Source organism: Microbacterium salsuginis (assembly GCF_012524205.1).
Taxonomy (GTDB): Bacteria; Actinomycetota; Actinomycetes; order Actinomycetales; family Microbacteriaceae; genus Microbacterium; species Microbacterium salsuginis.
The window spans coordinates 1-229,188 of the sequence record NZ_JABACI010000005.1 but is presented as its reverse complement, the minus strand read 5'-3'; the positions used below and the strand labels follow the sequence as shown (position 1 = coordinate 229,188).

Annotated in this window: 216 protein-coding genes, 9 tRNA genes, 1 other RNA gene and 2 pseudogenes (1 of these 228 only partly in view); 154 read left to right on the top strand and 74 right to left on the bottom strand. The window is 69.0% G+C overall.

Annotation, left to right across the window (positions count from 1 at the left end):
• The 4 genes in view from ileS to ndk are tightly spaced (at most 40 nt apart) and all read left to right on the top strand, a layout consistent with a single transcriptional unit that may run on beyond the window.
• On the top strand, positions 1-2,190 hold the 3' portion of the coding sequence (ileS, locus tag HF576_RS17130; RefSeq protein ID WP_168914048.1) for an isoleucine--tRNA ligase. It extends 1,182 nt beyond the left edge of the window; 2,190 of the gene's 3,372 nt are visible here — the last part of the coding sequence; its start codon lies beyond the left edge, outside the window; its stop codon occupies positions 2,188-2,190.
• Positions 2,187-3,545, top strand: coding sequence for a bifunctional folylpolyglutamate synthase/dihydrofolate synthase (locus HF576_RS17125; protein ID WP_168914047.1), 1,359 nt, complete (start codon positions 2,187-2,189; stop codon positions 3,543-3,545). Before ileS ends, HF576_RS17125 begins: the two co-directional genes overlap by 4 nt.
• The gene (locus HF576_RS20460) at positions 3,542-3,937 is read left to right on the top strand and encodes a DUF4233 domain-containing protein (protein ID WP_343234331.1); all 396 of its coding nucleotides are present in this window, start codon (positions 3,542-3,544) and stop codon (positions 3,935-3,937) included. Before HF576_RS17125 ends, HF576_RS20460 begins: the two co-directional genes overlap by 4 nt.
• Positions 3,938-3,977: 40 nt before the next feature.
• Positions 3,978-4,394, top strand: coding sequence for a nucleoside-diphosphate kinase (gene ndk / locus HF576_RS17115; protein ID WP_168914045.1), 417 nt, complete (start codon positions 3,978-3,980; stop codon positions 4,392-4,394).
• Between the two features lie 13 nt (positions 4,395-4,407).
• Here the strand turns inward: ndk and HF576_RS17110 are convergent, their stop codons facing one another.
• A complete protein-coding gene (locus HF576_RS17110) occupies positions 4,408-5,010 on the bottom strand; it encodes a vitamin K epoxide reductase family protein (protein ID WP_168914044.1) in 603 nt (200 codons plus the stop codon).
• Positions 5,011-5,334: 324 nt separating this feature from the next.
• Here HF576_RS17110 and HF576_RS17105 point away from each other — a divergent pair, with 324 nt between their 5' ends.
• Positions 5,335-7,692 (top strand): Rne/Rng family ribonuclease, encoded by a 2,358-nt coding sequence (locus tag HF576_RS17105; RefSeq protein WP_168914043.1) that lies wholly within the window; start codon positions 5,335-5,337, stop codon positions 7,690-7,692.
• A 27-nt stretch (positions 7,693-7,719) separates the two neighbouring features.
• Here the strand turns inward: HF576_RS17105 and HF576_RS17100 are convergent, their stop codons facing one another.
• Positions 7,720-7,992: a DUF4031 domain-containing protein gene (locus tag HF576_RS17100; protein WP_168914042.1), complete on the bottom strand. Its 273-nt coding sequence runs from the start codon at positions 7,990-7,992 to the stop codon at positions 7,720-7,722.
• A 116-nt stretch (positions 7,993-8,108) separates the two neighbouring features.
• Here HF576_RS17100 and HF576_RS17095 point away from each other — a divergent pair, with 116 nt between their 5' ends.
• The 15 genes from HF576_RS17095 (at position 8,109) to HF576_RS17030 (ending at position 20,127) form a co-directional block, all read left to right on the top strand.
• Positions 8,109-8,612, top strand: coding sequence for a hypothetical protein (locus HF576_RS17095; protein WP_168914041.1), 504 nt, complete (start codon positions 8,109-8,111; stop codon positions 8,610-8,612).
• 209 nt (positions 8,613-8,821) lie between these two features.
• Positions 8,822-9,412, top strand: coding sequence for a hypothetical protein (locus HF576_RS17090; RefSeq protein ID WP_168914040.1), 591 nt, complete (start codon positions 8,822-8,824; stop codon positions 9,410-9,412).
• Between the two features lie 146 nt (positions 9,413-9,558).
• Positions 9,559-9,867, top strand: a complete 309-nt coding sequence (gene rplU, locus HF576_RS17085; protein ID WP_168914039.1) for a 50S ribosomal protein L21 — start codon at positions 9,559-9,561, stop codon at positions 9,865-9,867.
• Between the two features lie 19 nt (positions 9,868-9,886).
• A complete protein-coding gene (gene rpmA / locus HF576_RS17080; RefSeq protein WP_168914038.1) occupies positions 9,887-10,144 on the top strand; it encodes a 50S ribosomal protein L27 in 258 nt (85 codons plus the stop codon).
• Between the two features lie 93 nt (positions 10,145-10,237).
• Positions 10,238-11,746 carry a GTPase ObgE gene (obgE, locus tag HF576_RS17075; RefSeq protein WP_168914037.1) on the top strand — a complete coding sequence of 503 codons (1,509 nt, stop codon included), beginning with the start codon at positions 10,238-10,240 and terminating at the stop codon, positions 11,744-11,746.
• Positions 11,743-12,582 carry a glutamate 5-kinase gene (gene proB, locus HF576_RS17070; protein ID WP_168914036.1) on the top strand — a complete coding sequence of 280 codons (840 nt, stop codon included), beginning with the start codon at positions 11,743-11,745 and terminating at the stop codon, positions 12,580-12,582. The genes obgE and proB overlap by 4 nt, the downstream gene beginning before the upstream one ends.
• Positions 12,583-12,673: 91 nt before the next feature.
• Positions 12,674-12,898 carry a hypothetical protein gene (locus HF576_RS17065; protein WP_168914035.1) on the top strand — a complete coding sequence of 75 codons (225 nt, stop codon included), beginning with the start codon at positions 12,674-12,676 and terminating at the stop codon, positions 12,896-12,898.
• 9 nt (positions 12,899-12,907) lie between these two features.
• The gene (gene nadD, locus HF576_RS17060) at positions 12,908-13,504 is read left to right on the top strand and encodes a nicotinate-nucleotide adenylyltransferase (RefSeq protein ID WP_168914034.1); all 597 of its coding nucleotides are present in this window, start codon (positions 12,908-12,910) and stop codon (positions 13,502-13,504) included.
• A complete protein-coding gene (locus HF576_RS17055) occupies positions 13,501-14,796 on the top strand; it encodes a hypothetical protein (protein ID WP_205835388.1) in 1,296 nt (431 codons plus the stop codon). Before nadD ends, HF576_RS17055 begins: the two co-directional genes overlap by 4 nt.
• A complete protein-coding gene (gene rsfS, locus HF576_RS17050; protein ID WP_168914033.1) occupies positions 14,796-15,176 on the top strand; it encodes a ribosome silencing factor in 381 nt (126 codons plus the stop codon). Before HF576_RS17055 ends, rsfS begins: the two co-directional genes overlap by 1 nt.
• 71 nt (positions 15,177-15,247) lie before the next feature.
• A tRNA-Ala gene (locus HF576_RS17045) sits at positions 15,248-15,320 on the top strand.
• 97 nt (positions 15,321-15,417) lie between these two features.
• Positions 15,418-15,894 carry a VOC family protein gene (locus HF576_RS20455; RefSeq protein WP_240949007.1) on the top strand — a complete coding sequence of 159 codons (477 nt, stop codon included), beginning with the start codon at positions 15,418-15,420 and terminating at the stop codon, positions 15,892-15,894.
• 11 nt (positions 15,895-15,905) lie between these two features.
• Positions 15,906-17,051, top strand: coding sequence for a PQQ-dependent sugar dehydrogenase (locus tag HF576_RS17040; RefSeq protein ID WP_343234329.1), 1,146 nt, complete (start codon positions 15,906-15,908; stop codon positions 17,049-17,051).
• A gap of 155 nt (positions 17,052-17,206) precedes the next feature.
• Complete coding sequence (locus HF576_RS17035; RefSeq protein ID WP_168914031.1) at positions 17,207-18,886, top strand: acyl-CoA dehydrogenase family protein; 1,680 nt, start codon at positions 17,207-17,209, stop codon at positions 18,884-18,886.
• A 38-nt stretch (positions 18,887-18,924) separates the two neighbouring features.
• Entirely contained in the window at positions 18,925-20,127 is a 1,203-nt protein-coding gene (locus HF576_RS17030; protein ID WP_168914030.1) for a glycoside hydrolase family 3 N-terminal domain-containing protein, read from the top strand.
• 5 nt (positions 20,128-20,132) lie between these two features.
• On the opposite strand, the gene HF576_RS17025 is transcribed toward HF576_RS17030, so the two are convergent.
• From HF576_RS17025 to HF576_RS17010, 4 genes are read right to left on the bottom strand one after another with little or no spacing between them, the layout of a single operon-like run.
• Positions 20,133-21,002, bottom strand: coding sequence for a 3-methyladenine DNA glycosylase (locus HF576_RS17025; RefSeq protein ID WP_425523022.1), 870 nt, complete (start codon positions 21,000-21,002; stop codon positions 20,133-20,135).
• 40 nt (positions 21,003-21,042) lie between these two features.
• Positions 21,043-21,756: an SOS response-associated peptidase gene (locus HF576_RS17020; RefSeq protein ID WP_168914029.1), complete on the bottom strand. Its 714-nt coding sequence runs from the start codon at positions 21,754-21,756 to the stop codon at positions 21,043-21,045.
• A 28-nt stretch (positions 21,757-21,784) separates the two neighbouring features.
• Entirely contained in the window at positions 21,785-22,834 is a 1,050-nt protein-coding gene (locus HF576_RS17015; protein ID WP_168914028.1) for an App1 family protein phosphatidate phosphatase, read from the bottom strand.
• Between the two features lie 4 nt (positions 22,835-22,838).
• A complete protein-coding gene (locus HF576_RS17010) occupies positions 22,839-23,528 on the bottom strand; it encodes a VTT domain-containing protein (RefSeq protein ID WP_168914027.1) in 690 nt (229 codons plus the stop codon).
• Between the two features lie 41 nt (positions 23,529-23,569).
• Here HF576_RS17010 and pabB point away from each other — a divergent pair, with 41 nt between their 5' ends.
• The 5 genes from pabB to holA all read left to right on the top strand — a co-directional run bounded on the left by pabB (position 23,570) and on the right by holA (position 31,670).
• On the top strand, positions 23,570-24,883 hold the full coding sequence (gene pabB / locus HF576_RS17005; RefSeq protein ID WP_168914026.1) for an aminodeoxychorismate synthase component I: 1,314 nt from the start codon (positions 23,570-23,572) through the stop codon (positions 24,881-24,883).
• Positions 24,884-24,954: 71 nt separating this feature from the next.
• Complete coding sequence (leuS, locus tag HF576_RS17000) at positions 24,955-27,552, top strand: leucine--tRNA ligase (RefSeq protein WP_168914025.1); 2,598 nt, start codon at positions 24,955-24,957, stop codon at positions 27,550-27,552.
• A gap of 90 nt (positions 27,553-27,642) precedes the next feature.
• Positions 27,643-28,248 carry a ComEA family DNA-binding protein gene (locus HF576_RS16995; RefSeq protein ID WP_343234327.1) on the top strand — a complete coding sequence of 202 codons (606 nt, stop codon included), beginning with the start codon at positions 27,643-27,645 and terminating at the stop codon, positions 28,246-28,248.
• The gene (locus tag HF576_RS16990; RefSeq protein WP_168914024.1) at positions 28,245-30,623 is read left to right on the top strand and encodes a ComEC/Rec2 family competence protein; all 2,379 of its coding nucleotides are present in this window, start codon (positions 28,245-28,247) and stop codon (positions 30,621-30,623) included. Before HF576_RS16995 ends, HF576_RS16990 begins: the two co-directional genes overlap by 4 nt.
• Positions 30,624-30,632: 9 nt before the next feature.
• Positions 30,633-31,670, top strand: a complete 1,038-nt coding sequence (gene holA / locus HF576_RS16985; RefSeq protein ID WP_168914023.1) for a DNA polymerase III subunit delta — start codon at positions 30,633-30,635, stop codon at positions 31,668-31,670.
• 85 nt (positions 31,671-31,755) lie between these two features.
• Here holA and rpsT read toward each other — a convergent pair whose 3' ends face one another.
• Entirely contained in the window at positions 31,756-32,016 is a 261-nt protein-coding gene (gene rpsT, locus HF576_RS16980) for a 30S ribosomal protein S20 (RefSeq protein WP_168914022.1), read from the bottom strand.
• A gap of 112 nt (positions 32,017-32,128) precedes the next feature.
• Positions 32,129-32,890 carry an alpha/beta fold hydrolase gene (locus HF576_RS16975; RefSeq protein WP_168914021.1) on the bottom strand — a complete coding sequence of 254 codons (762 nt, stop codon included), beginning with the start codon at positions 32,888-32,890 and terminating at the stop codon, positions 32,129-32,131.
• 159 nt (positions 32,891-33,049) lie between these two features.
• Here HF576_RS16975 and lepA point away from each other — a divergent pair, with 159 nt between their 5' ends.
• From lepA to era, 12 genes are all read left to right on the top strand, one after another.
• Complete coding sequence (gene lepA / locus HF576_RS16970; RefSeq protein WP_168914020.1) at positions 33,050-34,900, top strand: translation elongation factor 4; 1,851 nt, start codon at positions 33,050-33,052, stop codon at positions 34,898-34,900.
• Positions 34,901-34,909: 9 nt separating this feature from the next.
• Positions 34,910-35,560 (top strand): DUF1990 domain-containing protein, encoded by a 651-nt coding sequence (locus HF576_RS16965; protein WP_168914019.1) that lies wholly within the window; start codon positions 34,910-34,912, stop codon positions 35,558-35,560.
• Positions 35,561-35,565: 5 nt separating this feature from the next.
• A complete protein-coding gene (gene hemW / locus HF576_RS16960) occupies positions 35,566-36,783 on the top strand; it encodes a radical SAM family heme chaperone HemW (RefSeq protein ID WP_168914018.1) in 1,218 nt (405 codons plus the stop codon).
• A gap of 111 nt (positions 36,784-36,894) precedes the next feature.
• On the top strand, positions 36,895-37,935 hold the full coding sequence (hrcA, locus tag HF576_RS16955) for a heat-inducible transcriptional repressor HrcA (protein ID WP_168914017.1): 1,041 nt from the start codon (positions 36,895-36,897) through the stop codon (positions 37,933-37,935).
• 51 nt (positions 37,936-37,986) lie between these two features.
• Positions 37,987-39,096, top strand: coding sequence for a molecular chaperone DnaJ (dnaJ, locus tag HF576_RS16950; protein WP_168914016.1), 1,110 nt, complete (start codon positions 37,987-37,989; stop codon positions 39,094-39,096).
• A gap of 3 nt (positions 39,097-39,099) precedes the next feature.
• Entirely contained in the window at positions 39,100-39,831 is a 732-nt protein-coding gene (locus tag HF576_RS16945; protein ID WP_168914015.1) for a 16S rRNA (uracil(1498)-N(3))-methyltransferase, read from the top strand.
• A 118-nt stretch (positions 39,832-39,949) separates the two neighbouring features.
• Positions 39,950-41,788, top strand: coding sequence for a bifunctional metallophosphatase/5'-nucleotidase (locus HF576_RS16940; protein ID WP_168914014.1), 1,839 nt, complete (start codon positions 39,950-39,952; stop codon positions 41,786-41,788).
• A gap of 110 nt (positions 41,789-41,898) precedes the next feature.
• On the top strand, positions 41,899-42,246 hold the full coding sequence (locus tag HF576_RS16935) for an HIT domain-containing protein (RefSeq protein ID WP_168914013.1): 348 nt from the start codon (positions 41,899-41,901) through the stop codon (positions 42,244-42,246).
• Between the two features lie 58 nt (positions 42,247-42,304).
• Complete coding sequence (locus HF576_RS16930) at positions 42,305-43,333, top strand: PhoH family protein (protein WP_240949023.1); 1,029 nt, start codon at positions 42,305-42,307, stop codon at positions 43,331-43,333.
• Positions 43,330-43,800: an rRNA maturation RNase YbeY gene (ybeY, locus tag HF576_RS16925; RefSeq protein WP_168914011.1), complete on the top strand. Its 471-nt coding sequence runs from the start codon at positions 43,330-43,332 to the stop codon at positions 43,798-43,800. Before HF576_RS16930 ends, ybeY begins: the two co-directional genes overlap by 4 nt.
• Entirely contained in the window at positions 43,797-45,149 is a 1,353-nt protein-coding gene (locus HF576_RS16920) for a hemolysin family protein (RefSeq protein ID WP_168914010.1), read from the top strand. Before ybeY ends, HF576_RS16920 begins: the two co-directional genes overlap by 4 nt.
• The gene (gene era, locus HF576_RS16915; RefSeq protein WP_168914009.1) at positions 45,146-46,072 is read left to right on the top strand and encodes a GTPase Era; all 927 of its coding nucleotides are present in this window, start codon (positions 45,146-45,148) and stop codon (positions 46,070-46,072) included. Before HF576_RS16920 ends, era begins: the two co-directional genes overlap by 4 nt.
• 6 nt (positions 46,073-46,078) lie before the next feature.
• Here the strand turns inward: era and HF576_RS16910 are convergent, their stop codons facing one another.
• Positions 46,079-46,705, bottom strand: coding sequence for a hypothetical protein (locus HF576_RS16910; protein WP_168914008.1), 627 nt, complete (start codon positions 46,703-46,705; stop codon positions 46,079-46,081).
• Between the two features lie 213 nt (positions 46,706-46,918).
• Here HF576_RS16910 and leuA point away from each other — a divergent pair, with 213 nt between their 5' ends.
• Positions 46,919-48,679, top strand: a complete 1,761-nt coding sequence (gene leuA / locus HF576_RS16905) for a 2-isopropylmalate synthase (protein ID WP_168914007.1) — start codon at positions 46,919-46,921, stop codon at positions 48,677-48,679.
• A 43-nt stretch (positions 48,680-48,722) separates the two neighbouring features.
• Here the strand turns inward: leuA and HF576_RS16900 are convergent, their stop codons facing one another.
• Genes HF576_RS16900 through HF576_RS16890 form a run of 3 tightly spaced genes read right to left on the bottom strand, consistent with a single transcriptional unit; the run spans position 48,723 to position 50,543 of the window.
• Positions 48,723-49,409, bottom strand: coding sequence for a TRIC cation channel family protein (locus tag HF576_RS16900; protein ID WP_168914006.1), 687 nt, complete (start codon positions 49,407-49,409; stop codon positions 48,723-48,725).
• A gap of 37 nt (positions 49,410-49,446) precedes the next feature.
• The gene (locus HF576_RS16895; protein ID WP_240949006.1) at positions 49,447-50,070 is read right to left on the bottom strand and encodes a hypothetical protein; all 624 of its coding nucleotides are present in this window, start codon (positions 50,068-50,070) and stop codon (positions 49,447-49,449) included.
• Between the two features lie 5 nt (positions 50,071-50,075).
• Positions 50,076-50,543: a MarR family winged helix-turn-helix transcriptional regulator gene (locus HF576_RS16890; protein WP_168914004.1), complete on the bottom strand. Its 468-nt coding sequence runs from the start codon at positions 50,541-50,543 to the stop codon at positions 50,076-50,078.
• A gap of 118 nt (positions 50,544-50,661) precedes the next feature.
• Here HF576_RS16890 and recO point away from each other — a divergent pair, with 118 nt between their 5' ends.
• The 3 genes from recO to HF576_RS16875 are packed head-to-tail and all read left to right on the top strand — an operon-like array spanning position 50,662 to position 52,940.
• Positions 50,662-51,402: a DNA repair protein RecO gene (gene recO / locus HF576_RS16885; RefSeq protein WP_168914003.1), complete on the top strand. Its 741-nt coding sequence runs from the start codon at positions 50,662-50,664 to the stop codon at positions 51,400-51,402.
• The gene (locus HF576_RS16880; RefSeq protein WP_168914002.1) at positions 51,399-52,202 is read left to right on the top strand and encodes an isoprenyl transferase; all 804 of its coding nucleotides are present in this window, start codon (positions 51,399-51,401) and stop codon (positions 52,200-52,202) included. The genes recO and HF576_RS16880 overlap by 4 nt, the downstream gene beginning before the upstream one ends.
• A gap of 57 nt (positions 52,203-52,259) precedes the next feature.
• The gene (locus HF576_RS16875) at positions 52,260-52,940 is read left to right on the top strand and encodes a DsbA family oxidoreductase (protein ID WP_168914001.1); all 681 of its coding nucleotides are present in this window, start codon (positions 52,260-52,262) and stop codon (positions 52,938-52,940) included.
• 6 nt (positions 52,941-52,946) lie between these two features.
• On the opposite strand, the gene HF576_RS16870 is transcribed toward HF576_RS16875, so the two are convergent.
• A complete protein-coding gene (locus tag HF576_RS16870) occupies positions 52,947-53,450 on the bottom strand; it encodes a glutathione peroxidase (RefSeq protein WP_168914000.1) in 504 nt (167 codons plus the stop codon).
• A gap of 52 nt (positions 53,451-53,502) precedes the next feature.
• Here HF576_RS16870 and dusB point away from each other — a divergent pair, with 52 nt between their 5' ends.
• The 5 genes from dusB to HF576_RS16845 all read left to right on the top strand — a co-directional run bounded on the left by dusB (position 53,503) and on the right by HF576_RS16845 (position 58,879).
• Positions 53,503-54,678 carry a tRNA dihydrouridine synthase DusB gene (gene dusB / locus HF576_RS16865; protein WP_205835387.1) on the top strand — a complete coding sequence of 392 codons (1,176 nt, stop codon included), beginning with the start codon at positions 53,503-53,505 and terminating at the stop codon, positions 54,676-54,678.
• Positions 54,668-56,032, top strand: coding sequence for a deoxyguanosinetriphosphate triphosphohydrolase (locus HF576_RS16860; protein WP_168914321.1), 1,365 nt, complete (start codon positions 54,668-54,670; stop codon positions 56,030-56,032). Before dusB ends, HF576_RS16860 begins: the two co-directional genes overlap by 11 nt.
• Complete coding sequence (dnaG, locus tag HF576_RS16855; RefSeq protein WP_168913998.1) at positions 56,032-57,882, top strand: DNA primase; 1,851 nt, start codon at positions 56,032-56,034, stop codon at positions 57,880-57,882. Before HF576_RS16860 ends, dnaG begins: the two co-directional genes overlap by 1 nt.
• A 64-nt stretch (positions 57,883-57,946) precedes the next feature.
• Positions 57,947-58,732 (top strand): ATP-binding cassette domain-containing protein, encoded by a 786-nt coding sequence (locus HF576_RS16850; RefSeq protein WP_168913997.1) that lies wholly within the window; start codon positions 57,947-57,949, stop codon positions 58,730-58,732.
• Positions 58,733-58,806: 74 nt separating this feature from the next.
• Positions 58,807-58,879 (top strand) — tRNA-Asn (locus HF576_RS16845).
• A gap of 64 nt (positions 58,880-58,943) precedes the next feature.
• Here the strand turns inward: HF576_RS16845 and def are convergent.
• Positions 58,944-59,510, bottom strand: coding sequence for a peptide deformylase (gene def / locus HF576_RS16840; protein WP_168913996.1), 567 nt, complete (start codon positions 59,508-59,510; stop codon positions 58,944-58,946).
• A 42-nt stretch (positions 59,511-59,552) separates the two neighbouring features.
• Here def and HF576_RS16835 point away from each other — a divergent pair, with 42 nt between their 5' ends.
• The 3 genes from HF576_RS16835 to nagE all read left to right on the top strand — a co-directional run bounded on the left by HF576_RS16835 (position 59,553) and on the right by nagE (position 62,888).
• Complete coding sequence (locus tag HF576_RS16835; RefSeq protein ID WP_168913995.1) at positions 59,553-60,641, top strand: DMT family transporter; 1,089 nt, start codon at positions 59,553-59,555, stop codon at positions 60,639-60,641.
• Between the two features lie 52 nt (positions 60,642-60,693).
• Positions 60,694-60,767, top strand: a tRNA-Ile gene (locus tag HF576_RS16830).
• Positions 60,768-60,959: 192 nt separating this feature from the next.
• Complete coding sequence (gene nagE, locus HF576_RS16825; RefSeq protein WP_168913994.1) at positions 60,960-62,888, top strand: N-acetylglucosamine-specific PTS transporter subunit IIBC; 1,929 nt, start codon at positions 60,960-60,962, stop codon at positions 62,886-62,888.
• Positions 62,889-62,941: 53 nt separating this feature from the next.
• Here the strand turns inward: nagE and HF576_RS16820 are convergent, their stop codons facing one another.
• Positions 62,942-64,948, bottom strand: a complete 2,007-nt coding sequence (locus HF576_RS16820) for a DUF262 domain-containing protein (protein WP_168913993.1) — start codon at positions 64,946-64,948, stop codon at positions 62,942-62,944.
• Between the two features lie 143 nt (positions 64,949-65,091).
• On the opposite strand from HF576_RS16820, the gene HF576_RS16815 reads away from it, so the two are divergent.
• Entirely contained in the window at positions 65,092-65,865 is a 774-nt protein-coding gene (locus HF576_RS16815) for a hypothetical protein (RefSeq protein ID WP_168913992.1), read from the top strand.
• 159 nt (positions 65,866-66,024) lie between these two features.
• Positions 66,025-66,528 (top strand): DUF3145 domain-containing protein, encoded by a 504-nt coding sequence (locus tag HF576_RS16810; RefSeq protein WP_168913991.1) that lies wholly within the window; start codon positions 66,025-66,027, stop codon positions 66,526-66,528.
• A gap of 158 nt (positions 66,529-66,686) precedes the next feature.
• Here the strand turns inward: HF576_RS16810 and HF576_RS16805 are convergent, their stop codons facing one another.
• The 6 genes from HF576_RS16805 to aceE all read right to left on the bottom strand — a co-directional run bounded on the left by HF576_RS16805 (position 66,687) and on the right by aceE (position 74,285).
• The gene (locus HF576_RS16805) at positions 66,687-67,925 is read right to left on the bottom strand and encodes a beta-ketoacyl-[acyl-carrier-protein] synthase family protein (RefSeq protein ID WP_168913990.1); all 1,239 of its coding nucleotides are present in this window, start codon (positions 67,923-67,925) and stop codon (positions 66,687-66,689) included.
• A gap of 55 nt (positions 67,926-67,980) precedes the next feature.
• A complete protein-coding gene (locus HF576_RS16800) occupies positions 67,981-68,229 on the bottom strand; it encodes an acyl carrier protein (protein WP_168913989.1) in 249 nt (82 codons plus the stop codon).
• A gap of 72 nt (positions 68,230-68,301) precedes the next feature.
• Positions 68,302-69,303 carry a beta-ketoacyl-ACP synthase III gene (locus HF576_RS16795; RefSeq protein ID WP_168913988.1) on the bottom strand — a complete coding sequence of 334 codons (1,002 nt, stop codon included), beginning with the start codon at positions 69,301-69,303 and terminating at the stop codon, positions 68,302-68,304.
• An 11-nt stretch (positions 69,304-69,314) separates the two neighbouring features.
• Positions 69,315-70,226, bottom strand: coding sequence for an acyltransferase domain-containing protein (locus tag HF576_RS16790; protein WP_168913987.1), 912 nt, complete (start codon positions 70,224-70,226; stop codon positions 69,315-69,317).
• 103 nt (positions 70,227-70,329) lie between these two features.
• A complete protein-coding gene (locus HF576_RS16785) occupies positions 70,330-71,547 on the bottom strand; it encodes a PucR family transcriptional regulator (RefSeq protein ID WP_168913986.1) in 1,218 nt (405 codons plus the stop codon).
• Between the two features lie 8 nt (positions 71,548-71,555).
• Positions 71,556-74,285, bottom strand: coding sequence for a pyruvate dehydrogenase (acetyl-transferring), homodimeric type (gene aceE, locus HF576_RS16780; protein ID WP_168913985.1), 2,730 nt, complete (start codon positions 74,283-74,285; stop codon positions 71,556-71,558).
• 142 nt (positions 74,286-74,427) lie between these two features.
• Here aceE and HF576_RS16775 point away from each other — a divergent pair.
• A tRNA-Val gene (locus HF576_RS16775) sits at positions 74,428-74,500 on the top strand.
• Positions 74,501-74,579: 79 nt separating this feature from the next.
• Here HF576_RS16775 and HF576_RS16770 read toward each other — a convergent pair.
• Positions 74,580-74,882 carry an antibiotic biosynthesis monooxygenase gene (locus HF576_RS16770; protein ID WP_168913984.1) on the bottom strand — a complete coding sequence of 101 codons (303 nt, stop codon included), beginning with the start codon at positions 74,880-74,882 and terminating at the stop codon, positions 74,580-74,582.
• Positions 74,883-75,049: 167 nt separating this feature from the next.
• Here HF576_RS16770 and sigJ point away from each other — a divergent pair, with 167 nt between their 5' ends.
• From sigJ to rnpB, 5 genes are all read left to right on the top strand, one after another.
• Positions 75,050-75,973, top strand: a complete 924-nt coding sequence (sigJ, locus tag HF576_RS16765; RefSeq protein ID WP_343234326.1) for an RNA polymerase sigma factor SigJ — start codon at positions 75,050-75,052, stop codon at positions 75,971-75,973.
• Between the two features lie 174 nt (positions 75,974-76,147).
• Positions 76,148-77,008: a DUF3592 domain-containing protein gene (locus HF576_RS16760; protein ID WP_168913982.1), complete on the top strand. Its 861-nt coding sequence runs from the start codon at positions 76,148-76,150 to the stop codon at positions 77,006-77,008.
• Between the two features lie 87 nt (positions 77,009-77,095).
• Complete coding sequence (locus HF576_RS20815) at positions 77,096-77,827, top strand: CT398-like coiled coil hairpin domain-containing protein (RefSeq protein ID WP_168913981.1); 732 nt, start codon at positions 77,096-77,098, stop codon at positions 77,825-77,827.
• A 6-nt stretch (positions 77,828-77,833) separates the two neighbouring features.
• The gene (locus HF576_RS16750) at positions 77,834-79,564 is read left to right on the top strand and encodes a bifunctional 3'-5' exonuclease/DNA polymerase (RefSeq protein ID WP_168913980.1); all 1,731 of its coding nucleotides are present in this window, start codon (positions 77,834-77,836) and stop codon (positions 79,562-79,564) included.
• 48 nt (positions 79,565-79,612) lie between these two features.
• Positions 79,613-79,982, top strand: an RNA gene (rnpB, locus tag HF576_RS16745) — RNase P RNA component class A.
• 22 nt (positions 79,983-80,004) lie between these two features.
• Here rnpB and ppgK read toward each other — a convergent pair.
• Positions 80,005-80,769, bottom strand: coding sequence for a polyphosphate--glucose phosphotransferase (ppgK, locus tag HF576_RS16740; protein WP_168913979.1), 765 nt, complete (start codon positions 80,767-80,769; stop codon positions 80,005-80,007).
• A gap of 93 nt (positions 80,770-80,862) precedes the next feature.
• Between ppgK and HF576_RS16735 the strand changes: the two genes are divergently transcribed.
• The 3 genes from HF576_RS16735 to HF576_RS16725 all read left to right on the top strand — a co-directional run bounded on the left by HF576_RS16735 (position 80,863) and on the right by HF576_RS16725 (position 85,515).
• Positions 80,863-81,087, top strand: coding sequence for an SPOR domain-containing protein (locus HF576_RS16735; protein ID WP_168913978.1), 225 nt, complete (start codon positions 80,863-80,865; stop codon positions 81,085-81,087).
• A gap of 74 nt (positions 81,088-81,161) precedes the next feature.
• Positions 81,162-82,499: a type I glutamate--ammonia ligase gene (glnA, locus tag HF576_RS16730; RefSeq protein WP_168913977.1), complete on the top strand. Its 1,338-nt coding sequence runs from the start codon at positions 81,162-81,164 to the stop codon at positions 82,497-82,499.
• 13 nt (positions 82,500-82,512) lie between these two features.
• Positions 82,513-85,515, top strand: coding sequence for a bifunctional [glutamine synthetase] adenylyltransferase/[glutamine synthetase]-adenylyl-L-tyrosine phosphorylase (locus HF576_RS16725; RefSeq protein WP_168913976.1), 3,003 nt, complete (start codon positions 82,513-82,515; stop codon positions 85,513-85,515).
• A gap of 98 nt (positions 85,516-85,613) precedes the next feature.
• On the opposite strand, the gene glnA (HF576_RS16720) is transcribed toward HF576_RS16725, so the two are convergent.
• Positions 85,614-87,038, bottom strand: a complete 1,425-nt coding sequence (glnA, locus tag HF576_RS16720) for a type I glutamate--ammonia ligase (RefSeq protein ID WP_168913975.1) — start codon at positions 87,036-87,038, stop codon at positions 85,614-85,616.
• A 134-nt stretch (positions 87,039-87,172) separates the two neighbouring features.
• On the opposite strand from glnA (HF576_RS16720), the gene HF576_RS16715 reads away from it, so the two are divergent.
• The gene (locus tag HF576_RS16715) at positions 87,173-87,583 is read left to right on the top strand and encodes an RDD family protein (protein WP_343234325.1); all 411 of its coding nucleotides are present in this window, start codon (positions 87,173-87,175) and stop codon (positions 87,581-87,583) included.
• 14 nt (positions 87,584-87,597) lie between these two features.
• Here the strand turns inward: HF576_RS16715 and HF576_RS16710 are convergent, their stop codons facing one another.
• Positions 87,598-88,308, bottom strand: a complete 711-nt coding sequence (locus HF576_RS16710) for a DUF4191 family protein (protein ID WP_168913973.1) — start codon at positions 88,306-88,308, stop codon at positions 87,598-87,600.
• Between the two features lie 123 nt (positions 88,309-88,431).
• On the opposite strand from HF576_RS16710, the gene HF576_RS16705 reads away from it, so the two are divergent.
• The gene (locus HF576_RS16705) at positions 88,432-89,736 is read left to right on the top strand and encodes a hypothetical protein (RefSeq protein WP_168913972.1); all 1,305 of its coding nucleotides are present in this window, start codon (positions 88,432-88,434) and stop codon (positions 89,734-89,736) included.
• Positions 89,737-89,754: 18 nt separating this feature from the next.
• Here the strand turns inward: HF576_RS16705 and sucB are convergent, their stop codons facing one another.
• The 3 genes from sucB to HF576_RS16690 all read right to left on the bottom strand — a co-directional run bounded on the left by sucB (position 89,755) and on the right by HF576_RS16690 (position 94,449).
• Positions 89,755-91,536, bottom strand: coding sequence for a 2-oxoglutarate dehydrogenase, E2 component, dihydrolipoamide succinyltransferase (sucB, locus tag HF576_RS16700; protein ID WP_168913971.1), 1,782 nt, complete (start codon positions 91,534-91,536; stop codon positions 89,755-89,757).
• A gap of 64 nt (positions 91,537-91,600) precedes the next feature.
• The gene (lpdA, locus tag HF576_RS16695; protein WP_168913970.1) at positions 91,601-92,974 is read right to left on the bottom strand and encodes a dihydrolipoyl dehydrogenase; all 1,374 of its coding nucleotides are present in this window, start codon (positions 92,972-92,974) and stop codon (positions 91,601-91,603) included.
• Entirely contained in the window at positions 92,974-94,449 is a 1,476-nt protein-coding gene (locus HF576_RS16690) for a leucyl aminopeptidase (protein WP_168913969.1), read from the bottom strand. The genes lpdA and HF576_RS16690 overlap by 1 nt, the downstream gene beginning before the upstream one ends.
• Before the next feature lie 85 nt (positions 94,450-94,534).
• Between HF576_RS16690 and HF576_RS16685 the strand changes: the two genes are divergently transcribed.
• The 3 genes from HF576_RS16685 (at position 94,535) to HF576_RS16675 (ending at position 97,740) form a co-directional block, all read left to right on the top strand.
• On the top strand, positions 94,535-95,455 hold the full coding sequence (locus HF576_RS16685) for a proteasome assembly chaperone family protein (protein WP_168913968.1): 921 nt from the start codon (positions 94,535-94,537) through the stop codon (positions 95,453-95,455).
• 231 nt (positions 95,456-95,686) lie between these two features.
• Positions 95,687-97,042, top strand: a complete 1,356-nt coding sequence (locus tag HF576_RS16680; protein ID WP_168913967.1) for an RNA polymerase sigma factor — start codon at positions 95,687-95,689, stop codon at positions 97,040-97,042.
• The gene (locus HF576_RS16675; protein WP_168913966.1) at positions 97,039-97,740 is read left to right on the top strand and encodes a coenzyme F420-0:L-glutamate ligase; all 702 of its coding nucleotides are present in this window, start codon (positions 97,039-97,041) and stop codon (positions 97,738-97,740) included. Before HF576_RS16680 ends, HF576_RS16675 begins: the two co-directional genes overlap by 4 nt.
• Here HF576_RS16675 and HF576_RS16670 read toward each other — a convergent pair.
• Positions 97,695-98,420, bottom strand: a complete 726-nt coding sequence (locus HF576_RS16670) for a RibD family protein (RefSeq protein WP_168913965.1) — start codon at positions 98,418-98,420, stop codon at positions 97,695-97,697. The genes HF576_RS16675 and HF576_RS16670 overlap by 46 nt on opposite strands.
• A gap of 31 nt (positions 98,421-98,451) precedes the next feature.
• Entirely contained in the window at positions 98,452-99,474 is a 1,023-nt protein-coding gene (locus HF576_RS16665; protein ID WP_168913964.1) for a sugar-transfer associated ATP-grasp domain-containing protein, read from the bottom strand.
• A gap of 44 nt (positions 99,475-99,518) precedes the next feature.
• Between HF576_RS16665 and HF576_RS20810 the strand changes: the two genes are divergently transcribed.
• Positions 99,519-100,241, top strand: a complete 723-nt coding sequence (locus HF576_RS20810; protein WP_343234324.1) for an alanine racemase C-terminal domain-containing protein — start codon at positions 99,519-99,521, stop codon at positions 100,239-100,241.
• Complete coding sequence (locus HF576_RS16655; RefSeq protein ID WP_168913963.1) at positions 100,238-101,287, top strand: alanine racemase; 1,050 nt, start codon at positions 100,238-100,240, stop codon at positions 101,285-101,287. Before HF576_RS20810 ends, HF576_RS16655 begins: the two co-directional genes overlap by 4 nt.
• Positions 101,288-101,293: 6 nt before the next feature.
• Here HF576_RS16655 and HF576_RS16650 read toward each other — a convergent pair whose 3' ends face one another.
• Entirely contained in the window at positions 101,294-101,518 is a 225-nt protein-coding gene (locus HF576_RS16650) for a DUF7455 domain-containing protein (RefSeq protein WP_168913962.1), read from the bottom strand.
• A gap of 165 nt (positions 101,519-101,683) precedes the next feature.
• Here HF576_RS16650 and HF576_RS16645 point away from each other — a divergent pair, with 165 nt between their 5' ends.
• On the top strand, positions 101,684-103,756 hold the full coding sequence (locus HF576_RS16645) for a DNA gyrase subunit B (protein WP_168914319.1): 2,073 nt from the start codon (positions 101,684-101,686) through the stop codon (positions 103,754-103,756).
• A gap of 24 nt (positions 103,757-103,780) precedes the next feature.
• Here the strand turns inward: HF576_RS16645 and HF576_RS16640 are convergent, their stop codons facing one another.
• Complete coding sequence (locus tag HF576_RS16640) at positions 103,781-106,240, bottom strand: DNA gyrase/topoisomerase IV subunit A (protein ID WP_168913961.1); 2,460 nt, start codon at positions 106,238-106,240, stop codon at positions 103,781-103,783.
• Positions 106,241-106,308: 68 nt separating this feature from the next.
• Here HF576_RS16640 and HF576_RS16635 point away from each other — a divergent pair, with 68 nt between their 5' ends.
• Positions 106,309-107,424 carry an alkaline phosphatase family protein gene (locus HF576_RS16635; protein WP_168913960.1) on the top strand — a complete coding sequence of 372 codons (1,116 nt, stop codon included), beginning with the start codon at positions 106,309-106,311 and terminating at the stop codon, positions 107,422-107,424.
• A gap of 18 nt (positions 107,425-107,442) precedes the next feature.
• Here the strand turns inward: HF576_RS16635 and sepH are convergent, their stop codons facing one another.
• Positions 107,443-108,495, bottom strand: a complete 1,053-nt coding sequence (sepH, locus tag HF576_RS16630; protein WP_168913959.1) for a septation protein SepH — start codon at positions 108,493-108,495, stop codon at positions 107,443-107,445.
• A gap of 213 nt (positions 108,496-108,708) precedes the next feature.
• Here sepH and HF576_RS16625 point away from each other — a divergent pair, with 213 nt between their 5' ends.
• Positions 108,709-109,002, top strand: coding sequence for a DUF4193 domain-containing protein (locus HF576_RS16625; RefSeq protein ID WP_168913958.1), 294 nt, complete (start codon positions 108,709-108,711; stop codon positions 109,000-109,002).
• On the opposite strand, the gene HF576_RS16620 is transcribed toward HF576_RS16625, so the two are convergent.
• The gene (locus HF576_RS16620; protein ID WP_168913957.1) at positions 108,977-109,465 is read right to left on the bottom strand and encodes a DUF3093 domain-containing protein; all 489 of its coding nucleotides are present in this window, start codon (positions 109,463-109,465) and stop codon (positions 108,977-108,979) included. The two genes, HF576_RS16625 and HF576_RS16620, sit on opposite strands and share 26 nt — an antisense overlap.
• 12 nt (positions 109,466-109,477) lie before the next feature.
• Here HF576_RS16620 and dut point away from each other — a divergent pair, with 12 nt between their 5' ends.
• The 5 genes from dut (at position 109,478) to dxs (ending at position 116,405) form a co-directional block, all read left to right on the top strand.
• A complete protein-coding gene (dut, locus tag HF576_RS16615; protein WP_343234323.1) occupies positions 109,478-109,999 on the top strand; it encodes a dUTP diphosphatase in 522 nt (173 codons plus the stop codon).
• Entirely contained in the window at positions 109,996-110,595 is a 600-nt protein-coding gene (locus HF576_RS16610; protein ID WP_168913956.1) for a DUF3710 domain-containing protein, read from the top strand. The genes dut and HF576_RS16610 overlap by 4 nt, the downstream gene beginning before the upstream one ends.
• Positions 110,592-111,362, top strand: a complete 771-nt coding sequence (locus HF576_RS16605; protein WP_168913955.1) for a DUF3159 domain-containing protein — start codon at positions 110,592-110,594, stop codon at positions 111,360-111,362. The genes HF576_RS16610 and HF576_RS16605 overlap by 4 nt, the downstream gene beginning before the upstream one ends.
• A gap of 135 nt (positions 111,363-111,497) precedes the next feature.
• Entirely contained in the window at positions 111,498-114,332 is a 2,835-nt protein-coding gene (locus HF576_RS16600; protein ID WP_168913954.1) for an aconitate hydratase AcnA, read from the top strand.
• A gap of 96 nt (positions 114,333-114,428) precedes the next feature.
• Positions 114,429-116,405 (top strand): 1-deoxy-D-xylulose-5-phosphate synthase, encoded by a 1,977-nt coding sequence (dxs, locus tag HF576_RS16595; protein WP_168913953.1) that lies wholly within the window; start codon positions 114,429-114,431, stop codon positions 116,403-116,405.
• 66 nt (positions 116,406-116,471) lie between these two features.
• On the opposite strand, the gene HF576_RS16590 is transcribed toward dxs, so the two are convergent.
• The 4 genes from HF576_RS16590 to HF576_RS16575 form a co-directional block, all read right to left on the bottom strand.
• Complete coding sequence (locus HF576_RS16590; protein ID WP_168913952.1) at positions 116,472-118,616, bottom strand: 3-hydroxyacyl-CoA dehydrogenase NAD-binding domain-containing protein; 2,145 nt, start codon at positions 118,614-118,616, stop codon at positions 116,472-116,474.
• A gap of 12 nt (positions 118,617-118,628) precedes the next feature.
• On the bottom strand, positions 118,629-119,834 hold the full coding sequence (locus tag HF576_RS16585; RefSeq protein WP_168913951.1) for an acetyl-CoA C-acyltransferase: 1,206 nt from the start codon (positions 119,832-119,834) through the stop codon (positions 118,629-118,631).
• A gap of 72 nt (positions 119,835-119,906) precedes the next feature.
• Positions 119,907-121,106 (bottom strand): HRDC domain-containing protein, encoded by a 1,200-nt coding sequence (locus tag HF576_RS16580; RefSeq protein ID WP_168913950.1) that lies wholly within the window; start codon positions 121,104-121,106, stop codon positions 119,907-119,909.
• On the bottom strand, positions 121,099-121,695 hold the full coding sequence (locus HF576_RS16575; protein WP_168913949.1) for a DUF3000 family protein: 597 nt from the start codon (positions 121,693-121,695) through the stop codon (positions 121,099-121,101). The genes HF576_RS16580 and HF576_RS16575 overlap by 8 nt, the downstream gene beginning before the upstream one ends.
• A gap of 25 nt (positions 121,696-121,720) precedes the next feature.
• Between HF576_RS16575 and HF576_RS16570 the strand changes: the two genes are divergently transcribed.
• Positions 121,721-122,941 (top strand): alpha/beta hydrolase family protein, encoded by a 1,221-nt coding sequence (locus tag HF576_RS16570; RefSeq protein ID WP_168913948.1) that lies wholly within the window; start codon positions 121,721-121,723, stop codon positions 122,939-122,941.
• Positions 122,942-122,951: 10 nt separating this feature from the next.
• Here the strand turns inward: HF576_RS16570 and HF576_RS16565 are convergent, their stop codons facing one another.
• Together HF576_RS16565 and HF576_RS16560 are read right to left on the bottom strand one after the other, a co-directional pair.
• Complete coding sequence (locus HF576_RS16565; protein ID WP_168913947.1) at positions 122,952-123,404, bottom strand: SufE family protein; 453 nt, start codon at positions 123,402-123,404, stop codon at positions 122,952-122,954.
• Between the two features lie 2 nt (positions 123,405-123,406).
• Positions 123,407-124,315, bottom strand: a complete 909-nt coding sequence (locus HF576_RS16560; RefSeq protein ID WP_168913946.1) for a sulfurtransferase — start codon at positions 124,313-124,315, stop codon at positions 123,407-123,409.
• Between the two features lie 139 nt (positions 124,316-124,454).
• On the opposite strand from HF576_RS16560, the gene zapE reads away from it, so the two are divergent.
• The 6 genes from zapE (at position 124,455) to HF576_RS16530 (ending at position 129,751) form a co-directional block, all read left to right on the top strand.
• A complete protein-coding gene (gene zapE, locus HF576_RS16555) occupies positions 124,455-125,483 on the top strand; it encodes a cell division protein ZapE (RefSeq protein ID WP_168913945.1) in 1,029 nt (342 codons plus the stop codon).
• A 186-nt stretch (positions 125,484-125,669) separates the two neighbouring features.
• Positions 125,670-126,941, top strand: coding sequence for an ammonium transporter (locus tag HF576_RS16550; protein WP_168913944.1), 1,272 nt, complete (start codon positions 125,670-125,672; stop codon positions 126,939-126,941).
• A 69-nt stretch (positions 126,942-127,010) separates the two neighbouring features.
• Entirely contained in the window at positions 127,011-127,580 is a 570-nt protein-coding gene (locus HF576_RS16545; protein ID WP_168913943.1) for a type II toxin-antitoxin system PemK/MazF family toxin, read from the top strand.
• 10 nt (positions 127,581-127,590) lie between these two features.
• Complete coding sequence (locus HF576_RS16540; RefSeq protein ID WP_168913942.1) at positions 127,591-128,310, top strand: helix-turn-helix domain-containing protein; 720 nt, start codon at positions 127,591-127,593, stop codon at positions 128,308-128,310.
• Positions 128,311-128,364: 54 nt separating this feature from the next.
• Positions 128,365-129,183 (top strand): alpha/beta fold hydrolase, encoded by an 819-nt coding sequence (locus HF576_RS16535; protein WP_168913941.1) that lies wholly within the window; start codon positions 128,365-128,367, stop codon positions 129,181-129,183.
• Position 129,184: 1 nt separating this feature from the next.
• Complete coding sequence (locus HF576_RS16530) at positions 129,185-129,751, top strand: dihydrofolate reductase family protein (RefSeq protein WP_168913940.1); 567 nt, start codon at positions 129,185-129,187, stop codon at positions 129,749-129,751.
• A gap of 10 nt (positions 129,752-129,761) precedes the next feature.
• Here HF576_RS16530 and HF576_RS16525 read toward each other — a convergent pair.
• A tRNA-Val gene (locus tag HF576_RS16525) sits at positions 129,762-129,837 on the bottom strand.
• Between the two features lie 153 nt (positions 129,838-129,990).
• Between HF576_RS16525 and HF576_RS16520 the strand changes: the two genes are divergently transcribed.
• From HF576_RS16520 to HF576_RS16510, 3 genes are all read left to right on the top strand, one after another.
• Positions 129,991-130,063 (top strand) — tRNA-Gly (locus HF576_RS16520).
• Positions 130,064-130,114: 51 nt separating this feature from the next.
• Positions 130,115-130,185, top strand: a tRNA-Cys gene (locus HF576_RS16515).
• A 28-nt stretch (positions 130,186-130,213) separates the two neighbouring features.
• Positions 130,214-130,288 (top strand) — tRNA-Val (locus HF576_RS16510).
• Between the two features lie 84 nt (positions 130,289-130,372).
• Here the strand turns inward: HF576_RS16510 and HF576_RS20895 are convergent.
• The 3 genes and pseudogenes from HF576_RS20895 to HF576_RS20890 form a co-directional block, all read right to left on the bottom strand.
• Positions 130,373-130,621 (bottom strand): helix-turn-helix domain-containing protein, encoded by a 249-nt coding sequence (locus HF576_RS20895; protein ID WP_168913939.1) that lies wholly within the window; start codon positions 130,619-130,621, stop codon positions 130,373-130,375.
• A complete protein-coding gene (locus HF576_RS20805; protein WP_343234322.1) occupies positions 130,618-130,812 on the bottom strand; it encodes a helix-turn-helix domain-containing protein in 195 nt (64 codons plus the stop codon). The genes HF576_RS20895 and HF576_RS20805 overlap by 4 nt, the downstream gene beginning before the upstream one ends.
• A gap of 90 nt (positions 130,813-130,902) precedes the next feature.
• Positions 130,903-131,049, bottom strand: a pseudogene (locus tag HF576_RS20890) (helix-turn-helix transcriptional regulator); the annotation flags it as partial.
• Between the two features lie 104 nt (positions 131,050-131,153).
• Between HF576_RS20890 and HF576_RS20885 the strand changes: the two are divergent.
• The 3 genes and pseudogenes from HF576_RS20885 to HF576_RS16485 all read left to right on the top strand — a co-directional run.
• Positions 131,154-131,294 (top strand): annotated as a pseudogene (locus tag HF576_RS20885) (DUF2510 domain-containing protein); the annotation flags it as partial.
• A 24-nt stretch (positions 131,295-131,318) separates the two neighbouring features.
• Positions 131,319-132,047 carry an Ltp family lipoprotein gene (locus tag HF576_RS16490; RefSeq protein WP_343234321.1) on the top strand — a complete coding sequence of 243 codons (729 nt, stop codon included), beginning with the start codon at positions 131,319-131,321 and terminating at the stop codon, positions 132,045-132,047.
• 679 nt (positions 132,048-132,726) lie between these two features.
• Positions 132,727-133,326, top strand: coding sequence for a Fic family protein (locus tag HF576_RS16485; protein WP_168913937.1), 600 nt, complete (start codon positions 132,727-132,729; stop codon positions 133,324-133,326).
• Between the two features lie 23 nt (positions 133,327-133,349).
• On the opposite strand, the gene HF576_RS16480 is transcribed toward HF576_RS16485, so the two are convergent.
• Positions 133,350-133,610, bottom strand: coding sequence for a hypothetical protein (locus tag HF576_RS16480; protein ID WP_168913936.1), 261 nt, complete (start codon positions 133,608-133,610; stop codon positions 133,350-133,352).
• A 468-nt stretch (positions 133,611-134,078) separates the two neighbouring features.
• The gene (locus HF576_RS16475) at positions 134,079-135,497 is read right to left on the bottom strand and encodes a hypothetical protein (RefSeq protein WP_168913935.1); all 1,419 of its coding nucleotides are present in this window, start codon (positions 135,495-135,497) and stop codon (positions 134,079-134,081) included.
• A gap of 309 nt (positions 135,498-135,806) precedes the next feature.
• Here HF576_RS16475 and HF576_RS16470 point away from each other — a divergent pair, with 309 nt between their 5' ends.
• The gene (locus HF576_RS16470; RefSeq protein WP_168913934.1) at positions 135,807-136,343 is read left to right on the top strand and encodes a hypothetical protein; all 537 of its coding nucleotides are present in this window, start codon (positions 135,807-135,809) and stop codon (positions 136,341-136,343) included.
• Between the two features lies 1 nt (position 136,344).
• Here HF576_RS16470 and HF576_RS16465 read toward each other — a convergent pair whose 3' ends face one another.
• The 17 genes from HF576_RS16465 to HF576_RS16385 all read right to left on the bottom strand — a co-directional run bounded on the left by HF576_RS16465 (position 136,345) and on the right by HF576_RS16385 (position 147,047).
• Positions 136,345-136,794 (bottom strand): hypothetical protein, encoded by a 450-nt coding sequence (locus HF576_RS16465; RefSeq protein WP_168913933.1) that lies wholly within the window; start codon positions 136,792-136,794, stop codon positions 136,345-136,347.
• A gap of 8 nt (positions 136,795-136,802) precedes the next feature.
• On the bottom strand, positions 136,803-139,529 hold the full coding sequence (locus HF576_RS16460) for a phage tail tape measure protein (protein ID WP_168913932.1): 2,727 nt from the start codon (positions 139,527-139,529) through the stop codon (positions 136,803-136,805).
• A complete protein-coding gene (locus HF576_RS16455; RefSeq protein WP_168913931.1) occupies positions 139,522-140,007 on the bottom strand; it encodes a hypothetical protein in 486 nt (161 codons plus the stop codon). Before HF576_RS16455 ends, HF576_RS16460 begins: the two co-directional genes overlap by 8 nt.
• Positions 140,008-140,346: 339 nt before the next feature.
• Positions 140,347-140,715 (bottom strand): hypothetical protein, encoded by a 369-nt coding sequence (locus tag HF576_RS16450; protein WP_168913930.1) that lies wholly within the window; start codon positions 140,713-140,715, stop codon positions 140,347-140,349.
• Between the two features lie 140 nt (positions 140,716-140,855).
• Positions 140,856-141,506 carry a hypothetical protein gene (locus HF576_RS16445; protein WP_168913929.1) on the bottom strand — a complete coding sequence of 217 codons (651 nt, stop codon included), beginning with the start codon at positions 141,504-141,506 and terminating at the stop codon, positions 140,856-140,858.
• Positions 141,503-141,733 (bottom strand): hypothetical protein, encoded by a 231-nt coding sequence (locus HF576_RS16440; protein ID WP_168913928.1) that lies wholly within the window; start codon positions 141,731-141,733, stop codon positions 141,503-141,505. Before HF576_RS16440 ends, HF576_RS16445 begins: the two co-directional genes overlap by 4 nt.
• Before the next feature lies 1 nt (position 141,734).
• A complete protein-coding gene (locus HF576_RS16435; RefSeq protein WP_168913927.1) occupies positions 141,735-142,163 on the bottom strand; it encodes a hypothetical protein in 429 nt (142 codons plus the stop codon).
• Positions 142,160-142,366, bottom strand: a complete 207-nt coding sequence (locus HF576_RS20880) for a WhiB family transcriptional regulator (protein ID WP_425523021.1) — start codon at positions 142,364-142,366, stop codon at positions 142,160-142,162. The genes HF576_RS16435 and HF576_RS20880 overlap by 4 nt, the downstream gene beginning before the upstream one ends.
• Positions 142,367-142,403: 37 nt before the next feature.
• Positions 142,404-142,568, bottom strand: a complete 165-nt coding sequence (locus HF576_RS16425; protein ID WP_168913925.1) for a hypothetical protein — start codon at positions 142,566-142,568, stop codon at positions 142,404-142,406.
• The gene (locus HF576_RS16420) at positions 142,568-143,608 is read right to left on the bottom strand and encodes an AAA family ATPase (RefSeq protein ID WP_168913924.1); all 1,041 of its coding nucleotides are present in this window, start codon (positions 143,606-143,608) and stop codon (positions 142,568-142,570) included. The genes HF576_RS16425 and HF576_RS16420 overlap by 1 nt, the downstream gene beginning before the upstream one ends.
• On the bottom strand, positions 143,605-143,925 hold the full coding sequence (locus tag HF576_RS16415) for a hypothetical protein (RefSeq protein ID WP_168913923.1): 321 nt from the start codon (positions 143,923-143,925) through the stop codon (positions 143,605-143,607). Before HF576_RS16415 ends, HF576_RS16420 begins: the two co-directional genes overlap by 4 nt.
• Positions 143,918-144,055 (bottom strand): hypothetical protein, encoded by a 138-nt coding sequence (locus tag HF576_RS16410; protein ID WP_168913922.1) that lies wholly within the window; start codon positions 144,053-144,055, stop codon positions 143,918-143,920. The genes HF576_RS16415 and HF576_RS16410 overlap by 8 nt, the downstream gene beginning before the upstream one ends.
• 116 nt (positions 144,056-144,171) lie before the next feature.
• Complete coding sequence (locus HF576_RS16405) at positions 144,172-144,342, bottom strand: helix-turn-helix domain-containing protein (RefSeq protein WP_168913921.1); 171 nt, start codon at positions 144,340-144,342, stop codon at positions 144,172-144,174.
• Between the two features lie 295 nt (positions 144,343-144,637).
• Entirely contained in the window at positions 144,638-144,784 is a 147-nt protein-coding gene (locus HF576_RS16400; protein ID WP_168913920.1) for a hypothetical protein, read from the bottom strand.
• Entirely contained in the window at positions 144,781-145,377 is a 597-nt protein-coding gene (locus tag HF576_RS16395; protein ID WP_168913919.1) for a hypothetical protein, read from the bottom strand. Before HF576_RS16395 ends, HF576_RS16400 begins: the two co-directional genes overlap by 4 nt.
• A gap of 87 nt (positions 145,378-145,464) precedes the next feature.
• Positions 145,465-146,616 carry a tyrosine-type recombinase/integrase gene (locus HF576_RS16390; protein ID WP_168913918.1) on the bottom strand — a complete coding sequence of 384 codons (1,152 nt, stop codon included), beginning with the start codon at positions 146,614-146,616 and terminating at the stop codon, positions 145,465-145,467.
• A 218-nt stretch (positions 146,617-146,834) separates the two neighbouring features.
• On the bottom strand, positions 146,835-147,047 hold the full coding sequence (locus HF576_RS16385) for a KTSC domain-containing protein (RefSeq protein ID WP_168913917.1): 213 nt from the start codon (positions 147,045-147,047) through the stop codon (positions 146,835-146,837).
• Positions 147,048-147,115: 68 nt separating this feature from the next.
• Here HF576_RS16385 and thrS point away from each other — a divergent pair, with 68 nt between their 5' ends.
• Together thrS and HF576_RS16375 are read left to right on the top strand one after the other, a co-directional pair.
• Positions 147,116-149,107 (top strand): threonine--tRNA ligase, encoded by a 1,992-nt coding sequence (gene thrS, locus HF576_RS16380; protein WP_343234320.1) that lies wholly within the window; start codon positions 147,116-147,118, stop codon positions 149,105-149,107.
• Entirely contained in the window at positions 149,104-149,676 is a 573-nt protein-coding gene (locus tag HF576_RS16375) for an HIT family protein (protein WP_425523015.1), read from the top strand. Before thrS ends, HF576_RS16375 begins: the two co-directional genes overlap by 4 nt.
• Positions 149,677-149,689: 13 nt before the next feature.
• Here the strand turns inward: HF576_RS16375 and pdxY are convergent, their stop codons facing one another.
• A complete protein-coding gene (gene pdxY / locus HF576_RS16370; protein WP_168913916.1) occupies positions 149,690-150,541 on the bottom strand; it encodes a pyridoxal kinase PdxY in 852 nt (283 codons plus the stop codon).
• A 7-nt stretch (positions 150,542-150,548) separates the two neighbouring features.
• Complete coding sequence (locus tag HF576_RS16365) at positions 150,549-151,892, bottom strand: aminotransferase class I/II-fold pyridoxal phosphate-dependent enzyme (protein WP_205835381.1); 1,344 nt, start codon at positions 151,890-151,892, stop codon at positions 150,549-150,551.
• Between the two features lie 123 nt (positions 151,893-152,015).
• On the opposite strand from HF576_RS16365, the gene pdxS reads away from it, so the two are divergent.
• The 11 genes from pdxS to HF576_RS16310 all read left to right on the top strand — a co-directional run bounded on the left by pdxS (position 152,016) and on the right by HF576_RS16310 (position 162,908).
• The gene (gene pdxS, locus HF576_RS16360) at positions 152,016-152,906 is read left to right on the top strand and encodes a pyridoxal 5'-phosphate synthase lyase subunit PdxS (RefSeq protein ID WP_168913914.1); all 891 of its coding nucleotides are present in this window, start codon (positions 152,016-152,018) and stop codon (positions 152,904-152,906) included.
• Positions 152,900-153,505 carry a pyridoxal 5'-phosphate synthase glutaminase subunit PdxT gene (pdxT, locus tag HF576_RS16355; RefSeq protein ID WP_168914314.1) on the top strand — a complete coding sequence of 202 codons (606 nt, stop codon included), beginning with the start codon at positions 152,900-152,902 and terminating at the stop codon, positions 153,503-153,505. The genes pdxS and pdxT overlap by 7 nt, the downstream gene beginning before the upstream one ends.
• Before the next feature lie 38 nt (positions 153,506-153,543).
• Positions 153,544-154,065: a hypothetical protein gene (locus tag HF576_RS16350; RefSeq protein ID WP_168913913.1), complete on the top strand. Its 522-nt coding sequence runs from the start codon at positions 153,544-153,546 to the stop codon at positions 154,063-154,065.
• Between the two features lie 89 nt (positions 154,066-154,154).
• The gene (locus tag HF576_RS16345; RefSeq protein WP_168913912.1) at positions 154,155-154,916 is read left to right on the top strand and encodes a YebC/PmpR family DNA-binding transcriptional regulator; all 762 of its coding nucleotides are present in this window, start codon (positions 154,155-154,157) and stop codon (positions 154,914-154,916) included.
• Between the two features lie 52 nt (positions 154,917-154,968).
• Positions 154,969-155,547 (top strand): crossover junction endodeoxyribonuclease RuvC, encoded by a 579-nt coding sequence (ruvC, locus tag HF576_RS16340; protein ID WP_168913911.1) that lies wholly within the window; start codon positions 154,969-154,971, stop codon positions 155,545-155,547.
• Positions 155,548-155,613: 66 nt separating this feature from the next.
• Positions 155,614-156,237: a Holliday junction branch migration protein RuvA gene (gene ruvA, locus HF576_RS16335; protein ID WP_168913910.1), complete on the top strand. Its 624-nt coding sequence runs from the start codon at positions 155,614-155,616 to the stop codon at positions 156,235-156,237.
• The gene (ruvB, locus tag HF576_RS16330) at positions 156,230-157,258 is read left to right on the top strand and encodes a Holliday junction branch migration DNA helicase RuvB (protein WP_168913909.1); all 1,029 of its coding nucleotides are present in this window, start codon (positions 156,230-156,232) and stop codon (positions 157,256-157,258) included. Before ruvA ends, ruvB begins: the two co-directional genes overlap by 8 nt.
• Before the next feature lie 79 nt (positions 157,259-157,337).
• Entirely contained in the window at positions 157,338-157,796 is a 459-nt protein-coding gene (locus tag HF576_RS16325; protein ID WP_168913908.1) for a preprotein translocase subunit YajC, read from the top strand.
• Positions 157,797-157,840: 44 nt separating this feature from the next.
• Positions 157,841-159,595 carry a protein translocase subunit SecD gene (secD, locus tag HF576_RS16320; protein WP_168913907.1) on the top strand — a complete coding sequence of 585 codons (1,755 nt, stop codon included), beginning with the start codon at positions 157,841-157,843 and terminating at the stop codon, positions 159,593-159,595.
• Positions 159,595-160,584 carry a protein translocase subunit SecF gene (gene secF / locus HF576_RS16315; RefSeq protein ID WP_168913906.1) on the top strand — a complete coding sequence of 330 codons (990 nt, stop codon included), beginning with the start codon at positions 159,595-159,597 and terminating at the stop codon, positions 160,582-160,584. Before secD ends, secF begins: the two co-directional genes overlap by 1 nt.
• A gap of 71 nt (positions 160,585-160,655) precedes the next feature.
• Positions 160,656-162,908 (top strand): RelA/SpoT family protein, encoded by a 2,253-nt coding sequence (locus tag HF576_RS16310; protein ID WP_168913905.1) that lies wholly within the window; start codon positions 160,656-160,658, stop codon positions 162,906-162,908.
• Here HF576_RS16310 and HF576_RS16305 read toward each other — a convergent pair.
• The 3 genes from HF576_RS16305 to HF576_RS16295 form a co-directional block, all read right to left on the bottom strand.
• Positions 162,887-163,447: a type IV toxin-antitoxin system AbiEi family antitoxin gene (locus tag HF576_RS16305; RefSeq protein ID WP_168913904.1), complete on the bottom strand. Its 561-nt coding sequence runs from the start codon at positions 163,445-163,447 to the stop codon at positions 162,887-162,889. The genes HF576_RS16310 and HF576_RS16305 overlap by 22 nt on opposite strands.
• A gap of 72 nt (positions 163,448-163,519) precedes the next feature.
• Positions 163,520-165,217, bottom strand: coding sequence for a DUF349 domain-containing protein (locus HF576_RS16300; RefSeq protein ID WP_168913903.1), 1,698 nt, complete (start codon positions 165,215-165,217; stop codon positions 163,520-163,522).
• A gap of 98 nt (positions 165,218-165,315) precedes the next feature.
• Positions 165,316-165,624: a dioxygenase gene (locus HF576_RS16295; RefSeq protein WP_168913902.1), complete on the bottom strand. Its 309-nt coding sequence runs from the start codon at positions 165,622-165,624 to the stop codon at positions 165,316-165,318.
• A 224-nt stretch (positions 165,625-165,848) separates the two neighbouring features.
• Between HF576_RS16295 and HF576_RS16290 the strand changes: the two genes are divergently transcribed.
• The 45 genes from HF576_RS16290 (at position 165,849) to HF576_RS16070 (ending at position 216,354) form a co-directional block, all read left to right on the top strand.
• Positions 165,849-167,147 (top strand): replication-associated recombination protein A, encoded by a 1,299-nt coding sequence (locus HF576_RS16290; RefSeq protein WP_168914313.1) that lies wholly within the window; start codon positions 165,849-165,851, stop codon positions 167,145-167,147.
• 182 nt (positions 167,148-167,329) lie between these two features.
• Positions 167,330-167,959 (top strand): 30S ribosomal protein S4, encoded by a 630-nt coding sequence (gene rpsD / locus HF576_RS16285; RefSeq protein WP_168913901.1) that lies wholly within the window; start codon positions 167,330-167,332, stop codon positions 167,957-167,959.
• A 213-nt stretch (positions 167,960-168,172) separates the two neighbouring features.
• A complete protein-coding gene (locus tag HF576_RS16280) occupies positions 168,173-168,457 on the top strand; it encodes an ATPase (protein WP_168913900.1) in 285 nt (94 codons plus the stop codon).
• A gap of 63 nt (positions 168,458-168,520) precedes the next feature.
• On the top strand, positions 168,521-171,178 hold the full coding sequence (gene alaS / locus HF576_RS16275) for an alanine--tRNA ligase (protein ID WP_168913899.1): 2,658 nt from the start codon (positions 168,521-168,523) through the stop codon (positions 171,176-171,178).
• A gap of 13 nt (positions 171,179-171,191) precedes the next feature.
• A complete protein-coding gene (ruvX, locus tag HF576_RS16270; RefSeq protein WP_168913898.1) occupies positions 171,192-171,659 on the top strand; it encodes a Holliday junction resolvase RuvX in 468 nt (155 codons plus the stop codon).
• A gap of 1 nt (position 171,660) precedes the next feature.
• On the top strand, positions 171,661-173,421 hold the full coding sequence (gene mltG / locus HF576_RS16265; protein WP_240949005.1) for an endolytic transglycosylase MltG: 1,761 nt from the start codon (positions 171,661-171,663) through the stop codon (positions 173,419-173,421).
• Entirely contained in the window at positions 173,388-174,263 is an 876-nt protein-coding gene (locus tag HF576_RS16260; protein ID WP_168913897.1) for a shikimate dehydrogenase, read from the top strand. The genes mltG and HF576_RS16260 overlap by 34 nt, the downstream gene beginning before the upstream one ends.
• A 30-nt stretch (positions 174,264-174,293) precedes the next feature.
• A complete protein-coding gene (gene aroC, locus HF576_RS16255) occupies positions 174,294-175,517 on the top strand; it encodes a chorismate synthase (protein ID WP_168913896.1) in 1,224 nt (407 codons plus the stop codon).
• On the top strand, positions 175,514-176,074 hold the full coding sequence (locus HF576_RS16250) for a shikimate kinase (protein ID WP_168913895.1): 561 nt from the start codon (positions 175,514-175,516) through the stop codon (positions 176,072-176,074). The genes aroC and HF576_RS16250 overlap by 4 nt, the downstream gene beginning before the upstream one ends.
• Positions 176,071-177,147 (top strand): 3-dehydroquinate synthase, encoded by a 1,077-nt coding sequence (gene aroB / locus HF576_RS16245; RefSeq protein WP_168914311.1) that lies wholly within the window; start codon positions 176,071-176,073, stop codon positions 177,145-177,147. Before HF576_RS16250 ends, aroB begins: the two co-directional genes overlap by 4 nt.
• On the top strand, positions 177,144-177,674 hold the full coding sequence (locus HF576_RS16240; RefSeq protein ID WP_168913894.1) for a GNAT family N-acetyltransferase: 531 nt from the start codon (positions 177,144-177,146) through the stop codon (positions 177,672-177,674). The genes aroB and HF576_RS16240 overlap by 4 nt, the downstream gene beginning before the upstream one ends.
• Before the next feature lie 46 nt (positions 177,675-177,720).
• Positions 177,721-178,179: a type II 3-dehydroquinate dehydratase gene (locus HF576_RS16235; RefSeq protein WP_168913893.1), complete on the top strand. Its 459-nt coding sequence runs from the start codon at positions 177,721-177,723 to the stop codon at positions 178,177-178,179.
• Between the two features lie 95 nt (positions 178,180-178,274).
• Positions 178,275-178,835 (top strand): elongation factor P, encoded by a 561-nt coding sequence (efp, locus tag HF576_RS16230; protein ID WP_168913892.1) that lies wholly within the window; start codon positions 178,275-178,277, stop codon positions 178,833-178,835.
• A 19-nt stretch (positions 178,836-178,854) separates the two neighbouring features.
• On the top strand, positions 178,855-179,265 hold the full coding sequence (nusB, locus tag HF576_RS16225) for a transcription antitermination factor NusB (protein ID WP_168913891.1): 411 nt from the start codon (positions 178,855-178,857) through the stop codon (positions 179,263-179,265).
• Positions 179,266-179,305: 40 nt separating this feature from the next.
• A complete protein-coding gene (locus HF576_RS16220) occupies positions 179,306-182,560 on the top strand; it encodes a DEAD/DEAH box helicase (protein WP_343234319.1) in 3,255 nt (1,084 codons plus the stop codon).
• Between the two features lie 63 nt (positions 182,561-182,623).
• On the top strand, positions 182,624-184,186 hold the full coding sequence (locus HF576_RS16215; RefSeq protein WP_168913889.1) for a Rieske 2Fe-2S domain-containing protein: 1,563 nt from the start codon (positions 182,624-182,626) through the stop codon (positions 184,184-184,186).
• A gap of 98 nt (positions 184,187-184,284) precedes the next feature.
• Positions 184,285-184,815, top strand: coding sequence for a bifunctional pyr operon transcriptional regulator/uracil phosphoribosyltransferase PyrR (gene pyrR / locus HF576_RS16210; protein WP_168913888.1), 531 nt, complete (start codon positions 184,285-184,287; stop codon positions 184,813-184,815).
• Complete coding sequence (locus HF576_RS16205) at positions 184,812-185,804, top strand: aspartate carbamoyltransferase catalytic subunit (protein WP_168913887.1); 993 nt, start codon at positions 184,812-184,814, stop codon at positions 185,802-185,804. Before pyrR ends, HF576_RS16205 begins: the two co-directional genes overlap by 4 nt.
• The gene (locus HF576_RS16200; RefSeq protein ID WP_168913886.1) at positions 185,801-187,147 is read left to right on the top strand and encodes a dihydroorotase; all 1,347 of its coding nucleotides are present in this window, start codon (positions 185,801-185,803) and stop codon (positions 187,145-187,147) included. The genes HF576_RS16205 and HF576_RS16200 overlap by 4 nt, the downstream gene beginning before the upstream one ends.
• A complete protein-coding gene (locus tag HF576_RS16195; RefSeq protein ID WP_168913885.1) occupies positions 187,144-187,653 on the top strand; it encodes a PH-like domain-containing protein in 510 nt (169 codons plus the stop codon). The genes HF576_RS16200 and HF576_RS16195 overlap by 4 nt, the downstream gene beginning before the upstream one ends.
• Complete coding sequence (gene carA / locus HF576_RS16190; protein ID WP_240949004.1) at positions 187,650-188,885, top strand: glutamine-hydrolyzing carbamoyl-phosphate synthase small subunit; 1,236 nt, start codon at positions 187,650-187,652, stop codon at positions 188,883-188,885. Before HF576_RS16195 ends, carA begins: the two co-directional genes overlap by 4 nt.
• Entirely contained in the window at positions 188,878-192,177 is a 3,300-nt protein-coding gene (gene carB, locus HF576_RS16185; protein ID WP_168913884.1) for a carbamoyl-phosphate synthase large subunit, read from the top strand. Before carA ends, carB begins: the two co-directional genes overlap by 8 nt.
• Positions 192,174-193,037, top strand: a complete 864-nt coding sequence (gene pyrF / locus HF576_RS16180) for an orotidine-5'-phosphate decarboxylase (RefSeq protein ID WP_168913883.1) — start codon at positions 192,174-192,176, stop codon at positions 193,035-193,037. The genes carB and pyrF overlap by 4 nt, the downstream gene beginning before the upstream one ends.
• Before the next feature lies 1 nt (position 193,038).
• Positions 193,039-193,935 (top strand): guanylate kinase, encoded by an 897-nt coding sequence (gmk, locus tag HF576_RS16175; RefSeq protein ID WP_168913882.1) that lies wholly within the window; start codon positions 193,039-193,041, stop codon positions 193,933-193,935.
• A gap of 90 nt (positions 193,936-194,025) precedes the next feature.
• Positions 194,026-194,280 carry a DNA-directed RNA polymerase subunit omega gene (gene rpoZ, locus HF576_RS16170; protein ID WP_168913881.1) on the top strand — a complete coding sequence of 85 codons (255 nt, stop codon included), beginning with the start codon at positions 194,026-194,028 and terminating at the stop codon, positions 194,278-194,280.
• An 89-nt stretch (positions 194,281-194,369) separates the two neighbouring features.
• Complete coding sequence (metK, locus tag HF576_RS16165; RefSeq protein ID WP_168913880.1) at positions 194,370-195,563, top strand: methionine adenosyltransferase; 1,194 nt, start codon at positions 194,370-194,372, stop codon at positions 195,561-195,563.
• Between the two features lie 54 nt (positions 195,564-195,617).
• On the top strand, positions 195,618-197,594 hold the full coding sequence (locus HF576_RS16160) for a primosomal protein N' family DNA-binding protein (protein WP_168913879.1): 1,977 nt from the start codon (positions 195,618-195,620) through the stop codon (positions 197,592-197,594).
• 20 nt (positions 197,595-197,614) lie between these two features.
• Positions 197,615-198,538: a methionyl-tRNA formyltransferase gene (gene fmt, locus HF576_RS16155; RefSeq protein ID WP_168913878.1), complete on the top strand. Its 924-nt coding sequence runs from the start codon at positions 197,615-197,617 to the stop codon at positions 198,536-198,538.
• The gene (locus HF576_RS16150; RefSeq protein ID WP_168913877.1) at positions 198,535-199,905 is read left to right on the top strand and encodes an RsmB/NOP family class I SAM-dependent RNA methyltransferase; all 1,371 of its coding nucleotides are present in this window, start codon (positions 198,535-198,537) and stop codon (positions 199,903-199,905) included. Before fmt ends, HF576_RS16150 begins: the two co-directional genes overlap by 4 nt.
• Before the next feature lie 51 nt (positions 199,906-199,956).
• Entirely contained in the window at positions 199,957-200,649 is a 693-nt protein-coding gene (gene rpe, locus HF576_RS16145; RefSeq protein ID WP_168913876.1) for a ribulose-phosphate 3-epimerase, read from the top strand.
• Positions 200,646-201,155: a hypothetical protein gene (locus HF576_RS16140; protein WP_168913875.1), complete on the top strand. Its 510-nt coding sequence runs from the start codon at positions 200,646-200,648 to the stop codon at positions 201,153-201,155. The genes rpe and HF576_RS16140 overlap by 4 nt, the downstream gene beginning before the upstream one ends.
• A gap of 46 nt (positions 201,156-201,201) precedes the next feature.
• The gene (locus HF576_RS16135; RefSeq protein WP_168913874.1) at positions 201,202-201,465 is read left to right on the top strand and encodes a phosphoribosyl-ATP diphosphatase; all 264 of its coding nucleotides are present in this window, start codon (positions 201,202-201,204) and stop codon (positions 201,463-201,465) included.
• Between the two features lie 43 nt (positions 201,466-201,508).
• Positions 201,509-202,351 carry an ATP phosphoribosyltransferase gene (gene hisG / locus HF576_RS16130; RefSeq protein ID WP_168913873.1) on the top strand — a complete coding sequence of 281 codons (843 nt, stop codon included), beginning with the start codon at positions 201,509-201,511 and terminating at the stop codon, positions 202,349-202,351.
• 16 nt (positions 202,352-202,367) lie between these two features.
• Positions 202,368-203,141, top strand: coding sequence for an imidazole glycerol phosphate synthase subunit HisF (hisF, locus tag HF576_RS16125; RefSeq protein WP_168913872.1), 774 nt, complete (start codon positions 202,368-202,370; stop codon positions 203,139-203,141).
• Complete coding sequence (gene hisI / locus HF576_RS16120; protein ID WP_168913871.1) at positions 203,138-203,500, top strand: phosphoribosyl-AMP cyclohydrolase; 363 nt, start codon at positions 203,138-203,140, stop codon at positions 203,498-203,500. Before hisF ends, hisI begins: the two co-directional genes overlap by 4 nt.
• Entirely contained in the window at positions 203,500-204,090 is a 591-nt protein-coding gene (locus tag HF576_RS16115) for a Trp biosynthesis-associated membrane protein (RefSeq protein ID WP_168913870.1), read from the top strand. Before hisI ends, HF576_RS16115 begins: the two co-directional genes overlap by 1 nt.
• Before the next feature lie 43 nt (positions 204,091-204,133).
• Positions 204,134-204,364 carry a DUF6704 family protein gene (locus tag HF576_RS16110; RefSeq protein WP_168913869.1) on the top strand — a complete coding sequence of 77 codons (231 nt, stop codon included), beginning with the start codon at positions 204,134-204,136 and terminating at the stop codon, positions 204,362-204,364.
• Positions 204,365-204,366: 2 nt separating this feature from the next.
• Positions 204,367-205,143, top strand: coding sequence for an indole-3-glycerol phosphate synthase TrpC (gene trpC / locus HF576_RS16105; RefSeq protein ID WP_168913868.1), 777 nt, complete (start codon positions 204,367-204,369; stop codon positions 205,141-205,143).
• Positions 205,140-206,393 carry a tryptophan synthase subunit beta gene (trpB, locus tag HF576_RS16100; protein WP_168913867.1) on the top strand — a complete coding sequence of 418 codons (1,254 nt, stop codon included), beginning with the start codon at positions 205,140-205,142 and terminating at the stop codon, positions 206,391-206,393. The genes trpC and trpB overlap by 4 nt, the downstream gene beginning before the upstream one ends.
• Positions 206,390-207,202 carry a tryptophan synthase subunit alpha gene (gene trpA / locus HF576_RS16095; protein ID WP_168913866.1) on the top strand — a complete coding sequence of 271 codons (813 nt, stop codon included), beginning with the start codon at positions 206,390-206,392 and terminating at the stop codon, positions 207,200-207,202. Before trpB ends, trpA begins: the two co-directional genes overlap by 4 nt.
• 53 nt (positions 207,203-207,255) lie before the next feature.
• Positions 207,256-208,218: a prolipoprotein diacylglyceryl transferase gene (gene lgt / locus HF576_RS16090; protein ID WP_168913865.1), complete on the top strand. Its 963-nt coding sequence runs from the start codon at positions 207,256-207,258 to the stop codon at positions 208,216-208,218.
• Positions 208,219-208,324: 106 nt separating this feature from the next.
• A complete protein-coding gene (gene gltB / locus HF576_RS16085) occupies positions 208,325-212,929 on the top strand; it encodes a glutamate synthase large subunit (RefSeq protein ID WP_425523013.1) in 4,605 nt (1,534 codons plus the stop codon).
• Positions 212,922-214,388 (top strand): glutamate synthase small subunit, encoded by a 1,467-nt coding sequence (locus HF576_RS16080; RefSeq protein WP_168913864.1) that lies wholly within the window; start codon positions 212,922-212,924, stop codon positions 214,386-214,388. The genes gltB and HF576_RS16080 overlap by 8 nt, the downstream gene beginning before the upstream one ends.
• A 50-nt stretch (positions 214,389-214,438) precedes the next feature.
• On the top strand, positions 214,439-215,887 hold the full coding sequence (gene pyk / locus HF576_RS16075) for a pyruvate kinase (protein WP_168913863.1): 1,449 nt from the start codon (positions 214,439-214,441) through the stop codon (positions 215,885-215,887).
• A 74-nt stretch (positions 215,888-215,961) separates the two neighbouring features.
• Positions 215,962-216,354, top strand: coding sequence for an SHOCT domain-containing protein (locus tag HF576_RS16070; RefSeq protein ID WP_168913862.1), 393 nt, complete (start codon positions 215,962-215,964; stop codon positions 216,352-216,354).
• Positions 216,355-216,607: 253 nt separating this feature from the next.
• Here HF576_RS16070 and HF576_RS16065 read toward each other — a convergent pair.
• A tRNA-Leu gene (locus tag HF576_RS16065) sits at positions 216,608-216,690 on the bottom strand.
• Between the two features lie 45 nt (positions 216,691-216,735).
• Here HF576_RS16065 and HF576_RS16060 point away from each other — a divergent pair.
• Positions 216,736-217,359 carry an ANTAR domain-containing response regulator gene (locus HF576_RS16060; RefSeq protein ID WP_109209425.1) on the top strand — a complete coding sequence of 208 codons (624 nt, stop codon included), beginning with the start codon at positions 216,736-216,738 and terminating at the stop codon, positions 217,357-217,359.
• Between the two features lie 47 nt (positions 217,360-217,406).
• Here HF576_RS16060 and HF576_RS16055 read toward each other — a convergent pair whose 3' ends face one another.
• Positions 217,407-217,838 (bottom strand): PaaI family thioesterase, encoded by a 432-nt coding sequence (locus tag HF576_RS16055; protein WP_168913861.1) that lies wholly within the window; start codon positions 217,836-217,838, stop codon positions 217,407-217,409.
• 69 nt (positions 217,839-217,907) lie between these two features.
• Here HF576_RS16055 and polA point away from each other — a divergent pair, with 69 nt between their 5' ends.
• Positions 217,908-220,565 carry a DNA polymerase I gene (gene polA / locus HF576_RS16050; protein WP_168913860.1) on the top strand — a complete coding sequence of 886 codons (2,658 nt, stop codon included), beginning with the start codon at positions 217,908-217,910 and terminating at the stop codon, positions 220,563-220,565.
• 77 nt (positions 220,566-220,642) lie between these two features.
• Positions 220,643-222,316, top strand: coding sequence for a DUF885 domain-containing protein (locus HF576_RS16045; RefSeq protein WP_168913859.1), 1,674 nt, complete (start codon positions 220,643-220,645; stop codon positions 222,314-222,316).
• Between the two features lie 31 nt (positions 222,317-222,347).
• Here the strand turns inward: HF576_RS16045 and HF576_RS16040 are convergent, their stop codons facing one another.
• Positions 222,348-222,980 carry a phosphoribosyltransferase gene (locus HF576_RS16040; RefSeq protein ID WP_168913858.1) on the bottom strand — a complete coding sequence of 211 codons (633 nt, stop codon included), beginning with the start codon at positions 222,978-222,980 and terminating at the stop codon, positions 222,348-222,350.
• Positions 222,981-223,090: 110 nt separating this feature from the next.
• Between HF576_RS16040 and HF576_RS16035 the strand changes: the two genes are divergently transcribed.
• Positions 223,091-224,461, top strand: coding sequence for an MFS transporter (locus HF576_RS16035; RefSeq protein WP_168913857.1), 1,371 nt, complete (start codon positions 223,091-223,093; stop codon positions 224,459-224,461).
• A gap of 19 nt (positions 224,462-224,480) precedes the next feature.
• Complete coding sequence (locus tag HF576_RS16030; RefSeq protein ID WP_168913856.1) at positions 224,481-225,242, top strand: GDSL-type esterase/lipase family protein; 762 nt, start codon at positions 224,481-224,483, stop codon at positions 225,240-225,242.
• A 21-nt stretch (positions 225,243-225,263) separates the two neighbouring features.
• On the opposite strand, the gene HF576_RS16025 is transcribed toward HF576_RS16030, so the two are convergent.
• Positions 225,264-225,824, bottom strand: a complete 561-nt coding sequence (locus HF576_RS16025; RefSeq protein WP_168913855.1) for a dihydrofolate reductase family protein — start codon at positions 225,822-225,824, stop codon at positions 225,264-225,266.
• A 28-nt stretch (positions 225,825-225,852) separates the two neighbouring features.
• Positions 225,853-227,190 (bottom strand): MFS transporter, encoded by a 1,338-nt coding sequence (locus HF576_RS16020; protein WP_168913854.1) that lies wholly within the window; start codon positions 227,188-227,190, stop codon positions 225,853-225,855.
• Positions 227,191-227,331: 141 nt separating this feature from the next.
• Here HF576_RS16020 and HF576_RS16015 point away from each other — a divergent pair, with 141 nt between their 5' ends.
• Both HF576_RS16015 and HF576_RS16010 read left to right on the top strand, forming a co-directional pair.
• On the top strand, positions 227,332-227,595 hold the full coding sequence (locus HF576_RS16015; RefSeq protein WP_168913853.1) for a DUF6458 family protein: 264 nt from the start codon (positions 227,332-227,334) through the stop codon (positions 227,593-227,595).
• Between the two features lie 121 nt (positions 227,596-227,716).
• Positions 227,717-228,076: a DoxX family protein gene (locus HF576_RS16010; RefSeq protein ID WP_168913852.1), complete on the top strand. Its 360-nt coding sequence runs from the start codon at positions 227,717-227,719 to the stop codon at positions 228,074-228,076.
• A 15-nt stretch (positions 228,077-228,091) separates the two neighbouring features.
• On the opposite strand, the gene HF576_RS16005 is transcribed toward HF576_RS16010, so the two are convergent.
• Positions 228,092-228,787 (bottom strand): GNAT family N-acetyltransferase, encoded by a 696-nt coding sequence (locus HF576_RS16005; RefSeq protein WP_168913851.1) that lies wholly within the window; start codon positions 228,785-228,787, stop codon positions 228,092-228,094.
• Positions 228,788-229,188: the final 401 nt, after the last annotated feature.

Sequence of the window (229,188 nt, the reverse complement as noted above, 5' to 3'; positions counted from 1 at the left end):
CCGCTCATCATGAGCCTCGACGACGGCGGACGGTTCCTGCCGCAGGTGACCGATGTCGCCGGCGAGCTGTGGATGGACGCCAACCGCCCTCTCATCCGCCTGCTCCGCCAGGAGGGCCGGCTGCTGCGCGAGGCGAGCTACGAACACTCGTACCCGCACTGCTGGCGGTGCCGCAACCCGCTCATCTACCGCGCCGTCTCGAGCTGGTTCGTCCGCGTGACCGAGATCAAGGATCGACTGCTCGCCAACAACGAGCAGATCACGTGGGTGCCCGAGAACGTCAAGCACGGCCAGTTCGGCAAATGGCTCGAGGGCGCGCGCGACTGGTCCATCAGCCGCAACCGCTACTGGGGATCGCCGATCCCGGTGTGGAAGAGCGACGACCCGGAGTATCCGCGGATCGACGTGTACGGCTCTCTCGAGGACCTCGAGCGAGACTTCGGAGCGCTCCCGCGCAACGCGGAGGGCGAGGTGGACCTGCACCGCCCGTTCATCGACGACCTGACCCGGCCGAACCCCGATGACCCGACGGGGCGCAGCACGATGCGCCGCATCGAGGACGTCTTCGACGTGTGGTTCGACTCGGGCTCGATGCCCTACGCCCAGGTGCATTACCCGTTCGAGAACCAGGAATGGTTCGACGAGCACGCGCCGGCGGACTTCATCGTCGAGTACATCGGGCAGACGCGCGGCTGGTTCTACGTCATGCACGTGCTCTCGACGGCCCTGTTCGACCGCCCGGCCTTCACGGGCGTGTCGTGTCACGGCATCATCCTGGGCAACGATGGATTCAAGGCCTCCAAGTCGCGCGGCAACTATCCCGACGTCTCCGAGACGTTCGACTCCGACGGCTCGGATGCGACGAGATGGTTCCTCATGGCGAGCAACGTGCTCCGCGGCGGGAACCTGATCGTCACCGCCGAGGGCATCCGCGCGGGCGTGCGCGAGCTCATGCTGCCGTTGTGGAACGCGTGGTACTTCTTCGCCACCTACGCGAACGCCTCCGGACCGGAGGGCTACGAGGCGTCGTGGCGGACCGACTCGACCGACGTCCTCGACCGGTACATCCTGGCGCTCACGGGCGACCTCGTGCGTGATGTCGCGACAGACCTCGATGGCCTCGACTCGACGATGGCGGCCGCGAAGCTCCGCGACTTCGCCGAGGCCCTGACGAACTGGTACATCCGCCGCTCGCGCGATCGCTTCTGGGTCGGCGTGACCGACGATCCGAAGAGCCGCGAGGCCTTCGACACGCTCTACACCGTCCTCGAGACGCTGACCCGCGTGGCGGCGCCGCTGATCCCACTGGTGTCCGAGAAGGTCTGGCAGGGTCTCACCGGCGGACGCAGCGTCCACCTTCAGGACTGGCCCGACGCGGCGGCGTTCCCGACAGCCGACGACATCCGCGCCGCGATGGACGCCGTCCGGCAGGCCTCCAGCGTCGCGAACGCCCTGCGCAAGAAGGAGGGCAAGCGCGTGCGCCTCCCGCTCTCGAAGCTGACGGTGGCGATGACGGATGCCGCGTCCCTTGCGCAGTTCGAAGGGATCCTGCGCGACGAGCTCAACGTCAAGGCCGTGGAGCTCGTCGAACTGGGTGACGACGTCGCTCAGCGCTACGGCATCACCAGCCGCTTGTCGGTGAACGCGCGAGCCGCGGGCCCGCGCCTGGGCAAGCAGGTGCAGCACGTCATCGCCGGTGCGAAGGCGGGCATCTGGGAGCAGACCGACGGCGGCGTCGTCGTCGACGGCATCGAGCTGCACGAGGGCGAGTATGAGCTCACCCTCGAGGCAGGCGGTGTCGACGAGGGAACCGCGATTGCACTCCTCGGCGAGGGAGGGTTCGTGCTGCTGGACACCGCGACGACTCCGGATCTCGAAGCCGAGGGACTCGCGCGCGACGTGATCCGAGCCGTGCAGGACACCCGCAAGGCGGCCGGGTTCGACGTGAGCGACCGCATCCGCCTCGAGCTGGCGTTCGACGACGTCGAGGACCGCATCGCGGTGGAGTCCGCGTTCGAGACGGCCGGGGTGGCGAGTGAGACGCTGGCCGTCGAGCATTCGCTCTACGGCCCACGCGGCAGTCGCCCCGCCCAGCCGGTCCCGGAGCACGTGGCGTCGTTCGATGCCGGCGCCTTCGCCAACGCCGGCGCGTTCGAGGTGGCCGTCACAAGAGTCGAGGCGAACGCATGACCGATCGGGAGCGCGTCCGCGCCGACGCCGTCTACGCGGCGCTGCTGGAGCGCCAGGGGGAGCGGTGGGTGCAGCCGCGCGTCGAGCGCACCCGGCGCGTGCTCGAGCTGCTCGACGACCCGCAGAAGACCTATCGCGTCGTCCACGTCACGGGAACGAACGGCAAGACCTCGACCAGCCGCGTGATCGAGAGCCTTATCCGCGCGCACGGCCTGCGCACGGGGCTCTTCACGAGCCCGCATCTCGAGCGCTTCACCGAGCGGATCATGGTCGACGGCGAGCCGATATCGGACGCCGCCGTCGCCGACGCGTGGGACGAGATCTCACCGTTCGTCGACCTCGTCGATGCCGAGCTGGCCGCGGCGGACGACGCGGCGCTGACCTTCTTCGAGCTGCTCACGGTGCTCGCGTTCGTCGCGTTCGCCGATGCGCCGATCGATGTGCTCGTGCTGGAAGTCGGCATGGGCGGCTCGTGGGACTCGACGAACACCGCCGACGGCGACGTGGCGGTCTTCACGCCGATCGACCTCGATCACGCCGATCGCCTCGGCGAGACGATCTCCGAGATCGCCGCCGTCAAGGCCGGCATCATCAAGGACGGCGCCGCAGTCGTCTCGGCCCGACAGGATGCGGCGGCCGAGGCCGAACTGCGGCGAGCCGCTGCGGACCGCGGAGCGACCATCGCGTTCGAGGGCGAGGGCTTCGCATTGGCCCAGCAGCGTCTGGCGGTCGGCGGGCAGCTCATCAGCGTTCGAGGACTCGCCGGCGTATACGAGGACGAGTACCTGCCGCTCTACGGCGCGCACCAGGGCTTCAACGCCGCTCTCGCGATCGCAGCCGTCGAATCGCTCCTCGGCGGGGCGGCGCAGCCGATCGCCGGCGACGTGCTCGCGGAGGGCCTCGGAGGCGTGACCTCTCCGGGTCGCCTGCAGCTGGTGGGAGCGAGTCCCACGGTCGTCGTCGACGCCGCGCACAACCCGCACGGAGCGCGAGCCCTCGTCGCCGCGCTGGGAGAAGCCTTCGACTTCGACGAATGGGGTGTCGTGCTCGGCGTGCTGTCCGACAAGGACGCCGACGGGATCGTCGACGCGCTGGCTCCCGCAGCCGCGCACGTCTTCGCCACCGCACCGCATTCCGAGCGCGCGAACGACGCCGACACGATCGCCGACCTCGCGGAGGCACGCGGCGTCCCCGTGACCGTGCACGCCGATCTGGCCGACGCGGCGGAGTCCGCGCGCGAATGGGCGGCGGCATCCGACCGTCGCGCCGTCGTGATCGCCGGTTCCGTCGTCCTCGCGGGCGAGGCGCTCGCGCTCTCGGCGGCCGAGGACTGGAAGAGCGGGTGGGAGCGGTGACCGCCGAGGCTCCGCGCACCCGCCGCACTCGTGGTGCGGCCGAATCTCTGGGAACGATCGTCCTCGGATTCGAATCGATGATCGCGTTCCTCGCCGGCCTCGTGATCTACGGGTTGAAGGCGCTTCCCGAGCCGATCGCCCCGTGGTGGGGGATCGTCGGCGGCGCCGTGCTCGCGATCGTCATGATCCTCACGACGCGCGTCCTGCGTCATTCCTGGGGGATCGTGCTCGGCTGGGTCCTGCAGGTCGCCGTGGCGCTCGGTGCGTTCCTCGTTCCGGCGCTCGCGCTCGTCGCTCTCATTTTCGGCGGCATGTACGGATATGCCACGATCAAGGGGGCCGCGCTCGACCGGCGCAACGCGCAGCGCGCGGCCGATTCCCCCTCGTCCTGAACACCCTCGACGCAGCCGGCGACGGCGAACGGAGACACCCATGACCACGGAAGAGACTCTCGTCCTCATCAAGCCCGACGGCGTCGCGCGCGGACTGACCGGCGCGATCCTGGCCCGCATCGAGGCGAAGGGCTACGCGCTCGTCGACATCCGCCTCGTCGAGCCTGACCGCGAGACGCTGGAGCGTCACTACGCCGAGCACGAGGGCAAGCCGTTCTACGAGCCGCTCGTCGAGTTCATGATGTCGGGGCCGTCGGTCGCGATCCGGCTCGCGGGCAACCGCGTCATCGAGGGGTTCCGCTCCCTCGCCGGTACGACCGACCCGACCACCGCCGCACCGGGGACGATCCGTGGCGACCTGGGTCGCGACTGGGGCCTGAAGGTGCAGCAGAACCTCGTACACGGCTCCGACAGCCCCGAGTCGGCGGCGCGCGAGCTCGGGATCTGGTTCGGCTGAGTCCGCCCCGGGCTCAGAACGCCCGGCCGAGCACGTCCAGCTGCAGCTGCGCGAGGATCGCGATGATCGCGTAGCTCACCACCGTGATGAGAGGCACCCAGCCCATCAGACGGTCCGCGGCGTGCCGCACCGCGGTCGGAGCAGGCAGCAGTCCCGCACGCACCACGTGCAGCGTCACCGTGTAGAACGTCGGGATCGTCACCACCCAGGTCACCACGCACCAGGGGCACAGCGTGCCGAGCACGAACAGGCTCTGGAAGATCAGCCAGCAGACGAAGCCGAACGCGAACAGCATCCCGAGCTCGAACAGCAGCCAGAACCAGCGGGCGAACCGCGCACGGGCGAGAAGAGCCACGGCGACCACGATGGGAGCGACCCAGCCGGCGACCCCGAGGAGCGGGTTCGGAAAGCCGAAGACGCTGCCCTGCCAGGACTCGAGATTCGCAGAGCACTGCACCAGCGAGTTGAAGTCGCACGAGGCGATCGCATTGGGATCCTCGAGCTTGTGCAGGCGCTCCATGGTGAGGGTGAACGCCGCCCACCAGCCGATGACCCCGGCGATCACGAGCCACACGGCCAGCGCGATGGGACGGGTGTGGGTCTGACGCTCGGGCATGCTTCGGATTATGGCATCGAGGGCTGGACGGATGCCGCGCCGGCAGGCCGCGGGGCGCGACACGTCGGGGCTCGGACAGACCCGGCGTGCCGCGAATGGGCAATCCGGCGGGGGAAGTGCGATAATGGGGCTCGATGACACGCGGCCGCGCCGCGATGGGCATCACCGAAGACTTCAGGGCGATGGACGCCCGTGGCAGCGAGAACATCCGCCGAGAGCAGGATTCCGCTGCAGACCGAGTGAGTTCGCGGCACCGCAGGTGCGGCGCCGCACGAGATTTCGCCGGGCGGCGCGCGGTGCCGCCCCGCAGGGAGTGCGCCAGTGATGGCAGATGGAAATGATTCAGACCTCAACCCTCAGATCGACTCGGATGCTCCGCTGACACCGGAGCAGCTGGAATCGCCGCAGACGGGGCCGTCGGACGAGCAGGAGGCACCGGCTCAAGAGTCAGAGTCTCCCGCCGAGATGTCCGAGGCACCCGAGGCTGCCGTCGAAGCGGATCAGGAGCCTTCGGAGGCGCTGTCCGCTGAGACGGAGCAGGAGCCTTCCGCTGAGCCGGAGCAGGATCACACGGCCGAGGCCGCGGAGACTGCACAGACGGAGCAGGATGCTGCGGCCGCGCCGGCGCAGGAGGAGACCGACCCGTCGAAGCCGCCGACCGCGGTGAGCCTGGGACTGCTCCCCGAGGAGTTCGTGTCCGCGGTGTCGACGCAGCTCGTCTTCTACGCCCCCGAGATCGCGCCCCTTCCCGCGCTGCCGGGCCGGGCCGCCGAGCCCGAGGCCGAGCCCGCGCCGTCCGGTGGCTCACGCCGTCGCAACCGTCGCCGCGGCGGAGACGCCAAGGACGAGGCATCCGGAACCGCCGAAGAAGCCCACCCGCGCAAGCGCGCCGTCGAGCTCATCACCGAGCCGCAGCGCATCAAGGGCTCCACGCGTCTCGAGGCCAAGAAGCAGCGTCGTCGTGACGGCCGCGAGGCCGGACGCCGGCGAGCCGTCGTCACCGAGGCGGAGTTCCTCGCACGCCGCGAGGCCGTCGATCGCGTCATGATCGTCCGTTCGCGCAACGGACGCATCCAGATCGCGGTGCAGGAGGACAACGTGCTCGTCGAGCACTACGTCGCCCGCAACCAAGACGCGTCCCTCATCGGCAACGTCTACCTCGGGCGCGTGCAGAACGTGCTCCCGAGCATGGAGGCCGCCTTCGTCGACATCGGTCGCGGCCGCAACGCCGTCCTGTACTCCGGCGAGGTCGACTGGGATGCCGTCGAGACCGGCAACCAGCCGCGCCGCATCGAGCTCGCGCTCAAGACCGGCGACAAGGTGCTCGTGCAGGTCACGAAGGATCCCGTCGGGCACAAGGGCGCCCGGCTGACCAGCCAGATCTCGCTGCCGGGCCGCTACCTCGTGTACGTGCCGGGCGGAGCGATGAACGGCATCTCGCGCAAGCTGCCCGACACCGAGCGCGCGCGTCTGAAGAAGATCCTCAAGGAGGTGCTGCCGGAGTCTTCCGGCGTCATCGTCCGCACCGCAGCCGAGGGCGCCACCGAGGATCAGCTCACCCGCGATGTGCAGCGGCTCACGAATCAGTGGGAGCACATCAGCAAGCAGATCGAGTCGATTCAGGCACCCGCGCTGCTGCACTCCGAGCCCGACCTGCTGGTCAAGATCGTTCGGGACGTCTTCAACGAGGACTTCTCGAAGATGCTCATCCAGGGCGACGACGCGCACCACACGATCACGAAGTACCTCGAGTCGGTCGCACCCGACCTGCTCGATCGCGTCGAGCGCTACGAGGGCGACCAGGATCCGTTCGACGAGTTCCGGGTCACCGAGCAGATCGAGAAGGCGCTGGACCGCAAGGTCTGGCTGCCGTCCGGCGGCTCGCTCGTGATCGACCGCACCGAGGCGATGACGGTCGTCGACGTCAACACCGGCAAGTTCGTCGGGTCAGGCGGCAACCTCGAAGAGACGGTCACGAAGAACAACCTCGAGGCCGCCGAAGAGATCGTCCGTCAGCTGCGGCTCCGCGACATCGGCGGCATCATCGTCGTGGACTTCATCGACATGGTGCTCGAATCCAACCGCGACCTCGTGCTGCGACGGCTCGTGGAGTGCCTCAGCCGCGACCGCACCAAGCATCAGGTGGCCGAGGTCACGTCGCTCGGGCTCGTGCAGATGACCCGCAAGAAGCTGGGGCTCGGCCTGCTCGAGACCTTCAGCGAGCCGTGCGAGGTCTGCGCCGGCCGTGGCGTGATCGTGCACCACGACCCCGTGGTCAAGCACCGCCCGACGGGTGGCGGCGGAAGCTCGTCGTCCGGACGGCGCAGCCGTGGCGGCTCGACCCCGCCCGCAGGCGGCTCGAACGGCACCCATGTGATCACGGAGGGCGTGAAGTCGGCGCTCGCCCAGATCGCGGCATCCACCATCCATCACGGCGAGGAGGCGGCAGCGCCCGCGGCTCCCGAGGTCGAGGAGCCCGTGGTGGAGCGTCCCAAGAAGGTGCGGAAGAAGCGCTCGGATGCCGGGACCAAGGCTCCGAAGACCGAGAAGGACCTGCTCCTCGATTCGGTGCTCAACGCGCTGCCCGAGCCCAAGGCTCCCGGGCAGGGACGAGCCCGCCGTCGCGTCACGACGGCCGCACTGACCGGGACTCCCGTCTCGCACGCACCCGCCGAGGACTGAACCCGCTCGTGAAGGAGCGTCGTGGACTCAGCGTCCGCGACGCTCCTTCGCTGTGACGCGCAGTCCCGATGCGATCAGACGGCGGACCAGCTCATGGCCGCTGACGTGCTGCGCCCCCGCGGCGACCAGCCGGGCGTGGGCGTCCTCGGGGACGTCGTAGTGGTCCAGGTCGAATCCCCGCCCCGGAATTCCGTTCGCAGCCGCGAAGGCGTGCAGCTCGGCCAGGTCGGAGTCGCTCACCAGATGCGCCCAGAGCCGGCCGTGAGCCGGCCAGCGCGGGTCGTCGATGAGGATCGCCACGTGCAGATCCTATGCACCAGAGGTGCCGCCAAGGGCGATGGGCCGCCTGTGGAAAACTCCGCGGGTGTGCCGGCGACCCCGGATAGCGTGGACGGGTGAACGTGCGAGCTCTCGCGGTGTCGACGGCCCTGGCGGCGTCGATGGTCCTCCTGACCGGATGCCTCGGCTCGCCGCCCGAGCCGACCCCGACGCCGCCCGCCGTCTTCGCGAGCGAGGCCGAGGCGTTCGCCGCCGCCGAGGAGACGTACCGCGCCTACATCGACGCGGTGAACGCTCGCCGTGACGACCTTGCTTCAGAGCCCGATCCCCAGTCGTTCCTGATCGGCGAGGCCCTCGAGGCGGACCTCAAGTCGCTTCGCGAGTTTGAAGAACTTGGCATTCAGATCGAGGGTGACACCGAAATCGTTGCGATCGAGCCGATTTCTGCGGATGTGAAGACGGGCGCTACTCTCCTCGAGACTTGCTACGACGTTTCCAACGCTCGCATCATCAACGATGCCGGGGAGGATGTGACCGTCGCCGATCGCGACCCACGACTGCTCCTGAGTGTGCGTTTCGCGTACGTCGATGATGGACTCGCGATCCAAGAAATGGCCGCCGTTGATGGTGGCGCATGTTGAAGCCATTTGCTCTGGCACTCGTGCTGCTTGCGGGGCCTGCGCAGGGCCCTCTCGTTGTGGGTCAGGCGGCATGTTCGGAAGCGCAATCGGTCGCGGGCTTGTGTGGAAGGGCCACCAGTAGCGGCGAGTCGGTCGAGGTCAGCGCGGAGGAGATCTACGGCGGTGACTCCGGTAGCAGCAACGCCGAAGCTTCGGGCGAGCACGTTCCGGTGCCGACCATGCCGCTCGAGCCGACGAATCCGAGGCCGTGCGACACCCCGGACGGGTGGTGCGAGCGCCCTGAAGCGCCCGCCGAACCCGTGGAGGCGGGCTTCCCCGATGTCACCCTCGCGGACCTGGTGTCGTTCCGGCCCGCCACGCCAGAGCTGACCGGTGAGCCTGCTGGGTTCGGGGTGGTCGGGATGCCCGCCAACTTCGTCGCCGCGGCATCCGAGCAGGTGATCCCCGGAGTGCTGCTCGGCTATCCCGTGACGGTGCGCTTCACCCCCACGGCGTTCGTCTTCTCCTACGGCGACGGGACGTCGGCGCGCAGCCCGAGCGGGGGAGTGACGTGGGAGCGCGCGGGCGTCGGGCAGTTCACTCCGACCGACACCAGTCACGCCTACCGGGAGCGCGGGACATACTTGTCCGGCGTGACGGTGGAGTACGCGGCGTCGGTCGACTTCGGCACGGGCTGGCGTGCCGTCGACGGCGTCGTGACCGCGGCATCCACCGCGTATCCTGTCGAGGTCGTCGAGGTGCGTACGGCCCTCGTCGACCGCACGTGCGATGAGGATCCGGCCGGTCCCGGGTGCGGCTGACGCTCCAGGCTCGCACTGCCCGGCGCGCTTTCGCGGAGTGATCCGGCATCTGGTAAAGTAGACCCTTGGTGCGTCGACATTTCCGCACCAAGTCTTTCCTGACGTCCTGAGCGCGTGCGCGTGCTCCCAGAAGAAATAGGTGTGAAGTGGTTTACGCAGTTGTGCGCGCCGGCGGCCGGCAGGAGAAGGTCGAGGTCGGCACGATCGTCGTTCTCGACCGTCAGGCCGCGAAGATCGGCGACAAGATCGAGCTTCCCGCGGTGCTCCTCGTCGATGGCGACGCCGTCACGACCGACGCCGACAAGCTCGCGAAGGTCACCGTGACCGCCGAGGTGCTCGGTGAAGAGCGTGGACCGAAGATCGTGATCCAGAAGTTCAAGAACAAGACCGGTTACAAGAAGCGCCAGGGTCACCGTCAGGACCTCACGCGCGTCAAGGTCACCGGCATCAAGTAAGCCCAGGGGAGACGTAGAGATGGCACACAAAAAGGGCGCAAGCTCCACCCGCAACGGTCGCGACTCCAACGCTCAGCGCCTGGGCGTGAAGCGCTTCGGCGGTCAGCAGGTCCTCGCAGGCGAGATCATCGTCCGTCAGCGCGGCACCCACTTCCACCCCGGCGCCAATGTCGGTCGCGGCGGCGATGACACGCTCTTCGCTCTCGCAGCGGGCGCAGTCGAGTTCGGCCAGAAGGGCGGCCGCAAGGTCGTCAACATCGTGGCGGCCGCGGAGTAATCCACGGACTCACACATTCTCGAGGAAGGGGCGGGCTTCGGCTCGCCCCTTCCGTTATTACCCTGGGCTTGACCCAGAGCTGAGGGGGACCGCATGGTCACGTTCGTCGATCGGGTGACGCTGCACCTGAGTGCCGGCAAGGGCGGCAACGGCTGCGTGTCGGTGAAGCGCGAGAAGTTCAAGCCGCTCGCCGGTCCGGACGGCGGCAACGGCGGCCACGGCGGCGACATCGTGCTCGTCGCCGACCCCCAGGTGACCACGCTGCTGTCCTACCACCACTCGCCCCACCGCTCCGGCGGCAACGGCGGGTTCGGCATGGGCGATCACCGCTCCGGCGCACACGGAGAGTCTCTCGAGCTGCCCGTCCCGGTCGGGACCGTCGTGAAGGACGCCTCCGGCGAGACCCTCGTCGACATGATCGAGCCCGGCATGCGGTTCGTGGTCGCCCCGGGCGGCCTCGGTGGCCTCGGCAACGCCGCGCTGTCCAACCCCAAGCGCAAGGCGCCCGGCTTCGCGCTCCTGGGCACGCCGGGCTGGGAGGGGGACGTCCTCCTCGAGCTGAAGACCGTGGCCGATGTCGCGCTGGTCGGCTTCCCGTCCGCGGGCAAGTCCAGCCTCATCGCCGCGGTGTCGGCCGCACGGCCCAAGATCGCCGATTACCCCTTCACGACGCTGCACCCGAACCTCGGTGTCGTGCAGGCAGGCGACGTGCGCTACACCGTCGCCGATGTGCCCGGCCTCATCGAAGGCGCGAGCGAGGGTAGGGGCCTCGGCCTGGAGTTCCTTCGCCACGTCGAGCGCTGCACCGCGCTCGTGCACGTCCTGGACTGCGCAACCCTCGACCCTGGTCGTGACCCGCTCTCGGACCTCGAGGTCATTCTCGCCGAGCTCGCCGCGTACCCCGTGCCCGAGGGGCAGATCCCGCTGCTCGAGCGACCGCAGCTCGTGGCGCTGAACAAGGTCGACGTCCCGGAGGCGAAGGATCTCGCCGATCTGGTACGTCCCGAGCTCGAGGCGCGCGGCTTCCGCGTGTTCGAGATCTCGACGGTGAGTCACGAGGGACTGCGCCAGCTGACGTTCGCACTCGGCGACATCGTCGCGGCCCACCGCATCGAGCAGGCCAAGACTCCCGCCCCCGAGCGCGTCGTCATCCGCCCCAAGGGCTCGCAGAAGGAGTTCTGGGTGCGCGTGGAGGGCGGCACCTATGGCAACATCTACCGGATCCTCGGCGAGAAGCCGCTCCGCTGGGTGCAGCAGACCGACTTCCAGAACGAGGAGGCCGTCGGCTACCTCGCGGATCGCCTGGAGAAGCTCGGCGTCGAGGACGAGCTGTTCCGCTCCGGTGCGACGCCCGGAGCCACCGTGGTCATCGGCGAGGGCGACGGCATCGTGTTCGACTGGGAGCCTTCGGTGCGGTCCACCGCAGAACTGGCCACTGCGCCTCGTGGCACCGACCCTCGCCTGCTGCAGAACGGCCGGCGGACGACGTCGGAGCGGCGCGAGCGCTATCACGACATGATGGACGCCAAGGCTCAGGCGCGTGCCGAGCTCGAGGCGGAGCGGCTGGCATCGGCGGAGCGGAGCGCGGAGGGCGACGAGTGAGGCCGCTGGAACGGGACGGGATCCCCGCCGCACGTCGTGTCGTCGTGAAGGTGGGGTCGTCCTCGATCAGCGGCGACAACGCCCACAAGATCGGCCCGCTCGTGGACGCGTTGGCGGCAGCGCACGGCCGCGGCACCGAGGTCGTGCTGGTGTCGTCGGGCGCCATCGCGACCGGGATGCCGTATCTCCTGCTCGATGAGCGCCCGAGCGACCTCGCGACCCAGCAGGCCGCTGCCGCCGTCGGCCAGAACGTTCTGATCTACCGCTATCAGGAGGCTCTGCGGCCGTTCCGCATCGTGGCAGGACAGGTGCTGCTGACCGCCGGCGACCTCGAGAACCCCACCCACCGCTCCAACGCGCGGCGCGCGATGGAGCGACTGCTCGGACTTCGCATCCTGCCGATCGTCAACGAGAACGACACGGTCGCCACGCACGAGATCCGCTTCGGCGACAACGATCGTCTGGCGGCGATGGTCGCGCAGCTGATCGGCGCCGACGCGCTGGTGCTCCTGAGCGACATCGAGTGCCTGTACACGCGGCCTCCCGGTGAGCCCGGAGCGGAGCCGATTCCGCGCGTGGCGTACGGCGCCGATCTGCACGACTTCGAGTTCGGCTCCGTCGTGGTCAACAGCGTCGGCACCGGGGGAGCGGCGACCAAGGTCTCGGCGGCGCGGCTGGCCGCCGCATCCGGAATCGGAGTGCTCGTCACGAGCGCCGATCTGGTGGGCGCGGCCCTCTCGGGTCATGAGATCGGCACGTGGTTCCAGCCGAATCCCGAGCCCACGGCGCCCGCTGCCACCGGTCCCGTCCGCACGACCGCCGATAGGCTGGGTTGACGACGATCCGCGCTTCGTCGGCATTGTGGTCGTGTGAGGCATAAACTGGATCAGTCCCGCGCCTGCTGAGGCGAATCCGAACGGAGCACGAATGACACTCGCCACGATCATCGCCCTGGCCGCCGAGGAAACCGAGCACCACGGCAACGTCGCACTCGAGACGGTCGGCTACGGGATCGTGGCGATCCTCGTGTTCGCAGGACTGGCCCTGGTCACACTGTCGTACCGGAACGTGGCCAATCGCCACGCGCACAAGGCCGAGGCCTACGCCCGCGCCCACGCGAACGACGTGCAGCGATCGGGGCACGGCCACTAGGCCGACTGCATGTCGGTGACGGGTGCCCCGAGGATCGGGGTCATGGGTGGGACGTTCGATCCCATCCATCACGGTCACCTCGTCGCTGCGAGCGAAGTGGCGCAGTGGTTCGACCTCGACGAGGTCGTCTTCGTGCCCACCGGCAAGCCCTGGCAGAAGGAACAGGTGTCGCCGAGCGAGCACCGGTACCTGATGACGGTGATCGCCACGGCATCCAATCCCCGGTTCACCGTCAGTCGCGTGGATATCGACCGTACGGGACCCACCTACACCATCGACACGCTGCGGGATCTGAAGGCGCTGCGCCCGGATGCGGAGCTGTTCTTCATCACCGGGGCCGACGCCATAGCGCAAATTCTCAGTTGGAGGGACCATGATGAGTTGTGGGACCTCGCCCACTTCGTCGCGGTGTCCCGACCGGGGCACGTGCTGAACACCGATGGATTGCCCAGCGACGACGTCAGCCAGCTCGAGATTCCCGCCCTCGCCATCTCGTCGACGGACTGCCGCGATCGCGTGAGTCGGGGGCACCCGGTGTGGTACCTCGTTCCCGACGGGGTCGTCCAATACATTGCGAAGCATCACCTCTACCGGAGCAAGGAATGAGTACACCCGAGCAGCCGGCAACGCCACCCCTGACGCGCAAGCAGATGCGCGAGATCCGCAACACCGGTTCGAATCCGGTGATCCCACCTGGGTCGACGCCGGAGCCCACGCCCGCCGCGGAGACCCCCGCGCCGGCGCCGGAACCGCCGGCCCCCGAAGCGCCCGCGCCCGCGCCGGTCGATGCCGCTCCCGTCGCGGCCATCCCGCTCGCGCGCCCGGCGACCCCGGCGGTCGTGCCGCCGGCGCCGGTGGCCGACTCGGCTGTCGATCTCGGCGTCTCGCCGCTCACGCGTCGGCAGGCGCGACAGCAGGAGCGCATCCGAACGGCATCCGTGCCCGTCATCACTCCCGAGGTCGTGGCCGCCCACGCCGGCGGCCCGGCCGCATCCGTGCCGTCGTTCGCGTTCCCCGCTGCAGCGGATCGTCCCGTCGAGGATGCGCGTTCCGCCCTCTTCGCCGAGCCCGACGTCTCCGAGCAGGATCACGCTACGGCCTCTGAAGAAGCCGATGCCGAGCGCGACGGCTCAGAGCCGGTGAGCAGCGACAGCGGACTTCATTCCCTCTTCGGCTTCTCTGGGTCTCAGCCTGAGCCGCAGCGTGCGCCGGTGGCCGCCGCGTTCCCGTGGGCGCAACAGGAAGCCGGCGATGCCCACGCACCGTCAGAGCCGGAGACCGACGCCGTTGCCGATGGGGCGAGCGCCCCCGAGGCCTCGCCATTCGGAGACCTGCCCTTCGCTCCCGCTGAGGACGCCGCCCGCGCCGCGCAGGACGAAGAGGACGAGCGCGCCCGCGCCGTGGTCAATCCGCTCTTCGGCGCCGGGCTCCTCGGTACGCCGTCCGCTGCCGAGCCCGTCGCGGATCTGCCGCCGTCGTTCGATCAGCTGCTCTCGCGCACGACAGGGTCGATCTCGATCCCGAACGCGCTCATCGTGTCGCAGGCGCCCGAGGTGTCTCCGCTCGTCGCACCGGTGACCGCGACCGGCGAGGTCCTCGTGACCGGAACCTTCAACCTTCCCGAGGGCCTCGGCTCGACGGGCCATGCCAAGGGCACGGCTGACGGCAAGGAGATCGACGCCACGCTCGTCGACGGCGAGCTGCCCTCGCACTCATCACCCACCCCGATCGCCGCCAGTTCCGCGGTGAGCACGGTCAAAACCCCGGGCGAAGTCATCAAGCCGCCGGTGCCCGAGAAGGGCAACCGCCTGATGATGTCGCTCGCGATCACGGCGGGCGTCCTGGCGCTCGCTCTCGTGGGCGTGCTCATCCTCGCCTTCGTGACAGGAGTCTTCTGATGACGGCGAGCACACAGTCACACGACATGCTTCAGATCGCGGCGGCAGCCGCGGACGCGAAGGGCGGCGAGGATCTCGTCGCCCTCGACGTGTCGGCGCCGCTGCCGCTCGTGGACATCTTCCTGCTGGTGACGGGTCGCAGCGAACGCAACGTCGCCGCGATCGCGGACGAGATCGAAGACAAGCTGCTCGAGGCCGGCCACAAGCGGCTCCGGCGCGAGGGGCGTCAGGAATCGCGCTGGGTGCTCATCGACTTCGGCGACCTGGTCGTGCACGTCTTCCACGAGCAGGAGCGGGTGTATTACGGCCTCGAACGGCTGTGGAAGGACTGCCCGATCGTGCCGATCAATCTGCCCGCATCGGCGGCCACAGAGGACTGACCCTGGTTCGGAGCACGCTCGCAGATGTTGTAAGCTAGACGAGTTGTCCCGCACCGGTCGGGGCGGCATCCGGGCCTGTGGCGCAGCTGGTAGCGCACCTGCATGGCATGCAGGGGGTCAGGGGTTCGAGTCCCCTCAGGTCCACCGAAGCAGACGCCCCGCTCCCGCGGGGCGTTTCTTTTTGCTCGAGCCGACGGGCCCGGCCATTGCGTGGACGGATGCCGTGAGACAGGGTGAATCCATGACCTCCGTCATCCCGTTCCTGTGGTTCGACGATGCTGCCGAGGAGGCGGTTACGTTCTACACCGGTCTCATCCCGGATTCCGAGATCGTGTCGATCGGCCGATACCCGGACGAAGTCCCCGGCCTCGGCGGCAAGGTCACGCACGTCCACTTCCGGCTCGCCGGGCGGGACTATCACGCGATGGATGCCGGACCGCAGTTCCCCTTCACCGAGGCCATCTCACTCTACGTGTCGTGCGCCGATCAGGCCGAGGTCGACCGCTACTGGGACGCCCTCACCGCTGACGGAGGCGAGGAGCAGCCGTGCGGCTGGCTCAAGGACAGATGGGGACTGTCATGGCAGATCATCCCCGACCGCCTCGTCGAGCTGATCCGGCATCCCGATCCCGGCATCTCCCACCGCGCGGTCCAGGCGATGCTGGGCATGCGCCGGATCGACATCGCAGCTCTCGAAGCGGCTGCCGCCGCGCAGTGACCCGTCACCGTGTGACGAACCGTCGCGACCGCGCTGCGCTGACGGTCGTCATCGGCGTCGTGCTGGCTGCCGCATCCGGGTGCTCCGCGGCAACGCCGTCGCCCGTGCCGCCTTCCGGGGCCGCGACCGTCTCAGCGACGCCGACCGCCACGCCCGCGACCCAGTGGTGGCGGGCGACCGACGAGGTCTCGACGCTGGCCACCGGGCTCACCGCGCCGTGGTCGGTCGTGCCGCTCCCGTCCGGTGGCGCGCTGATCTCGCAGCGCGACGACGGGATGATCCTCGAACTCCAGGCGGACGGCACACTCCGAGACGTGGGCGCCGTCGCCGGAGTCGTCTCGGGCGGCGAGTCCGGTCTGCACGGCCTCGCCTTGACGGAGCGCGACGGAGAGGTGCTGCTGTACGCGTACTTCGGGGCGCAGGACGACAATCGCGTGGTCCGGATGCCGCTCGTCGGCGAGCCCGGATCGCTGACGCTCGGAGACCCGGAGGAGATCCTCACCGGCATCCCGCGAGCCAGCACCCACAACGGCGGCAGGATCGCGTTCGGCCCCGACGGGTACCTGTACGTCACGACCGGGGACGCCCAGCTTCGGGACGCAGCGCAGGATCCCGGCGCGCTCGGCGGCAAGATCCTCCGCGTCACCGGGGACGGTGATCCGGCTCCGGGCAATCCGTGGGACAACGCGGCCTACTCGATCGGTCATCGCAATGTTCAAGGCCTCGCATGGACGAGCGATGGGACGCTATGGGCGAGCGAGTTCGGCCAGAACACGTGGGATGAGCTGAACCGCATCGAGGCGGGCGGCAACTACGGCTGGCCGCTGGTCGAAGGCGAGGGCGGACAGGCGGAGTTCATCGACCCCGTCGCCGTGTGGACCACCAGTGAGGCGAGCCCGAGCGGCATCGCGGCGCGCGACGGCACCGTGTTCATCGCCGGACTGCGGGGCGAGCGGCTCTGGGCGGTGGATACCGGAGGGGGAGCGGCCGCGTCAGACCCTGTGGCAGCGCTGGCGGGTCAGCAGGGCCGGCTGCGGGACGTGGTCATCGCGCCGGACGGATCGCTGTGGATCCTGACCAGCAACACCGACGGGCGCGGAAGCCCCCGATCTGAGGACGACCTGCTGCTGCGCGTCGAGCTCGCCCCGGCTGGATGAAGGCCCGGCCGGTCCGACACGGGGCACGTCGCAGTGATCCCGCGGCGGCGCCGGCGCTACGGTGAGACCGTGAGCTCTCAGCCGCGATGCCCGCACCCCCGTCAATTCCTCTCCCTCGACTCGCTGACGTGCGAGGGTCGCGAAGGGGAGCCCGCATGACGGCGTTCTCGCGCGGCCAGCGCGTCATCGGCGCGGCGACCCACCACGTCGAGAATCAACCGCCGTGGCGCGTCGATGTCGACGAGTTCGCGCTCAACGCGCCGCTGGTCGCTGCTGTCGACGCCTTCGGCGCCGGCTGGGCGACGGCGGCGCTCGGCGAGGCGGGAGCGGTCGTCGGCTCTGCGGGGTTCCAGCGTGACGCACAGCTCGCGAACGTCCACACCCCGGTCGCCCACTCGCATGATCGTTGGGGGTACCGCCTGGACGAGGTCGAATACGACCCGTCCTACCACCGTGTGATCTCCGAAGCGGTCGCACGCGGTGCCCACACCTCCGCGTGGGCGGAGCCGCGACCGGGCGCGCACACCGCGCGCGCCGCGATGTTCATGCTGTTCGCCCAGGTCGAGCCGGGGCATGCCTGCCCCGTCTCGATGACACACGCTGCGGTCGCCTCGATCAAGGACTCTCCCTGGATCGCCGACGAGTGGCTGCCGAAGATGTACTCGAGGGAGTACGAGCCGCGGCTGCTTCCCAACGAAGACAAGCGCAGCGCCCTGATCGGCATGGCGATGACCGAGAAGCAGGGCGGGTCGGATGTGCGGGCCGGCACCACGCTCGGCACGTCGATGGGCGGTCACGCCTACCAGCTGACCGGACACAAGTGGTTCTGCTCCGCGCCGATGTCGGACGGATTCCTCGTGCTCGCGCAGACACGGCGCGGATCGACCGACGAAGGGCTCTCGTGCCTGTTCGTGCCCCGCACGCTGCCGCACGGCATGCGCAACGTGTTCCGCATCCAGCGCCTCAAGGACAAGCTGGGCAACCGAGCGAACGCGTCGGCCGAGGTCGAGTTCGACGGGACGGTCGGCCTCGTCGTGGGCGAGCCCGGCCGGGGGGTGCGAACCATCATCGAGATGGTGCAGCGGACGCGCCTGGACTGCGTGCTGGGAACCGCGGCAGGCATGCGGCAGTCGATCGCCGAGGCACTGTGGCATGCCCGGGGCCGGGAGGCGTTCGGCGCGCTGCTGGTGGACCTTCCCGCCATGACGGCCGTGCTTGCGGATCTCGCGCTCGAATACGAAGCAGCGATGCTCACCGGCTTGCGGCTGGCGCAGCTGTTCGAGGCCGAAGCATCCGATCGCGACGTCGCGCTGCGCCGGCTGGCGACTCCGGTATCGAAGTACTGGGTGTGCAAACGGGGCCCGCATCACGCCTATGAGGCGCTCGAATGCCTGGGCGGCAACGGCTACACCGAGTCCTTCCCGCTTGCCCGCCGGTACCGCGAACAACCCGTGATGGCGATCTGGGAGGGCTCGGGCAACGTGATCGCGCTCGACGTGTTGCGCGCGCTCACGCGCGATACGGACTCCGGTGACGCCTTCGCCGACGAGCTCGCGTCGACCCGGGGTCTCTCGTCTGTGCTCGACGCGCATGCCGCCCGGTCTCTCGCCCTGTTGTCGCGGCTCGCACGTGCAGACGCCGCCGAAGCGCAGTCCCAGGCGCGACGGCTGAGTGAAGACCTCGCCCTCGCGTTCCAGGCATCCCTCATGCTCCGCCATGCACCCTCGCGCGACGCCGACACCTTCATCCGCGCGCGCCTGGGAGAGGATCGCGGTTCGCAGTATGGCGTGCTTCCCGCCGGGACGGATGCCGCCGCCATCGTCGCCCGGCACTGAGCACAGGGCGGCACCCGGCCGAGATCTAGGCTGGGCTCGTGAGAATCGCACGGCGCGTCACCGTCACAGCGGTCGCTGCGGCGATCGCCGTGACGGCGTTCGCGCCACCGGTTGCCGCGTCGCAGGACGAGCCTGACGTCGCTCCGGCGCCGGCGGTGAGAGTCGAGCCGGCGTCCGCGGACGACACTGCCCGCGCCGCGCAGACGGCCGTCGCCGTCATGTCGACCAGGCAACGGGCCGCGTCGGTCGTGATGGGCCACATCCCGACCACGGACCCCGCGGCGTTGCGGGCGTACATGCAGACGAGCGGCATCGGCGGATTCATCCTCATGGGGGCGAACATCCCCGCCGACGAGTCGGCACTGAGGGCCCTCACCGCGGCGCTCACCGTCGATCCGGCATTCCCGCCCGTGATCGCCATCGATCAGGAGGGCGGGGATGTCTCCCGCCTGCCGTGGGACGACTTCCCGGCGGCGCGAACGCTCAAAGATGCGCCGCCCGCCGCCGCGGAGGACGCGTTCGCCGCGCGAGGCGCGCTCGTGCGGCGTGCCGGGATCGGCGTCAACTTCGGCATCGTGGCAGATGAGACCGACGATTCCTCATCGTTCATCTACCGCCGGGCGCTGGGGACCACGCCCGAGTCCGCGGCCGAGCGGGTGACGGCTGCCGTCCAGGGCGAGGCGCCGTCGGCGCTCTCGACCCTGAAGCACTTCCCCGGTCACGGCGCCGCTCCCGGGGACTCCCACTCGACGATCCCGTCGACCGCGATGCCGCGGGAGGAATGGCGGGCGTCGGACGGCGTGCCCTTCGTCGCCGGTGTGGACGCGGGAGCCCCGCTGCTGATGTTCGGTCACCTGGTGTACTCGTCGGTCGACTCTGCGCCGGCGAGCCTGTCACCGGAGTGGCACCGCATCGCGCGGGACGAACTCGGCTTCGACGGCGTGATCGTGACCGACGATCTCGGCATGCTGCAGGCGTCGGGCATGCCGCAGTACGCCGATCCCGTCGCCAACGCCGTCACGGCATTGGCGACGGGCAACGACCTGGTGCTCACCGTCGTCTTCTCGGCGCCCGACACCGCGAGCCGTACCGTCGACGGGATCGTCGCGGCCGTCGAGTCGGGTGCTCTCCCCGCCGAGCGCCTGCAGCAGGCGGCCGAGCACGTGGCCGCCCTGCGTCTGACGCTCGCGGCCGAGGGGCGCGGCCTCATCCCCTGCACGGAGTGCGCGCCGGCCGGCTGACCGGGTCAGTCCGCGATGATGGCGAGCAGACGGCGACGAAGCCGCTGTCCGCGCTCGGCGAAGCCGCGCTGCTCTCGCACGTACTCAGCCTTGCCCTCCGGGGTCTCGATGGGCACCGGGTCGTACCCGATGCTGCGCAGATCGTAGGGCGAGGCACGCATATCGAGCTCGCGGATCTCGCGCGCCAGCGCGAACGCGTCCAGCAGCACCTCACCGGGCACGAGGGGACCGAGCTTGACCGCCCACTTGTAGAGATCCATCCCGGCGTGCAGGCATCCGGACTGCTCCGTCTCGGACTGGCGGTCGCGCGCCAGCGCCTCGCGATTGCGGGGCACGGCTTCCGGGGTGAAGAACCGGAAGGCGTCGAAGTGGGTGCACCGCAGCTCGTGCGCCTCGACGACGGCGTCCGTGGCTGCCGCGCCGAGGCGAAGGGGAACCGGATGCCGGTGCTCCCGCCCCCGGTAGACCATTGCCCACTCGTGCAGACCGAAGCATCCGAAGCCCGGTGCACGATCGGCCGTCGCGCGCAGGATCGTCGCGATGTTCGCGATCAGGTGGCCCCGTTCGGCACGGAACGCGGCGCCGTCCACGACGACAGAGCCCGTGGCCAGTCCTGGCCGGTACCACTTCCACGTGGCGCGGGGTGTGCCGGCGGCATCCGTCAGTTCCGTGTCCTCGCCAGGATGCCAGCGGCGCAGCACCGACGGCTTGTACGAGTAGTACGTGAACAGGAAATCCTCGACCGGATGCGTCTCGCCTCGCCCGGCCCGCTCACGGTGAGCGGCGGTGAGGGCGTCGGCCCGGCGCTCATGCGCACGTTCGCGGGCTCGCCACTCGGCGGCGCCCAGCGCCGGCACGCCAGCAGGAGCAGCGATCGTCACCGTTCGAGGATACGCGCGACGCTGGAGCGGCGACTCAGTCCTCGACAGGCTCGATGAGCTCGGGGGAGTTGTTGCGGACATTGCCGACGGCTTTGGACACCTCGTGGTCCTCCAGCGTGTCGGCCAGCGCCGGAGCGGCGTCGATCGCGGCGTCGAGGACGTCCCTCACGTTGTCGGTCGTGGGGTCCAGCCATGCGTCGGCGTGGTCGGGATCGAGGAAGAGGGGCATCCGATCGTGGATGGAGCCGAGGTTGCCGATCGAGTCCCGCGTGAGGATCGTGAAGCTCAGCAGCCAGCGCTCCGGGTCGTCGTCGGCCTTCGTCTTGTCGCGCCACCATTCGTACAACCCCGCCAGGAACAGCGGCTGCCCCGCGGCGGGATGGATGTAGTGGGGTGTCTTGACGCCGTCGACGGTCTTCCATTCGTAGTACCCCGACGCGGGCACGACCGCGCGCCGCTTCTCGAGGGCGGTGCGGAACATCGGCTTGTCTTCGAGCTCCTCGGCGCGGGCGTTGAACGCGCGCGCGCCGATCTTCGTGTCCTTCGCCCACGCGGGCACGAGGCCCCAGCGTGCCGCCTCCAGTCGCCGCGTCGGGGGCTCCGTCTTGGCCGAATCGATCACGATCGCGGCGCGATAGGTCGGCGCGATGTTGTAGGACGGCTCGGGGAGATCATCGGCCTCGACATCTACCCGGAGCACACCGACAAGTTCCGAGCCGGCATTGGCCACGACGAAGCGTCCGCACATGCCGCCAGCCTACGCCGGGCCCCCGACGTCAGCGGGGCGAATCGGCGCTCACGACGCCGGCCTCTTCGAGCCTCTCGAGGAGGCCGGCGCCGTCGTTGTCGCTCACCCACGGCACTTCCGCCGCCGCATGGTCGTTGACCGCCGTGCGACCGCCGGCGAGGACCGCCTCGGCGGGGGAGAGGCGGCGGATCGCGACCGCGACGACGTTGTGCGGATTCTCGTCCGTGAAGGTCGTGTAGATCTCGTCGTCATGCTGTCCGTCGTCGCCGATCAGGAGCCACCGGACGTTCGGGAACTCCTGTGCGAGGCGACGAAGATTGGACAGCTTGTGGTCCTTGCCGCTGCGGAACCAGCGGTCGTGTGTCGGTCCCCAGTCCGTGAGAAGCAGGGCACCCGGCGGGAAGACGTGCCGCCTGAGGAACCGCATCAGGGTGGGGGCGATGTTCCACGCCCCGGTCGACAGGTAGATCAGCGGTGATCCCGGATGGTCGCGCACGACGCGCTCCATCAGGACCGCCATGCCGGGTACGGGCTGGCGCGCGTGCTCATCGACGACGAACGAGTTCCACGCGGCGAGCAGCGGTCGCGGCAGGGCGGTCACCATGACCGTGTCGTCCACGTCCGAGACGACCCCGAAGCGGATGTCGGGACCGACGACGAACGCGCGCGTCTCGACCGGCTCGCCGCCCTCGACGGACAGCGTGAACGTCTGCCAGCCCGGCTCGAGCTGAGCGGGCAGGCGCGTGTCGATGACCCCGCCCCGGTCGGCCACGACGACGTGCTCGGTCCCGCCGATGGTCACGGTCACCTGCGCGTAGCCGATGGGAACCGCGACGAAGCTGCGCCAGCCGCGGACGCTCGCGAACTCACCGGACTCCGTCTGCTTGACGGGTGGCACGATCATGACCCGCCCGAGGACCCGCACCCAGTCCGGCCCGGCGTAGCACGGGAACGGGGTGACGGTCGGCTTCTGACCGCGGCGACGCGCCCGGCGCTCACGCCACGCATGGAACCGGTACTCGAGGCGTGCGAGCCACAGCACCTTCGCGCGGGTGGGCGCGGCAGTGTTCTCGGGCATCCCCTCAGTCTTCCACGTCCGTCAGTCGCGCTTCGCCCTGCGGCTCGTCCCGTCCGTCGTGCTCCAGGTGCTTGCGTTCGGCGCGCTCGATGACCTTCTTGCTGACGAACACCAGCACGAGGAAGACCACGATGATCGCCACGAAGATGTAGCCGGCGTAGTGCAGCTGGTCGGCGAGTTCCCGATACGTGCCCGCGGCCAGCGAGGCGACCGAGATGTACAGCGTGGCCCACACGACGCACGCCGGGACGGTCCAGGCGAGGAAGCGGCGGTAGGGATAGCCGCTCATCCCCACGGTCAGCGGCACGAGCGAATGCAGGACCGGCAGGAACCGCGAGAGGAAGATCGCCGGTCCGCCCCTGCGGCGCAGATAGCGCTCCGAGCGCTCCCAGTTCTGCTCGCCGATCCGCCGTCCCAGGCGGGAATGCTGGATCCGCGGGCCCAGGAATCGGCCCAGCCAGAACCCGATGCTCTCGCCGAGGAGCGCGCCGACCACCACTGCGAGCCCGAGCAGGACGCCTTCCAGCGGCGAGGCGACGGCCGTCGCCGCGACGATCACGACGGTGTCTCCGGGAATCACGAGACCGACGAGGACACTGGTCTCGAGCATCATGGCGAGACCGGCCAGCAAAGTCCTGATCACGGGGTCGACGCTCTGGACGGCATCGAGCAGCCACGTGAGGAACTCGTTCACGCCACGAGCCTAGAGGGCCCGCCGCCCTTTAGCCTGAGAACATGTCGGAGCCCCTCGTCGCCCTCGCCGTCGAGCGATGGGTGGATCCGGCGGCCGCCTTCGCGGGCCGTTTCGCGGCCGAGGAGCATGTGTTCTGGCTGGATGCGGGACCCGGTGCCCGGGACGGCTGGAGCTGGATCGGATCGGGATCGCCGGACGATCCCGCCGCGGTGCGGAAGACCGTGTGCGGCGGGCCGGATGAGGTCGCCCGGTCGGGGCGCTTCCCGGGCGGCTGGGTGGGCTGGGTCGGCTACGATGAGGCCGCCGCGCGAGCCGGTGCCCCGGCATCCCGGGATTCCGGACCGGTTCCCCACGAGCTGTGGCTGCGAACCGAGACGATGCTCGGGTTCGACCACGCCCGTCGCCGGGTGTGGGCTTTCGCGTCGGCGGCAGCCGCACCGCGACTGGCTGCCGAAGTCGCGACCCTCGACTCGTCCCTCGCGCCGGAAGCGGCCGCGCCGCCGCGGCGCGTCGCGTCGGCGCGCCATCGACCCGATGAGTACGCGGAACTGATCGAGCGATGCCGCGAGTCCATTCGCGAGGGCGACGCCTATCAGCTGTGCCTGACGACGCGGTTCGCGGTCGAGGCATCCGTGGACCCCATCGAGGCGTACGCGCGGTTGCGCGAGGCGACGCCGGCGCACCACGGCGGCTTCATCCGCTCCGGCGAGATCGCACTGCTCAGCGCGAGCCCCGAGCGGTTCCTCGAGGTCGGCGCGGACGGTGCCTCCGGCATCGTGCGCACCCGTCCGATCAAGGGGACGCGCCCTCGTGGCGCGGACCCGGCGGCGGACGCGGCCCTCGTCGCCGAGCTCACGGCGAGCGAGAAGGAACGCGCCGAGAACATCATGATCGTCGACCTCATGCGCAACGACCTGTCGCAGGTGTGCGAGGCGGGCTCGGTCGGCGTCGACGGTCTGCTGCAGGTCGAGTCGTATGCGGCGGTGCACCAGCTGGTGAGCACCGTCTCGGGGCGTCTCGTGCCCGGCACGACCCTGGACGACCTGCTCGCCGCGGCGTTCCCCGCCGGGAGCATGACCGGCGCCCCGAAGCTCTCGGCCATGTCGATCCTGCACCGACTCGAGCGCGGTCCTCGCGGCGTGTTCGCCGGGTGCTTCGGGTGGATCGGCGACGACGGAGCCCTCGACCTCGCGATGGTGATCCGGTCCATCGTGGTGGAGCCCGGCCGCGCGTATGTCGGCGCCGGCGGAGGCATCACGTGGAGGTCGGATGCCGCGGCCGAGGTCGCCGAGGTGGGCATCAAGGCGCGCGGGCCTCTGGCCGCTCTCGGCGCCGAACTGCCCTCCGGCTGGTGAGCGCGTCATTCCGCTAACCTGGAGGTTGCGCTGTGCGCGCCCCCCGGCATCCCACGATTGGTTCTTCCCCCGTGAGTCAGACCCCCGACACTTCTGTGCCCTCCGACGGCAGCTCGCCCGCGGAGGGCGGCTACGAGGCCTTCGCGATCCAGGAGAAGTGGCAGGCTCGCTGGGCCGAGGCGGACCCCTTCCGCGCCGGTGGCCAGGACGACACCCGGCCGCGCAAGTACGTGCTCGGCATGTTCCCCTATCCGTCGGGCGACCTGCACATGGGCCACGCCGAGAGCTACGCCTACGTCGACGTCGTGGCGCGTTTCTGGCGCCATCGGGGCTACAACGTGCTGAACCCCATCGGATGGGACTCGTTCGGGCTCCCCGCTGAGAACGCGGCGATCCAGCGCGGCGCCGACCCGCGCGAGTGGACCTACGCCAACATCGAGCAGCACAAGAAGAGCTTCCGCCAGTACGGCTCGTCATACGACTGGAGCCGGATCCTCCACACCAGCGACCCCGAGTACTACCGCTGGAACCAGTGGCTGTTCCAGCGTCTGTTCGAGCGCGGCCTCGCCTATCGCAAGGAGAGCCCGGTCAACTGGTGCCCCAACGACCAGACGGTGCTCGCCAACGAGCAGGTCGTCGACGGCCACTGCGAGCGGTGCGGCGCCGAAGTGGTCAAGAAGAAGCTCACGCAGTGGTACTTCAAGATCACCGACTACGCCGACCGACTGCTCGACGACCTCAACCAGCTCGAGGGCTTCTGGCCGCAGAAGGTCATCCGCATGCAGCGGAACTGGATCGGCCGCTCGGTCGGAGCAGACATCGACTTCGAGATCGAGGGTCGCGACGAGAAGGTCACGGTGTTCTCCACGCGGCCCGACACGCTGCACGGTGCGACGTTCATGGTCGTCGCGCCCGACAGCGACCTCGCGGCCGAGCTCGCTGCCGGCTCGTCCGCTGAAGTGCGGATGCGGTTCCAGGACTACCTCGAGCGGGTCCAGCGTGAGACCGACATCGAGCGTCAGAGCACCGACCGGCCGAAGACCGGCGTCTTCCTCGACCGCTTCGCGATCAACCCGATCAACGGAGAGCGGCTGCCGATCTGGGCGGCGGACTACGTCCTGGCCGATTACGGCCACGGCGCGGTCATGGCCGTTCCCGCGCACGACCAGCGCGACCTCGACTTCGCACGCGCGTTCGACCTGCCGGTCAAGGTGGTCGTCGATACGACTGCGCCCATCACCGGGGCGATCCCGGTGATCGAGCTCGACGACGAAGGCGTGCCGATCGACCCCGGCGCCGGCGACTCCCTGTCGGACCTGGATCCTGCCAGGACCGGCGTCGCCCTGACGGGCGACGGCCGGCTGATCAACTCCGCGTCGCTGGACGGACTGTCCAAGCGGAACGCGATCGCACGCATCATCGAGGAGCTGACCGCGGCGGGCACCGGCCGCGCCGCGAAGTCGTACCGGCTGCGTGACTGGCTCATCTCGCGCCAGCGCTTCTGGGGCACGCCGATTCCGATGATCCACACCCAGGACGGCCGCATCGTGCCCGTGCCGGAGGAGCAGCTGCCGCTGGAGCTGCCGGACGCCCGCGGGCTGGATCTCGCGCCCAAGGGCACGTCGCCGCTGGGCGGCGCCCGCGAGTGGATGCAGACCGTCGACCCCGAGACGGGCGAGCCGGCGCTGCGCGACCCCGACACGATGGACACGTTCGTCGACAGCTCGTGGTATTTCCTGCGCTTCCTCGCCGCGAACGACCCGACGCAGGCGTTCCCCTCGCGCGAGGCCGACCGGTGGGCGCCCGTCGACTCCTACATCGGCGGCGTGGAGCACGCGATCCTGCACCTGCTGTACGCGCGGTTCATCACCAAGGTGCTCTTCGACATGGGGCTGATCGACTTCACCGAGCCGTTCTCGAGCCTCATCAACCAGGGCATGGTGCTCCTCGGCGGCAGCAAGATGTCGAAGTCGAAGGGCAACCTCGTCGAGTTCGCCGCGAGCATGGTCGACCCGGGCGCCGACGCGTCTCGCGTCGCGATCGTCTTCGCCGGACCGGTCGAGGACGACATCAACTGGGAGGACGTCTCGACCACCGGGGCTCAGAAGTTCCTCGCGCGTGCCTGGCGGGTCGCCAAGGACGTCACGAGCGCCCCCGACGTGGTGTGGGCGGAAGGCGATGCGTCGCTGCGCCGCATCACCCATCGTCTCCTGGCGGATGCTCCGGGCCTGGTCGAGCAGACGAAGTTCAACGTCGTCGTGGCCCGGCTGATGGAGCTCGTCAACGCGACGCGCAAGGCGATCGACACCGGCGCAGGCCCGGCGGATCCTGCGGTGCGCGAGGCCGCCGAGGCCACGGCCATGATCCTGGACCTGTTCGCGCCCCACACCGCGGAGGAGATGTGGGAGATCCTGGGCTATGAGGGCTTCGTCGGCGTGGTCCCGTGGCGCAACCCCGACCCGACGCTGCTGGTCGAAGAGAGCGTCACGGCTGTGGTCCAGATCGACGGCAAGGTGCGGGCGACCCTGACGGTACCGGCACGAATCGACGCGACCGAGCTCGAGAAGCTCGCGCGCGCGGACGAGCGAGTGACCCGCTCGCTCGCTGGTCGCGAGATCACTCGAGCCGTGGTGAGGCCCCCCAAGGTCGTGAGCTTCAGCACGCACTGAGCCTCCTCCCCAGGCGCACGCTGCGGCCAGGTCTGCACAGATGACTCAGGTCGCGCTCGGCCGTCCGTGGAGGATGCCTAGCGTGGGTGCGTGACAGGTGCCGACAGCTCCGGATCCGGCGGTCGTCGGCGGTTCGGGTTCGGCGCGCTGGTCGTGCTCGTCATCGCCGCTCTCGCGATCACGGTGGCGATCGGGATCCTCCGCGGAGCGACCGCGCCGATCGATGAGATCGCGCTCGACACCACGCCTGATGCGGATGCGACGATCGAGGCGAGTGCGGAGCTCTACGTCCACGTCTCGGGTGCCGTCGCGGCCCCGGGGCTCTACGTGCTGCCTTCGGAAGCGCGCGTGGTGGACGCGCTCGCGGCGGCCGGTGGGTTCGCCGCGACGGCGGATCGCGCGGCGGTCAATCTCGCGCGAGCCGTCGATGACGGCGAACAGCTGCACGTGCCCGAGATCGGCGAGGCGATTGCGGATGCCGTCGGCCCTGCGGCATCCGATGGCGGTCTCGTCGATCTGAACGAGGCCGACGCGGCGCAGCTCGAGACTCTCCCGCGCATCGGCCCCGCGATGGCTGAGCGGATCATCGCCTGGCGCGAGGAGAACGGCGGCTTCACGAGCATCGAGGATCTGCTGGCCGTTCCGGGCATCGGCGACAAGATGCTGGAGTCCCTCCGCGACCTCGTGACCGTATGAACGCCCGCCGCGGCGCGTCGCTGCGCGTGGTGCCGGTCGCCGCGGCCGCATGGGTGACCGGGGGTGTCGCAATCCTGCTGCCGGCCGCGACTGCCTGCATGGCCGTCGCGCTGTGGCTCGTTGTGCTGACCGCGACGGCGATCGCCGGGGTGCGCGCACTCCGTCCGGCATCTCACGGCGACAGGCACAGGGGGCTGCGGCGGGCCGCCGTCGTCGCAGTGCTCGCCGCCGCGGCGTCGGCCGCCGTCGCATCGCATGTCGCGCTGACCATGCCCGCGCGGGATGCGGTCGCGGAGTTCGCGATGAGCGACGGCCGGGCCTTGGAGGTGGTGGCCGATGTCGTGGGCAAGATCGAGCGTCGCGCGGACGGCACCCTGGCCTTCGACGCGACGGCGCTGCGCTGGACGGCTGGCGTGTGGGTACGCGACGCACGCGCCGACGTCGTCGTGCGGGTGGATCCCGGGGCGGTCGAGGGCCTGGCCGCACTCGACGTCGGTTCCCGGGTGACGGTCCGGGGGACGGCATCGCCGGCGCGGCCGGGGGAGCGCGCCGTGGCGGTGCTGTGGGCGGCGCGCGGCGTCGAGGTGGTGCGACCGCCGGACGGTGCCGCGGGTGTCACCGCGCACCTGCGTCAGGGCCTCGTCCGGTCGGTCGTCGGGCTGCCCGGCGCGGGCGCCGGACTGGTCCCCGGGCTGGCGGTCGGCGACACCTCTGCCGTGACGCCTGCGCTCGACGCGTCGATGAAGGAGTCGTCGCTGTCGCACTTGACAGCGGTGTCGGGGGCGAACTGCGCCCTCGTCGTCGGGATCGCGTTCGCTGCCGCGGCGGCGTGCGGGGCGTCACGGGGGCTGCGATGCGGCATCGGCGTCGTCGTACTCGGCGGCTTCGTGCTGCTCGTGACCCCGGAGCCCAGCGTCGTGCGCGCCGCGGCCATGGCTGCGATCGCGATGCTCGGCGTCCTCCTCGGGCGCACCGGCATGGGGATGACCGTGCTCTCGCTGGCGGTGACAGGCGCGCTCGTCGCGGATCCCTGGCTGGCCGCCTCGCTCGGCTTCGCGCTGTCGGCTGCCGCGACAGCGTCGCTCCTGCTGTGCGCGCGGCCCCTGGCGGCCGGCCTCGCCTGCGTCATGCCTCGCCCTCTCGCTCTCGCGGTCTCCGTGCCGCTGGCGGCGCAGCTGGCGTGCGGGCCGCTGCTCGTGCTGATCGCGCCGCAGGTGTCGCTGTACGGCGTGGCTGCGAATCTGCTCGCCGGCCCGCTGGCGCCCGTCACCACCGTGCTGGGACTCGCGGCCTGTCTGGCCGCGCCGCTGCCATGGGTGCAGGCGGGTCTCGCCGCGCTCGCGTGGCTGCCGGCGTCGTGGATCGCCGCGGTAGCAGGCACGGTCTCGCAGCTGCCCGGCGATCTGCTCCCGTGGATCGAAGGGTGGCCCGGCGCTCTCGCCCTCGCGATGGTGAGCGCAGCGCTGGCCGCGGTGGTCATCGTGCCCGGGTCCAGCGCGCGCTTGCGAGGCATCCGGGTGATCTCCGCGGTCGTGGTGGCCGGCGTTGCCGGGGTGCTCCTCGGCAACGGTGCCCTGAGCTCCGTCGCCGGCCGCTGGACCCTGCCCGCCGAGTGGGCGGTGGTCGCATGCGACATCGGACAGGGGGATGCGGTGCTGCTGCGTTCGGCGGGCGCCGTGGCACTGGTGGACACCGGGCCGGATCCCGCTGCTCTCACCGCGTGCCTGTCACGAACCGGCATCGAGCGGATCGATCTGCTCGTGCTGACGCACTACGACCTCGATCACGCCGGCGGAGTGTCCGCCGTGGCCGGACGCGTCGAGACGGTGCTGCACGGCCCGCTCGACGAGCGCGCGCCCGACGTGCTGTCGGTGCTCGCGGACGCCGGAGCACACCTCGTCGAAGCATCCGCCGGTATGACCGGCTCCCTCGGAGACGCGAGGTGGCGCGCGCTGTGGCCGCTTGGGGACAGTCGCGCGTTCCCCGCAGGCAACGACGCCAGCATCGTGCTGGACGTCCGCGGTGGAGGAATCCCGCCGACACTGCTGCTGGGTGACCTCTCGGCCTCGCCGCAGCGTGCGATCGAGGCGGCCGGCTCGCTGGATCCGCCGTACGCGGTGGTCAAAGTCGCTCATCACGGCAGTGCGGATCAGGATGCCGCCCTCTATGAGGCAGCCGATCCCGGCGTCGCCGTCGTCACCGTCGGACTCGGCAACGACTACGGCCACCCGCGGGTCGAGATCCTCGACGTGCTCACACAGACGGGCGCCGTGGTGGCGCGTACCGACCGCGACGGTGTGGTCGCGATCTGGCAGGACGGGGATCGGCTCTCGGTCTGGCGCGAACGAGGCGGCGGCGTCGGAGCCGCTGGGTAGGCTGGAGCCATGCCACCCGCCCCTCGCCGCACGCCTGCGAAAACGGCTCGCAGCGCCATTCCGCAGCTGTCGTGGCGTGCGCCGCAACCCGCGCCGATCGTGCTGGTGTCAGGACCCGAGGATGTCTGCGCGGAACGCGCGATCGCCGGCGTCCGGGACTATCTGCGGGCCGAAGACCCCACGCTCGAGGTGTCGGATCTGCGCGCCGATGACTACACGGCAGGCACGCTCCTGGCGGTCACGTCCCCGTCGCTGTTCGGAGAGCCTCGGCTGGTGAGGGTGACCGGTGTCGAGAAGTGCTCGGATGCGTTCCTCGCCGAGGCGGTGTCGTATCTCGCCGGGCCGCAGGACGGCGCCACCGTCGTGCTGCGCCATACCGGCGCGAGCGTGCGGGGCAAGAAGCTCCTCGACGCGATCCGCGCGGGCGAGGGTGGCGGCGTCGAGATCCCGTGTCCGGCGATCAAGCGCGATTCCGATCGATTCGACTTCGCGGCGGGGGAGTTCCAGGCGGCGAAGAAGCGGATCGCACCCGCCGCGCTGCGGGCGCTCGTCTCGGCTTTCGCCGACGACCTCACCGAGCTGGCGGCCGCGTGCCAGCAGCTGATCGCCGATGTGCCGGGAGAAGTGACCGAACAGGTCGTCGAGCGCTATTACGGCGGACGGGTCGAGATCTCGTCGTTCGCCGTGGCCGACACCGCGATCGCGGGGCGCTACGGCGACGCGCTCATCGCGCTCCGGCACGCTCTGGCTTCAGGCGCCGACCCGGTGCCGCTGGTGGCGGCCTTCGCGATGAAGCTGCGGACGATGGCGCGAGTCGCCGGCAATCGCGAACCGTCCGCGGCGCTGGCCGCACGCTTGGGCATGAAGGACTGGCAGGTCGATCGTGCGCGGCGGGATCTGACCGGGTGGAACGAGTCGAGCCTGGGGATGGCGATCCAGGCGACGGCCAGAGCGGATGCCGAGGTCAAGGGCGGCTCGCGAGACGCGGTCTTCGCGCTCGAGCGCATGGTCACCGTGATCGCGACGCGCGCGCCCTACGGCGCCTGACCACGGACGACGGTCGTCGCGGCGCACGCGCCCTGACGCGACGAAAGGCCCGTCCCCTGGAGGGAACGGGCCTTTTCGACGAATGTCAGAGCGCCGAGACCTGCTTGGCGATCGCCGACTTGCGGTTCGCCGCCTGGTTCTTGTGGATGACGCCCTTGCTGACGGCCTTGTCGAGCTTCTTCGCGGCCGTGGCCAGTGCCTTCTCGGCTGCGGCCTTGTCGCCCGAGGCGACGGCCTCGCGCGTGCGGCGCACGTGCGTCTTCAGCTCGCTCTTGACGGCCTTGTTGCGCTCGCGCGCCTTCTCGTTGGTCTTGTTGCGCTTGATCTGCGACTTGATGTTCGCCACGTGTCGACGTTCTTTCGTTCGGAGTGATCGGATGGAGATGCCGTTCGGCGAGAGAGGGCGCCTGGCGGCGATCGTGAGGGATAACCCACACGCAAGCCAAACAAGGATTCTATCAGGTCTCCGGCCGGCTCCGTGCCGGCGTCCGCTCGGGACGCGCGTTCTGCTCGATCGTCGCGATCGCCACGTCGAGGAGTGCGTTGAACACCGACGGACGCATCGCGCTCACGAGGTGACTCGTGCGCGGCACCACGATGAGCTCGGCGTGCTGCGCCACGCCGACGAAGAGCCTCTCGTTGAGCCGCAGCTGGTCGTACTGGCCGTTGATGAACCACAGCGGCACGTCGATCCTGCGCAGCGCCGCGAGCAGGTCCAGGACGGAAAGGCTCCGCAGAGCCGCGTCCTGCGTGTCGAACGCGTATCCGCCGGCGCCGAAGTCCTCGCGCGTCTCGGGGGGAAGGGTGCGGTCGAGCACACGGTTCGTGAGCCACATCCCGCGATCCGGCAGCGCATCGAAGCCTCGCGCGAGCAGCCGGTAGGTCGTCAGTCCCAGTCCGCGCGGGATCGCCGTGCACGATGCCGCGATGAAGCCCGCCACCGGGGGAGGATTCTCGCGACCCACGTACTCGACGCTCAGCAGGCCTCCCATCGAATGGCCGGCGAGCAGCACGGGACCGCGGGCCGCGGCATCCGTCACCGCGTCGTCGATGGTCGCGAAGGCGCCCTCGAGCGTGAATGTCTCCGCCATCCGAGCGCCGTGCCCCGGCAGATCGATCGCGTGCACGGGGATCCCGCGTCCCTCGAGGTGTGCCACCTGCGAGCGCCACATCGTGGCGGATGTCCGGATGCCGTGTACGAGCACGACCTGAACGACCACCGTCTCAGGGTAGCCGGGCTGCTCGCGCCCACGTGGTCGGCATGCCGCCGGCCGGCAACGGAGTCCGGGACGCGGCTGGGCCCCGACGTCAGGGGGCTCGGCCCCACGTAGCGGCGAACGGAGTGGGCGCAGGACTGGCACCCGTACAATCGTCTGGACATGTCACCCCGCGCCCTGAAGCCTCTCGAGCCGTCCGCGACCCCTCCTGAGCTGATCCGCAACTTCTGCATCATCGCCCACATCGACCACGGCAAGTCCACGCTGGCCGACCGCATGCTGCAGATCACCGGCGTGGTCTCGGACCGCGACATGCGCGCTCAGTACCTGGACCGCATGGACATCGAGCGCGAGCGCGGCATCACGATCAAGTCGCAGGCGGTGCGGATGCCCTGGCAGTCCGAGGGCTCGACGTTCGCGCTCAACATGATCGACACGCCCGGGCACGTCGACTTCACCTACGAGGTGAGCCGCTCGCTCGCGGCGTGCGAGGGTGCGATCCTGCTCGTCGATGCGGCGCAGGGGATCGAGGCGCAGACGCTGGCGAACCTCTACCTCGCGCTCGAGAACGACCTGCACATCATCCCCGTGCTCAACAAGATCGATCTGCCTGCCGCCGACCCCGACCGCTTCGCGAGGGAGCTCGCGGGCCTGATCGGCGGCGACCCGGACGATGTGCTCCGGGTGAGCGGCAAGACCGGCCAGGGCGTCGAGGAGCTGCTGGACCGTCTGGTGCGCGAGATCCCCGCCCCGAAGGGGGATCCGGATGCCCCGGCCCGGGCGATGATCTTCGATTCGGTGTACGACTCGTACCGCGGCGTGGTGACCTACGTCCGGATGGTCGACGGCACGCTCTCGCCGCGCGAGCGCATCCAGATGATGTCGACGACCGCGACGCACGAGCTGCTCGAGATCGGGGTCTCGAATCCTGAGCCCACCCCGACCAAGGGACTCGGCGTCGGCGAGGTCGGCTACCTCATCACGGGTGTGAAGGATGTGCGCCAATCCAAGGTCGGTGACACGATCACGACGCACCGCAAGCCCGCGACGGACGCGCTGCCCGGCTACACCGACCCGAAGCCCATGGTGTTCTCGGGCATCTACCCGATCGACGGCAGCGACTACGCCGAACTGCGCGAGGCCCTCGACAAGCTGAAGCTGTCGGACGCCTCGCTGCAGTATGAGCCCGAGACCTCGGTCGCTCTCGGTTTCGGGTTCCGCTGCGGCTTCCTGGGCCTGCTGCACCTCGAGATCATCACCGAGCGGCTCGCGCGCGAGTTCGATCTCGACCTCATCACGACGGCGCCGAGCGTCATCTACGAGGTGACGACCGACACCGGCGAGACGGTGACCGTCACCAACCCGAGCGAGTACCCCGACGGGCGGGTGGCGACGGTCAGCGAACCGGTCGTGAAGGCGGCGATCCTCACGCCGAAGGACTATGTCGGCACCGTCATGGAGCTGTGCCAGTCCCGCCGGGGCAGCCTCCTCGGAATGGAGTACTTCAGCGAAGAGCGCGTGGAGCTGCGCTACAGCATGCCGCTCGGCGAGATCGTCTTCGACTTCTTCGACCAGCTGAAGTCCCGTACCCAGGGATACGCGAGCCTGGACTACGAACCGGCCGGCAGCCAGGAAGCCGATCTCGTCAAGGTCGACATCCTGCTGCAGGGCGACAAGGTCGACGCCTTCAGCTCGATCGTGCACCGCGAGAAGGCGTATGCCTACGGCACGATGATGACCGAGCGGCTGCGCAAGCTCATCCCGCGCCAGCAGTTCGAAGTCCCGATCCAGGCCGCGATCGGCGCGCGGATCATCGCACGCGAGAACATCCGCGCGATGCGCAAGGACGTGCTCGCCAAATGCTACGGCGGTGACATCAGCCGCAAGCGCAAGCTCCTCGAGAAGCAGAAGGAGGGCAAGAAGCGCATGAAGATGGTCGGTCGAGTGGAGGTTCCCCAGGAGGCGTTCATCGCCGCATTGTCGGGAGACGTCGAGGGGAAGGCCTCGAAGTAGGCTGGTGAGATGCGTCGAGGGACATTCCGGGACGACACCGTCGACTACGCCGCCGTCGGGGCGACGCAGGCGCCGGATCTCATGCAGTATCCGCCGGAGCGCAGCATCCCGGCGGAGCAGTCGTGGCGGATCGGCAGCGGCGAAGCGCGATTCCAGGCCGCGAGTGACGCGCTGCTCTCATGGACAGCGCAGCGCGGAGCCGGCCTCGAGCTGAAGGACGTGCGCCCCGCATCGGGGCCCATGTACTCCGGCGTGAGCTTCGACGCGGAGGGGAATCCGATCGCACCGGCGCGATCCGAGACCGACGTGCGCTATGACAGCGACGGCACGCCGTACGTCGGCGCCGGCACCACGATCCGCGTCGAGGGGCGCGTGAAGGGGCTGCGCGCAGACGCCGAGCTGCGAGTGATCTTCGCGGTGGAGGAGCCGCGCCGCGTGGGATTCGCGCTGGGGACCGTGAGCGACTCGGTCGTGAGCGGCGAGGAGTCCTTCATGCTCGACTGGCACGACAACGACGAGGTGTGGTTCACGGTTCGGGCCTTCGACGCGCCCCGCGCGATGCTGTACCGGGTGCTTCCGGGCTTGACGCGCCGCCGCCGCCGCGAGCTGTTCACCCGCTATCTGCGGGCGATCTCGCCGCTGTATTCCACGCCGGCCTGAACCGCATGGGCTCCGCGCTTCCTCTCGGCGAGCCGGTGCCGATCGACGGGCCGCTCCCTCCCGGGCTGCGCGTCGATCCGCACGGGCCGTTCAGCGTCTACCTGCACGTGCCGTTCTGCCGCGTGCGCTGCGGCTACTGCGACTTCAACACCTACACGGCGACCGAGCTGCGCGGCGCCCGTCAGGACCAGTACGCCGACACGGTGCTGCGCGAGATCGATCTCGCAGCGACGATGCTCGACCGGGTGGGCGGCCGCCGTCCGGCAGGAACGGTCTTCTTCGGTGGCGGAACGCCGACACTGCTCCCGGCGGGGGACCTCGCCCGCATGCTCGACGGCGTCAGGGCCGCATTCGGCCTCGCGGACGACGCCGAGATCACCGTCGAGGCGAACCCCGACACCGTCTCGGCGGCCGTGACGGCGGAATTGGCGGCATCCGGTGTCACCCGCATGTCGATCGGGATGCAGTCCGCCGTGCCGCACGTGCTGGCCACCCTCGACCGCACGCACCGCCCCGAGAGCGTCCGCGCCGCCGTGACGGCGGCGCGCGCCGAAGGGCTGGATGTGAGCGTGGATCTGATCTACGGCGCGCCGGGGGAGTCGCTGGACGATTGGCGCCGTTCGCTCGAGGCGGCGATCGAGTTGGAGCCCGACCACCTCTCCGCATACGCCCTCATCGTCGAGGACGGGACCAAGCTCGCACGCCAGATCCGCCGAAGCGAGCTGGCGGCCCCCGACGACGATCTGCAGGCCGACATGTACGAGCTCGCCGACGAGCTGCTGACGTCCGCGGGTTTCGACTGGTACGAGGTGTCGAACTGGGCGCGCGAGGACCGCCGGCGCTCTCGGCACAACCTCGCCTACTGGACGGGGGCGGACTGGTGGGGCTTCGGGCCGGGCGCCCACAGCCACATCGCCGGAGTGCGGTTCTGGAACGTCAAGCACCCGGCCGCGTACGCCCAGCGGCTGGCCCACGCCCAGTCGCCCGCCGCGGGCAGGGAAGTGACGGATGCCGCGGCCCGTGCGCTCGAGACGGTGCTGCTGCGCACCCGCATCCGCGACGGCCTGGCGCTGGCCGATCTGCCCGGCGACAGGCGCCGACAGACGGCCGCGCTCATCGCGGACGGCCTCGTGGAGGCTCCGGCGGCGTTCGGCGGACGCATCGTGCTGACGCGCCGCGGGCGGCTCCTCGCGGACGCCGTGGTGCGTGCGCTGACCGATTGACGCGCCTCCGGGGCACGAGGCCGCGGATCCGGTAGAATTGGCACTCCAGTCATGCGAGTGCCAAAGGTGTGGGTCGCCACACCGGGCGCCCAAGCAGCGTGAGGAGTCGGGATGGTCAGCGAACGCGGACTCGAGGTGCTGCGCGCGATCGTCCAGGACTACGTCGACACGCGTGAGCCGGTCGGCAGCAAGACGATCGTCGAGCGGCACGCCTTCGGCGTGTCGGCCGCGACGATCCGCAACGACATGGCGCTGCTCGAGGACGAAGAGCTCATCGCGGCTCCCCACACATCATCGGGACGTGTGCCGACCGACAAGGGCTACCGGGTGTTCGTCGACCACCTCGCCCAGCTTCGACCGCTGAGCTCTGCGCAGCGGTCCGCGATCGCGGCGTTCCTCGACGGCTCCGGCGATCTGGACGACGTGCTCGCCCGCTCTGTACGCGCCCTCACGCGCCTCACCGGCCAGGTCGCGATCGTGCAGTATCCGTCGTTCGCCCGGGCGACGGTCACCCACGTCGAGCTGGTGCAGCTGGGCGGCGGACGGATGCTGGTGATCGTCGTCACCGACACCGGTCGCGTCTCGCAGCGGCTGACCTTCGTGCGCGACGAGTTCGACGAGGCCGATCTGGCCCGGATGCGCGCGGAACTCGGCACGCTCCTCGTCGGGCGCCCGGTGCGCGAAGGTCTGCAGCGGATCGCGGAGCGTCTCGCGGCAACGGGACCGGATCCGGCGGCACGCGAAGCCGCCACCGACGAGATCGTGACGGCGGTCGCCGAGGAGCTCGAGGAGTTCCGCCAGGACAAGCTGGTCATGGCGGGCAGCGCGAATCTCGCTCGCCGCGAGGCGGACTTCCGCGGCAGCATCTACCCGCTCCTGGAGGCCATCGAGGAGCAGGTGACGCTGCTGCGGCTCATGGGCGAGATGGTCACCGATGAGCAGGGTCTCTCGGCGAGCATCGGCCGCGAGAACGAGGCGTTCGGGCTGGCCGAGGCATCCGTTCTCGCCAGCGACTACGACGCGACGGGCTCGCGCGCCCGCGTCGGCGTCATGGGGCCGACGCGCATGGACTACCCCACGAACCTCGCGGCGGTGCGAGCCGTCGCGCGCTATCTCACGCGGATGCTCGAAGAAGACGAGAGCAGCCGCTGACGCGGACGCGTACACACGATCCCGCGGCTCTGCCGCGGCAGGAAGGCGAAAGTGGCTGACCACTACGAGGTCCTCGGCGTCTCGCGAGACGCCACCCCCGATGAGATCAAGAAGGCCTATCGACGGCTCGCGCGCGAGCTCCATCCGGACGTCAACCCGGGCGAGGACGCGTCCGAGCGCTTCAAGCTCGTCACCCACGCCTACGACGTGCTGAGCGACCCCGATCAGCGCGCGCGGTACGACATGGGCGGCGACACGCCTTTCGGCGGAGCCGGCGGATTCGGCGGGTTCAACGACATCTTCGAGACCTTCTTCGGCTCGGCCGGCGGTTCTCGCGGCGGCCGTCCGCGCTCGCGGCGGGAACGCGGGCAGGATGCGCTCGTCCGGGTCACCCTCGAACTCGGCGATGTCGTCTTCGGCGTCCACCGAGACATCGATGTCGACACCGCGGTGCTGTGCGAGACCTGTCAGGGCTCATGCTGCCAGCCGGGCACCAGCCCCGTCACATGCGACATCTGCCATGGCACCGGCCACGTGCAGCGTCAGGTGCGGAGCCTGCTCGGGAACGTCATCACCAATCAGCCCTGCAACGTGTGCCAGGGCTACGGCACGACGATCCCGTATCCTTGCGCGACCTGCCAGGGTCAGGGCCGGGTCCGCGCGCGCCGCACGGTGTCGCTCGACATCCCCGCCGGCGTCGAAACCGGACTGCGGCTCCAGCTGCCCGGGTCGGGAGAGGTCGGCCCCGCCGGCGGACCCAACGGCGATCTCTACATCGAGGTCACGGTGGCGCCGCACGAGGTTTTCAGCCGCGACGGCGACGACCTGCTCGCGACCCTCGAAGTGTCCATGCCGGACGCGATCCTCGGCACGACCACGACGATCCAGTCGCTCGACGGTCCGGTCGACCTCGAGGTGCGGCCCGGCGTCCAGGCCGGCGACGTGCTGACGATCAAGGGTCGCGGCATCACGCCGCTGCGCGGCACCCAGCGCGGCGACCTTCGCGTCGGCGTGCACGTCGTGACGCCGACCCGGCTCGATGCGAAGGAACGCGCGCTGATCGAGGACTTCGCCAAGCGCACCAAGGCACCCTCTCCCAAGCTGGCCGAGTTCCACCAGGGGCTCTTCGCGAAGCTGCGTGACCGCTTCCGGAACGGCTGACGGATGCCGCTGCACTTCCTGGTGGAAGACGCGTCCGTCGCGCAGCCCGGTGACGCCGTCGCGCTGACAGGCCCGGAAGCCCATCACGCGGCCGCCGTCCGTCGCGTCCGCGCCGGGGAGGAGGTGACGGTCGGAGACGGCCGTGGCGCGTGGCTCTCCGGCATCGTCGAGACGGCCGCCCCGCGCGAGGTGGTCGTTCGCGTCACAGCGCGTGACGATGTCCCCGCCGCGCAGCCTCGCCTCGTTCTCGCGCAGGCTCTGGCCAAGGGCGACCGCGACGAACTGGCCGTGCAGGCGGCCACCGAGCTCGGCGTCGACGAGGTCGTTCCGTGGCAGGCCGCGCGCAGCGTGTCCCGCTGGGATTCCGCGAAGGAGCACAAGGGCCGCCAGCGATGGGCGGGCATCGTGCGCGAAGCCGCGAAGCAGGCGCATCGCGCGTGGGTGCCCGACGTTGCCGTGCTGCACAGTACGAAGGCGCTGGCCGGCCGCGCCGCAGCATCCGTCGTCCTCGTCCTCGAGCCGTCAGCACCAGTCGCGCTGTCGTCGGTGTCACTGCCCGACGATCGTGACATCGTGCTCGTGGTCGGGCCGGAGGGCGGAATCGCGGCGGAAGAGCTCGAACTCCTCGAAAGCGCCGGAGCCCGGCTCGTGCGTCTCGGCACGACGGTGCTCCGCACGTCGACGGCCGGGCCCGCGGCGCTGGCGGTGGTGAGCACCGCCCTCGGACGCTGGTGAGGCATCACCGACTGTTCACGTCGACGTCACGCGCGGGTCTCCAGGGGTTCCGACATCCACCGGGGCCGCGCTGATTCCGTGGGGAGCATCTCCGTTCGCCTCCCGATTGGAATGCTCCATGCGCCGAACCTCCGTCCGACGACGTCTGACCGGCCTGCTGGCGGTGGCCACCGCCGCCGCGGCCATCACCGTGCCCGCGCTGCCCGCACTGGCGATGCCTGACGCTGCGGCACCCGCCGACATCGCCGCGGCCGAGACGGTTCCCGTTCAACTGCTGTCGATCACCGACCTGCACGGCTATTTCGGGGACTACACCACCACGGTCCCGGGAGCGCACGCGGGGCAGCCCCCGCAGACCGTGGGCGGCGGTGCGTTTCTCGCCGCGCATGTCGACCGGCTGCGGACCGAGCGAGGGCTCCCGGCAGCGAACTCACTCCTGTTCTCCGCCGGCGACGACTTCTCGGGCTGGCCCGCCGAGACCGGATGGTTCTGGAACGAGCCGACGATCGAGTTCCTGGACATGATCGGCCTGCAGTTCTCGACGATCGGCAATCACGAGCTCGACCGCAACCTCGACTACCTCCGCCACATGACCGAGGGAACCTGCGAGGGGCGTCCCGACGGCGATCTGTGCTTCACAGACTCGACCGGTGAGAAGTTCGACGGCGCCGACTACGAGTACTACTCCGCCAACGTCATCGACGGCACCGGTGCGCTCGTCGCCCCGCCCTACCACGTCGAGCACGTCTCCGATGGGCGTGGCGGCTCGGTGCCGGTGGGATTCATCCACACCACGACCGCGACCACGACCGAGGGCGGGCTGTCGTACTGGCCGTCCGGTGAGCTGCGCGTGACCGACGAGGCCGAAGCGGTCAACGCCTATGCCGCCGAGCTCGAAGCGCAGGGCGTCAAGGCGATCGTCGCCGTCATGCACGAAGGCTTCACGCAGCAGGGCGGATTCGGGTTCAACGACTGTGCTGCGCCTTCGGGACCGATCGTCGAGATGAACAAGGCGATCTCGCCAACCGTGGACGCGATCGTCACCGGACACTGGCATGCGCTCGTGAACTGCAGCCTGCCCGACCCGGCGGGGAACCCGCGCCCGGTGGTCGAGGCCGCCAACCACGGGCGGCTCATCAGCGAGATCAACCTGGAGCTCGACCGGGAGTCCGGCGAGGTGCTGCGGGACCGCACGACCTCGATCAGCCACGCGAACACCCGCGATGTCGCGCCGGATCCCGACGTCCTCGAGATGGCGCAGTACTGGCGGGACCAGCTCGCGGAGCGTCGCATCCAGCACGTCGCCACCCAGACCGGCGACCTGCTGCGCACCTCGGACGACCGCGAGGAGTCGACACTCGCGAACCTGACGGCCGATGCGTACCTGTGGGCGGCGGGGGAGGACGGCGACGCGGCCGACCTCGCCGTGTCGATGCCCGGAACGCTGCTGCGGGATCTGCCGCACGCGCCGAGCAGTGCGGTGCCGGGTGACGCGCCGGGCGCGGTGACCTTCGGTGAGGTGTTCTTCGGCCTGGTCGTCGAGAACGGCATCGGCTGGGCGGTCGTCACCGGGGACGTGACCGGGCGGCAGATCCACGATCTGCTCGAGAGCCAGTGGCAGCTGGATGCCGCAGGTGCCGAGACCTTCCAGGCGCTGGCCGTGTCGGGCAACGTCACGTACCGGTACGACGCGTCGGCCGCCGTCGGCGACAGAGTCGCGTTCGGGCAGGTGCGGGTCAACGGTGCTCCGCTGAAGCCGAACGAGACCTATCGCATCGCTGCACTGTCGAACAACTTCGCACAGACCGGCTTCCGCCCGCCGTTCACCGCACTGCAGGGCGCTGAGGATCAGCATCGGACGGCGTTCTCCGGCGCGGATGCCGTTGCCGGCTACCTGACGGCCCACTCCCCGGTCACACCGCCCGCGCTCGATCGCGTGAGGGCCGTGCAGGACTGACACCGACAGCGCATCGGCGTATCGAGGAGCCGTGCGGCGTACCGCCGCACGGCTCCGGCCGTTCCGAGCGGCCATGACCTCGTCAGCCGCCTCGTCGATAGACTGAGGGCATGAGCGAACCCTCGATCTTCACGCGCATCCTCGACGGAGAGATCCCGTCCGAGATCATCGCCGAGACCGAGAACGCGTTCGCGATCCGCGACATCGCGCCGAAGGCCCCCGTGCACCTGCTCGTCATCCCCAAGAGCGAGCAGTACCGCAACGTCGTCGAGCTCGCCGCGGGCGATCCCGACCTCCTCGCCGAACTGGTCGGACTGGCGAACTCCCTCGCCGCCGAGCACGCCGACGGCGATTTCCGTCTGATCTTCAACACCGGCCCGAACGCGGGCCAGACCGTCTTCCATGTGCACGCCCACGTGCTCGCCGGAGGACTTCAGGAAGCGAGCCTTGGTGCCTGACGAACCCACGACCGACGGCGCAGGCGCCGTCGAGCGGATCTATGCCGACGGAGTCGCGATGGTCCAGCTGCTCGGTCCCCAGGACCGGCTGCTGCGCGTCGTCGAGAAGGAGCATCCGGACGTCGACGTCCACGTCCGCGGGAACGAGATCACTCTGACCGGGGACCCCGCCGCCGTCGCCGCTGCGAAGTCGCTCGTCGACGAGCTCCTGGCGATGACCAAGGCCGGTCACTCCCTGGGCGAGGAAGATGTGACCTCGTCCAATCGGATCCTGCGGACCGAGGGCGGACCGCGTCCGTCCGAGGTGCTCGGCGAGGCGATCCTTTCGTCGCGGGGCAAAGTGATCCGGCCCAAGACGCTCGGGCAGAAGGCGTACGTCGACGCCATCGAAGAGAACACGATCGTGTTCGGCATCGGTCCCGCCGGCACCGGAAAGACCTATCTCGCGATGGCGAAGGCCGTGCAGGCCCTGCAGCGCAAGGAAGTCAGCCGCATCATTCTGACCCGTCCGGCCGTCGAGGCGGGGGAGCGGCTCGGATTCCTTCCCGGCACGCTGACCGACAAGATCGACCCGTACCTGCGGCCGCTCTACGACGCCCTCAACGAGATGATGGACCCCGAGCTGGTGCCCAAGCTCATGGCCACCGGCACGATCGAGGTCGCTCCGCTGGCGTACATGCGCGGCCGGACGCTCAACGACTCGTTCGTCGTGCTGGACGAGGCCCAGAACACCACGCCCGAGCAGATGAAGATGTTCCTCACGCGGCTGGGGTTCGGCACGCGGATGGTGGTCACCGGGGACATCACTCAGATCGACCTGCCCCAAGGGGCCTCGGGCCTGCGGCTGGTGACGCGCGTCCTCGGCAACATCGACGACATCCATTTCGCCTACCTCACCAGCGAGGACGTGGTGCGGCACACCCTCGTCGGGCGGATCGTCGACGCCTACACCGAGTACGACGAGCGCCGGCTCGCTTCGCGACGCGAGCGGGACGAGGCATCCGAGTTCGCGAATCGCGCCGAACGGCGCGCGGCGGCGCGCCCGGCAGGTCCGCGCGACCACATCCCCAAGCGAGGACGCTCATGACCATCGAGATCGGCAACGAGTCGGGAGTCGACGTCGATGAGACGGTGCTGCTGCGGCTCATGGAGCACAACCTGGCCGAGCTGCACGTCAGCGCCGAGGCCGACGTGGCGATCCTGCTCGTCGACGAGGGGGCGATGGAAGCTCTGCACGTGCAGTGGATGGACGAACCCGGCCCGACAGATGTGCTGAGCTTCCCGATGGACGAGCTGCGCCCCGGAACAGAGGATGCCCCGGCGCCGGCCGGGCTGCTCGGCGACATCGTGCTGTGCCCGCAGGTCGCCGAGGCCCAGGCCGTCGCCGCCAAGCACAGCACGCTCGACGAGCTGATCCTGCTGACGACCCACGGCCTGCTGCACCTGCTCGGCTTCGATCATGCCGAGCCGGAGGAGGAGCGCGAGATGTTCGGGCTGCAGCGCGAGCTCATCGCATCGTTCCAGGCGGCGGAACGGCGACGACCCCGCGCATGACCGAGGCACTCCTCCTGGTCGGTGCGGTCCTGCTCCTCGCCTTCGGCGCCCTCATGGTCGCGATCGACGCCGCACTCGGGGTGACCTCGCGCGCGGATCTCGCCGAGCTCGGCGCCGATGGCCGCAACGCACGATCGCTGCAGCGGATCGCCGCGGATCCCGAGGCGCACGCGAACGCGGTGATCTTCATCCGTGTGCTCGCCGAGACCACTGCCGCGGTGCTCGTCACGGTCGCCTTTGTGCTGCTGTTCGACAACATCGGGTGGGCGATGCTCGCGGCAGCCGTTCTGATGACGGGCGTGTCGTACGTCGTCGTGGGAGCGAGCCCCCGCACCGTCGGACGACTGCACGCGAAGAGCCTGCTGCGGGGCGCGGCCCCGGTGATCCGCGGCGTGCGCATCCTGCTCGGACCGCTCGCCCACGGACTGGTCGCGCTCGGCACCCGGATCACTCCCGGCGCCTCTCGAGGGTCATCGTTCGCATCGGAGGAGCAGCTGCTCAGCATCATCGACGAGGCGGCAGAGAACGAGCTCATCGAGCAGGACGACCGCGAGCTGATCCACTCGGTGTTCGACTTCACCGACACGTTCGTGCGCGCGGTCATGGTGCCGCGCACCGACATGGTGACGGTGGATGCCTCGGCCTCCACGCGCGAGGCGATGGCGACGTTCCTCGACAAGGGCATCTCGCGGGTCCCGATCGTCGACGATGATGCCGACGACGTGGTCGGCGTGCTGTACCTGAAAGACCTCGTGCAGTTCGGCTTCCGCGACGAGGACGGCTGGCGCGACGCGCCCATCAGCCGCATCGCGCGACCGGCGGTGTTCGTGCCGGAGTCGATGAAGGCCGAGACTCTGCTGCAGCAGATGAAGCGCGATGCCGTTCATGTCTGTCTCGTCGTCGACGAGTACGGCGGCGTGTCGGGCCTGGTGACGCTCGAGGACCTCATCGAGGAGCTCGTCGGCGACATCTCCGACGAATATGACCCACGCGGCGACGAGGTGACCGAGCTCGAGCCCGGGCACTACCGGGTGAGCGCCCGCATGGGCCTCGACGAGGTGGGCGATCTGTTCGGCATCGAGCTCGAAGATGAGGACGTCGACTCGATCGGCGGCCTGCTCGGCAAGGCGCTCGGACGTGTTCCGCAGCCCGGCGCCACGGCCGAGATCGCCGGGCTGGTGCTCACCGGCGGCGCATCGCGCGGTCGCGGGCGCGGGATCTCCACGGTCTTCGTCGAGCGCGGCGAGACACGACCAGAGTTCGGACGCTCGCCGCGCACCGGCGAGATCCGTACCATCGGAGCCCGCACCGGCGAGGTGCGCGCTCCCAAGAAGGGGGAGAACCCATGACCGAACCGCACACCGCTGCGTCGCCCGAGCAGCCCGCGGGACGCTCAGGCTTCGTCACCTTCGTAGGGCGCCCGAACGTCGGCAAGTCCACGCTCACGAACGCGCTCGTCGGCGAGAAGGTCGCCATCACGAGCGACAAGCCGCAGACGACACGGCGCGCCATCCGCGGCATCCTGAACCGGCCGTCGGGCCAGCTCGTCATCGTCGACACGCCCGGCTTGCACAAGCCTCGCACGCTCCTCGGCCAGCGGCTCAACGACCTCGTCGAGCAAGTGCTCGGCGACGTCGACGTCATCGGGTTCTGCGTGCCGGCCACCGAGAAGGTCGGACCCGGAGACCGTCGTATCGCAGAATCGCTCGACGGCTATGGGCGCGCGAAGAAGGTCGCGATCGTGACGAAGACGGATGCCGCTACCCGTGAGCAGATCACCGAGCGACTCATCGAGGTCGATCAGCTGCGCGAGGACTGGGCGGCCGTCATCCCGCTTTCGGCGCTCACGCGCGACCAGCTCGACGTGCTCACGGACGAGCTGCTGTCACTGATGCCGGCCGGTCCGCCTCTCTACCCCGAGGGAGTCGTGACGGACGAGTCGACGGAGGACCGCATCGCCGAGATCATCCGTGAGGCCGCCCTCGAGGGCGTGCGCGACGAGCTGCCGCACTCGATCGCCGTCACGATCGAGGACATGTCCGAGCGCGACACCGGCAGCATGACCGACATCTACGCGAACCTCGTCGTGGAGCGCGACAGCCAGAAGGCGATCATCATCGGGCACAAGGGCTCGCGGCTGAGGGATGTCGGAGCGCGCGCACGCGCCCAGATCGAACCGCTCGTCGGCACCAAGGTGTTCCTGAAGCTCCACGTGCGGGTCGCGAAGGAATGGCAGCGCGACCCGAAGCAGCTCGGCCGTCTGGGCTTCTAGCCGGCGTCAGCCGACGGTTCGCAGCGCCGAGCGGATCACGACGACCCCCGCGCCGTACGCGTCGTCCACGGCGCGCTGCCATGTGCCGTCGTCCCATACGACGTCGACCCAGAGCCAGCCGTTCTCGGGGGAAGACGACAGGTAGGCGTCTCCGAGCATGTCGGGCAGCTCCTCCTGGAGGCGCTCCAGAGTGGCGTCGTCGCCGGCGCCGGGCTGGCCGGCCGTCGGATCCGGCGCGATCATCGGGTCGTACAGGGCCAGCATGGTGGGCGGCCCGACTGTCGTGAAGGTCGCGCCGTCGTAGGTCCCGCGCACGGCATACGCGCCCCAGGTCACGTCACCCGAGGTCTCGAATCCGTCCACGCCCTCCCACGTCCAGTCCTCCACCGGGAGGCCGTCGCATTGAGGGGGATACGACTCCGCGATCGGCCCGAGGCACAGTTCGACCTCGCCGGCATGGTCCATGATCGTGCCGACCGCGAGCACCTCGCCCTCGGGTGGCAACGGAGATGCCGGACCGATCGTGGACCCGTCGGCAGTGTTCGAGGACGCCCCGGAGGCGCACGCGACGAGAAGGACGACGGATGCCGCGAGCCCTCCCAGGGCGAGCACGCGTCGGTGATGACGTGTCATACCCGTGGAGTGTCGGCATCGGCCGGATCGTCTCACCCGCCGTTTCGATTCGCAGATCGCGGTTCGCGAACGCCCGGGTGCGGGTGTAGCCTGATGCCATGCGTGCACGCTCGCTTCTTCTTAGCTGCCGCGGCGAGGCCTCGATCTAGGGCCCTTCTCGTCGCGGAGCTTCGTGGTGGGCCCGTTCTAAAAAGACGAGGAAGAAGCGACACCATGAAGAACACCCAGAAGCCCTCGGGCATGCCGATCCACAAGTATCGGCCTTTCCACGAGCTGATCCGAGTGGATCTGCCCGATCGCACGTGGCCGTCCCGGCGGATCACCGAAGCCCCGCGCTGGTGCGCCGTCGACCTCCGCGACGGCAACCAGGCGCTCATCGATCCGATGAGCCCGGAGCGCAAGCGCGTCATGTTCGAGCTGCTCGTCAGCATGGGCTACAAAGAGATCGAGGTCGGTTTCCCCTCGGCCAGCCAGACGGACTTCGACTTCGTCCGTCAGCTCATCGAGGACGGACTGATCCCGGACGACGTCACCATCCAGGTGCTGACCCAGGCGCGAGAGCACCTCATCGAGCGCACCTACGAGTCGATCGCAGGCGCCAAGCAGGCGATCGTCCACCTGTACAACTCCACGAGCGTTCTACAGCGCGAGGTCGTGTTCCGCACCGACCGGCAGGGGATCATCGACATCGCGGTGGAGGGCGCGCGACTGTGCCGCCGGTTCGAGAAGCGCATCCCCGAGACCAAGGTGTTCTACGAGTACTCTCCCGAGAGCTACACCGGGACGGAGCTCGAGTTCGCCGTCGACGTGTGCAACCAGGTGCTGGATGTCTTCGAGCCGACCCCCGACCGCAAGGTGATCATCAACCTGCCCGCCACCGTCGAGATGGCGACGCCCAACGTCTACGCCGACTCGATCGAGTGGATGTCTCGGCACCTGAACCACCGCGAGAACGTCATCCTGTCGCTCCACCCGCACAATGATCGCGGCACCGCCGTGGCGGCCGCCGAGCTGGGTTACATGGCCGGCGCCGACCGCATCGAGGGCTGCCTGTTCGGCAACGGCGAGCGGACCGGGAACGTCGACTTGGTTGCGCTGGGCGTCAACCTGCTGACGCAGGGCATCGACCCCCAGATCGACTTCGGCGACATCGACCAGGTCAAGCGCACGGTCGAGTACTGCAATCAGCTGCCGGTCCCCGAACGGAGCCCGTGGGCGGGCGACCTGGTCTTCACCGCCTTCAGCGGCTCTCATCAGGACGCGATCAAGAAGGGCTTCGAGGCGATGGAGGCCCGGGCCGCTGCGGCCGGTGTGACCGTCGACGACATCGAATGGGCGGTGCCGTACCTGCCCATCGACCCGAAGGACCTCGGCCGGTCGTACGAGGCCGTGATCCGCGTCAACTCTCAGTCCGGAAAGGGCGGAGTGGCGTACCTGCTGAAGACCGACCACGCGCTGGATCTGCCGCGACGGCTGCAGATCGAGTTCTCCGGTGTCGTGCAGGCGAAGACGGATGCTGAGGGAGGCGAGGTGACGAGCGACCAGATCTGGGCGATCTTCACCGACGAGTACCTGCCGACGACCGTCGCCGACGACCGTTGGGGGCGTTTCGAGCTGCTCGCGACCAGCACGCGCAGCGACATGTCCGGAGACGTCTCGCTGGATGTCACGCTGCGTGACGGCGAGACGAGCTACGACGCATCGGGCCACGGCAACGGACCCGTCGCGGCCTTCCTCGAGGTCGTGCGGGCGCAGGGCTTCGACGTGACGCTGTACGACTACGTCGAGCACGCCCTGAGCGCCGGGGGCGACGCACAGGCGGCGGCGTACGTCGAGCTGCAGGTCGACGGCGAGCGGCTGTGGGGTGTCGGCATCGACGGTGACATCTCCACGGCGTCACTCAAGGCGATCGTCTCCGGTGTGAACCGAGCGATCCGCACTCGCGAACGGTCCGGAGCACTCGTCGGCGTCTGATCCGCAGGCGTCGCGCTGACGGCGGGTCGGAGACGGCCCGCCGTCAGCGCTTGACGATCGGGATCGCCGACGTCTCGACCGCCACCTTGCGTCGGTACAGCGCCCGCTGCTCGGGGAGGGAGATGTCGAAGATCACGGCCAGCAGCCGGATGACCGTGGTCACGGCGATGCCGATGGCCGCGGCCACGACCACGTTCGCTCCGAGCTGATGCGCGCCGGCCAGCACCAGGCATCCCGCTGCCGCGGCCACGGCGTAGAGGGAGCCGACGTGCATGATCGCCACCGGAAGCCCCATGATCATGTCGCGCAGAATGCCGCCTCCGACCGCGGCGCACACGCCGACGAACACCGCGGGGACGAGCGGCAGGCCGAGCACGAGCGCCTTGCTCGTGCCGAACGCCCCGAAAAGCCCGATCACGAGCGCATCGAGCCCGACGATGACGGCATTGAGTCGTTGGAAGACCCCGGCCAGCAGCATCCCGAGCAGAGCCGCCCCCGTGGCGGTCAGCAGGTACCAATTGCTCTGCAGGGTGGTCGGCGTCACGTTGAGCAGCAGATCGCGGATGAGTCCGCCGCCCATGCCCATGACGACGCCGATGATCGCGACACCGAGCAGATCCAGGCGCCGCTCGCCGCGGAAGCCCGAAGCGAACAGCGCTCCTTGGATGCCGCCGAGGCCGACGGCGACCAGGTCGGCCCACAGCGGGATCACGAAGAGCGGCTCGTCCACCGTTCCATTGTCGCCGCCCGAGGCGCAGGACGCGGGATCAGGGGATGTGAGTCCGCACCGCGGACATGAATCCGTCCGGGTCGTCCACCCACAGCCGGACGGCGTCGAGCTCTGCCGGTCGGCCTGACACCTCGGTGGTCACCGGGTGCTCGAGCGTGACCAGGATGTTGGTCTCGTTCGCCATCCGGATCGCGAGGGTGCGTCCGTGCGCTTCGTCGCGGATCTTGGGGGCCTTCTCGGTGACGTCGCGAGATCGCTCCACCGACGCGACGGCCTCCCACGGCAGGTCGATGTCGAGGTCGGTCCCCAGACGCGCGCGGATGCCGTCAGGCCCGACCGAGTGAGGGCGTGTGAGGTAGCCCAGCATCCGACCGACCATCCAGGTGACGCCCCAGATGCCCAGTGCGAGGAGCGGGATCCGCACCCACGGCCACGGATGGACGATGAGATCGACGATCGGTATCTCGACGGCGGACAGCACGATGAAGATCACGAGGATCGTCATGACGGGGGAGTGATAGGCGAAGCCGCTCGCGCCTGCCGGCACGCGCGGGCGGCGGAACAGCCAGCGATACAGGCTCTGCCACACGCCGACCTCGGCGCGCCATGCCATCCGGGCGATCCGCGCGACGCGACCGCGACCGGGTGCCTCTTCGGTCATGACGCTCATCCGAGGTCGCTCCGCTCGGCCTGCCGGGCTGCGTGCTCGGCGATCAGGGACTGAAGCCGGTCGAGGATGTGCTGCAGCGCCCGGGACGTGATCTGCAGTTCGTCGTCGTCGAGTCCGGCCACGAGGTCGCTGCCGAGAGCGGTGTGCTCCGCGTCCATCGTCTCCATGATCGACCGACCGCGTTCGGTGAGGGTCACGTGCACCGCGCGCCGGTCGGTCGGGTGCGGTTCGCGCCGCGCGAAGCCGGTGGCGTCGAGTGCGTCGACGAGGGCCGTGACATTGCGCGGGGTGACGCCGATGGCCTCCGCCAGCTGAATCTGAGTCGCAGGTCCGCCGTGATGGAGCACCCACAGCAGGTGCGTGCGCGACGTCGTGAGACCGCGCCGCTCCAGCTCGCTCGTCTGGTCCGCCTCGAGCAGCTGCGAGATCGCGAGGAGGGTGTCAAGAATCTGCGTGCCGGACATAGTGAACAGCATACATAATGTGCTAGCGCCACCACAAAGCGCGGTCGCATCCGGTCGGCCTCGAACCCATGCCGCGGCGCACCGCCTCCTTCCGGCCGCCGCCGGGGATAATTGACGGGTGCCCACCTACCGCGATGAAGTCGTGGTCCTGCGCACCCACAAGCTGGGTGAGGCCGACAGGATCGTGACGATGCTCAGCCGCCGGCACGGCAAGCTGCGGGCCGTCGCGAAGGGCGTGCGGCGCACGTCGTCGCGCTTCGGGGCACGGCTCGAGCCGTTCATGGTCGCGGATGTGCAGTTGTATCAGGGCCGTTCGCTCGACATCATTCAGCAGGCCGAGTCGCTCGGCTCGTACGGCGCCGACATCGCGGCGCACTACGACCGCTACACGTCGGCCCACGCGATGGTCGAGACCGCCGACCGGCTCAACGAGGCCGAGGCCACTCCGCAGCAGTACCTGCTCCTCGTGGGCGGACTGCGCGCGCTCGCGCGCGGCGAGCACGCCTCCCGCAGCGTGCTCGACTCCTACCTGCTGCGCGCGATGGCACTCTCAGGCTGGGCGCCCGGGCTGGGCGAATGCGCGCGCTGCGGGCGTGCAGGCACCCACGACACCTTCGTCGCCCAGCAGGGCGGGATCGTGTGCTCCGACTGCGCGCCCACCGGAGCGGCCCGCGTCGACAGAGCCACTGTCGGACTGCTCCAGTCGCTCATGGCCGGCGAATGGGAGCGGGTGGATGCCGCGACCGCGGCGTCATCGGCGGCCGCGTCGGGCTTGATCGCGGCGTACGCTCAGTGGCACCTCGAGCGCGGCATCCGTTCGCTCTCGCACGTCGCGAGCCCGCAGGAAGGCACCCGGTGACACCGAAGCCGTACACGCATCGCGACGCGGTGCCGTATCGCCCGTTGGACTGGACCGGTGTGTATCCGCCGGCTTATCCGAAGGGCGCGGTGCCGGGACATGTCGCGCTCGTGATGGACGGCAACGGCCGCTGGGCGAATCGCCGCGGCCTCACCCGCATCGAGGGCCACAAAGCCGGCGAGGCGGCGCTCCTCGATGTGGTCGCCGGAGCGATCCAGGCAGGCGTGAAGCACCTCTCGGTCTATGCGTTCTCGACCGAGAACTGGTCGCGCTCTCCGGAGGAGGTGCGCTTCCTCATGGGCTACAACCGCGACGTGCTGCACCGGCGACGGGATCAGCTGAACGAATGGGGCGTCCGCATCCAGTGGGCCGGCCGAAAGCCCCGCTTGTGGGGTTCGGTCATCAAGGAGCTCCAGTACGCCGAGCGCCTGACGGCCGGCAATGACGTGCTCACGCTGACGATGTGCGTCAACTACGGCGGACGCGTGGAGCTGGTCGACGCGATGCGGTCGATCGCCGACGATGTCGCGGCGGGACGGCTCAAGCCGTCGGCGGTGTCGGAGAAGCTCATCCAGCGTCGCCTCTACCAGCCCGGCATGCCGGACGTGGATCTGTTCATCCGCTCCAGCGGAGAGCAGCGCACCTCGAACTTCCTCCTGTGGGAGTCGGCCTATGCGGAGTTCGTCTTCCTCGACACACTGTGGCCCGACTTCACGCGCGCGGACCTGTGGCACGGCATCGATCTCTACCTGGGCCGGGAACGGCGGTTCGGCGGCGCCGTCGACGCCCCGAGTGCCTGACCCGTCCTGATCGCATTCGACGGAATAGATCACCGCACTGGGCAGGTTGTGCCCGGTATGACGGATGCCATCAAGATCGACGTGTGGAGTGACATCGCCTGCCCCTGGTGCTACATCGGCAAGCGCAATCTGGAGAAGGGTCTGGCCGCGGCATCCGCCGACGACGACGCTCCCGCCGTGGAGGTGACCTTCCACTCCTTCGAGCTCTCGCCCGACACTCCGGTGGACTTCGAGGGCGATGAACTCGACTTCCTCGCCACCCACAAGGGCATGCCGCGCGAGCAGGTGCAGCAGATGCTGGAGCGCGTCACGGGCGTCGCCGCGGCGGCCGGGTTGGAGTACCGCTTCGACCTCCTGCAGCACACCAACACGGTCAAGGCACACGAGCTGTTGCACTTCGCCAAGGAGAACGGCCGGCAGCACGAGCTCGCGGAACGGCTGATGTCGGCGTACTTCACCGAGGGCCGTCACCTCGGTCGCGAAGACGAACTGGTGCAACTGGCGACGGATGCCGGCCTCGACGCCGACGCCGCCCGCGACGCGCTGCGCAGCGCTCGCTACCTCGCCGCGGTGCGCGCCGACCAGGCGCAGGCCCAGGCCTACGGGATCAACGGCGTGCCGTTCTTCGTGATCGACGGAAAGTACGGGGTCTCGGGCGCACAGCCCGCCGAGGCGTTCGCGCAGATCGTGCGTCAGGTGTGGGACGAGCGCCGCGAGCCGGCGGTCGTCGACGGCTGACCCGCCTCAGCGGGAGAGGTTCGCCTCGATCACCTCGACGATCGCCGGGTCGTCGGGCTTCGTCTGCGGACGGAAGCGATGGATGCCTCCCCCCGGCGTCACGACGAACTTCTCGAAGTTCCAGCGGACCGGGCCCTTCTTGCCGTCCTCGTCGCGCGTCTGCTTGAGCGACTTGTAGAGGGGTGCGGCCTTGCCGCCGTTCACCTTGACCTTGTCGAAGACCGGGAACGTGACGCCCCACGTCGTCGCGCAGTACTCGAGGATCTCATCCATCGAGCCGGGCTCCTGCCCCATGAACTGATTGCACGGGAAGCCGAGCACAGTGAAGCCGCGGTCCGCGTACGCGCGCTGCAGCTGCTCCAGCTGTTCGTACTGCGGCGTCAGCCCGCATCGAGACGCGACGTTGACCACGAGGACCACCTGATCGCCGTAATCGGCCAGCGTCGCCGTGCCGCCGTCGGCGGTCTGGAACGGGATGGAGCGCAGATCGGTCGTGGTGGCCTCGGTCATATCCCCAGGCTATGCCCCGGCATTCAGCCGCGCATCGGATTCCTATAAGAGAATGGGACCCGTGACCATTGCCATCGCCCCAGAGCGCACCCTGCGCATCGGGCCCATCGAACTCGACGCGCCCGTCGTGCTGGCTCCGATGGCGGGCATCACCAACACCGCTTTCCGCCGGCTGTGCCGCGAATACGGAGCGGGACTGTACGTCAGCGAGATGATCACGACCCGCGCCCTGGTCGAGCGCAACGCCACCACGATGCGGCTCATCACCCACCATGAGTCCGAGACTCCGCGGTCGATCCAGCTCTACGGCGTCGATCCGGCGACGACGGAGGCCGCTGTGCGCCTTCTCGTCGAAGAGGATCGCGCCGATCACATCGATCTGAACTTCGGATGCCCCGTCCCCAAGGTCACCCGCAAGGGCGGGGGTGCCGCGCTGCCGTGGAAGATCGGCCTGTTCCGTGACATCGTCACGCGCGCGGCGCGTGCCGCCGGTGACATCCCGCTGACCGTCAAGATGCGCAAGGGCATCGACTCCGACCACCTGACGTACCTGGATGCGGGCCGGATCGCCGAGGACGCAGGAGTCGCGGCCGTGGCGCTGCACGCACGGACCGCGGCCGAGTTCTACTCCGGCACCGCGGACTGGTCGGCCATCACCAAGCTCAAAGAGACCGTCACCAGCATCCCGGTGCTCGGCAACGGCGACATCTGGTCGGCCGAGGACGCCGTTCGCATGATGGACGAGACCGGATGCGACGGCGTCGTCGTCGGCCGCGGATGCCTCGGCCGCCCATGGCTGTTCGGCGACCTCGCGCGCACCCTCGGGCGACCGGGCGCCGCCCCCTCCGAACCCGTCGATGCGACCCTCGGATTCGTCGCCGCCGCGTTCCGCCGGCACGCGGAGCTGCTCGTGGACTTCTTCGAGGACGAGACCCGAGGCTGCCGCGACATCCGCAAGCATGTCGCGTGGTACCTGAAGGGGTACCCGGTCGGCGGCGAACTCCGTGCCGCCCTGGCCACGGTGTCGAGCCTGGCCGAGATCGACGAACTCCTCTCTACCCTCGACCTGGATGCTCCGTACCCGGGCGCGGCGGCCGAGGGCCAGCGCGGACGTGCCGGTACGCCGAAGCGACCGGCGCTCCCCGAGCACTGGCTGGATTCGCGGGATCTCGCGACCGAGGAGTCCTGTGCCCTCGCCGACGCGGAACTCGACCACAGTGGTGGCTGACGCGGAGGGCGCCGCGGAGCGCCCACCGGGCTACGACGATGCCGACGCCGCTCGCTTCCACGCCGAAGAGCACCGTTCGCAGCGCGACGACTTCGCGCGGGACCGCGCCCGCGTGCTGCACTCCGCCGCCTTGCGCCGCCTCGCGGCGAAGACGCAGGTGCTCAGCCCCGCCAGTCCGGCGGATTTCGCCCGGAACCGCCTCACGCACTCACTCGAGGTCGCGCAGGTCGGCCGGGAGCTCGCGACATCGCTGCGTCTGGCCGCGGACGTCGTCGACACGGCGTGTCTCGGCCACGACCTCGGCCACCCGCCGTTCGGGCACAACGGCGAGCGTGCCTTGAACGAGTGGGCCGAGGACTTCGGTGGGTTCGAGGGGAACGCGCAGACCCTGCGCATCCTCACGCGGCTCGAGCCGAAGGTGGTCGACGGCGATGGACGCAGTTTCGGCCTGAACCTCACGCGTGCGAGCCTCGACGCCTCGTGCAAGTATCCCTGGACGGCGGCCCACCCGCTTCCGGATCCCGGCGGGCGGCTGAAGTTCGGCGTGTACCCCGAGGACGAGGACGTCTTCGCGTGGCTGCGCTCCGACGCGCCAGGGCGAGTGCGCTGCATCGAAGCCGAGGTGATGGACCTGTCGGATGACATTGCCTACTCCGTGCACGACTTCGAGGATGCCGTCGTCAACGGCTATCTCGATCCGGCCCGGCTCGCGGACCCTGCTGAGCACCAGGCGCTGCTCAGCGCCATCCAGTCGTGGGTCGGCTTCGACTTCGCGCGAGACGAGCTCGAGGACGCCTTGTACCGCCTCATGCGGATGCCGGAGTGGATCGACGCGTTCGACGGCACCCGTGCCTCGCTGGCACGGCTGAAGAACCTGACCTCGGATCTGATCGGGCGGTTCGCCCGCGCGGCCACGACCGCGACCCGCGAGGCCTATGCCACCACCGTGCTCACCCGATATCGGGGCCACCTGGTGGTGCCGCGGGTCGTGGAGGCGGAGATGGCCGTCCTGAAGGGCATCATCGGAGCCGTCGTGGTGTCGATCGAGGGACGCAAGGACCTCTACAAGGAGCAGCGGCGGGTCCTCAAGCGCCTCGCCTCCGCGCTGTGGGAGCGGCCCGACGCCCTGGACCCGCTCCACGCGCAAGACCTGTCCCTGGCCGATACGGACCGGGCGCGTCGTCGTGTCATCGTCGACCAGGTGGCGAGCCTGACCGATCAGCTCGCGATCGCGTGGCACGGTGCCCTGGTCGGACCGGTGGACGCGTCCTCCCTCGGCGTCTGGTCGCCCGGAGCGCGCCCAGTCGTCGACGCACCGCGCCGGGCATCGGTCGATTCCGTCGAGGGCCGCTGATGGCAGGTCGCATCCGTCAGGCCGACGTCGACGAGGTCAAGGCGCGGACGAACATCGCCGACATCATCGGGGAGCGCGTCGCGCTGAAGTCCGCGGGCGTGGGGTCCCTCAAGGGTCTGTGTCCCTTCCACGACGAGCGCAGTCCGAGCTTCAACGTCCGGCCGCAGGCGGGCTTCTACCACTGCTTCGGGTGCGGTGAGTCCGGCGACGTCTACTCGTTCCTGCGAGCGATGGACCACGTCACCTTCACCGAGGCCGTCGAACGCCTCGCCGGGCGACTCGGATTCACGCTGCACTACGAGGATGGCGGCGCCGCGCCCGAGACGGCCGGCCGATCCCGCCTCTACGCGGCCAACGCGGCCGCTGCGGAGTACTTCCGGGCACAGCTCGCGACGCCGGAGGCCGACGCGGCGCGCAGCTTTCTGGGGCAGCGGGGGTTCGACGCCGGCGCGGCCGCTCACTTCGGTGTGGGGTACGCGCCGAAGGGCTGGTCGAACATGCACGGCGCGCTGCGCAAGCTCGGGTTCAGCGATGAGGAGCTCAGCGCCGCAGGGCTCGTCTCGCAGGGCCAGCGCGGTGTGTATGACCGGTTCCGCGGGCGTGTGGTGTGGCCGATCCGCGACGTCACCGGGCAGGTGATCGGGTTCGGTGCGCGCCGGCTGTACGACGACGACAACGGGCCGAAGTACCTCAACACACCCGAGACGACGATCTACAAGAAGGCGCAGGTCCTCTACGGGCTGGATCTCGCCAAGCGCGACATCTCGCGCGAGCACCGGGTCGTCGTGGTCGAGGGCTACACCGACGTCATGGCGTGCCATCTCGCGGGGATCACCACCGCCATCGCGACGTGCGGCACGGCCTTCGGATCGGACCACATCACGGTGCTGCGGCGGGTGATGGGCGACGATTCCACCGCCGGTGAGGTGGTCTTCACCTTCGATCCGGATGCTGCGGGCCAGAAGGCGGCGCTGCGCGCCTTCGCCGACGCCAAGAGGTTCAACGCGCAGACCTACGTCGCCACCGGGCCGGAGGGGCTCGATCCGTGCGACCTCCGTCTCGCCCGAGGGGACGGCGCGGTGCGCGCGCTGATGGATGCCAAGGTGCCCATGGTCGAGTTCGTTCTCGACCAGCGCGTCTCGGGATTCGACCTCGCCAGCGTCGAGGGGCGCGTCGGCGCCCTTCGCTCGGCGGCGCCGGTCGTGGCGGAATTGCGCGATCCGCTGCTGCAGCCGGAATACGTGCGGGTGCTGGCCCGCCGTCTGGGCATGGACACCGAGGCGGTTCGCCGTGAAGTCGGCCGCGTGGGCCGCGGCGGCCGCGCGGAAGCGGGGGCCTCGGCGGAGCCGGCGCGCGCCCCTGCCGACGAAACCGCGATGCGTGTGTCGCTCGCCTCCCTTCCACGCAGCCCCGAAGTGGGGCTGGAGCGGGACGCTCTCATGGGCGTCCTGCAGTTCGGCCACCGCATGGACACGACACTCGTCGCACGCGCGCTCGACCTGCCTTTCCGGCATCCGGCACTGGACGCCGTCCGAGTCTCGATCCACAGCGCGCCCGATCGGCAGCGCCCGGGCTGGGCTGTGGATGCCGTGGCGACGGTCCGCGAGCCGTACCGCTCGCTCGCCGCCGAGCTGCTCGCGGGTGACTTTCCCGCCTTGCACGACGACGAGGCCGTCGCGTCCGCCCACGACCTGGTGCGAAGGCTGATCATGCGCGGCCTGGACGGCGAGAAGAGCGAGCTGCTGGGCGCCATCCAGCGTGTGCCGGCCGCCTCCGAGGAAGGGCGTCGCATCCGGCTGCGACTGCGCGAGCTCGACGCCGAGCGACAGGCGCTGGCCGACGGCGCCTGACGGCAACACTCCCGCACGACGTGTCGGCTGGCGCCGCGACCGCGTGTCACGGCAGGATGAACTCATGCCTCGCCGTCGAGATGCCGATGTCGCCGTCCGGTGCGTGGATCTCTCCCTCGCGCGATCCGGACGCGCCGGCGGCACGCAGCGAGTGGTCGACGGCGTATCGTTCGAGCTGCCGCACGGCGGCACGCTGGCGCTCATGGGCCCGACCGGCGCCGGCAAGTCCTCGCTCGCCGCTGTCCTCGCCGGTGCCGGCGAGACGGGGCTCACGGTGGTCGGAGGCACGGCCGAGGTCGAGGGGATCCCGGTGCGCAATCCCGGACGCGCCCACCGGCAACTGACGTACTACGCCGGGTACCTCCCGCAGTCCGCGGGTGCGCACCTTCCCGCCAGGCTGACCGTCGGCGATGTCATCGGCGAGCCGATCACCAGCCGTGACAAGCGGGTGAATCCTCGCGCACTGGCCGTCCGCGTCGCGACCCTGCTCGACGAGATGCTGCTTCCGCTGGGCGCGGCGGCGAAGTATCCGTACGAGCTGAGCGCTGGGATGCGGCAGCGTGTCGCGCTCGCTCGAGCGCTGGTGCTCCAGCCGCGCGTGCTGATCGCCGACGAGCCGTTCTCCAACATGGACGTCGAGGTCCGCAAAGCCGCCCGCGACGCGCTGGTGCGTCGGCGGCACGACTTCGGCATGGCGACGCTGGTCGTCACGAACGAGCCGGAGGTCGTCCGCGAGCTCGATGCCGACGTGCTCGTGCTGAGGGCGGGTCACGCGGTCGCCTTCGGTCACGGCACCCACGATCTGCTGTGGACCCCCAGCGGAGAAGCCGACCGGCGTCTGGTCAGCTGACCGGACCCGGTGTCACGACCACCCTGCGAGCTTTGCTAATATGGACTGGTTGCCCGCGCTGCGGCGAGGGGCATTCCTCCATAGCTCAATTGGCAGAGCAATCGGCTGTTAACCGATAGGTTCTTGGTTCGAGTCCAAGTGGGGGAGCGAAGGCCTCGGGGCTCCACCCCCGGGGCCTTCATTCGTCTGGGCCAGGCTGGGTCAGGCGACCTCAGCCCTCGAGGTCGTCGATTCCCGGTGTCCAGGATTGGCCCGGCCGGCCCCAGCCGCGCTTGCGGGCGATCTTCTGCACCGTCTTCCAGTCGCCGTCGCCGAGACGGTCGACGTAGAGGATGCCGTCGAGGTGGTCGAACTCGTGCTGCATGATGCGGGCACGCCAGCCGTCCACCTGGACGCGCACCGGCTGACCATCGACGTCCAGGCCCGTCACCAGCACCTCGTCGGAGCGGCGCAGCGGGAACCGCTCGCCGGGGAACGACAGGCATCCCTCGGCCTCGTCGTCAGGATCGGGTTCGCCCGGTTCGAGCGGACGCATCCACAGCTCCGGGTTGATGATCACCCCGCGCCAGGGCGCGCCGTCGTCGTCGGCGTAGGAGTAGGTGTAGATCCGCAGCGGCACCCCCACCTGCGGAGCCGCCAGCCCCACCCCGGGAGCGGCATCCATCGTCTCGAACATGTCGGCGACCAGCGTGCGGATCTCATCCGTGATCTCCTCCACCGGCGCGGCGGGGGAGTGGAGGACGGGATCACCCATGATGCGAATCGGGAGAACTGCCACGCCTTGAGCCTATCGACCGGCGTCGCAGGTTAGTGTCGGTACGTGGTGTGGATGGTGTCCGAGCTCGAGGACGTGGGCGATCAGCTCGTCGGCGCCTTCCAGAACCCTGGCCTTCTCATCGGCATCCCGCTGGCCCTGCTCGGTGCGGTCTTCATGTCGTTCGGCGCGCAGTACCAGCATCGCGGAGTCACCAAGGTCGAACAGCTCAGCGGTGCGACGGCGCACCAGGGACTGAGTGCCGGTCACCTTCTCAAGCTCCTCTCGAGGCCCTCGTGGGTGCTCGGAACCGTCATGCTGGGCGTTGCGATCATCTGCCAGCTGACCGCGCTCGCCTACGCGCCCCTGATCGTGGTGCAACCACTCGGGGCGATCGCCCTGGTCATCACCACACTGCTGAACGCGCAGATCAGCGGTCACAAGCCCACCAGGCGGTCGCTCATCGCGATCGCGGCGTGTGTGGGCGGCATCTTCGTCTTCGTCACGATCGCCGCGCTGTTCGCGACCGAGAAGCCGGTGTCGAACCAGCAGCTGATCACGATCCTGGTGCTGCTGGGAGTCGTCACGATCGTCTTCGCGGGGCTGTTCCTGTGGTTCCGCAAGCGCATCGGCCCGCTCTTCTACATCACCGCCGCCGGAGTCATCTACGGATTCGTGGCGACCCTGGCCAAGGTCGTCATCGTGCGCATTCAGAACGGCGACTTCGAGTGGCTGACGATGCTGTGCCTCGCCGCTCTGATCGTGAGCGCGATCGTGGGCGCCTACTTCGTGCAGACGGCATACTCGTCCGGTCCGCCCGATCTCGTCGTCGCCGGATTGACCGTTGTCGACCCGATCGTCGCGATCCTCATCGGCCTGATCGTGCTTCAAGAGGTCGCCGGGGCGCCGCTGTGGGTGTACATCGCGTTCGGGGCGGTGGGCGCCGTTGCCGTGTGGGGCGTCTTCCAGCTCGCGCGCCATCACCCGCAGATCATCAGCGAGAGCCAGGAGCTTCCGATCCAGCGGGGCAGCAGTGGGGGCGGGGTGGATGCCGCGCATCCGCGCACCGGTTCGGTCCGCGTCAGCGAGGCCGTTGCCAAAGTGTGGCCCGAGCCGCCCGTAAAAGACCCGGCGGACGGCTCAGAACGCCGCTGAGACGACCCGGCCGCGGCTCGCGGTAGGCTCGTCTGCGCACGGAGACGTGCGAGGGGCGGTGGCCAAGCTGGTCAAGGCAGCGGGCTCATAACCCGACGATCGTGGGTTCAAGTCCCACCCGCCCTACGAGCGTCGCCGTCGCCCGAAGGGTGGCGGCGACGCTCGTTGCGCGGGTGTCGCGCGACCGCCCTACCGACTAACTGCGCCGCACTCGAGTGTGCGCTACCCCCTTTCGGAGGGACTGCCGGTGCCGGTGCACCCGCCTTCTGTGTAGCCTCATCCCCATCACCTGTCCCTGGCTCCACGTGGAGGCGAACAATGAAGTTCTTGCAGAGGCTCGGCCGATCGATCATGCTCCCGGTGGCTGTGCTGCCGGTGGCTGCGATCCTGTCCGGCATCGGCTACTGGATCAAATCGGCCGCGGGAGACAATCTCGTCTCCACATTCCTGAGCGCCGCCGGCGGCTCGCTGCTGGACAACATGGCGCTGCTGTTCGCTGTGGGCATCGCGCTCGGGATGGCGAGCAAATCGGACGGCACATCGGCCTTGGCAGGCCTGGTGTCATGGCTCGTGATCACGACGCTGCTCAAGCCTGAGACGGTCGCGCTCTTCACGGGCATCGACGATGTCAACGAAGTCGATCCGGCGTTCCTGCGGGTCCAGAACGTCTTCGTCGGCATCATCTGCGGCTTGATCGGCGCCTGGTGCTACGACCGGTTCAAGGACACCAAGCTCCCCGACGCGCTCTCGTTCTTCTCAGGCAAGCGCTCCGTCGCGATCGTCACCGCCGGGTTCTCGCTCGTCGTTGCCATCGTCCTGTTCTTCCTGTGGCCGTTCGTCTACGGCGGACTGGTCGGGTTCGGCGAGTGGATCGTGACGCTCGGGCCGATCGGCACCGGCATCTACGGATTCCTGAACCGGCTGCTCATCCCCGTCGGCCTGCATCACGCGCTCAACTCGGTGTTCTGGTTCGACGTGGCGGGGATCAACGACCTCAACAACTTCCTCGACGGCACGGGAACCTACGGCGTGACCGGGCAGTACATGACCGGGTTCTTCCCCGTCATGATGTTCGGGCTCCCGGGCGCCGCTCTGGCGATGTACCTCACGGCCAAGACGACGCGCAAGAAGCTCGCCTACGGCATCCTGCTCTCCGGAGCGATCTCGTCGTTCTTCGTGGGGGTGACCGAGCCGCTCGAGTTCGCCTTCATGTTCCTGGCCCCGGTGCTGTACCTCGTGCATGCGGTGTTCATGGGCATCTCGATGGCCATCAGCGCGATACTGCCGGTGCGCATGGGCTTCGGCTTCTCCGGCGGGTTCATCGACCTTGTGCTCGGCTGGATGAACCCGTTGGCTCAGAACCCGTGGCTCATCCCCGTGATGGGCGTCTTCTGGTTCGGCATCTACTTCGTCGTCTTCTACTTCATCATCAAGCGCTTCAACCTGAAGACACCGGGTCGTGAGGACGACGACATCCTCGCCGACGACACCGAGTACGACACGCACGCGACGGACGACAAGTACCTCGTCACGGGCGGTCGCTTCATCGAGGCACTCGGCGGCAAGGACAACATCCTCGAACTCGAGAACTGCGCCACGCGCCTGCGAATGGAGATCGACGACGTCAGCAAGGTCGACGACACCGCGCTCAGGCGTGCCGGCGCCGCCGGCACCATGAAGCCGGGCGGCAAGTCGGTCCAGGTGGTCTACGGCACGAACGTCCAGTTCGTGAAGGACGCGATGGAGGCCATCATGACCGGACGGGCGGAAGCACCCACCGGGGCTGCTCCTGAGCCGAGCACGGCCCCCGCAGGCACCGGCGTCCTGACCGAGGCTGCCACCACCACGATCACCCTGCGCCAGCCGCTTCAGGGAAGAGTCGTTCCGCTCGCCGAGGTGCCGGACCCGACGTTCGGTCAGGGGATCATGGGCCCGGGGCTCGCGATCGAGCCCACGGGCGATACGGTCGTCGCTCCGGCTGACGGAACCATCGGCGGCACCTTCGACAGCAGCCATGCGGTGGCGCTCGTGCTGAGCGACGGCACCGAGCTGCTGATCCACGTGGGCATCGACACCGTCGAGATGAAGGGCGACGGCTTCCAGACCCTTGTCGAGAAGGGCCAGAAGGTCACCGCGGGCACTCCTCTGCTCCGGTTCGACCTCGCGAAGATCCGGGCCGCGGGACACCCCGCGGTCACGCCGGTCATCGTGCTCAACAACGAGAACGCGCGGATCGACTTCACCTGATCCGACGAGAATGCGGTGGCGGATGCCTCAGCCGAGGCATCCGTCACCGCATGTCACATCGCGTTGCCGATGTAGGAGTACTTGACGAACACCTCGGGTGCCAGACCCGCCTCCTCGAGCACGCCCTGCACGGCGCTCAGCATGTAACTGGAGTCCCAGCCCATGTAGAGCGAATGCTCGTCGTCCAGGCGGTCCCACTGGCCGTTCCAGGACTGCGCCGTGTACACCGGGCCGCCGCGGCGACCGCTGTAGGAGACGACCGCCTCGCGCGAGTCCGCCCACAGGCGCTTGAAGACGCGGTTGAAGAGGTACTTGACGTCGTAGACCTCCCAGTGCTCGCCGCAGTACTCCACGTACGACCACTCGCGCTGCCAGCCGGGCGGCCACCCGCGCCGTCTGACCGCGTCGAGAATGGGCGTGAGGCCGTCGTCGTCGATGGCCGGGCCTCCCGGGCGCCGCCAGATCTCGACGAACCGCGCCGCGAGCTGTGCCGACCGTGCGGAGATCGCCGCCGTGTTCCAGCGGTCGATGGCACCGATCGGCGCGGTCGTCGCCACTGCACTCCGCGCGTAAAGCTCCCGCTTCTCGGGGAACGACCGGTCGAACGCGCGCACCGCGAGGTCTTCCTCGAGCAGCGCCAGGTTGCCGATCGTCTTGGCGAGCGCACGGTGGCTGTTCTGCTCGTCCTCGCTGTACGCCGCCCACTCGCGGGCGCCGTCACCGGTCCAGGTGTCTCCGGGCGCGAGCGGCACGATGTGCTCGAGATCGAGTCCGCCCGCGCCGTCCACACCGGCGATGCGGCCGAGCACGTAGTGCGGGTGGGGGAGGTCGACGTACTTCAGCGCAGCGCCGACGCGTTCGTCGGAGGGCGTGATGCGCGATATCGCCGAGACCAGGGCTGGTGCGCCCTGCGCCCGAGCGCGGCACAGGCGCGCGACCAGGCGGTCGACGCCGGTGCCGACGACGGAACGTCGAACGAGAAGCGCCTGCACCATCTCGAGGGTCTCGATCAGATCGTCGCGGGTGATCACACCCCGTTCGAAATCGCGGTACGCGAGCATGACGAGCGGGTACATCGTCGTGCCGAAGGTGTTGAGGTACCCGAGGTGACGCGCGATCTCGGCATCGGGCGCCTCCGCGGGGACGAGCAGCGTCCGGTACACCCGGGACAGAGCACGCCATTCCTCCGCGCTGTCGATCAAGTCGGCAAGCTCGAGGCGCGGGAACTCATGGCGGAAAGCGTCGTAGACGCCGCGACCGCCGACGATCGAGACCTCGCGCCCCGTCTTCATGACCAGGTACTGGCGCCAGAAGTCGGCGATGGACTCACCGGTGTTCTGCTCGATCGCGCGCCAGTATTCGGATTCGATCCGGCGCTGTTCGGCGTGACCGAGCCCCATCAGCACGTAATTGTGGATGAGTTCGTGGTCGCGCAGCGGCTCTCCGGTGGAGTTGAGGCTCTCGAAGATCTGCTGGGCGTTGGCACCGGCGCCGAGGGTGATCGAGACGTGCTCGAGCTTCTGCAAGCCGCGCCAGATGTGCGGTGCCTCGTCGAGGCTGATCTGGCTGCGGAAGAAGGCGTAGTTGTCGTCGAAGCGCGAGTCGCGGGACTGGCCGGCCGGGAGCGCCTGGTCGAGCACCACGCGCTCGAAGACCGACGCCCACGCGTGATGAGGGCGCAGCTTCGTCAGAGACGGATCGTCGGAATGCACGAGCACCCGCGCGAGCTGGTCGGCCAGTGCCGGGTCGGCCTCGCGGACGGTGTGATGCAGGGCCGCGACGAGCAGCATCAGGGTCGTCGTGCGCTGCTGCCCGTCGATGAGGACGAGCTCTGCGCCGTCGCCGTGCCCTCCCGAGGACGACAGGATCGATCCGATGAAGTGCATGTGCCCGTCATCGAGGTCTGCCACCGCTCGGATGTCGGAGAGCAGCTGCTCGCACGCGCCGATGTCCCACCGATACTGGCGCTGGTACACCGGGACGACGATGGTCCAATCGGCTGCCGACAGCCATCCGATCGTGTTGACTGCGGTGGCGTCGACATTCGTGGCACTGACCATGGCACCACCCAGTCTATGGTCCGGACGCCCGCCACGAGAGTTGCCCGGAGGGTCACGGGGACCCCGCAGAGCCTCGATGTAGGCTTGCCTAAGTTGGGCCTGTAAAAACGTGCTGGCCCGCTGACCGAAAGGCATGATTCGTCATGGGTTACATCAAGTCCGCCGCCCTCGAGGAGACCGGCTACGTCGTCCTCGACCGCTACAACCAGGAGCTCGACCCCAAGGAGTGGCTCGACATCGAGTACAACGACTGGAAGTCGTCGGGCGACACGCGGTTCGCACCGCTGGCCAGCGCCTTCGGCGAGATCGAGTGCAACGGCTTCTGGAACCACAAGCCGCCGCGCACCGACAAGGACGGCGTCTGGATCGACTCGCAGGTCGAGAAGGCCCCGAACCTCGTGCGCCGCGCCCAGGAGCCCGGCGCCAACGTCGGTCGCTGCCGCGTGATCGAGCTGCAGCCGACCCCTTACGGCGAATGCCTCTACAACCTGCACCAGGACGACAACAACCGTCTCAACCCCGATGGGACGGGCTGGGTCGTGCGCGGGTTCTTCAACCTGACCGACGACAAGGACAGCTTCTTCGTGCTGCGTGAGAACCGCACGGACCCGGCAGGTGAGGTGCGTATCGCGCTTCCCGCCGGCGCGCAGCTGATCATCGACACGCAGCGCCTGTGGCACGCCGCCACCCACGTGGGCGACGAGCCTCGTTACTGCCTCATCACCTCGTGGACCTCGGGCCCCGAGCTGGACGCGTACATCGAGAAGTACCACGGCGTGAACAAGGTCGACAGCGTCGAGGTGCCGCAGGACGTGCTCGAGGCCGGATACGCCGAGCAGGCCCGTAAGGATGCCGCTCGCGCCGCCTACTACGCCGCCAAGGGCCAGGTCGAGGTCCAGGCGATGAGCGAGGCCTGAGTCTCCTCGTTCGCCGCTGACAGGGCGGCCGAATCACACCCTTGTGATTCGGCCGCCCTTTCGGCGATAATGGCGGCAGCACAACCGAACAGCATGCTATGAGCTCGCCACGCGTGAGTCAGGTCGTAGGGGAAGACGTACCTGACGAACGGAGAGATCATGGCGACACCACAGGCGCGCGGAGTGATCTACATTCACTCAGCGCCACGAGCGTTGTGCCCCCACCTCGAGTGGGCCGTCGGACGCGCCCTCGGGCGCGCCGTGAACTTCGACTGGGCCGACCAGCCGGTGCTCGACGGCAGCCGCCGCTGCGAGTTCTACTGGGAGGGCACCGCCGGCACGGGTGCGGCGCTGGCCACGGCGATCCGTGGGTGGGAGCACCTGCGCTTCGAGGTGACCGAGGACCCCACCCCGCGCAGCGACGGCGGACGCTGGCTGCACACGCCGGGTCTCGGCATCCACTACGCGCAGACGGACTCGGCCGGCAACGTCGTCATCGGCGAGGACCGGATCCGGTACGCCATGGACATCGCCGGCGGGGACGCCTTCGAGCTGCAGCGTGAGCTTCAGGTCGCGCTCGGGGCAGCCTGGGACGACGAGCTCGAGCCGTTCCGGCATGCCAGCGACGACGCCCCGGTGGTGTGGCTGCACAAGGTGGGGTGATCCGGCGCTCGGAGAGACGTCAGGCGGGGCGCGGCGTGATTACCGGATGCCGGTGAAGAAACCCCTGGCACTGAGAAAGCGAATCGCCGCCGCCTGAGAACGACAGACGCCCCCGGTCGGCTTCACCGGGGGCGTCTTCGTGTGTGCGTGCGACTGTGTCAGGCCGAGGCGAATGCCGCAACGGCGTTGTGTCCGCCGAAGCCGAACGAGTTGCTGATCGCCAGCTGTGGGCCGTCTCCCAGCGGAGTCGTCGAGCCCGAGATGCGGAACGGGATGTCGGGATCCTGCGTGGTGATGTTGATCGTCGGGGGAGCGATGCCGTCGCGCAGCGCGAGAATCGTGAAGATCGCCTCCAGAGCGCCGGTGCCGCCGAGCAGGTGGCCCGTCGAGGCCTTGGTGGCAGACACGGGGATCTCATCGACTCGCGAGCCGAAGACGGCCTTGAGCGCCTGGTACTCGTTGGGATCGCCTACCGGCGTCGATGTCGCGTGCGCGTTGATGTGCGTGACGTCGTCGGGCGAGGCATCCGCCATCGCCAGCGCCATGCGCACGGCGCGGGCGGCGCCGAGCCCCTCGGGGTCGTTCGCGGTGATGTGGTACGAGTCGGCCGTGACACCGCCGCCCACGACAGCGCCGTAGATCTTGGCGCCGCGCGCACGCGCGTGCTCCTCGGTCTCGAGGATGAGCGCACCGGCGCCCTCGCCCATGACGAAGCCGTCCCGGTCGACGCTGCAGGGACGCGACGCCGTGGCCGGATCGTCGTTGCGACGAGAGAGCGCCTGCATCGACGCGAACGACGCGATCGTGATCGGGTGGATGGCGGACTCGGTGCCGCCGGCGATCACCACGTCGGCCAGGCCCGCACGGATGTGCTCGACCGCGTTCACGATCGACTCGGTGCTCGAGGCACACGCGCTCGCGACCGTCCGCGCGTACGCACGAGCGCCGAAGTGCAGCGAGAGATTGCCCGCGGCGGCGTTCGGCATGAGCATGGGCACCGTCATAGGCATGACGCGGCGCGGACCCTTCTCGCGCAGGGTGTCCCACGCGTCCAGGAGCGTCCACACACCGCCGATGCCGGTCGCGAAGTCCACGCCGAGGCGTTCCGGCTCGACGTCGGGGCTTCCGGCATCCGCCCAGGCCTCCATCGCCGCGACCAGCGCGAACTGCGAGGCGGGATCGAGTCGCTTGGCGACAGGACGGTCGAGGACGGTGTCGGGCCGCACCTTCGCCTGAGCGGCGAAGGTGACGGGCAGTTGATACTGCTCGACCCATTCGTGCTCCAGGGTACTGGTGCCGGAGGCGCCGTCCAGCAGCGCCGACCAGCTCTCGGGTGCCGTGCCACCGAGAGGCGACGATGCGCCGATACCGGTGACGACGATGCGGGAGTTGCTCATGTGGTCCAGATCCTCGTGGGTGAGCCGGTGGGGGCCGCAGCCCCCACCGGGGCTGCTACGCCTGGTTCGACGTGATGTAGCTGACGGCGTCGCCGACGGTCTTGAGGTTCTTGACCTCGTCGTCGGGGATGGTGACCCCGAACTTCTCCTCGGCGTTGACGACGATCGTCATCATCGAGATCGAGTCGATGTCGAGGTCATCCGTGAACGACTTCTCGAGAGCGACCTCGTCGGCCGAGATGCCCGTCTCATCGGTGATGAGCTCGGCGAGCCCGGCGAGGACCTCGTCGGTGGTGAATGCCATGGTTTCTCCTGTTTCTTGGGGGTACGACAGCCCGGGCGGGCGGGTCTCAGTCTAGAGTCGCGCGCCGCCGGCTCACGGAAGGACGACGACCTGGGCACCGAAGACGAGCCCGGCTCCGAACCCGATCTGCAGCGCCAGCCCGCCGCTCAGCCCGGGGTTCTCCTCGAGCAGTCGGTGGGTCGCGAGCGGGATCGAGGCCGCCGAGGTGTTGCCGGTCGTCTCGATGTCGCGGCCGACGACGACCGTGTCGGGAAGGCCGAGCTGCTTGGCGAACTCGTCGATGATGCGCATGTTGGCCTGGTGCGGCACGAAGGCGGCGAGATCGGATGCCTCGACGCCGGCAGCCTCGAGCGCCTGGCGTGCCACCTTGACCATCTCCCACACGGCCCAGCGGAAGACCGTCGGCCCCTCCTGTCGCAGCGTGGGCCACGGCGCGGCGCCGTCGCGGAACTCGGTGAGCGTGTGATTCATGCCGACCGCGTCGGCCTTCGACCCGTCCGATCCCCACACGGTGGGACCGATGCCGGGCGTGTCGCTCGGGCCGATGACGACTGCTCCCGCCCCGTCACCCAGGAGGAACGAGATACTGCGGTCGGTGGGATCGACGATATCGCTGAGCTTCTCCGCGCCGACGACGACCGCGTAGTGAGCGGCTCCCGCGCGGATGAGCGCATCGGCCTGGGCGACGCCATATGCGAAGCCGGCGCATGCGGCGTTGAGGTCGTACGCCGCGGCGGGATTGGCTCCGACCCGGTCGGCGACGATCGCCGAGACCGACGGCGTCTGCTTGGGGTTGCTCACCGTCGCGACGATCACGGCGTCCACAAGCGACGGGTCGACGCCAGAGCGTTCGATCGCCTCGCGCGCGGCATCCGTCGCCAGGTCGATCGCGTCCGTCTCGGGCACGGCACGCGTGCGCGTCACGATGCCGGTGCGCTGGCGGATCCATTCATCGCTCGAGTCGATCGGTCCGACGAGGTCGTCGTTGGGGACGGCGATCTCGCCGCGGGCGGCGCCATAGGCGTAGATGCGCGTGTGAGCGGCCCCGGTGGGCTGAACGAGGGTTCGAGTCATGGTGTCTCCGGTCACACGTCGGCGGCGAGCAGGGCTGCCGCAGCGTCCAGGTCGTCGGGAGTCTTGACCGCCACGGCGGGCACGCCGCGCAGCGCGCGCTTGGCGAGTCCCGTCAGCGTACCGGCGGGCGAGAGCTCGACGAGTCCGTCCACGCCCGCCTCGGCGAAGGAAGACATGCACAGGTCCCAGCGGACGGGAGATGCCACCTGATCGACCAGCAGCTCGACGAACGCGGCGCCCGATTCGACAGCCGTCCCGTCGCTGTTGCTCCACACGGTCACGGTGGGGTCTGAGGCCGCGACTTCATCGGCCGCGGCGCGGAGCGTCTCGACAGCCGGCGCCATGTAGTGCGTGTGGAACGCACCGGCGACCTGGAGCGGGATCACGCGGGTCCCGGAGACCGGCTCGGCGGCCAGCGCCCGCAGGGCCTCTGCGGCGCCGGCGACGACGAGCTGCCCGCCGCCGTTGTAGTTCGCGGGCGCGAGCTCGAGCTCGGCGAGGCGGGTGAGGACGGATGCCTCATCGCCGCCGATCACGGCACTCATCCCTGTCTCAGCGGCAGCGGCGGCCTCGGCCATCGCCCGCCCACGGATGCCGACGAGGCTGAGCGCCGCCTGCTCGCTCAGGATGCCGGCGGCCGCGGCTGCCGCGAACTCGCCGACCGAGTGGCCGGCGACGCCGCCGACACGCTCACGGCCGGGAAGGGCGTTCCACGACAGCAGGCTCGCGGCGACGATCAGCGGCTGGGCCACCTGCGTATCGCGGATGCGGTCCGCATCCCATTCGGTTCCCGCCGCGACGAGGTCGATCCCCGACCACTCGGAGTACTGGGCGAGGCGCTCGCGCGCGCCGTCCACGTCGAGCCAGGGGGCGAGGAAGCCGGGGGACTGGGAGCCCTGCCCGGGGAAGACCGCAATTCTCACTGTTCCATCCTGTCAATGATCACGGGGCGGGTTCTGGCGGTATCGTCACAAGAATGCCGGAAGGCTTTGTGCGTGCCGTACACACGGCGCGGGCGATCCTGCGTCAGGAGGTGCCGCGTCGGGTCGGCGTCGGGCGCCGCCGGGTGGCATCCGTTCCGATCGATCCCAGGATCAGCGCCGTCTGCAGGATCAGCGCTTCGCGCGGTCCGGTCGCGTCCCAGCCGATGACCTCCGACACGCGCTTGAGCCGGTAGCGCACGGTGTTGGGGTGCACGAACAGCTCGCGGGCGGTCGCCTCGAGGGAACGCCCGTTGTCGAGATAAGCCCACAGCGTGGCCACCAGGTCGGCGCTGTGCGACTGCAGCGGGCGGTAGATGCGCTCCACGAGCGTCTGCTTGGCCAGCGGATCCCCGGCCAGCGCTCGCTCCGGCAGCAGGTCGTCGGCTTCGACGGGGCGCGGAGCATGACGCCATGCGCGCGCCACCGCAAAACCCGCGAGAGCCCCGCGCGCGCTCTGACCGGCGTCGACCAGTGCCGGCACGGTCGGACCGAGGACGAGGTATCCGCCGCCGAATCCGGGCTCGAGCCGCCTCGCGATCTCGCCGAACGGCAGGTCGGTGTCGGGCTCGTCGGGCCGTGCCGAGAGCTCGGCCCGGCCGAGCACGAGGACCAGGCGAGAGCCCTGGACGCCGATCAGAACATCGACACCGAGCTTGCGGGCGGTGCGGCGCAGCTGGTCGACGTCGAACTGGGGCGGAGTGGTACCGACCAGCACCGCGACTTCGCCGTGGCCATGCCAGCCGAGGGCGGCGATGCGGCTGGGCAGCTCCTCATCGGCCTCGCCGGTGAGGATGGAGTCGACGACGAGCGCCTCGAGCCGGGCATCCCACAACCCGCGCGCCTCGGCGGCGCGGGCGTAGACATCGGCAGCCGCGAAGGCGACTTCGCGCGAGTAGAGAAGGATCGCCTCGCGCAGATGCTCACCGCGGCCCGCGACCCGCTCCTCGGTGACCTCGACGGTCACGCGGATCAGCTGCAGCGTCTGCTGCAGGCTGACGCTGCGCAGGAGTTCGCGGGGCGCGGCGGCGAAGATGTCGGACGCGATCCACGGCGTCGATCCGGGATCGTCGTACCACTGGATGAACGACGTGATGCCGGCCTGTGCCACCAGCCCGACGGCGGAGCGCCGGGCCGGTGGCATCTCGGCATACCAGGGCAGGGTGTCTTCGAGCCGCTTGATGGTGACGGTCGCGATGTCGCCCGAGATGCGGCGCAGCCACGCGAGCGTATCGTCCTTGTCCATCGCTGCGGTCGAGGGCATGGGGCGGATCAGCTCTCGCCGCCGGCGTTCCCGCTCGTTCCCGCGGTCACATCGTGCAGCCGGTACTTCTCGATCGCCTGAGCCGCGAGACCGCGATCGACGATGCCGTCCGCAGCCAGGGCCTGGAGGGTGCGCACGACGACCGACGGGCCGTCGATCTTGAAGAACCGACGCGCGGCCGCGCGGGTGTCCGAGAAGCCGAAGCCGTCGGCGCCGAGCGTCACGAAGCGGTGCTCCACCCACGGCCGGATCTGGTCCTGCACCGCGTGCATGAAGTCGCTCACCGCGACGACGGGTCCCGGGGTGTCCTTCAGCTTCTGCGTGATGTACGCCGTCTTCGGCTCCGCCTCCGGGTGGAGGAAGTTGTGCTCGTCGGCGGCGAGGCCGTCGCGGCGCAGCTCGGTCCACGAGGTGACCGACCACACATCGGCCTGCACGCCCCAGTCGTCGCGCAGCAGCTGCTGCGCCTCGAGAGCCCACGGCACGCCGACACCCGACGCGAGGATCTGAGCGCGCGGCCCCTCGCCCTCGGGCGACGAGATGCGGTGGATGCCGCGGACGATGCCGTCCACGTCCACGCCCTCCGGCTCGGCCGGCTGCACGAGGGGCTCGTTGTACACCGTGAGGTAGTACATGACGTTCGGGTCGGGGTGGTTGCCGCCGTACATGCGCTCGATGCCGGCCCGGACGATGTGCGCGATCTCGTAGCCGTACGCGGGGTCGTACGACACCGTCGCGGGGTTCGTGGACGCGAGCAGCTGGGAGTGTCCGTCCGCGTGCTGCAGGCCTTCGCCGGTCAGCGTGGTGCGGCCGGCGGTCGCGCCGATGATGAAGCCTCGCGCCATCTGGTCGCCCGCCGCCCACTGGGCGTCGCCGGTGCGCTGGAAGCCGAACATCGAGTAGAACACGTACACGGGGATGAGCGGCTCGCCGTGCGTGGAGTACGACGTGCCAGTGGCGGTGAACGCCGCGACGGCGCCAGCCTCGTTGATGCCCACGTGCATGATCTGGCCCTGCGGGCTCTCCTTGTACGCGAGGAGGAGCTCCCGGTCGACCGAGGTGTAGTTCTGGCCGTGGGGGTTGTAGATCTTCGCCGTCGGGAAGTACGCGTCCATGCCGAACGTGCGCGCCTCGTCGGGGATGATCGGCACGATTCGGTGCCCGAAGTCCTTGGCCCGCAGCAGGTCCTTCAGGAGCCGCACGAATGCCATGGTCGTGGCGATCTCCTGCGTGCCCGAGCCCTTCTTGGGCAGCGCGTACGCCTCGTCACCCGGCAGCTGAAGACCGACGTGGTGCGTACGGCGCTCGGGCAGGAACCCGCCGAGCTCGCGACGGCGCTCCAGCATGTACTGGATCGTCTCGTCCTGCGGACCGGGGTTGTAGTACGGCGGCTGGTACGGGTTCTCGTCGAGCTGCGCGTCCGTGATCGGGATGCGCATCGAGTCGCGGAAGTACTTGAGGTCCTGCAGCGTCATCTTCTTCATCTGGTGGGTCGCGTTGCGGCCCTCGAAGTGATGACCCAGGCCATAGCCCTTGATCGTCTTGGCGAGGATGACCGTGGGCTGGCCCTTGTGCTCGGTCGCGGCCTTGTACGCGGCGTACACCTTGCGATAGTCGAGGCCGCCGCGGCGCAGGTTGCCCCAGATGTCCTCGTCGGACCAGTCCTTCACGAGCGCGGCGGTGCGCTCGTCGCGCCCGAAGAAGTGCTCGCGGATGAAGGCGCCGTCCTCGGCACGGTAGGTCTGGAAGTCGCCGTCGGGAGTCGTGTTCATCAGGTGCACGAGGGCGCCGTCGACATCCTTCGACAGCAGCTCGTCCCAGCCGCTGCCCCAGACGACCTTGATGACGTTCCAGCCTGCGCCGCGGAAGAAGCTCTCGAGCTCCTGGATGATCTTGCCGTTGCCGCGGACGGGGCCGTCCAGGCGCTGCAGGTTGCAGTTGACGACGAACGTCAGATTGTCCAGGCCTTCGTTGGCAGCGACCTGGAGCTGCCCGCGGCTCTCGACCTCGTCCATCTCGCCGTCGCCGAGGAAGGCCCACACGCGCGAGTTCGAGAGGTCCTTGATGCCGCGGTTGGTGAGGTACTTGTTCGTCATCGCCTGGTAGATGGCGTTGATCGGGCCGAGTCCCATCGACACCGTCGGGAACTGCCAGTACTCGGGCATGAGCCGCGGGTGCGGGTACGACGGCAGGCCGTCGGGCGCCTTCGACTTCTCCTGACGGAAGCCGTCGAGCTGCGTCTCTGTGAGTCGTCCCTCGAGGAACGAACGGGCGTAGATGCCCGGGGAGGCGTGCCCCTGGATGAAGATCTGGTCGCCGCCGTTCGGGTCGTCCAGGCCCCGGAAGAAGTGGTTGAAGCCGACTTCGTAGAGCGACGCCGACGAGGCGTACGTCGAGATGTGCCCGCCGACCCCGATCCCCGGGCGCTGCGCGCGGTGGACCGTGAGCGCGGCGTTCCACCGGATCCACCGGCGGTAGCGCCGCTCGAGCTCTTCGTCGCCGGGGAACTCCGGCTCGTTGTCGGGCGCGATGGTGTTGATGTAGTCGGTGGTGGGAACCTGCGGCACGTTCAGCTGCAGTTCGTGCGAGGTCTGCAGCAGGCTCAGCATGATCTCGCGGCCACGACCGTGGCCCTTCGCCTGCACGAGCTGCTGCAGGGATTCCTGCCACTCGGAGGTCTCATCGGGATCGCTGTCGAGGGGTTCCTGCGAGTACGGATCCTGATCGTTGACAGTCACAGATGACCTTTCGTCGTCTGGCAGATCGTGCCAGGTAATCGCTACCGGAGCGGCGCAGGCTTTGTCAGCCGTGCACAACGCACCATCTGCCAGCCTACCGAGTTCGAGGGCTGACGGACGCACCTCGTAGACTGGCCGGCGAGGGCCTTTAGCTCAGCTGGTAGAGCGCCACGTTTACACCGTGGATGTCGTCGGTTCGATCCCGGCAGGGCCCACCCGATCGCGACTGTGCTTCGAGATCCGCGATCCGGTGAGCGAGGTCTCAGACCTTCTCGCCCACCGGATCGAGCCGGATCAGGCGCCGAACTCAGACACGGCCGTGTAGATGCCCGGGCCGGGCGTCGCGATGGCGGCGGTGCGCTTGGCGTATTCCGCGGCCACGGGGTCGGCCTGCGTCGCCTTCACGTCGTCGGCGCTGTCCCAGCGGGCGACGTTGATGACGCGGCTCCCATCCGCGCTGGCGAGGATCGTGGCCGAGACGAACCCCGGCCGCCGGGAGATGACGTTCTCGGTTCCTTCCTGCAGGATGTCGATCACCTCCTGCTGCTGGGAAGGGTCGACGTCGATGACATTGATGAATGTGACGGGACTGGACATGTCCGGACTTCCTCTCATGGTTCTTGCGATTCGGATTCGCGCCCGGCGCGCAGATGCGCGTCCGGCCGGGGAGCATGCCAGCGCGTGCTCCAACGATGAGACGAGACAGCACCCCGAACTGTGAGGGAGCAGGCGCTGGACCACCGACACGCAGACGAAGGAAGACCGTGATCGTCCCCACTGATCGGGGCCCGAGCGAGCCGCCCGGCCTCCGCGAGGCCATCCGTGAGCGCAGGGTGCTCCTCGGACTGTCATACCGTCTGCTGGGCTCACTCGCCGATGCCGAGGACGCTGTGCAGGAGACGTACATCCGCTGGTACCGGCTGAGTGACGCCGAGCGTCGTCACATCGACTCCCCGCGGGCATGGCTCATCAAGACCGCCAGCCGCATCGGTCTCGACATGCTCACCACCGCCCGCGCCCGCCGCGAGCAGTACGTCGGAGAGTGGCTCCCAGAGCCAGTGCCGACCCCCGGCACCTGGACCAGTCACCATGGCAACCACCCCGGCGATCCCGCCGACCGGGTGAGTCTGGACGAGTCGGTCTCGATGGCACTGCTGATCGTGCTGGAATCCATGACCCCGGCCGAGCGCGTCGCGTTCATCCTCCACGACGTGTTCCGCTACACCTTCCCCGAGATCGCCGAGGTCGTCGGACGCACGCCGGAGGCCTGCCGGCAACTCGCCTCGTCCGCGCGTCGCCGCGTGCACGGTGCACGCAGTACTGCGGTCTCACCCTCGGAGCACGCCGCCGTAGTCCGCGCCTTCAAGAACGCATGGGAGAGCGGAGACCTCGCCGCCCTCGTCACCCTGCTGGACCCTGATGCCACCGCGATCACCGACGGCGGCGGCATCGTCTCCGCCGCGATCGAACCTCTCGCCGGTGCCGATGCGGTTGCGAGGTTCTTCCTCGGCGTCTACGAACGGCAGCCCGACCTCACAGTCCGGGTAGCGCTGGTCAACGGCGAACTCGGCCTGGTCGCCACCGGCGCAGGTCACACGCTCGCGGTCATTAGCCTCAGCCACCACGCGGGCAGGATCCAGCACGTCTGGGCGATGAGAAACCCCGTCAAGCTCGGAGCCTGGGACTAGACACGTCGCCGGAGGGGGAACGGCTGCACGAGGCACGCCACTCGTCTCGCCGATGGCCCTCTCGGGCAACGCCGCTCAGACCCCGCGATCGACAGAGCACGGCACCGGAGCCGGTGCCCGTGCGGATCCACCGGCGCGCATCACCCGGGGGACCGTCCCGTTATGCTGTGCGCCGTGAGCACTGTCGATCCGGCCGCAGCCCGCCGCGAACGCTTCGAGCGGCACCGCGGCACCACCGGAGCGGCCGTCGCCGCCGTGTTCTCCGGAATCCTGATCATCGCGACGGGCGCGGTCGCCGGGTTCGGTTTCGCGGGCCTCCTCGACACCTTCCGATTGATGGAGCTCAACAGCGTCTTCTCGACATGGGAATCGCAGATGAGCTCGCCGTTCGTCTGGCTGCCGATCGGCATCGTCGCGTCGATCTTCTCCTGGTGGCTCTACTCCACGTGGAATCACCGCTACACCGGGGACAGGATGCGATTCGCCGGAGTGGGGCCGCTCACCCTTCTGACGGTGGGGCTGGCGGGCGGCGTGTGGATCGGCTGCCTGTCTTGGACGGCGCCGGATCAAGTCGGGATGCAGATCGATCCGACCTTCGGCGAGCACGAGCCGTGGGGGATGGGTGCCTGGATCTTCTATTCCGCCCAATGGTGGCTGCCGGCACTGTTCGCGCTGTTCGCGGTGCTGTTCTTCCTGCTGGGGATCGGCGGGCGGCGACGGGCGACGCGGCGGCGGGAGCTGGTGTCGCGCCTCATCGTCTCGGGCCGTCGCGTGCAGGGCTCGGTCACCGAGTCCACGGTGCCCTCGAGCGAGGCATCGCAGATGATCTTCAGCCTGACGGTGACCTTCACGGATCTCAGCGGTACTGATCGCTGGGTGAAGCGCGTCGTGAGATACCGGACGACGGAGGTGCCGCCAGTCGGGGCGCCGGTGACGGTTCTCTACGATCCCTCGGCGCCGGGAGACGAGTCGCGGATCTTCTTCACCACCGGTTCTGCTTCCGATCCTGAGGACTTCCTGGCCCACGAATTCTGAGTCTCCATACCCACCGCGTGGCTGATCCCACGGGCAGACCTCCCGGGGCAGCATCGCGGCGTCGACGCCCCGCGGTAGGTTGGGTCCGTGAACGCCAGCCCCGCCGACCAGCGCCGCCTCATCGATCTCGCGCAGCTCGACGCGCGCATCCGCCAGGCCGAGCACGCCCGCAAGAACCCGCCGCAGGCGTCTCGCGTGCAGGAGCTGCTCGCGCGCCGTCAGCAGCTCTCGCAGGAGCTGAGCGTGCGTCTCGGAACGCGCGACGACCTGCGCACCGAGCTGTCGCGCATCGAGTCCGATGTGGCCGTCGTGGACGCACGCGCCGCTCGCGATGCCGAACGGCTCGCCGCATCGAGCAACTCCAAGGAGGTGCAGGGCTTCCAGAGCGAGCTCGAGGCTCTCGCCCGGCGCAAGAGCGACCTCGAGGATGCCGAGCTGGTGGTGATGGAACGCCTCGAAGAGGCAGACGCCGCCGTCGCCGAGCAGGAGGCGCTCATCGCGGCGACGAACGCCGAGGGCGCCGACCTCAGCGCCGAGGGCAAGCGAGCCGTCGCGGAGGCCACCGCGGCGTTCGACGCGGCCACGCGCGACCGGTCCGCCGTGGCCGGCACCGTGCCCGCCGACCTGCTCGCGCTGTACGAGAAGCTCGCGGTGCGCAGTTCCGGAGCCGCTCTGCTGCGCCGTCGCACGTGCGAAGGCTGCAACATGGTGCTCTCCGGAAGCGACCTCAACACCCTGCGGCACGCCGCTGAGGACGCGGTCGTCACGTGTCCCGAGTGCGGCTGCATCCTCGTCCGGGATGAGGAGTCCGGTCTGTGACACACCGTGGGCGCCGCTGACCCGCCTGCATGGATCGTCCTCGGACGCAGCGGCGACGATGTGGTCGCCGCCGGTCTGGACGCGACCGGCCGTGAGACTGACCGGCGCCGGATCGCGGCATCCGGATTCGCCGAGTGGATCGCGGGCGAGGAATCGTCCTCGTCCCCGCGGTGGGTCTGGAACGACACCCCTCAGTGGTACGGCGGCCTCCTCGACCACGGCGTGCGAGTGGCACGCTGTCACGACCTGCGTCTGAGTCATGCGATCCTCCGCGGGTCCGCGCTCGTGCAGCCGGATGCGGCGGTCCGCGGGTCCGTCGGCTGGGACGCGGTGCCGTACGTCGAACCGGATGCCCTGGCGCCGGTGCTGTTCGACCTCGAGGATTCCGGGCCTTCGGCAGGAACCCCCTCGGATGTGGACTCCGCTCTCGCGGAGTTCGCTCGGCAACGCCTGGCGATCGCGGACAGCAGCGACCCGGGACGGCTCCGCCTGCTCATCGCCGCAGAATCGGCAGGAGCACTGATCGCCGTGGAGATGCGCGCGGCGGGCCTGCCGTGGGATGCGGCCGAGCACGACCGAATCCTCACGGAGATGCTGGGCGGGCGTCGCAGCGGCGGCGGTCAGCCCGAACTCCTCGCGGCGGCCGCTGCGCGCGTCCGTGCTGCTCTCGGCGATCCGGCCGCGAGCCTCGACTCGCAGCCGAAACTGCTGCGCGCGCTCCATCGCGTCGGCGTGCTCGTCGAGTCCACGAGCCGCTGGGAACTGGCCGAGCAGCGGCATCCCGTCATCGAGCCGCTCCTGGAGTACAAGAAGCTCTCGCGGCTGCTCTCGGCGAACGGGTGGTCCTGGCTCGACGAATGGGTGCAGGACGGCAGGTTCCGGCCGGTTTTCGTGCCGGGGGGTGTCGTGACCGGCCGATGGGCCTCATCCGGCGGCGGCGCGCTGCAGCTGCCACGTCAGCTGCGCGAGGCCGTGCGCGCCGACCCGGGCTGGCGGCTCGTCGTCGCCGACGTCGCCCAGCTCGAGCCACGCGTGCTCGCGGCGATGTCGGGGGATCACGCCCTCGCCGGTGCGGCCCGCGGTCGGGACCTCTACGCCGGCATCGTCGACAGCGGAGCGGTCGCGACGCGGCAGGAGGCGAAGATCGCGCTTCTCGGCGCGATGTACGGGGCGACGACGGGGGAGTCCGGTCGGCTCGTGCCCCGACTGCGGCGCGCCTACCCGCGTGCGATGGGCCTCGTCGACGACGCGGCGCGCATCGGGGAGGACGGCGGTCTGGTCTCCACGTGGCTCGGCCGCACATCACCGCCGCCCTCGGCCGAGTGGTCGGTGGCGCAGTCACGCGCGACGGAGGCCGAGGCATCCGGTGCGGATGAGACCAGAGCGCGCCGATGGGCTCGCGATCGCGGCAGATTCACGCGCAACTTCGTCGTCCAGGGCACGGCGGCCGAGTGGGCGCTGGCCTGGATGGCCGACCTGCGCGCCCGGTTGAGCGCCGTGGAACCCGTCCCCGCGGCCCGGGCCGCCCACCGCTCCGGCCCGGTGTTCGAGCGGCGGGCGCATCTCGCCTTCTTCCTCCACGACGAGGTCATCGTCCATGCGCCGGCCGAGCATGCCGAGTCCGCTGCGCAGGCGGTGACGGATGCTGCGGCCACCGCCGGACGGATCCTGTTCGGCGACTTCCCCATCGACTTCCCGCTGGATGTCCGCGTGGCCGGCACCGCGCTGAAGGACTGAGACGCGCAGATCACGCCCAGACCCCGCCGGTAGACTCGGCGATGCGAATGGGTCGGCTGGACGGTCGCGTCGCGGGCGGTTCGCCGCCGCGCGCCGAGGAACGTCCGGGCTCCACAGGGCAGGGCGGTGGGTAACACCCACCCGGAGCGATCCGCGAGACAGTGCCACAGAGAGCAGACCGCCCCGATCTCGGTCGGGGTAAGGGTGAAAGGGTGGTGTAAGAGACCACCGGGGTCGTGGTGACACGGCCCGCACGGCAAACCTCGCCCGGAGCAAGGCCAGACAGGGGATGATGACGCGGCTCGCCGAGTCCCCGGGTAGGCCGCTGGAGCGGCACGGCAACGTGTCGCCGAGAGAGATGACCGTCCACGGGGCTCCGGCCCCCGGACAGAACCCGGCGTACAGGCCGGCCCATTCGCCCTCTCGCCGGCCGGTGCTCGTCAGTCCCGCGCGAGCGCGGCGGCGCCGATAATCCCCGCGTTGTTCCGGTGAACGGCCGGCACGATCGGCGTCTTGAGGTCGAGCAGGTGCAGGAACTTGTCGGCGTGCTTGGACACGCCGCCCCCGACGACGAAGAGGTCGGGGCTGAAGAGGAACTCGATGTGGCTGTAGTACCACTGCAGCCGCTCCGCCCACTGCTCCCACGAGAGCTCGTCGCGCTCCATCGCGGAGTACGCGGCGTAGGCCTCGGCGTCCTTCCCATGCTTCGCCCGCTGCACGTGCCCGAGCTCGGAATTGGGCACGAGCACGCCGTTATACAGCAGCGCGGACCCGATGCCCGTGCCGAGCGTCGTGAGGATCGTCAGACCCCGCTGGTCCTTGGCGGCGCCGTAGCGCATCTCGGCCACTCCTGCGACGTCGGCGTCGTTGGCGAAGTGGATGTCGCGTCCGAGGCCCTTCTCGAAGAACTTCTCGGCCTCGAAGTCGATCCACCGATCCGACACATTGGCGGCAGACAGCGTCATGCCGTTCTTGACGATGGCGGGGAATGCCACCCCCAGCGGCACCGTCTCGTCGTCGGCGACGCCCAGGGTCGAGAGCACCTCGGTGACAGCGGCCAGCACGTCGGGCGGCTGCGCGCCCTCGGGTGTGGCGACCTTGACGCGATCGCTGATCAGCTCGCCGCGGTCGAGATCCACGATTCCCGCTTTGATGCCCGTGCCGCCGATGTCCACGCCCACGGCGCGCGTCGCGAGTGATGCCATGCGAACACCCTATCCAGACCTGGCGACTCGGAACGGGGGCGTCACTAGGATCGAGCCGACGGAGCATCACTGCCGCGATGTGAGGAGTACGCGATGACCGGCGACAACGAGAAGTACTGGTACAACCTCAAGACCGGCGAGGTCGAGAAGGGCTTCGAGTCGCCCGCGGTCGACCGCGCGGGACCGTTCGAGACGCCGGAAGAGGCGGCGAGGGCACCGGAGATCATGCGTGAGCGCTCACGCGCGTGGGCGGAGGAGGAGTCTCGCGACAACGACTGGGGGAGCGGCGTGTCAGGTGACGCGCGCGACGACCAGTAGTCTGGCATCGGCCGCGCCGCGCAGCCCTGCGGGCCGCGCGGGCACCCAGTGGAGCGGGCGCCGGAGAGGATGCGATGGACAAGCAGCGTGACTTCGTTCTGAGGACGATCGAGGAGCGGGGCGTGAAGTTCGTCCGCCTCTGGTTCACCGACGTCATCGGCACGCTCAAGTCCGTCGCGATCGCACCGGCCGAGGTCGAGGGCGCGTTCAGCGAGGGCCTCGGCTTCGACGGTTCCGCGATCGAGGGCCTGACGCGCTCTTATGAGTCGGATCTGCTCGCCCACCCCGATCCGACGACCTTCCAGATCCTGCCCTGGCGGGGCGAGATCGACCCGACAGCCCGGATGTTCTGCGACATCACGACGCCGGACGGGCAGCCGGCGGTGGCCGACCCGCGGCATGTCCTCAAGCGCACGCTCGCGAAGGCAGCGGACGCCGGCTTCACGTTCTACACCCACCCCGAGATCGAGTTCTACCTGCTGAAGTCGTCGTCGTTCGGCGCCGAAGGACCCGAGCCCGTCGACTCCGCAGGGTACTTCGACAACGTTCCCGGCGGCACGGCACACGACTTCCGCCGGCGATCGGTCCGGATGCTGGAGGACCTCGGGATCTCCGTCGAGTTCAGCCATCACGAGGGTGGCCCTGGGCAGAACGAGATCGATCTGCGATACGCCGACGCCCTGGCCACTGCTGACAACATCATGACCTTCCGCACCGTCGTGAAGGAGGTGGCGATCGAGCAGGGCGTGTACGCGACCTTCATGCCCAAGCCCCTCACCGGCAAGCCCGGCAGCGGCATGCACACGCACATGTCCCTCTTCGAGGGGGATGTCAACGCGTTCTACCAGGAGGGCGCGCAGTACCAGCTCTCGAAGGTCGGCCGTCAGTTCATCGCGGGTCTGCTGCGGCACGCCAACGAGATCTCCGCAGTCACCAACCAGTTCGTCAACTCCTACAAGCGACTGTGGGGCGGCGACGAGGCACCCAGCTTCATCTGCTGGGGACACAACAACCGCTCCGCGCTGGTTCGCGTTCCGCTGTACAAGCCCAACAAGGGTCAGTCGTCCCGGGTGGAGTACCGGGCGCTCGACTCGGCCGCCAATCCGTATCTGTCCTTCGCGCTCATGCTCGCCGCCGGCCTCAAGGGCATCGAGAACGAGTACGAACTCCCGGCGGAGGCCGAGGACAACGTGTGGTCGCTGACGGATGCCGAACGCCGCGCGCTCGGCTACGCGCCGCTGCCGGCGAGCCTGGACCACGCTCTGGAGTACATGGAGGAGTCCGAGCTCGTGGCTGAGACCCTCGGCGAGCAGGTCTTCAACTACGTATTGCTGAACAAGCGACGCGAGTGGCAGGAGTACCGCTCGCAGGTGACGCCCTTCGAGCTCAAGAGCAACCTCGAGATGCTCTGACCCCGGCTGACGCATGTCCGCGAGCGAACGGTCCGGGTCCCTCACCCCTCTCGCGAAACTCGGCTTCAGCCGTCTCGGCGAAGCCGACGCCTTCCTGCGCGAGCTCGCCGACGAGGCGGGCGTGCCCCGGGAGGCGGCGCTGGAGGGCGCGACGTACGCCGCCGATCCCGACGAAGCGGTCAGTGCCCTCACGAGGCTGGCGCGACGGGACGCGGAGGCAGTGCGGGCGATCAGCGTCGATCCGCGCGGCTGGAGGGCGCTGTGGGCGCTGCTGGGTGCCTCCACGGGCTTCGGGGACTTCTTCTTCCGTCACCCCGGCGAGGTCGCCGAGCTTCGCGACGCCGGCCTGAGCCTGCCCTCCGAGCACGAGATGCGCACGACACTGCTCGAGTCGGTGGGAGCCGCCGACGGCTTCGCCGCTGACAGCAGCGAAGCGGCCTGGGTCGCCCTGCGCGTACGATACCGCCGCATCCTGGCCCGCATCGCCGCGTTCGATCTGCTCAGCGCGTCACCCGTGGACGAGGTCGCAGCGGTGTCGGCGAGACTGGCGGATGCCGCGGGCGCTGCTCTGGAGGCATCCCTCGCCGTCGCCCGCACGCGGATCTCGGGCGGTGCCGCCGGTGTCGGCCTCTTCCCCCGCGATCAGGTGGCGCGCACGAAGCTCGCCATCATCGGCATGGGGAAGACGGGCGCCCGCGAGCTGAACTACGTGAGCGACGTCGATGTCATCTTCGTCGCCGGCGCGGACGACGCCACGGCGGAGGAACTGGGGGAGAGCCGCGTCGTCGACATCGCCACGCGGTTGGCGGTCCAGACGATGCGCGGCATCTCGGAGGTGGAGCGGGAACCGCCGCTGTGGGAGGTCGACGCCAATCTGCGCCCCGAAGGCAAGCAGGGTGCTCTCGTGCGCACGGTCGAGTCGCACGAGGCGTACTACGAACGATGGGCGAAGAGCTGGGAGTTCCAGGCGCTGCTCAAGGCACGCCCGGTCGCCGGTGACGAAGGACTGGGCAGCGCGTACATCGACGCCGTGCAGCCGAAGGTGTGGACGAGTGCGGCGAGGGAGAACTTCGTCGACAGCGTGCAGCGCATGCGCGAGCGCGTGACCGAGCATATTCCGGCGCCCGAAGTCCCGTACCAGATCAAGCTCGGCCCAGGCGGGATCCGCGACATCGAGTTCACGGTGCAGCTGCTGCAGCTCGTGCACGGACTGACCGACGATCGCATCCGCCAGCGCGGCACGCTCGCGGCGCTGGACGCGCTCGTGGCGGAAGGCTACATCGGCCGGGCCGAGGCATCCGCGTTCTCCCACGACTATCGCGTGCTGCGGCTCCTTGAGCACCGCGCACAGCTGCGGCACCTCCGCCGCACCCACCTGATGCCGGCGCGTCCGGAGGAGCTGCGGGTCCTGGCCCGATCCTCGGCCCTGGCCGAGACCGGGGAAGGCGTGTGGGACCTGTGGGAGTCCGTCAAACGCGAGGTGCGCGACATCCACGTGCGGCTGTTCTACCGACCGCTGCTGTCCGCGGTCGCCGCGCTCCCCGCCGACGAGCGCGCCCTGTCGACCGCACAGGCACACGACCGTCTCGCGGCGATCGGATTCGCCGATCCTGCGGGCGCACTGCGTCATATCGCCGCGCTCACCAGCGGACTCAGCCGCAAGGCGACGATCCAGCGCCACCTCATGCCCGTCATGATCCGGTGGTTCGCGGACGGCGTCGACCCGGACTACGGATTGCTTGCGTTCCGCCGGCTCAGCGAGAAGCTCGGCGACACGCACTGGTTCCTGCGCATGCTGCGCGACTCGTCCGGGGCGGCCGAGAGCCTGTCCCGCGTGCTGTCGGGGTCCCGCTACGTGGGCGAGCTGATGGAGTGGATCCCGGAATCGGCCGCCTGGCTCGACGACGCCGCGCTCCTGCGGCCGCGCTCCGGCGTCGCCCTCCAGGACGAAGCACGCGCCATCCAGACCCGCCACGACACGATCGACGACGCGATGCGTGCCGTGCGGGCCCTCCGACGGCGCGAGCAGCTGCGCGTCGCGATGGGCGCGATCCTCGGGTCCATCACGATCACCGAGCTTGCCGCTGCCCTCACGACGATCACCGACGTCACGATCCAGGCGACGCTCCGAGCGGTGCGGCGCGAGATCGTCCCGCCCGAGGACGCCGATCTCGATTTCTCGGTCATCGCGATGGGGCGCTTCGGCGGCGCCGAGCTCGGCTTCGGCTCGGATGCAGACGTCATGTACGTCTACCGCGCCAACGGTGTGGAGCCGCAGCGAGCTCAGGAACTGGCCGTCAAGCTGGTCTCGGCGCTGCGCTCGTACTCGGAGGACCAGCGCGTCCCGCTCGAGCTCGACGCCGATCTGCGTCCGGAGGGACGCAACGGACCGATCGCCCGCTCCCTCGACGCCTACGAGGAGTACTACCGCCGCTGGGCGGTGCCGTGGGAGGCGCAGGCACTGCTGCGCGCGCGAGGGATGGCAGGGAGCGTGAAGCTCATCGATGCGTTCACCCGGATGGCCGACCAGGTGCGTTATCCGGCGAGCATCGATCTCTCGGCCGTCCGCGAGATCAAGCGCATCAAGGCGCGCGTCGAGAGCGAACGGCTCCCGCAGGGAGTCGACCCGGCCCGGCACCTCAAGCTCGGACCAGGATCGCTCAGCGACGTGGAGTGGCTCGTGCAGCTTCTGCAGCTGCAGCACGCGCACGCCGTCCCCGCGATGCGCACGACGTCGACGCTCGGCGCCCTGCGAGCCGCACAGGAGGCAGGACTCATCGCCCCCGCCGCGGCCGATCGGCTCGCCGAGGCATGGCGGCTCGCCAGCCGTCTCCGCTCCGCGAACACGCTGCTGTCCGGGCAGACGAGCGACGTCCTGCCGGTGGACCGGAACAAGCTCGACGGCATCGGCAGGCTCCTCGAGTACGCACCCCGCTCGGCGACGCAGGTCGAAGAGGACTATCTGGGCACGACCCGTCGCGCGCGACGTGTGTTCGAGAAGCTCTTCTACGGCTGAGCCTGCCACCCGGCGACCGCGTCACCTGGGCCCGAGGCATCCCTCGACACAGCACGAGGGCCCCGGTCTCCCGGGGCCCTCGTGCTGCTGGAACGTGCTCAGACGCTGAAGTACAGCTCGTACTCGAACGGGTGAGGACGGGCGTTGAGCGGCTGGATCTCGTTCTCGATCTTGTATTCGATCCAGGTCTCGATCAGCTCAGGCGTGAACACGTTGCCGCGGGTGAGGAACTCGTGGTCTGCGCGCAGCGCCTCGAGCGAGTCGAGCAGCGAGTTCGGCACCTGCGGGATGTTCTTGGCCTCCTCGGGCGGCAGCTCGTAGAGGTCCTTGTCGACCGGCTCGTGCGGCTCGATGCGGTTGATGATGCCGTCGATGCCGGCCATCAGCTGCGCGGCGAACGCGAGGTACGGGTTGCCCGAGGCGTCCGGCGCGCGGAACTCGATGCGCTTGGCCTTCGGGTTGGAGCCCGTGATCGGGATGCGGACGGCCGCTGAGCGGTTGCCCGCCGAGTACACCAGGTTGACGGGGGCCTCGTAGCCCTTGACCAGTCGCTTGTACGAGTTGAGCGTCGGGTTCGTGAACGCCAGCACCGCCGGGGCGTGCGCGAGCAGGCCGCCGATGTACCAGCGAGCGGTGTCGGACAGCTGCGCGTAGCCCTTCTCGTCGAAGAACAGCGGCTTGCCCTCCAGCCACAGCGACTGGTGGGTGTGCATGCCCGAGCCGTTGTCGCCGAAGAGCGGCTTCGGCATGAAGGTCGCGACCTTGCCCCACTCGAGTGCGGTGTTCTTGACGATGTACTTGAACTTCAGGATGTCGTCGGCCGCGTGCACCATGGTGTCGAAGCGGTAGTTGATCTCGGCCTGGCCACCGGTGCCCACCTCGTGGTGCGCACGCTCGAGGTGCAGACCCGACTCGATGAGCTTGAGTGAGATGTCGTCACGCAGGTCGGCCTGCTTGTCGACGGGCGAAACGGGGAAGTAGCCGCCCTTGTACGGGGTCTTGTTGGCGAGGTTGCCGCCTTCTTCGACGCGGCCGCTGTTCCAGGCGCCCTCTTCGGAGTCCACGAAGTAGAAGCTCTGGTTCTGCTTCACCTCGTAGCGGACGTCGTCGAAGATGTAGAACTCCGCCTCGGGGGCGAAGAAGGCGGTGTCGGCGATGCCGGTCGACGCGAGGTACTTCTCGGCCTTCTTGGCGACCTGGCGCGGGTCCTTGCCGTAGATCTCACCCGTGCGCGGGTTGTAGATGTCGAAGACCATGATGAGCGTCTTCGCCTCGCGGAACGGGTCGAGGTAGGCGGTCGAGACATCGGGAATCAGCTGCATGTCCGATTCGTGGATGTTTGCGAAGCCCCGGATGGAGGAGCCGTCGAACAGCTGGCCGACGGTGAAGAACTCCTCGTCGACGGTGGCTGCCGGAATGTTGAAGTGCTGCTGCACGCCAGGAAGGTCCGTGAACCGGATGTCGAGGAACTTCACGTCCTCGTCCTTGATGAACTTCAGCACCTCGGATGAATCTTTGAACATTAAGACTCCAGAGGTAGGGCATTCGGGACCGCCCGCGCGGGGCGCGGACTTGCTGGCAACGTACCCGCAGGGGATTGCCCGGCAGTGTCACCTATGTTTCCGGCATGTTACAGGCGCCTGGATACGCTGGTGAGGTGACACAGAGCGCGCAGGACTACCCCGGGGAACGCCTCGGTCTTCCCCGGGAGGGCGTCGGATCGATCGGCCGCGTGGGCCGCCGCGTCGGCGCCCTCTTCGTGGACTACGGCGCCGCGTACCTGATCTCGGGATTCTTCGCCTGGGATCCGCTCGCCATCCTGGCGCTGTTCGCGGCGGTCCAGATCCTGTTCCTGCCTACACTGCAGGGGAGCCCGGGGCACCGGCTGTTCGGTCTGCGCCTGGTGCGGGCGGATGCCGCCGCGGGCCGCGTGGGCGGATGGGTGGGGCTCTGGCGTCCCGTCGTCCGAACGGCACTGCTCATCGTCGTCATCCCCGCGGTGATCTGGGACGCCGACCAGCGGGGCCTGCATGACAAGGTGGCCGGAACGGTGCTCGTCCGTTCTTGACCCGGCCCGGCGTCTCAGCGCGGGCGCGGTGCGCGCACCTTGGTCGGGTCGACGCCCTTCGGGATCGGCAGCGACGTGAGCGACTGCGAGACCGACTCGATGCGCTTGATCACGGCCGCCATCGTGGCTCGGTCGATCTTCTTGGGGAGCGCCTTGATCGTCGACGCGAGCTTCGCGATGGGGACCTCGCCCGGGCCGTGGCCGACGTAGAGCACCGTGATGGGCACCCCGGATGCGACGCGCTGCGCCTTGGCGCGCTCGTCGTTCACCAGGCGGGTGAGACGCCCGCGGGCGCCCTCGCCGATGATGACGACTCCGCCACGGCCCACGGCGCGGTAGACCGCCTCCTGCATCTTGGGGTTGATGCCGACCGGCATGTCGCTGGCCTGCCAGCGTCGGCCGAGCGACGTTGACAGAACGTGACCGGTCGCGCCCGGCATCCCGTCGATCTTCTTGTACATCGCGCGCGTCGACATACGCGTCATGGTCATGAGTGAGCCGAGGATGCCGAGCATGAGGCCCGTGATGCCCCACAGCACGACGCTCCACGGTGCCACGGGGGGAATCGCGAACCCGACGCCCACTCCTACGGCGATGCCGAGCAGGAGGATGCCGGCCAGCAGGAACGGAAGCCAGCGGAACTCCTTCTGCGTGAAGGTGTAGAGGGTGCGGATCTGCGAGAAGAAGCCGGGGCGCTTCTCGGGAGCGGTACTGCGGGCGGCCATGCTCCCAGCCTACCTTTTGCGCCGCCTCGGCTCCGCTCCTCCACAGGCGCCGTCTCCCGCTGTTCGCCCACAGCTTCGCGCCGTCGAGCCGTCCGCGCGATGTCGAGCATCAAGACTGGCGACGTGACTGCCGAAGACCCCTTGAGCTCGCCGTACCGGACCGTGCGCGCCGTGCGTGCTCCCGAGGACGGACCGTGGCCGGGCCGGCTCGTGCGCACAGCCGAAGGCGAGACGCGCGTACTCGTGGATGCCGCCGTGTTCGCCAGCGCCTGGAGCGGGTGGGACGCGGCGCCCGGAGGTCATGTGCTGTCACCGCTGGATGTCGTCCGCCGGGTCGACGGGCACGATGTTGTCCTCCCGGTGTGCACGGAGCCTCTCGAGGTGTTCCTTCGTCGCCGTGCGAGCCGCATGCCGCTCCGCCCGGGCGAGGCGGTGACGCTCGCCGTGAGCGTGCTGCGGGGCTGCGCCGAGCTGGCGGCGAACCTCGACACGAAGGGGGAGTGGTGGCTCGACGATGCCGGCCGCCCGGTGCTCGCGCCGGATCTCTCGGCCCGCCGGGCGCTGGATGCCGCCGCCGAGGCCCTCGGCTCGCTCGTGGTCGATCCTCCGCTGGACCGCGCGTGGGACGACGCGCGTCGAGCGATCGGCGCCGAGCGGGTCGCGCTGGGCGACCTGCTCGAGGCCGAGGACGCCCTGTTCGCAGCGGCGGCCCCAGAGCCGCTCACCACGGTGACGTTGAGCCCGCGCAGTGCTGCGGAGACGACCCAGCTGTCGCGGGATCGCATCGAGGTGCCCGCACAGGAACGCCCACGCCCCACGTGGCAGATGCTCGTCGGCCACGTGGACGCCGATCTTGCCGACACGGTGTCGCGCGTCACGACCGGGCTGTGGCGGCGGGCGCGCGGCCCGCAACGCCCGAGACGGCGCGCGCCGTGGATCCTCGGTGGTGCGGTCGCCGCCGCGGTCCTCGCCGGCGGGACGCTGTGGCCCGCAGCCGGGGGCGAGATCACCGCGACGGACGGCGAGACGCAGTCCGGGCCGTCCCGGCCCGATTCGTCAGGCTCGACCGCAGTGGAAGGGATGCCCGTACCCTCGGCCTCGACTACGCCGTCCGATCCCGCGGTGGAAGTGGAACCGCCGGATCTCGCGATGGTCGCATCGGCGCTGCTCGACGAGCGCACCGCGTGCGGGGGTGAACTCGAATGTCTTGTGACCGTTCTCGCGGATCCTTCGACGCCGTTCGGAGGCGGCGCCATCGATCTGCCGTCTTCCGCGCGGGTCGTGACCCTGCTGGACGACTTCGGAGACGTCGCCGTGCTGCGGGTCGACGCGGGCGACGGCTCGCAGCCTGCGCAGCTGACCGTGCTGGTGCGCCAGGACGAGAAATGGCTGCTGCGCGACGTCCATGACGTCGCGCAGCAGCCCTAGCCGGTACGCGGGCGGGGGTCAGATGCCGAGCTGAGCCTGGAAGTCGGCCGCCTCGAGCCGTGCCTTGACGGCACCGAGGAAGCGGGCGGCGTCCGCCCCGTCGATGATGCGGTGATCGTACGACAACGCCAGGTAGACGTAGGAACGCACCGAGATCGCGTCCTTGCCGTCGACCACGACCACACCCGGCTTCTTGACGACGGCGCCGAGCCCGAGGATCGCCGACTGCGGCAGGAACACGATCGGGGTGTCGAAGAGCGCCCCGCGCGAACCCGTGTTCGTCAGCGTGAAGGTGCCTCCGGCGAGCTCGTCGGGCTTCAGCTTGTTGTCGCGCGTGCGGGCGGCCAGGTCGGCGATCTCGCGGGCGAACTGCGCGAGATTCTTGCCTGCGGCATCCTTCACCACCGGAGTCAGCAGACCCCGTTCGGTGTCCACCGCGATGGAGATGTTCTCGCTCGCGGGGTACACGATGTCGTTGCCGTCGACGGTGGCGTTGACGATCGGGTACGCCTGCAGCGCCTCGACTGCCGCCACCGCGAAGAACGGCAGGAACGACAGCTTGTCGCCGGTCTTGGCCTGGAAGTCGGCCTTGACCGCGTCGCGGTAGGCCGCGAGCTTCGTCACGTCGACCTCGACCACCGTCGTGAGCTGAGCGGTCGCCTGCATCGAGGCCACGGCACGCTCGGCGATGACCTTGCGCAGGCGCGACATCGGCTGGGTGGTGCCGCGCAGCGGCGAGACCTCGAGCGGTGCGGGGTCAGGGGCGGCCGCCGCGGCAGGAGCGGGTGCGGATGCCGCCTCCGCCGCCTTGAGGACGTCCTCTTTGCGGATTCGTCCTCCGACGCCGGTGCCCTTCACCTTCGCGAGGTCCACGCCCTGCTGCTGCGCCAGTCGACGCACGAGCGGAGTCACGTAGGCGACGCCGTCCGAGTCGTCCGAGGCTCCGAGCCCGGAAGCGGCAGGTGCCGGAGTCGCTGGAGCAGGTGCGGGGGCCGGCGCCTGCGCGGCCTGTGCCGTCGGGGCAGGTGCCGGAGCGGCTTCCGCAGCCGGAGCCGGAGCGGGAGCCGGGGCGGCGGGAGCGGGTGCCGCGGCCGGTGCGGGAGCCTCCGGTGCTGCCGGGGCGGGCGCTGCCGCCGGAGCCTCTGCTGCGGGAGCGGCGGCGCCCGCCTCACCGATACGGGCGAGCGGCGAGCCGACGGCGATCGTCTCGTCCTCCTGGACGAGGATCTCCTGGAGCACTCCGGCGAAAGGTGAGGGAATCTCGGTGTCGACCTTGTCGGTCGAGATCTCGAGCAGCGGCTCGTCGACCGCGACGTCGTCGCCGACCTTCTTGAGCCAGCGGGTCACGGTTCCCTCCGTGACGCTCTCGCCGAGCTCGGGGAGGACGACGTCCTTGCCGCCGGCGGCGGGCGCAGCGGGCGCGGGGGCCTCTGCAGCGGGTGCCTGCGCGGCGGGGGCCGCGGCCTCGGCCGCGGGCGCCTCTGAGGCGGCTTCCGCAGCGGGAGCGGCCGCAGGCTCTGCCGCTTCGGCGGCCGGTGCCTCGGGCGCGGCCTGCGCACCGGAGCCGTCGCCGATCTTGGCCAGCACGGCACCCACTTCGACGGTCTCGTCCTCCTGGACCAGGATCTCCTCGATCACACCGCTGACGGGCGACGGGATCTCCGTGTCGACCTTGTCCGTGGAGATCTCGAGCAGGCCCTCGTCCGCCTGGACCGTGTCGCCGACCTTCTTGAGCCAGCGGGTGACCGTTCCCTCTGTGACGCTCTCACCGAGAGCGGGGAGGACCACGGAAGTGCTCATGACGATGTCTCCTTCGGAATGGATATCGGATCTAGCTTAGTGATGGCGAGAGCGCCCCTGGGCGTCACAGCGCGTGCAGCGGTTTGCCCGCGAGCGCGAGGAAGGCCTCGCCCAGGGCCTCGCTCTGCGTCGGGTGTGCGTGGACCAGGGGTGCGATGTCTTCGGGGTGCGCCTCCCAGCCCACGGCGAGCTGGCCCTCGGTGATGAGTTCGCCGACCCGGTCGCCGATCAGGTGCACTCCCAGCACGGGGCCGTCCTTGGCGCGCACGACCTTCACCAGACCGCTCGTGCCGAGGATCTCGCTCTTGCCGTTGCCCGCGAGGTTGTACTCGTACGCCACGATGCCGTCTGCGCCGTGGGCTTCCGCCGCCTGTGCCTCGGTGAGCCCCACGGAAGCGACTTCGGGGTGGCTGTAGGTCACCTTCGGAATCTGGGTATCCGGCACCACCGCGGGGGACAGGCCTGCGATCTCTTCGGCGACGAAGATGCCCTGCTGGAACCCGCGGTGCGCCAGCTGCAGTCCCGGCACGATGTCGCCGACCGCCCAGATGTGGTCGACTCCGGTGCGCAGGCGCTCGTCGGTGATGACGAAGCCGCGATCGAGGGTGACGCCCGCCTCTTCGTACCCGAGATCGCCCGTCGCCGGGCCGCGCCCGACCGCGACCAGAAGGTAATCCGCCTCGAAGCTCTTCCCGTCCTCGAGCGTCACGGTCACGGTGTCGGCAGTCTGCGTCGCCGACTGGAAGCGCACCCCCAGGGACGAGGCGATCCCGCGACGGCGGAACGCTCGTTCCAGTCCCTTGCTCAGCGCGATGTCCTCATTCGGGACGAGGTGGTCCAGCGCCTCGACGATCGTGACCTCGGCGCCGAAGGACCGCCAGACGCTGGCGAACTCCACGCCGATGACCCCGCCGCCCAGGATGAGGACCCGGCGGGGGATCTCGTCGAGCTCCAGGGCGTGCTCGCTCGTCAGGATCCGCCCGCCGATCTCGAGACCGGGCAGGGTGCGGCTGTACGAGCCGGTGGCGAGGACGACATCCGCGCCGCGGTAGAGGTCGTCGCCCACTCGGACCGCCGGTCCGGCCTCGAGTCGCCCCTCGCCGTGCACGACGGTGATGCCGCGGGCCTTGACCAGGCCCTCGAGGCCCTTGAACTTCTTCGCGACGATGCCCTCGCGATACGCGCGGACCCCCGCCGGGTCGACGCCGTCGAAGGATGCACGGATGCCGATGGCCGAGGCATCCCGAGCCAGGTCGGCGACCTCGGCGGCGTGCAGCAGGGCCTTGGTCGGGATGCAGCCGCGATGCAGGCAGGTGCCGCCGACCTTGTCCTTCTCGACCAGCGCCACGGTCTTGCCCAGCTCGGCGGCACGCAGGGCCGCGGCGTATCCTCCGCTTCCGCCGCCCAGGATCACGAGGTCGAAGCTGTGGTCGGTCATCAGGACTCCTCTGCAAGGGCCAGGCGGATGAGGCTGCGGACCGTGGCTGCTGTCGGCCCCTTGTCGATGTAGCCGTACGCGCCGCCCTTGTTCATGCCGACCCCGGCGATGTCCAGGTGCACCCACGGGATGCGCGGGGCGTCGGCCTCCTCGCCGACACGTCCGACGAAGTGCTGCAGGAAGAGGCCTGCGAACAGCGATCCTCCCGCCGGGTCGCCGATCTTGGCGTTCTGCAGATCGGCGATCGGCGAGTCCAGCTCGTCGACCATGTGGGGCGGCAGCGGCAGCTGCCAGGCCGGCTCGCCCGCTTCGGCCGCGGCGGCGAGGTACTCGGCCACCGCGTCGTCGTCGCCCATGACGCCGGCGTGGCGGGTGCCCAGGGCGATCGTGATCGCGCCCGTCAGAGTGGCGACGTCGATCAGCAGGTCGGGCTGCTCGCGGCTGGCGGCGACCAGTCCGTCCGCGAGGACCAGACGCCCCTCGGCGTCGGTGTTGAGCACCTCGACGGTCGTCCCGTCCAGCATGCGCAGCACATCCCCGGGCCGCGTGGCGCGACCGGACGGCATGTTGTCGGCGATGCAGAGCCACGCGGTGAGCTTCACGGGTGCGCCGATGGCCGCGACGCCGCGCAGGACGGCCAGGGCGGTCGCCGCGCCGCACATGTCGTACTTCATTCCCACCATCGATGCGGCGGGTTTGAGGGACAGTCCGCCGGTGTCGAAGGTGATGCCCTTGCCCACGAGCGCGATATGTCGCCGAGCATCGCTCGGCGCGTACTCGAGTCGTACCAGGCGCGGCGGGCGATCAGATCCCTGCCCGACGCCGAGGATGCCCCCGTAGCCCTGCTCCCGGAGGGCGACCTCGTCGAGCACCTCCACGGTCACCGCGAGGTTCTCGACCGACTCCGCGGCCCGCTGGGCGAAATCGGCGGGGCCGAGCCATTCGGCCGGCGTGGAGACGAGATCCTTCACCAGCGCGACCGCGGCGGCCGTCTCGGTGACGACGGTCAGCGCCGCGTCATCGGCGGGAGCCGTGCCGTGCACGATCACGCGTGACGCACGTGCCTTCGGGGGCTCGGTCTTGTACCCGTCGAAGCGGTAGCCGCCGAGAGCGGCGCCTTCGGCCGCCGCCGTCCACAGCTCTGGATCCGCATAGGGCGTCGCAACCGCGACGGCCGTGAAACCGGTCAGGATCCGAATCGCCGCACCGACCGCATCGCGCAGGGCCGAGGCATCCGGCGTGGCTCCCGTGCCCACCACGGCGAGTGGTCGCGTCGTGACCTCCGGGGCGTAGACGCGGACGAGGCTCCCCACACCACCTGTGAATCCGACCGTCAGCAGGGCGTCCCGAAGCCCGGGCCATTCGGCGAGATCGGGGGCCTCGTCGCCCTCGAGCGGGGGAAGCCCCAGCACGAGCGCGTCGGCGTCGGTCTCTCGGATCGGAACGGTGCGGTACTCGAGGTCGGGAAACGACATGACGTCCATCCTAGGGACGCGACGTGTTCGCTCTGAGCGCCACGGCCGCGGCCCGCCCCGCACCCGGTGCTCGTAGCATGGAGCCATGCCCTTCCCAGGTCCGCTTTTCGAGCGCTCGGCCTCTGCACCGCCGGTCCCGCGCGGGCTGCCACTGGTCATCGCGCTCACGGGTTTCACCGATGCGGGCAGCGCGGTGAGCCGAGTGATCGACTACTTCCGCGACGAACTGTCGCCGACGCCGCTGGTGGTCTTCTCGAACGACGCGCTGCTGGACTACCGCGCGCGCCGCCCCGTCGTCTCGTTCGAGAAGGACCACCTGACGGACTACCGCCCGCAACGGCTCGAACTCTCGTTCGCGCACGACGCGCTCGGCCAGCCGTTCCTGCTGCTCGCGGGCTACGAGCCGGACTTCGGGTGGGATGCCTTCGCGCAGGCCGTGGTCGATTTCGTCGACGCGTACGGCATCTCGACCGTGACGTGGGTGCACGCGATACCCATGCCCGTCCCGCACACGCGACCGATCGGCACCACGGTCAGCGGTACCCGCGCCGAGCTCACCGAGGCGCACTCCGTGTGGCAGCCCCACACGCAGGTCCCGGCGACGGCGGGGCACCTGCTCGAGTACCGCCTGTCGGCGGCGGGCGTGCGCATCGCCGGATTCGTGCTGCTGGTGCCGCACTATCTGGGAGACACCGAGTACCCCGCGGCAGCCCTGGCGGCGCTGGACAGCCTCACCGTGGCAACCGGCCTCGTCTTCGCCGGTGATGAGCTGCGCGATGAGAACCGCGACTATCTGGCGAAGGTCGGAGAACAGATCGAAGGCAGCGAAGAGCTCGCTCGGATGGTGCAGGGGCTCGAGGAGCGCTACGACGCCTATATGGCGGGATCGACGCTGGCCACACCCATGATCCATACCGGCGATCTGCCCAGTGCGGACGAGCTCGCCGCAGAACTGGAGCGGTTCCTGGCCACACGGCCCGGCGACGACGACAAACGCGGCATCTGATCCGGAATGCCACGACCCCGGCGGGCGTTCTCTCCTTGCAGAAACAGAGGTGCGCCATGTCGGCAGGGGTGATGCTGGCGGCGCACGGCAAGTATGAGATACTGGATGCCCTGACCCGTTGTCAACCGTCTCGGTGAGGCTTCTCATCGAAACGTGGACTTGACAAGGGTCTTACTAGTGTCCGAAATCGACCGGGGCGTGAGGCGCACGCCCACCGGTGAAAGGCGAAACGTGACTCCAGGCACGAACACCAAGGCCCGAGCGGCCGCGAAGGACACCGAGGCGGAGGAGACGACGCCCGTTGCGACCAAGGCAGCGGCGAAGGCCCCCGCCAAGAAGGCGGCCGCCAAGGGGAAGGCGACCTCCAAGACCGCTTCCAAGCGCGCCGCGAAGACAGACGACGAGTTCGAGGACGACGTCGAAGAGATCGACGAGGACGTCGAACTCGAGGCGACCGACGACGTCGCCGAGGTCACCGCGGACGATGACGCCGAGCAGCCCGCGAAGGGCGATGCGAAGGCCGCGGGCGATGCCGCCGGCGCGACCGAGGACGAGGACGAGGACGAGGAGAGCACCAAGCCGGCGTTCACGGAGCCTCTCCCGACCGGTGCGATCGTCATCTCGTCGAGCGACGAGGATGACGTTCCTGTCTACTCGACCCAGATCACCGGTGCGACCGCCGACCCGGTCAAGGACTACCTCAAGCAGATCGGAAAGGTGCCACTGCTGAACGCGGCCGAAGAGGTCGAGCTCGCGATGCGCATCGAGGCCGGCCTGTTCGCCGAAGAGAAGCTGTCGCACATGTCGGCGGCCGAGAAGTCGTCCCAGCTGGGGCTGGACCTGCAGTGGGTGGCGCGTGACGGCCAGCGTGCCAAGAGCCACCTGCTCGGTGCGAACCTGCGCCTCGTCGTCTCGCTCGCCAAGCGGTACACGGGTCGCGGCATGCAGTTCCTGGACTTGATCCAGGAGGGCAACCTCGGACTGATCCGCGCCGTCGAGAAGTTCGACTACACCAAGGGCTTCAAGTTCTCGACGTACGCGACGTGGTGGATCCGCCAGGCGATCACGCGGGCCATGGCAGACCAGGCTCGCACGATCCGCATCCCGGTGCACATGGTCGAGGTCATCAACAAGCTGGCCCGCGTGCAGCGGCAGATGCTGCAGGACCTGGGGCGCGAGCCCACTCCCGAGGAGCTGAGCCGCGAGCTCGACATGACCCCCGAGAAGGTCATCGAGGTGCAGAAGTACGGCCGCGAGCCGATCTCGCTGCACACGCCTCTCGGTGAGGACGGCGACAGCGAGTTCGGTGATCTCATCGAGGACACCGAGGCTGTCGTCCCGGCCGACGCGGTGGGCTTCACGATGCTGCAGCGCCAGCTCGAGTCGCTCCTGGACTCGCTCTCGGAGCGCGAAGCGGGTGTCATCCGCATGCGCTTCGGGCTCGGCGACGGTCAGCCCAAGACGCTCGACCAGATCGGCGACACGTTCGGTGTGACCCGTGAGCGGATCCGCCAGATCGAGTCCAAGACCATGGCCAAGCTCCGGCATCCGTCACGATCGCAGTCGCTGCGGGACTACCTCGAGTGAGTGAGGCGAACGCCGGCAAGGCGCTCACCGTCTCGATCGAGGGCTCGTCGTACGCCCGCATCCCGATCCGTACGCGGGTCGTGATGCCGGGCGACGACCTGGACGCCTTCGTGCGGGAGTACGCCGAGGAGATCGTCCTTCCGGGCGACCTCCTGTTCGTCACCGAGAAGATCGTGGCGATCACGCAGGGGCGCTCCTACCTCGTCGAGGAGATCAAGCCCCGCCGGCTCGCGCTGTTCCTCTCCAAGTACGTCACTCGTACCCCGTACGGCATCGGCCTCGGCATGCCCGAGACCATGGAGATGGCCCTGCGCGAGTGCGGCACGATCCGCATCCTGTTCGCGGCGGCGGTGTCCGCCGTCACGAAGGCGTTCGGACGCAAGGGTGACTTCTACCGCATCGCCGGCGACAAGGCCCGCGCGATCGACGGGCCGACCAGCGGCACCATCCCGCCCTACAACAAGGCCGTCGTCCTCGGCCCGGAGCGCCCGCGCGAGGTCGCGGCTCACTTGAAGAGCCTGCTCGGCGACGTCCCCGAGGTCGCCGTGGTCGACATCAACGACCTCGGCGGCAACATCCTGGGCTCGACGCTCGACAGGGCGGGGGAGAAGCGCCTGGTGGCGATCCTGAAGGACAACCCGCTGGGTCAGGGTCACGAATCCACCCCGCTCGGCGTCGTCCGCGCCGTCAGCGCGTAACGCACGACCACCTCGCCGCCGTCAAGTGCTTCCACGCCGGTTCGCTCGAAGGCGATGGTTCGCGGATCGAGATCGCCCGGGAGACGGATCACCGCCGGGCCGCCCGGCGCACCTGAGACGACGGGCTCGACCATGAGGACGAGTTCATCGGCGAGGCCTGCGGCGATGAGCGCGCCGTTGAGCCGGCCGCCGCTGTCTGTGCGGACATGGCGCGCCCCCTCGTCGGCGTGCAGGCGCTCCAGTGCCCGAGCGAGGTCAACGCGGCCCTCTCCCACGACCCACGTACGGATTCCTCGCCGCCCGAGGTAGTCGCGGTACTCGGCCGGTGTCGCGGCGGATGTCAACACGAGGATGTCGCGATACCACGGCTGGGCGAGGGCGTGAATCCAGTTCCGCACCCGCCCGGCCGAATCGGGCACCACGAGAAGCGGGCGCGGCTCGGTCACGAGCGATTCGAAGCCCTCCACGATCGGAAGGCGTTCCGGCGCGCGCAATTCCACGAACTGATCGCGCTCGGGCTCTTCCGGCCCGAAGGCGAGCGCGGTCGCACTGCCCATCAGCACGACGTCGGCCGGGATCTCGAACCCGTAGCGGTAGTAGACGCGCGGGTCGTTCTCGTACCCGGCGATGCGGCCGTCGATGCTGACGGCGTTGTAGATCACAACATGCGGTCGAGGCATGCCGAAAGGGTACGACGCGCCTCCGACGCCGTCAGAAGCCGATCGCGGCGCGGTAGCGAGGCTTGTGCCCGGTGCGGATGCCGGTGACGCTGGGCTTGTTCTCGTAGACGCCGGCGCCCCAATTGCCCTCCACGAGGACGGGGCCGTCGGGGGTGACCACGATGTCCCATCCGACGTACTGCACTTGCGGCACGACGCGCGCCACCTCGTCGACGAACGTGCGCACCTGCTCGATCATCGGCAGCTGGAAGTCTGCGATGACGAAGTCGCTGTCGGGGTGCCGCTCATGGACGTGGCCGTGCGAGTCGTAGCCGGGGCCGACGGCCTTTCCATCGTCGTCGAGCATCGTGTAGAAGCCGCCGAACGTCATCTGATCGCTCACCGCGCCACGACCGAACTTCTGGGCGATGGCGAGGATGTGCGTCTGCCGGCCGTCGAAGAACGCCGTCACGCGGGTGGTGTTGACCGTTCCGGGGCAGACAGCCGCGAGGTCCGCGTGCTGGCGGATCACCTCTTCGATCAGCAGCTCGCCGCGCTCGAGCAAGCCGCGGTGGAAAGCATCCCAGTCCTCCACCTCTGATGCGCGATAGCGGTGCACACCCGTTCCTGCCTGGCCCACCGGCTCCTTCGTGACCACGGTGCCGTGCCCCTCGACGAACGCGCGCACGGCATCCCGGTTGCCCGGTTCGACGACCATCCAGTCGCGGCGCAGGAAGTCGCTGAAGACCCGGTCGAACTCGATCTTGTCCTGGAAGATGTGACGGAAGTCGGGATGGTCGTACTTCTGCGACAGCTGATTCGACACCGGATGCGTCATGTAGGTCTCGCGCTCGGCCCGGTTGAGGATCGCGAAGTCGTAGTCGACGTAGTCCTGGAAGCCCACCTGGCGGAAGCCCGCCGACCAGAGCATGTCGACGAGCACCGCGGGCATCCAGCGGCCGTGATCGCGCGCGCTCTCTCTGGCGCGGGCGAACACCGACCCCACGTCGATGCGGCGGGCTCGGCCGGCGAGGTAGCGAAGGCGGGGCGCGAGGCCGAGGCCGTGAGAGGGCATGCGTACTCCGGGTCGGGAACGGGGGACCCGGATAGTCTAAAGGCGTGAGTTCCCCCGACCCTGGCCCCGACGTGTGGGCGGAGGGAGCCGCACCTCTCAGCTCGCCGGTGGCGTGGATCTCGCGCGCGGCGCTTGCTGCGAACGCGCGGGCAGCTCGGAGCGAAGGCATCCGTCTCTTCTCTCCTGCGGTCATGGCGGCGGATGCCTGGGGTCATGGCGCGGACCTCGTGGCCGAGGTGCTCGCGGCCGAGGGCTTCAGCGCCGCGGGAGACCCGGGCACACCCGCTGCCGGCGCCGAACCTCCGATCGCGCAGCGCCGCGCGGCCATCGCGCCCGAGACGCTCTTCGGCCTGCCGGATGCCCGCCCCGCGCAGCCCGCGATGCGGATGACGGGAACCGTGCTGTCGGTCAAGGATCTGCGCGCCGGCGAGGGCGTCTCGTACGGCTACGCCTATCGCGCTCCCGCAGACACCCGCGTGGCGCTTGTCACCGGCGGGTACGCGCAGGGGATCGTGCGCGCGCTCGGCGGCGCGGTCGAGGTCGCCATCGGCGCGCGGCGGCATCCGATCATCGGGCGCGTCGCGATGGACGTGTGCGTCGTGGAGATCCGGGATGCCGCGGTCCGGCGAGGAGATGGGGTGGTGTTCTTCGGCGACCCGGCCCGCGGCGAGCCCTCGGTCCGCGATTGGGCGCGGGTGACGGCAATGTCCGTCATGGAGCTCATCACGACCGCGGGGCTCCGCGCTGTCCGTCAGGTGGCGCCATGACGGCACGACTCCACGTCGACCTCGCGGCACTCGCGGCGAACATCGCCCGGGTGCGCGCGACCGTGAGCCCGGCGGATCTCATGCTCGTCGTGAAGGACGACGCCTACGGGCACGGGCTGGAGCCGGTCGTGCGTCGGGCCCAGGCCTCGGGGGTCGAATGGTTCGGGGCGTTCGACGTGCGCACCGGCGGCGCCGTGCGCGCCACGGCGGGCGATGATGCCCGCATCTTCGCGTGGATCGCGGCCTCTCGGGCCGACCTCGATGCGGCCCTCGCCGCCCGGCTCGACATGGGCGTCGGCGACGCGGAGCTGCTCGAGGAACTCGCGGATGCCGCGCGTGAAGCCCGCGCGACGGCACGCGTGCACCTGAAGATCGACACGGGACTGCACCGCAACGGCGTGCGTCCGGAGGCCTGGCCCGCGTTCGTGGCGCGGGCCGCCGAACTCGAGGCCGAGGGGGCGATCGAGGTGGTGGGCGTGTGGAGCCACATCGCCGAGGCGTCCGACGCCGAAGACGACCAGGCTCGAGCCGTCTACGAGGCGGCGCTGCGCGAAGCGGCCTCCGCGGGTCTGCGGCCTACGAAGCGTCATCTCGCCGCCAGCGCGGCCTCGTTCGCGCGCCCCGAGTTCCGCTACGACATGGTCCGCGTCGGGGCATTCTGCTATGGCATCCGCTCCGCCGGCGGTCCGTCGGCCGCGAAGCTCGGGCTCGTGCCCGCCGCTCGACTCCAGGCCGACGTGGTGGCCGTCGATGCCGACGACGTGCGGATCGGGATCGGCGCGCTGGACGGGATCCCCTCGTCGCTCCGAGGACGCGCGACGGTCGGGACACCGGCGGGCCGACGCGCTCTGCGCGTCGTCGGGGAATCGGACTCGGTGGTCGAGGCCTGGCCGGGTGCGGCCGTCGGCGACATCGTGACCGTCTTCGGGCCGGGTCTGCAGGACGAGCCGACGGCGACCGATCTCGCCGAACTGATCGGCACCATCGGCGAGGAGATCGCCGTCAGGGTCTCGCCGCTCGTGCCCCGGCTGTACGACGGGGCCTGACGGACGTCAGACCGATTCGGTCAGGCGAGCAGTCTCGTCGTGCCACGACGTGGCGATCGAGCGCAGCTTCTCTTCGTACTTGCGTCCGTGGTGCGCGCAGAACAGCAGTTCGCTGCCGTTGACCTCCGCGGCGATGTACGCCTGTGCACCACACGAATCGCAGCGATCCGCCGCGGTGAGACGGTACTCGAGGAGGGCGCCCTGCTCTGGGGTTGTCGATAGCGTGTTCATCTCGTTGCCTCCTCGTATGCGTAGAACTCCGTCGCGGTCATGAAATACAACCACGCCCAGGTTCGGAGAATGCCCGGAAGCCTCCACATTTCGCTGAGCGCGTACGGACAGGGGCGCGGACGCGTGTCGCCGCAGGGGTGGTCTCGACCGCGATTACGATGAGAGATTGTGACCTCCGAGTACTCCGCCCATCATCTGCAGGTGCTCGAGGGGCTCGAGGCGGTCCGCAAGCGCCCGGGCATGTACATCGGATCGACGGACTCGCGCGGGCTCATGCACTGCCTGTGGGAGATCATCGACAACGCCGTCGACGAGGCCCTGGGCGGCTTCGGCACGCGGATCGACGTCGTCCTCCACGCCGACGGCAGCGTCGAAGTCCGCGACCGCGCCCGTGGCATCCCGGTGGACATCGAGCCGCGCACGGGCCTCTCCGGTGTGGAGGTCGTGTTCACGAAGCTCCACGCGGGCGGCAAGTTCGGCGGCGGCTCGTACGCCGCGTCCGGCGGGCTCCACGGTGTCGGCGCCTCCGTGGTCAACGCCCTGTCCGAGCGGCTGGACGTCGAGGTCGACCGCGGGGGCAAGACCTGGGGAATGTCGTTCCATCGCGGCGAGCCCGGCATCTTCGCGAACGGCAGCCCGAGCTCCGCCTTCACACCCTTCGAGAAGAGCTCCGAGCTCCGGGTCGTCGGCAAGGCCGCCCGCGGCGTCACCGGCACGCGCATCCGCTACTGGGCCGACCCGCAGATCTTCACCAAGGACGCCGCATTCAACGTGCAGGAGCTCGAGCAGCGAGCCCGCCAGACCGCGTTCCTCGTACCCGGGCTCGAGATCGTCATCAGCGATGAGCGCGGCGAGGAGCCCGTCGAGACGAGCTTCCGCTTCGACGGCGGCATCTCGGAGTTCACCGAGTTCCTCGCTCCCGACAGCGCCATCACCGACACATGGCGACTGACCGGCTCCGGAACCTTCACCGAGACGGTGCCGGTGCTGCAGGCCTCGGGTGCGATGGTGCCCACCGAGATCGAGCGCGAGTGCCAGGTCGACGTCGCGGTGCGCTGGGGCACCGGCTACGAGACGGTCACGCGGTCCTTCGTCAACATCATCGCGACGCCCAAGGGGGGCACCCACCAGTCCGGCTTCGAGCAGGCGCTGATGAAGGTGCTGCGCACGCAGGTCGAGCAGAACGCACGCCGCCTGAAGGTGGGCACAGACAAGCTGGAGAAGGACGACATCCTCGCGGGGCTCACCGCGGTGCTGACGGTGCGTCTGCCCGAGCCTCAGTTCGAGGGCCAGACCAAGGAGGTCCTCGGCACACCGGCCGTCCGCCAGATCGTCACGAACGTCGTCAGCCGCGAGCTCACGGCCCGGTTCACATCTCCCAAGCGCGACGACAAGGCGCAGACCGCGCTGCTGCTGGACAAGGTGGTCTCCGAGATGAAGGCGCGCATCTCCGCGCGCACCCATAAGGAGACCCAGCGACGCAAGAACGCGCTCGAGTCCTCGTCGCTGCCGGCGAAGCTGGCCGACTGCCGGTCGACGGACGTGGCGGAGTCCGAGCTGTTCATCGTCGAGGGCGACTCCGCCCTCGGCACCGCCAAGCTGGCGCGCAACAGCGAGTACCAGGCGCTGCTGCCCATCCGGGGCAAGATCCTCAACGTGCAGAAGGCGTCCGTCAGCGACATGCTCTCCAACGCCGAGTGCGCCGCGATCATCCAGGTGATCGGTGCTGGATCGGGCCGATCGTTCGACCTCGACACGGCCCGCTACGGCAAGATCATCCTGATGAGCGACGCCGATGTCGACGGCGCGCACATCCGGACGCTCCTTCTCACGCTGTTCTTCCGCTACATGCGCCCCCTGATCGACGACGGCCGCGTCTACGCGGCCGTCCCGCCGCTGCATCGCGTGGTGGTGATGAACCCGGGCACCAAGCCGAACGAGACGATCTACACGTACTCGGAGCAGGAGCTGCACGCGTTGCTCACCAAGCTCACCAAGTCCGGCAAGCGCTGGCAGGAGCCGGTGCAGCGGTACAAGGGCCTCGGCGAGATGGATGCCGACCAGCTCGCGACCACCACGATGGATCGTGCCGGCCGTACGCTGCGACGCGTGCGGATGCAGGATGCCGAGGCTGCGGCATCCGTCTTCGAACTGCTCATGGGCAACGACGTCGCGCCCCGCAAAGAGTTCATCGTCGACTCCAGCGACCGCCTCGCGCGGGACCGCATCGACGCGTGACGCTGTTCGCGCTGGGGGCAGTCGCTACCGCACGCCGGTGCCCACCGCGCCGATGACGCCGTCCAGCGGCACGCCCGAGGCGTCCCGCTTCGCACCAGCGGGCGGCAACGCGCGCGTCGCGCCATCGGTGCCCACGGCGCGCGGATCGGTGCCGGCCCATGCGAGCGTCAGCGCGTCCTCGCCCTTCAGCAGGCGCTGAGCGCGCACTCCACCGGTAGCCCGGCCCTTCGCGGGGAACTCGCTGAAGAGCGAGACCTTGGCGCTGCCGGCATCCGTCCCCGCCAGGGCGGTCGTGGAGCCGGCGACGGTGACGACCACGGCCTCGAAGTCGGAGGGTCCGACCACATCGAACGCGATCACCTGGGCGCCGTCGCTGAGGCGGATCCCTGCCATGCCCCCCGCCGATCGCCCCTGCGGCCGAACTGACGAGGCATCGAAGCGCAGCAGCTGTGCATCGCTGGCGACGAACACCAGCTCGGCGCCGTCCGATGCGGGCGCTGCACCCACGACGCGATCGCCGTCCCTCAGCGCGATGATCTCGATGTCGTGCTTCGTACCGAGCTCGGTAGCCGAGACGCGTTTGACGATGCCCTGCTGCGTGCCGATCGCGATGGGAGGCGCCTCGGTGAGGGGCACCAGTGCGACGACATGCTCGCCGCCGGACAGCCCGAGGTACTGGTCGGCACGCGTGCCCGCAGCCAGCTGGACGGAATTGCCGGGAACCGAGGGAAGGTCGACAGGCGAGAAGCGGATGAGGCGACCCGCGCTGGTCACTGCTCCGACGTCCCCGCGCGTGGTCGAATCGACCGCCGAGCGGACGGCGTCGTGCTTGGATCGCCGCGACGGCGGCACGATCCCGCCGCCCGCGGCGTCGGCCGCAAGCGCCGCCCGGACCATGCGTCCGGTGGCCGAGAGGAAGACGCGGCACGGCTCGTCGGCGATCTGCAGGTCCGCTGCAGCCGCGGCGGCGCGCGAGCGCGGCGCCACGGGGCCGCCGTTGAGCAACAGCGTTCGTCTCGGCGTGCCGAACTGCTCGGCGGTGGCATCGAGTTCGCGGGCCACCTGCGCGCGCAGCAGCACATCACTGGCGAGCAGCGTCTCGAGTTCGGCGATCTCGGCCTTGAGCTTGTCTCGCTCGGCCTCGAGCTCGATGCGCGAGAACTTGGTGAGTCGACGCAGGCGCAGTTCGAGGATGTACTCCGCCTGCGGATCGGACAGGTCGAACACGTCCATCAGGCGTGTGCGTGCCTGCTCCCCGTCATCGGACGTGCGGATGACCTGGATCACCTCGTCGATGTCGAGGATCGCGATCAGGAGCCCCTCGACGAGGTGCAGTCGCTCCTTGCGGCGTGCCAGGCGGAACTGGCTGCGACGCGTCACGACGCTCAGACGGTGGTCGAGGTAGACCTGCAGAAGCTCCTTGAGCCCCAGGGTCTGCGGCTGACCCTCGACCAGGGCGACGTTGTTGATGCTGAAGGAGTCTTCGAGCGGCGTGAGGCGGTACAGGTGCTCGAGCACCGCCTGCGGGTCGAACCCGGTCTTGATGCCGATGACGAGCCGCAGGCCCTTGTGCCGATCCGTGAGGTCGGTGACGTCGGCGATGCCCTGCAGCTTCTTGGCCGTCACCGCGTCTTTGATCTTCTCGATGATCCGCTCGGGGCCGACCAGGTACGGAAGCTCGGTCACCACCAGCCCGGTGCGGCGGGGCCCGAGGGGCTCCACAGCGACCTTCGCCCGCGTGCGGAAGCTGCCGCGGCCGGTCGTGTAGGCGTCCTTGATGCCGTCCAGCCCGACGATGATGCCGCCGCCGGGAAGGTCGGGCCCCGGCACGTACTCCATGAGTTCTTCGACCGTCGCGTCGGGGTTCTCGAGCAGGTGCGTCGCGGCACCCACGACCTCGATGAGGTTGTGCGGCGCCATGTTGGTCGCCATGCCGACGGCGATGCCGGTGGTGCCGTTCACGAGCAGATTGGGGAACGCCGAGGGGAGCACCTCGGGCTGCTGGAACTGCCCGTCGTAGTTGGGGATGAAGTCGACGACGTCCTCGTCGAGGTTCTCGGTCAGCGCCAGTGCGGAGGGCGCCAGCCGTGCCTCGGTGTAGCGAGGGGCCGCCGGCCCGTCGTCGAGCGACCCGAAGTTGCCGTGACCGTCGACCAGAGGGACCCGCAGCGAGAAGGGCTGCGCGAGGCGCACGAGCGCGTCGTAGATCGGAGCGTCGCCGTGCGGATGCAGCTTTCCCATCACTTCGCCGACGACGCGGGCGCTCTTCACATGGCCGCGGTCGGGCCGCAGGCCCATGTCGGCCATCTGGAAGAGGATGCGGCGCTGGACCGGCTTGAGTCCGTCGCGCGCGTCCGGCAGGGCGCGCGAATAGATGACGGAGTACGCGTACTCGAGAAAGGACGTCTGCATCTCTGACGAGACGTCGATGTCCTCGATGCGGCCGTGATCGGCGGGTGCAGGTTCGGTGCGGGAAGCGGGCATAGACGAATGGGGCCTCGGGTGACGGCGGAGCGGCGGGGGGCTTCTGGCGGTATGCGAGACTGGCCCCGATGTCCCTCAGCCTACCCGCGGACCCGCCGCACGCCCGGAGCCTCACCCGTGTCGTCCCGGAGATCTCGGCGGCGCTCGATGGGCGCTCCGGCTGGTTCGCGCCGGCGCGCAGCGCGGTCGTCTGGGTGCTGGACGGCCTCGGCGCGCATAACCTGGCGTCGCGGGCCGGCCACGCGCGATTCCTCTCCGGCGCCAGGGCGAAGAAGGATGCCGCGCGCACCGTCTTCCCGTCGACCACGGCGGCAGCGCTCACCAGCCTGCTGACAGGAACGACGCCGGGGCAGCATGGCCTCGTCGGGTACCGCGCCCGCGTGCCCGGCACCGACGACGTCGTCAACCAGCTGCGCGGCTGGGACACCGACGGCCTGCCGCTGTCCTTCCAGCGTGCGACGCCGCTGGCGGATTCGCTCGGCCGTCCGTTCTTCACCGTCTCGCGCTCGGAGTACGCCGGCACCGGATTCACCGCTGTGACGCTCGGCGGCGCCGAGTTCCACGGTGTCGATGATCTGAGCGAACGCGTTCGTGTGGCTGCCGACCTCGCGGCGCGGCATCCGGGATCGATCGTCTATCTCTACGCGCCGGATCTTGATTCGGTCGGGCACAAGCGCGGCTGGGAATCGGACGAATGGATCTCGACGCTCGAGTCCGTCGATGCGGCCGCACGTCTCCTCGACGCCTCACTGACGCAGGACACCGGGGTCATCGTCACCTCGGACCACGGCATGGTCGACGTGCCGCGGCACCGCCACGTGCTGCTCGGCGACGGCGACGAGCGCCTCGACGGTGTGCGGCTGATCGGGGGAGAGCCCCGGATGCTGCATCTCTACGCCGAGCCGGGAGAGGAGACCGGCGTGCTGGCGCGATGGCGCGACGCGGAGGGCGCCCGCTCGTGGGTCTTCGCCCGCGACGAAGTCGTGACGTCCGGTCTCATGGGCGTCGTCGCGCCCGAGGTCATCGAGCGGATCGGGGACGTGATCGTCGCTCCCCGTGCGGGCATCGCGTACTACGACGATCGCCTGGCCGACAAGGCGCCGCAGCGCATGGTCGGCCAGCATGGATCGCTGACGGACGACGAGCGGATCGTGCCGCTGATCCGCCTCGGCGCCTTCGCCTGAGGCGTCCGCTCGCGTCGCTCAGTCCTCGGTGCGCGCTCCGAAGACGATCTCGTCCCACGACGGCATCGACGTCCGGCCTTTGCGGCGACCCGCCTCGGCGACGGCCGGCGTCGATGCGGGGTAGCCGGGGGAGTCGTCGGAGGTGTCGGGCTCGTCCTCCGAGGGCGCTTCGTCATAGCCGGGCTCGAGCGCGTCGAACAGCGCGACCGGTGCCGTGCCTCTCGAGGGAGCGGCGGCGACCTCTTCGGCACCCGGAAGCGGCTCGCGCTGACCGCGACGCCGACGCAGCGCCTCCAACAGGTCGGCCGTCTCGGCCGAGGTCACCAGAGGCTCGTCGGCGCGCTTGATGGCAGCCTGCTGTACGGCAGGGGCCGCGGGCGCCGGAAGATCGGGCGACTCGAGGTCGGCGTCGGGAAGACGTCGTGGGCCGAAGGCCCCGCTGTCGAAGCGGGAGTCGTCTTTGGGCTGCACGCTGTCGAGCGCGCGCAGCCGCGGGATCAGTCCCTCGGGCAACGAGCCTTGCCGCGACAGCTGGATCGCATCGGCATTGAGTGGCGAGAGCGTGCTGCGGCGCGGGTCGAAGCCCCAGCGTGCGTCGTGCTCGACGTCGTTCGAGGCGAACTCGAGCTTCACCACCCAGCCGGTCGGCTCCTTCCAGCTGGTCCAGCGTTCGCCACCGGCACCTGCCTCGGCGAGCTTGGCCCGCACCGCGGACCCGAACGTCGCGGGCCCGTCGGCGTCGAAGTCCCCGCCCAGCAGCACCGGCACGGCCAGGGCCTGACCGACGATGTGCTCGCGCTCGGCGAGCACGGGCCCCTCGAAGCGGACGACGTCCTCGACGCGGGCGCCGAGCAGATCGGCGACTTCCTGCGCGGACAGGCCGGCGCGGATATGAGCCTGGATCTCGCGCGGGCTGGGGCGATCCGCCTGCGGATCCGCATCGCGATCGCGGCGAGCACGGCGCAATTCCGCGCGCAGCACATCGTCGACTGCGAGCGAGAACCTCTCGCCAGAGTCGGTCGCCAGGATGAGCTTGTCGTCCTCGGTTCCGATGACCTTGAGCTGTTCCATGCGAAAAGCCCCTCCGATCCCTGCGTGTGCGCCCCATGGTGTCACAGCGAGTAGCGTGCACCGGGAATATCCGGCGCGTGGCGCGAGTTTCACGCCACGCACCGACAGCCGCCGCCGGATCGCATTTGCGAAATGACAGGCGGTCGTGCAAACTATCGCCGCCCCGCAAGGGCGAGCGCAACCCGCGATACCCGGAAGTAGAGACCTTCACGCATGGCCACCGATTACGACGCCCCCCGCAAGACCGAGGACGACAGCGAGTCGATCGAGGCTCTGAAGGAGCGCGTGCCCGACAAGCTCTCGGGCTCTGTCGATGTGGAGGACGCCGACAACCCGTCCGGCTTCGAGCTGCCCGGGGCCGACCTGTCGGACCTCGAGCTCGACGTCGTGGTGCTCCCTCCGCAGGAGGACGAGTTCACGTGTGCGAACTGCTTCCTCGTGAAGCACCGCTCACAGCTCGATCACGACAGCGCCGACGGGCCTATCTGCTCGGAGTGCTCCGCATAGCCTGAGCACGCCTCACCGCGGCGGCGAGGCGATCCGGCGTTCGCGTCGAGATCGTCCACGCCGTCGTCGGGTCGTCGGGGTCCGTCACCGGAATAACGATGACCCCATCGATCCCCCCTCGGATCAGGTGCCACGAGCGCGGGTCCAGACCTGCCCCGCGGGCGTGACGCGCGGCGTCGCCCTGGTGCACCTCGGGGGCACCGAGGAACTCGACGCCGATATGCGCGCGGCCTGTTCGAAGCTCTCCGTCGCGCACCTCGACGACGGGCGAGGCCGCGAGCAGCAGCCCGACGATCGCGATGCCGACGACGGCTCCCACGACGAGCGCGATCGTCGTGTCGATCGGCGAGAACACCAGGGCCGCCATGGGCGCGGCCACGGCGGCAGACCCCAGGATCCACAGCGACGGGCTGAGCCGTTCGCGATAGACGTCGGACCCGACACTGCGCGCTGTCATCTGCATTACCCTCGTGGGGTGACTGAAACGGTGGACGTCCCCATTATCGCCCCCGATGCCCCCGCCTACGCGCACCCCGGAGACGCGGGGGCCGACCTGGTGGCTTCAGAGGCCGTGCGTCTCGAGCCCGGACAGCGCGCGGTCGTGGGCACCGGCATCCGCATCGCCCTTCCCGAGGGCCATGTCGCCTTCGTCGTGCCGCGCAGCGGCCTGGCCGCCAAGCACGGGATCACCGTCGTCAACGCACCGGGCACGGTGGATGCCGGCTACCGCGGCGAGATCAAGGTCATCCTGCTCAACACCGACGCCGAGCACGCCCACGACATCGCGGTGGGCGACCGGATCGCTCAGATGATCGTCATGCCGGTGCCGCGCGTACGGTTCATCCCGGTGGATTCGCTGCCCGAGAGCACCCGAGGCGAGGGCGGCTTCGGCTCCACCGGCTACAACGGGGGCGCGGCGGAGCCGCCGACGAGCGCCGGGGAGTCCTCGCAGGGGGTTCCCGGCGACCAAGACAAGAAGGACGGAGTCCTGGCATGACCGACCCCACTCCCGCCGACGCACCGCGCAAGGTGGCACCGGCGAACCGCGCCGAGACGGGACCGTTCGACGAGTCCGAGGCCAATCCGGTGCGGCCCTACATCGATCTGGGCGGAATCAAGATCCTCCCGCGCGAGGGCCTGAACCTGCGCCTCGAGGTCGAGGAGCAGACCAAGCGGATCGTGGCCGTCGGCCTCGACTACGCAGACTCCACTCTGCAGGTGCAGCCGTTCGCGGCGCCGCGATCTGCCGGCCTCTGGGAAGAGACGCGCGAGCAGATCCGTCAGCAGATCCGCCAGCAGGGCGGCCGCGTCGAGGAGCGAGAGGGCCCGCTCGGGCCCGAGCTGCTCGCCGAGGTCCCCGTCGTCTCTGGTCCTGACAGCACGGCGGGCAAGCGCCTCGCGCGCTTCATCGGGGTCGACGGCCCGCGGTGGTTCCTGCGCGGGGTTATCGGCGGTGCCGCGACGAGCGACGTCGAGGCTGCCGCGAAGGTGGAGGACCTGTTCCGCTCGATCGTCGTGGTGCGTGGCGGTTCGCCGATGCCGCCGCGCGACCTCATCCCGTTGCGGATGCCCGCCACCCCGGGCTCCGCGTGAGCGAGCGCCCCGACCTCTCGCCGCCGGGCCCGGAGTCCGAGCCCGAGCAGCCCTCGGCATCCGACCTGTTCGGCGCCGCCCTCGGGGGCGCAGCTCGGCGCGCCGGCCTGGATCCCGCCGAGAACAAGAGCACCGGTCATGTCGTGTGGGCGGCCATGGGCGGCTGGCGCGGCGTCCTGGAGTCCGTGCTGCCGGGTCTGGTGTTCATCGTCGTCTACACCGTGACGATCGACCCGGCCACGGGTGAGGGCAACCTGTGGCTCTCGCTCGGGCTGTCGGTGGGCATTGCGCTCGTCTTCACCGTCGTGCGACTGATCGCCCGGCAGCCGGTCACCGCTGCGATCGGGGGACTCGTCGCGGCCGGCGCGGCGGCGGCGTTCGCCGCATTCACCGGCGAAGCAGGCAACAACTTCATCCCCGGCTTCATCACGAACGCCGTGTACGGGTCGGCGTTCCTGATCTCGGCCCTCGTGGGCTGGTCGCTCATCGGTCTCGCGGTCGGCTTCCTGATGGGGGAGGGCACCGCGTGGCGCGCGGACAAGCGCAAGCGGCGGGTGTTCTTCTGGCTCGCGATCGCCTGGGCGTCGCTGTTCGCGGCGCGGCTCCTGGTGCAGCTGCCGCTGTACCTGGCAGATCTGGCGGGCGAGCCGGGTGCGATCACCGCGCTCGGCACCCTGAAGCTGGTGATGGGGCTCCCGCTCTTCGCGCCGTTGGTCGCGGTGACGTGGCTCGCCGTGCGAGCGCTCTACCCGCCGGCTGCGAAGTGATACATTTATCTTGATATCGAGATAAATTCTTCCCCTCACGGATTAGGTTGACCTCACTAGCCGACGGCTTCGAGGCGGGGGAAGATGGGAATGCCGGGCCTCGGCCCGATCCCGCCGCCGACGAAGGAGACACACGTGTCCACGGTTGACAGCTTCGGTGCCAAGAGCACCCTGACGGTCGGCAGCACCGACTACGAGATCTTCCGCATCAGCACCGTCGAGGGCTACGACAGGCTCCCGTTCAGCTTGAAGGTGCTCCTCGAGAACCTTCTTCGCACCGAGGACGGCGCGAACGTCACCAAGCAGCAGATCCAGGCCCTCGGGGCATGGGATGCCGATGCCGAGCCGAGCACCGAGATCCAGTTCACGCCGGCCCGCGTGGTGATGCAGGACTTCACCGGTGTCCCCTGCATCGTCGACCTCGCCACCATGCGCGAGGCCGTCGAAGCCCTCGGCGGAGATCCCAAGCGGATCAACCCGCTGTCGCCTGCAGAGATGGTGATCGACCATTCGGTCATCGCCGACCTGTTCGGCACCGAGAACGCCCTCGAGCGCAACGTCGAGATCGAGTACGAGCGCAACGGCGAGCGGTACCAGTTCCTCCGCTGGGGACAGACGGCGTTCGACGACTTCAAGGTCGTTCCGCCCGGGACCGGCATCGTCCACCAGGTCAACATCGAGCACCTCGCCAAGGTCATCTACGACCGGGAGGTCGGCGGCGTCCTCCGCGCCTACCCCGACACCTGCGTCGGCACCGACTCGCACACCACGATGGTCAACGGCCTCGGCGTGCTCGGCTGGGGCGTCGGCGGCATCGAGGCTGAGGCCGCGATGCTCGGCCAGCCGGTGTCCATGCTCATCCCGCGCGTGGTGGGCTTCAAGCTCTCGGGCAGCATCCCGACGGGCGTGACCGCGACCGACGTCGTCCTCACGATCACCGACATGCTGCGCCAGCACGGCGTCGTCGGCAAGTTCGTCGAGTTCTACGGCGAAGGCGTCGCGTCCGTCCCGCTCGCGAACCGAGCGACCATCGGCAACATGAGCCCCGAGTTCGGCTCGACCGCCGCCATCTTCCCGATCGACGACGTGACGATCGACTACCTCCGGCTCACCGGGCGCAGCGAGCAGAGCCTCGCGCTCGTCGAGGCCTATGCCAAGGAGCAGCGCCTGTGGCACGACCCCGCGGTCGAGCCCGTGTTCAGCGAGTACCTCGAGCTCGATCTGTCGACGGTCGTTCCTTCGATCGCCGGCCCGAAGCGCCCGCAGGACCGCATCCGGCTGACCGACGCCAAGTCGCAGTTCGAGAAGGACATCGTCAACTACGCCAACCCGACCGAGTCCACCTCGATCGTCGACCTCGAGTCGAAGCACTCGTTCCCGGCTTCCGACCCGGGCGCCGTTCCCGGCGAGGAGGAGCCGGTCACGCGGACCGTGCACATCGCCAGCGGCGGACCGGCCGCGGCATCCAAGCCGGTCACGGTGACGCCCGAAGACGGCAGCCCGTACATCATCGACAACGGCGCGGTCACGATCGCGGCGATCACCTCGTGCACGAACACGTCGAACCCGTCGGTCATGCTCGCCGCCGGCCTGCTCGCCCGCAACGCGGTCAAGAAGGGCCTCAAGGCCAAGCCGTGGGTCAAGACGACGCTCGCTCCGGGCTCGAAGGTCGTCACCGATTACTACGAGAAGGCCGGTCTCACGAAGGACCTCGAAGACCTCGGGTTCTACACGGTGGGCTACGGCTGCACGACGTGCATCGGCAACTCCGGTCCTCTCATCGAGGAGGTGTCGGCGGCCGTGCAGGAGCACGATCTCGCCGTGACAGCCGTCCTCTCGGGGAACCGCAACTTCGAAGGCCGCATCAACCCCGACGTCAAGATGAACTACCTCGCGAGCCCGCCGCTCGTGATCGCGTACTCGCTGGCCGGCTCGATGCACTTCGACTTCGAGACCGACCCGCTCGGCACGGACCAGGACGGCAACGACGTCTTCTTGAAGGACATCTGGCCGGATGCCGCCGAGGTCCAGGCGACGATCGACTCGTCGATCAGCGAGGACATGTTCACCAAGCAGTACGCCACCGTGTTCGAGGGCGACGACCGCTGGAAGAACCTGCCGACCCCGACCGGCGACGTCTTCGAGTGGAACGAGTCCTCGACGTACGTGCGCAAGCCTCCGTACTTCGACGGCATGACCATGGAGCTGACCCCGGTCGCCGACATCCAGGGCGCACGCGTGCTGGCGACGCTCGGTGACTCGGTCACGACCGACCACATCTCGCCTGCGGGAAACATCAAGGCCGGCACGCCGGCGGCGCAGTACCTCACCGAGCACGGCGTCGCGCAGAAGGACTTCAACTCGTACGGCTCGCGCCGCGGCAACCACGAGGTCATGATCCGCGGCACGTTCGCGAACATCCGCCTGAAGAACGAGCTCGTGGCCGCCGTCAACGACGGGCAGATCGTCGAAGGCGGCTACACCCGCGACTTCACGCAGCCGGACGGACCGCAGTCGTTCATCTACGACGCGAGCCAGAACTACCAGGCCCAGGGCACCCCGCTGGTGATCTTCGGCGGCAAGGAGTACGGCTCGGGCTCGTCGCGCGACTGGGCGGCCAAGGGCACCAGCCTGCTGGGCGTCAAGGCGGTCATCACCGAGAGCTTCGAGCGCATCCACCGCTCGAACCTCATCGGCATGGGCGTCGTGCCGCTGCAGTTCACGGCCGGGCAGAGCTGGTCGTCCCTCGGACTCGACGGCACCGAGATCGTCTCGATCGAGGGGCTCGAGCAGCTCAACGAGGGCGTCACGCCCAAGACGGTCCACGTCACGGCGGCCCCGAGCGAGTTCTCGGCGCCCGGCAAGGAGACCGTCGAGTTCGACGCCGTGGTGCGCATCGACACGCCCGGTGAGGCGGACTACTACCGCAACGGCGGCATCCTGCAGTACGTGCTGCGCTCGCTCGTCTGACAGCTGATTCACGGGGACCGGATGCTGCGGCATCCGGTCCCCGCTTCATGCCCGGGTAGACTTGCAGAGCCCTTCCGGGGCCGGAAAGGAGCCGGGATGTCGTTGTTGTCGTCCATCACCGGGCCTCGCGATCTCGACGCACTGAGCCTCGATCAACTCGAGCAGCTCGCGGACGAGATCCGCGGATTCCTCGTCGAGAATGTCTCGCGGACCGGCGGTCATCTCGGCCCCAACCTCGGCGTCGTGGAGCTCACCATCGCTCTGCACCGCGTGTTCGACTCGCCCGCCGACCCGATGATCTTCGACACCGGGCACCAGTCGTACGTCCACAAGCTGCTGACCGGCAGACAGGACTTCTCGAGGCTCCGTGCGCGGGGTGGCCTGGCCGGCTATCCGCAGCGCTCCGAGAGCGCGCACGATGTCGTGGAGTCCTCACACGCCTCGAGCTCGCTCAGCTGGGCGGACGGGGTCTCACGGGCTCTCACGCGCACCGGACGCAAGGATCGCCACGTCATCGCCGTCGTAGGCGACGGTGCGCTCACCGGTGGCATGACGTGGGAGGCGCTGAACAACATCTCCGACGACAACGATCGCAACCTCATCATCGTGGTCAACGACAACGGCCGCTCGTATGCTCCCACGATCGGCGGCATGGCGCGCTACCTCAACCGGGTGCGCACGGCCGAGACGTATCGCTCGCTGCACCGCGGCTCGGACACCCTGTTCCGCAAGCTGGGGCCGGCGGCCCGGGCGGTGTACCGCGGCGTCCGCGGCGGCACGCACGGCTTCCTCTCGCGCTTCACCAACAACGCCGCGCTCTACTCCAACCTCGACATCAAATACCTCGGGCCGGTCGACGGCCACGATCTGCCCACCCTCATCGAGACGCTCGAACTCGCCAAGGAGTACGGCGCCCCGGTGATCGTGCACGCCATCACCGAGAAGGGCCGCGGGTACGCCCCGGCCCTCGAGGACGAGGCCGACCAGTTCCACGCGGTCGGGAAGATCGACCCCCTCACCGGTGAGGCCGTCGGCGGTGGCAGCGGGGTGGCCTGGACCGATGTCTTCGCCGACGAGCTCGTCACGATCGGTGACGAGCGCGACGACGTCATCGCCATGACCGCCGCCATGCTGCGTCCCACGGGGCTGCTGCCCTTCGCACAGCGATTCCCGGATCGGGTCTACGACGTCGGCATCGCCGAGCAGCACGCCGTCGCGTCCGCGGCGGGGCTGGCATTCGGGGGACTGCACCCGGTCGTGGCGATCTATGCGACCTTCATGAACCGTGCGTTCGACCAGGTACTGATGGACGTCGCCCTGCACCGGGCGGGCGTGACCTTCGTGCTCGACCGCGCCGGGGTCACCGGCCCCGACGGCCCGAGCCACCACGGCATCTGGGATCTCGCGATGCTTCAGCTGGTGCCGCACGTGCGCATCGCCGTGCCTCGTGACGAGGAGCGGCTGCGCGAGGCGCTGCATGAGGCCGTCGCCGTCGACGACGGCCCCACCGTCGTGCGATTCCCCAAGGGCAGCGTCAGCCCGGAGCTGCCGGCCGTCGAGCGGCTCGCCGACGGGGTGGACGTCCTGGTGCGTTCCACCGCGCAGGATGTGCTGCTGGTCGGCATCGGCCCGATGGCGCACATCGCGGTCGATGTCGCGCGCCGGCTGCGCGCCCAGGGCATCGGCGCGACAGTCGTCGACCCGCGGTGGGTCGTACCCGTGCAGCCGTCGATCGTCGATCTCGCGGCATCCCATCGCCTGGTGATCACGATCGAGGACGGCATCCGCGTGGGCGGGATCGGCACGCGCGTACGCCAGGTGCTGCGCGAGGCCGGAGTCGACACGGCCGTCGACGAGCTCGGTGTGCCCGACGAGTTCATCGACCACTCCACCCGCGAGGAGATCCTCGAGGATGCCGGGCTCACACCGGCCAAGATCGCACAGGACGTGGTGGCCCAGGTGCTCGGCACCCGCATCCCAGTGGCGCGAGGCGCCCAGAACGGCGAACCGACTCCCACCAGCGAGATCCCCACGATCGGCGACCTCGCGCGCACGCGCGACGCCCGCGACTAGCGGCCCGGACGCCGAAAGGGCACGTTCTCACGCGGAGAACGTGCCCTTTCGCCGATTCGCAGTGTGTTACGAGCCGATGCCCTTGATCACGGGGTGGTGGAACGTGTCGCCGAAGACCCGCTCGGAGGCGCCCTCACGATCGAGGTAGGGCGACGCGCCGCCGTCGATGAACGGCCAGCCGGCACCCAGGATGAGGCACAGGTCGATGTCCTCGACCTCGGGCACGACGCCCTCGTCCAGCATGATCCTGATCTCCTGCGCGAGGCCGTCCTGCACGCGCTGGAGGATCACTGCGGAGGATGCCGGAGACGAGCCCACCGCCGGCTTGAGGATCTTCTCCGCCGCCTTCGTCCAGCCTGTGACCCGACCGCCCTTGTCCTTCTCCACGACCTCGGGCAGCTCGGCGAGCGCGTGGAAGTTGTCGTTGGCGTAGAAGCGGTCCGGGAACGCCCCCACCATGGTGTCCTGCACGTGCGCCGCGACCTTCCAGCCCACGAGGTCGATGAGCTGGAAAGGGCCCATCGGCAGTCCGAGAGGCGCGAACGCCTTCTCGACGTCGGCAACGGGTGTTCCCTCGTAGACCGCTCGAGCCGCTTCGCCCATGACCTTCGCGAGCAGCCGGTTGACGACGAATCCGGGAGCATCCGCGGTCAGCACCGCGTTCTTGCCGAGGTTCTTGGCCACCACGAACGCGGTCGAGAGGGCGGCATCCGAAGTCTGCGGCGTCTTCACCACTTCGATCAGCGGCATCACGGCCACCGGGTTGAAGAAGTGGAAGCCCACAAGACGCTCGGGGTGTGCCAGCTTGGCGCCGATCTCCTCGACCGACAGCGACGACGTGTTGGTGGCGAGGATGGCGTCCTCGGCGACGATCTGCTCGATCTCGCCGAACACCTGCTGCTTGACCCCGACCTCTTCGAAGACGGCCTCGATCACGAAGTCGCAGTCGGCGTACAGCGCCTTGTCGGTCGTTCCGGTCACCAGCGCCCGCAGCCGGTTCGCCGCGTCGCCGTCCAGGCGTCCCTTCGCCTCGAGCTTGCCGATCTCGTCGTGGATGTACGCCACGCCCTTGTCGACACGAGCCTGGTCGAGGTCGGTGATGAGGACCGGCACCTGCAGCTTGCGCACGAACAGCAGCGCGAACTGGCTGGCCATGAGCCCGGCGCCGATGATGCCGACCTTCGTGACCTTCTTGGCGAGTTCCTTGTCGGGAGCGCCGACAGGGCGCTTGGCGCGCTTCTGGACGAGATCGAAGGCATACATGGATGCCGCGAACTGATCGCCCGTGACGAGGTCGGCCAGCGCCTCGTCCTCGCGCGCGAACCCTTCCGCCTTGGTGCCGCTCTTCGCCTTGTCGAGCAGGTCCAGGGCCGCATAGGGCGAGCGCGGCACGGTGCCGATCTTCGACTCGAGCATGCCGCGCGCCATCTTCACCGCGATCGGCCACTTCGTGAGGCGCTCGATCTTGCCGGGTTCGTGCTTGCGCTCGACCTTCACCGTGCCGCCGAGCACCCCGTCTGCCCAGCGGAGCGAGTCCTCGAGGTAGTTCGCCGCCGGGAACATCGCGTCGACGATGCCGTAATCCAGCGCCTGCTTTGGCTTGAGCATGCGGTTCTGCTTGAGCGGGTTCGAGATCACGACCTCGAGGGCGTTCTCGATGCCGATGAGGTTCGGCAGCAGGTACGCCCCGCCCCAGCCCGGGATGATGCCGAGGAACACCTCGGGCAGCGCGATCGCCGCGGCCGAGGCATCCACTGTCCGGTACGTGGAATTCAGCGCGATCTCGAGCCCGCCACCGAGCGCGAGCCCGTTGACGAAGGCGAAGGACGGCACGCCGAGATCGGACAGCTTGCCGAGCACGTGGTGGCCGAGCTGCGCGATCAGGCGGGCGTTGTCCTTCGAGCCCACCTTCGAGATGTCGGAGAGGTCGGCGCCCGCAGCAAGGATGTACTGCTTGCCGGTGATGCCGACCGCCTGGATCTCGCCCTTGCCGGCGCGCGTGCGCAGCCCGTCGAGGGTCTCGCCGAGTTCGGTGAGCGTGGCGGGACCGAGCGTGTTCGGCCGCGTGTGGTCGCGCCCGTTGTCGAGCGTGATGAGCGCGAGCACCTTGCCGGACGGGAGCCGGATGTCGCGCACGCGCGAGTGCGTGACGACCTCGCCGTCGGTCAGCGCCTGGATGGGGGAGAAGTCGATCTGTTCGTAGTTCGTCATTCCAGCGAGCCCTTACTTCTTCCGCTTGCCGTCGTAGTGCGGGTTCTCCCAGATGACCGAGCCGCCCTGGCCGAGCCCGACGCACATGGCGGTCAGTCCGTAGCGGACGTCGGGGCGCTCGGCGAACTGGGCCGCGAGCTGGATCATCAGCCGCACGCCGGACGCGGCGAGCGGGTGGCCGACGGCGATGGCGCCGCCCCACTGGTTGACGCGGGGGTCGTCGTCCGCGATGCCGAAGTGATCGAGGAGCGAGATCACCTGGATGGCGAAAGCCTCGTTGAGCTCGAACAGTCCGATGTCGGCGATCGTCAGGCCGGCCTTGCGCAGCGCCTTCTCGGTCGCCGGGATCGGTCCGATGCCCATGATCTCGGGCTGCACGCCGGCGAACGCGAACGAGACGAGCTTCATCTTGGGGGCGAGACCGAGCTCCTTCACCGCCGCGCCACCGGCGAGCAGCGACATCGTCGCCCCGTCGGTGAGGGGCGAGGAGGTGCCCGCGGTCACGCGTCCGTGCGGACGGAAGGGGGTCTTCAGACCGGCGAGGTCCTCCATCGTGGTCTGCGGGCGACGGCCCTCGTCCTCCGTGGCCAGACCCCACGAGCCGTCGGCGTCCTTGATGGCGACGGGCACCAGATCGGGCTGGATCTTGCCGGTGTCGTACGCCGTCTGCGCCTTGTGCTGGCTCAGCATGCCGAAGCGGTCGGAGCGCTCCTTCGTCAGGTGCGGGAAGCGGTCGAAGATGCGCTCGGCCGTGACACCCATGTTGAGCGCGCCGGGGTCGACCATCTTCTCGGCGACGAACCGCGGGTTGGGGTCGGCGTTGGAGCCGATCGGGTGGTGTCCCATGTGCTCGACCCCGCCGGCGAGGGCGACGTCGTACATGCCGACGCCGATCGACCCTGCTATGGTCGTCACACTCGTCATGGCGCCCGCGCACATCCGGTCGATGGCGAATCCCGGCACCGTCTGGGGGAGTCCCGCGAGGATCGCCACGCTGCGGCCGAGGGTCAGGCCCTGGTCGCCCGTCTGCGACGTCGCGGCGATGGCCACGTCATCGATGCGGTCCTTGGGAACGCCCGGGTTGCGCTCCATGAGCCCGATCGTCGCCTTGACGGCGAGGTCGTCCGCGCGGGTGTTCCAGTACATGCCCTTCTCGCCGGCGCGCCCGAAGGGGGTGCGCATTCCATCGACGAAGAAGACGTCCGAAATCTCGGCCACTCTGCCTCCAAACATAGGGATGACGCCAGCCTAGGAGGGGCGGGAGAACGGCCGGAATCGAGTGGCGGAAACCTACGAAGCCGTTTCGGACGCCGTGAGCGACTCTTGCACGGATCCGACAAAGGCATCGACGATCAGCTGTGCAGTCTGATCAATCTGCCAGGGCCGGGCTCCGAGCGACGTGAGAGCGTCGCCGACGGATGCCGCGGTCAGCGGCTGAGGCGGAGTCCAGGCGACCCTGCGCAGCAGGTCGGGCGTCAGCAGGTTCTCGGTCGGCATGCCCAGCTGCTCGGCACGAAGCTCGATAAGAGGCCGAGCCGCCTTCAGACGCACGTCGGCTTCGGGGTTTCGGTCCGCCCACGCGCGCGGCGGGGGCAGCGTGTCACCTCCGGTCGCCCGCTCGAGCGGAAGGTCGGACGACGCTCTGCCCGCCTCGATCGCGCCCCACCAGCGGTCCAGCTGCGACCTGCTGGCGCGGCCGGTGAACTCCTTCACGGCAGCGAGGGCGCTCTTGGATTTCGGATCTGCCAGCACGGCGGCCACGAGCGCCCGGTCCGGCACCAGGCGCCCGGGGGCGACATCCTGCTCCTGCGCATACTCTTCGCGCGCCGTCCACAGCGAACGCGCGACCGCGAGGGCCTTGCGGCCGCGGACGGTGTGCAGCCCGCTCAGGCGCCGCCACGGCTCGTCCCGCGGCGGCTTGGGCTCGCGTGCGAGCACGGCCTCGAACTCCTGCGCCGCGAACTCGGTCTTGCCCTGCTCGACGAGCTCCTGGACGAGATTGTCGCGCACGTCCACGAGATGTTCGACATCGAGGGCGGCGTACTCCAGCCATGCCTGCGGAAGCGGCCGGGTCGACCAGTCGGACGCCGAGTGGGCCTTGGCCAGCGTGATCCCCAGCGCGTCCTCGACCACGGCGCCCAGCCCGACGCGTTCGTGCCCCAGGAGTCGGGCCGCCAGTTCCGTGTCGAACAGCGTCGCGGGCTCGAGCCCGATCTCGCGCAGCGAGGGGAGGTCCTGGCTCGCCGCGTGGAGGATCCACTCCTCGTCGCCGATCGCCTGCTGCAGCGCCTGGAAGTCACCGATCGGCGGCGGATCGAACAGGAACAGCCCGGCGCCGCGCCGGAAGACCTGCACGAGGTAGGCGCGCTGCGAGTAGCGGAAGCCCGACGCACGCTCGACGTCCACCGCCACCGGGCCGGAGCCGGCGGCGAGCACGCGAGCGGCTTCGACGGCCCCCTCGACGGTATCGATGACGACGTAATCAGCCACGCGCCGACCTGCGTGAACCCAGCATGGCAATCCCTTCCGAGCCCGGCGGGAGACCCGCGAGCATGCACACCAACTCCGCCCATGCTTCCACGTGCGCGGCGATGGCGCCCTCCGGGGACCATGAAGCGCGCAACTCGATCTGCGCGCCGTCGCCTTCCGCGGCCAGTGTGCCGAACCCCTTGGACAGTGTCTTCGTGGCTGTTCCGGACTCCGAGTGGAAGGCGGCGCCCCGTGACTTCAGGGCGTCCGTCAGCCACGCCCACGCGACATCGGCCAGCAGCGGGTCCGTTCCGATGTCGGGCTCGAGGGGCGCCTGTGCGAAGCACACGATGCGCCACGGCCCGTTCCAGGACGCGGGCTCGTCCGGGTCGTGCAGCAGAACGAGCCGGCCGGTGCCGTACGGAGAGTCCACGCCTTCAGCGCCCTCTTCGGCCCGCACGTCGCCGGCGATCGCGATGGCACTCGGGGCGATGCCGGAAGGCGCCGGGATCTCGCGCACGGTGAGGTCGGCGCGGAACTCCACCGCGCGCACCTCCTCGGCCGCCTGCGCGAACGACGACGATGCCCCGGGAGGACGCTGGTCAGCCACGCCGACAGACTAGGCTGAGGCCTCGATGGTCGTCTCCAGGCGCGCCGCGATGCGCGGCGCCTCACCCGCACTCGTGGCCGGCGTCAAGGGTGCGCTCACCGTGCTGAGCGTCGCCCTGGCCGGCACGCTCGCGCTGCTCGCCGCCGGGTCGGTGCGCATGGCACGAAAGGTCGTGACCCCTGCGGGCCGGGTCCCCGACACGCGGATCCTGTCGCTGGACACCGCTGCGCAGACCATCACCCTGTCCCGCACGTCCGATACCGAGCTGCCGGGACGATATGGGCTGTTCACGACGGGCACGGCGGACTACGTCAAGCTCGGCTCGGTCTTGTCCGAGAGCGAGACCAGCGTCACGCGCAAGCTGCTGACCCACGTCGGCACCGACGCGAGGCTCGCGCCCGACGCCGCGTTCAGCGGCTGGTACTTCGACCGGCCGGAGCAGCTGCATCTGCCGTTCACCTCCGAGCTCATCGGCGCGACGGTCGGTCCGTGCCCGGCCTGGCTCTTCCCCGCAGGCGACGGCGACGTCTGGGTGATCCAGGTGCATGGCCGCGGAACCACGCGGGCGGAATGCCTGCGTGCCGTCCCGCTCTTCCACTCGCTCGGGATCACGTCGCTGGTCGTGTCGTACCGCAACGACGGCGAGGCGCCGCGCAGCCGCGCCGGCGCCTACACCCTGGGGGCCACGGAGTGGCGGGACGTCGATGCGGCGGTCGGTTTCGCACGCCGCCGTGGGGCTCGGCGCATCATCGTCATGGGATGGTCGATGGGCGGCGCCATCGCCCTCCAGCTGTCGTTGAACTCCGCGCACACCGACGCGATCGCCGGCCTCATCCTGGAATCCCCGGTCGTGGACTGGCGCATCGTCCTCGAGTATCAGGCGCGCGCGCAGCGCGTGCCCAGCGCGGTGAGCGGGCTGGCGATCGAGGCCCTGAAGTCGGAATGGGCCTCGCCGCTCACGCGCACCGGCGGGGGCATCCCGTTCGATCGGCTGGATGTCGTCGCGCGGGCGGCCGAGCTGCGGCATCCGATCCTGATCCTCCACAGCGATGACGACGGGTTCGTGCCGTCGGACGCATCGCACGACCTCGTCGTCGCGCGTCCGGACCTGGTCGAGCTCGAGGTCTTCGATGTCGCGCGCCACACGAAACTGTGGAACTACGACCAGGCGAGATGGAGCGACAGCATCCGGTCGTGGCTCGACGCGCGCGGCGTGACCTCGGCGCTCGCCGGCGCCGAGGACTGACCGGCGTCCGTCACGCCGTCGGCCGCGATGCCGGTCGCTTGGCGGCGACCTGTCGCTTCGCGCGCATGAGCATGCCCGTCATACCGGAGATCCGCAACGGCGACACGACGCGCGTCAGACCGATGCTCTGCGGGAAGTCGGCCGGGATCGCGAGAACCTCGTCAGCGGACAGGCCCGTGATCCCCTGAGCCAGGATGCTCGCGAACCCGCGCGTCGTCGGCGCCTCGGCCGGCGCGGTGGCGTGCATCCCCACGATGTCATCCTCGTCCACATCGATCACGATGAAGACGGGGGACTGGCACTCGGCCACCCTCTCGTACAGTTCGGGGTGGTTCTCGTACTCGGGTGGCACGGGCGGGAGCTCCTGCGAGAACTCCAGGAGCAGCTGCAGCCGATCGGACTCGGGCAGCTCGAGGAACTCGTCGCGGATCTCGGCGAGGCTCTCGGGAAGGGCGTCGGTCATGGTCACCGTCCCGGTGCGGCGTCGCCCGGCTCCGCACCCGTCGCGATCGGCACGCGCACGGCGCTGCCCCATTCGGTCCAGGAGCCGTCGTAGTTCCGCACGTCGGCGAAGCCCAGGAGGTGACGCAGCACGAACCACGTGTGACTCGACCGCTCGCCGATGCGGCAGTAGGCGACGATGGCGTCGCCGTCGCGCAGGCCCGCCTCGTCCCGGTAGATCGCCTCCAGCTCGGCGCGCGGCTTGAAGCCGCCGTCCGCGGCGACGGCGCGCCCCCACGGCACGCTCTGGGCCGTCGGGATGTGACCTGCCCGCAGCGCGCCCTCCTCGGGGTACGCGGGTGCCGACGTGCGCGACCCGTCGTACTCCTCGGGCGAGCGCACATCGATGAGCGGACCCGCGCCGATGTGCGCAAGCACGTCCTCCTTGTAGGCGCGCAGCGCGGCGTCGTCGCGTTCGACCACCGGGTAGTCGGTCGCCGTCCGCGACGTCGGCTCGGTCGTGAGCGGACGGCCTTCGGCGATCCACTTGTCTCGTCCGCCGTCGAGCAGCCTCACGTCTTCGTGCCCGAAGAGCGAGAACACCCACAGCGCGTACGCGGCCCACCAGTTGTTCTTGTCGCCGTAGATCACCACCGTGTCGTCCCGGGCGATGCCCTTGCGGCTCAGCAGCTGCGCGAAGCCCTCACCGTCGACGTAGTCGCGCACGACGGGATCGTTGAGCTCCGTATGCCAGTCCACCTTCACCGCACCGGGAATGTGACCCGTCTCGTAGAGGAGGACGTCCTCATCGGACTCGACCACGACAAGACCCGGCTGATCCAGTCGCTCCTGGAGCCACTCACCGGTCACCAGCCGCCCGGGTTCGGCGTACTCGGCGAACTTCTGGGACGACGTGTCGGTCTCGACAGACATGGGGTGCTCCTCGGGCCGGGGGCGAAAGTGCGACGACTAGTGTTGAACCGTCTTCTTCGACCCTAGATTCCCCGGCGGGCCCGCGCATCACCGCGTAAGACTCCGACACAGGCCTTCGCCACACCCACACAGGACACGCATGACATCCCCCGCCACGCGAAACGGCGTCATCCACCTTGCGGAGCGCACTCCGCAGCTCACCGGCGCCGAGATGGTAGCGGCCCTCGTACCTCCGCCGCAGTTCGCCGACGCGACCTTCGAGACGTACCGGGCGGATCCGGCGTACCCGTCCCAGCAGGAGGCAAAGGATCTCCTCTCGGTCTTCGCCGGCGCCGCGACGCCCGCGAAAGGCGGATTCTTCCGCCGTGCGAAGCGACCCGAGACGAAGCCGGGCGTCTACCTCGACGGCGGGTTCGGTGTCGGCAAGACCCACCTGCTCGCCGCCGTGTACCACGCGATGCCCGCACGCCGGAAGTACTTCGGCTCGTTCATCGAGTACACCGCGCTGGTCGGCGCGCTCGGCTACCAGAACACGGTCGACCTCTTCCGCGGCTCGGACCTGCTGTGCATCGACGAGTTCGAGCTGGACGATCCGGGCGACACGATGGTGATGACGCGCCTGCTGGCCGAACTCGTCACATCGGGCACACGGCTGGCCGCGACGTCCAACACTCCACCCAACGCCCTCGGCGAGGGCCGGTTCGCCGCGCAGGACTTCCTGCGCGAGATCCATGCGATGGCCTCGAGCTTCCAGACGATTCGGATCGACGGCACCGACTACCGTCATCGCGCTGTCGACGGGCACGCCGCGGTCCTCTCGGAGCCGGAGTACGAAGCGGCGATCGCGGATGCTGCGGCGCGGGGGCTCGCCTCGGATGACAGGTTCTCCGACCTCGTCGGCCACCTCGCCCGCGTGCACCCGTCGCGCTACATCAAGCTGATCGAGGGCCTCTCGACCGTCGGCATCCGTGACGTCGAGCCGTTCACCGACCAGTCCGCGGCGCTGCGATTCGTCGCGTTCATCGACCGGGTGTACGACGCGGAGCTTCCGATCCGCGCCACGGGGACGTCGCTGGACCTGGCGTTCCCCGACGAGATGCTCGCGGGGGGCTACCGCAAGAAGTACCTGCGCGCGATCTCGCGCCTGGTCGCCTCTACTCTCGCCTGACGTCGGGCGCCGCGGCATCCGCGTGATTCGCGGAACGCTCCCGCCTGCACGAAACACGATGTTTACGTGCGCGGGCATCGTGTAACGCACGGGAAACACGGGGTGGACGGCTGCCGAAACCGTCGATGGCGACACTGAGGGGACCCGACGCTACACCTGCGTCCCTGCAGAGAGGTTCACCTCGAGATGGATCAAGGAAACACCGCATTCATCCTGATATGCGCAGCGCTCGTGCTGTTGATGACACCAGGACTCGCGTTCTTCTACGGCGGACTCGTGAAGGCCAAGAGCGTCATCAGCATGATGATGCTGAGCTTCGGCGCCCTCGGCCTCATCGGCGTGCTGTGGGTGCTCTACGGCTACGCGATCGCGTTCCCCTCGACCGCGGAGGGCACCATCCAGGCTCCCTGGACGATCGACTGGAACGAGCTCGGCCTGGCGAGCCTGCTCGAAGCAGGTGACGGCGCCTACCCGCCGCTCGCGTTCGTCGCGTTCCAGGCGACCTTCGCGATCCTCACGGTCGCTCTGGTCTCGGGTGCCATCGCCGACCGCGCCAAGTTCGGCTCGTGGATGATCTTCGCGCTGCTCTGGGCGACGATCGTGTACTTCCCGGTCGCCAGCTGGGTGTTCAACTTCGGCCTCGCCGAGGACGGCAGCTTCGCCTACGGCGGCTGGATCACGATGGGTCTGCAGGAGTGGTTCGGCGCCGGCGCGATCGACTTCGCGGGCGGCACCGCGGTCCACATCAACGCGGGCGCCGCGGCACTCGCGCTCGCTCTGGTCCTGGGCAAGCGCCTCGGCTTCCAGAAGGGCGTCCACGTCCCGCACAACCCGCCGTTCGTGCTCCTGGGCGCGGGGCTCCTGTGGTTCGGCTGGTTCGGCTTCAACGCCGGCTCGGAGCTGGCCGCCGACGGGGTCGCCGCCCTCGCCTTCGTCAACACCATCGCGGCTCCCGCGGCCGCTCTGCTGGCGTGGCTCGTCGTGGAGAAGTTCAAGGACGGCAAGCCGACCTCGGTGGGTGCCGCGTCGGGCGCTGTCGCCGGTCTCGTCGCCATCACCCCGGCGTGCGCCTCGGTGACGCCGTTCTGGGCGATCGTGCTCGGCCTCATCGCCGGTGCCGTCTGTGCCCTCGCGATCGAGCTGAAGTACAAGTGGGGCTTCGACGACTCGCTCGATGTGGTGGGCATCCACCTCGTCGGAGGTCTCATCGGCACCCTGTTCATCGGCTTCTTCGCCACCGATGTGGGCCTGTTCATGGGCGGCGGCGCCACGCAGCTGCTCGTCCAGGCGATCGCCGCGTTCGCCGTGATGATCTACTCGTTCGTGCTCGCGTATGTCATCGGGTTCGCGATCGAGAAGACGATCGGCTTCCGTGTGAAGAACGAGGACGAGGTGGCAGGCATCGACACCGTCGTCCACGGCGAAGAAGGCTACGTGCTCGAGGGCGCGCGCGCCTGAATCGAGGATCCCCCCGATCCGAGGGGCGCCGCGGGAGACCGCGGCGCCCCTCCGCGCTATCGTGCCGGTATGACTGCGCGCCCCGGCATCCTCGGCCGTATCCGACGGTTCTTCTCCGCTGCCGCACCGGGAGTCGTCAACGTCGCCGCCGGTGGTCTGCCCGTCCTCGACGATCAGCTCCAGCGCGCTGCGCGAGCGGATGCCGCGGCCGAGGCCCGCGCGGGAGGAACGGCGACCGTCGAGGTCGCACCGCCGGCCCCGGCGGCGTTGCGGATCGGATACGCCCCTGACCGCGACGGCGAGCCCGACGCGGGCGAGATCGTGTGGACGTGGGTCCCGTACGACGAGGCGGACGGACGCGGCAAGGACCGTCCCGTCCTGGTGATCGCACGGCAGGACGAGGACCGTGTGTACGCGGTCCGCCTGACCAGCAAGGCCCACGACGGCGATCGCGACTACCTTCCGATCGGCACGGGCGATTGGGACTCGCGCGGCCGGCCGTCGTGGGTGGACGTGGAGCAGATCTTCAGCGTGCATCGCAACGGCATGCGGCGGGAGGCCGCCGCTCTCGAGCTCGAGAGATTCGTGCGCGTGGCCGACGCGCTGCACCGCCGCCACGGGTGGGACGTCGGCAACTGACGAGGGCATGATGCCGATCGAGAGCGAGCACCGCGATACGGATTCGCCCTACGTCACGCGGGTGTGGCGCGGGCAAACCAGCGGCGCCGGGTTCATGAACTCCGTCGCGACCTCCACGTGGGAGCTCGTCTTCTGGGAGGACGACGGCGTGGTCCACGCGGCCGTGCGCGGGCCCGAGACCCGGCCCACCGCCGTCGTGATCGACGGCGAGTCGGAATCCTTCGGAATCACGTTCGCGCACGGCGCGAGCATGCCCCACCTGCCCAGTCGTCGCCTCATCGATTCCGAATCGGAGAGCGTCCACGTCGAGGGCGGCCGGTTCGTGCTGCGGGGCGAGGAGTGGGAGATCCCGGATTTCGAGAACGCCGAGCAGTTCGTCCACAAGCTGGTGCGCGCAGGAGTGCTCACCCGAGATCCGCTCGTGGACGACGTGGTGTGGGGTGGGATCGCCCGTGTCGGCACCCGGTCGGTGCAGCGCCGGGTCGCCAGCGCGACCGGCTTGACGGCCGGCGCGATCCGGCAGATCGAGCGCGCGCGGCAAGCAGCACTGCTCCTCGGAGAAGGCGTCCCTACGGCGCAGGTCGTGCATACCCTCGGCTTCTACGATCAGCCGCACCTGGCCCGCTCACTCCAGCGGTTCATCGGGCGCACCGCGACGCAGTTGCAGAACCCCGCCCCCGAGGATGCGCTGTCGCTTCTGTACAAGACCGAGCTGGGGGACGGTTCATAGCGTGGCTTCGACGCGGCGGAACCGTCGCGCACGATCCTCACGGAAGGAACCGACATGCTCGACGGCATTGTCCAGTCCGCAGACGGCACCCGCATCGCATACTCGGCATGGGGCGACGGCGATCCGATCGTCATCATCGACGGGGCCACCGCCCATCGCGCGACGACGCCGGAGAACGCCGCCGCGGCGGAGCGCCTGGCGGACGAGTTCCGCGTGATCAACTACGACCGCCGCGGCCGGGGCGCGAGCGCGGACACGGCCCCGTACGCCCCCGAGCGCGAGTTCGAGGACCTGGCCGCGGTGATCGCACAAGCCGGTGGGGGTCGCCCCGCGACGGTCTTCGGGTGGTCCTCCGGCGGGCTGCTCGCACTCAACGCTGCCCAGGCCGGCGTTCCGATCGCGCGTCTGGCGGTGTTCGAGCCACCGGTCGTCGTGGGCGACGCGCGCCCGCCGTTGCGCGCGGATTACGTCGAGCGGCTCGACGCGGCCGTCGCCGAGGGACGGCCCGGAGACGCCGTGCTGCTCTTCCTCACCGACGCGGTCGGCCTGCCGCCCGAGATGGCCGCGGGCGTGCGCGAGGATGCATCGATGTGGGCGCAGCTCGAGGCGATCGCGCCCACCATCGCGTATGACGGCCGTCAGGTGGGCGAGACGATGTCTGGCCGACCCCTCCGCCCCGACCTGTGGGACGCGATCGATGTGCCGGTGCTCGTCCTGCACGGCGACGCCACCTGGCCTCAGCTCGCGGCCGGCGCCCGAGCGGTCGCCGATCATCTGCCCACGGCGATGCTGCGGGCGGTGCCGGGCGAGAACCACGGCACGAGCGGTGAGGTCCTCGCCGCCGCCCTGCGCGACTTCGTGAAGGAGAACTGACATGGGAGACATCGTGGTGACGCAGTTCATCTCGCTCGACGGCGTGGTGGAGGCACCGGGAGGGGAGGACTTCCGCTATCCGAATTGGAGCTTCGCGTTCGATCGCGGCGCCGATGGCGAGCGATACAAGGAGGTCGAGGCGCTCCAGGCCTCGGCACTGCTGCTCGGCAGGCGCACGTACGAGGGCTTCGCCGGCGCATGGCCGGAGTACGAGGGAGAGCTGGCCGACAAGTACAACGGCATGCCGAAGTACGTCGTCTCGCAGACCCTCGCGTCTCCCGAATGGGCCAACACGACGGTGCTCCGCGGCGATCTCGGAGAGGCCGTGGCCCGTGTGAGGTCGGAGGTGGACGGCGAGATCTCGGTGCCCGGAAGCATCCGGCTCGTCCAGGGACTGCTGCAGCTGGACCTCGTCGACGAGATCCACCTCATGACGTTCCCGGTCGTCCTCGGGCACGGCCGCAAGCTGTGGCCGGAGACGCCGGACAAGACCGCCTGGAACCTGGTCGAGGCAACCGCCTATGGTCAGGACGGCGTGCTCGTGACCGTCTACCGCCGGCGGCGCTGAAGGACTCGTGTGGTGGGCGATACCAGACTCGAACTGATGACCTCTTCCGTGTGAAGGAAGCGCGCTACCAACTGCGCCAATCGCCCGTCTCCCGTGGGGGACGAGTAACGATCCTACCGGATGCGCGCGGCCCACTCGAACCACTCCGCGAGACACGCGCGACGTGCGCTCGGTTTGGCAGTGCGCCATTCGTGGGCTAAAGTTTTCCAAGTGCCGGGGTGAGAATCCCGGAACGAAATGCGGATGTAGCGCAGTTGGTAGCGCATCACCTTGCCAAGGTGAGGGTCGCGAGTTCGAGTCTCGTCATCCGCTCGAGTGCAGGGATCTCTCCCGAGATCACGGCACGTGGGTCAATCCACACGCGGTGGCGTGGCCGAGCGGCTAGGCACCGGCCTGCAAAGCCGTTTACACGGGTTCGAATCCCGTCGCCACCTCGCCTGCACAACTGAATAGCCCGAACGGGCGCGATTGGCGCAGCGGTAGCGCGCTTCCCTGACACGGAAGAGGTCACTGGTTCGATCCCAGTATCGCGCACCACAAAACCCCCGGAATTCCGGGGGTTTTTCGGTTCTCGGGGGAGTGCGTGCAATATGCGTGCGATACGGACGCTTTCGTTCACCGTTACGTCACCCGCCTCCTCCCTCGAGAGCGAGCCGACTGACGCCACGGATCGGTAGCCGGGCGCTCGAGGTGTGCAATGACCTTCGACGGGAAGAACCGCCAAACCCCGCCCAGCTTGAATCCGGGGATCTCGCCGGACCGCACCTTCCGGTAGACGGTGTCCGTAGAGACGCTAAGGATGCGGGCGAGTTCGACGATGTCAACGGCCGCTTCGTGGCGATCATCGTGATCGACCTGTCCATCATTCATCTGCCAGGCATCCGTTCGGGGAGGTCGTCGAAGTACCGGTCCAACTCGTGGCGGTCGAAGAGGATCGTGGAGCCACGTCTCTTCGCGGCGATGCGGTTGTTGCGCATCTCAGCCCGCAGCACCCAGTCAGAGATCCCAAGGTATGCGGAGGCCTCAGCCACGGTGTAGCCCCTCTTTTCACTATCAGTCACCGTGGAAGCATATCTGGAAGAAACCACCTGATCAGGTGTACATTTGGACACCGCTTCGGTGGCGGGTTGCAGTCGCGAGCCGATCCAGTCGTCCAGGTCAGCAGGGTAGAACGCGTTCCGCTTTCCCTGCTTATAGTGCTTCGGCCCCTGCCCCTGAGAGATCAGGTTGTACAGGGTTTGAACGGCCATCCCGCAGTACTCGGCAGCTCGTCTGGACGTCAGAACCGGGCCAGTCATGGCCGTCAACCTACCGCTCGGCCGCGGTTCTTTGGGAACTCCTGACGGTTCCCTTGGCATCGAGGTGCACCCACCCGGATACGCTGTGCGGAGGCGGGACATCGATGTCCGCGCCGCGACACAGCCTGGGGGCTCGCATGTCCGATACTCCGTCTACGCCTGCGGGCTGGTATCCGGCGCCACACGCCAACGGTGAGCAGCGCTATTGGGACGGAAATCAATGGACCAACTGGACACCCGAGTCCGCGGCCGCAGCACGGCAGGAAACAGTGACAGCCACAGACGCCGCCCCCAACACGGCGCCCGTCGCGACGGCCACCACGGCACCACCCGAAAAGAAGAAGGGTCTTCGCTGGTGGGCGTGGGTGCTCATCGGTTTGGGCGCCCTGCTCCTGCTGATCATCGTCATCGGATCGATCAATGGCGCCCGCACCTCATCGGTCATTGACCCGGACGCCCGTCCTGTCGCCACGCGCGAAGCAGAGGATCCGTCTGAAGCGCCGGAGCCAGAGGACACCCGAGTGGACACGCCCAACGTCGTGGGCGGGACCGTAGCGGAGGCGCGAGCCGCGCTCGAGGGTGTCGGGCTAGTCTTCACCACGGTCGACGGGACCGGGGACGACTGGATCGTCACATCGCAGACCATCACGGTGCCGGCAGAGCCTGGGACGGAAGTCCTCGTTGTTGCCGAGGCCCCGAAACCTGTTCTCACACTTGCCCAGCAGAACGCCGTCGAGCAGGGAATCTCCTACCTCGACTACTCCGCGTTCTCACGGGCCGGACTGATTAGTCAGCTGGAGTACGAGGGTTACACCACGGACGAGGCCACCTTCGCCGTGGACTTCATAGCCCCCGACTGGAACGCCGAGTGCGCGGAACAAGCCACGTCCTACCTCGAGTACTCGTCCTTCTCGCGTGATGGGCTCTATAGCCAGCTCGAATACGAGGGCTACACTCCCGAGCAGATCGCCTTCGGCCTGGCCGCTGTTGGTTACTGAGGACGGCCGTCGTGACCGATGAGTTGTGGACTGAGCAGGAAGTGTCTGACCGCTTCCGGATCCCTCTAGGCACATTGCGCTACTGGCGGCACAAGAGGACAGTGCTCCCGTATCGGAAGCTTGGGTCCCTTGTGCGATACGACCCCGATGAGGTTCGTGAAGCCATCGATGCCGCGAAAGTGCCTGTCGGACCCGCCTAGATCTGGGTTCGGACGAAGAACAGATCACACGCGGTGCACTGGTACCCGCCTAGGTGGTCGCGGAGTACCGTTCCGCACTTGGGGCAGCGTGGTTGGGCGCCGTCGTCGAGAACGTCGGACATGCCTTCAATCTAGTGGCTGTGCGCCGTCTCCCGGGCTTGAGCCCCGCGGCAAGACGCGGCCCTGACAAGAATGATTGCCAAAAGAATCCCAGCGTAGGTTGCGGTGGTACCGGTACAATAAATCCAGCAATAGCGAGCGTAATAACGTCGTTATACCTATCCAGTGGTACGTGTCAGCCAGACTGAGCGAGAGTCTCAGTACGAACGCAGGTGATTTGCGATGCCTAGAGTTCCAGTCAACAAGGTCGCCGCTTGGCGCGCCCAGACGCCTGCTGCGAAGCGCAGGGCGCGGAGGGCGGTGACCGTGCACCGCGTTGTGACGAGCATGGCCATGGAAGGTGAGCCGGTCTCGTCTGCATGGAAGACGAAGCATCAGCGGGCAGCCTGACGCGCTTCCTTGAAACGACGCGAGGGGTCCTCAGTTATGCGGAGGTCGCCGACATTGTCGCCGAGGAACTGCTTGGACTGCTGGATGAAGTTGCCGAGGGAGACTTCTCGGCGCGCGCTCTCGACGCCGACTTACTAAGGTCGTTCCACGCGCGAATCCTTGCTGGGATCATCCCCGAGATCGCGGGGGCGTGGCGAGATGTCGATGTCGCTGTCGGAAGGCACCTGCCGCCCCCTTGGTGGCAAGTTCCGATCCTCGTCCGGGAGTTCGGGGAAAATCTCTTGGCCCAGATCGAGTGGTGCGGATCCGATCTGGGCCGGCAAATCGAGGTGCTCGCGTTCGCCGAGGGCAACATCCTGTCTATCCACCCCTTCGTAGACTTCAATGGGCGCGCGACTCGCGCGTTTCTCACCGAGATGATCCAGCGCTTCGACCTACCACCTGTGGAACTGAGCGTCGCGCGGGATACGCCTCGCTTTGACCTGTATGCGACAGCGCTCCGAGCCTTCGACGTCGGTGACCCACTACCCCTCCGGGAATTCTGGATCGATCGATTCGAGAACTGGTAACCAGGATCACCAGCCGGATTGTCTTACGTGTAGGCACGGTGGACGTGCCAGTCGTCCTGCGTCCTGTACACGTCGAACACGTACGAATCGCCTTCCGGGTTCGTGGCCTGGAAACGCCACCCGTACAGGCCCCGTGGGGAGCCCGCAGAGGCAGACCAGACCGACTCCCGCAGCCGTGTGGGCACGTCAGTGACCCGCCACCTCTGGCCGGCGTAGAACATCCGCACCGGGATGTCGTTGGCCATCCATAGGGTCACTTCGTGTTCGAGTTCCGTAGCCGCCATGGGTTAAGACAATAGAACACGTGTTCGATGATTGCTACCCTTGGTGCATCGGCCGGAGAAGGGGTTGCCGGCAGCAGTGGGAACCAACAGGCGGTACGCGGAGCACTACGACCGGCTCATGGACGACCGGGTCCTGCAACGCGTTGTCACCAGCGGGCCTCTCGAGACGCTAACCCGTCAAGAACTGCAGTTGGATATTCTCCCGTGCACGACCGATCCGAAGCCGCGGACAGTGAAGGCGTGGGTGCGGTTCGGTGGGGCGCCGATCCAGGTTGACGCGGAGGCGTGCATGTGGACTGCGCGGGCTGTTGCGGTCCGGTTCCTTGTGTCTGGGAAGGAGTATCGGTGTTGGGTGTGGGCAAGTGCCGTCGAAGATTCGCCAGTATGAGCATGCGTTCCCGCCTGGGATTGCGAACAGCCACGCCCCCTCCGATCCAGGGATTGGAGGGGGCGCGGCTGCGGCAATGCTCAGCCTGTCGTGTAGATGCGGGCTGTTCCGCCACCGAGGTTGAGTGCGTCGAGCGGGCCGTTGACAGCAACTCCGGCGCCCATCCGCGTCCACGCACCGCCCATCACGGCCGTCTGATAAAGCTGACCGCCTTCGGACGTGAACACCTGCGGGTAGCCGCCACCCATGTCGACCGCGGTGAAGCCGACCGTCGAGCTGACGGCAACACCTGTGGACATGACGATCCACTCGGTACCGCTCGCCCAGATCTGGTGCACCTGTCCGTTCAGGATCGTCATCACCTGCGGTGCACTACCGCCCATGTACAGGGCCTCGAACTGGTCGCCAACTGGCTTTCCGGTAGAAGCCTTGTGCCAGCCAGCGCTATCGGCCCACATCTGGTGCAGGACGCCACCCTCGCTGATCATGAGCTGCACGGACCCGTCGCTCATGACAACGGCAGAGATCTTCCCGGTCGTGTTCACTCCGGTCCACGCCTTGTGCCAACCGGCCGAATCCCCGTACATGAGCACGATCTGCCCGTTTTCAACCGCGAACACGTGCGGCGAGGGCTGTCCGACATTGACTGCAGACATGCTCGTGGCGTTCAGTGGGATCCCGGAGTCGAGGGTGATCCACTGACCGTTGTTGACGAACGTGTGGAGCATCGTTCCGTTCGAGCTGCTGAACACGTCACCCCATCCGGATCCCATGTTGACCGCGGCGAACACGTTCGACGGGATGCTCTGGCCGACCCACACCTTCTGCCAACCGGTGCTGTAGGCGCCGATCTCCGAGATCGTGAACGACGTTGGCTGTCCGCCTCCCGGGGGGACATCCGGGCCTCGATACTCGATGTGGTTGTGGTTGCAGGAGTCGGGGAACTGGACCCAGCCGCTTGGGACGGTCACGGTGTGGCCGGGGCAGCCATATTGGCCCAGGCCGGCGGGTGCCGGCAGCACCGATGTCATCGCGTTGATGTAGACCCGGTCTTGCGCGGTGCCACCGGTAGACGCGACCCCGTTGACGCGATTGACATCGACAGCGTGTCCGCCGCCGTTGCGGTAGTGCCAACTTGTTGTTGACCCGGAGTTCTCGCACCACCTGTTGAGAGAACTGATGCTAATCGCGATTCCCCGGTCGACAACGACCGTCTTCAGCGCTTGGAGTAGTACGTCGTTGATGTTGCACGCGCGACCCGTGTTCGGGTTGATGCGCTCGACGCCGTTCGCATAGGCCTGGATCTGGGCTTGTGGTTCCGGGTGGCCAAAGGTGAGGCGTCCGCTTTGGAGCATGGCTTGCGCGTTGGCTTGAGCCAGTGGGTCAACTGCTGCCGCGTTGGCCTGCTCGGCGGTCCCGACTTGACCGACGAGTGCGCCTGCAATCAGCGCAAGTGTTGCGCTCCAGACCGCTACTCGCCGCCTGATCTCGTATTTCATGCGTCTCCCTTGTTCCATGGCGAGGTACCCGCTGGACCGGTAATGATCCGGCCCGGTTGGGTGAGAGGCGCAGCTGCATGTCGAAGCTATCTGCCCGTCTTCGAACCCGTCTGTAGGCCGTATGGGGGACATACGCGACGACGCACCGCCTGCTGAATTCGCGCCCGGTCAGGAATGACGAAACGCCCCCTCAAACCCGACCCGGTGAAGGATCGAGGGCACCCCGGCGTGGGATGCCCTAAGTGTGTTGTGTGTGCTCCGTGCACACGAGATCGTCCATCTGTCGGTGCTTCATGCTTCGATATCGACATGCCCGAGATCGAGTACAAAGACGTCGCCGATCGCCTCGCCGACATCAATCAGCGGATTCTGTCAGCGAACCCCCGAGCGAACCTGTTCTTCACCATGGACGACAGCCAGCGTTGGCCTCACTGGTACTGGACACTCCTCACCCAGATCCACGTCGCCGCAGGGGACAGTCAGATCGTCTACCTGACGAGCAGCCTTGCGGACGATGCCAGCGAGCGCGACGAGGTGATTGCGTTCACAGGCAAGGCCGTCGTGCATGCGCTCGTAACCGATGTGGCGAAGGGGGACAGTGGTGCTCAGGTGCGGACTGACTTGTGGCGGCGTCGGGAACTCGAGAGTATGTCGATCCTCCACGTAGACCCGCTGCCGTCCAGGAATACCGGTCACCCGGTGCGCTTTCCGCGCGGACTCTCGCTCGAGTTGCGGTACGGCGACCGCCCTACCTTGACGGTTCCCCTGACACGTTGGTCGGACGCTGAAGGGAACGACGCGGTCGGCGAACTACTCGAAGGCGTGCGAGGCGATCTGGCGCGGTGAACTAGAGCGGCGGCGCCACACCGGGTGATGTCCTTGGAATATCGGAGAGTGAGGCCGGGTAGCCGAAACCGAAGGCCAGCCAGCCCCCCGCATCTGGACGCCAAACCATCGTAAACACGCCGACCACATCCACCTTTTCGCCTGGCTGAACGTACCCCGGCCCGTCGTACCCCTTCAGCACTGGAACGTAGACGACATCCGGTGCCGCAATTTCGATCCCGGAACTGATAACCGGTCGGTCGGCCTCCGTGAGTCTCGAGCGAATCCACTCGAAATCACCCCACCCCGCCCACGATTCAGGGGTTATGAAGGCTCTGAGCTCGACTTCGTGTAAATTGCCCCCAATCAAGTTGGCAAAGAATTCAGTCGCCACACGCGTCGGGTGGCCCATGGGCGTGGTCTCGAACACCACTCGCGCGTCATCAGCGTCATCCCAGCTCTCGTTTCCCATGTGCTCATTCAATACTGGCGGCGTCTTCCAGCGTTGTCCTGCTGGTTGAGATGTGCGTTGTTCGAGGCGATAGCTTCGCCTGCGATGACTCTGGCGTGGGCGAGGATCGACCCGTCCGCGTCTACGAGGGTGATCGTTTCGGGGAAGCTCACGCTGGCCGCAGCGCCTCCGTGTGGTGTCGCGTACATGGGGGCACTCGCAACCCAGTGTTGACCGGAGTCAAACTGGCCGGGATCAAACTGACCGGCGCGGGCGGCGGCTCGCATCGCCTCCACGGCTGCATGGCCTCCCATACCGCGCACCTCAGCGGCAGACAGCATGTGCTCCTCGTCCGACGCCATAACCGGGATGGAGTCGGACGTCGTTGTACCTGGCCCATTGATGCGGCCACCGAACGCGCGAGCGAGGACATCCGTACCGTGAACCTGACGTCCCGGCACCCCATCCACGATGAGGTTCACCCGACGTCCGTCGTTCGCCCAGATGAACCGGTTGATAGCGTCCTGTGCTGCCGCCGTGTGCGCGATCAGTTCCCACTCCGTCGCAGACGGGATTCGGAAGATCTGGTCCGCGAGCGCCCCCGCCTCGTCAGCGTTCGCACCCAACTGCATCGCTCGGTCGATGAGTGCCTGCCGCGATCCCTCCAGCGTCGCCCGGTAACTCTCAGTGTTCCCGTCCAGCTTGAACTCGGCTTCAGCGGCGTCCTGGGCCTGTTTGGCGATGTCAACGAGCATCGACTGGTTGTCGCGGCCCGCCTGCGTATTCGCGTCCCAGCCGGTCGCGCCCTCCGCGATCAGCGCATCCACTTCAGCGAGAGCGTCCCGGTAGTTCAAGTTCGCCGTGATCGCGTCCTGCCCGACACCATTCGCTTCATTGATCGTCTCGATCAGTTGCGACAACTCCGAGTTCAGATCGGATACCTCGGAAGCAGCATCCATGTAGGCCTGGGCGGCGTCACGAGTCGACCCGGCTTCCTCCTCGGTTGCTTCCTTCTTCTGGTCCAGAATCCTCGCTCCCTCAGCCAGCGCTCTCGACTCGTTCCCAATCGCTTCCGCCACGAGACCCGACGCAGACGACACCTCGAGCAGGCTCAGCCCGTACTCATCCATCAGACGGTTCGCTGCATCCTGATCTCCTTGGCCTGCGGCGATGACGTCATTCATGGCCTTCAGCGCGTCCTTGTCGCCTTCGGCGGCGTCCGCCAGGTCCCTCAATGTGAACCCGAACTTCTCGGCAGCATCAGCGGCCGATCCGCGCGTAACCCACAGCCACGACTCCTCCGCCTGAAGGTTCTCGAGCGTCATGTTCTGGACGGCTTCGGTGCCCTGCTCGATCGCACCCGCGTACGACTCCGCTTTCGCCCGCGCCTCCTGATGCCTGCGTGCCAGCTCACCCACAATGGCGAACAGGCCACCCAACGCCGCCCCCGCGGCCCCGGCTTTAAGCGAGAGCGCCCCCATACCGATACCGGACTTCTGCAACACGTCCCGAAGCTCAAGAAACTTCGGGACCGCTAGCAGGGCCGTACCGCTCGCCAGGCCGATAGCGGCGGTGGCACCGCCGACAGCGAGCGTCGCACCCTTCACCGGTTCGGGAAGGTCGTTATAGCTATCCACCAGGCCCGTGAGGGTCTGCACGAGCGTCCTGATCGAATCGTTCGCGGCGGCACCGGTTTGGATGAACGCCGTGTCAATGGCACCCTGCAACGCCTCGAAATCCCCCTTGAGGTTGTCGAGGCGGGTTGCTGCGGTGCGGGCGGCGTATCCCTGGTCGTCGACGGCGGTGATCCAGGCGCGGATGCCCGCCTCACCCTCCTTGTACAGAGCGTTCGCCGCACGCTGTGCGTCCTGACCGAAGATCATCTCGATCGTGGCCTGACGCTGTTCGTCTGTCAGTCCTTGGAGTGACGTCTGGAGATTGCCGGCGAACTCCGCAAGACCGATGAACTGGCCCTGCGAATCAAACGCGGAGATCCCAAGTCGCTCCATCTCATCAGCGGCAGCAGCGGAATTCGGCGTGAGCGAACCAAGCATCGTACGAAACGACGTACCTGCGTCCGACCCAAGGAGCCCCTGAGACGCGAATGCCGCAAGCCCCGCCGTTGTCTCTTCGATCGAGAGGCCCGCACCACTGGCGACGAGAGCCACCTGATCCAACGCCTGCGACAGGTCATCAACCCCACCCATCGCTTTACCGGCACCCGCGGCCATCAGGTCCGCGACGTGCGACATGTCGTCGCCCTCGAGGTTGAAGGTCTTCAGCGCGGTCGCAGCGATACCAGCCGCGTCGGCGACCTGGATCTCTCCTGCCGCTGCGAGGTCGAGCGCCCCTGCAAGGCCCCCGTTGAGGATGTCCGCAGCGCTCACACCCGCCTTCGCCAGTTCTTCAATCGCGTTCGCAGACTGGGTCGCGGAGAACACGGTTGAAGAACCCGCTTCAAGCGCAGCCTCCCGCAACGCATCAATGTTGTCTGTCGCGTCCTGACCGGTAGCGGCCACATTCGACATCGCGGCGTCGAACTCAGCCATCTTGGTTACAGCGACAGCGAACCCCGCCGCCAAAACGGCCCCGGTGGTCAGTCCGACCCGTCCTAGCTGATTGAACGCTTCTCGCTGCTCGGCAAGCTTCTTCGCCTCGTCTGAAGTCTCACGCGTGGCCTTCGCGGCCTTCTTCATCCCATCGACGTACTGCTGCATTTGCACCGAAAGGGTGGTCTTGACTTGGCGATCAGCCATTGTTCGATCCCCCCGCAACCTGAAGCGCAGCGAGACGTGCCCGCGGCTTCCCGTAATGAATCGCCCACAACACGGTCGCGGCATCCTCGAAGCCCGCACCGTTCAGAAGAGTCGTGAACTCTGCCCACTGCTCATCCGTGACCGGCTCGCCATCGACCAGAACAGTCGCGATCTCTTCGTCGTTCCGCCACACCGAACGCGTCGGATACGACCGCACCAGCGAATCGACGTTGTAGCCAACCGCAAAGTCATGCGTCGCACCCTTCCGCGGCGGATTGACCGCCACCAGGTCACGCCACGCCGGCCCCGTGATCTGCACAAACTCAATCGACGCCACAAGATCGTCAATCGCGATCTCGAGGGCTCCCATATCCGGCTTCGTTGCACGGGCACGCGCAATCAACTCCCCAATGCGCCCCGTCAGTTCGGGCTGACCCTCAACGGGCCTCATCCGCTCCAAGATTGCTTCGATAGGCATGGTCAGTTCTCCTTAGTTGTGTATCGAGCAAGTTGCTCGTCCATCGCTTCTCGACCCAACGGGCCGAAGTCGAGCCCGGTCGCCGCAACCGCATGCCAATCGAGCGGCCCGCGCGGCCACCGTGGGTGTGCGCAACCGTTCGCGCGTAGCCACGCCTCGACAGCGTCCCGCCTAAGCTGTGCGGGTCCTTCGTCGGGCCAGTAGTAGCTTCGGGGCGGCAATCCATTCGCGATCAGCCATGAGGCATGCGCTCGAGTAGTTCGCCAATGGGCAGACTCCCGGTCGAACAGCTCAGCCGGAGCGTTCAAGGTCTGCGTTCCGCTGGCGGACGCACGCCGCCTAGGCACTACGATCCTTCTGGTCACGCCAACGCTTCTGCGCCGCCGCCCGTCCCGCAGCAGCCTTCGCGGTGACAGCGCCGGCCACGTCGGGAGCATCGAGGTTGAGTTGAATAATCAGCCGTGCGAGAGCGGCCTGCTGCTGCCGCAGTTCTCCGACAGCACCGTTCAGAACTGGTTGACCCTGGGAGCCGACCAGCATCACGCCATCGGCGGCGATAGCCGCAGACAGTTCCTCGATCGTGTCGAGGATTCTGCACGCCTCGAGCAACACCTGTGCCTCATGTGGGTCAAACTCAAGCTGCTTCTGCTGCTCATCCCAGAACTCACGTCCGCGTGACCCGAGACTGTCAATCAGTGCATCATTCATCTTTCCTCCTTCCAAAAATCGGAACGTTGCCATAACGCCCAGTTTTTTCCAGCTTGCCGACGGGTTGGAGTGGGGAGGTCGACCTGGCCCACCCCGCAGGGGGGTGGGTTGGCTAGACCCACCCCATTTGAGCCGTCTGGTTAGGGTTGCGGCGGCTGGTCTGTATCGGGCTTGCGGATGTATCCGAGTTCTCGTGTGAGCTGTGTGTACAGGTCGACGGGGCGTCGGGATGGGTCGCGGAGTGCTGCGAGGGGTAGGTCGACGAGCGCTTTCAGGTAGCGGGTTGCGTTGGCTGCGCCGATCTGTCCTTGTCCCACGCGGATGTCTGGTCGGTCGTATCTGAACTCGAGTGGTGCAATGCCGTGTGGCTCGGGGGTGTCGGTGCCTGCTGGGGCTTCGGGTACGTCCAGTTCACGGAGACGGCGGCGCCACGCGCGGAGCTGTTCGACGCGGGTTTCGTTGAGTTCGTGGAACGCGATGATTGCTTCTTCGGCTGTGCGGAGTGCCTGCACGTATGCGTCGGGGTTGTCGACTGTGTGTTCGATCTCGGCACGGATGGCTTGGATGGCGTTCAGCCGGGTCTGTTCGGCTTGGTCGAGCTCGGCGTTGCGGGCGGCTTCGATGCGGAGGTGCGCGAGTCGTGCGTCTGCTTCGGCGGTCTCGATGTCTCCGGGTTTGATGTTCGGGTCACCGGCGACGATCGCGTCCTGGATCTCTGTGACACGTTTGTCGGCTTCGGCTGCTGCCTGCTGGGCGGTGGTGAGGTCGAGGGTGGTGGTCTTCTTAGTCATGCTTGGCCTTTCGTGTTTCGGTTGATGAGGTCGTTCGTGGCGGCTATCACTGTGTGTGCGGCTTCCACTTGTTCTTCGCGTGTGGTGAGTCCGGTGCTGGAGAGTTGGATCTCGATGCGCCAGAACGACTCGTCGGCGTATTTGGTGAGGAGGGCGTAGACCAGTCCGCGCGAGTAGTCGAGGGTGGTCGTCTCGTCGTCGGTTTCGATGGTTGGGATGATCGCCATGTCAGTCCTTCCCGTCCTTCGTGATGTTCGTGATGGGGAGGTTGGCTACGAGTTCGGAGTGGCCCATTTCGTGAAGGCGTTTGGCCTCGGTGTAGGTGATGGTTTGGCTGTTGGTGGCGCGGTCGACGAGTTCTTGGTCGGCCGGGGTGATGCGGCCCAGGGCCTGGTCGAGGTCGCCTGCGTCGTATGCAGCGTCCACTTCTTCGGGCGTCATGCCTTTGATGTCCTCCCGTGTGAGTGCCTGCCCTGCTTTTTCCGCGAACTGGTTGTAGTTCTCAATCGCGGTGAAGAGCTTCGCGAGGGCGGCCTGCGCCCGTTGTAGGTCGATCTCTGCTGCGGTGGGTTTGAGTTCGCGTGAGCGGTTCGCGGGCCATTTGATGGACTCGGCGCGGTCAAGGGGGCCACGGCGGTTGGGTTTGTCGTCGGTCATGGGGTCAGCTTTCGGTTTCGTCTCGGATATGGGATGCCGCACCAGATGCCCGCGGTGGGTTTCGATGCCTCCGCGTAGTCACGGCAGAGGTCCCGGAGCGGGCACGCGGCGCACAAGCGGGATGCGAGCGCTTTCTGGGCGGCGCCGGTGTGGTCGGCGGTGAAGAACTCGTAGTCCCGGCATGCGGGGCGGTCGGTCTCCATTGCTTCGACGAGCGCGGCGTACTCGGCTTCTCCCGGGTCACTCCTGGCCACGGTTCGCCTCCGTCCAGTCGCGAGCTTCCTGCGCCCGTTGAGCGCCCACCATCGCGAGATATGCGCGCCGCTGTGCCTCGAACTCTTCGGGGTTGTTCCATGCCGCTACGAGTTCGTTCCAGTTCGCCGGCTTCGGTGCAGGGCGGCCCATCAGGCGCTCACCCCACTCAGTTCAGGGGGTGTGAGTTGTGTGAGTTTGTGAGTTTCGTATCCGTCAATCTCGGGGAATCTCACACTTCTCACACTTCTAACGGGGGCATAGAGTCCGCGGGCCAGCTTGACTAGCCGCCCAGATTCGACGGCACGGCGCAGATACTCATCGATTCCGGCGACACCAGTCATGAGCGTCTTCACATCGCTCGGTTTGATGCCCTCAGGGAACCTTCCGACAGTCGCGATCACGTCGGCCATGCGGTCACCCACACCAGCCGTGCTCTTGGCGTTCTGAGCGGCTTGCGCGGCACCTGCAAGGTCTTGCCCGTCGAGTTGCCAGGCACCCGTCTCCGTCATGAGCAGGCCATATTCACCTTCGGCCGCGTCCCTCGATGTGACGTGAAGCGTGGCGCGGTCTTCGTTCCGTTCACGCCTAAGCACGAGAACCGTATCTGCGGCCCCGGCGATGCCCTGCGTGCCGCTCACCGCGTCGAGGAAGTCCTCACCGCCACCTTTGCGGGTGTGATGCACGATGATGAGGCTCGAGCCTGGAACAGCGTCACATGTCGCTTTCAGGGCCGACAGGACGCGGTAGTCGTGCCCGTACTGGGATGCGTTACCGGCGGGTGGCATCACCTTCCCGAGGGTGTCCAGGATCACAACAGGGTCAGACCCGGCATGCTTTGTCATGAACTCGGTGATCGTCTCGATAACGGCACCGGCCGGGATTTCGACACGAAACTCCAGCAGTGGCGACACCTCCGCGGGGTTCAGCCGTAGCAGTCGGTCCTGTAGCCGCCTGGGGCCATCCTCAAGGGCGAGATACAGTACGGGTCGCGGTTCCCCCACAGGCAGGGCTCCGAGCGCGTCGGTGCCGCACGAGAGAGCAACCCCGAGACCGAGAACCATCCACGACTTGCCGATCTTGGGAGCTGCGACGAGCAGCGTCATGCCCTCGGGGACGACACCAGGTACGACATAGCGGATGGGAGGGAACGACTGCGCCATGAGCCATTCAGCAGTGAAGGTATGAGTCATGCGACACCCGCCTTCTTGCGGGCCTGCACGACGTCGAAGTGCTTCAACAGATCGGCGTGACGTTTACGTGCCTTGTCGCCGTTGTAGGCGAGGTCGTAGAGCGCGTCAGCTTCACGCTCGACGCGCGCCAACTTGGTCGTCGTGACTCGTGCGGCACCGGCGTGGAAACCATCGGCCCATAGAAGCCAGAGATCCCAGGGGAGTTCGTGGGCGTGCAGCTCACCCGCGAGGAAGCAGTCAACGGTAGAATTGTCGTAACGAACCCGCCCGCCAGAACGGTTCTCGGAAGCGCCTCTCGGGGCGCTTTCGTCATACATGGGCACCTCGCAGCGCGCGACGGTACGACTCCCACTCGAGCAGCGTGGCGTTCTCGAAGTACTGCTCGATGATCAAGCGCGCGATGGCGTACCCGTGGTTGCGGAGCGCTTCGCGGACAAGCTTCGACATCTTCGACGGTGAGATGTGAATCCCGGCAGCGTCGAACATTGCCATGCCGTGCCCGATGAGGGTGTCTACCTGCCGCGCTTCCAACTGCGCACGGCTTTCGGTGCGGTAGAGGGCAATCAAGCGACCACCGCCAGCGGCTTAGCTCCGGCCAGGATGCTCTCGAGGTTGACGCGGATCAAGCGGGGACCGAAGCGACGCGCTTCGATCTCGCCGCGGGATATCATCCGGCGGATGGTGTCATCGCTGAGGCTGTAGTGCTCGGCGGCTTCGGGGATTGGAACCCACATGGCGTGCTCTCCTAGAAACAGGAAAGGCCCAGTAAGAAGAACCGGCTCATAGGGAGCTCCGGTTCCGCTCGACTGGGCATCACGCCCACCAACATCACGTCGGTAGTGTCGTTAGCGGTGATCTCGAGGTGGTCCAGGCATCACGCCTGCCTCTGGTGAGATTCGCTTAGCGATGGGCCTTTGGGGGCTTAGTTACACATTAACAGGGTTCCTACGTCGACGTGCCCTTTTCTGCGAACAAATTTTCTGGGGGGGTGGCGAGTCGAATCCCGGCACCCCCCCAACAGTCAAAGGATCATGCTTGGCGTGCTGTGACGTCCTTTAGGGCGAGGATGAACTGGGCCTCCTCGCGTACCCCGACGTCCCACCCTTTCTCTCGCGCAATCTCAGCGAAACGCATCGCCAAGACGGCGGCGCTCTCGAGGTCGATGTTCTTGCTCATGGCACCATCACCTCGTACAGGCGCTCCATCGTTTCTGCACCGAAGGTACGGTGCAGGCGCACGATGTCTACGGGTGTCCAGGTCGTCGATCCGGAGAGTTTGGACATGAGAACACCGTGAGTGATGCATAGACGGGCCGCAAGCTCGTTTGGCTCCATGCCGCAGTCGCCCATGATTGCCACGACCTCGTCAGAGATCGTGCCGTAGAAATTCTGATCCCTCTTCACGAGCCGATTCAAGTCGCGACAGAGGGCCGCGGCACGAACGACAGCGAAGGATGCGGCGAGGTGATCGTCAATCCTCGCGGCCCTGCCCGCCAACTCACCCGTCATGGTGTCGACCTCGAGCAGCCAGAAGCCGGACTCGGTCGTGTATTGAACGCGTACCCACCCCGCGGATCCGAAGTTGACGCACAGCCACCAGTCATCGCCCGACTGTTCGTCGTCGGGGAAGCCGGCCAGATACTCGACTTCGGTCAGGATTACTGCGCCGTCAGCAGCGGCGCGGTGCAGCAGGCGCGCAACTCGCGGATCTTCCCACCAAGGCGACGTATCAGAAGTAGGGGTGGCGCTATCTTGAGTAGTAGTGGACATCGTTGATCTACCCTTCGGTGTTCCTGCCCTCGTCGTGTTCGCGCACGACGGGGGCGTTTTCTGTTCAGGCGGGCAGGATTACCCGCCTCAAGCGAGTTCGCTCATGCGTCTCGCAAGTTCTTCATCTCGACCTGCAGTGTGCTGGTACCTCATCGCCGCAGCCACCGTCGAGTGTCCCAACCGTGACTGCAATTCCTTTAGCGTCGCACCGGCCAGGGCAGCCCGCGTAGCGCCGTAGTGGCGGAGTGCGTGCCACGGCATGTCAGGGCGCTTCGCGGCGCTCCTAGCGGGGTCCCAGTGCTTGTAGAAGGCCGACTGCGCGAGGTGGGACACGCCGTCCGCGGCAGGGAACAGCAGCGACTCTGGGGACCTGCTCACAAAGTCCTTGAGGTGGGTCTCAACGATGCCCGTGACGTGCGGGGGGAGCACGATCGCACGCACGCCGGCCTCACTCTTTGTTGGACCTACGATCGCCCCTTGACCGGTCACGTGCGACACAGCTCGTGAGACGTTCACCACGTACACATCGCCTAGTCGTTCGATGTCCTTCATGCGGAGCTCAGTGAGCTCGCCGTATCGAACACCAGCCCATGCCGCGAGGATCACAGCAGCCCTGAACCGGGGAGTGATCTTGTCAACGATGATTGACAACTCTGCTGCGGTTGGTGGGTAAACCTTCTTCCCACTCGACGCCGACGCGGCACCCTTGATCTGACATGGGTTCGACTTGAGCCGCCCATCCTGAACAGCGGTAGCGAGGATGGCCTTAAGTAGTTCGTAGGCTCGCGCGGCCTGAGTCTTCGTTCCGGACTTGAGGAGCTCCGAGTACCAGGACCGAACAGTCTCGGGGGAGATGCCAGACAGCCGGGACTCCGCAAAGTCCGCGAGCGGCCCCTTCACAAGCCGGCGGTACTCAGCTGCTGTCCGAGGCCGCAGGTGCTCGCCGTGGCGATTTGTGCGGGTGCTGATCCACTGCTCTGCATAGTCGGCAAACGTCGTCGCCTTCGACTTGGTCGCCGTTGTAGCGGCCTGGGCCTCGTGGGGGCTCCACAGTCCGTCGACAATCTCGATGCGGCGGCGTGCAAGCCAGCCTCGTGCATCCTCCATCGCAGTGAACGTGAGGGGTGCGGTGTAGCGGTTGCCATCGGGGCCAACGTAGCTCGCCTGGTACCGCTTCGATGGCAGGAGCCGGATCGCACCGAATGACTCGCGGCGCTTGCGGGTCTTCTTCGCGGCCACCGTGGCCCCCTTCGTGCAATACCGTGCAATATCTTCTGCGCGCTCGTGCGGCTTCGTGCTACACAGTGACCTTAACACGATCGCCCGACATCCGCATCAATACGGGCGAGAAACGCAGAATCACGCCAATCTGCCCAGTAGTCCCGATACAGTTTCGATCCCAGTATCGCGCACCACATGAAACCCCCGGTTCACCGGGGGTTTTCGGTTTTGACGGCTCAGCGCACGTGCTGGCTCGGATATGTGTCCCGGATCCGATCGCGGAAGTAGCGCCCGGCGCTCTCCGCGTCGAGCAGCCCGCGATGCACCGAGCCGGGCACCGCGAAGTACCGGTACACCTCGCCGGACGTGAACTCCAGCTCGAGGATCGCAGTGGCAGGGTCGTAGCCCGCCGACGCGATGGCGGACGACTCCAGACTCGTGCGCTTCATCGCTTCCGAGGCTACGCCGTCCGGGGCCGGAGCCGGGGGAGAGGTGCCGGGGCGATAGCCTTGAGGGCGTGTCTGACGCCGTGTCCTACCCCGCTGACGGGTTCACCCTGTTCCCCGACCGCTCCGTGGTCGCCCTCCGTGTCAACGGCGACCTGAAGGATCTCGCCACGATCGTGCAGGAGACGGATGCCGTCGAGCCCGTCACCATCGACAGCCCGGACGGCCTCGACATCCTGCGGCACTCGACGGCGCACGTGCTCGCGCAGGCGGTCCAGCGCATCAACCCGCAGGCCGACCTCGGCATCGGCCCGCCGATCACCGACGGCTTCTATTACGACTTCGGCGTGGAGCATCCGTTCACCCCGGAGGATGTCAAGGCGATCGAGAAGGAGATGCAGCGCATCGTCCGGGAGGGCCAGCGCTTCGTGCGCCGCGTCGTGACCGACGAAGAGGCTCGTGCCGAACTGGCCGCGGAGCCGTTCAAGCTCGAGCTGATCGGGCTGAAGGGGGGCGCGGACAAGACCGAGGGCGCCGCCGTCGAGGTGGGAGCAGGCGAGCTCACCATCTACGACAACGTCGACCGTGACGGGCAGACCGTCTGGAAGGACCTGTGCCGCGGCCCGCACCTGCCGAACACGCGGATGATCGGGAACGGCTGGTCGCTGCAGCGGATCGCGGGAGCCTACTGGCGGGGGAGCGAGAAGAACCCGCAGCTGCAGCGCATCTACGGCACTGCGTGGCCGACCAAGGACGAGCTGCGCGCGTACCAGTCGCGTCTCGAAGAGGCCGCCAAGCGCGATCACCGCAAGCTCGGCAAAGAGCTCGACCTGTTCTCCTTCCCGGACGAGATCGGCTCGGGCCTGTCGGTGTGGCACCCGCGCGGCGGCATCGTCCGCGGCGAGATGGAGCAGCACGCGCGTCGTCGTCACGTCGAGGGCGGCTACACCTACGTGTACACGCCGCACATCTCGAAGGAGGACCTGTTCCTGACCTCGAACCACCTCGTCACGTACAAGGAGGGCATGTTCCCGCCGATCGTGATGGACGAGGAGCGCGACGAGCAGGGTGAGATCGTCAAGCACGGCCAGGACTACTACCTCAAGCCGATGAACTGCCCGATGCACATCCTGATCTACAAGGAGCGTGCCCGCAGCTACCGCGACCTGCCGATGCGGCTCGCCGAGAACGGCACCGTCTACCGCAACGAGCTCTCGGGCGCCCTGCACGGACTCACCCGCGTGCGCGGCTTCACACAGGACGACTCGCACCTCTTCGTCACCCCCGAGCAGCTCGAGGCGGAGACCACGAGAGTCCTGGAGTTCGTGATCTCCATGCTCCGCGACTTCGGACTCGACGAGTTCGAGCTCGAGCTGTCGATGCGCGACGACGAGAAGGACAAGTGGATCGGCTCGGACGAGTTCTGGGATTACTCGACGAACGCGCTGCGCAACGTCGCGCTGGCCAGCGGGCTCAAGCTCACCGAGGTCCCCGGTGAGGCGGCGTTCTACGGACCGAAGATCGACCTCAAGACACGGGACGCCATCGGTCGGGTGTGGCAGCTTTCGACCGTGCAGGTCGACCCGAACCTGCCCGAGCGATTCGAGCTGGAATACACCGACCGCGACGGCCAGAAGAAGCGGCCGATCATGATCCACCGCGCCCTGTTCGGCTCGATCGAGCGGTTCTTCGCGATCCTGCTCGAGCACTACGCCGGGGCGTTCCCGGTGTGGCTGTCGCCGGTGCAGGTGGTCGGCATCCCGGTCGCCGAGGAGTTCGCCGACTATCTCGGCGAGGTGATCTCGACGCTTCGATCCGTGGGCGTGCGGGCCGAGCTCGATCACTCGGACGATCGCATGCAGAAGAAGATCCGCACCCACACGACCCAGAAGGTGCCGCTGCAGCTCATCGCGGGAGAGCAGGACCGGTCCGCCGGCACGGTCTCGTTCCGCTTCCGCGACGGGTCGCAGGAGAACGGCGTGCCCATCGACGACGCGGTGCGCCGCATCCGCGAGGCGATCGCGAGCCATGCCCTCGTGAACACGGCCGAGGACCTCGCGTGAGCGACGACCCGGTTGCGGGTGAGGACGATCTTTCAGACGCGGCACTGGTCGACGCGGCCACTCTGCCGGGTGTGCCGGACGAGTTCCAACGCCTGTGGACCCCGCATCGCATGGCCTACATCCAGGCGGGGCCCGAGGTGCTGCGCCACGAGTGCCCGTTCTGCGAGGCGCCGCGCAAGTCCGACGAGGACGGTCTCATCGTGTTCCGCGGGCGAACGGCGTATGCGCTGCTGAACCTCTTCCCGTACAACTCCGGCCACCTGCTGGTGTGCCCGTACCGCCACATCGCGACGTACGACCAGGCGACGGATGAAGAGGTCGCCGAGATCGGGCTGCTGACGCAGCAGGGCATGCGTGTGCTGCGTGCCGTGTCGCGCTGCGACGGCTTCAACATCGGCATGAATCAGGGTCACGTCGCCGGTGCGGGCGTCGACGAGCACCTGCATCAGCACATCGTCCCGCGCTGGGCTTCGGACGCGAACTTCTTCCCGATCATCGCCAAGACCAAGGCGCTCCCGCAGCTGCTCGGCGAGGTGCGCCGCGCCGTCGCCGACGCCTGGCACGGCTGACCCCGCAGGCGCCTCAGCGCACCTGCTGCACCTCGAACTGCAGGCGCGGGTGGGCGTAGGCCTCCTGCGACTCCACGAGCTGCAGCTCCCGCTCGCCCGAGGCATGCGTGCGCTCGAGCAGGTCGAACACGCTCGACGTCGTGCGCGCGAGCGCGTCGGCGGCGTCGCCGGACCGGCGGAAGTGGGCCGTGAACAGCGCGGCCGTGACATCGCCCGAGCCGTTGGCCTTCATGGGGATGTGCGGCGTCTGCACGATCCAGGCACCGTCGTCGGTGACGGCCAGCATCTCGATCGTGCCGTCGGGGCGGTCCGGACGCTCGACGCTCGTCACGAGGACCGTACTCGGGCCCATGGCACGGGCGAGGTCCACTGACGCGAGCGTGGATTCCAGGTCGGTGGGGTCGGTCTCGGTCAGGAAGCCGAGCTCGAACTGGTTCGGCGTGATGATGTCGGCGGCCGGCACGACGCGATCGCGCAGCAGCACCGGGATCGCCGGAGCGACGAAGCATCCGGACTTGGCGTTGCCCATCACCGGATCGCACGCGTACACGGCGCCGGGGTTCGCGGCCTTCACACGCGCGACGGCATCGAGGATCACGTCGGCGATCCCCTCGCCGCCCTGGTACCCCGACAGCACGACGTCGATCTGCCCGAGGACGCCGCGCTCCTCGATCCCGAGGATCACCTCGCGCACGTCGTCGGGACTGATCAGAGGTCCCCGCCAAGCGCCGTAGCCGGTGTGGTTGGAGAAGTTCACCGTGTACACCGGGAGCACTTCGACGCCGATGCGCTGCAGAGGGAACACGGCCGCGGAGTTGCCGACGTGGCCGAAGGCGACGGCGGACTGGATCGACAGGATCTTCACCGGTCGATCATCCCACCTCGGCGGCGAGACGCCGCCCGGCCACCGCGTGCACGGCGGCCGCGATGTCCACGGCCAGCTGCTCGGCGTCGGCGTCATTCAGGTCGTGCACGGTCAGGCGCAGGCGCTCCGACGGGTCAGCGTCGCCGACGAGGAACTCGTCGCCGCTGCGCGCGAGCCAGCCTCGGCGCATCAGCCGGTCCGCGACAGCCCGTGCAGGCACCGGCAGCGCGACCCACAGGTTCAGTCCGTCGCCCGGCTCGGCCGGAACTCCGTGGGCGATGAGGCGCGCGGCGAACGCCGCATTGCGCGCCGCGTAGTGCGCGCCGGCGCGGTCGATGTCGCGCATCACGTCGGCGTCGGTCACGAGGGCAAGTGTCAGCCGCTGCAGCAGGTGGCTGACCCACGTGGTCCCCGGCGTGAGACGCATCGCCAGCCGCTCCGCGGTGTCGGGATCGGATGCCGTCACGGCCAGGCACATGTCGGGCCCGAGGAATTTCGAGACCGAGCGGATGAGGGCCCAGCGCCGGTGCCGCGGGCCGATGAGCGAGTAGAAGGGGCGCTGCGACAGCAGCGAGAAGTGGTCGTCCTCGATCACGAGGACGTAAGGGTGGTCCGCAAGCACATCCCGCAGCTGCGCGGCACGCTGCTCGGTCAGGCTGGCACCGGTGGGATTCTGCGCACGAGGCGTGCACACCACGGCACGGACCCCCTGCTCGAGGGCGTCGCGCAGTCCGTCCACCGTCATCCCTTCGGCGTCGACAGGGACGGGAACCGGTCGGTAACCGCCGAGCCGCACAGTGTGGATGCTCGCGAGGAAGCAGGGGTCCTCGAGCGCGACCGCGTCGTCGCGCGTGAGGGATTGCGCGAGCAGCCGCTCGACCGCGTCCGCGGCTCCGCTCGTGATGGTGAGCCGGAAGGGACCGGCCGAGGCCAGATCGCGCTGCATCCATGCACCGGCCCAGCTCTCCAGACCGGGATCGATGACCGGCTCGCCGTACAGCACGGGCCTGCCGGCCATGCTGCGCAGTGCCTTCGACGGATCCGGGATGAGATCCGGGTCGGGGTTGCCGGTGCCGACGTCACGCAGGACCGAATCGGCGGCGAACCCCTCCTGGGCGACGGGCGACCGGTCGGCGACGTGCGTCCCTCCGCGGCCACGCGTGACCACGACGCCCGCCTGCGTGAGCTGGCGGTAGGCCGCGACGGTCGTGTTGCGGTTGACGCCGAGGCTCTCGGCCAGAGCGCGCACCGGGGGGAGCGGGTCGCCGGGCCGCAGCGTCCCGCGCTCGACGAGCCCGCGCAGGCTCTCGGCGATCTCCGACGCCGTGCGGCCGCTGATTCCGTGATTCATGTCACCGTTCATCGCCCTCCCGAGTGTAGGCCCGGTACATGCTATCTTTTGGCCTAGGTCAATCACCACGACTGTCCGTCCGCGTGCGTCCCGCGATGGCGCATCCACCCGAAGGGAACCCCCGTGACCAGTGCCGACACCGGAACCAGCCGCGTCAAGCGCGGCCTCGCCGAGATGCTGAAGGGCGGCGTGATCATGGACGTCGTCACCGTCGAGCAGGCGAAGATCGCCGAAGACGCGGGCGCGGTCGCCGTCATGGCCCTCGAGCGCGTCCCGGCCGACATCCGGGCACAGGGCGGCGTCTCGCGCATGAGCGACCCCGACATGATCGACGGCATCATCGACGCGGTCTCGATCCCGGTCATGGCGAAGGCCCGCATCGGGCACTTCGTCGAGGCGCAGGTGCTGCAGGAGCTCGGTGTCGACTACATCGACGAGTCCGAGGTGCTCTCGCCCGCGGACTACGTCAATCACATCGACAAGTGGAAGTTCACCGTCCCGTTCGTGTGCGGAGCGACCAATCTCGGCGAAGCGCTGCGCCGCATCAACGAGGGCGCGGCGATGATCCGCTCCAAGGGCGAGGCCGGCACCGGCGACGTCTCGGAGGCGACCAAGCACATCCGCAAGATCACGAGCGAGATCAACGTGCTGCGCTCGATGACCAAGGACGAGCTCTACGTCGCGGCCAAGGAGCTTCAGGCGCCGTACGAGCTCGTCGCAGAGATCGCCGAGACCGGCAAGCTCCCCGTCGTGCTGTTCGTCGCCGGCGGCGTCGCGACACCGGCCGACGCGGCGATGATGATGCAGCTCGGCGCCGACGGCGTCTTCGTCGGTTCCGGGATCTTCAAGTCGGGCAATCCCGCCCAGCGGGCTGCCGCGATCGTGAAGGCCACCACCTTCTACGACGACGCGAAGGTCGTCGCCGACGTGTCGCGCGGTCTCGGCGAGGCCATGGTGGGGATCAACGTCGCCGACCTTCCCGCGCCGCATCGCCTCGCCGAGCGCGGCTGGTGAGCACGGGGCGTCCCCGCGTCGGCGTGCTCGCCCTGCAGGGCGACGTGCGCGAGCACGTGCGCGTCCTCGCCGACCAGGGGGCGGCCGTCTCGCTCGTGCGGCGGCCGGCCGAGCTCGCCGCCGTCGAGGGCCTCGTGATCCCCGGCGGCGAATCGAGCGTGATCGACAAGCTCTCGCGTGCGTTCGGCATGCGCGAGCCGATCCAGGAGGCGATCGCCAGGGGGATGCCGGTCTACGGAACGTGCGCGGGACTCATCCTCCTCGCCGACCGGATCACCGACGGCATCGCAGGCCAGCAGACGTTCGGCGGCCTGGACGCCACCGTGCGCCGCAACGCCTTCGGCAGTCAAGTGGACTCGTTCGAAGTCGACCTCGATGTGCCGGAACTGGGCGACCCGCCCGTACATGCGGTGTTCATCCGTGCGCCGATCGTGGAGGCGGTGGGAAGCGGCGTCGAGATCCTGTCCCGGCTCCCCGGCGACCGCATCGTGGCGGTGCGCCAAGACGCTCTCCTGGGAACGGCGTTCCACCCCGAGGTCACCGGAGAGCACCGCTTCCACGAGCTGTTCCTCGACATGATCCGCGGCCGCGCCGCGTGAGGGCGGGCCGCGCCTGCACGCGGAGTACATTCTGACCCATGACGATCAACGACTGGTGGCGCGATCACCCGGAGGAGCGCTACTGGATGATCGCCCCGTCGCGCGGCATCGTCGGCGATGCGCTCTCGGCGCCGAAAGCAGCCGACACCCGCCGGTTCGAGTGGTCGCACGAGCTCGTCGGCTTCACCGAGCCCGGCGACACGCTGTTCGTGTGGGACCGCACCCTCGCCGTGCCGGGCATCGCGGCGTGGGGCCGTGTGCTCGGCCCGCTGGGCGAAGAGACCCGCCGACGGCGGGGTGAGGAACTGCCGCATTGGCGGATGCCGCTCAGCGACGTGCTGCGTCTTGCCTCGCCGATCACCCTGCCCAGCCTTCGGCGCGTCGGCTCCGACATCGTCGCGGTGCGCGAACGGGTCGAGTCGCTGACCGACGGACCGGTGTACTTCCCGTTCATCGGCTCCGCCGACAGCCTGGCGCCTGCACCGGCCTACCTCACGAAGGTGCCACGCGACCTCGTCGCTCTGCTGTCTTCGCGCTTCGGCTTCGAATTCGCACTGTAGGCACGGGCTTAGAATGGTCTGCCGGCGGAGACCGCGCAGGATTCGCGCCGAGCCGCGCACGCACCGCCGACCATGATCACAGGAGGACCATGTCCGGGCATTCCAAGTGGGCGACGACCAAGCACAAGAAGGCCGTCATCGACGCACGTCGTGCCAAGTCGTTCGCCAAGCTCATCAAGAACATCGAGGTTGCCGCAAAGATCGGCGGCGCAGACCTCGCGGGCAACCCGACCCTGTACGACGCCGTGCAGAAGGCGAAGAAGACGTCGGTCCCCAACGACAACATCGACCGCGCCATCAAGCGCGGCGCGGGCATCGGCGGCGAGGCCGTCGAGTACACCTCGATCATGTACGAGGGCTACGGACCCAACGGCGTGGCCCTCATGATCGAGTGCCTCACCGACAACAAGAATCGCGCCGCCGCGGAGGTGCGCACGGCACTGACCAGGAACGGCGGCAGCCTCGCCGACCCCGGCAGCGTCGCCTACAACTTCACCCGTAAGGGCGTCATCGTCGTCTCGGGCGAGGGGACGACCGAGGACGACGTCATGCTGGCGGTGCTCGATGCGGGCGCCGAAGAGGTCGAGCCGCACGCGCAGGGCTTCGAGGTCGTCACCGAGGCCTCCGACCTGGTGAAGGTGCGCTCGGCCCTCCAGGAGGCGGGTATCGACTACGAATCGGCCGATGTCGAGTTCGTGCCGAATCTCAAGGTCGAGGTCGACGCCGACACCGCCCGCAAGGTGTTCCGCCTGATCGACGCGCTCGAAGACAGCGACGACGTGCAGAACGTCTACAGCAACTTCGATCTGAGCGATGAGGTGCAGGCCGAGCTCGAGAACGACGAGGACTGAGCGAAGGGCGCGCCTGGCCACGGCATCCGTCGTCCTCGCCTAGCGTGGGGGAGTGACCTCGCGTTCCTCCCTCTCGCCGCTGCGGGTCCTGGGCATCGACCCCGGGCTCACGCGCTGCGGTGTCGGCGTCGTGGATGTCGCACCGGACCGCTCGGCGCAGCTCGTGCACGTCGGGGTGGTCCGCTCCGATCCTGGTGAGCCGATCGAGGTGCGCCTCGCGCTCATCGCGACCGGGCTGCGCGCGGTGATCGAGGCGCACCGGCCCGACGTCGTGGCGGTCGAGCGCGTTTTCGCGCAGCACAACCGGCAGACGGTGATGGGCACCGCGCAGGCGAGCGGGATCGCCCTCCTTGTGGCAGGCGAGCGCGGGCTTCCGGCCGCCACACACACCCCGTCAGAGGTGAAGGCGGCGATCACCGGGTACGGCTCTGCCGACAAGCGGCAGGTGCAGACCATGGTCGCCCGCGTGCTGCGCCTGGACGCGCTGCCCCAGCCCGCCGACGCCGCGGACGCGCTCGCACTGGCGCTGTGCCACGCGTGGCGCGGGGGCGCGACGGTGGCCGCGGCATCCGGCCCTCTCACTCCGGCGCAGCGGGCTTGGGCCGATGCCGAGCGCCTCAGCCGCCGGTGAGGCCTCGCGCGGTGCACTGAGCGTGTCGCTCGAACAAACGTCCGAACCGGCACGTAGGCTCGACGCATGATCTCGTCAGTCCGCGGCACTGCCGTCCACGTCGAAGCGGATTCGGTCGTCGTCGAGGTCGGCGGGGTCGGCCTTCACGTCGCCGTCACGCCGCAGGTCGCGCGAGCCACGCACGTCGGCGCGCCGGTCCTGCTTCACACGACGCTCATCGTCCGTGAAGACGCGCTGTCGCTGTTCGGCTTCGAATCGCGCGAGGAGCTGACCGTGTTCACCCAGCTGCTCGGCGTGACGGGCGTGGGGCCGAAGTCCGCCCTCGGCGTTCTCGCCACCCTGACCGTGCCGCAGATCGCCGACGCGGTCGGCGCCGACGACGACGCGCCGTTCCGGCGCGTGTCGGGCATCGGCCCCAAGACGGCCAAGCTCATCGTCGTGCAGCTGACCGGCAAGATCACGGCGTCGCACACGGCCGTGGGCGGAACGGATGCCAGGACTCCGGCGGGCGTGACCGCTCAGGTCGTGCAGGCCCTGGTGGGCCTGGGCTGGTCGGAGCGCGTCGCCGCCGACGCGGTCGAGACGACGGCCCTGGACGCGTCCGAGACGGACCGGTCTTCGGTACCCGTCCTGCTCCGGCTGACGCTCGCGGCGCTGGGCCCGGCCCGGAAGGAGACGGTGAATGGCTGACGTGCGCGAAGTCGGCGACCCGGTCGACGAGACCGAGCTGGCCATCGAGGGCGCCCTTCGCCCCGGGTCGCTGGCCGAGTTCGTCGGCCAGCAGAAGGTGCGAGGGCAGCTGCAGCTGCTGCTGGACGCCGCGCGCATCCAGCAGCGTCCGGCGGATCACATCCTGCTGTCGGGCCCTCCGGGCCTCGGCAAGACGACCCTGGCCATGATCGTCGCCCATGAGAGCAACCGGCCGCTGCGGTTGTCGAGCGGTCCCGCCATCCAGCACGCGGGCGACCTGGCGGCGCTGCTGTCGAGTCTGACGCCCGGGGAGGTGCTGTTCATCGACGAGGTCCATCGCATGGCACGCTCCGCGGAAGAGATGCTGTACCTCGCGATGGAGGACTTCCGCATCGACATCATGGTCGGCAAGGGCGCCGGCGCCACGAGCATCCCGCTCGATCTGGCTCCGTTCACGCTGGTCGGGGCGACGACGCGATCGGGGATGCTGCCCAATCCGCTCCGCGACCGCTTCGGCTTCACCGCGCACCTGGAGTACTACGAGCCCGAAGAGCTCGAGCGCGTCATCGAGCGATCGGCCGCGATGCTGGGCGTCGCCGTTCCGCCCGGCCCCCGCGCCGAGATCGCGCGCCGCTCGAGGGGCACACCGCGCATCGCGAACCGCCTGCTGCGGCGCGTGCGCGACTACAGCATCGTGCACGGCAACGGCCGGGCAGCCGATGCGGCCATCGTCGATGCGGCTCTCGACCTGTACGACGTCGATGCGATCGGGCTCGACCGGCTCGACCGGGCTGTGCTCGACGCTCTCGTGCGACGATTCCGCGGGGGACCGGTGGGCCTCGGCACGCTCTCGGTGGCCGTCGGCGAGGAGTCCGACACCATCGAGTCCGTCGTCGAGCCCTACCTCGTGAGGATCGGGTTCATCGGGCGCACACCGCGCGGAAGGATCGCGATGCCGGAGGCGTACGCGCACCTCGGCGTGGCCTCGCCGGAATCGGTGCTCGGATTCGATGACCTATAATCACTGGAGGCTTTCGCCCACCCCCCTTTGAAAGGCAGCGCCGCCTGGCGTGCCTGAACCGAAAGGTGCTCTCGCCTCCATGGACATCGCTACCTTCCTGAGCAATTACGGCCTCATCATCCTGCTGGTCGTGCTCCTCGTCTTCATGTTCTGGAGCTCGCGCCGTCGGATGCAGAAGCAGAAGCTCGAGCAGGAGCAGAAGGCGCGCGAGACGGTCCCCGGCGCCGAGGTCCTGCTTCAGGGCGGGCTCTACGGCACCATCATCGCGTTCGACCCTGACAACCTCGACCAGCCCGCGATCGTGGAGCTGGCGCCCGGTGTCGAGATCAAGGTCCACAGCCAGGCCATCCTGCGGGTCGTGAACCCCACCGAGGGCGCCGTCAGCGAGGACGAGTACCTCACCGCGGAGGAGAGCCACGCCGAGTACGCCGAGGGCGTCGCCAACGGCGACATCACCTCGATCAGCGACGACCACCGCGTCACCAGCAAGGACGAGAACGACCCCGACGCCGAGTCCGGTTCCAAGTCACGAGACTGACCGTCTGACCGACCGCCCGACAGGGCACTCCAGAAAGCGAAGACGTGGCGACATCCACTCCCGTCCGGCATGCGTGGCGCGCGCTGATCGGCCTTCTCGCCATCACCGCCGTGCTGTTCGGCATCAACGCCCTCGGCGTGTACGTGTTCAAGGGCAGCTCCTGGGTCCCTGAGCTCGCACTCGACTTGCAGGGCGGCACGCAGATCGTGCTCGAAGCGCAGACCGAGGACGGCGCCGACCCGTCGACCGAGCAGATGCAGCAGGCGGTCACGATCATCCGCCAGCGCGTCGACGCGTCAGGTGTCGGCGAGGCCGACGTCACGACGCAGGGCGGCAACCAGATCGTCGTCCAGATCCCCGGTCAGGCCGACGAGGAGACGCGCAACCGCATCGAGGCCTCGGCTCAGCTTCAGCTGCGCGCCGTGCTGGTCGCCGGTGCGCCGACGAACACGTTCGTCGGCGAGGACGGCAACGAGACGCCGTACCCGACGCCGGATCCGACGCTTCAGGCGACCCCTTCGGTCGCGCCGACCAACGGCAGCGACACCTCGTGGGTCACTCCGCGACTGTCAGCCGAGTTCCAGGCGTACGACTGCGCCGATCCGGCCAACGACCCCGCGAGTGCGCCGGCGGACGAGCCGCTCGTCACGTGCGACGCCGACGGCACGGTCAAGTACATCCTCGGACCGGTGGAGCTGGACGGATCGTCGATCGACGACGCGACGTTCGGGCTGCAGACCACCAACAACCAGTGGGCGGTCAACCTCGACTTCGACGACGAGGGCACCGAGACCTTCGGTCAGATCAGCCAGCGCCTCTACGGCGCCGACCCGCCGCTGAACCAGTTCGCGTTCGTGCTCGACGGCTACGTCCTGTCGGCTCCCTCGATGAACGGGGTCATCCTCGACGGCAAGCCGAGCATCACGGGCAGCTTCACGCAGGAGACCGCGAAGGTCCTCGCCGACCAGCTCAAGTACGGCGCGCTGCCGCTGAGCTTCAGCGTCGAGAGCTCCAACTCCATCTCGGCGACGCTGGGCTCCCAGCAGCTGCAGATCGGGCTGATCGCCGGTCTCATCGGTCTCGCGCTGGTCGCGCTGTACTCGCTGATCGTCTACCGCGCGCTCGGGTTCGTCATCATCGCGTCGCTGGTGGTGATGGCGGTGCTCACGTACATCACGCTGTGCATCCTCGCGTGGCGCATGGGCTTCCGCCTGTCGCTGGCCGGTGTGGCGGGCCTCATCGTGACGATCGGCTTCACGGCGGACTCGTTCATCGTGTACTTCGAGCGCATCCGCGACGAGCTGCGTGACGGCAAGTCGATCACGAGCGCCGTCGAGGACGGCTGGGGTCGCGCCAAGCGCACGATCTACATCTCCAAGTCGATCAACATCCTCGCCGCCGTGGTGCTGTACATCCTCGCCGACTCGACGGTGAAGGGCTTCGCGTTCACGCTCGGGCTCACCACCGCAATCGACGTGCTCATCTTCATCCTCTTCACCCACCCGGTCATGCAGCTGCTCGCACGCACCCGGTTCTTCGGTTCGGGGCATCCGCTCTCGGGACTCGACCCGACCGCCCTCGGCGCGGTGTACCGCGGCCGCGCACAGTTCCGTGCTCCGGTGCCCGCCGTCGCCCCGACCGCGTCGGCCCGTCGCGCCGCCAAGTCGCGCGGTGAGGCGGTACGCCGGCAGACGATCGCCGAGCGCAAGCAGGCGGAGCTGGCAGCGGGCGGTGCCGGCAACGCACTGAACCAGAGCGGCTCCAAACCCGGCAAGCCCGTCAAGGAGGGGGACGACTGATGCGCTCCATGAGTCAGCTCGGCAACGACCTCTACACCGGCAAGACGTCGTTCCCGTTCGTCGGGCGTCGCAAGCTGTGGTTCCTCATCGCCGCCATCCTCGTGATCGGCTCGGCGCTGGTTCCCCTGATCCGTCCCATCCAGTTCTCGATCGAGTTCACCGGCGGCTCGCAGTTCACCGTCAACGGTGTCGAGACCGCCGACCAGCTCGTCGCCACCGAGGCCGTGCAGTCCGTCGTTCCCGACGCCACGACGAAGGTCGTCACGATCGGCGAGGACGCGGTGCGCGTGCAGACCGATCAGATGACGGATGCCGAGAGCCGCAAGGTCTCGGCCGCGCTGGCCGAGGCGTACGACGTGCCGGCGACCGAGGTGAGCTACTCGTTCATCGGACCGAGCTGGGGTGCCGACGTCACACGCACGTCGCTGTGGGGTCTGGCCATCTTCCTGGCGCTGACCTTCCTGATCCTCGCGCTGTACTTCCGCACCTGGAAGATGTCGGTCTCGGCGATCATCGGCCTGGTCGACGTCCTCATCATCACGATCGGCGTGTACGCCCTCTTCGGCTTCGAGATCTCGCCCGCGGCGGTGATCGGGTTCCTGACGATCCTGTCGTACGCGCTGTACGACACGACGGTGGTGTTCGACAAGATCAGGGAGAACACCAGCGAGGACGGCGAGGTCTCCGGGCGCACGTTCGGCGAGTCGGTCAACCTGGCGGTGAACCAGACCCTGGTGCGCTCGATCAACACGACGGTCGTGGCGGTCCTGCCGACGGGGGCGATTCTCTTCATCGGCCTGCTGTGGGTCGGTGCGCAGACGCTGACGGACCTGTCGCTGTCGATCTTCGTCGGAACCATCGTGGCGGCCTATTCGACGATCTTCGTGGCGGCACCGCTGTACTCCCTGCTGCGTGAGAACGAGTCGCCGATCAAGACGCGCGACGAGCGCGTCGTGGCCGCTCGGGAACTGGCCGGCACACCCGCCTGAGACGGCCGGCGGCCGGTCGATCCGCGGGGCGGGCGTAGGATTGTGAGGTCCAGCGGAGGGGAGGGGATCGTATGACCGAGACCGTTCCTCCCGCCCAGACCTCGTCGCTGCGGCGCCTGGTGCCGCGCATCTTCTCCCGCTCTGCGCGGCGCGACGACGTTGAGCAGCTGCTCAGGACGGTGCGCACGCATCATCCCAAGGGCGACCTCTCGATCATCGAGCGCGCCTACGCCGTAGCGGACCAAGCCCACTCCGGGCAGGCGCGACAGAGCGGCGAGCCCTACATCACGCATCCGCTGGCGGTGGCGCAGATCCTCGCCGATCTCGGGCTGGGTCCGCGTGCGATCGCGGCAGCCCTGCTGCACGACACCGTCGAAGACACGCAGTACTCGCTCGAGACGCTGAGCGCCGAGTTCGGCGACGAAGTCGCGATGCTCGTGGACGGCGTCACCAAGCTCGACAAGGTCAAGTACGGCGAGAGCGCGCAGGCCGAGACGGTCCGCAAGATGATCGTCGCGATGTCGCGCGACATCCGTGTGCTCCTCATCAAGCTCGCCGACCGCCTGCACAACGCCCGCACGTGGGGGTTCGTCCCGCCCGAGAAGGCGCGGAAGAAGGCGACCGAGACCCTCGAGATCTACGCGCCGCTCGCGCACCGGCTCGGTATCCAGGCGATCAAGTCCGAACTCGAGGACCTCTCGTTCGCGGTGCTGCACCCCAAGCTCTACGCCGAGATCGACAGCCTCGTCAAGCAGCGCACGCCGCAGCGCGAGCAGTACGTGCAGAACGTCATCGAAGCGGTCGACGGCGATCTGCGGGAGCTGCGCATCCGCGGCCGAGTCATGGGCCGTCCGAAGCAGCTGTACTCGGTGTACCAGAAGATGGTCGTGCGCGGGCGCGAGTTCGACGACATCTACGACCTCATCGGGATCCGCATCCTGGTGGGCAGTGTGCGCGACTGCTACGCCGTGCTCGGGGCGATCCACGCTCGCTGGACACCCCTTCCGGGCCGTTTCAAGGACTACATCGCCACGCCCAAGTTCAACCTCTACCAGTCGCTGCACACGACGGTGATCGGCCCGGGCGGCCGCACCGTCGAGATCCAGATCCGCACCAACGAGATGCACCAACAGGCCGAGTACGGCGTCGCGGCGCATTGGAAGTACAAAGAGCGGATGGCCGGCGGCAAGGCGGACCCGAAAGCCCTCGACACCGACATGGCCTGGCTGGCCCACATCTCGGACTGGCAGGCCGAGACCGCCGACCCCGGCGAGTTCCTGGACTCGCTGCGCTTCGAGATCGGCGCCAAGGAGGTCTACGTCTTCACCCCGAAGGGCCGCGTCGTCGGGCTGCCCGCCGGTGCGACTCCGGTCGACTTCGCCTACGCGGTCCACACCGAGGTCGGTCACCGCACGATGGGCGCCAAGGTCAACGGCCGCCTGGTGCCGCTGGAGTCAGAGCTCAAGAGCGGCGACGTCGTCGAGGTCTTCACCTCGAAGAATCCGGATGCCGGCCCCAGCCAGGACTGGCTCGGATTCGTCAAGAGCACGCGGGCCCGCAACAAGATCCGAGGCTGGTTCACCAAGGAGCGTCGCGAAGAGGCGATCGAGCAGGGGAAGGAGTCGATCGCGCGCGCGATGCGACGGCAGAACCTGCCGCTCCAGCGCCTGATGAGCCAGGACTCGTTCTCGGAGGTCGCGCATCAGCTCCGCTACGAGGACGTCTCGGCACTCTACGCCGCCGTCGGCGAGGGCCACGTCTCGACCCAATCGGTCATCGAGAAGGTGACGGCGATCGTCGCCGCCAACGACACCACGACCGGGCCGATCGATCTGCCGGCCGTCGGGCGGGCGCGCTCCGCCTCGCGTGGCGGCGACTCCGGCATCCTGGTGCGCGGTGCCCCCGACATCCTGGTCAAGCTCGCGAAGTGCTGCACTCCGGTGCCGGGCGACCAGGTGATCGGCTTCGTGACACGGGGGAGCGGCGTCTCGGTGCACCGCACCGACTGCACGAACGTCAAGTCACTGATGGACGACCCCGCCCGCCTCATCGAGGTCGAGTGGGCGCCCACGACGAAGAGCGTCTTCCTCGTCCAGATCCAGGTCGAAGCGCTGGACCGGTCCGGCCTGCTCAGCGACGTCACCCGGGTGCTGAGCGAGCACCACGTGAACATCCTCTCCGCGACGGTGTCGACCACCAACGACCGGCTCGCGCTGAGCAAGTTCGTCTTCGAGATGGGCGACATCGTCCACCTGGACCGCGTGCTCAACGCGGTACGTCGTATCGATGCGGTGTACGACGTCTACCGCGTGACCTCCTCCTGATCCTCGGCAGCCATCACACCGCGCAGGAGTGTCAGGCCCAGCCGCTTGTGCGGCAGCACGCCCGACTCGAGGCGCGCGATCGCCGGGGCGAGCACGTCGGCGTGCGCTGCTGCGAGCAGCCGCGCGGCCCGAGCGTGCCGCTCGTCATCGGTGCGGGCCAGATCGACCAGCGTGCGCAAGGGCGTCGTGACGCGGATGCCGCCGATGATCTGCAGATCCCCCGGGGGCACCGCGAGATCTCGGTAGACGAGCTGGCGATCGGGCGTCCGGTGCAGGCGCCGGCTGACGGCGCGCTGCACGGTGTGCCGCGACGGCGGCTGCGGGAGCGCCCCGTGCACCCATGCGGCGGTCAGATGGGTCGCGGCGAGCGAGTCCCCGAGCCGCGGGGAGAGCGAGCCGGCGCGCAGTGCCGCCGTCTCGACGGCGTCGGCGGGGATGTAGGCGTCGCCGAGGCCGACCAGGTCACCGTCCAGGCATGCGGCCGTGAGTTCGGCCGGGGAGAGCCGATCGTCCGCGAAGTACAGGAACGGTGACGCCATGCTCGAAGTGTGCCGCACGACGGCGGTCGAGGGACGCGTGCGTCCCTCGACCTGTGGACAACCGGCCTGCCGTCAGCCGCCGAGGGCCTTGAGCCACGCGCGGCGTGCCTCCAGCGCCTCGGTGGCCTTGGCGATGGCCTTCGCGTCGCCGGACTTCTTCGCCGTCTCGACCTCGTCTTCCAGCTTCTGGATCGCGTCGGTGAGCTGGCGCGTCATGTCGTTCGCGCGCGCCTTCGTCTCCGGGTTGTTGCGCTTCCAGTCGGTCTCCTCGCGGGTGCGCAGCGCCTGTTCGATCTTGCGCAGCTCATCGTCGAGCGACCGCTCGGCGTCACGAGGGAAGATGCGGCCGATCTCATCCCACTGGCGCTGGATGCCGGTGAGGAGGGTTCGAGCCTTGGCGATGTCGCGCTCGTCCGGCACAGCCTTCGCCTCTTCGAGCAGTGCGCGCTTGGCGTCGATCTTCTCGCGGGACGCCTCGGCGTCCGCCGCCTCGCGTTCGATCCGCGCACCGTACAGGGCGTCGCCGGCAGCCTTGAACCGCGCCCAGAGCGCGTCGTCCACCTTCTTGCCGGCACGGCCCGCGGTCTTCCACTCATCCAGAAGATCACGGTAGGCCGGGATGCCGTCCTCGCCGCGGGGAGCGAGCGCTTCGGCCCGCTCGACCAGTCGCGTCTTGCGGTCGCGCACAGACTTGTGCGCCTCGTCGAGTTCGGCGTAGAAGGCGCGGCGGTGCTTGTCGACGATCGCGCGCGCGTCGCGGAATCGCTTCCACAGCTGCTGTGCGGTGGACTTCGGCAGTCGCGGTCCGTGCTGCTGCTGGGCCTGCCACTGCTCGAACAGCGTGTTGAGCTCGGCCGTCGCCTGCTTCCACTGCACGCTGCGGGGATCGCGGCCGGCGAGCGCCTCGGCCTTCTCGACGAGTTCCGTGCGCGCCTTGACCGCGTCGTCCACGGCTTCGCGTGCCGCGGCCGCCTCGGTCTCGGACGCGGCGGCGAGGGTCTCGGTGAGCGCGGCGATGCGCGCGGTGAGGCCGGCGAGGTCGCCGACAGCGGCCGCGCCCTCGAGCTTGGCACTGATCGTCCGCGCCGTGGCACGCAGGTCGGACGCCGAGGCGCCGCCACGACGGTGACGGACCTCGAGCAGGGTGACCTCGCTCGCGAGATCCGCGTACTTGCGCTCGTAGTAGGCGAGGGCCTCCTCGGCAGAGCCGTCGGGGTACTCGCCCACGACACGCCAGCCGCCGGCCTCGCGGACCGACACGGTGCCGTCCTCGTCGACGCGACCCCACGGCTCGCTCGCTTCGGCCGATGCCGAGCGGGCCGGCGCGGATCCCCTCGCACGCGCGAGCGCGGCAGGAGACGGCACCGGGATGTTGGCGCGCGCAGGTGCCGGTGCGTCTTCCGCGGCGGGCGCGTCCTCAGCCGGCACCTCCTCAGCGGGCGCGTCCTCGACGGGCGCTTCTTCGACGGGCGCGTCTTCGACGGGCGCGTCTTCGACGGGCGCGTCTTCGACGGGCGCGTCCTCGACGGGCGCGTCCTCGACGGGCGCGTCCTCGACGGGCGCGTCCTCGACGGGCGCCTCTTCTGTCACAGGCGAGTCCTCGACGGAGGCATCCGGAATCGCCTCCTCGGGGGCGTCTTCTTCGGGCGCGACATCGCTCTGTGCCGAGTCCTCGCTCGCCGCGTTCGCGACGATCTCGGTCTCGGATTCGCTGGTCTCAGGGCCTTCGGGGGCTTCGTTGTCGGCGGTGGGCTCTGCTGCGGCAGTCACGGAATGCACCTCATCACGGCTTGCGCCGTCTGCGGGGGATGGACGGCTCCCCAGCCTAGTACGGCCGGTGGCCCGCGTTCGGTGCGGGAGGAGCCGTGTCAGGGAGTGGGCGTGGGCGTGACGCCGGAGTCGGGCGACAGACTCGGAGACGGCGCCGGTGTCGAGGCCGTGGGCGTCGGGGTCGGCGTCGAGGTGGGAGCAGGCTCGGGTACGCCGGGACCAGCCACGAAATAGGCCGTCTGCACCGCTGCCAGGCCGACGACGAGCAGCCCGCCCGCGATACCGGCGATCAGGTTGTCGCGCGTGCGCCGGCGAACCTGCCGATCATGCAAGTCGCGACGCGCCTCGTACAGGCGCGCGCGCTCCCGCGCCGCGCGAGCATCGCGATCTTTTCCTCCGACCGCCACAGGGGCCTCCTTCGCTCCGGTCTCGGCCCGGGGCCGGGTTGATCCTACGGGTCGCCCGGACCGGCGGCCAAACCGGCGGCCGGCCCGCCGTCGGATCCCCGGGATAGCCTGGGACCATGGCTCCCACCTCCTCTCCACGCGCCGCTGGTGCGTCGCGCGGAGCCTCGGGGAGCGGGGGCCCACAGACCGCACTGTTCCAGGGGCAGACGCCCCTCGCGGTCCGCATGCGCCCCACCTCGCTGGACGAGGTCGCGGGGCAGTCGCATCTGCTGCGCGCCGGCTCCCCGCTGGTGACGCTCGCGAATCCGGATGCCTCGACCCGCACCGGCACGTCGGTCATCCTGTGGGGGCCCCCGGGCACGGGCAAGACCACGCTCGCGCAGGCCATCGCACGGTCTTCGGGGCGCCGCTTCGTCGAGCTCTCCGCGGTCACCGCCGGGGTGCGGGACGTGCGGGAGGTCATGCAGGAGGCGCTCACGCAGCGCGACCTCTACGACCAGTCGACCATCCTGTTCCTCGACGAGATCCACCGGTTCACCAAGGCCCAGCAGGACGCCCTCCTGCCGGGCGTCGAGAACGGCTGGGTGGTGCTGATCGCCGCGACCACCGAGAACCCGTCGTTCTCGGTCATCTCGCCGCTGCTGTCACGTTCCCTTCTGCTCACGCTCAAGCCCCTCACCGACGACGACCTCCGCATGCTCATCGACCGGGCCGTCGACGACCCGCGCGGGCTGGCGGGGGCCGTCACTCTGTCGGACGAGGGCCGCGACGCCCTGGTTCGCCTGGCTTCGGGTGACGCGCGGCGGGCGCTGACCGCGCTCGAGGCCGCGGCATCCCTCGCCGTCCCCGAGGAGGGGGACGACACCGCCCCTGACAGCGACGCGGTGCCCGAGGTCACGTCGGAGCACGTGGCCCAGGCCGTCGACCGTGCGCTGCTGCGCTACGACCGGCAGGGCGACGAGCACTACGACGTCATCAGCGCGTTCATCAAGTCGATCAGGGGTTCGGACGTGGACGCCGCGATCCACTATCTCGCCCGCATGATCGAGGCGGGCGAGGATCCGCGGTTCATCGCGCGGCGCCTCATCATCTCGGCGGCCGAAGACATCGGTCTGGCCGATCCCCAGGCGCTGCCCATCGCCGTCGCTGCGGCGGACGCGGTCCAGTTCATCGGCATGCCGGAGGGCCGGATCCCGCTGGCCGAGGCGACCGCGTACCTCGCGACGACGGCGAAATCCAATGCCGCCTACGTCGCGATCGACGCCGCGATCGCGGACGTGCGCTCGGGCGGGTTCGGTCGCGTGCCGGTTCATCTGCGAGACGCTCACTACCCAGGAGCCAAGCGCCTGGGCCACGGCAAGGGGTATGTGTACCCCCACGACGCCGAGATCGGCATCGCCGCGCAGCAGTACCTCCCCGACGAGCTCCGCGGCCGCCGCTACTACGAGCCGAAGGCGCTCGGCGCGGAGCGCGACGTGCAGGCGCGGCTGGAGAAGATCCGACGGATCCTGGACGGTCAGTGACCAGGAACGGCCGCGACAGGGGCCTCTGCTAGACTTGACCGGCTCGAAACCGAGTTTTCGGGCATCCCCTCTCTTCTTCACCACCTTCCGGCATGCCCCGGCGTGCAGTCCGGACAGGGCGAAGACAGGCGATACGCCCGCGAGCCGTGAAAGACACGGCAGCGTCAAGAAAGGAACACTTCGTGGCTACGAAGTCCCAGGATCGCCGCAAGGTGCGTCTCTCGCGCGCCCTCGGCGTCGCACTGACCCCCAAGGCGGCCAAGTACCTCGAGAAGCGTCCGTACGCTCCGGGTGAGCACGGCCGCACCAAGCGCAAGCAGGACAGCGACTACGCCGTCCGTCTGCGCGAGAAGCAGCGTCTGCGCGAGCAGTACGGCATCCGCGAGAAGCAGCTTCGCATCCAGTTCAACGAGGCGCGCCGCACCCAGGGCCTGACCGGTGAGAACCTCGTCGAGCAGCTCGAGATGCGTCTGGACTCGCTCGTCGTGCGCGCCGGCTTCGCCCGCACCACCGCGCAGGCCCGCCAGCTCGTCGTGCACCGTCACATCCTCGTGGACGGCCAGCTCGTCGACCGCCCGTCGTTCCGCGTGAAGCCGGGCCAGGTCATCCACGTCAAGCCCAAGAGCGAGGGCCTCGAGCCCTTCCAGGTGGCAGCGGCCGGCGGTCACGCCGAGGTCCTGCCCCCGGTTCCGGGCTACCTCGAGGTCGAGCTCGACAAGCTGCAGGCCCGTCTCGTGCGTCGCCCCAAGCGCGCCGAGGTTCCGGTCGTCTGCGACGTCCAGCTCGTCGTCGAGTACTACGCAGCGCGCTGAGCGCCGCAGGCTCACTCGCGCGTCAGCGCCGCGTCCGAACGGGCGCAGCGCGATAACAGACCGCACACCACGAAGGGCGCCGGGGCAACCCGGCGCCCTTCGGCGTCGGTGGCCGTGAACCCCGGTCGCCGAGCAGGTCGCTCTGCGACCGTGCCGGGACACGCTCTACGATGGTGGGATGCCGCGCCCGCGGCCCCAGCGAGGAGTGATGACATGAAGAACCTGTTCTGGTTCGTGCTCGGCATCGCCGGCGGCTTCGTCGTGGCGCACCTCATGAACAAGGATCCCCGCGGACACGAGATCCTCGCGGACGTCGACGCCCGTATCTCGGAATTCACCGATCGCATGGGCGACGCGTACCGCGAGCAGGAGGCCCGGTTCTCGGGTCTCGTCGACGACGTGAAGGATGCCGCGAAGGCGGCGGCATCGGGGGCCGCCGACGTGGCCTCCGACGCCGCAGACGCCGTCTCCGACACCGCACGCAAGCTCACCGACTGACCCAGTGGACCCATGCCCCGGCACACCGCCGGGGGAGTGGCCCGCGCATCTGCGAGGACCTGAATGAAGACCGCCGAGATCGCCCAGCGCTTCCTCGACTACTTCGAGAAGAACGGCCACACCATCGTGCCCTCGGCATCGCTGGTGACCGACGACCCGGCGCTGCTGTTCACCGTGGCCGGCATGGTGCCGTTCATCCCGTACCTCAGCGGCGACGTGCCCGCCCCGTACGCCCGCGCCGCCGACAACCAGAAGTGCATCCGCACGAACGACATCGAAGAGGTCGGAAAGACGCCTCGGCACGGCACGTTCTTCCAGATGCTCGGCAACTGGTCGTTCGGTGACTACTTCAAGGAGGGCGCCATCCGCTTCGCGTGGGAGCTGCTCACGTCACCGGAAGCGGACGGCGGGCTGGGCTTCGACCCGAAGGACCTGTGGGTCACGGTCTACGAGGAGGACGACGAGGCCTTCGAGCTGTGGCAGACGGTCGCCGGGTTCCCGGCTGAGCGCATCCAGCGCCTGGGCAAGGACACCAACTACTGGAGCACCGGACTGCCGGGGCCGGCAGGACCCTGCTCCGAGATCTTCTTCGACCGCGGCCCGGCCTACGGCGTCGACGGCGGCCCTGCGACAGACGATGACCGCTACGTCGAGATCTGGAATCTCGTCTTCATGCAGTACGAGATCACCAACGTGCGCTCGAAGTACGACTTCGACATCGTCGGAGAGCTCCCCGCGAAGAACATCGACACCGGCATGGGCCTGGAACGCATCGCGTTCATCAAGCAGGGCGTCGACAACATGTACGAGACCGACCAGGTGCGGCCGGTCCTCGACAAGGCGGTCGAGCTGAGCGGTCGGACGTATGGAGCGAACCACGACGACGACGTGCGCTTCCGCGTGATCGCCGACCACGTGCGCTCGTCGCTCATGCTGATGTCGGACGGCGTCACTCCGTCCAATGACGGCCGTGGCTACATCCTGCGGCGCCTGATGCGCCGCGCGATCCGCTCGATGCGGCTGCTGGGCGTGGACGGACCGACCTTCGCCGAGCTGTTCGCCGCCTCCCGCGACGCCATGAAGGACGCGTACCCGGTCGTCGAGACGGACTGGGCACGCATCTCGCAGTACGCGCTCGCCGAAGAGGCGACGTTCCTGCGCACGCTGGCCGCGGGCGAATCCATCCTCGACGAGTCGCTCGGGCAGACGAAGGCAGCGGGCGGGAGCACCATCGCGGGCGCCGAGGCTTTCCTGCTGCACGACACGTATGGCTTCCCGATCGACCTGACGCTCGAGATCGCGGAGGAGGCGGGCCTGACGGTCGACCGTGCCGCGTTCGACACGCTCATGCAGGAGCAGCGGTCGCGGGCGAAGGCCGATGCGAAGGCGCGCAAGCGCCAGCTCGCCGACACGAGCGTGTACCGCGACCTCCGTGCCCTGGGCGAGACGGTCTTCACCGGCTACACCGATCTCGAGACGTCGTCGCGTGTGCTCGGCATCCTCGTCGACGGCGTTCCGGTCGATCGCGCCGGCACGGGGCAGATCGCCGAGGTGATCCTCGCCGACACGGCGCTGTACGCCGAGTCCGGCGGTCAGGTGGCCGACAAGGGCGTCATCGTCGGCCCGGGGTACGAGCTCGAAGTCATCGACGTGCAGAAGCCGGTCGCCGGCCTGATCAGCCATACCGTCGAGGTGACCAGCGGCGAGGTCGGCGTCGGCCAGGCTGCGACATCCATCGTGGATGCTGCCAACCGCCGCTCCGCGCGCCAAGCGCACTCCGCGACGCACCTGGTGCATGCGGCGCTGCGCGACACGCTGGGCAAGACGGCGACGCAGGCGGGCTCGCTCAACCGTGCCGGCTACATGCGCTTCGACTTCACGTGGGGCCAGGCGCTGTCGGACGCCACGAAGACCGAGATCGAAGAGATCGCCAACAACGCCGTGCGCGACAACCTCGAGGTCACCACTCGGGTTCTCGCGCTGGACGAGGCGAAGTCACTCGGCGCGATGGCGCTGTTCGGCGAGAAGTACGGCGACACGGTCCGCATGGTCGACATCGGCGGGCCCTGGTCCCGCGAGCTGTGCGCGGGCACGCACGTGTCCACGAGCGCCGAGATCGGCCTCATCAGCCTCGTCGGCGAGTCGTCGGTCGGTGCGTCCAACCGACGCGTGGAGGCGCTCGTCGGGCTCGACGCCTTCCGATCGCTGGCGGCGGAGCGCGCGCTCGTCTCGCAGCTGACGTCCACCCTCAAGACACCGCGCGAGCAGCTGCCCGCGCGGATCGCCGAGTTGACGGCCAGCCTCAAGGCGGCCGAGAAGAAGATCGCCGCCTTCGAGGCCAAGGCGCTCGGTGACCGGCTCCCGGCGCTGGCGGCGGCGGCCGCACGCGTCGGCGACGCACTCGTCGTCGCGGAGTCCCTCGGCACCGCCGCCTCGGCCGACGACGTGCGCTCGCTCGCACTGCAGGTCCGTGAGCGGCTGGGCTCCGACGCGGTGGTGGTCGCGCTGGGCGCCGAAGTGAACGGGCGACCCGTCGTGATCGTGGCGACCAACGACGCAGCACGTCGCGCGGGCGTCAAGGCGGGAGTCCTCGCCAAGGGCGCTGCAACCGTGCTCGGCGGTGGCGGCGGCGGTCGCGACGACGTGGCCCAGGGCGGCGGAACGGATGCCTCGGCCCTGCCGGCAGCGCTCGCCTCGGTGAAGGACGCCCTGGCCTCGTGAGCGGCTCAGGCTGGTGAGCGGGTTCCGGCGGGGCGTGCGGCTGGGCATCGACGTGGGGAAGGCCCGCGTCGGCGTCGCGCGCTGCGACCCCGACGGACTGCTTGCGACGCCGGTCGAGACGGTCCCGCGCGATGACGGGTCGGTGGCCCGCATCGTGGCCCTCGCCGACGAGCACGCGGCCGTCGAGGTACTGGTCGGTCTGCCGCTCAACATGCGGGGGGAGGACACGGCGTCGACCGCCGACGCGAGGGCCTTCGCGAGTGCGCTGGCAGCAGCATCCGTCGTGCCCGTCCGCCTCGTCGACGAACGGCTGTCGACGGTGTCGGCACACGCGGCGCTGCGCAGTTCGGGCAGAACCCAGCGTTCGTCGCGTAGCATCGTTGACCAGGTCGCCGCAGTCGTCCTGCTTCAGCAAGCACTCGACGTCGAGAAGAGCACTGGACGGCCCCCCGGAATCCCCGTCCCCCAGGAGCCCGCCTGACATGCCCGAATCACCGTCCGACGATCCGTTCGCGGATCTGTACGGCAAGCTCCCCGACCCGCGGACCCGCGAGAGCGGTTCCCGCGGCGCGAGTGGCGGCGTCACGGCAGGCGGCTCTCCGGCTGCGGGCGTGACGCCCGACGGTGCGCCGCTGTCGCGCCGGGCCGCGCGCGAGGCGGCGGCGCGCCAGACCGGGTCGCTTCCGATCACCCCTTCGCCGGAGCCCCTGCCCGTCCCCGATCCCGCTGACTCCGTCCATGCCGCGGACCCGGCCGAGACGACGGCCGACGGCAGCGGCTTCCAGCCGGTGCCGCTCCGCACGCCGCGTCCCGCCCAGCCCGACGCCCAGGACGAACCCGCCGACGACTCCTGGATCTTCGCCGGTGCGACGACGGCACCCGCGCTGCCGTACAGCCGCACCGGTGCCATGGCGACCGTCCCGACCGCCGCTGCCGCGCGCGGAGACGAGTCCCCGGGCGTTCCCGCGGGCGCCCCTGCCGCCTCACCCGTAAGCGGCACCGGGAGCGGCGTCCCCTCTGGACGACGCGACGCAGGCGCGGCCGCGCGCGGGGCGGACGGCGGCCGGCGTGGCGCCGCTCCGTCGGCGACGCTGGACGACCTCTTCAGCGGCAACAGCTCGACAGAGGACCTCGGCGACGTCCCTCCGCCCAAGAACCGTCGCCGCCGGCGCATCGGCGGCTGGATCGCGCTGGGCGTGGTGCTCCTGATCCTCGGCGGCATCGCGGGCGGTGCGTGGTACGTCTGGACCACCTACGAAGACAACATCCGCGAGGTCATGGGCTGGGAGGAGCCGAAGGACTACGAGGAGGGACTCGCCAACGGCGAAGTCTTCGTCACGATCGCCTCGGGCGACACCGGCTCGCCGATCTCGCAGTCGCTCTACGACGCGGGTGTCACCAAGACCCCGGAGGCGTTCTACGACTACCTCATCGAATCCGGCCAGAATCCGCCGTTCCAGCCGGGCGTGTACAAGCTGCAGAAGCAGATGACCTCGGAGGCTGCCCTGGCAGCGCTCATGGAACCCGCGAACAAGATGGAGCTGACGGCGCAGATCCCCGAGGGGTTCACGGTCGACGGCACGCTCGAGCGGCTCGCCGAAGGCACCGGCATACCGCTGGAGGAGTTCCAGGCGGCCGCCGCGGATCCCGCAGCCTACGGCGTCCCCGCCACCAGCCTGGAAGGCTGGCTGTTCCCGGCGACGTACACCTTCGACCCCAGCGTCACGGCGCAGTCGGCCATCCAGACGCTCGTCGACCGCACCGTCCAATCGCTCGATGCCGCCGGCGTCCCCGTCGAGCAGCGTCAGGAGATCCTCACGATCGCCTCGATCGTCCAGCGCGAGGCACGCCTCGAGACCGACATGCAGAAGGTGTCGCGGGTCATCCAGAATCGGCTCGATCCGGGCAACCAGGAGACGTTCGGGCTGCTGCAGATGGACTCCACGGCGCAATACGGCGTGGGCGAGGATGACGGCACGGTCAGTTCATCCGAGAACGCGCTCACCGACGACAACCCGTGGAACACCTATGTGCATCCCGGGCTGCCGATCGGTCCGATCTCCAACCCGGGTGACGTGGCGATCAACGCAGCGATGCATCCGGCCGAGGGCCCGTGGTTCTACTTCGTCACGGTGAACCTCGACACGGGAGAGACGGTGTTCACCTCCACCATGGCCGAGCATGAGCGGGCTCGTGAACAGTGGATCCAATGGTGCCGCGACAACCCCGGTTCGGGGTGCTGACCTCCGCGAACCGGCTGGAGGTGTGGGGCGACCCGATCGCACACAGCCGCTCGCCGCAGCTCCACGCCGCTGCATACGGCCTGCTCGGGCTCGACTGGACGTACGGACGACGCCGTGTCGACGAGGCCTCGTTCGCCGCGGAGCTGGCCGGGCTCGACGAGGCGTGGCGCGGCCTGTCGCTGACGATGCCGCTCAAGGGCGTCGCGTTCCGCGCCGCGGCCGCGCACGACCGGGCCGCCGAGCTGACCGGCGCCGTCAACACCCTGCTCGTGGATCCTGCGGGCCCGCGCGGCTTCAACACCGACGTCGGTGGCATCGTGCGCGCCCTGGCGGACGACGCGGTCACGGCGCTGCCGCGCGCGCGCGTCGTCGGTGCCGGTGCCACCGCGACATCGGCCCTCGTGGCCCTGGCCGAGCTCGGGGCGCGCGAGGTGGAAGTGATCGCCCGGCGACCCGAGGCGGTCGCGCCGCTGCGTGAGCTCGGCGTCAAGCTGGGTCTGGACATCGTCGCCGGCTCGTTCCAGGCATCCGCCTACGACGACGTCCCCCTCACGATCGCGACTCTTCCGGGCGATGCAAGACTTCCGGATGCCGCGGCCGCCGGTCTCGCACGGGCCGGAGGACTGCTGCTCGACGTCGTGTACGGCCATTGGCCGACGGCGTTGTCGTCCGAATGGGAGCGCCACGGCGGGACGGCCCGCTCGGGACTCGGGATGCTGCTGTACCAGGCCCTGCTGCAGATCCGCATCTTCCGCAACGGCGACCCCGGGGCGACTCTGCCGAACGAGCGCGTGCTCGTCGACGCCATGAGGCGCGCGCTCGAGGACCCGAACGCGGCGTAACCGGCACCCGGCACGTGGGAGACTGGAGCAATGCTCCGCGTGCTCACGGCCGGCGAATCGCACGGCCCCGAACTGGTCGCCGTCATGGAGGGCCTGCCCGCAGGCGTCCCGATCTCGCGTGCGGCGATCCAGGCAGATCTTGCCCGCCGCAAGCTCGGCTACGGCCGCGGCTCGCGCATGAAGTTCGAAGAGGACGAGCTCACGATCTCGTCCGGCGTCGTCCACGGCTCCAGCCTCGGCAGTCCCATCGCCCTGCGCATCGGCAACACCGAATGGCCCAAGTGGATCGAGGTGATGAGCGCGGAGCCCGTCGAGCTGACCGACCGCTCCCGCGGTCGCGGCGCGGCGCTCACCCGCCCACGGCCCGGTCATGCCGACCTCGTCGGCATGCAGAAGTACGGCTTCGACGAGGCCCGGCCCATCCTCGAGCGCGCGAGCGCCCGCGAGACGGCGGCCCGCGTCGCCCTCGGTGCTCTCGCACGGGCATTCCTCGCCGAGCTCGGCATCCGCCTCGTCAGCCACACGCTCTCGATCGGACCGGTACGCGTGCCCGAGGGTGCTGCCCTGCCGACGCCCGATGATGTCGACGCGCTCGACGCCGATCCGCTGCGCTGCTTCGATTCGGCCACGAGCCAGGCGATGGTCGCGGAGGTGGACGACGCACGCAAGCAGGGCGACACGCTGGGCGGCGTCGTCGAGGTGCTCGCATACGGTCTTCCGCCCGGCCTCGGCTCGCACGTCCACTGGGATCGGCGCCTTGACGGCAAGCTCGCGCAGGCGCTGATGAGCATCCAGGCGATCAAGGGCGTCGAGGTCGGGGACGGGTTCCTGACCACGACCCGGCGCGGCTCGCAGGCGCATGACGAGCTCCACATCGCGGGCGAGGGAATCACGCGCTCGAGCGACAAGGCCGGCGGCACCGAGGGCGGTATGTCGACGGGCACGGTGCTGCGGGTGCGCGCGGGCATGAAGCCGATCGCCACTGTGCCGAAGGCGCTGCGTACCGTCGATGTCGCCACCGGCGACACCGCCTCGGCCCACCACCAGCGCTCGGACGTCTGCGCCGTGCCTGCGGCCGGTGTGGTCGCCGAGGCCATGGTCGCCATCGTGCTCGCCGAGGTCGTGCTGGAGAAGTTCGGCGGCGACAGCGTCACCGAGACCCGACGCAACCTCGACGGCTACCTCGCCGCGATCCCCGCCGAGCTGCGCACCGCCTCCGCGAGCGACGCGGCACTCGGCGCCGCCGGCGCATGACCGCCGGCCCCGAGGCGATCGTCCTCATCGGTCCGATGGGGGCGGGCAAGACGAGCATCGGCAAGCGGGTCGCCCGGGCCCTCGGCATCCGGTTCTATGATTCCGATGCCGCCGTCGTGCGTGACCACGGGCCGATCGAGAAGCTCTTCGCCGAGCATGGTGAAGAGCACTTCCGGGCGCTCGAACGCCGCGCCGTGGCCGACGGCCTCGCCGGTGGCGGTGTCGTCGCCCTCGGGGGCGGCGCGGTGCTTCACCCTGAGACGCGCGCCGACCTCGCCTCGCACCGTGTGGTGCTGCTCCTGGTCTCACCGAGGGTGGTCGCCGGACGCGTGCGCGATTCGAATCGCCCGCTGCTGCAGGCCGGAGATGCGATCGAGCGCTGGGCGGCGATCCTCGAAGAGCGCCGGCCGGTGTACGACGAGCTGGCCGACGTCACCTTCGACACCTCGAGCGGGCCCTTGCAGGACGTCGTCGACGCCATCGTCGCGTGGGTGCGCAGTCCCGAGCCGGAGGAGAGAGCATGCGACGTACTGAGCGAGCGGAGCGAGCCGAAGTGACGGATGCCACGACCATCAGCGTGAGCGGAGACGCGAGCTACGACATCACCGTCGGCCGCGGCATCCTGTCAGCGTTGTCCGACGCGCTGCCTCCCGCAGCCCGCAAGGTGCTCATCATCCATCCGCCCACGCTCGCCGAGCAGGCTGAGCGTCTCCGCGCCCAGCTGGTGACGGACCGCGAAGTGCTGCTCGCGGAGATCCCCGACGCCGAGGCCGGCAAGCGGATCGAAGTCGCCGCCTTCTGCTGGCAGGTGATGGGCAAGGCGGACTTCACCCGCACCGACGCCGTCATCGGCTTCGGCGGGGGAGCCGTCACCGACCTCGCAGGCTTCGTCGCCGCGACGTGGCTGCGCGGCGTGGAGGTCGTCCAGGTGCCGACGACGGTGCTGGGCATGGTCGATGCCGCCGTCGGCGGCAAGACGGGCGTCAACACCGCCGAAGGCAAGAACCTCGTGGGCGCCTTCTGGGCGCCGCGCGCCGTCGTGTGCGACCTGGCTCTTCTCGACACGCTCTCGCGCAACGAGAGGGTCGCCGGCTACGCCGAGGTCGTCAAGGCGGGCTTCATCTGGGCTCCCGAGATCCTCGACCTCGTCGAGACCGATCCCGAGGCCGCGGTCGATCCGCGCAGCGATGCCTTCCGGCGTACCGTCGAGCTCGCCATCGACATGAAGGCCCAGGTCGTCGGCCAGGATCTGCGCGAAGCAGGCCTGCGCGAGATCCTCAACTACGGCCACACGGTCGGTCACGCGATCGAGCACGCCGAGCGGTATCGCTGGCGCCACGGCGCGGCGATCTCGGTCGGCATGGTGTTCGCCGCCGAGCTGTCACGACTGGCAGGACGGCTTCCGGATGCCGCGGCCCAGCGGCACCGCGACATCCTCGACACCCTCGGTCTGCCCACCAGCTACCGCCCGGGTGCGTGGCCCCAGCTGCTGGCCACGATGCAGCGCGACAAGAAGAGCCGCGGCGGCATGCTGCGCTTCATCGTGCTGGACGACATCGCCAAGCCCACCGTGCTGCAGGCCCCGGACGAGTCGCTGCTGTTCGCCGCGTATCAGGAGGTCGCGGGGTGACGAGCCTGCACGTGCGCCGCATCCGCGCTGACGAGTGGGCGCGCGTGAAGGCTCTGCGCCTCGAATCGACCAGCGATCCGGATGCCGCGATCGCCTTCCTCGAGAGCCCGGCCGAGGTCGCCGCGCGCCCGGATTCCTTCTGGCACGACCGGGCGCAGCAGGCCGCGGACAGCGAGACAGCCGCGCAGTTCGTCGCCGAGTCCGGCGACGACTGGGTCGGAAGTCTCTCGGTGCTCATCCGGGCGACGGGGCAGACCGACCACCTGGGCCGCTACATCGACGATCGCCGCGCGGACGTCGTCGGCGTCTACGTCAACCCGGCGCATCGAGGCTCCGGCGCCGTGGACCTGCTGCTGGGCGCGGCGGGGGACTGGGTCCGCGGTCTCGGACTGACGCGACTCTCGCTCGACGTGCACCGCGACAACGTGCGCGCGCAGGCTGCGTACCGGAGGTCCGGCTTCGCAGCCACGGGTGAGACGATCACGGGGCCGATCGGCCCGGAGATCATCATGTCGAAGGCGCTCTGACGCAGGGTCCGCGCACCGCTGGCAGCAGCGCTGATATCGTGCCGATGTGACCGCCCCCCGCCGGCTCCTGCTCGTCAACGGACCGAACCTGAACCTGCTCGGCACGCGCGAGCCCGGGATCTACGGCTCCGACACGCTCGCCGACGTGGAGCGGCTGGTGACGGATGCCGCCGCCGCACGTGGTTTCGAGGTGCGAGCCATGCAGAGCAATCATGAAGGCGTGATCGTCGATGCCATCCATGCCGCCCGCGAGGACTGCGCCGGCATCGTGATCAACCCCGCCGGCCTGAGCCACACCTCCGTGGTCCTGCGGGACGCGCTGGCGGCCGTCGCGCTCCCGGTCGCCGAGATCCACATCTCGGACGTCATGCAGCGGGAGTCGTTCCGTCATCACTCGTACGTGACCGACGTGGCGGTGGTGCATGTGATCGGCGAGGGCGTCCCCGGATACGCGAGAGCCGTCGACCTCCTCGTCGACGTGATCACCGGGCAAGCCGAGGGCTGACGAATCCGCCGTGGATCAGGCATCCCGTAGAATCGAACGTCGGTCCGCGCGGCAAGCGTGACCGGATCCCCGAACGGAACGGAACCTCCACACCCATGGCATCCACCGCAGACATCAAGAACGGCGTCGTCCTCAGCATCGACGGCCAGCTCTGGAGCGTCATCGAGTTCCAGCACGTCAAGCCGGGCAAAGGTGGCGCGTTCGTTCGCACCAAGCTCAAGAACGTCGTGTCGGGCAAGGTCGTGGATCGCACGTACAACGCCGGCGCGAAGATCGAGATCGAGAACGTCGATCGTCGCGACTTCACGTACCTCTACAACGACGGCGACTCCTTCGTGTTCATGGACGTCGCGGACTACGATCAGCTGACCGTCCCGGCCACTGTCGTCGGCGAGGCGAAGAACTTCATGCTCGAGAACCAGCAGGTGCAGATCGCGCTCAACAACGGCAACCCGCTGTACATCGAGCTTCCGGCCTCCGTGGTGCTCGAGATCACCTATACCGAGCCCGGCCTTCAAGGCGACCGGTCGTCGGCGGGCACGAAGCCCGCGACGGTCGAGACCGGCTACGAGATCCAGGTGCCGCTGTTCCTGGAGACAGGTACGAAGGTCAAGGTCGACACCCGCACCGGCGACTACCTCGGCCGCGTCAACTGATCGCGGCAGTGCTTCGCAGATGAGTGCCCGAACCAAGGCGCGCAAGCGCGCGCTCGACATCCTGTTCCAGGCCGATGTCCGCGGCGACGAGATCGGCACGATTCTCGCCGCGGAGGCGAAGCGGGCCGCGAACGAGCCCGCCCGGCAGGCATCGTGGCTCTACGCGCGCGAGATCGTCGACGGCGTCATCGACAACCGCGATGCGATCGACGAGCAGATCACCACGTTCGCGAAGGACTGGTCGCTGGCGCGTATGCCGGCGGTCGACCGCGCCGTCCTGCGCATGGCTGCGTGGGAGATCCTCTATAACGAAGAGGTCCCCGCAGCCGTCGCGATCGACGAGGCCGTCGAACTGGCCAAGGAGTTCTCGACGGACGACTCCGGCTCGTTCGTGCACGGTGTGCTCGCACGCATAGCGCGCGCGTCCTGAGCCGGCCCGCTTGTCGGCGGGGCTTGCGAGGATGGATGCCGTGACCCCGCCCTTCGTCGACGCCGAGCACATCCGGCGGCAGGCGGACGGCGGCACATACGAGCGCGGCGTGGCGTACTTCGCCGGCGGCGCGGTTCAGCAGGTCACATGGGATCCGGTCGCGTCGATCATCGAGTCGGTCGTCGTCGGCAGCGCGGGCAGCTCGTATCGCTGCCGCGTCCGGCTCGACCCGCTCCGGCCCGATCGGCCGGTCGCCGCCACAGCTTGCACATGCCCCGTCCAGTTCGACTGCAAGCATGTGGTCGCGACGCTCCTGGCGGGCAACCGGCTCGCCGAGCGGTCACGCCCACCGGGGGAGTCCTCCTGGCGGGCGGTCCTCGCACCGGCGGTGCCGGCGTCCCGCGCGACGACCCCGCTCGCCCTCGGGCTCGAGCTTCGTCAGCGAGTGCGTCGCGGAGCGTCGGCGTGGGCCCCGGCACGCGTCGAGACGGCGACGGCGCGTGGGCTCCATCAGCACGGCGCCGACGTGCTCGTCGGACTGCGCCCGCTCGAGCGCAGCGTCCGCAGCGACGCCTGGATCAAGGGCGCGGTGTCGTGGGACGCCCTGCGCCGCCCGAACCTCGCGTACGAACCCGGCCAGGCCCGCTGGTTCGCCGAGCTGTACAGCATCGCTCGCGACATCCGTCTGTTCGGCGCGTTCTCCGACGCATCGGAGTGGCTCACCCTCGACGACGTCGAATCCAGCCTGCTGTGGCCGCATCTGATGGCGGCGCCCGATCATGGGATCCCGCTCGTGACGACCAAGCGCACCGCGACGGTGTCGGTCGCCCATGACGCATCGATCACCGTGCGCGCGCGGGCGTCGGCCGCGGGGCTCGAGATCGATCCGGTCGTCACGATCGACCAGGACGAGGTCGAGGCGGTGAACGTCCGCCCGATCGGACGCTCGGGCATCTACCGCTTCACGGTGCGCGGAGAGCGCATCGATCTCACGCTCGCGCCGCTGGCTCTGCCCGACCCGATCCCGGCCCTCCTCGCGTCACGTGAACGGGTGACGATCCCGGCGGGGGAGACGGACGAGTTCGTGCGCGAGCATCTGCCGCGCATCCTGCGCCACGTCGCCGTCGACGCGCCCGGAATCGACGTGCCACCGCCGCCGCGTCCTCGGCTGGTGGTGTCCGTGCGCTTCGCACCGTCTCACCGCCTCGACTACGCATTGGCGTGGAGGTACGGCACCGCCGAGCCGCGGCCCTTCGGTCCGGACTCGACGTCCGACCGCGACGAGGCGACCGAAGCCGAGATCCAGGCGCATGTCGAGGCGCTCTGGCACGAGGCGTCGCCGGTCGTCTTCGCGGCGACCGGCACCCTCTCAGGACTGGACGCGGCCGAGTTCGCGTCACGCCTGCTGCCGACGCTCGAGGCGGCCGCCGACGTCGACGTGCAGATCTCGGGCGAGCGACCGCGCTATCGCGAACTGACGGGCGACCCTCGCATCGCCGTCTCGACGGTCGAGTCGACGGACGCCGACTGGTTCGACCTCGGCGTGGTCGTGACCGTCGATGGCCGGAGGATCCCGTTCGCCACGCTGTTCACCGCTCTCTCGCGGGGCCGCAAGAAGGTGCTGCTCAGCGACGGGGCGTACTTCTCGCTGTCGCATCCGTCACTGCAGCGGCTGCGGGATCTGATCGACGAGGCCGGCGAGCTCGAGGAGTGGGAGACGGGGCCACGCCTGAGCCGGTATCAGACGGATCTCTGGGCCGAGTTCGAGGACCTCGCCGATGAGGCGGCACCGGCCGTGGCGTGGCGCGAGACCGCCCGAGGACTCCGGGATGCCGACGGCATCCCACCGCTCCCGGTGCCGCCGACGCTGCACGCCGACCTGCGCACCTATCAGCGGGCGGGGTACGAGTGGCTGGCGTTCCTGTGGAGTCACCGCCTGGGCGGCATCCTCGCCGATGACATGGGGCTGGGCAAGACGCTGCAGATGCTCGCACTCATCGCCCGGACGCGTGAGGCCGGGGAGCGCCGTCCGTTCCTGGTGGTGGCACCGACCTCGGTGCTGTCGACATGGCGCACCGAGGCGGCACGGTTCACCCCCGACCTTCGCGTCGCGGTCATCGACAGCACCCGCGCGACGACCGGGACGACGGTTCAGGACGCAGCTGCGGCGGCCGACGTCGTCGTGACGTCGTACACGCGCCTCCGCCTGGAGCAGGCCCGGTTCGCGCCGGTAGCGTGGGCGGGCCTGATCCTGGACGAAGCGCAGTTCGTCAAGAACAGTCGTACGAAGACGTATCGCGCCGTGCAGGGGATGAACGCCGACGTCGTGTTCGCGATCACGGGAACGCCACTTGAGAACAGCCTCACCGAGCTGTGGGCGCTGCTCTCGCTCACGGCACCGGGCCTGTTCGCCTCCGCCCGGCGATTCCGCGAGGAGTACGTGGGACCCATCGAGAAGGGCAAGGTTCCCGAGAACCAGGACGGCGGTGCCTACCGCGCCGCCCGGCTCGCCCGGCTGCGCCGCCGCATCCGTCCCCTCGTGCTGCGTCGCACGAAGGAGCTCGTCGCCGCCGATCTGCCCGCGAAGCAGGAGCAGGAGGTGCGTGTCGAGCTGAGCGCAGCGCACCGGGCGCTGTACGACACCGTGCTGCAGCGTGAGCGACAGAAGGTGCTCGGCCTCCTGGACGACCTCGACCGCAACCGCTTCATCGTGTTCCGCTCGCTCACGCTGCTGCGCATGCTGAGTCTCGCGCCGGGGCTGATCGATCCGGCCCACGCGCACATCCCGCCGAGCAAGCTGACCGCCCTGTTCGACCAGCTCGACGAGGCGCTCGCCGAGGGGCACCGCGCCCTCGTGTTCAGCCAGTTCACGTCGTTCTTGGGGCTCGTGGCCGCACGGCTCGAAGAACGCGGAATCCCGTACGCGTACCTCGACGGCTCCACTCGTGATCGCGACGCGGCCGTGGCGGCGTTCCGCGGGGGAGAAGCACCGGTGTTCCTCATCAGCCTCAAGGCCGGCGGCTTCGGCCTGACGCTCACCGAGGCCGACTACGTCTTCCTCCTGGATCCGTGGTGGAACCCCGCCGCCGAGGCGCAGGCGGTGGACCGGGCGCACCGGATCGGCCAGGATCGCAGCGTCATGGTGTACCGACTCATCGCGAACGGAACGATCGAGGAGAAGGTCATGGCGCTGCAGCAGCGCAAGGCCCGCCTGTTCCGCTCGGTGATGGACGACGACGCCCTGTTCGGCCGTGTGCTGGACGCCGACGACATCCGCGGGTTGTTCGAGGTCTGACCATCGCCGCGCCTAGAATCGTCTGGGTTCGCCGGTTCGACTGCGGAAAGGGGAGGACTGCCCATGCGCATCACGGGCCTCGGCCACGCCGGAATGTTCATCGAGACGGCGGGCGGAAGCATCCTCTGCGACCCGGTCGTCGGTCCGACGTTCTTCGGCTCATGGTTTCCGTTCCCCGACAACCGGGGGCTCGACTGGGAGAGGTTCGGCAAGGCCGACTTCCTGTACGTGTCGCACCGCCACCGCGACCACTTCGACCCGGCTCTCATGCGCCGTCACGTGCCGACGACCATCAAGGTGCTGCTGCCGGACTACCCGACCGACGACCTCGAACAGGATCTGCGGCGCCTCGGATACGACAACATCGTCTACACGCAGGCGGGCGTTCCTCTCGAGTTCGGTCCTCTGAAGCTGATGGTCACACCGCTGCGGGCCCCGAGTGACGGCCCCATCGGCGACTCGTCGCTGAGCGTCGACGACGGCACCGCGAGCATCCTCAACCAGAACGACTCCCACCCGCTCGACCTCGAGAAGCTGCTGTCGTTCTCCAAGCCCGAGGCGTACTTCACGCAGGTGTCGGGTGCGATCTGGTGGCCCATGGTCTACGACCTGCCGCAGGACGCGAAGCAGAACTTCGCCAAGCTCAAGCGCGACGCGCAGAACAAGCGGGCGATGTACTACATCGAGAAGGTCGACGCCGAACACGTCTTCCCGATGGCCGGCCCGCCCATGTTCCTGCGCGAAGAGCTGTTCAAGTACAACGGCTGGGGGCAGGAGGACGATTCGATCTTCACCGACCAGCGCCAGTTCCTGCAGCACATGAGCCAGGTCAGGCCCGAGCAGAAGGGCTACGAGTTCGTTCCCGGGACCGTCGTCGAACTGAACGGCGGGCAGCTCTCGGTGACGCAGACGCTGTACACCGATGCCGAGATCGACCGGATCTTCGACGACAAGTGGGCGTACCTCGCCGAGCAGCGCGACAGCAGGCAGGATGAGATCCGCGCCGAAGAGGCCACGCGGGCCGCGGTACTGCCGCCGGACGAGATGCTCGCCGCCATCAAGGAATGGTGGGAGCCGCTGCTGCGACGTGCGCGTACGATCCGCAACGGCGTCGGAGGCGTCGTCCGGTTCCGGATCGGCGACCTCGACATGGTCGTCGACTTCCCCAAGGCGAAGGTCCGGGAGTACGCGGGCGAGGAGTGCATCTACTGGTACACGATCCCAGCCGACCTCGTCTCGACGAACATCGCCGACCATGAGATCGACTGGTCGAACTCGATCTTCCTGTCCATGCAGTTCGAGGTCGGCCGCAGCGGCAAGTTCAACGAGTTCCTCACGACCTTCCTCAAGTGCCTGTCGCGTGACCGCATCGAATACGTCGAGAACTGGTACGCGGAGCAGACCGATCAGACCGAGGACGCGCAACTCGGCGACTGGATCGTGCAGCGCCGCTGCCCGCACCTGCGCGCGGACCTCACCAAGACGGGCAAGATCGAGGACGGCGTGCTCACGTGCTCGCTGCACGACTGGAAGTGGGAGCTCGCGAGCGGCAAGTGCCTCACCAGCCAGGGCCACGCGATCCGGGCGTCGCAGGTCGACGCCGACGCGGCGCAGCCGGCAGCCTGACGGCACCTCGTCCGCCACCGGTCTCGACGACCGGTAGACTGCCTGAGAACCACAGCAACCTTTAACCCCGTCCTGTGAGGCGGAGAAGGGAGCGGCGGATGAGCACGCGCACCGTGCTGCACCAGGCCGACATCGCCCGGGCCCTGACTCGGATCTCTCACGAGATCCTCGAGTCCAACAAGGGTCCGGAGGGACTGATCCTCCTCGGCATCCCCACCCGCGGCGTCACGCTCGCCCATCGCGTCGGACGCCTCATCGAGGAGTTCTCGGACGCCGTCATCCCGGTCGGCGCACTCGATGTCACCATGTACCGCGACGACCTGCACCGCAATCCGACGCGCGCGCCACAGCCCACGCAGATCCCGCCCGGCGGGATCGACGGCCGAGTCGTGGTCCTCGTCGACGACGTCCTCTTCTCCGGTCGCAGCATCCGTGCGGCGCTGGATGCCCTGCAGGACATCGGCCGCCCGGCCGCGGTGCGGCTGGCCACGCTCGTCGACCGCGGTCACCGCGAGCTCCCGATCCGGCCTGACTTCGTCGGCAAGAATCTGCCGAGCTCGCGGGACGAGCGGGTGAATGTGCACCTGGCGGAGGTCGACGGGCGCGAGGAGGTGACGATCGAGTCATGAGGCACCTGCTCGACACGAAGTCCCTGTCGCACGCCGACGCCCTGCGCATCCTCGACGTCGCCGAAAACATGGCCGACACGCAGCGCCGCGAGGTCAAGAAGCTTCCGACGCTCCGCGGCAAGACGGTGGTCAATCTGTTCTTCGAGGACTCCACACGCACGCGCATCTCGTTCGAGGCCGCTGCCAAGCGTCTGTCGGCCGACGTCATCAACTTCTCGGCCAAGGGCTCGAGCGTCTCGAAGGGCGAATCGCTGCAGGACACCGCCCAGACGCTGCAGGCGATGGGGGCGGATGCCGTGGTCATCCGTCATGGCGCCTCCGGGGCGCCGCGGACCCTGGCCTCGAGCGGCTGGATCACCGCGGGGGTCGTGAACGCCGGCGACGGCACGCACGAGCATCCGACTCAGGCCCTCCTGGATGCCTTCACCATTCGCAAGCGCCGTTTCGGCGAGGCAAGTCGCGGACGCGACCTGGCGGGACTGTCGGTCACGATCGTCGGCGACATCCTCCATTCGCGGGTCGCGCGCTCCAACGTCTGGCTCCTGCACACCCTCGGCGCGAAGGTGACGCTCGTCGCACCGCCGACGCTCATCCCGCAAGACGTCTCGACGTGGCCCGCACGGATCTCTTACGATCTCGACGCCGCGATCGCCGAGGGTCCCGACGCCCTCATGATGCTGCGCATCCAGCTCGAGCGGATGAGCGCAGCCTATTTCCCCACTGAACGGGAGTATTCCCGTCGCTGGGGTCTGGGTGCCGACCGCCTCGCCGCCCTCCCGGCGGATAGCATTGTCATGCACCCCGGACCCATGAACCGGGGCATGGAGATCTCCGCCGAGGCCGCCGACTCGCCGCGTTCGACCGTGCTCGAGCAGGTCGCGAACGGCGTCTCGGTGCGCATGGCCGCGCTCTACCTGCTGCTGGCAGGCGCGGAGGATGACCTGAGCGGCCCGGGCCGTACGCCGAACGAGAAGGGGAGCACGCGATGACCGTGACACGATCCGCCGCCGGCGGCACCGCGACCACCGAGACGCTCCTCTTCCGCGGAGCGCGGATCGACGGCTCCGACGCGGCAGACCTCTTGGTGAAGGACGGTCTGATCGCCGAGATCGGCACCGGTCTCAGCCACGCCGGAGCCACCGTGGTCGACGTCGACGGCCTCGTCGTGCTGCCGGGCCTCGTCGACCTGCACACGCATCTTCGCGAACCCGGGTACGAGGCATCCGAGACCATCCTCACCGGCTCGCGGGCCGCCGCGGCCGGGGGGTACAGCGCGGTGTTCGCCATGCCGAACACGTCGCCGGTCGCCGACACCGCCGGCGTCGTCGAGCAGGAGCTGGCGCTCGGCGAGGCCGCCGGCTTCGTGACCGTGCAGCCGATCGGCGCCGTCACGGTGGGGCAGAAGGGCGAGCGCCTCGCCGAGCTCGGAGCGATGGCCGATTCACGGGCCCGCGTGCGCGTGTTCAGCGACGACGGCTTCTGCGTGTGGGATCCGCTCATCATGCGGCGCGCGCTCGAGTACGTGAAGGCGTTCGACGGCGTCATCGCCCAGCACGCGCAGGACCCCCGACTGACCGAGGGCGCCCAGATGAACGAGGGTGCCGTCTCGGCCGAGCTCGGCCTGGCGGGCTGGCCGGCGGTGGCGGAGGAGTCGATCATCGCGCGCGACGTTCTGCTGGCCGAGCACGTCGGATCCCGGCTGCACGTGTGCCACCTGTCCACGGCGGGATCCGTCGACATCATCCGGTGGGCCAAGCGGCGCGGGGTGAACGTCACCGCCGAAGTGACGCCGCACCATCTGCTGCTCACCGACGAGCTGGTGCGCGACTACGACGCGCGCTTCAAGGTCAACCCGCCGCTGCGCCGGGAAGAAGACGTCCTCGCGGTGCGCGAGGGCCTGGCCGACGGGACCATCGACATCGTCGCCACCGACCACGCACCGCATCCGGCTGAGGCGAAGGCCTGCGAGTGGCACGCTGCGGCCAACGGCATGGTGGGGCTCGAGAGCGCGCTGCGCGTCGTGCAGCAGGCGATGATCGACACCGGCCTCATCACGTGGGGCGACGTCGCGCGGATCATGTCGCGCGAACCCGCGCGGATCGGCCGGCTCGCCGGTCACGGCACGCCGCTCACGGCCGGGCAGCCCGCATCCCTCGTCTTCTACGACGCCTCCCCGGCGCACCCGTTCACCGCGGCGGATCTGCGGGGCCGCAGCACCAACTCGCCCTACATCGGACGCGAGCTGCCGGGAGAGGTGCGCTGGACGCTCCATCACGGCGTCGTGACCGTCGCCGAGGGCGGACTTCTCGACCAGCCGGGGGTCCGCTCATGAGCCGTGAGGGCGCCCTCGCGGTCATCGTGCTCGTCGCCGTGCTGCTGGTCGGCGCAGGCATGTGGGCGTGGCGGCGGCGCACGCGACGTGACGCGCAGCCCCTCGCTCGGCCGGGCGACCTCGCCGCCGACGCGCACGTGCGCGCGGTCTTCGACGTGCTCTACGTCGCGACGACCCGACACGACGCGCCACTGGAACGAATCGCCGCTCCGGGAATGGCGTTCCGCTCGAAGGCGACCATGACCGTCGCCGACGAGGGGATCGCCGTGGCGCTGACCGGTCAGGCTCCGTTCGTGCTGACGCCCGAGCGCATCGTGGATGTCGGCCAGTCCACGGTCGCGATCGACCGTGTCGTCGAGGCCGGCGGACTCACCCGGCTGACCTGGCGCACCGACGCCGGATCGACCGTCGACAGCTACTTCCGACCCCAGGACGCCTCGGCCCGCGCCCTCGCCGCCGCCGTGGCGGGCATCCTGAACCCGACCCAGACGGGAACCGACGCATGAACACCCTCTTCCAGACCGAACCGGCCGTCCTCGTGCTCGAGGACGGCACCCGCCACGTCGGCCGCGCCTACGGGGCGCTGGGCACCACGCTCGGCGAGGTGGTCTTCGCCACCGGCATGACCGGTTACCAGGAGACCCTCACCGACCCGTCGTACGCCGGCCAGATCGTGCTGCAGACCGCTCCGCACATCGGCAACACCGGAATGAACGACGAGGACCCCGAGTCCCGTCGCATCTGGGTCGCGGGATACATCGTGCGCGACCCCTCCCGCGTGGTGTCGAACTGGCGCGCCGACGAGTCCCTGGATGATGCGCTCTCGCGTGACGGCATCGTGGGGATCAGCGGCATCGACACGCGGGCCGTGACCCGCCACATCCGCTCGGCAGGCAGCATGCGCGGCGGGATCTTCTCGGGCGATGCGGCGGCGATCGAAGCCGAGGAGCAGGTGCGCCTGGTGCGCGAGGCGCCGCAGATGGCCGGACAGAACCTGTCGGCGGCGGTCTCGGTCGCGGCGGCCGAAGTGACGCCCGCGACCTCCGAGCGCATCGGCAACCTCGCGGTGCTCGATCTCGGGGTCAAGCAGGCCACCGTCGACAACCTCGCCGCACGCGGGTTCGACGTCCACGTGCTGCCGCAGGACGTCACGATCGAGCAGCTCCGCGCGATCGACCCGGTCGCCGTCTTCTACTCCAACGGCCCGGGCGACCCGGCGGCGTCGGGCGATCACGTCGAGCTGCTGCGCGGCGTGCTCGACGAGCAGCTGCCGTTCTTCGGCATCTGCTTCGGCAACCAGCTGCTCGGCCGGGCCCTGGGCCTGGGCACCTACAAGCTTCCCTTCGGTCATCGCGGCATCAACCAGCCGGTACTCGACAAGTCGACCGGGCGCGTGGAGATCACTGCCCACAACCACGGCTTCGCGGTCGAGGCGCCGATCGACGGCGAGTTCGACAGCCCGAACGGCTACGGTCGCGTCGAAGTGAGCCACGTCGGCCTCAACGACCAGGTGGTCGAGGGGCTGCGCGCCCTCGACATCCCCGCGTTCTCGGTGCAGTACCACCCCGAGGCGGCCGCCGGCCCGCACGACGCCAACTACCTGTTCGACCGCTTCCGCGACATGGTGGTCCGCTCGTTGAGCGAGCGGCGCGAGACGAAACGCGATTCGCCTCCCGACGACGTTTCGTCTCCTCGCTTCGCTCCTCGCTCAACGACCGGAAAGTCCGACAATGCCTAAGCGCTCCGATATCGAATCCGTCCTGGTCATCGGCTCCGGCCCCATCGTGATCGGCCAGGCCTGCGAGTTCGACTACTCCGGCACCCAGGCCTGCCGCGTGCTGCGCGAGGAGGGCGTGCGCGTCATCCTGGTCAACTCGAACCCGGCCACGATCATGACCGACCCCGACTTCGCCGATGCGACGTACATCGAGCCGATCACGTGGCAGGTGATCGAGACGATCATCGCCAAGGAGAAGCCCGACGCGATCCTGCCCACGCTCGGCGGCCAGACGGCGCTCAACGCGGCGATCGACCTGCACAACCACGGCATCCTCGAGAAGTACGACGTCGAGCTGATCGGCGCGAACTTCGAGGCGATCAACAAGGGTGAGGACCGCCAGATCTTCAAGCAGCTCGTGCTGGACGCGGGCGCGGACGTCGCGGCATCCCGCATCGCCCACACGATGGACGAGGTGCTCGCCGCCGCAGACGAGCTGGGCTACCCGCTCGTCGTCCGTCCGTCGTTCACGATGGGCGGGCTCGGCTCCGGCTTCGCGTACGACGAGCGCGACCTGCGCCGTATCGCGGGTGCCGGCCTGCGCGATTCGCCGACGACCGAGGTGCTGCTCGAGGAGTCGATCCTCGGGTGGAAGGAGTACGAGCTCGAGCTCATGCGCGACACGGCCGACAACACGGTCGTGGTGTGCTCGATCGAGAACGTCGATCCCGTCGGCGTGCACACCGGCGACTCGATCACGGTCGCGCCGGCGCTCACGCTGACCGACCGCGAGTACCAGAAGCTGCGCGACATCGGCATCGACATCATCCGCGCCGTCGGCGTGGACACCGGCGGCTGCAACATCCAGTTCGCCGTCGATCCGGCCACCGGGCGCATCATCGTCATCGAGATGAATCCGCGCGTCTCGCGCTCGTCGGCGCTGGCCTCGAAAGCGACCGGGTTCCCGATCGCGAAGATCGCCGCCAAGCTCGCGATCGGCTACCGTCTCGACGAGATCCCGAACGACATCACGAAGGTCACGCCGGCCAGCTTCGAGCCGACGCTCGACTACGTCGTGGTCAAGGTGCCGCGGTTCAACTTCGAGAAGTTCCCCGCTGCCGACACGACGCTGACGACGACCATGAAGTCGGTCGGCGAGGCCATGGCGATCGGCCGCAACTACGCGACCGCGCTGCAGAAGGCGCTGCGGTCGCTCGAGAAGCGCGGGTCGAGCTTCCACTGGGGCGATGAGCCGCGTTCCGCCGACGAGCTGCTCGAGATCGCCGCCGTCCCGACGGACGGCCGCATCGTGGTGCTGCAGCAGGCGCTGCGCAAGGGCGCCACGGTCACGCAGGCGTTCGAGGCCACCGGGATCGACCCGTGGTTCCTCGACCAGATCGTGCTCATCAACGAGGTCGCCGAGTTCGTGCGGCAGGCGGGCGAACTGGATGCCGCGACCCTTCGCATCGCGAAGGAGCACGGTTTCAGCGACGCCCAGATCGCGCAGCTGCGCAGCACGGCCGGCGAGGTCGGCGAGGCGGAGGTCCGCGGCATCCGTCATGCACTCGGCATCCGTCCCGTCTACAAGACCGTCGACACGTGCGCGGGGGAGTTCCCCGCGCTCACGCCGTACCACTACTCGAGCTACGACTTCGAGACCGAGGTCTCGCCGTCGGAGCGTACGAAGGTCGTCATCATCGGATCAGGCCCGAACCGCATCGGGCAGGGCGTCGAGTTCGACTACTCGTGCGTGCACGCGTCGTTCGCGCTGTCGGACGCGGGCTACGAGACGGTCATGGTCAACTGCAACCCCGAGACCGTGTCGACCGACTACGACACGTCGGACCGGCTGTACTTCGAGCCGCTGACGCTCGAGGACGTGCTCGAGGTGCTCCACGCCGAGGCGCAGTCCGGCACGATCCTGGGCGTCGTGTGCCAGCTGGGCGGACAGACGCCGCTCGGTCTGGCCAAGGGCATCGAGGACGCCGGTTACACCATCCTGGGCACGAGCCCGGCGGCGATCGATCTGGCCGAGGAGCGCGAGCAGTTCTCGCGGCTGCTCGACGAGGCCGGGCTCCTCGCTCCGCGCAACGGCACCGCGATCGACGTCGACGGCGCGGTGGCCGTCGCGGAGGAGATCGGGTACCCGGTCCTGGTGCGCCCGAGCTTCGTGCTCGGCGGACGCGGGATGGAGATCGTCTACTCGACCGAGGCGCTGCGGGACTACTTCGTGCGGATCGCCGATCAGGCGATCATCGGCCCCGGAATGCCGCTGCTGGTGGACCGCTTCCTCGACGACGCGATCGAGATCGACGTCGACGCGCTCTTCGACGGCACGGAGCTGTACATCGGCGGCGTGATGGAGCACCTCGAGGAGGCCGGCATCCACTCCGGCGACTCCAGCTGCACGCTCCCGCCGGTGAGCCTCGGGCGCACCGACATCGATCGCGTGCGCGTCGCGACGCACGCCATCGCCGAAGGCGTGGGCGTACGCGGGCTGCTCAATGTGCAGTTCGCGATCTCGGCCGGCGTGCTGTACGTCATCGAGGCCAACCCGCGGGCGAGCCGCACCGTCCCGTTCGTCTCGAAGGCGCTCGGCATCCCGCTGGCGAAGGCCGCGTCGCGCATCATGGCCGGCAGCACGATCGCCGAGCTGAAGGACGAAGGGATGCTGCCGGAACAGGACGGCTCCCGCGTGCCGCTGGACGCGCCGGTGGCCGTCAAGGAGGCCGTGCTGCCGTTCAAGCGCTTCCGCACCGCGGACGGCCAGACCGTCGATTCCGTGCTCGGTCCCGAGATGCGCTCGACCGGCGAGGTCATGGGGATCGACCGTGACTTCCCGACGGCGTTCGCCAAGTCGCAGGAGGCCGCGTACGGCGGCATGCCGCTGGAGGGGACCGTCTTCATCTCGGTCGCCGACAGCGACAAGCGAGCCGTCATCCTCCCCGCGCACCGCCTGCAGGAGCTCGGCTACGACCTCGTGGCCACCGAGGGCACCGCCGAGATCCTCGCCCGCAACGGCATCGCCGTGCGCGTGGTGAGCAAGTACTCCGAGACGCAGGAGTCCGGCGGCACGAATGTCGTGGACCTGATCAACGCCGGCGAGATCGACATCGTCGTCAACACCCCGTCGGGCGGGTCCGCCCGTGCCGACGGCTACGAGATCCGCGCCGCGGCCGTCGCCGGAGACAAGGCGCTCTTCACGACGATGGCCGTGCTCGGAGCCGCCGTCAGCGCCCTGCCGGTGCTGCGCGAGGGCTTCGCGGTGAGGAGCCTGCAGGAGTACGCGGCCGACCGCGAGGCGCGCCGATGAGCTCGACGACCGTGACGGGCTCCTTCGGTGAGCGACTTCGTGCGGCGATGGCCCGACGCGGACAGCTGTGCGTCGGGATCGACCCGCACGTGCACCTCCTCGCGGAGTGGGGGCTGGATGCCTCGGCCGCCGGCGCTCGCGAGTTCGGGCTGCGCACGGTCGAAGCCGCGGCCGATGCCGTGGGGATCGTCAAGCCGCAGGTGTCGTTCTTCGAGCGGTACGGCTCGGCGGGCTTCGCGGCACTCGAGGATGTGCTGGCCGCCGCGCGCGCGGCGGGGCTCCTCGTGATCGGCGACGCCAAGCGCGGCGATATCGGCACGACCATGGACGCCTACGGCGAGGCATGGCTGACACCGGGCTCGCCGCTGGAGGTCGACGCGGTCACGGTCAACCCGTTCCTCGGCGTCGGGACCCTGGAGGGGACGTTCGCTCTCGCCGAGAGCGCCGGCAAGGGCGCGTTCGTGCTCGCCGCCACCAGCAACCCCGACGCGTTCACCGCGCAGCGCGCGCGTCTGGGCTCCGCCGAGTCGCACGGCGAGACGGTGTCGGGAGCGATCGTCCGCGAGGTGTCCGCGCGCAACGCGCGCGTGACCGCGCCCGGCCAGTGGGGCAGCATCGGCTTCGTCATCGGCGGCACGGTGGACTGGGCGGATGCCGGCCTCGAGCCGTTCGCACCGATCGCACCGATCCTCGGCCCCGGGTTCGGGCACCAGGGCGCGGAGCCGGAGGATCTGCGGTCCCGCTTCGGTGCACTCGCCCCCGCGGTGATAGCGTCGGAGAGCCGCAGCATCCTGGCTGCCGGACCCGACCGGCTCGCCGCGCGCATTCAAGAGCGCGCCCTTCTCTACCGTGGTGACTGACATGCCTGATTCCCGCACTCCGCCCGAGGTCGATCGAGCGGCGGCATCCCGCCGCGCGGTCGCCGCACGCCGCGAACGCGCCGCCTTGAAGAAGGATGTCGCGATGCGGGTCATCACGCCGCAGGAGCTCCTGCGGCGTGCCCTGGCCGATCCGTCCGCACCCGCCGGTGCGATGCGCGTGCCGGAGTTCCTCACCGCCATCCCCGCCATCGGCGAGGGCAAGCGCGACCGCATCCTGAAAGACCTCGAGATCTCGCCCGTGAAGCGTCTCGGCGGACTGGGCTCCCGGCAGCGCGAGGACCTCCTCCGGTTCCTCGACGAGCGCTGGCCGGAGCTGCAGCCTCGCGACAGCAGGAGCCGCCTGGTCGTCCTGGCGGGGCCGACCGCGGTCGGCAAGGGCACCGTCGCATCGCACATCAAGGAGCACCACCCCGAGATCCATCTGTCGGTCTCTGCCACGACGCGCAAGCCGCGGCCCGGCGAGGTCGACGGAGAGCACTACTTCTTCGTCGACGACGACGAGTTCGATCGCATGATCGCCGCCGGCGAGCTGCTCGAGCACGCGACAGTGCACAACGCCTATCGTTACGGCACGCCGCGCCGCCCCATCGAGGCCGCTCTCGCGGAGGGGCGGACGGTGCTGCTCGAGATCGATCTGCAGGGGGCCCGTCAGGTGCGCGCCGCCGATCCCTCGGCGACCCTGGTCTTCCTGCTCCCGCCGAGCTGGGACGAACTGGTCCAGCGGCTCGTGGGACGCGGCACCGAGGACGCGGCTGAGCGCGCCCGGCGGCTGCGCACCGCCAAAGCCGAACTCGCCTCGCAGGGGGAGTTCGACTACCGCGTGGTCAACGACGACGTGGCGCGCGCCGCTGATGAAGTCGCCCGCCTTGCGCGGTGACCCGCCCGCCTCGCGTAGAATGAATGGATGCCTCGGCTCGCCGAGGCCCGAAAGACTTCCATCCCGTCATCCGATCCAGGAGGTTTCGCCATGGCCGGAACGAACCAGGGCATCATCGAGCCCCCCATCGACACTCTTCTCGAGAAGGTCGACTCCAAGTACCAGCTCGTGATCTACGCGTCCAAGCGCGCCCGTCAGATCAACGACTACTATTCGGACCTGCACGAGGGCAACCTGTTCGACAACGTCGGCCCCCTGGTGGACTCGACGGTCGAAGACAAGCCGCTCACGATCGCGCTGCACGAGATCCACGAAGACAAGCTGCGTCTTCGTCACGTCGAGTAGACCGCCGTTACGTCCCGATGCCCTCGAGAGCGGACATGTCCGCTCTCGGGGGCATACTGGTGCCGGCACCCTTCCGATCTGGAGCATCGATGACCGACCTGCGTCTGTTCACGTCCGAATCCGTCACCGAGGGGCATCCCGACAAGATCTGCGACCAGATCTCGGACTCGATCCTCGACGCGATCCTGACCGAGGACCCCGATGGCCGGGTCGCTGTCGAGACGCTGGTGACCACCGGGCTCGTGCACGTCGCAGGAGAGGTGTCGACCTCCGCCTACGTCGAGATCCCCGCGATCGTGCGCAGCGTGGTGAATCGCATCGGCTATACCTCCAGTGAGACCGGCTTCGACGGCGACTCGTGCGGTGTGAGCGTGTCGATCGGGGCCCAGTCCTCCGACATCGCGGCCGGCGTCGACAAGGCGTTCGAGCGGCGTGAGGACGGCTCGGAGGACCCCCACGACCTGCAGGGTGCCGGCGACCAGGGCATCATGTTCGGCTACGCCACCACCGAGACGCCCGAGCTCATGCCGATGGCGGCGTGGACGGCCCACCGCATGGCGGAGCGCCTCGCCGAGGTGCGGCGCTCCGGCGCTCTGCCGTTCCTGCGACCCGACGGAAAGACGCAGGTCACGCTCGGTTACGACGGTCAGACGCCGAAGACGGTCGAATCGGTCGTGCTGTCGACGCAGCACAACCCCGACATCTCGCAGAAGGCGCTGCGCGCGGCGGTCCGCGCCGAGGTCATCGATCCGGTGCTGGAGTCGACCGGGCTGGAGCTGCCCGACGTGCAGTTCTACATCAACCCGGCCGGCCCGTTCGTCATCGGCGGCCCCAAGGGCGACGCCGGGCTCACCGGTCGCAAGATCATCATCGACACCTACGGCGGCGCCTCGCGGCACGGCGGCGGAGCGTTCAGCGGCAAGGACCCGTCGAAGGTCGACCGTTCGGCGGCGTACGCGATGCGCTGGGTCGCCAAGAACGCGGTCGCGGCGGGATTGGCCGAGCGGCTCGAGGTGCAGGTCGCGTACGCGATCGGCAAGGCGAAGCCCGTCGGCCTGTACGTCGAGACCTTCGGCACGGGTCGAGTGTCGGACGAGGCGATCACCCGCGCGATCCTCGACGTGTTCGATCTGCGTCCGAGGGCGATCATCGACGAGCTCGACCTGCTGCGGCCGATCTACGCCCAGACGGCCGCGTACGGGCACTTCGGTCGCGAGCTGCCGGACTTCACGTGGGAACGCACCGACCGTGCTGACGCCCTTCGCGCGGCAGCAGGGCTCTGAAGAACGCCGCGTGAGCGCGGTGCGCGACGACGCACGACCTCTCAAGGGCAGACAGTGACGGCCCGCCGGGTGGCGAGGGTTCTCATCGACTCGCCACTGCCGCAGCTTGATCGTCTGTTCGACTACGAGATCCCCGACGATCTCGCGTCCGCTGCCGTGCCGGGCGTGAGGGTGCGCGTGCCCTTGCGCAGCGCCGGCAGGGTCGTGGACGGATACCTGGTCGAGATCGGGGATCCGGATGCCTCGGACCGCCCGCTCTCCGAACTCGACGCCGTGGTGTCACCGGTTCCCGTGCTCACGGCGGGTCTGTACGCGCTCGCCCGGCGCGCAGCCGATCGTGCCGCCGGGTCGGCGAGTGACATCCTGCGTCTCGCGATTCCGCGACGCATGGTGCGGGCCGAGAAGGCGTGGCTCGCCGCCGAGGCACCGGCCCGTCCGGAGGTGACCGAGGAGTCGCTCGCCTGGGCGCGCGAGGTCTTGTCGGCGTATCCGGGATTGGCCGAGGCGGTCGATGCCGGCGAACGCCTCGCGGTGGATGCGCCCCCGAGCCCCGCGCAGCTGCCGGACGGAACACCGGTCGGGTCGTGGGCCGTGTTCCTCGCCGCGGCCGCGGTCCAGACGCTCGGGAGCGGGCGCAGTGCGATCGTGGCCATGCCGGATCATCGCGACCGCGCCCAGCTGGAAGCGGCGCTCGCGGCGCATGTGCCCGCCGATGCGCTGGTGCGCGACGACGCGAAGCGAAGCGGTCCTGAGCGCTACGCGGCCTTTCTGCGCACGCTGGCGGCGGTGCCGTGCACCGTGATCGGCAACCGGTCGGCGGTGTACGCCCCGGTGTCCGAACTCGGGCTGGTCGCACTGTGGGACGACGGCGATCCGCTGCTGGCCGAGCCGCTCAGCCCCGGCGTCCACGCGAGAGATGCCGCACTGCTGCGCCAGGAGCTCGACGGGGGCGCGCTCATCTTCGCCGGGCACACCCGCACGACCGATGTCGAGCGCCTCGTCGCGGTCGGGTGGGTGCGCGATCTCCCGGCCGCACGCCGCCGCAGTCCGCGCGTCGTGCTGAGCGCGACGCGCGAGGGGGAGTCCCGCGGCGCCCGCGTCCCCTCGTCCGCGTTCGCCACGGCCCGCGAGGCACTCGAGAGCGGACCGGTGCTCGTCCAGGTCGCGCGGCCCGGATACGCCCCGGTGCTGGTGTGCGCGCAGTGCCGGCATCCCGCCCGGTGCGCGCACTGCGGCGGACCGTTGCACGCAGCCCGCCCCGGCGCCGTACCCGCGTGCAGCTGGTGCGGCCGGGCCGCCACGCGCTGGGCGTGCACGGAATGTTCGGGGACCCTGCTGCGGATGGCCTCCTCCGGCAGCGAGCGCACCGCGGACGAACTGGGGCGCGCGTTCCCCGGCACCCGCGTGATCGTCGCCGACGGCGACCACCCGGTGCCGCAGGTGGAGGCGCGTCCCACGCTGGTCGTCGCCACCCGCGGCGCCGAGCCTCCGGCGGTCGGCGGATACCGCGCGGTCATCCTGCTCGACGGCGATCGGATGCTGATGGCCGAGGACCTGCGGATCGGGGAGTCCTGCCTGCGCTGGTGGTCCAACGCCGCCGCACTTGCGGCGCCTGGTGCGCCGGTGCACCTGGTGGGGGTGGGAGGAGCCGTCGCGCGCGCTCTCGCGACATGGACGCATGCGGGGTACGCACGCGCCGAACTGGCCGATCGCGCGCCGCTGCGGATGCCGCCCACCGTGCGAGTCGCCGCGGTGGACGGAGCGCGTGCTGCGGTCGATGCCGCGCTCATGGAACTGCGACGGTCCGTGCCGGAGCTCGATGCGGAGGCCGTGCTCGGTCCGCTCCCGCGCAACGACGCCATGCGGGCCCTGGTGCGTTTCGACTACGGGCTCGGACCGCGCGTGGCCGAGAGCCTTCGCGCATCCGTCGTCGCCGCGGCCGTGAAGGCGCGTCGTCCTGCGAAGGGACGTCCGGCCGGCCCCGCCAATACACTGAGAGTGCGGGTGGACGTGCCCGACCTCGATCTCTGATCCGCCACGCAGGGAGCTTCATGCGCCTCGTCTTCGCCGGCACGCCGGCGCCTGCCGTCCCGTCGCTTCGCCGACTGGCGGCATCCGGTCACGACATCGCCGCGGTCATCACGCGTCGCGATGCGCCGCTGGGACGCAAGCGCGTGCTCACGCCGTCGCCGGTGGCGGCGACCGCCGAAGAAATCGGGCTCGATGTCATCCGCGCAGACCGCCTGAATGGCGTCGTCACCCAGCAGGTCTCCGCGCTCGCGCCTGACCTCGGAGTGATCGTCGCGTACGGGGGTCTCGTGCGTGAGCCGCTGCTGGCGGCACCGGTCCACGGCTGGATCAATCTGCATTTCTCGCTTCTGCCGCGCTGGCGCGGCGCCGCCCCCGTGCAGCATGCGCTCATCGCCGGCGACCGGCGCACGGGTGCCAGCGTGTTCCAGCTGGTTCCCGAACTCGACGCCGGGGACGTGTTCGGCGAGCTCGCGATGGACATCCCGGATGACGCGACCGCAGGTGAGCTCCTCGACGCACTCGCGCTCGAAGGCGCGGACCTGCTCGTCGACGTCGTCCAGCGCATCGCGCAGGGGACCGCGGTGGCTCGGCCGCAGCGAGGGGAGCCGACGTACGCGTCGAAGCTCGGCGACGAGGACGGCCGCATCCGCTGGAGCGACCCCGCCGACGCCGTGCTCGGCCGCATCCGCGGCGTCACTCCGGAACCCGGAGCCCATACGTCGGTCGACGGCGCGCGACTGAAGGTGCTTGCTGTCCGGCGTGCCCCGGCCGATGCTCCCGCCCTGGCGCCCGGCACGCTCGCGCTGCACAGTCGCGAGGTGGTGGCCGGCACGGGCTCCGTGCCCGTGGTCATCGACACCGTCCAGCCGGCCGGCAAGGGCGCGATGCGTGCCGCCGATTGGTGGCGCGGTCTCCGCAGCGGCGACACGGTGGTGGCGGCATGAGTGCGACGGTGGCCGCGCGGCGCGTGGCGTACGAGACGATCCGCGCGGTGCACGAGTCCGATGCCTATGCGAACCTGCTGCTGCCCACCTCGATCGTGCGCGCAGGACTCGCCGGCGCCGATGCGGCTCTGGCCACCGAGCTCACGTACGGCACGCTGCGCCGCCAGGGCACGTACGACGCCGTGATCGCGATCGCCGCCGACCGCCCCGTGCACGAGATCGATCCGGCCGTCCTGGACGCACTGCGCCTGGGCGTGCACCAGCTGCTCTCGACGCGCGTCGCCTCGCACGCGGCCGTGAACGAATCCGTCGAGCTCGCGCGAGCCGCTGCGGGACGCGGGGCCGCAGGATTCGCGAACGCGGTGCTGCGACGCGTGTCACGCGACACGCCCGGCGACTGGATGACGCACGTGGCCGCGAGCGCGAGGTCGGACGACGAGCAGCTCGGACTGCTGTTCTCGCATCCGGTGTGGGTCGTCCGCGCCTTCCGGCGCGCGCTGGCCGCCGAAGGTCGCGCCGACGAGCTCGAAGCTCTCCTGACCGCCGACAACGCGGCGCCGCGCGTCACGATGGCCGCGCTGCCGGGGCTTGCCGAACCGCCCGAGGATGCCCGGCGCACCCCGTTCTCGCCGATCGGGTTCCGCCTGGGCGGCGGCGACCCCGAGGGCATCGTGCGGGGCTCTGGCGGACGGATCCGCGTGCAGGACGAAGGCTCGCAGCTGGCGGCGCTCGCCCTGACCCGCGCACTGCCCGTCGGCGCGGGGGAGCGCTGGCTGGATCTGTGCGCCGGACCAGGCGGCAAGACCGCGGTCCTGGCCGCTGAGGCACTCGCCCACGGCGCCTCGCTCGAGGCCAATGAGATCTCACCGGCGCGGGCGGGGCTCGTCCGCCGCGCGCTGGAGGGCGTGCCCTTGGAGGTGCCCGTGTCGGAGCAGGACGGACGCGTCCGCGCGGCCGAGGCCCGCGACACGTACGACCGCATCCTCGTCGACGCCCCGTGCACGGGTCTGGGCGCGCTGCGCCGACGCCCCGAGGCGCGGTGGCGGAAGGCGCCGAGCGACGTGCCCTCGCTGACGGAGCTGCAGCGCGAACTGCTCGACGCCGCGGTGGGCGCCCTGAAGCCCGGCGGTGTCGTCGCGTATGTCACGTGCTCGCCGCACCTCGCAGAGACCGCCGGCGTCGTCGCCGACGTGCGTCGCGAGTGGGGAGCGGCGATCGAAGAGATCTCGGCCCGCGAGGTGATCGCGACGCTGTCGGATGCCGATCCCGGCCTTCCGGAGCAGGCAGACGGCAGCGGCAGGGCACAGCTGTGGCCGCATCGGCACAACACCGACGCGATGTCGGTCACGCTGTTGCGCCGTGTCTGAGCAGACGCGTCACGACCGGGCGCCCGAGTGGTGCTCGACCATAATGGACGCGTGCCCACCACTGACCAGACCGGCCGCGAGGTCGGCATCCGGATCAATCCCAGCATCCTCGCCGCTGACTTCGTCAACATGCAGGCCGAGCTGGCGCGCATCGCCACCGCCGACTTCGTCCATGTCGACGTCATGGACAACCACTTCGTCCCGAATCTGACGTTCGGGCCCCAGATGGTCGAGCGCATCCAGGCGACCAGCCCGGTGCCGCTCGATGTGCACCTGATGATCTCCGACCCGGATCGATGGGCTCCGGGCTATGCCGAGCTGGGCGCGGCATCCGTCACCTTCCACCTCGAGGCGGCCACCGAGCCGGTCGCGCTTGCGCGGCGCCTGCGGTCGATAGGAGCGCGAGCGGGTGTCGCGGTCAAGCCCGCAACGCCGGTGGACGGGCTCTTCGACCTGCTCGACGACTTCGACCAGATCCTCGTCATGACCGTGGAGCCCGGCTTCGGCGGCCAGTCGTTCATGCCCGAGACGATGCCGAAACTGCGGCGCCTGGCCGACGAGGCGCGCCGCCGCGGCTCGTCCGTGTGGCTGCAGGTGGACGGCGGGATCGGCGAGTCCACCATCGCGCAGGCAGCCGAGGCGGGGGCCGACACCTTCGTCGCCGGCTCGGCCGTCTTCGGGGCTGCTGATCCCGCGAACGCCATCGCGGGCCTCCGCGCCGCCGCGAGGCGGCATCAGGCATGAGCGACGAACAGGCACCGCCGAGGCGGGGCATCCGGCGCGTCCTGGACGCCTACAGCGGCGAACATGCCGTGTACGGCCTCGTCCTGGTCACGGCGCTCATCGCGGTCGGCTGGGAGGACGAGACCGACCTCGAAGTGCTGATCTTCGTCGTGGGGACGGTCCTGGTGTTCTGGCTCGCCCACATCTACGCCGCCGTCGTCGCGAGCCGCGCGTCCCGGCCCGTCAAGCCGCTCGGCACGGCCGTCGCCGAGGGCGTGCGCCACTCGTCGGGCATGGTCGTCGCGATGCTGGTGCCCGCCGTGCTGCTCCTGCTCGGGGCGACCGGGGTCGTCGAGGAGTACACCGCGTACTTCCTCGCCCTGGGCAGCGGGGTCGTGCTCCTCGCGGTCATCGGGTACGCCAACGCCGCACGCAACGGCAGCCCGCTGGGCTGGCGCATCCTGGGCACCCTCGCGACGACGGCCCTCGGGCTGCTGGTGGTCGGGCTGAGCATCCTCGTGCACTGACGTCACGCGGGTCCGTGGGTCATCCCAGGGACGATAACCTGGCATGGTGAAGACGTTCGACACGCTGTTCGCCGAGCTCGCCGCGAAGGCGGCCGAGCGCCCCGAGGGATCGGGTACCGTCGCGCAGCTGGATGCGGGCGTCCACGCCATCGGAAAGAAGATCGTGGAAGAGGCCGCCGAGGTGTGGATGGCAGCCGAGTACGAGTCGACGGATGCCGCAGCCGAGGAGATCTCGCAGCTGCTGTACCACCTGCAGGTGCTGATGCTCGCGAAGGGGCTGACCCTCGAGGATGTCTACCGACATCTCTGAGCGCGCCTCCCCGTCCGCCCACGAACCCGAAAGCTCCGCCGCCATGCTGCGAATCGCCGTGCCGAACAAGGGCTCGCTCGCCGAGACCGCCTCCGACATGCTTCACGAGGCCGGCTATACCGGCCGCCGCGATCCCAAGGACCTGCACGTCATCGACCCTCAGAACGAGGTCGAGTTCTTCTACCTGCGCCCGAAAGACATCGCCACCTATGTCGGCTCCGGCGCCCTCGACGTCGGCATCACCGGGCGAGACCTGCTGCTGGACGCCCGCATGCCCGGGGCGCGCGAGATCGAGGCGCTGGGCTTCGGCGATTCGACCTTCCGCTTCGCGGGCCCGCCCGGCCGGTTCTCGACGGTGCAGGATCTCGAGGGCGTGCGCGTCGCGACCGCGTATCCGGGTCTCGTCGACGGCTTCCTCGACGACCACGGCGTGGCCGTCGACCTCGTGCCCCTGGACGGCGCCGTCGAATCGGCTGTCAGGCTCGGGGTGGCGGATGCCGTTGCCGACGTGGTGTCGACCGGGACCACGCTCCGTCAGGCGGGGCTCGAGATCTTCGGGCCCGTGCTCCTGCAGTCCGAGGCCGTGCTGATCACGGGCCCGACCGACGTCGAGGCGACCCAGACGCTGCTGCGGCGACTGCGCGGCGTCATGGTCGCCCGCCGCTACGTCATGGTCGACTACGACCTTCCCGCCGAGCTCGTCGACGAGGCCGTGAAGATCGCCCCCGGCATCGAGTCGCCGACGATCTCGCCGTTGCGGGATCCCGCATGGGTCGCGGTGCGCGTGATGGTGGCCCGCACCGGGGTCAACCACGTGATGGACGCGCTGTACGCCATGGGCGCGCGCGCGATCCTGGTCACGGCGATCCACAACGCGAGGCTCTGATGCCCGAGGTGATGCCATGAGCCTGGTCTGCCGCGTGATCCCGTGCCTCGACGTGGCCGCAGGCCGGGTCGTCAAGGGCGTGAACTTCCAGAACCTGCGAGATATGGGCGATCCGGTCGAGCTCGCGGCGGAGTACTTCCGTCAGGGCGCCGATGAGATCACCTTCCTGGACGTCACCGCGACCGTCGACGACCGCTCCACGACGTACGACGTGGTGCGCCGCACGGCCGAGGAGGTGTTCATCCCGCTCACCGTGGGCGGCGGAGTGCGCTCCACCGACGACGTCGCCCGGCTGCTGTCGGTCGGCGCCGACAAGATCGGCGTCAACTCGGCCGCGATCGCGCGCCCGGCGCTGATCGACGAGATCGCCGACCGTTTCGGCGCCCAGGTGCTCGTGCTCTCACTCGACGTCAAGCGCACCGACGAGACGGAATCCGGCTTCGTCGTGACCACGCACGGCGGACGGACCGAGACCTCCCTCGACGCCCTCGCATGGGCGCGCGAGGCGATCGAGCGCGGCGCGGGCGAGCTCCTGGTGAACTCGATCGACGCCGACGGCACGAAGCAGGGGTTCGACCTGGAGCTGGTCGCGCTCATGCGCGAACTGTCGAGCGTTCCGGTCATCGCCTCCGGGGGAGCCGGGCGTGCAGCCGACTTCGGCCCCGCCATCGAGGCGGGTGCCGACGCCGTGCTGGCGGCATCCGTCTTCCACTCCGGCCAGCTGACGGTGGGCGACGTCAAAGCCGCCATCGCTGCCGAGGGAATCGCCGTCCGGGAGGTGTCATCGTGACCGAGTCCGTCGACGAGCGCGTGGGCAGGGTGGCTTTCAACAGCGACGGGCTGGTGGCCGCCATCATCCAGCAGTGGGACTCGCGCGAGGTGCTCATGCTGGGCTGGATGGATGCCGAAGCCCTGCGCCGCACGCTCAGCGAGGGCCGTGTCACCTTCTGGTCCCGTTCGCGCCGCGAGTACTGGCGCAAGGGCGACACGTCCGGGAACATCCAGCTCGTGCGCGGTGCCCGCCTGGACTGCGACGGCGATGCGATCCTCGTCGAGGTCGAGCAGGTCGGTCCGGCGTGCCACACCGGCACGCGGACATGCTTCGACGCCGACGACCTGGACCCGGTCGTGGCGGAGCGACAGGCGTGATGCGCCGCGCCCGCCTGCTGGCGGTGGTGGTCACCGTCGCGTGCGGCGCGATCGGCGTCATCTCCTCGACGCAGACGTGGCTGACAGCGGTCCTCGACGACGGCGTAGGGCACGCGCTCGAGGTCCCGGGCGCCTCGGCCATCCCGGTGCTCGCGCCGCTGAGTCTCGCTGTGCTCGCCCTGGGAGCCGCTCTGTCGATCGTCGGCCTGGTGCTGCGGTACGTGTTCGGCGCGCTGTCGGTGCTGATCGGCCTGGTGCTGGCCTGGCTGAGCGCCCAGGTCGTGTTCGCACACCCCGTCTCGGCCGTCGCATCCGTCGTCACGGAATCCACCGGCATCGCCGGCGAGTCGTCGGTATCGGATCTCGTCGCGTCGATCACTGCGACGCCCTGGCCGGCGATCACGCTCGCGGGGTGGGTTCTGCTCGTCGCGGCGGGCATCTTCACCGTCGCCACAGCGCGAGGGTGGACGGCCACGGGACGCCGCTACCGCACCGAAGAATCCGCGCGTTCCGCGTCCGGCGGATCCCGGCCGCACGACGCCATCGACGACTGGGACGACCTGTCGCGTGGCGAGGATCCCACCACCTGACCGCTAGACTGGCGGCATTCCGCGCTTTTCCAGGAGGACACCCATGAGCAACAACATCGGCGATCCCGGCCACGGACACTCGCCCGCAGCCTGGACGGCCGTCGTGATCATGCTCGTCGCCGTCACCCTGGGAGTGATCTTCTACTGGTTCGACATGCCCGCTCTGGTGTGGGCGTCCGCCGCGCTCCTGGTCGTCGGGCTCATCGTCGGCTGGGCGCTCGCGAAGGCGGGCTACGGCGTGAACGGCTCGAAGTACACCCCGAAAGAGCACTGATCGTGCTCGCCGACCTCACGGCCGGCGCGGTTGAGGATGCCGAGCGACGCGCGTCGGCACGCCCGGTAGCGGCGGTCGAGGCCGCGGCTCTCGCACAGCCGCCGGCCCGCGACGCCCTCGCCGCTCTCGCCCCCGCCGATCGCGTCAAGATCATCGCCGAAGTCAAGCGTGCCAGCCCGTCCCGCGGCGATCTCGCCGAGATCCCCGACCCCGCGCTGCAGGCCCGCCGGTACGAGGAAGGCGGCGCCTCGGCCATATCGGTGCTCACCGAGGGGCGCCGGTTCAAGGGGAGTCTCGCCGATCTCGAGGCCGTCACCTCGTCGGTATCGGTGCCGGTGCTCCGCAAGGACTTCATCGCGACCGAGTATCAGGTGCTCGAGGCGCGCGCTTCCGGCGCAGACCTGGTGCTGCTGATCGTCGCCGCACTCGAGCAGGACGTGCTCCAGCGGCTGCACGCGCTCACCCTCGAGCTCGGCATGACACCGCTGGTCGAGACGCACTCGAAGAGCGAGATCGACCGCGCGGCCGACATCGGCGCGAGACTGGTCGGCGTGAACGCGCGCGACCTGTCGACATTCGAGCTGGACCGCGACCTCTTCGGCCGCCTGGCCGATCGCATCCCCGCCGACGCCGTCAAGATCGCCGAGTCCGCGGTGCTCGCGCCCGCCGACGTCGCCCACTACCGCGCGGCCGGTGCCGACGTGGTGCTCGTGGGGGAGGCCCTCGTGACGAACGATCCCGTGTCCACCCTGCGCACATTCCTGGAGGCCGGCGCATGAGTCTTCGCCAGGCGCCCGGACCCCTCTTCGGAGAGTTCGGCGGCCGATATATGCCCGAGTCGCTGATCGCCGCGATCGACGAGCTGACCGAAGAGTACGACGCCGCCAAGGCCGACCCGGCGTTCCAGTCCGAGCTGGCGCACCTGCTGCACTCGTATGCGGGGCGCCCGTCGCCGATCACCGAGGTGCCGCGCTTCGCCGCCCACGCCGGCGGCGCGCGCGTGTTCCTCAAGCGCGAGGACCTCAACCACACCGGCTCGCACAAGATCAACAACGTGCTCGGGCAGGCGCTGCTGACCAAGCGCCTCGGCAAGACGCGCGTCATCGCCGAGACGGGTGCCGGGCAGCACGGCGTCGCGACCGCGACGGCAGCCGCCTTGTTCGGCTTCGACTGCACGATCTACATGGGCGAGGTCGACACCGAGCGCCAGGCGTTGAACGTCGCGCGCATGCGCCTGCTCGGCGCAGAGGTGATCCCGGTCACGACCGGCTCACGCACCCTCAAGGACGCGATCAACGAGGCATACCGCGACTGGGTGGCGAGCGTCGAAACGACGAACTACATCTTCGGCACGGCTGCGGGACCGCATCCGTTCCCGGCGATGGTGCGCGATTTCCAGAAGGTGATCAGCGAAGAGGCGCGGGCCCAGCTGCTCGAGGAAGCCGGCCGTCTGCCGGATGCCGTCCTGGCGTGTGTCGGCGGCGGCTCCAACGCGATCGGCATGTTCGACGCCTTCCTCGACGACGAGGGTGTTGCGCTGTACGGCGTGGAGGCCGCCGGGGACGGCGTCGACACCGACCGCCACGCCGCGTCCATCGAGCGCGGCCGGCCCGGCGTCCTTCACGGTGCGAAGACGTTCGTCCTGCAGGACGAGGACGGTCAGACCATCGAGTCGCACTCGATCTCGGCGGGGCTGGACTACCCGGGCGTCGGACCCGAGCACGCGTGGCTCGCCTCGATCGGGCGGGCGCAGTACATCCCTGCCAGCGACGACGAGGCCATGCAGGCCCTGCGCCTGCTCTCCGAGACGGAGGGCATCATCCCGGCGATCGAGTCGGCGCACGCCCTCGCCGGCGCGCTCCGGGTCGGGCGTGAGCTCGGCCCCGATGCGATCCTCGCGGTGTGCCTCTCGGGCCGCGGCGACAAGGACATGGATACCGCCGCGCGCTACTTCGAGCTGTACGACGCGGCCGTGGTGGACGCCGCGCCGGGGGACGAGGCCGCCAAGGGAGAGGGCACCAAGCTATGACCTCGCGGGTGGCCGCGGCGATCGACGCCGCACACGCCGCGGGACGCGGCGCCTTCATCGGCTACCTGCCGATCGGCTTTCCCGATCTCGAGACCAGCGTCGAGGCGGCCGTGACCCTCGCCGAGAGCGGTGCGGACGTGCTCGAGCTCGGACCGCCGTATTCCGATCCGGTCATGGACGGCACGGTCATCCAGGAAGCGACGCAGGCCGCACTGGCCGGCGGATTCCGCCTGCGCGACACGTTCACCGCCGTACGCGAGATCACCCGGCGGGTGGATGTTCCGGTGCTCGTCATGACGTACTGGAATCCAGTGCTCCAGTACGGGGTCGACCGCTACGCGGACGACCTGGCGGCCGCCGGCGGCGCGGGGCTCATCACACCCGATGTCACGCCCGAGGCTGCACCCGAGTGGATCGCCGCCAGTGAACGCACCGGCCTGGACCGGGTCTTCCTCGCCGCCCCGACGTCGACCGACGAGCGTCTCGACCTGATCATCGCCAACTCGACCGGCTTCGTGTACACCGTCTCGACCATGGGGATCACGGGAGAGCGGGAGCAGCTGGATGCCGCGGCCCGGACGCTCGTCGCACGGCTTCGCACGCGCGGCGCGACGAGCCCCGACGGTGCCGTGCGCGCATGCGTGGGCATCGGAATCTCCCACGCGGCACACGTGAGCGGCGTGCTCGAGTACGCCGACGGCGCGATCGTCGGCACCGCACTCGTTCGCGCGCTGCGTGACGGCGGCCTGGAAGGGCTTTCCGAGACCGCGCGCTCCATCGCTTCGGGCACCGCGCGGGCCTCGAACTAGACTTCTGAGGTCGGCCGCCGCCGAACTCCCACCAGCAAGGACACGGTTCTCCCATGATCAACGCCGCCGCGAGCGTCGTCGCCAGCATCCCGAGCCCGTCGATCAGCTACTTCGACCTCGGCCCGCTGCGCATCCACATCTACGCCCTGTGCATCATCACGGGCATCATCATCGCGGTGCTGCTGACCAACCGTCGCCTCACCAAACGCGGTGCCGAGCCATGGGTGGTCATCGACATCGCGCTGCTGGCGGTGCCGCTGGCCATCATCGCGGCCCGCATCTACCACGTGGTCACGCACTGGGACTTCTACTTCGGTGAGGGCGCGAACCCGCTCTCGGCGCTGTACATCTGGGAGGGCGGCATCGCGATCTACGGCGCCCTCATCGGCGGCGCGGTCGGCGCATGGCTCGGGTGCCGGTGGACCGGCATCCGGTTCTGGACGTTCGCCGACGCGCTGGCGCCCGGTCTGCTGCTGGCACAGGCCATCGGCCGCTTCGGCAACTGGTTCAATCAGGAGCTCTTCGGCCTGCCGACCGATGTCCCGTGGGGTCTCGAGATCGACTATCCGAACCCCGCGTGGCCGATCGGGCTGCCCGAGGGCACCCTCTTCCACCCGACGTTCCTGTACGAGGTGCTGTGGAACGGCCTGGGCGTGCTGGTGCTGCTGTGGGTGGGCGCCCGCTTCCGCCTGCAGTGGGGCCGGCTCTTCGCGCTCTACCTGATCTGGTACAGCGCCGGCCGCATCGTGTGGGAGTCGATCCGCATCGATCCGAGCGACATCTTCCTCGGCATCCGCACCAATGTGTGGGCCGCCATCGCCGGCGTCGTCCTCGGACTCGTGATCTTCTTCCTGCAGAAGCGCCGTCATCCTGGATATGAGCCGTCGCCGTATGTCCCCGGGCGCGAGTGGACGCCGGAAGGGGCTGTACAATCGCAGAACACCGACGACTTCGTCGACGTCAGCGAACCCCCGGCGTCCGTCGTCGACGAACGGGCGCCACAAGCGCAGCCGTGAGCCGGGCTCTCACTCAGAGCCGCCACGATCAACGCGGTCTTCCCCGGAGAACGCGCCCCAGGGCCGACGTCGTCCCATCTTGAGCATCAATGTGAGGACGGTAGGTATGGCTTCGAGCCCCCGTCGTCTCGCCTCCACGAAGGCGAACAACCCCACTGCGGAACTCGCGGGTCTTCCCGCGAAGCAGGGCATGTACAACCCCGCGTTCGAGAAGGACGCGTGCGGCCTCGCGATGGTCGCGACGCTGCGCGGTCACGCCGGCCACGACATCATCGATCTGGCGCTGACCGCGCTTCGCAACCTCGAGCACCGCGGTGCCATCGGGTCCGATGCCGGCACAGGCGACGGCGCCGGCATCCTCACGCAGATGCCCGACGAATTCCTGCGCGCCGTGGTCGACTTCGCACTGCCGCCGGTGGGGGAGTACGCGGCGGGAATGATCTTCCTTCCGCGGGATGACGAGGCACGTGCCGCCCAGAAGGCCGGGATCGAGCGGATCGCGGCATCCGAGAACCTCACCGTGCTGGGCTGGCGCGAAGTGCCGACGTCCGAAGAGCACCTGGGAAAGCTGGCGTTCGAGGCACGGCCCGCGTTCGAGCAGCTGTTCGTCTCGCACCCGGCGATGGGCGAGACGCCCGCGCTGTCGGGCATCGCGCTCGACCGCCGCACCTTCCGGCTGCGCAAGCGGGCCCGCACCGAGCTCGACGCGTACTTCGTCTCGCTGTCGGCGCGCACCCTCGGGTACAAGGGCATGGTCACGACGCTGCAGCTCGAGCCGTTCTACCCCGACCTGCAGGACGAGCGCTTCGCCTCCGAGCTCGCCGTGGTGCACTCGCGGTACTCCACGAACACCTTCCCGTCCTGGCCGCTCGCCCAGCCGTTGCGCATGCTCGCGCACAACGGCGAGATCAACACGGTCAACGGCAACCGCAACTGGATGCGCGCGCGCCAGTCGCAGCTCGAGTCCGAGCTGCTCGGCGACATCCGTCCGCTGCTGCCGATCTGCACCGAGGGCGCCAGTGACTCGGCGTCGTTCGACGAGGTCCTCGAGCTGCTGACGCTCACCGGCCGCAGCCTGCCGCACGCGATCATGATGATGGTGCCGGAGGCGTACGAGAAGCAGGCCGACATCGACCCGAAGGTCCGCGCCTTCTACGAGTTCCACTCCATGCAGATGGAGCCGTGGGACGGTCCGGCTGCGCTGATCTTCACCGACGGCACGCTCGTCGGTGCGACGCTCGACCGCAACGGACTCCGTCCCGGCCGATGGACGGAGACCACCGACGGCCTCGTCGTCATCGGCAGTGAGACCGGTGTGCTGGACTTCGAGCCCGAGCGCATCAAGCGCCGCGGCCGACTGCGTCCCGGCCGCATGTTCCTCGTCGACACCGCACAGCGGCGCATCGTCGAGGACGATGAGATCAAGTCTCAGCTGGCCGACCTCGCCCCGTGGCAGGAATGGCTCGACCGCGGCCGGGTCCGCCTGGCCGACCTGCCGGAGCGCGAGCACATCGTCCACCCGATCGCCTCGATCACCCGCCGTCAGCGCACGTTCGGCTACACCGAGGAAGAAGTGCGGATCCTCCTCACGCCGATGGGTCAGACCGGAGCCGAGCCGCTGGGCGCCATGGGCTCCGACACCCCCGTCGCAGTGCTGAGCGAGCGCCCCCGGCTGCTCTTCGACTACTTCACGCAGCAGTTCGCGCAGGTGACCAACCCGCCGCTGGACTCCATCCGCGAAGAGGTCGTCACCTCGCTGTCTCTCGGGCTCGGGCCCGAGCGAAACCTGCTCGATTGGGGCGCCGACCACGCGCGCGCGATCACGCTGGACTTCCCGGTGATCGACAACGACGAACTGGCCAAGCTCCAGAACATCGACAAGGCCCTTCCGGGACGGCGGTCCGTCACGATCCGCGGCCTCTACCACTTCGACGCGGGCCCCGGCACGATGAAGGCGCGCATCGACGAGATGTGCGCCGAGGTGGACGAAGCGATCGAGAACGGCGCGGAGTTCATCATCCTGAGCGACCGCGACTCGAACAAGGACCTGGTGCCGATCCCGTCGCTGCTGATGCTCTCGGCGATCCATCACCACCTGATCCGACGCGAGAACCGCATGAAGGTCGGCCTGGTCGTCGAGGCCGGCGACGTGCGCGAGGTTCACCACGTCGCGACGCTCATCGGGTACGGCGCGTCCGCGGTCAACCCGTACCTCGCGATGGAGACGGTGGAGTACCTCGTCCGCGCGGGCTTCATCACCGGCGTCTCGCCCGAGAAGGCGGTCAAGAACCTGATCTACGCCCTTGGCAAGGGCGTGCTGAAGATCATGTCCAAGATGGGCATCTCGACGGTCTCGTCCTACGCCGGTGCACAGGTCTTCGAGGCGATCGGCCTCTCGCAGGAGTTCGTCGACACATACTTCACCGGCACCGAGACCAAGCTCGGGGGCATCGGCATCGAGCAGATCGCGGCCGAGAACCAGGCCCGGCACGACTTCGCGTACCCGGAGGACGCGGCGGTCCGCGCGCACGAGCGACTGTGGACCGGCGGCGAATACCAGTGGCGTCGCGACGGCTCGCCGCACCTCTTCAACCCGGACACCGTCTTCCGGCTGCAGCACTCCACGCGCACGCGTCGATACGACATCTTCCGCGAGTACACGAAGCTGGTCGACGACCAGGCAGGCGAGCTGAAGACCCTGCGCGGCCTCTTCCGCTTCAAGACCGAGGGGCGCACCCCCGTTCCGATCGACGAGGTCGAGCCGGTCTCGTCGATCGTGAAGCGGTTCTCCACCGGGGCGATGAGCTACGGCTCGATCTCGAGGGAGGCGCACGAGACCCTCGCCATCGCGATGAACCGTCTGGGTGGAAAGTCCAACACCGGCGAGGGCGGCGAGGACGTCGACCGGCTGCTCGACCCCGAACGGCGCAGCGCGATCAAGCAGGTGGCCTCGGGTCGCTTCGGCGTGACGAGCCTCTACCTCACCGAGGCCGACGACATCCAGATCAAGCTCGCCCAGGGCGCGAAGCCCGGGGAGGGTGGCCAGCTTCCGCCCACCAAGGTCTACCCGTGGGTCGCCCGCACGCGGCACGCGACGGCCGGCGTCGGCCTGATCTCGCCGCCCCCGCACCACGACATCTACTCGATCGAGGATCTCAAGCAGCTGATCTTCGACCTGAAGCGCGCCAACCCGGGCGCCCGCGTCCACGTCAAGCTCGTGAGCCAGTCGGGCATCGGCGCGGTCGCGGCCGGCACGGCCAAGGCCCTGGCCGACGTGATCCTGGTGTCCGGCCACGACGGCGGCACCGGCGCGAGCCCGCTCAATTCCCTCAAGCACGCGGGCACGCCATGGGAGCTGGGGCTGGCCGAGACGCAGCAGACGCTCATGCTCAACGGCATGCGCGACCGCGTGGTGGTGCAGGTCGACGGGCAGCTCAAGACCGGCCGTGACGTCGTCATCGGCGCGCTGCTGGGTGCCGAGGAGTTCGGCTTCGCCACGGCGCCCCTGGTCGTCTCGGGCTGCATCATGATGCGCGTGTGCCACCTCGACACCTGTCCGGTGGGCGTCGCGACGCAGAACCCCGTGCTGCGCGCTCGATTCAACGGTAAGCCCGAGTTCGTCGTGAACTTCATGGAGTTCATCGCCGAAGAGGTGCGGGAGTACCTCGCCGAGCTCGGCTTCCGCTCGCTCGACGAGGCGATCGGCCACTCCGAGCTGCTCGACGTGAACGGCGCCATCGAGCATTGGAAGGCGAGCGGGCTCGACCTCACGCCGGTGCTCGAGGGTCCGGTCTTCGCTGCCGAGGAGCCGCGGCGCAACACCACCGCGCAGCTGCACGAGCTCGACAAGCACTTCGATGTGCAGCTGATCGAGCGGGCCCAGGACGTCCTCGCCCACGGCGGTCAGATCACGATCGATCTGCCGATCCGCAATACGGAACGCGCGGTCGGGACCCTGCTCGGACACCACGTCACGCGGGCACGAGGCGAGAACGGGCTGCCGTCGGGGTCCATCGTGGTCAACCTCACCGGCTCGGCAGGACAGTCGCTCGGCGCTTTCATGCCGGCCGGCATCACGCTGCGGCTGGAGGGCGACTCCAACGACTACGTGGGCAAGGGTCTCTCCGGTGGCCAGATCGTCATCCGGCCGCCGCGCCGCGCCGCCTTCGACGCGTCGCAGAACGTGATCGCCGGAAACGTGATCGGCTACGGCGCGACGCAGGGCACGCTGTTCCTGCGCGGCGTCGTGGGGGAGCGGTTCTTCGTCCGCAACTCCGGCGCCACCGCGGTGGTGGAGGGGGTCGGCGACCACGCGCTCGAGTACATGACCGGCGGCTTGGCCGTCATCCTCGGCGCCACCGGCCGCAACCTCGGTGCCGGCATGTCGGGCGGCACCGCATACGTGTACAAGCTCGACCGCAAGCTGGTCAACCGCGAGGCGCTGGCCACCGGTGAGCTCGAGCTGGGCGAACTCGGATCCGGAGATGCCGCGATCCTGCGCGACCTGCTCGTGCAGCACATCGCCGAGACCGAGTCATCGCTCGCACAGGCGCTCCTCGACGACTTCGAGAGCGAGCTCGACAATTTCGTGAGGGTCATGCCGCGCGACTACGCCGCGGTGCTGCAGACCCGTCAGGACGCGGTCGCCGAGGGGCTGGACCCCGACGGCGACGTCGTCTGGAACCGCATCCTGGAGGTGACGGGTGGCTGACCCGAAGGGCTTTCTGAAGGTCACCGAGCGAGAGCTGCCCCCGCGGCGGCCCGTGCCGGTGCGCATCATGGACTGGAAAGAGGTCTACGAGCCGGGTGACACAGCGGTGCTGCGCCGCCAGGCCGGGCGCTGCATGGACTGCGGCGTGCCGTTCTGTCACAAGGGCTGCCCGCTGGGCAACCTCATCCCGGAGTGGAACGACCTGACGTGGCGCGGCGAAGGCCGCGCGGCGATCGAGCGGCTGCACGCGACCAACAACTTCCCGGAGTTCACCGGACGCCTCTGCCCGGCCCCGTGCGAGAGCTCGTGCGTGCTGGGCATCAACCAGCCGGCGGTCACGATCAAGCAGGTCGAGGTCTCGATCATCGACGAGGCCTTCTCCAACGGCTGGGTCGAGCCCGAACCGCCGGGACGCCTCACCGGCAAGACGGTCGCCGTCGTCGGGTCAGGTCCGGCCGGCCTCGCCGCTGCACAGCAGCTGACCCGCGCCGGGCACACCGTCGCGGTGTTCGAGCGCGACGACCGCATCGGCGGACTCCTGCGCTACGGCATCCCGGACTTCAAGATGGAGAAGAAGCACCTCGAGTCGCGCCTTCGCCAGATGCAGGACGAGGGCACGCGCTTCCGCGCCGGCGTCGAGATCGGCAAGGACATCTCGTGGAGCGATCTGCGCGCGCGCTACGACGCGGTCGTCATCGCCACCGGCGCGACGATCCCCCGAGACCTCCCGATCCCGGGCCGCGATCTGGCCGGCGTGCACTTCGCGATGGAATACCTCGTCGAGTCGAACAAGGCCGTCGCCGGTGATGCGGTGCCCAACCAGATCACCGCGGAGGGCAAGCACGTCGTCGTCATCGGCGGTGGCGACACCGGTGCGGACTGCATCGGCACGGCCCACCGGCACGGCGCGCTGAGCGTGACGAACCTGGCGATCGGTCGCCGCCCCCCGGGCGAGCGCCCCGAGCACCAGCCGTGGCCCATGACCCCGACGCTCTTCGAGATGCAGTCCGCGCACGAGGAGGGCGGCGAACGGTCCTTCCTCGCCTCCACCGTGGAGTTCCTCTCGAACGACGTGGGCGAGGTCCGCGCACTGCGCGTCGCCGAGACCGAGTTCGTCGATGGCCGCCGCGTGCCCAAGAGCGGCACCGAGCGCGACATCCCCGCCGATCTCGTGCTCATCGCAATGGGCTTCACCGGTCCCGAGCAGGCGCTTCTCGATCAGCAGCTCGGAGCGCAGTTCAGCGACCGCGGCAACGTGCACCGCGACGACGACTACCAGACCACCGCTCCCGGCGTCTTCGTCGCCGGCGATGCCGGCCGTGGCCAGTCGCTCATCGTGTGGGCGATCGCCGAAGGCCGTGCGGCTGCCGCGAGCGTCGACCGTTACCTCATGGGCGAGACCCAGCTGCCTTCACCCGTCCGCCCGCAGGATGTCGCCATCGGTCTGCAGCCCGCGTAGGCTGGCCGAGGCATTCGCCACCTTCACACCCACCCGGAGAAAAACCACGGATGAGACGCGCCAAGATCGTCGCCACCCTGGGACCCGCCACGTCGACGTATGAGATGGTCCGCGCGATCATCGACGCCGGCGTGGATGTGGCCCGATTCAACCTGAGCCACGGGGACTACTCGGTCCACGACAACAACTTCGCCAACGTACGCAAGGCCGCGGATGACGCCGGCCGCGCGGTCGCGATCCTGGTCGACCTGCAGGGCCCCAAGATCCGCCTCGGCAAGTTCGAGAACGGACCCCACGAGCTCGCCGCCGGCGACATCTTCAAGATCACCACCGAGGACATCCTCGGCACCAAGGAGATCGTCGGCACGACCTTCAAGGGTCTTCCGAACGACGTCAAACCGGGCGACTTCCTGCTCATCGACGACGGCAAGGTCCGCGTCGAGGTCGTCGAGACCGACGGCACGGTCGTCACCACGAAGGTCATCGTGGGCGGCCCGGTGTCGAACAACAAGGGCATCAACCTGCCCGGCGTCGCCGTCAACGTCCCGGCACTGTCCGAGAAGGACGAAGCGGATCTGCGCTGGGGCCTGCAGGCGGGAGCCGACATCATCGCGCTGTCGTTCGTCCGCAGCGCCAAGGACGTCCAGCGCGTCCACGTGATCATGGCCGAAGAGGGACGTCACGTCCCGGTCATCGCGAAGATCGAGAAGCCGCAGGCGGTCGACAACCTCGAAGAGATCATCGACGCGTTCGACGGCATCATGGTCGCCCGCGGCGACCTGGGCGTGGAGCTTCCGCTGGAGGCGGTGCCGATCGTCCAGAAGCGCGCGGTCGAGCTGTGCCGGCGCATGGCCAAGCCGGTCATCGTCGCGACGCAGATGCTCGAGTCGATGATCGAGAACCCGGTTCCCACGCGCGCCGAGACCAGTGACGTCGCCAACGCGGTGCTCGACGGCGCCGACGCGGTGATGCTGTCGGGCGAGACCAGCGTCGGCAAGTACCCGGTCATCGTGGTGGAGACGATGGCCCGCATCATCAACTCGACCGAGGAGCACGGCCTCGAGCGCATCCTGCCGCTCACCACGAAGCCGCGCACTCAGGGCGGCGCCATCACGCTGGCCGCCATGGAGGTCGCGGAGTTCGTCGAGGCGAAGTACCTCTGCATCTTCACCGAGTCCGGCGACACGGCGCGTCGCATGTCGCGCCTGCGTCCCCGCATCCCCATGATCGGCTTCGCTCCCGATCCGGCGATCCGCCGCCGCATGGCTCTCACGTGGGGCGTGCGCTCGACCCTCGTCGAGCACGTCGCCCACACCGACCTGATGTTCATCCAGGTCGACGACTACCTGCTGTCGAACGACCTCGCGAAGGTCGGCGACAAGGTCGTCGTGATCTCGGGATCGCCTCCCGGAATCATCGGCTCGACGAACGACATCCGCATCCACAAGGTGGGCGACGCCGTCCACGGCAAGGCCCCGATCTACAAGACACGGGACTGACGGCTCCTTCGGACGGGAGGGTGCGACCACTACTGTGGGTCGCACCCTCCCGTTCTCTGTGAAAGGTGACGCCGATGTCCTTCTTCGGTGAACTGTTCTGGTTCCTGCTGTGGAGCTTCTATTTCATCGCGTACCTGTACGTGGTGATCGTGATCATCACGGACCTGTTCCGCGACCACGCGCTCAACGGCTGGTTCAAGGCGCTGTGGATCATCGCGCTGGTGTTCGTACCGTTCCTCACGGCGCTGATCTACATCATCGCCCGCGGCAAGGGCATGGCTCAGCGCGCGCAGTTCTACCGCCGTGGAGTGGTGCCCGAGTCGGACGACTACCGCCCGGCTGCTTCGGCGAGCCCCGCGGACGACATCGCCAAGGCCAAGGCGCTCCTGGACGCCGGCACGATCTCACAGGGCGAGTTCGACGCCCTCAAGAGCAAGGCGCTCGGAAACCAGTACTTCGGCGCGTAACCGCCGATGACATGAGCGGATGCCCCGCCCCGGGGCATTCGCTCATCGCTGTCATGACGGTGCCGGTGGGGGAGTCCTCCCCACGGCCTTCTCGTGCCGGTGGTGGGAGTCGTCCCCACGGCCCCTCCACGCGCCGCCGGCGCGTCGCGCGGAGCCTCTGGCCGCGTGGGCCCACCCACAAGCGCGCTCTTCCCAAGCCCTCGACCGGCACGAGAAAGGGGAAGGCACCCTTCGGGCGGCTTCCCCTTTCTCGTGCCGGTGGTGGGAGTCGAACCCACACGCCCTTTCGGGCAACCGAGTTTGAGTCGGTCGCGTCTGCCATTCCGCCACACCGGCCGGCGCCTCGCGGCGCGTCCGCGAACGACCATACCGTAGGATTCAATGGTGACTGAGCAGGAGCAGACCGCCGCATCGACGGCTTCCACCCCACGTCGTGTCGTGGTGGCCGAGGACGAATCGCTGATCCGACTCGACATCGTCGAGATCCTCCGCGACAACGGCTTCGACGTCGTCGGAGAGGCAGGCGACGGCGAGACCGCGGTGGCACTGGCCACCGAGCTGCGTCCCGACCTCGTCATCATGGACGTCAAGATGCCGCAGCTCGACGGCATCTCGGCCGCCGAGAAGCTCAGCAAGAACCACATCGCCCCCGTCGTGCTGCTCACCGCCTTCAGCCAGAAGGAGCTCGTCGAGCGCGCGAGCGAGGCAGGGGCGCTGGCATACGTCGTCAAGCCGTTCACGCCGAACGACCTGCTGCCCGCGATCGAGATCGCCCTGGCTCGCTACGAGCAGATCATCACGCTCGAGGCCGAGGTCGCCGACATGGTCGAGCGCTTCGAGACCCGCAAGCTCGTCGACCGCGCGAAGGGCCTCCTCAACGAGAAGATGGGCCTGTCCGAGCCCGAGGCGTTCCGCTGGATCCAGAAGGCGTCCATGGACCGCCGTCTCACCATGCAGGACGTCGCGAAGGCGATCATCGAGCAGCTCGCGCCCAAGAAGGGCTGAAAAAGACTTCGACGAAGCGGATGCCCCGGCCGGGGCATCCGCTTCGTTCATGTCTGGGGGAGTGTCTTGATGTGGTTGGTGATGCGGACCGTCGAGCAGCGCCGGCCCTGATCGTCGGACACGACGATCTCGTGCACCGCGATGCTGCGGCCGATGTGCACCGGCGTGCAGACGCCGGTGACGTAGCCGCTGGTCGCCGAACGAGTGTGGGTCGCGTTGATGTCGACGCCCACTGCGAGCCTGCCGGGGCCGGCGTGATAGTTGGCGTGCATCGATCCGAGAGACTCGCCCAGCACGACGTAGGCCCCGCCGTGGAAGAGTCCGACCGGCTGCGTGTTGCCCTCGACCGGCATGCGCGCGACGGCCCGCTCGGGCGTGAATTCGAGCCATTCGAACCCCATGCGCTCCGCGAGTGCGCCGAGTCCTCGCCCGAGCGCCCACTCCAGCGCGTTCTGGTGGGAGACGGACTGTTCGGGCATGCGGCACCTTCGGGTCTTGCACGTCGTGGGGGCGATCTGGCTGTCCGCGGGCCTGGCTAGGCTTGCAGGGTGACGGACTCCGCAAAGCCTACCCTTCTCGTCGTGGACGGCCATTCGCTGGCGTATCGCGCCTTCTACGCCCTCCCGGTCGACAACTTCTCGACGAAGGATGGCCAGCACACGAACGGGATCTACGGATTCCTGGCCATGCTGATCAATCTCATCAAGGCAGAGAAGCCCACGCACCTCGCGGTGGCGTTCGACACATCGCGACAGTCCTTCCGCAGCCGTGAGTACCCGGAGTACAAGGCGAACCGTTCCGAGACGCCGTCCGAGTTCAAGGGGCAGATCCCACTGCTGCAGGACTGCCTCGCAGCGATGAGCATCCGGGTGCTGCAGCAGGAGGACATCGAGGCTGACGACATCCTCGCGACGCTCGCCACACAAGGGGCGGCCGACGGCTTCCGAGTTCTCGTGTGCTCCGGAGATCGCGACACGATCCAGCTCGTCAACGACGACATCACCCTGCTCTACCCCAACGTGCAGGGAGTGTCGCAGCTCAAGCGCTACGACCGGCAGGCTGTCATCGAGCGGTACGGCGTCCCGCCCGAGCAGTATCCCGACATCGCCGCACTGGTGGGCGAGACCAGCGACAACCTGCCCGGTGTCCCGAAGGTGGGGGAGAAGACCGCCGTCAAGTGGCTCACGCAGTTCGGCTCGCTCGACGCGCTGCTCGAGGGCGCCGAGTCCATCAAAGGCGTCGTGGGCAACAACCTGCGCGAGCACGTCGAGGACGTCCGGCGCAACCGCATGCTCAACCGCCTCATGACCGACGTCGAGCTGCCTCTCGGCCCGGGCGACCTCGAGGTGCAGCCCATGGATGCGCAGGCAGTGCGTGACATCTTCGCCCGCCTCGAGTTCAAGACGCTCATTCCCCGCGTGGCCGAGCTCGCCGGCATCGAGCAGCAGATGGCGGCCGTGACGTCCGCCGCTGCGATGCTGGCGCCGACAGCCGAGGAGCCGGCGCCGGGCGATCTCGTGGCGTGGCTCGGCAGTGCGACCGGCGACGTCGGCGTCACGATCGTGGTGGAAGGCGGCCTGCCGCGACGCGTGGGTTTCGCGACGAAGGACTCTGCGGTCGAGGCGACGCTGACTGCCGAGGTCGAGCAGGCGATCTCTCCATGGCTCGCCTCGGACGCGCCGAAGGTCTTCAGCGACGCGAAGCCGCAGATCAAGGCGCTGCGGCGCGCGGGGCTCGCGATCGGCGGGCTCGCGTTCGACGTGATCGTCGCCGGATGGCTGCTGCGGCCGAGCTTCCCCGACAAGACGCTCGCGCACCTGGTCGACAGGTACCTCGACGAGGAGCTGCCCGAGGCGGATCCCACGCAGCTCGTCCCCGAGACGGAGGGTGCCACTCCGGGCCAGCTGTCCTGGTACATCCTGCGGGTGGCCGAAGCCGTGCGGGCCGAGATGGCGCCGAGCGTCGCGACCGTGCTCAGCGATATCGAATTGCCCACGCTCCTGGCGCTTGCCGACATGGAGCTGGCAGGGGTCGCGGTGTCGCATGACACGCTGGCCGAGTTCTCGGGCGAACTCGCCCAGCGCGCCGATGCCCTCGCGCAGGCTGCGTACACGGCGATCGGGCGCGAGGTCAATCTCGGCTCGCCCAAGCAGCTGCAGGAGGTTCTCTTCGACGAGCTGCAGCTGCCCAAGACCCGCAAGACCAAGACCGGGTACTCCACGGATGCCGCGGTGCTCGCCGACCTGCAGGAGACCAATCCTCACCCCTTCCTCGACCTCCTCCTGCAGCATCGTGAGGCGACCAAGCTGCGACAGATCATCGAGTCGCTCGACAGCGCCATCGGCGGGGACGCGGCGATCGGACCCGACGGCCGCATCCACACGACCTATGTGCAGACCGGCAGCCAGACCGGCCGCCTCTCGAGCACCGACCCCAATCTGCAGAACATCCCCATCCGGACCGAGGAGAGCCGCCGCATCCGCTCCGCCTTCGTCGTGGGAGAGGGCTACGAGACCCTTCTCACGGCCGACTACTCGCAGATCGAGATGCGCATCATGGCGCACCTGTCGGAGGATCCCGGCCTCATCGAGGCGTTCAACTCAGGGGAGGACCTCCACCGGTTCGTCGGTGCGCGCGTCTTCGCTGTCGAGCCCGAAGACGTGACGCCCGCGATGCGCACCAAGGTCAAGGCCATGTCGTACGGACTCGTCTACGGGCTCTCGGCATTCGGGCTCTCGAAGCAGCTGCGCATCGAGCAGTCCGAGGCCAAGCAGCTCATGATGGAGTACTTCGCTCGCTTCGGCGCCGTCCGCGACTACCTTCGCTCCTCGGTCGAGCAAGCACGCATCGACGGCTACACCGAGACGATCTTCGGTCGCCGGCGACCGTTCCCGGACCTCGCCAGCCCCAATCGCGTGCTGCGCGAGAACGCCGAACGCGCGGCACTGAATGCGCCCATCCAGGGCAGTGCCGCCGACATCATGAAGATCGCCCTCTTCCACATCCACGACGATTTCGCGGCTCGCGAGATGCGGTCGCGCGTGCTGCTGCAGATCCACGACGAGCTCGTGATCGAAGTCGCGCCGGGGGAGTGGGATGCCGCGGAGCAGGTGGTCAGCCAGCGCATGGGCGATGCGGCGGAGCTCTCGGTGCCGCTCGAGGTGCAGATCGGGCGAGGCGGAGACTGGAACTCGGCCGGCCACTGAGCGCCGCGCGGCGTCGCGGCCGGATGCGACCGGGACGCGCGTTTGTCGAGACCCCGTGTCATCCCTAGGCTCGACGCATGACTGAAGAAACCCGCACGCCCACGCAGATCGACAAGATCGCCGATGCATGGGTGGACACGCTCGCCGAGCTCGAACCGACACTGGCGACCTACATCGGCCGTGACGAGTTCAACGACCGCTTCGGCGACTACAGCCCGGCCGGCCAGGAGCAGCTCATCGCCGAAGGGCGCAAGACGCTGACCGAGCTCAAGGCCGCAGACCCGGTCGACGACATCGACGCCGTCACCCAGGAGGATCTCGCACGCGAGATCCAGCTCGGGATCGACCTGCACGACGCCCAGTGGCACCTGCGCGACCTCAATGTGATCGCGTCGCACGCGCAGAACATCCGCCAGGTGTTCGACCTGATGCCGACCGCCTCGGCGGACGACTGGTCGGTCATCGCCACTCGCCTCGGCGCGGTCTCGGGTGCGATCGACGGGTACGTCGAGTCGCTGCGCGAGGGAATCGCCCGCGGTGTCGTCCCTGCCCGGCGGCAGGTGGTCGAGGTAGTCACGCAGATCGCCCGGTACACCGAGGACGGGGGGTTCTTCGCCTCGTTCGCGGCGGATGCTGCTCCGGACGAGGGCCAGCTCCCGGCATCCCTCGCCCGCGATCTGGCCGACAACGCCAACGCTGCCCGCGTCGCGTACGACACGCTGGCGCAGTTCCTGTCGTCCGAACTGGCGCCCGCCGCAGCCGAGAAGGATGCCGTCGGTCGTGAGCTGTATGCGCTGCACTCGCGTCGCTTCCTCGGGGCGACGGTCGACCTCGACGAGACCTACGAGTGGGGCGTCGAGGAGCTCGCCCGCATGGTGGCCGAGCAGGAGTCGATCGCGAACGAGATCAAGCCCGGCGCGTCCGTGGAAGAGGCCGTCGCCTTCCTCGAGCAGGACGCGAGCCGCAAGCTGCACGGCACCGAGGCGCTGCAGAAGTGGATGCAGGAGACCAGCGATCGCGCCGTGGCCGAACTGGGCCGCACCCACTTCGACATCCCGGAGCCCATCCGCCGCCTGGAGTGCATGATCGCGCCGACGAAGGAAGGCGGCATCTACTACACGGGCCCGACCGACGACTTCTCGCGCCCGGGCCGCATGTGGTGGTCGGTTCCCGAGGGCGTCGAGGACTTCGACACGTGGCGGGAGCTCACCACGGTGTACCACGAAGGCGTTCCCGGCCATCACCTGCAGATCGCTCAGGCCGTCTACAACCGCGCGCAGCTCAACTCGTACCGTCGCCTGCTCGGCGGCACGTCGGGGCATGCCGAGGGGTGGGCGCTCTACGCCGAGCGCCTCATGGAGAAGCTGGGCTACCTCGACGACCCCGCCGACCGGCTGGGCATGCTCGACGGCCAGCGCATGCGTGCCGCACGCGTCGTGCTCGACATCGGTGTGCACCTCGAGAAGCAGCGGCCCGATGGCGAAGGCACCTGGGACGCCGACTTCGCTCTTGAGTTCATGCGCCACAACGTCAACATGTCGGACGAGTTCGTCACCTTCGAGGTCAACCGCTATCTCGGCTGGCCGGGCCAGGCGCCTTCGTACAAGGTGGGCCAGCGCATCTGGGAGCAGTTGCGCGACGAGGTCGCCGAGCGCGAAGGCGCTGACTTCTCGATCAAGCGGTTCCACAAGCGCGCGCTCGACATCGGAGGCGTCGGCCTCGACACCCTGCGCATGGCGCTGTCGCGCTGACGAGGTGCCCGGTCGCTGAGCGAGTGCACGCTCAGCGACCGGGCGCCGATCCGCGCAGCAGCTCCACGACCTGCTCGTCGGTTGTCTGCGTGAAGTCGTCGTAGAACTGCCCGACCGCCCAGAAGTCCCGCTCGAGGTGCGGGCAGACGAACTCGTCGATCGCGTCGGGGGGCGGCTGCCACCGCGCCGGCGCCACTGGCACGGCCAGGACGATCCGCTCGGGGTCGCGTGCTCGCAGTGCGCGGCAGGCCGCGGCGGCGCTCGATCCCGTGGCCACGCCGTCGTCCACCACGATCACCGTCCGGCCGGTGACGTCTGCCGTGCCGGAGCCGAAGGCATCCGTCCTCCTCGCCAGCTCATCGCGTTCGGCCGCCTCGACCGCATCCAGATCACGTTGCGACATCCCCGCCCACTCCATGGCGGACGGCGTGACGATCCGCACTCCGTCGGCGATCGCACCGACCGCGAATTCCTCGCGTCCCGCGGCGCCCAGCTTGCGGACGACCACCGCGTCGAGAGGGAGCGACAGCTCCGCCGCCACCGCGGCAGCGGTGACGATCCCGCCGCGGGGAATGCCGAGGATGACGGCATCCGTCCCGCGCCAGCGCTCGAGTGATCGCGCCAGCTCGCGGCCTGCGTCGGCACGATCGGCGAACAGTGCCATGCCTCCACGCTACGCCCGTGCCGTCCGCGTGTCTCTGGATGCGTGATCTCCGGCAGCCCGCATATGACGGCCGCATTCCGCGGCGCCTCGCGCTTGAATAGCATGAGCGCATGACGGATGCCGCAACCCCGGCCACGACGACGGCGACCACGTCGGAGCGCCTCGATCGCCTGCCGTTCACACGGCAGCACCTGCGAGTCCTCACCGGCTCGGGGATCGGCTGGGCGCTGGACGCGATGGACGTCGGCCTGATCTCGTTCGTGATCGCGGCCCTGGCCGCGCAGTGGTCATTGGCCCCCGCCGAGACGGCGTGGATCGCCTCGATCGGCTTCATCGGCATGGCTGTCGGCGCGTCGCTCGGCGGGCTGCTGGCCGACCGGTTCGGACGACGCCAGATCTTCGCGGTCACGCTGGTCGTGTACGGCATCGCGACGGGTGCCAGCGCGCTCGTCGGGGGGCTCGCGCTGCTGCTGGTCCTGCGGTTCTTCGTCGGTCTGGGGCTCGGGGCCGAACTTCCCGTGGCGAGCACCTACGTGAGCGAGTTCGCGCCCGCGCGCATGCGGGGTCGTCTGATCGTGATCCTGGAGGCGTTCTGGGCCGTCGGCTGGACCGCTGCGGCGCTCATCGGTTTCTTCGTCATCCCGGGTTCCGACGCGGGCTGGCGCTGGGCGTTCGCGCTCGGCGCCATCCCCGCGGTGTACGCGCTGATCGTCCGCTGGGGTCTGCCGGAGTCGCCCCGCTGGCTGGAGCAGCGAGGTCGACACGACGAGGCGGATGCGATCATCCGTTCGTTCGAGGAATCGGCCTCGGTGACGACGCACGCCCGCCGCCGCCTGACCACCGGGGCGATCGAGATCGTCCGCCCCACCGCCGCGACGGCGCGCGAGCGGCTCGCGGCGCTGTGGTCGCGCGAGTTCCGGCGCCGCACGCTGTCGCTGTGGGTCGTATGGTTCTGCGTGAACTTCTCGTACTACGGGGCGTTCATCTGGATCCCGTCGATCCTGGTCGCGCAGGGCTACGACCTGGTCCGCTCCTTCGGCTTCACGCTCATCATCACGCTCGCCCAGCTTCCGGGCTATGCCGTCGCCGCATGGCTGATCGAGGTCTGGGGGCGTCGCCTGACACTGTCCGTCTTCCTCGCGGGCTCTGCGGTCGCGGCGGTGTTCTTCGGCACGGCCTCCAGCGAGGCAGCGGTCCTCATCGCCGGAATGGCCCTGTCGTTCTTCAACCTCGGCGCCTGGGGCGCGCTCTATGCGGTCACGCCCGAGACCTACCCCACGTCGCTCCGCGGCACCGGGTCGGGGTGGGCGGCGGGCGTCGGACGCATCGCGTCGATCGTGGCACCGCTGTCGGTGCCGTTGCTGCTCGCTGCCGGGGGAGCGCCCGTGCTGTTCGTGGTCTTCGCGGTCTTCTTCGCGCTGGCGGCCGCGGCGGCCTGGGGCCTCGCCGACAGACGCGGGGCCGCGCTGGACGACCGCTGACGCGGCATAGGCTGGGGCGGTGGCATCCGTTCGATATGTCGCGATCGGCGACTCCTTCACCGAGGGCGTCGGCGATGAACTGCCCGACGGACATGTGCGCGGGTGGGCCGATCTGGTGGCGCAGGGATGGGCGGACGCCTCGGGGGAGCCCGTCGAGTACGCCAATCTCGCGATCCGCGGCAAGCTCGTGTGGCCGATCGTCGATCAGCAGCTCGAGCCCGCGCTCGCATTGAAACCGACGCATCTGTCGTTCAACGGCGGCGGCAACGACATGCTCCGACCGCGAACCAGCATCGCGCGGGTAGTCCAGGCGTTCGACCACGTGCTGCGCCGTTGCGACGAGGAGGGCGTTCACCTCATCGTGCTCGCGGGGGCCAACCCGTCCGGGCAGCTGCCGCTGAGCCGTCTCATCCAGCGCCGCGGCGATCTGCTGTCGGATGCGGTGGCGTCGCGGTTGCGCGAAAGGCCCGATGTGGCCACGGCGTTCAACTGGTACGACCGTGAGCTCTCCACGCCGCCGTACTGGTCCGAGGACCGGCTCCACATGAACTCCCGCGGGCATCATCGCGTTGCCGCTCGCGTGCTGACGGCGCTCGGGATGGACCCGCCGGCGGAGTGGTGGTCGTTGCCGCCGTTGCCAGCCGGCGCACCACGCGGCTTCGCCTACTACCGCGAGCACGTCGGACCCTGGGTGCGGCGTCGACTCACCGGCACATCTTCGGGGGACGGCCGAGCGGCGAAGTTCGGCGAGTGGACGCCTATCGGCCCTTCTGCCGGCTGATTCCGGGCATTCGGGGCGTGCTCAGGCGGACGGCCTCACCGAGTACACCAGTTCGGCGAACTGACCTGCCTGCCGCACCGACTCCAGGCGCAGACGGTCCGATTCGAGCCGGCGGGGTAAGAGGGGTCTTCCCGAGACCAGCGTGACCGGTGCCACCGAGACCCGCACCTCATCGAGGAGACCGGCATCGGCGAACTGCCCGACCAGGTCACCGCCACCCACGAGCCACACGTCGCGGCCGGCGGCAGCATCCCGGATCTCGTCCCAGGCCGACGACACATCGCCTGAACGGAACCGGATGTCGGCGCCGGGTACGGCAGGGAGTTCGCGCGATGACAGGATGAACGACGGCTTTCCCTGGTATGTCCAAGCCTGCGGCTTCTCGAGAACATTCTCATGGGCGAGGATCCACTCATAGGTCGTCGATCCCATCACGAGTGAGCCGACTCCTTCGAGGAAGTCGCCGAAGTCGTTCTCGGCATCGTCCGCGCCGGGAACGGCGAAGAGCCACTCCAGCGAATCGGTGTCGTCGGCCAGGAAGCCGTTGAGGGTCGTGGCGGTGTTGTAGATCACACGAGTCATGGCGGCAACAGTAGCGAGGGGCTCCGACTCAGGCGCGACGCCGGTGTCTGCGCGGCACGCGAGGCGGATCCATGCCGAGCCGGATCCGTGTGCGCTTGCGTTCGACCACGATGAACGCGGTGCCCAGCAGCCACAGCGGGAATTGAGTGAGGAAGGCGATGCGGAAAGCGTCCAGAGAGTACGTCGACGGCGTGCCCGCACCCTGCAGGTCGAGTGCGAGTCCGATCAGCAGGATCGCGACCAGGGCGGCCAGGAAGCCGCCCGCGTTGGTCACGCCGGTCGCGGTGCTCAGCCGATGCGAGGGGTTGTGCGTGCGGGCGTGGTCGAACGCGATCATCGATGCCGGACCGCCCATGGCGAGGGCGACGGCCAGGGCGAACAGCAGCCACAGCGGCGCCGGGCCCGGATAGGCGATCACCGCGAGCCACGCCACCACCTGCACCGCGACGGCGGGGAGCACGAGGGCCTTCGAGCGAAGGTGCGGGCTGCGCCGCGAGAACTCTCCCATGACCGGTCCGAGCACCATGCCCACCACGACGTAGGTGGACATGATGGTCGCCGCCTCGGTGACGGTGCGTCCTTCGCCGGCGGTCAGGAAGGGCATGCCCCACAGCAGCACGAAGGCAGTACCGGCGAACGGCGTCGTGAAGTGCGACCAGAAGGCGAGCCGGGTGCCCGGGTGTGCCCACGCGGCGCGGATGCCGACACCCGTGTCGATCGCCGACGTGACGACACGGATCGCCCCGGTGTCGGTGTCGACCGAGACATCCTCGTCACGGTCCGGCGGGTGATTGCGGATCACAAGCGCGACCAGGATGGCGAACAGTACGCCGAGGCCAGCGATGCTGCCGAAGGTGATGGTCCAAGTCGTCGCGTGGAGGAGTGCCGCGAGAGGGATGAGTGCGATCAGCTGCCCGGTCTGCCCGACGATGCCGGTGAACTGGACCATCAACGGGCCCCGCTGTGCGGGGAACCACGTCGCGATCAATCGGAGCACCCCGGGAAAGATCGCTGCATCGCCTGCGCCGAGCAGCATCCGGGCGATGATCGCGACGCCCACGCTGGGGGAGAGGGCCATGGTGAGCTGTCCGACCGCCATCAGCAGCATCCCTATGGTCATGATCGGGCGGGCGCCGAAACGGTCCAGCAATACCCCGATCGGAATCTGCATGCCCCCGTAGACGGCGAGCTGGACGACCGCGAACAGTGACAGCGTTGCGGCATCGGCGTCGAAGCGCGCGGCGGCATCGACGCCGACGGCGCTGAGCGACGACCGGTTCGTGATCGCGAGTACGTAGGCCGAGACCCCTACCGACCAGATGAGCCATGCCCGCGCTCCCGGCCCGGCGAGGGGAGTCCGGATCACGCGATGCACTCTCCCACAGTAACGAGACGTCTCCTGTCAACCCCCTCCCTGTGAGCCAGCAGGTAGGTCACTGTGTATGCGGGACGATTCCGTTCCGAAACAGGGGAGGGCTGATCGCCGCGCCCCGGAAAGGAGCCTGGCATGAGCATCGGAGCAGGCATTGCGCTGTTCGCCATCGGCGCCATCCTCGCGTTCGCGGTGAACGTCGAGGTCGAATGGGTGAACCTGGACATGATCGGGTACATCCTGATGGCCGCGGGTGCGGTCATCTTCCTGGTCGGCATCGTGCTGATGGCACGCCGCCGGCGCACGGAGTCGGTGACGCACACCGCCGTGGACCCCTCCGCGGGGGACCGCGTGACGCGTCGCTCGACGAGCGCGCCGGACGACTCGGTCGGCCTCTGACACAGAGCTGATCGCGGGGCGGCACCGGATGGTGCCGCCCCGTCTCGTGCTCCGGGTGCGAGGCTCGCCACGGGCTCGCACCGCGGTCGAGCGCCGGGCCGGCCCGCAGTAGCGTGGAAACGTGACGCTTCTGCCGGATCCCGTATGGCCCGTGATCGTCCTCGCGGCGATCTCGCTGGTGGACGCCGTGCTATGCATCAAGCCGGTCCGATTCATCGCGCAGTGCTTCGAAGACGTGAAATGGCCGAAGAGCCGCTGGTGGATGATGGCGCCGATCAAGTTCGCGGCCGCTGCGGGCCTGATTCTGGGGATCTGGATCCCCGGGCTGGCTGCGCTGACGACCGTGTGCCTCGTCGCCTACTTCGTGGTCGCGATCACGATGCACATCAGGGCGCGGGACTTCGGTCGAAATCTGTTCGTCAACGCGATCGGCATGCTGGTGCTGTGCGTCGCGACGGGCGTCTACTGCTTCCTCGTCTGAGCGGGCGGGCGGGTCTCAGGAATCAGACGAACCGGATGCTGCGACCTGGGCCCGCAACCCTTCGATGCCGTGCATCTCGATCGGTGCCTCGAGGAGCTCCGCATGTCGAGATCGCAGGGATTCCCAGCGCTCCCGCGACATCGTGTACCGATGGTGGGGCACGGCGGCTCCCTCGCGTGCGACGTTGACGGTGCCGTCGTCCTCGTACCCCACACGACGCGAGACCGCGTTGGACGGACCGTTGTCGGCGAAGGCGCCGGACGTCGCTTCCCGGGCGTCGAGCCCGGCGAAGATGAGGTGCAGAGCGAGGACGCGCATCCGGGTTCCGATGCCGTGCCCCTGATGGGCCGAGCCGAGCCACGATCCGGTCTGGACACGGCGCAGCACGCTCCAGTCCTCGGCGACCAGGCCTTGGATTCCCACCGGCATGCCGTCGGCCACCACGGCGAACTCGATCGCGAATCGGGAAGGCGACACCTGCGAACGCAGATTCCACTGATACGTCAGCACGCTGCGCGCGACCTCGTCTGGGGTCCCGCGTGTCCATGGGTGCTCGAACGGCATCGCGTCCGCGGCGTGGACCCCGCGGGAGGCGATCGCGGCGAGTTCGACCAGGATGTCGTCGTCGATCCAGCGCAATTCGAGGCCACCCGCGCGCACGCGGAGGGCGGAAGCCGGCCAGAGTCTCGCCAGCGCAACGGGGTGCGACATCCCCGCAGTCTTGCAGAATCCCACGGTGCCGTCGGGCAAGAGGGCCGAGAGTCTATTGACGAGGACACGCACGCCGCGCGGCCGCGCGTCCGGCCGTGCCCGGGAACTTCGGTGCGGGTGCCGGTGCGTCGCTGCGACGGCGTCGGTGCGCACTGCGACGGCGCTGGTGCGTGATATCCGGATGCGTGATATCCGGATGCGTGACCTGCCGGATGCGTGATATCCGGATGCGTGACCTGCCGGATGCGTGTCGCGCCGGATAAGGGGACGATCCCGCGACGGCCCCAGCGGCCCTGGTGGGTTTAGAAGGGTGCGTTGGTGGGCCAGTGGTCGGGGGGTGTGGTGAAGGTGGGGACTTTGCGTTCGGGTTGCACGATGTAGTGTCTGCCGGCGGGTGAGAC

What these genes read in the sequence shown, in the direction of transcription:
- HF576_RS17125 (WP_168914047.1), top strand. Translation starts at nt 2,187, where the DNA reads ATGACCGATCGGGAGCGCGTCCGCGCCGACGCCGTCTACGCGGCGCTG.
- ndk (WP_168914045.1), top strand. Translation starts at nt 3,978, where the DNA reads ATGACCACGGAAGAGACTCTCGTCCTCATCAAGCCCGACGGCGTCGCG.
- HF576_RS17110 (WP_168914044.1), bottom strand. Translation starts at nt 5,010, where the DNA reads ATGCCCGAGCGTCAGACCCACACCCGTCCCATCGCGCTGGCCGTGTGG.
- HF576_RS17105 (WP_168914043.1), top strand. Translation starts at nt 5,335, where the DNA reads ATGGCAGATGGAAATGATTCAGACCTCAACCCTCAGATCGACTCGGAT.
- rpmA (WP_168914038.1), top strand. Translation starts at nt 9,887, where the DNA reads ATGGCACACAAAAAGGGCGCAAGCTCCACCCGCAACGGTCGCGACTCC.
- obgE (WP_168914037.1), top strand. Translation starts at nt 10,238, where the DNA reads ATGGTCACGTTCGTCGATCGGGTGACGCTGCACCTGAGTGCCGGCAAG.
- HF576_RS17065 (WP_168914035.1), top strand. Translation starts at nt 12,674, where the DNA reads ATGACACTCGCCACGATCATCGCCCTGGCCGCCGAGGAAACCGAGCAC.
- nadD (WP_168914034.1), top strand. Translation starts at nt 12,908, where the DNA reads ATGTCGGTGACGGGTGCCCCGAGGATCGGGGTCATGGGTGGGACGTTC.
- HF576_RS17055 (WP_205835388.1), top strand. Translation starts at nt 13,501, where the DNA reads ATGAGTACACCCGAGCAGCCGGCAACGCCACCCCTGACGCGCAAGCAG.
- rsfS (WP_168914033.1), top strand. Translation starts at nt 14,796, where the DNA reads ATGACGGCGAGCACACAGTCACACGACATGCTTCAGATCGCGGCGGCA.
- HF576_RS20455 (WP_240949007.1), top strand. Translation starts at nt 15,418, where the DNA reads ATGACCTCCGTCATCCCGTTCCTGTGGTTCGACGATGCTGCCGAGGAG.
- HF576_RS17035 (WP_168914031.1), top strand. Translation starts at nt 17,207, where the DNA reads ATGACGGCGTTCTCGCGCGGCCAGCGCGTCATCGGCGCGGCGACCCAC.
- HF576_RS17020 (WP_168914029.1), bottom strand. Translation starts at nt 21,756, where the DNA reads ATGTGCGGACGCTTCGTCGTGGCCAATGCCGGCTCGGAACTTGTCGGT.
- HF576_RS17015 (WP_168914028.1), bottom strand. Translation starts at nt 22,834, where the DNA reads ATGCCCGAGAACACTGCCGCGCCCACCCGCGCGAAGGTGCTGTGGCTC.
- pabB (WP_168914026.1), top strand. Translation starts at nt 23,570, where the DNA reads ATGTCGGAGCCCCTCGTCGCCCTCGCCGTCGAGCGATGGGTGGATCCG.
- HF576_RS16990 (WP_168914024.1), top strand. Translation starts at nt 28,245, where the DNA reads ATGAACGCCCGCCGCGGCGCGTCGCTGCGCGTGGTGCCGGTCGCCGCG.
- holA (WP_168914023.1), top strand. Translation starts at nt 30,633, where the DNA reads ATGCCACCCGCCCCTCGCCGCACGCCTGCGAAAACGGCTCGCAGCGCC.
- lepA (WP_168914020.1), top strand. Translation starts at nt 33,050, where the DNA reads ATGTCACCCCGCGCCCTGAAGCCTCTCGAGCCGTCCGCGACCCCTCCT.
- HF576_RS16965 (WP_168914019.1), top strand. Translation starts at nt 34,910, where the DNA reads ATGCGTCGAGGGACATTCCGGGACGACACCGTCGACTACGCCGCCGTC.
- hemW (WP_168914018.1), top strand. Translation starts at nt 35,566, where the DNA reads ATGGGCTCCGCGCTTCCTCTCGGCGAGCCGGTGCCGATCGACGGGCCG.
- hrcA (WP_168914017.1), top strand. Translation starts at nt 36,895, where the DNA reads ATGGTCAGCGAACGCGGACTCGAGGTGCTGCGCGCGATCGTCCAGGAC.
- HF576_RS16945 (WP_168914015.1), top strand. Translation starts at nt 39,100, where the DNA reads ATGCCGCTGCACTTCCTGGTGGAAGACGCGTCCGTCGCGCAGCCCGGT.
- HF576_RS16940 (WP_168914014.1), top strand. Translation starts at nt 39,950, where the DNA reads ATGCGCCGAACCTCCGTCCGACGACGTCTGACCGGCCTGCTGGCGGTG.
- HF576_RS16935 (WP_168914013.1), top strand. Translation starts at nt 41,899, where the DNA reads ATGAGCGAACCCTCGATCTTCACGCGCATCCTCGACGGAGAGATCCCG.
- HF576_RS16930 (WP_240949023.1), top strand. Translation starts at nt 42,305, where the DNA reads ATGGTCCAGCTGCTCGGTCCCCAGGACCGGCTGCTGCGCGTCGTCGAG.
- ybeY (WP_168914011.1), top strand. Translation starts at nt 43,330, where the DNA reads ATGACCATCGAGATCGGCAACGAGTCGGGAGTCGACGTCGATGAGACG.
- HF576_RS16920 (WP_168914010.1), top strand. Translation starts at nt 43,797, where the DNA reads ATGACCGAGGCACTCCTCCTGGTCGGTGCGGTCCTGCTCCTCGCCTTC.
- era (WP_168914009.1), top strand. Translation starts at nt 45,146, where the DNA reads ATGACCGAACCGCACACCGCTGCGTCGCCCGAGCAGCCCGCGGGACGC.
- HF576_RS16910 (WP_168914008.1), bottom strand. Translation starts at nt 46,705, where the DNA reads ATGACACGTCATCACCGACGCGTGCTCGCCCTGGGAGGGCTCGCGGCA.
- leuA (WP_168914007.1), top strand. Translation starts at nt 46,919, where the DNA reads ATGAAGAACACCCAGAAGCCCTCGGGCATGCCGATCCACAAGTATCGG.
- HF576_RS16895 (WP_240949006.1), bottom strand. Translation starts at nt 50,070, where the DNA reads ATGACCGAAGAGGCACCCGGTCGCGGTCGCGTCGCGCGGATCGCCCGG.
- HF576_RS16890 (WP_168914004.1), bottom strand. Translation starts at nt 50,543, where the DNA reads ATGTCCGGCACGCAGATTCTTGACACCCTCCTCGCGATCTCGCAGCTG.
- HF576_RS16875 (WP_168914001.1), top strand. Translation starts at nt 52,260, where the DNA reads ATGACGGATGCCATCAAGATCGACGTGTGGAGTGACATCGCCTGCCCC.
- HF576_RS16870 (WP_168914000.1), bottom strand. Translation starts at nt 53,450, where the DNA reads ATGACCGAGGCCACCACGACCGATCTGCGCTCCATCCCGTTCCAGACC.
- dusB (WP_205835387.1), top strand. Translation starts at nt 53,503, where the DNA reads ATGGGACCCGTGACCATTGCCATCGCCCCAGAGCGCACCCTGCGCATC.
- dnaG (WP_168913998.1), top strand. Translation starts at nt 56,032, where the DNA reads ATGGCAGGTCGCATCCGTCAGGCCGACGTCGACGAGGTCAAGGCGCGG.
- HF576_RS16850 (WP_168913997.1), top strand. Translation starts at nt 57,947, where the DNA reads ATGCCTCGCCGTCGAGATGCCGATGTCGCCGTCCGGTGCGTGGATCTC.
- nagE (WP_168913994.1), top strand. Translation starts at nt 60,960, where the DNA reads ATGAAGTTCTTGCAGAGGCTCGGCCGATCGATCATGCTCCCGGTGGCT.
- HF576_RS16820 (WP_168913993.1), bottom strand. Translation starts at nt 64,948, where the DNA reads ATGGTCAGTGCCACGAATGTCGACGCCACCGCAGTCAACACGATCGGA.
- HF576_RS16815 (WP_168913992.1), top strand. Translation starts at nt 65,092, where the DNA reads ATGGGTTACATCAAGTCCGCCGCCCTCGAGGAGACCGGCTACGTCGTC.
- HF576_RS16810 (WP_168913991.1), top strand. Translation starts at nt 66,025, where the DNA reads ATGGCGACACCACAGGCGCGCGGAGTGATCTACATTCACTCAGCGCCA.
- HF576_RS16805 (WP_168913990.1), bottom strand. Translation starts at nt 67,925, where the DNA reads ATGAGCAACTCCCGCATCGTCGTCACCGGTATCGGCGCATCGTCGCCT.
- HF576_RS16800 (WP_168913989.1), bottom strand. Translation starts at nt 68,229, where the DNA reads ATGGCATTCACCACCGACGAGGTCCTCGCCGGGCTCGCCGAGCTCATC.
- HF576_RS16795 (WP_168913988.1), bottom strand. Translation starts at nt 69,303, where the DNA reads ATGACTCGAACCCTCGTTCAGCCCACCGGGGCCGCTCACACGCGCATC.
- HF576_RS16785 (WP_168913986.1), bottom strand. Translation starts at nt 71,547, where the DNA reads ATGCCCTCGACCGCAGCGATGGACAAGGACGATACGCTCGCGTGGCTG.
- HF576_RS16770 (WP_168913984.1), bottom strand. Translation starts at nt 74,882, where the DNA reads ATGTCCAGTCCCGTCACATTCATCAATGTCATCGACGTCGACCCTTCC.
- ppgK (WP_168913979.1), bottom strand. Translation starts at nt 80,769, where the DNA reads ATGGCATCACTCGCGACGCGCGCCGTGGGCGTGGACATCGGCGGCACG.
- HF576_RS16735 (WP_168913978.1), top strand. Translation starts at nt 80,863, where the DNA reads ATGACCGGCGACAACGAGAAGTACTGGTACAACCTCAAGACCGGCGAG.
- glnA (WP_168913977.1), top strand. Translation starts at nt 81,162, where the DNA reads ATGGACAAGCAGCGTGACTTCGTTCTGAGGACGATCGAGGAGCGGGGC.
- HF576_RS16725 (WP_168913976.1), top strand. Translation starts at nt 82,513, where the DNA reads ATGTCCGCGAGCGAACGGTCCGGGTCCCTCACCCCTCTCGCGAAACTC.
- glnA (WP_168913975.1), bottom strand. Translation starts at nt 87,038, where the DNA reads ATGTTCAAAGATTCATCCGAGGTGCTGAAGTTCATCAAGGACGAGGAC.
- HF576_RS16710 (WP_168913973.1), bottom strand. Translation starts at nt 88,308, where the DNA reads ATGGCCGCCCGCAGTACCGCTCCCGAGAAGCGCCCCGGCTTCTTCTCG.
- sucB (WP_168913971.1), bottom strand. Translation starts at nt 91,536, where the DNA reads ATGAGCACTTCCGTGGTCCTCCCCGCTCTCGGTGAGAGCGTCACAGAG.
- lpdA (WP_168913970.1), bottom strand. Translation starts at nt 92,974, where the DNA reads ATGACCGACCACAGCTTCGACCTCGTGATCCTGGGCGGCGGAAGCGGA.
- HF576_RS16690 (WP_168913969.1), bottom strand. Translation starts at nt 94,449, where the DNA reads ATGTCGTTTCCCGACCTCGAGTACCGCACCGTTCCGATCCGAGAGACC.
- HF576_RS16685 (WP_168913968.1), top strand. Translation starts at nt 94,535, where the DNA reads ATGCCCTTCCCAGGTCCGCTTTTCGAGCGCTCGGCCTCTGCACCGCCG.
- HF576_RS16670 (WP_168913965.1), bottom strand. Translation starts at nt 98,420, where the DNA reads ATGCCTCGACCGCATGTTGTGATCTACAACGCCGTCAGCATCGACGGC.
- HF576_RS16665 (WP_168913964.1), bottom strand. Translation starts at nt 99,474, where the DNA reads ATGCCCTCTCACGGCCTCGGCCTCGCGCCCCGCCTTCGCTACCTCGCC.
- HF576_RS16655 (WP_168913963.1), top strand. Translation starts at nt 100,238, where the DNA reads ATGACGGCACGACTCCACGTCGACCTCGCGGCACTCGCGGCGAACATC.
- HF576_RS16650 (WP_168913962.1), bottom strand. Translation starts at nt 101,518, where the DNA reads ATGAACACGCTATCGACAACCCCAGAGCAGGGCGCCCTCCTCGAGTAC.
- HF576_RS16640 (WP_168913961.1), bottom strand. Translation starts at nt 106,240, where the DNA reads ATGCCCGCTTCCCGCACCGAACCTGCACCCGCCGATCACGGCCGCATC.
- HF576_RS16635 (WP_168913960.1), top strand. Translation starts at nt 106,309, where the DNA reads ATGTCCCTCAGCCTACCCGCGGACCCGCCGCACGCCCGGAGCCTCACC.
- sepH (WP_168913959.1), bottom strand. Translation starts at nt 108,495, where the DNA reads ATGGAACAGCTCAAGGTCATCGGAACCGAGGACGACAAGCTCATCCTG.
- HF576_RS16625 (WP_168913958.1), top strand. Translation starts at nt 108,709, where the DNA reads ATGGCCACCGATTACGACGCCCCCCGCAAGACCGAGGACGACAGCGAG.
- HF576_RS16620 (WP_168913957.1), bottom strand. Translation starts at nt 109,465, where the DNA reads ATGCAGATGACAGCGCGCAGTGTCGGGTCCGACGTCTATCGCGAACGG.
- HF576_RS16610 (WP_168913956.1), top strand. Translation starts at nt 109,996, where the DNA reads ATGACCGACCCCACTCCCGCCGACGCACCGCGCAAGGTGGCACCGGCG.
- dxs (WP_168913953.1), top strand. Translation starts at nt 114,429, where the DNA reads ATGTCGTTGTTGTCGTCCATCACCGGGCCTCGCGATCTCGACGCACTG.
- HF576_RS16590 (WP_168913952.1), bottom strand. Translation starts at nt 118,616, where the DNA reads ATGACGAACTACGAACAGATCGACTTCTCCCCCATCCAGGCGCTGACC.
- HF576_RS16570 (WP_168913948.1), top strand. Translation starts at nt 121,721, where the DNA reads ATGGTCGTCTCCAGGCGCGCCGCGATGCGCGGCGCCTCACCCGCACTC.
- HF576_RS16565 (WP_168913947.1), bottom strand. Translation starts at nt 123,404, where the DNA reads ATGACCGACGCCCTTCCCGAGAGCCTCGCCGAGATCCGCGACGAGTTC.
- HF576_RS16560 (WP_168913946.1), bottom strand. Translation starts at nt 124,315, where the DNA reads ATGTCTGTCGAGACCGACACGTCGTCCCAGAAGTTCGCCGAGTACGCC.
- zapE (WP_168913945.1), top strand. Translation starts at nt 124,455, where the DNA reads ATGACATCCCCCGCCACGCGAAACGGCGTCATCCACCTTGCGGAGCGC.
- HF576_RS16550 (WP_168913944.1), top strand. Translation starts at nt 125,670, where the DNA reads ATGGATCAAGGAAACACCGCATTCATCCTGATATGCGCAGCGCTCGTG.
- HF576_RS16545 (WP_168913943.1), top strand. Translation starts at nt 127,011, where the DNA reads ATGACTGCGCGCCCCGGCATCCTCGGCCGTATCCGACGGTTCTTCTCC.
- HF576_RS16540 (WP_168913942.1), top strand. Translation starts at nt 127,591, where the DNA reads ATGCCGATCGAGAGCGAGCACCGCGATACGGATTCGCCCTACGTCACG.
- HF576_RS16535 (WP_168913941.1), top strand. Translation starts at nt 128,365, where the DNA reads ATGCTCGACGGCATTGTCCAGTCCGCAGACGGCACCCGCATCGCATAC.
- HF576_RS16530 (WP_168913940.1), top strand. Translation starts at nt 129,185, where the DNA reads ATGGGAGACATCGTGGTGACGCAGTTCATCTCGCTCGACGGCGTGGTG.
- HF576_RS20895 (WP_168913939.1), bottom strand. Translation starts at nt 130,621, where the DNA reads ATGAATGATGGACAGGTCGATCACGATGATCGCCACGAAGCGGCCGTT.
- HF576_RS16485 (WP_168913937.1), top strand. Translation starts at nt 132,727, where the DNA reads ATGGAAGACGAAGCATCAGCGGGCAGCCTGACGCGCTTCCTTGAAACG.
- HF576_RS16480 (WP_168913936.1), bottom strand. Translation starts at nt 133,610, where the DNA reads ATGGCGGCTACGGAACTCGAACACGAAGTGACCCTATGGATGGCCAAC.
- HF576_RS16475 (WP_168913935.1), bottom strand. Translation starts at nt 135,497, where the DNA reads ATGAAATACGAGATCAGGCGGCGAGTAGCGGTCTGGAGCGCAACACTT.
- HF576_RS16470 (WP_168913934.1), top strand. Translation starts at nt 135,807, where the DNA reads ATGCCCGAGATCGAGTACAAAGACGTCGCCGATCGCCTCGCCGACATC.
- HF576_RS16465 (WP_168913933.1), bottom strand. Translation starts at nt 136,794, where the DNA reads ATGGGAAACGAGAGCTGGGATGACGCTGATGACGCGCGAGTGGTGTTC.
- HF576_RS16460 (WP_168913932.1), bottom strand. Translation starts at nt 139,529, where the DNA reads ATGGCTGATCGCCAAGTCAAGACCACCCTTTCGGTGCAAATGCAGCAG.
- HF576_RS16455 (WP_168913931.1), bottom strand. Translation starts at nt 140,007, where the DNA reads ATGCCTATCGAAGCAATCTTGGAGCGGATGAGGCCCGTTGAGGGTCAG.
- HF576_RS16450 (WP_168913930.1), bottom strand. Translation starts at nt 140,715, where the DNA reads ATGAATGATGCACTGATTGACAGTCTCGGGTCACGCGGACGTGAGTTC.
- HF576_RS16445 (WP_168913929.1), bottom strand. Translation starts at nt 141,506, where the DNA reads ATGACTAAGAAGACCACCACCCTCGACCTCACCACCGCCCAGCAGGCA.
- HF576_RS16440 (WP_168913928.1), bottom strand. Translation starts at nt 141,733, where the DNA reads ATGGCGATCATCCCAACCATCGAAACCGACGACGAGACGACCACCCTC.
- HF576_RS16435 (WP_168913927.1), bottom strand. Translation starts at nt 142,163, where the DNA reads ATGACCGACGACAAACCCAACCGCCGTGGCCCCCTTGACCGCGCCGAG.
- HF576_RS20880 (WP_425523021.1), bottom strand. Translation starts at nt 142,366, where the DNA reads ATGGAGACCGACCGCCCCGCATGCCGGGACTACGAGTTCTTCACCGCC.
- HF576_RS16425 (WP_168913925.1), bottom strand. Translation starts at nt 142,568, where the DNA reads ATGGGCCGCCCTGCACCGAAGCCGGCGAACTGGAACGAACTCGTAGCG.
- HF576_RS16420 (WP_168913924.1), bottom strand. Translation starts at nt 143,608, where the DNA reads ATGACTCATACCTTCACTGCTGAATGGCTCATGGCGCAGTCGTTCCCT.
- HF576_RS16415 (WP_168913923.1), bottom strand. Translation starts at nt 143,925, where the DNA reads ATGTATGACGAAAGCGCCCCGAGAGGCGCTTCCGAGAACCGTTCTGGC.
- HF576_RS16410 (WP_168913922.1), bottom strand. Translation starts at nt 144,055, where the DNA reads ATGTCGAAGCTTGTCCGCGAAGCGCTCCGCAACCACGGGTACGCCATC.
- HF576_RS16405 (WP_168913921.1), bottom strand. Translation starts at nt 144,342, where the DNA reads ATGTGGGTTCCAATCCCCGAAGCCGCCGAGCACTACAGCCTCAGCGAT.
- HF576_RS16400 (WP_168913920.1), bottom strand. Translation starts at nt 144,784, where the DNA reads ATGAGCAAGAACATCGACCTCGAGAGCGCCGCCGTCTTGGCGATGCGT.
- HF576_RS16395 (WP_168913919.1), bottom strand. Translation starts at nt 145,377, where the DNA reads ATGTCCACTACTACTCAAGATAGCGCCACCCCTACTTCTGATACGTCG.
- HF576_RS16385 (WP_168913917.1), bottom strand. Translation starts at nt 147,047, where the DNA reads ATGAAGCGCACGAGTCTGGAGTCGTCCGCCATCGCGTCGGCGGGCTAC.
- HF576_RS16365 (WP_205835381.1), bottom strand. Translation starts at nt 151,892, where the DNA reads ATGAATCACGGAATCAGCGGCCGCACGGCGTCGGAGATCGCCGAGAGC.
- HF576_RS16350 (WP_168913913.1), top strand. Translation starts at nt 153,544, where the DNA reads ATGACGATCAACGACTGGTGGCGCGATCACCCGGAGGAGCGCTACTGG.
- HF576_RS16345 (WP_168913912.1), top strand. Translation starts at nt 154,155, where the DNA reads ATGTCCGGGCATTCCAAGTGGGCGACGACCAAGCACAAGAAGGCCGTC.
- ruvA (WP_168913910.1), top strand. Translation starts at nt 155,614, where the DNA reads ATGATCTCGTCAGTCCGCGGCACTGCCGTCCACGTCGAAGCGGATTCG.
- ruvB (WP_168913909.1), top strand. Translation starts at nt 156,230, where the DNA reads ATGGCTGACGTGCGCGAAGTCGGCGACCCGGTCGACGAGACCGAGCTG.
- HF576_RS16325 (WP_168913908.1), top strand. Translation starts at nt 157,338, where the DNA reads ATGGACATCGCTACCTTCCTGAGCAATTACGGCCTCATCATCCTGCTG.
- secF (WP_168913906.1), top strand. Translation starts at nt 159,595, where the DNA reads ATGCGCTCCATGAGTCAGCTCGGCAACGACCTCTACACCGGCAAGACG.
- HF576_RS16310 (WP_168913905.1), top strand. Translation starts at nt 160,656, where the DNA reads ATGACCGAGACCGTTCCTCCCGCCCAGACCTCGTCGCTGCGGCGCCTG.
- HF576_RS16305 (WP_168913904.1), bottom strand. Translation starts at nt 163,447, where the DNA reads ATGGCGTCACCGTTCCTGTACTTCGCGGACGATCGGCTCTCCCCGGCC.
- HF576_RS16290 (WP_168914313.1), top strand. Translation starts at nt 165,849, where the DNA reads ATGCGCCCCACCTCGCTGGACGAGGTCGCGGGGCAGTCGCATCTGCTG.
- HF576_RS16280 (WP_168913900.1), top strand. Translation starts at nt 168,173, where the DNA reads ATGAAGAACCTGTTCTGGTTCGTGCTCGGCATCGCCGGCGGCTTCGTC.
- alaS (WP_168913899.1), top strand. Translation starts at nt 168,521, where the DNA reads ATGAAGACCGCCGAGATCGCCCAGCGCTTCCTCGACTACTTCGAGAAG.
- mltG (WP_240949005.1), top strand. Translation starts at nt 171,661, where the DNA reads ATGCCCGAATCACCGTCCGACGATCCGTTCGCGGATCTGTACGGCAAG.
- HF576_RS16260 (WP_168913897.1), top strand. Translation starts at nt 173,388, where the DNA reads ATGGTGCCGCGACAACCCCGGTTCGGGGTGCTGACCTCCGCGAACCGG.
- aroC (WP_168913896.1), top strand. Translation starts at nt 174,294, where the DNA reads ATGCTCCGCGTGCTCACGGCCGGCGAATCGCACGGCCCCGAACTGGTC.
- HF576_RS16250 (WP_168913895.1), top strand. Translation starts at nt 175,514, where the DNA reads ATGACCGCCGGCCCCGAGGCGATCGTCCTCATCGGTCCGATGGGGGCG.
- efp (WP_168913892.1), top strand. Translation starts at nt 178,275, where the DNA reads ATGGCATCCACCGCAGACATCAAGAACGGCGTCGTCCTCAGCATCGAC.
- nusB (WP_168913891.1), top strand. Translation starts at nt 178,855, where the DNA reads ATGAGTGCCCGAACCAAGGCGCGCAAGCGCGCGCTCGACATCCTGTTC.
- HF576_RS16215 (WP_168913889.1), top strand. Translation starts at nt 182,624, where the DNA reads ATGCGCATCACGGGCCTCGGCCACGCCGGAATGTTCATCGAGACGGCG.
- pyrR (WP_168913888.1), top strand. Translation starts at nt 184,285, where the DNA reads ATGAGCACGCGCACCGTGCTGCACCAGGCCGACATCGCCCGGGCCCTG.
- HF576_RS16205 (WP_168913887.1), top strand. Translation starts at nt 184,812, where the DNA reads ATGAGGCACCTGCTCGACACGAAGTCCCTGTCGCACGCCGACGCCCTG.
- HF576_RS16200 (WP_168913886.1), top strand. Translation starts at nt 185,801, where the DNA reads ATGACCGTGACACGATCCGCCGCCGGCGGCACCGCGACCACCGAGACG.
- HF576_RS16195 (WP_168913885.1), top strand. Translation starts at nt 187,144, where the DNA reads ATGAGCCGTGAGGGCGCCCTCGCGGTCATCGTGCTCGTCGCCGTGCTG.
- carA (WP_240949004.1), top strand. Translation starts at nt 187,650, where the DNA reads ATGAACACCCTCTTCCAGACCGAACCGGCCGTCCTCGTGCTCGAGGAC.
- carB (WP_168913884.1), top strand. Translation starts at nt 188,878, where the DNA reads ATGCCTAAGCGCTCCGATATCGAATCCGTCCTGGTCATCGGCTCCGGC.
- pyrF (WP_168913883.1), top strand. Translation starts at nt 192,174, where the DNA reads ATGAGCTCGACGACCGTGACGGGCTCCTTCGGTGAGCGACTTCGTGCG.
- gmk (WP_168913882.1), top strand. Translation starts at nt 193,039, where the DNA reads ATGCCTGATTCCCGCACTCCGCCCGAGGTCGATCGAGCGGCGGCATCC.
- rpoZ (WP_168913881.1), top strand. Translation starts at nt 194,026, where the DNA reads ATGGCCGGAACGAACCAGGGCATCATCGAGCCCCCCATCGACACTCTT.
- metK (WP_168913880.1), top strand. Translation starts at nt 194,370, where the DNA reads ATGACCGACCTGCGTCTGTTCACGTCCGAATCCGTCACCGAGGGGCAT.
- fmt (WP_168913878.1), top strand. Translation starts at nt 197,615, where the DNA reads ATGCGCCTCGTCTTCGCCGGCACGCCGGCGCCTGCCGTCCCGTCGCTT.
- HF576_RS16150 (WP_168913877.1), top strand. Translation starts at nt 198,535, where the DNA reads ATGAGTGCGACGGTGGCCGCGCGGCGCGTGGCGTACGAGACGATCCGC.
- HF576_RS16140 (WP_168913875.1), top strand. Translation starts at nt 200,646, where the DNA reads ATGAGCGACGAACAGGCACCGCCGAGGCGGGGCATCCGGCGCGTCCTG.
- hisG (WP_168913873.1), top strand. Translation starts at nt 201,509, where the DNA reads ATGCTGCGAATCGCCGTGCCGAACAAGGGCTCGCTCGCCGAGACCGCC.
- hisF (WP_168913872.1), top strand. Translation starts at nt 202,368, where the DNA reads ATGAGCCTGGTCTGCCGCGTGATCCCGTGCCTCGACGTGGCCGCAGGC.
- HF576_RS16115 (WP_168913870.1), top strand. Translation starts at nt 203,500, where the DNA reads ATGCGCCGCGCCCGCCTGCTGGCGGTGGTGGTCACCGTCGCGTGCGGC.
- HF576_RS16110 (WP_168913869.1), top strand. Translation starts at nt 204,134, where the DNA reads ATGAGCAACAACATCGGCGATCCCGGCCACGGACACTCGCCCGCAGCC.
- trpB (WP_168913867.1), top strand. Translation starts at nt 205,140, where the DNA reads ATGAGTCTTCGCCAGGCGCCCGGACCCCTCTTCGGAGAGTTCGGCGGC.
- trpA (WP_168913866.1), top strand. Translation starts at nt 206,390, where the DNA reads ATGACCTCGCGGGTGGCCGCGGCGATCGACGCCGCACACGCCGCGGGA.
- lgt (WP_168913865.1), top strand. Translation starts at nt 207,256, where the DNA reads ATGATCAACGCCGCCGCGAGCGTCGTCGCCAGCATCCCGAGCCCGTCG.
- gltB (WP_425523013.1), top strand. Translation starts at nt 208,325, where the DNA reads ATGGCTTCGAGCCCCCGTCGTCTCGCCTCCACGAAGGCGAACAACCCC.
- pyk (WP_168913863.1), top strand. Translation starts at nt 214,439, where the DNA reads ATGAGACGCGCCAAGATCGTCGCCACCCTGGGACCCGCCACGTCGACG.
- HF576_RS16070 (WP_168913862.1), top strand. Translation starts at nt 215,962, where the DNA reads ATGTCCTTCTTCGGTGAACTGTTCTGGTTCCTGCTGTGGAGCTTCTAT.
- HF576_RS16060 (WP_109209425.1), top strand. Translation starts at nt 216,736, where the DNA reads ATGGTGACTGAGCAGGAGCAGACCGCCGCATCGACGGCTTCCACCCCA.
- HF576_RS16055 (WP_168913861.1), bottom strand. Translation starts at nt 217,838, where the DNA reads ATGCCCGAACAGTCCGTCTCCCACCAGAACGCGCTGGAGTGGGCGCTC.
- HF576_RS16045 (WP_168913859.1), top strand. Translation starts at nt 220,643, where the DNA reads ATGACTGAAGAAACCCGCACGCCCACGCAGATCGACAAGATCGCCGAT.
- HF576_RS16040 (WP_168913858.1), bottom strand. Translation starts at nt 222,980, where the DNA reads ATGGCACTGTTCGCCGATCGTGCCGACGCAGGCCGCGAGCTGGCGCGA.
- HF576_RS16035 (WP_168913857.1), top strand. Translation starts at nt 223,091, where the DNA reads ATGACGGATGCCGCAACCCCGGCCACGACGACGGCGACCACGTCGGAG.
- HF576_RS16025 (WP_168913855.1), bottom strand. Translation starts at nt 225,824, where the DNA reads ATGACTCGTGTGATCTACAACACCGCCACGACCCTCAACGGCTTCCTG.
- HF576_RS16015 (WP_168913853.1), top strand. Translation starts at nt 227,332, where the DNA reads ATGAGCATCGGAGCAGGCATTGCGCTGTTCGCCATCGGCGCCATCCTC.
- HF576_RS16005 (WP_168913851.1), bottom strand. Translation starts at nt 228,787, where the DNA reads ATGTCGCACCCCGTTGCGCTGGCGAGACTCTGGCCGGCTTCCGCCCTC.